At 35.3% G+C, this 230,686-nt stretch carries 149 protein-coding genes (1 of these 149 cut by a window edge); 52 read left to right on the top strand and 97 right to left on the bottom strand.

The features are described 5' to 3' along the window. Positions 1 to 52: 52 nt before the first annotated feature. Positions 53 to 1,996: a tetratricopeptide repeat protein gene (locus tag KMW28_RS22845; RefSeq protein ID WP_169662073.1), complete on the bottom strand. Its 1,944-nt coding sequence runs from the start codon at positions 1,994 to 1,996 to the stop codon at positions 53 to 55. Positions 1,997 to 2,221: 225 nt separating this feature from the next. Here KMW28_RS22845 and KMW28_RS22840 point away from each other — a divergent pair, with 225 nt between their 5' ends. The 4 genes from KMW28_RS22840 to KMW28_RS22825 all read left to right on the top strand — a co-directional run bounded on the left by KMW28_RS22840 (position 2,222) and on the right by KMW28_RS22825 (position 11,832). Further along, positions 2,222 to 2,434, top strand: coding sequence for a helix-turn-helix transcriptional regulator (locus KMW28_RS22840; RefSeq protein WP_066213778.1), 213 nt, complete (start codon positions 2,222 to 2,224; stop codon positions 2,432 to 2,434). After that, on the top strand, positions 2,421 to 2,735 hold the full coding sequence (locus KMW28_RS22835; RefSeq protein WP_169662074.1) for a HipA N-terminal domain-containing protein: 315 nt from the start codon (positions 2,421 to 2,423) through the stop codon (positions 2,733 to 2,735). The genes KMW28_RS22840 and KMW28_RS22835 overlap by 14 nt, the downstream gene beginning before the upstream one ends. Positions 2,736 to 2,739: 4 nt before the next feature. Continuing rightward, the gene (locus KMW28_RS22830) at positions 2,740 to 3,699 is read left to right on the top strand and encodes a HipA domain-containing protein (RefSeq protein WP_169662075.1); all 960 of its coding nucleotides are present in this window, start codon (positions 2,740 to 2,742) and stop codon (positions 3,697 to 3,699) included. Positions 3,700 to 4,173: 474 nt separating this feature from the next. Next, positions 4,174 to 11,832: a S8 family serine peptidase gene (locus KMW28_RS22825; RefSeq protein ID WP_215585953.1), complete on the top strand. Its 7,659-nt coding sequence runs from the start codon at positions 4,174 to 4,176 to the stop codon at positions 11,830 to 11,832. A gap of 11 nt (positions 11,833 to 11,843) precedes the next feature. Here the strand turns inward: KMW28_RS22825 and KMW28_RS22820 are convergent, their stop codons facing one another. Together KMW28_RS22820 and KMW28_RS22815 are read right to left on the bottom strand one after the other, a co-directional pair. Beyond that, a complete protein-coding gene (locus KMW28_RS22820; protein WP_169662077.1) occupies positions 11,844 to 12,935 on the bottom strand; it encodes a hypothetical protein in 1,092 nt (363 codons plus the stop codon). 16 nt (positions 12,936 to 12,951) lie between these two features. Continuing rightward, positions 12,952 to 13,608 carry an ankyrin repeat domain-containing protein gene (locus KMW28_RS22815; RefSeq protein ID WP_169662078.1) on the bottom strand — a complete coding sequence of 219 codons (657 nt, stop codon included), beginning with the start codon at positions 13,606 to 13,608 and terminating at the stop codon, positions 12,952 to 12,954. A 523-nt stretch (positions 13,609 to 14,131) separates the two neighbouring features. Here KMW28_RS22815 and KMW28_RS22810 point away from each other — a divergent pair. After that, the gene (locus tag KMW28_RS22810; RefSeq protein ID WP_066213760.1) at positions 14,132 to 14,386 is read left to right on the top strand and encodes a DUF2492 family protein; all 255 of its coding nucleotides are present in this window, start codon (positions 14,132 to 14,134) and stop codon (positions 14,384 to 14,386) included. A 598-nt stretch (positions 14,387 to 14,984) separates the two neighbouring features. Here the strand turns inward: KMW28_RS22810 and KMW28_RS22805 are convergent. The 6 genes from KMW28_RS22805 to KMW28_RS22780 form a co-directional block, all read right to left on the bottom strand. Then, on the bottom strand, positions 14,985 to 15,335 hold the full coding sequence (locus tag KMW28_RS22805; RefSeq protein WP_169662079.1) for a hypothetical protein: 351 nt from the start codon (positions 15,333 to 15,335) through the stop codon (positions 14,985 to 14,987). Positions 15,336 to 15,446: 111 nt separating this feature from the next. After that, positions 15,447 to 15,896 (bottom strand): hypothetical protein, encoded by a 450-nt coding sequence (locus KMW28_RS22800; protein ID WP_169662080.1) that lies wholly within the window; start codon positions 15,894 to 15,896, stop codon positions 15,447 to 15,449. 10 nt (positions 15,897 to 15,906) lie between these two features. Then, entirely contained in the window at positions 15,907 to 17,169 is a 1,263-nt protein-coding gene (locus KMW28_RS22795; protein WP_169662081.1) for a methyltransferase family protein, read from the bottom strand. Continuing rightward, entirely contained in the window at positions 17,150 to 18,037 is an 888-nt protein-coding gene (locus KMW28_RS22790; RefSeq protein WP_169662082.1) for a hypothetical protein, read from the bottom strand. The genes KMW28_RS22795 and KMW28_RS22790 overlap by 20 nt, the downstream gene beginning before the upstream one ends. A gap of 339 nt (positions 18,038 to 18,376) precedes the next feature. Next, entirely contained in the window at positions 18,377 to 18,847 is a 471-nt protein-coding gene (locus KMW28_RS22785; protein ID WP_169662083.1) for a hypothetical protein, read from the bottom strand. A gap of 44 nt (positions 18,848 to 18,891) precedes the next feature. Continuing rightward, the gene (locus tag KMW28_RS22780; RefSeq protein ID WP_169662084.1) at positions 18,892 to 19,467 is read right to left on the bottom strand and encodes a hypothetical protein; all 576 of its coding nucleotides are present in this window, start codon (positions 19,465 to 19,467) and stop codon (positions 18,892 to 18,894) included. Between the two features lie 228 nt (positions 19,468 to 19,695). On the opposite strand from KMW28_RS22780, the gene KMW28_RS22775 reads away from it, so the two are divergent. Next, positions 19,696 to 20,610, top strand: coding sequence for an alpha/beta hydrolase (locus KMW28_RS22775; RefSeq protein WP_169662085.1), 915 nt, complete (start codon positions 19,696 to 19,698; stop codon positions 20,608 to 20,610). On the opposite strand, the gene KMW28_RS22770 is transcribed toward KMW28_RS22775, so the two are convergent. Continuing rightward, positions 20,611 to 21,501 (bottom strand): LysR family transcriptional regulator, encoded by an 891-nt coding sequence (locus tag KMW28_RS22770; protein ID WP_169662086.1) that lies wholly within the window; start codon positions 21,499 to 21,501, stop codon positions 20,611 to 20,613. It lies immediately after the preceding gene. Positions 21,502 to 21,608: 107 nt separating this feature from the next. Between KMW28_RS22770 and KMW28_RS22765 the strand changes: the two genes are divergently transcribed. Continuing rightward, a complete protein-coding gene (locus KMW28_RS22765) occupies positions 21,609 to 22,343 on the top strand; it encodes an SDR family oxidoreductase (RefSeq protein WP_183363890.1) in 735 nt (244 codons plus the stop codon). Positions 22,344 to 22,422: 79 nt separating this feature from the next. Here KMW28_RS22765 and KMW28_RS22760 read toward each other — a convergent pair whose 3' ends face one another. The 3 genes from KMW28_RS22760 to KMW28_RS22750 all read right to left on the bottom strand — a co-directional run bounded on the left by KMW28_RS22760 (position 22,423) and on the right by KMW28_RS22750 (position 24,410). Beyond that, a complete protein-coding gene (locus KMW28_RS22760; protein ID WP_169662087.1) occupies positions 22,423 to 22,995 on the bottom strand; it encodes a uracil-DNA glycosylase family protein in 573 nt (190 codons plus the stop codon). An 8-nt stretch (positions 22,996 to 23,003) separates the two neighbouring features. Then, on the bottom strand, positions 23,004 to 23,555 hold the full coding sequence (locus tag KMW28_RS22755; RefSeq protein WP_169662088.1) for a ClbS/DfsB family four-helix bundle protein: 552 nt from the start codon (positions 23,553 to 23,555) through the stop codon (positions 23,004 to 23,006). Between the two features lie 414 nt (positions 23,556 to 23,969). Further along, positions 23,970 to 24,410 carry a hypothetical protein gene (locus KMW28_RS22750; protein WP_169662089.1) on the bottom strand — a complete coding sequence of 147 codons (441 nt, stop codon included), beginning with the start codon at positions 24,408 to 24,410 and terminating at the stop codon, positions 23,970 to 23,972. A gap of 347 nt (positions 24,411 to 24,757) precedes the next feature. On the opposite strand from KMW28_RS22750, the gene KMW28_RS22745 reads away from it, so the two are divergent. Beyond that, positions 24,758 to 25,069: a hypothetical protein gene (locus KMW28_RS22745; protein ID WP_169662090.1), complete on the top strand. Its 312-nt coding sequence runs from the start codon at positions 24,758 to 24,760 to the stop codon at positions 25,067 to 25,069. 206 nt (positions 25,070 to 25,275) lie between these two features. On the opposite strand, the gene KMW28_RS22740 is transcribed toward KMW28_RS22745, so the two are convergent. Beyond that, positions 25,276 to 26,301, bottom strand: coding sequence for a helix-turn-helix transcriptional regulator (locus KMW28_RS22740; RefSeq protein WP_169662091.1), 1,026 nt, complete (start codon positions 26,299 to 26,301; stop codon positions 25,276 to 25,278). 132 nt (positions 26,302 to 26,433) lie between these two features. Between KMW28_RS22740 and KMW28_RS22735 the strand changes: the two genes are divergently transcribed. Both KMW28_RS22735 and KMW28_RS22730 read left to right on the top strand, forming a co-directional pair. Beyond that, positions 26,434 to 27,810, top strand: a complete 1,377-nt coding sequence (locus KMW28_RS22735; RefSeq protein ID WP_169662092.1) for an RtcB family protein — start codon at positions 26,434 to 26,436, stop codon at positions 27,808 to 27,810. Positions 27,811 to 28,300: 490 nt separating this feature from the next. Further along, positions 28,301 to 30,544: a TerD family protein gene (locus KMW28_RS22730; RefSeq protein WP_183363891.1), complete on the top strand. Its 2,244-nt coding sequence runs from the start codon at positions 28,301 to 28,303 to the stop codon at positions 30,542 to 30,544. A 211-nt stretch (positions 30,545 to 30,755) separates the two neighbouring features. Here KMW28_RS22730 and KMW28_RS22725 read toward each other — a convergent pair whose 3' ends face one another. The 5 genes from KMW28_RS22725 to KMW28_RS22705 form a co-directional block, all read right to left on the bottom strand. Then, positions 30,756 to 31,544 carry a neuromedin U gene (locus KMW28_RS22725; protein ID WP_169662093.1) on the bottom strand — a complete coding sequence of 263 codons (789 nt, stop codon included), beginning with the start codon at positions 31,542 to 31,544 and terminating at the stop codon, positions 30,756 to 30,758. Positions 31,545 to 31,743: 199 nt separating this feature from the next. After that, positions 31,744 to 32,430 carry an HdeD family acid-resistance protein gene (locus KMW28_RS22720; protein WP_169662094.1) on the bottom strand — a complete coding sequence of 229 codons (687 nt, stop codon included), beginning with the start codon at positions 32,428 to 32,430 and terminating at the stop codon, positions 31,744 to 31,746. A gap of 44 nt (positions 32,431 to 32,474) precedes the next feature. Further along, a complete protein-coding gene (locus tag KMW28_RS22715) occupies positions 32,475 to 33,035 on the bottom strand; it encodes a hypothetical protein (RefSeq protein ID WP_169662095.1) in 561 nt (186 codons plus the stop codon). A gap of 67 nt (positions 33,036 to 33,102) precedes the next feature. Beyond that, complete coding sequence (locus tag KMW28_RS22710) at positions 33,103 to 34,245, bottom strand: DUF1214 domain-containing protein (RefSeq protein ID WP_215585951.1); 1,143 nt, start codon at positions 34,243 to 34,245, stop codon at positions 33,103 to 33,105. Between the two features lie 197 nt (positions 34,246 to 34,442). Further along, positions 34,443 to 35,189, bottom strand: coding sequence for a DUF2490 domain-containing protein (locus tag KMW28_RS22705; RefSeq protein WP_169662097.1), 747 nt, complete (start codon positions 35,187 to 35,189; stop codon positions 34,443 to 34,445). 232 nt (positions 35,190 to 35,421) lie between these two features. Here KMW28_RS22705 and KMW28_RS22700 point away from each other — a divergent pair, with 232 nt between their 5' ends. Further along, positions 35,422 to 36,387, top strand: a complete 966-nt coding sequence (locus KMW28_RS22700; RefSeq protein WP_169662098.1) for a helix-turn-helix transcriptional regulator — start codon at positions 35,422 to 35,424, stop codon at positions 36,385 to 36,387. Positions 36,388 to 36,464: 77 nt separating this feature from the next. Here the strand turns inward: KMW28_RS22700 and KMW28_RS22695 are convergent, their stop codons facing one another. From KMW28_RS22695 to KMW28_RS22665, 7 genes are all read right to left on the bottom strand, one after another. Further along, the gene (locus KMW28_RS22695) at positions 36,465 to 36,917 is read right to left on the bottom strand and encodes a PCMD domain-containing protein (RefSeq protein ID WP_244994592.1); all 453 of its coding nucleotides are present in this window, start codon (positions 36,915 to 36,917) and stop codon (positions 36,465 to 36,467) included. Positions 36,918 to 36,996: 79 nt separating this feature from the next. Next, the gene (locus KMW28_RS22690; RefSeq protein ID WP_169662099.1) at positions 36,997 to 37,800 is read right to left on the bottom strand and encodes a hypothetical protein; all 804 of its coding nucleotides are present in this window, start codon (positions 37,798 to 37,800) and stop codon (positions 36,997 to 36,999) included. Between the two features lie 4 nt (positions 37,801 to 37,804). Further along, positions 37,805 to 38,557, bottom strand: coding sequence for a hypothetical protein (locus KMW28_RS22685; RefSeq protein ID WP_169662100.1), 753 nt, complete (start codon positions 38,555 to 38,557; stop codon positions 37,805 to 37,807). A gap of 355 nt (positions 38,558 to 38,912) precedes the next feature. Then, entirely contained in the window at positions 38,913 to 40,334 is a 1,422-nt protein-coding gene (locus tag KMW28_RS22680; RefSeq protein ID WP_169662101.1) for a DUF1214 domain-containing protein, read from the bottom strand. A 226-nt stretch (positions 40,335 to 40,560) separates the two neighbouring features. Next, positions 40,561 to 42,162 (bottom strand): aldehyde dehydrogenase family protein, encoded by a 1,602-nt coding sequence (locus KMW28_RS22675; protein ID WP_169662102.1) that lies wholly within the window; start codon positions 42,160 to 42,162, stop codon positions 40,561 to 40,563. A gap of 114 nt (positions 42,163 to 42,276) precedes the next feature. Next, on the bottom strand, positions 42,277 to 43,194 hold the full coding sequence (locus tag KMW28_RS22670; protein ID WP_169662103.1) for a helix-turn-helix domain-containing protein: 918 nt from the start codon (positions 43,192 to 43,194) through the stop codon (positions 42,277 to 42,279). Between the two features lie 8 nt (positions 43,195 to 43,202). Further along, positions 43,203 to 44,171: an SDR family NAD(P)-dependent oxidoreductase gene (locus tag KMW28_RS22665; protein WP_169662104.1), complete on the bottom strand. Its 969-nt coding sequence runs from the start codon at positions 44,169 to 44,171 to the stop codon at positions 43,203 to 43,205. 202 nt (positions 44,172 to 44,373) lie between these two features. Between KMW28_RS22665 and KMW28_RS22660 the strand changes: the two genes are divergently transcribed. The 3 genes from KMW28_RS22660 (at position 44,374) to KMW28_RS22650 (ending at position 46,629) form a co-directional block, all read left to right on the top strand. Next, a complete protein-coding gene (locus tag KMW28_RS22660; protein ID WP_169662105.1) occupies positions 44,374 to 45,480 on the top strand; it encodes a sensor histidine kinase in 1,107 nt (368 codons plus the stop codon). Next, positions 45,477 to 46,154 (top strand): LytR/AlgR family response regulator transcription factor, encoded by a 678-nt coding sequence (locus tag KMW28_RS22655; RefSeq protein ID WP_205958103.1) that lies wholly within the window; start codon positions 45,477 to 45,479, stop codon positions 46,152 to 46,154. The genes KMW28_RS22660 and KMW28_RS22655 overlap by 4 nt, the downstream gene beginning before the upstream one ends. 208 nt (positions 46,155 to 46,362) lie before the next feature. Continuing rightward, positions 46,363 to 46,629: a hypothetical protein gene (locus KMW28_RS22650; protein WP_066213720.1), complete on the top strand. Its 267-nt coding sequence runs from the start codon at positions 46,363 to 46,365 to the stop codon at positions 46,627 to 46,629. A gap of 6 nt (positions 46,630 to 46,635) precedes the next feature. Here the strand turns inward: KMW28_RS22650 and KMW28_RS22645 are convergent, their stop codons facing one another. After that, the gene (locus KMW28_RS22645) at positions 46,636 to 46,803 is read right to left on the bottom strand and encodes a sulfatase/phosphatase domain-containing protein (RefSeq protein ID WP_169662106.1); all 168 of its coding nucleotides are present in this window, start codon (positions 46,801 to 46,803) and stop codon (positions 46,636 to 46,638) included. Further along, positions 46,781 to 46,927, bottom strand: a complete 147-nt coding sequence (locus tag KMW28_RS28725; protein WP_394369917.1) for a hypothetical protein — start codon at positions 46,925 to 46,927, stop codon at positions 46,781 to 46,783. Before KMW28_RS28725 ends, KMW28_RS22645 begins: the two co-directional genes overlap by 23 nt. Before the next feature lie 320 nt (positions 46,928 to 47,247). On the opposite strand from KMW28_RS28725, the gene KMW28_RS22635 reads away from it, so the two are divergent. Further along, complete coding sequence (locus KMW28_RS22635) at positions 47,248 to 48,159, top strand: metallophosphoesterase (RefSeq protein WP_169662107.1); 912 nt, start codon at positions 47,248 to 47,250, stop codon at positions 48,157 to 48,159. A 6-nt stretch (positions 48,160 to 48,165) separates the two neighbouring features. Here KMW28_RS22635 and KMW28_RS22630 read toward each other — a convergent pair whose 3' ends face one another. The 4 genes from KMW28_RS22630 to KMW28_RS22615 all read right to left on the bottom strand — a co-directional run bounded on the left by KMW28_RS22630 (position 48,166) and on the right by KMW28_RS22615 (position 56,798). Then, positions 48,166 to 49,983: an arylsulfatase gene (locus KMW28_RS22630; protein ID WP_205958104.1), complete on the bottom strand. Its 1,818-nt coding sequence runs from the start codon at positions 49,981 to 49,983 to the stop codon at positions 48,166 to 48,168. 219 nt (positions 49,984 to 50,202) lie between these two features. After that, positions 50,203 to 51,798, bottom strand: coding sequence for a hypothetical protein (locus KMW28_RS22625; RefSeq protein ID WP_169662109.1), 1,596 nt, complete (start codon positions 51,796 to 51,798; stop codon positions 50,203 to 50,205). 30 nt (positions 51,799 to 51,828) lie between these two features. Next, positions 51,829 to 53,607, bottom strand: coding sequence for a RagB/SusD family nutrient uptake outer membrane protein (locus KMW28_RS22620; RefSeq protein ID WP_169662110.1), 1,779 nt, complete (start codon positions 53,605 to 53,607; stop codon positions 51,829 to 51,831). Between the two features lie 11 nt (positions 53,608 to 53,618). After that, a complete protein-coding gene (locus KMW28_RS22615) occupies positions 53,619 to 56,798 on the bottom strand; it encodes a SusC/RagA family TonB-linked outer membrane protein (protein WP_215585947.1) in 3,180 nt (1,059 codons plus the stop codon). 467 nt (positions 56,799 to 57,265) lie between these two features. Here KMW28_RS22615 and KMW28_RS22610 point away from each other — a divergent pair, with 467 nt between their 5' ends. Next, a complete protein-coding gene (locus tag KMW28_RS22610; RefSeq protein WP_169662111.1) occupies positions 57,266 to 58,546 on the top strand; it encodes a glycoside hydrolase family 117 protein in 1,281 nt (426 codons plus the stop codon). A 55-nt stretch (positions 58,547 to 58,601) separates the two neighbouring features. On the opposite strand, the gene KMW28_RS22605 is transcribed toward KMW28_RS22610, so the two are convergent. From KMW28_RS22605 to KMW28_RS22585, 5 genes are all read right to left on the bottom strand, one after another. Then, positions 58,602 to 59,477 carry an Rpn family recombination-promoting nuclease/putative transposase gene (locus tag KMW28_RS22605; RefSeq protein WP_169662112.1) on the bottom strand — a complete coding sequence of 292 codons (876 nt, stop codon included), beginning with the start codon at positions 59,475 to 59,477 and terminating at the stop codon, positions 58,602 to 58,604. Positions 59,478 to 59,558: 81 nt separating this feature from the next. Next, positions 59,559 to 61,211, bottom strand: a complete 1,653-nt coding sequence (locus KMW28_RS22600; RefSeq protein WP_169662113.1) for an apiosidase-like domain-containing protein — start codon at positions 61,209 to 61,211, stop codon at positions 59,559 to 59,561. Positions 61,212 to 61,222: 11 nt separating this feature from the next. After that, positions 61,223 to 61,468, bottom strand: a complete 246-nt coding sequence (locus KMW28_RS22595; RefSeq protein WP_169662114.1) for a T9SS type A sorting domain-containing protein — start codon at positions 61,466 to 61,468, stop codon at positions 61,223 to 61,225. A gap of 202 nt (positions 61,469 to 61,670) precedes the next feature. After that, positions 61,671 to 63,533, bottom strand: a complete 1,863-nt coding sequence (locus tag KMW28_RS22590; RefSeq protein WP_169662115.1) for a hypothetical protein — start codon at positions 63,531 to 63,533, stop codon at positions 61,671 to 61,673. A 169-nt stretch (positions 63,534 to 63,702) separates the two neighbouring features. Further along, positions 63,703 to 66,204 (bottom strand): glycoside hydrolase family 2 TIM barrel-domain containing protein, encoded by a 2,502-nt coding sequence (locus KMW28_RS22585; protein ID WP_169662116.1) that lies wholly within the window; start codon positions 66,202 to 66,204, stop codon positions 63,703 to 63,705. 241 nt (positions 66,205 to 66,445) lie between these two features. Between KMW28_RS22585 and KMW28_RS22580 the strand changes: the two genes are divergently transcribed. After that, the gene (locus KMW28_RS22580) at positions 66,446 to 68,233 is read left to right on the top strand and encodes an arylsulfatase (RefSeq protein ID WP_240972490.1); all 1,788 of its coding nucleotides are present in this window, start codon (positions 66,446 to 66,448) and stop codon (positions 68,231 to 68,233) included. Positions 68,234 to 68,400: 167 nt separating this feature from the next. Here KMW28_RS22580 and KMW28_RS22575 read toward each other — a convergent pair whose 3' ends face one another. From KMW28_RS22575 to KMW28_RS22555, 5 genes are all read right to left on the bottom strand, one after another. Beyond that, a complete protein-coding gene (locus KMW28_RS22575; RefSeq protein ID WP_169662117.1) occupies positions 68,401 to 72,558 on the bottom strand; it encodes a two-component regulator propeller domain-containing protein in 4,158 nt (1,385 codons plus the stop codon). Between the two features lie 174 nt (positions 72,559 to 72,732). Continuing rightward, a complete protein-coding gene (locus KMW28_RS22570) occupies positions 72,733 to 74,577 on the bottom strand; it encodes a sulfatase-like hydrolase/transferase (protein WP_169662118.1) in 1,845 nt (614 codons plus the stop codon). A 216-nt stretch (positions 74,578 to 74,793) separates the two neighbouring features. Then, entirely contained in the window at positions 74,794 to 75,417 is a 624-nt protein-coding gene (locus tag KMW28_RS22565; RefSeq protein WP_169662119.1) for a response regulator transcription factor, read from the bottom strand. Positions 75,418 to 75,652: 235 nt separating this feature from the next. After that, positions 75,653 to 76,579, bottom strand: coding sequence for a glutaminase (locus KMW28_RS22560; RefSeq protein WP_169662120.1), 927 nt, complete (start codon positions 76,577 to 76,579; stop codon positions 75,653 to 75,655). Positions 76,580 to 76,666: 87 nt separating this feature from the next. Continuing rightward, positions 76,667 to 77,467 (bottom strand): CPBP family intramembrane glutamic endopeptidase, encoded by an 801-nt coding sequence (locus tag KMW28_RS22555; protein WP_169662121.1) that lies wholly within the window; start codon positions 77,465 to 77,467, stop codon positions 76,667 to 76,669. A 307-nt stretch (positions 77,468 to 77,774) separates the two neighbouring features. On the opposite strand from KMW28_RS22555, the gene KMW28_RS22550 reads away from it, so the two are divergent. The 9 genes from KMW28_RS22550 (at position 77,775) to KMW28_RS22510 (ending at position 95,729) form a co-directional block, all read left to right on the top strand. After that, positions 77,775 to 81,020 (top strand): S41 family peptidase, encoded by a 3,246-nt coding sequence (locus tag KMW28_RS22550; RefSeq protein WP_169662122.1) that lies wholly within the window; start codon positions 77,775 to 77,777, stop codon positions 81,018 to 81,020. A 126-nt stretch (positions 81,021 to 81,146) separates the two neighbouring features. Then, positions 81,147 to 86,294: a thioester reductase domain-containing protein gene (locus KMW28_RS22545; RefSeq protein ID WP_169662123.1), complete on the top strand. Its 5,148-nt coding sequence runs from the start codon at positions 81,147 to 81,149 to the stop codon at positions 86,292 to 86,294. Beyond that, a complete protein-coding gene (locus KMW28_RS22540; RefSeq protein ID WP_169662124.1) occupies positions 86,282 to 87,364 on the top strand; it encodes an alpha/beta hydrolase family protein in 1,083 nt (360 codons plus the stop codon). Before KMW28_RS22545 ends, KMW28_RS22540 begins: the two co-directional genes overlap by 13 nt. Positions 87,365 to 87,484: 120 nt before the next feature. Next, positions 87,485 to 90,598, top strand: a complete 3,114-nt coding sequence (locus KMW28_RS22535) for a WD40/YVTN/BNR-like repeat-containing protein (protein WP_169662125.1) — start codon at positions 87,485 to 87,487, stop codon at positions 90,596 to 90,598. Between the two features lie 442 nt (positions 90,599 to 91,040). Further along, positions 91,041 to 91,601 carry a TetR/AcrR family transcriptional regulator gene (locus tag KMW28_RS22530; protein WP_169662126.1) on the top strand — a complete coding sequence of 187 codons (561 nt, stop codon included), beginning with the start codon at positions 91,041 to 91,043 and terminating at the stop codon, positions 91,599 to 91,601. 15 nt (positions 91,602 to 91,616) lie between these two features. Next, positions 91,617 to 92,060: a GNAT family N-acetyltransferase gene (locus KMW28_RS22525; protein ID WP_169662127.1), complete on the top strand. Its 444-nt coding sequence runs from the start codon at positions 91,617 to 91,619 to the stop codon at positions 92,058 to 92,060. Positions 92,061 to 92,139: 79 nt separating this feature from the next. Further along, the gene (locus tag KMW28_RS22520) at positions 92,140 to 92,382 is read left to right on the top strand and encodes a DUF1016 N-terminal domain-containing protein (RefSeq protein WP_169662128.1); all 243 of its coding nucleotides are present in this window, start codon (positions 92,140 to 92,142) and stop codon (positions 92,380 to 92,382) included. A gap of 328 nt (positions 92,383 to 92,710) precedes the next feature. After that, positions 92,711 to 94,354: an McrB family protein gene (locus KMW28_RS22515; protein WP_183363892.1), complete on the top strand. Its 1,644-nt coding sequence runs from the start codon at positions 92,711 to 92,713 to the stop codon at positions 94,352 to 94,354. Positions 94,355 to 94,358: 4 nt separating this feature from the next. After that, a complete protein-coding gene (locus KMW28_RS22510; RefSeq protein WP_169662130.1) occupies positions 94,359 to 95,729 on the top strand; it encodes an McrC family protein in 1,371 nt (456 codons plus the stop codon). Positions 95,730 to 96,260: 531 nt separating this feature from the next. On the opposite strand, the gene KMW28_RS22505 is transcribed toward KMW28_RS22510, so the two are convergent. The 3 genes from KMW28_RS22505 to KMW28_RS22495 form a co-directional block, all read right to left on the bottom strand. Continuing rightward, on the bottom strand, positions 96,261 to 98,780 hold the full coding sequence (locus KMW28_RS22505) for a glycoside hydrolase family 2 TIM barrel-domain containing protein (RefSeq protein WP_169662131.1): 2,520 nt from the start codon (positions 98,778 to 98,780) through the stop codon (positions 96,261 to 96,263). Positions 98,781 to 98,910: 130 nt separating this feature from the next. Continuing rightward, positions 98,911 to 100,524, bottom strand: a complete 1,614-nt coding sequence (locus KMW28_RS22500; RefSeq protein WP_205958106.1) for a sulfatase family protein — start codon at positions 100,522 to 100,524, stop codon at positions 98,911 to 98,913. Positions 100,525 to 100,767: 243 nt separating this feature from the next. After that, positions 100,768 to 102,288 carry an alpha-L-fucosidase gene (locus KMW28_RS22495; RefSeq protein ID WP_169662132.1) on the bottom strand — a complete coding sequence of 507 codons (1,521 nt, stop codon included), beginning with the start codon at positions 102,286 to 102,288 and terminating at the stop codon, positions 100,768 to 100,770. 285 nt (positions 102,289 to 102,573) lie between these two features. Here KMW28_RS22495 and KMW28_RS22490 point away from each other — a divergent pair, with 285 nt between their 5' ends. Next, positions 102,574 to 103,506: a putative phage abortive infection protein gene (locus tag KMW28_RS22490; protein ID WP_169662133.1), complete on the top strand. Its 933-nt coding sequence runs from the start codon at positions 102,574 to 102,576 to the stop codon at positions 103,504 to 103,506. A 9-nt stretch (positions 103,507 to 103,515) separates the two neighbouring features. Here the strand turns inward: KMW28_RS22490 and KMW28_RS22485 are convergent, their stop codons facing one another. The 17 genes from KMW28_RS22485 to KMW28_RS22405 all read right to left on the bottom strand — a co-directional run bounded on the left by KMW28_RS22485 (position 103,516) and on the right by KMW28_RS22405 (position 138,020). Next, the gene (locus KMW28_RS22485; protein WP_169662134.1) at positions 103,516 to 104,646 is read right to left on the bottom strand and encodes an alpha-L-fucosidase; all 1,131 of its coding nucleotides are present in this window, start codon (positions 104,644 to 104,646) and stop codon (positions 103,516 to 103,518) included. 34 nt (positions 104,647 to 104,680) lie between these two features. Further along, positions 104,681 to 105,508 carry an alpha/beta hydrolase gene (locus KMW28_RS22480; RefSeq protein WP_169662135.1) on the bottom strand — a complete coding sequence of 276 codons (828 nt, stop codon included), beginning with the start codon at positions 105,506 to 105,508 and terminating at the stop codon, positions 104,681 to 104,683. 3 nt (positions 105,509 to 105,511) lie between these two features. Then, positions 105,512 to 106,966, bottom strand: coding sequence for a sulfatase-like hydrolase/transferase (locus tag KMW28_RS22475; protein WP_169662136.1), 1,455 nt, complete (start codon positions 106,964 to 106,966; stop codon positions 105,512 to 105,514). Positions 106,967 to 107,081: 115 nt separating this feature from the next. After that, complete coding sequence (locus KMW28_RS22470) at positions 107,082 to 107,999, bottom strand: hypothetical protein (RefSeq protein ID WP_169662137.1); 918 nt, start codon at positions 107,997 to 107,999, stop codon at positions 107,082 to 107,084. Positions 108,000 to 108,024: 25 nt separating this feature from the next. Continuing rightward, complete coding sequence (locus KMW28_RS22465; protein WP_169662138.1) at positions 108,025 to 108,708, bottom strand: hypothetical protein; 684 nt, start codon at positions 108,706 to 108,708, stop codon at positions 108,025 to 108,027. A 6-nt stretch (positions 108,709 to 108,714) separates the two neighbouring features. Beyond that, the gene (locus KMW28_RS22460; RefSeq protein ID WP_169662139.1) at positions 108,715 to 110,097 is read right to left on the bottom strand and encodes a sulfatase; all 1,383 of its coding nucleotides are present in this window, start codon (positions 110,095 to 110,097) and stop codon (positions 108,715 to 108,717) included. Positions 110,098 to 110,189: 92 nt separating this feature from the next. Then, entirely contained in the window at positions 110,190 to 113,306 is a 3,117-nt protein-coding gene (locus tag KMW28_RS22455; protein WP_215585945.1) for an Ig-like domain-containing protein, read from the bottom strand. Positions 113,307 to 113,318: 12 nt separating this feature from the next. Then, positions 113,319 to 116,729, bottom strand: a complete 3,411-nt coding sequence (locus KMW28_RS22450) for an NPCBM/NEW2 domain-containing protein (protein ID WP_169662141.1) — start codon at positions 116,727 to 116,729, stop codon at positions 113,319 to 113,321. Positions 116,730 to 116,808: 79 nt separating this feature from the next. Further along, complete coding sequence (locus KMW28_RS22445; protein ID WP_169662142.1) at positions 116,809 to 120,003, bottom strand: glycoside hydrolase family 2 TIM barrel-domain containing protein; 3,195 nt, start codon at positions 120,001 to 120,003, stop codon at positions 116,809 to 116,811. 296 nt (positions 120,004 to 120,299) lie between these two features. Next, positions 120,300 to 121,202: a DUF1735 domain-containing protein gene (locus tag KMW28_RS22440; protein ID WP_169662143.1), complete on the bottom strand. Its 903-nt coding sequence runs from the start codon at positions 121,200 to 121,202 to the stop codon at positions 120,300 to 120,302. A gap of 11 nt (positions 121,203 to 121,213) precedes the next feature. Beyond that, positions 121,214 to 122,911: a RagB/SusD family nutrient uptake outer membrane protein gene (locus KMW28_RS22435; RefSeq protein ID WP_169662144.1), complete on the bottom strand. Its 1,698-nt coding sequence runs from the start codon at positions 122,909 to 122,911 to the stop codon at positions 121,214 to 121,216. Positions 122,912 to 122,925: 14 nt separating this feature from the next. Further along, positions 122,926 to 125,769, bottom strand: a complete 2,844-nt coding sequence (locus KMW28_RS22430) for a SusC/RagA family TonB-linked outer membrane protein (protein ID WP_169662145.1) — start codon at positions 125,767 to 125,769, stop codon at positions 122,926 to 122,928. Positions 125,770 to 125,775: 6 nt separating this feature from the next. Continuing rightward, a complete protein-coding gene (locus tag KMW28_RS22425; protein WP_169662146.1) occupies positions 125,776 to 127,506 on the bottom strand; it encodes a RagB/SusD family nutrient uptake outer membrane protein in 1,731 nt (576 codons plus the stop codon). Positions 127,507 to 127,515: 9 nt separating this feature from the next. Next, positions 127,516 to 130,620, bottom strand: a complete 3,105-nt coding sequence (locus tag KMW28_RS22420) for a SusC/RagA family TonB-linked outer membrane protein (protein ID WP_215585943.1) — start codon at positions 130,618 to 130,620, stop codon at positions 127,516 to 127,518. Between the two features lie 290 nt (positions 130,621 to 130,910). Next, positions 130,911 to 132,338 (bottom strand): sulfatase, encoded by a 1,428-nt coding sequence (locus KMW28_RS22415; RefSeq protein WP_169662148.1) that lies wholly within the window; start codon positions 132,336 to 132,338, stop codon positions 130,911 to 130,913. A gap of 4 nt (positions 132,339 to 132,342) precedes the next feature. Next, positions 132,343 to 133,830, bottom strand: a complete 1,488-nt coding sequence (locus KMW28_RS22410) for an arylsulfatase (protein ID WP_169662149.1) — start codon at positions 133,828 to 133,830, stop codon at positions 132,343 to 132,345. Positions 133,831 to 133,943: 113 nt separating this feature from the next. Beyond that, on the bottom strand, positions 133,944 to 138,020 hold the full coding sequence (locus tag KMW28_RS22405; RefSeq protein ID WP_169662150.1) for a hybrid sensor histidine kinase/response regulator transcription factor: 4,077 nt from the start codon (positions 138,018 to 138,020) through the stop codon (positions 133,944 to 133,946). Between the two features lie 289 nt (positions 138,021 to 138,309). Between KMW28_RS22405 and KMW28_RS22400 the strand changes: the two genes are divergently transcribed. Beyond that, positions 138,310 to 140,220: a sulfatase family protein gene (locus KMW28_RS22400; RefSeq protein ID WP_169662151.1), complete on the top strand. Its 1,911-nt coding sequence runs from the start codon at positions 138,310 to 138,312 to the stop codon at positions 140,218 to 140,220. Positions 140,221 to 140,390: 170 nt separating this feature from the next. Continuing rightward, a complete protein-coding gene (locus KMW28_RS22395; protein ID WP_169662152.1) occupies positions 140,391 to 141,815 on the top strand; it encodes a T9SS type A sorting domain-containing protein in 1,425 nt (474 codons plus the stop codon). 65 nt (positions 141,816 to 141,880) lie between these two features. Here KMW28_RS22395 and KMW28_RS22390 read toward each other — a convergent pair whose 3' ends face one another. From KMW28_RS22390 to KMW28_RS22300, 19 genes are all read right to left on the bottom strand, one after another. Next, positions 141,881 to 142,903, bottom strand: coding sequence for a UvrB/UvrC motif-containing protein (locus tag KMW28_RS22390; protein ID WP_169662153.1), 1,023 nt, complete (start codon positions 142,901 to 142,903; stop codon positions 141,881 to 141,883). Positions 142,904 to 143,182: 279 nt separating this feature from the next. Then, positions 143,183 to 144,028, bottom strand: coding sequence for a DUF1735 domain-containing protein (locus tag KMW28_RS22385; protein ID WP_169662154.1), 846 nt, complete (start codon positions 144,026 to 144,028; stop codon positions 143,183 to 143,185). A 16-nt stretch (positions 144,029 to 144,044) separates the two neighbouring features. Next, positions 144,045 to 145,727 (bottom strand): RagB/SusD family nutrient uptake outer membrane protein, encoded by a 1,683-nt coding sequence (locus KMW28_RS22380; RefSeq protein ID WP_169662155.1) that lies wholly within the window; start codon positions 145,725 to 145,727, stop codon positions 144,045 to 144,047. A gap of 10 nt (positions 145,728 to 145,737) precedes the next feature. Beyond that, complete coding sequence (locus KMW28_RS22375; RefSeq protein ID WP_169662156.1) at positions 145,738 to 148,749, bottom strand: SusC/RagA family TonB-linked outer membrane protein; 3,012 nt, start codon at positions 148,747 to 148,749, stop codon at positions 145,738 to 145,740. Between the two features lie 19 nt (positions 148,750 to 148,768). Further along, a complete protein-coding gene (locus tag KMW28_RS22370) occupies positions 148,769 to 150,523 on the bottom strand; it encodes a RagB/SusD family nutrient uptake outer membrane protein (protein WP_169662157.1) in 1,755 nt (584 codons plus the stop codon). Between the two features lie 37 nt (positions 150,524 to 150,560). Further along, the gene (locus KMW28_RS22365) at positions 150,561 to 153,677 is read right to left on the bottom strand and encodes a SusC/RagA family TonB-linked outer membrane protein (protein ID WP_169662158.1); all 3,117 of its coding nucleotides are present in this window, start codon (positions 153,675 to 153,677) and stop codon (positions 150,561 to 150,563) included. Positions 153,678 to 153,699: 22 nt separating this feature from the next. Next, positions 153,700 to 155,922 carry a beta-galactosidase gene (locus tag KMW28_RS22360; protein WP_169662159.1) on the bottom strand — a complete coding sequence of 741 codons (2,223 nt, stop codon included), beginning with the start codon at positions 155,920 to 155,922 and terminating at the stop codon, positions 153,700 to 153,702. 91 nt (positions 155,923 to 156,013) lie between these two features. After that, positions 156,014 to 157,366 (bottom strand): sulfatase-like hydrolase/transferase, encoded by a 1,353-nt coding sequence (locus KMW28_RS22355; RefSeq protein ID WP_169662160.1) that lies wholly within the window; start codon positions 157,364 to 157,366, stop codon positions 156,014 to 156,016. 7 nt (positions 157,367 to 157,373) lie between these two features. Beyond that, positions 157,374 to 158,732, bottom strand: coding sequence for a sulfatase family protein (locus KMW28_RS22350; protein ID WP_169662161.1), 1,359 nt, complete (start codon positions 158,730 to 158,732; stop codon positions 157,374 to 157,376). Positions 158,733 to 158,738: 6 nt separating this feature from the next. Then, positions 158,739 to 160,502, bottom strand: a complete 1,764-nt coding sequence (locus tag KMW28_RS22345; RefSeq protein ID WP_169662162.1) for an arylsulfatase — start codon at positions 160,500 to 160,502, stop codon at positions 158,739 to 158,741. Between the two features lie 90 nt (positions 160,503 to 160,592). Continuing rightward, positions 160,593 to 163,163, bottom strand: a complete 2,571-nt coding sequence (locus tag KMW28_RS22340; protein ID WP_169662163.1) for a beta-mannosidase — start codon at positions 163,161 to 163,163, stop codon at positions 160,593 to 160,595. Between the two features lie 263 nt (positions 163,164 to 163,426). After that, positions 163,427 to 164,767: a sulfatase family protein gene (locus KMW28_RS22335; protein ID WP_169662164.1), complete on the bottom strand. Its 1,341-nt coding sequence runs from the start codon at positions 164,765 to 164,767 to the stop codon at positions 163,427 to 163,429. Positions 164,768 to 164,769: 2 nt separating this feature from the next. Next, positions 164,770 to 167,925, bottom strand: coding sequence for an InlB B-repeat-containing protein (locus tag KMW28_RS22330; RefSeq protein ID WP_169662165.1), 3,156 nt, complete (start codon positions 167,923 to 167,925; stop codon positions 164,770 to 164,772). 170 nt (positions 167,926 to 168,095) lie between these two features. Beyond that, complete coding sequence (locus KMW28_RS22325; protein ID WP_169662166.1) at positions 168,096 to 170,423, bottom strand: InlB B-repeat-containing protein; 2,328 nt, start codon at positions 170,421 to 170,423, stop codon at positions 168,096 to 168,098. A gap of 175 nt (positions 170,424 to 170,598) precedes the next feature. Further along, positions 170,599 to 174,609, bottom strand: a complete 4,011-nt coding sequence (locus KMW28_RS22320; RefSeq protein ID WP_169662167.1) for a hybrid sensor histidine kinase/response regulator transcription factor — start codon at positions 174,607 to 174,609, stop codon at positions 170,599 to 170,601. Between the two features lie 123 nt (positions 174,610 to 174,732). Beyond that, entirely contained in the window at positions 174,733 to 175,518 is a 786-nt protein-coding gene (locus KMW28_RS22315) for a hypothetical protein (RefSeq protein WP_169662168.1), read from the bottom strand. A gap of 316 nt (positions 175,519 to 175,834) precedes the next feature. Beyond that, complete coding sequence (locus tag KMW28_RS22310; RefSeq protein ID WP_169662169.1) at positions 175,835 to 176,410, bottom strand: hypothetical protein; 576 nt, start codon at positions 176,408 to 176,410, stop codon at positions 175,835 to 175,837. Continuing rightward, positions 176,394 to 176,714 carry an STAS-like domain-containing protein gene (locus tag KMW28_RS22305; protein ID WP_169662170.1) on the bottom strand — a complete coding sequence of 107 codons (321 nt, stop codon included), beginning with the start codon at positions 176,712 to 176,714 and terminating at the stop codon, positions 176,394 to 176,396. The genes KMW28_RS22310 and KMW28_RS22305 overlap by 17 nt, the downstream gene beginning before the upstream one ends. Before the next feature lies 1 nt (position 176,715). Further along, positions 176,716 to 177,753, bottom strand: a complete 1,038-nt coding sequence (locus tag KMW28_RS22300) for a hypothetical protein (RefSeq protein WP_169662171.1) — start codon at positions 177,751 to 177,753, stop codon at positions 176,716 to 176,718. A 135-nt stretch (positions 177,754 to 177,888) separates the two neighbouring features. Here KMW28_RS22300 and KMW28_RS22295 point away from each other — a divergent pair, with 135 nt between their 5' ends. Further along, complete coding sequence (locus KMW28_RS22295) at positions 177,889 to 178,593, top strand: CatA-like O-acetyltransferase (protein ID WP_169662172.1); 705 nt, start codon at positions 177,889 to 177,891, stop codon at positions 178,591 to 178,593. A gap of 205 nt (positions 178,594 to 178,798) precedes the next feature. Further along, complete coding sequence (locus KMW28_RS28605) at positions 178,799 to 178,933, top strand: hypothetical protein (protein WP_257794099.1); 135 nt, start codon at positions 178,799 to 178,801, stop codon at positions 178,931 to 178,933. A gap of 78 nt (positions 178,934 to 179,011) precedes the next feature. Here KMW28_RS28605 and kbl read toward each other — a convergent pair whose 3' ends face one another. Next, positions 179,012 to 180,202 carry a glycine C-acetyltransferase gene (gene kbl, locus KMW28_RS22290; RefSeq protein WP_169662173.1) on the bottom strand — a complete coding sequence of 397 codons (1,191 nt, stop codon included), beginning with the start codon at positions 180,200 to 180,202 and terminating at the stop codon, positions 179,012 to 179,014. 36 nt (positions 180,203 to 180,238) lie between these two features. After that, positions 180,239 to 181,261 carry an L-threonine 3-dehydrogenase gene (gene tdh, locus KMW28_RS22285; protein ID WP_169662174.1) on the bottom strand — a complete coding sequence of 341 codons (1,023 nt, stop codon included), beginning with the start codon at positions 181,259 to 181,261 and terminating at the stop codon, positions 180,239 to 180,241. Between the two features lie 311 nt (positions 181,262 to 181,572). Here tdh and KMW28_RS22280 point away from each other — a divergent pair, with 311 nt between their 5' ends. Both KMW28_RS22280 and KMW28_RS22275 read left to right on the top strand, forming a co-directional pair. After that, a complete protein-coding gene (locus tag KMW28_RS22280; RefSeq protein ID WP_169662175.1) occupies positions 181,573 to 182,022 on the top strand; it encodes a hypothetical protein in 450 nt (149 codons plus the stop codon). 325 nt (positions 182,023 to 182,347) lie between these two features. Next, positions 182,348 to 184,357 (top strand): T9SS type A sorting domain-containing protein, encoded by a 2,010-nt coding sequence (locus tag KMW28_RS22275; RefSeq protein WP_169662176.1) that lies wholly within the window; start codon positions 182,348 to 182,350, stop codon positions 184,355 to 184,357. Positions 184,358 to 184,446: 89 nt separating this feature from the next. Here the strand turns inward: KMW28_RS22275 and KMW28_RS22270 are convergent, their stop codons facing one another. The 5 genes from KMW28_RS22270 to KMW28_RS22250 form a co-directional block, all read right to left on the bottom strand. Next, positions 184,447 to 184,845, bottom strand: a complete 399-nt coding sequence (locus tag KMW28_RS22270; RefSeq protein WP_169662544.1) for a YchJ family protein — start codon at positions 184,843 to 184,845, stop codon at positions 184,447 to 184,449. Between the two features lies 1 nt (position 184,846). Beyond that, positions 184,847 to 186,037 (bottom strand): multidrug effflux MFS transporter, encoded by a 1,191-nt coding sequence (locus KMW28_RS22265; RefSeq protein ID WP_169662177.1) that lies wholly within the window; start codon positions 186,035 to 186,037, stop codon positions 184,847 to 184,849. Positions 186,038 to 186,192: 155 nt separating this feature from the next. Further along, entirely contained in the window at positions 186,193 to 186,375 is a 183-nt protein-coding gene (locus tag KMW28_RS22260; RefSeq protein WP_169662178.1) for a hypothetical protein, read from the bottom strand. Between the two features lie 106 nt (positions 186,376 to 186,481). Continuing rightward, positions 186,482 to 186,988, bottom strand: coding sequence for a GNAT family N-acetyltransferase (locus tag KMW28_RS22255; protein WP_169662179.1), 507 nt, complete (start codon positions 186,986 to 186,988; stop codon positions 186,482 to 186,484). A 106-nt stretch (positions 186,989 to 187,094) separates the two neighbouring features. Beyond that, entirely contained in the window at positions 187,095 to 188,249 is a 1,155-nt protein-coding gene (locus tag KMW28_RS22250; protein WP_215585941.1) for a glycoside hydrolase family 53 protein, read from the bottom strand. A 224-nt stretch (positions 188,250 to 188,473) separates the two neighbouring features. Between KMW28_RS22250 and KMW28_RS22245 the strand changes: the two genes are divergently transcribed. Both KMW28_RS22245 and KMW28_RS22240 read left to right on the top strand, forming a co-directional pair. Further along, positions 188,474 to 189,700 (top strand): pyridoxal phosphate-dependent decarboxylase family protein, encoded by a 1,227-nt coding sequence (locus KMW28_RS22245; protein WP_169662181.1) that lies wholly within the window; start codon positions 188,474 to 188,476, stop codon positions 189,698 to 189,700. 551 nt (positions 189,701 to 190,251) lie between these two features. After that, a complete protein-coding gene (locus KMW28_RS22240) occupies positions 190,252 to 191,601 on the top strand; it encodes a hypothetical protein (protein ID WP_169662182.1) in 1,350 nt (449 codons plus the stop codon). 278 nt (positions 191,602 to 191,879) lie between these two features. Here KMW28_RS22240 and KMW28_RS22235 read toward each other — a convergent pair whose 3' ends face one another. Continuing rightward, positions 191,880 to 193,172, bottom strand: coding sequence for an L-cysteine desulfidase family protein (locus tag KMW28_RS22235; RefSeq protein ID WP_169662183.1), 1,293 nt, complete (start codon positions 193,170 to 193,172; stop codon positions 191,880 to 191,882). Positions 193,173 to 193,234: 62 nt separating this feature from the next. Then, positions 193,235 to 193,822, bottom strand: a complete 588-nt coding sequence (locus tag KMW28_RS22230) for a YtfJ family protein (protein WP_169662184.1) — start codon at positions 193,820 to 193,822, stop codon at positions 193,235 to 193,237. Positions 193,823 to 194,238: 416 nt separating this feature from the next. On the opposite strand from KMW28_RS22230, the gene KMW28_RS22225 reads away from it, so the two are divergent. Beyond that, positions 194,239 to 194,718, top strand: a complete 480-nt coding sequence (locus KMW28_RS22225) for a DUF4493 domain-containing protein (protein WP_169662185.1) — start codon at positions 194,239 to 194,241, stop codon at positions 194,716 to 194,718. 177 nt (positions 194,719 to 194,895) lie between these two features. Here the strand turns inward: KMW28_RS22225 and KMW28_RS22220 are convergent, their stop codons facing one another. Both KMW28_RS22220 and KMW28_RS22215 read right to left on the bottom strand, forming a co-directional pair. Further along, entirely contained in the window at positions 194,896 to 195,891 is a 996-nt protein-coding gene (locus tag KMW28_RS22220; RefSeq protein ID WP_066213537.1) for a DNA-directed RNA polymerase subunit alpha, read from the bottom strand. A gap of 543 nt (positions 195,892 to 196,434) precedes the next feature. After that, positions 196,435 to 197,595: a replication initiation protein gene (locus tag KMW28_RS22215; RefSeq protein WP_169662186.1), complete on the bottom strand. Its 1,161-nt coding sequence runs from the start codon at positions 197,593 to 197,595 to the stop codon at positions 196,435 to 196,437. A 1,410-nt stretch (positions 197,596 to 199,005) separates the two neighbouring features. Between KMW28_RS22215 and KMW28_RS22210 the strand changes: the two genes are divergently transcribed. Beyond that, positions 199,006 to 199,836 carry a helix-turn-helix domain-containing protein gene (locus KMW28_RS22210; RefSeq protein WP_169662187.1) on the top strand — a complete coding sequence of 277 codons (831 nt, stop codon included), beginning with the start codon at positions 199,006 to 199,008 and terminating at the stop codon, positions 199,834 to 199,836. Positions 199,837 to 199,848: 12 nt separating this feature from the next. Next, a complete protein-coding gene (locus tag KMW28_RS22205; protein ID WP_169662188.1) occupies positions 199,849 to 201,228 on the top strand; it encodes a ParB N-terminal domain-containing protein in 1,380 nt (459 codons plus the stop codon). Positions 201,229 to 201,346: 118 nt separating this feature from the next. On the opposite strand, the gene KMW28_RS22200 is transcribed toward KMW28_RS22205, so the two are convergent. After that, positions 201,347 to 201,562, bottom strand: a complete 216-nt coding sequence (locus KMW28_RS22200) for a hypothetical protein (RefSeq protein WP_169662189.1) — start codon at positions 201,560 to 201,562, stop codon at positions 201,347 to 201,349. A gap of 468 nt (positions 201,563 to 202,030) precedes the next feature. Between KMW28_RS22200 and KMW28_RS22195 the strand changes: the two genes are divergently transcribed. The 5 genes from KMW28_RS22195 to KMW28_RS22175 all read left to right on the top strand — a co-directional run bounded on the left by KMW28_RS22195 (position 202,031) and on the right by KMW28_RS22175 (position 208,646). Beyond that, on the top strand, positions 202,031 to 202,891 hold the full coding sequence (locus KMW28_RS22195; protein ID WP_169662190.1) for a hypothetical protein: 861 nt from the start codon (positions 202,031 to 202,033) through the stop codon (positions 202,889 to 202,891). A gap of 494 nt (positions 202,892 to 203,385) precedes the next feature. Then, the gene (locus KMW28_RS22190) at positions 203,386 to 203,670 is read left to right on the top strand and encodes a hypothetical protein (protein ID WP_066213521.1); all 285 of its coding nucleotides are present in this window, start codon (positions 203,386 to 203,388) and stop codon (positions 203,668 to 203,670) included. Positions 203,671 to 203,687: 17 nt separating this feature from the next. Continuing rightward, positions 203,688 to 205,370: a glycoside hydrolase family 3 protein gene (locus KMW28_RS22185; RefSeq protein WP_169662191.1), complete on the top strand. Its 1,683-nt coding sequence runs from the start codon at positions 203,688 to 203,690 to the stop codon at positions 205,368 to 205,370. A gap of 222 nt (positions 205,371 to 205,592) precedes the next feature. Continuing rightward, positions 205,593 to 205,931 carry a hypothetical protein gene (locus tag KMW28_RS22180; RefSeq protein ID WP_169662192.1) on the top strand — a complete coding sequence of 113 codons (339 nt, stop codon included), beginning with the start codon at positions 205,593 to 205,595 and terminating at the stop codon, positions 205,929 to 205,931. Between the two features lie 489 nt (positions 205,932 to 206,420). After that, the gene (locus tag KMW28_RS22175; protein ID WP_205958108.1) at positions 206,421 to 208,646 is read left to right on the top strand and encodes a glycoside hydrolase family 3 C-terminal domain-containing protein; all 2,226 of its coding nucleotides are present in this window, start codon (positions 206,421 to 206,423) and stop codon (positions 208,644 to 208,646) included. Positions 208,647 to 208,731: 85 nt separating this feature from the next. Here KMW28_RS22175 and KMW28_RS22170 read toward each other — a convergent pair whose 3' ends face one another. Both KMW28_RS22170 and KMW28_RS22165 read right to left on the bottom strand, forming a co-directional pair. Beyond that, positions 208,732 to 209,196 (bottom strand): hypothetical protein, encoded by a 465-nt coding sequence (locus KMW28_RS22170; protein ID WP_169662193.1) that lies wholly within the window; start codon positions 209,194 to 209,196, stop codon positions 208,732 to 208,734. Positions 209,197 to 209,292: 96 nt separating this feature from the next. Continuing rightward, complete coding sequence (locus tag KMW28_RS22165; protein ID WP_169662194.1) at positions 209,293 to 209,550, bottom strand: hypothetical protein; 258 nt, start codon at positions 209,548 to 209,550, stop codon at positions 209,293 to 209,295. A gap of 279 nt (positions 209,551 to 209,829) precedes the next feature. On the opposite strand from KMW28_RS22165, the gene KMW28_RS22160 reads away from it, so the two are divergent. Then, entirely contained in the window at positions 209,830 to 210,333 is a 504-nt protein-coding gene (locus tag KMW28_RS22160) for a DinB family protein (RefSeq protein WP_169662195.1), read from the top strand. An 81-nt stretch (positions 210,334 to 210,414) separates the two neighbouring features. Here the strand turns inward: KMW28_RS22160 and KMW28_RS22155 are convergent, their stop codons facing one another. Both KMW28_RS22155 and KMW28_RS22150 read right to left on the bottom strand, forming a co-directional pair. Next, positions 210,415 to 210,843 (bottom strand): LexA family protein, encoded by a 429-nt coding sequence (locus KMW28_RS22155; protein WP_066216632.1) that lies wholly within the window; start codon positions 210,841 to 210,843, stop codon positions 210,415 to 210,417. A 155-nt stretch (positions 210,844 to 210,998) separates the two neighbouring features. Next, positions 210,999 to 211,601 (bottom strand): hypothetical protein, encoded by a 603-nt coding sequence (locus KMW28_RS22150; protein ID WP_169662196.1) that lies wholly within the window; start codon positions 211,599 to 211,601, stop codon positions 210,999 to 211,001. Between the two features lie 521 nt (positions 211,602 to 212,122). Between KMW28_RS22150 and KMW28_RS22145 the strand changes: the two genes are divergently transcribed. From KMW28_RS22145 to KMW28_RS22110, 8 genes are all read left to right on the top strand, one after another. Then, positions 212,123 to 212,665 (top strand): hypothetical protein, encoded by a 543-nt coding sequence (locus KMW28_RS22145; RefSeq protein ID WP_158297961.1) that lies wholly within the window; start codon positions 212,123 to 212,125, stop codon positions 212,663 to 212,665. 286 nt (positions 212,666 to 212,951) lie between these two features. Continuing rightward, positions 212,952 to 213,530, top strand: a complete 579-nt coding sequence (locus tag KMW28_RS22140; protein ID WP_169055556.1) for a hypothetical protein — start codon at positions 212,952 to 212,954, stop codon at positions 213,528 to 213,530. A 100-nt stretch (positions 213,531 to 213,630) separates the two neighbouring features. Beyond that, entirely contained in the window at positions 213,631 to 214,065 is a 435-nt protein-coding gene (locus KMW28_RS22135) for a hypothetical protein (RefSeq protein WP_169662197.1), read from the top strand. Positions 214,066 to 214,076: 11 nt separating this feature from the next. After that, positions 214,077 to 214,574, top strand: coding sequence for a GNAT family N-acetyltransferase (locus tag KMW28_RS22130; protein WP_169662198.1), 498 nt, complete (start codon positions 214,077 to 214,079; stop codon positions 214,572 to 214,574). Between the two features lie 86 nt (positions 214,575 to 214,660). Beyond that, positions 214,661 to 216,226 (top strand): tail fiber domain-containing protein, encoded by a 1,566-nt coding sequence (locus KMW28_RS22125; RefSeq protein ID WP_169662199.1) that lies wholly within the window; start codon positions 214,661 to 214,663, stop codon positions 216,224 to 216,226. A 752-nt stretch (positions 216,227 to 216,978) separates the two neighbouring features. Then, entirely contained in the window at positions 216,979 to 222,990 is a 6,012-nt protein-coding gene (locus KMW28_RS22120; protein ID WP_169662200.1) for an Ig-like domain-containing protein, read from the top strand. Between the two features lie 245 nt (positions 222,991 to 223,235). Further along, complete coding sequence (locus KMW28_RS22115) at positions 223,236 to 224,924, top strand: AAA family ATPase (RefSeq protein ID WP_169662201.1); 1,689 nt, start codon at positions 223,236 to 223,238, stop codon at positions 224,922 to 224,924. A gap of 628 nt (positions 224,925 to 225,552) precedes the next feature. Next, positions 225,553 to 230,686 carry the 5' portion of an Ig-like domain-containing protein gene (locus tag KMW28_RS22110; protein WP_169662202.1) on the top strand. 851 nt of this gene lie beyond the right edge of the window, so 5,134 of the gene's 5,985 nt are visible here — the first part of the coding sequence; its start codon is at positions 225,553 to 225,555; its stop codon lies beyond the right edge, outside the window.

Raw genomic sequence — 230,686 nt, 5'->3', positions numbered from 1 at the left:
TGAGGATATAATTATCGCAAGCCTAGGACTTCAGTCCTGGGATATAAATACATTATTCACAATACTTCTTCAAATCTTCCTTAGCTTGTTCGTGTTGCATAGTTGCCGCAATAAGCATATACTCACATACCTTAGCAGGCATTTTTAATTGATTATAACAAAGGGACAACTGATAATAACATTTATCTTCTTCCTCATGTTTGTCAATTGATTTTTGAAATTGCTCAATTGCCTCATCAAAAAGTCCTTGATGATAAAGAGCTAATCCATAATTATAATTTGATTTTCTGAAAGTAAATGGCTTATCATTGATTTTATAAAACACTTGATATGCCTCATTTACCTTATCTTGTTTCATATAAACCAAAGCTAAAGCTTCGGAAACAGTTTGATTATTATTCCCGTTTTCAATAGATTTTTTTAGATAAAATTCAGCATTTGTATAATCCTCTTTAGCCCAATAAATATTTCCCATTATACTGAGAGCATTCAAATTGTTAGGTGATAGTTCTAAACATGTTGCCAAATCTTCTATTGCTTTGGTAAATTCTCCTGATTTAAAATAACAATTCCCTCTTTCCTCTAAACATTTAATCACTTGATAATTATTTTCAATACACTTAGCATAATCTTTTATAGCTTCCTCATAATTTCCCATATCCCTATAAGCATTACCCCTATTTTGAAATACTATGAATTTATCAGAAACTAATTCTATTGATCTGTTGTAGTTCTTTACAGCAATGTCCATTAAACCATGTTGATAATAAATATTACCTCTTAAATTAAAATATTCTGAATTGCTGTCGTCTTTACGAATTGCTTCTGTGATTAGTACTAATGATTTATCATTTTGATTTAATAAATACCATTTACCTGATTTCAAATAAAAATCCCAAGCCGTATTGGGCAAGATGAGTATTAAAGGAATAGTTGCTATCCAACCTCCAAAAAATACTCTTCCAGAAATTGGTAGATTAAATGATTTTACCCAATGAAATATTTGATTATTACTAACTGAATTTGTACTGAATAAGGCAATTAAAAATATGGTCCAATTATGGTAAAATGTACCACCACCTCGAAAGTAATCATAATTCAAATCTAGAATAAACATTAAAAACACTAAAAGCAACAAGTTCCTTTCTCTAACATAAATCACAGATAAGCAATAAGTTATAAATCCAAATTTTAATAATATAAAAAAGGTTGAAATAGAAAAACCTATTTCAACCAAGTGACTAGGCAATTGCAAAAGAATTGATAAAAAACATACTCCTATAATAATTAACCGCCTATTTAATTTATTAGATTTGAAACGTATTAATAATTGAGAAAGCAATAACCAAAACACAATTAAAACTTGATTAAAAGAGGCAAAGACATTGTTGACTGATAATGCCAAAAATTGTTTTAATGAATTACTATTCAACACAGTAACGACAAGCGGTGTCTTTGAAAAAACAAAGCCAATTATATTTAAAAGTAGAAATATGGATAAGCTTATATAAAAAGCAAAAAATACTCGCCTTGGATTGATATTTAAGAAGCTTTTCCTTCTTTTCTTTGTCCTAAAAAAGAAGAAAAAAAAGGTAATGAAAATAATTAAATTATATATAAAACCACTGGTAACAATATAGTCTGTGTATATAAATAAATGGTTTTTCCAATCACCATCCATTTCTGTATTATACCCAACGATTAATACACAGAGAATAAAAATTAGATACCCGATGACAGTCTTTAATGGTATCTTATCTACCACATATTTAAACCAATGCTGAGGGTCTTTATCTTCCGGAGAAAAATAAGGAAATAATTTTCTCGCATCTTTTACTTCCTCCCCCGGAAATGGATGCTTTACACTGAGTCCTCTTTTTAATAACATGTCAAAAGCAGCCATCACAGCATCCTTATGATATTTATCTTTGTTTTCTATTCGCCTTAATAAATTTGAGTCAGGTAAATCGCGGAAGATATCGTAATAAGATTTCATTGGTCGTTTGCTGAATTTAGTTTAAATGTAAAAATAGGTCTTTTTTATGTAAAAGCTGGTGATCAATATGCTTAACGAAGTATACCCTTTAAGGTATATTTATTGACTACAAAATTAAATTATACCCGATAAGGTATAAAAAGGAAATCTTAAAATAATATTATACCCGAAAAGGTATATTTAAATTATTATTTACTATTTTCATACCCGATAAGGTATAAAATTATGAATAATTTAAGTCAATTCGTTAAAGGAAGAAGAAAAGCTTTGGGGTTAACTCAAGAAGACCTTTCATTCAAAGCAGGTGTAGGGTTAAGGTTTGTTAGAGAACTTGAACAAGGAAAAAGAAGTTTAAGAATGGATAAAGTAAATCAGATTCTAACATTATTCGGACATGAATTAGGTCCGGTACAAACAGTAAGAAATGAAGAGAGCTAAAGTATATATGCATGACAGGTTATCGGGAATACTTACAGAAGATGAAAATGGATTCCATTTTAAATATGATCTAACATACTTGGAATTAAAGGACGCCGAACCAATTAGCTTAACCCTGCCTTTGGAAGAAAAAGAATTTGAAAGTAAAGTCATGTTCCCATTTTTTGATGGTTTGATTCCAGAAGGATGGTTATTGGATATCGCTCAAAAAAATTGGAAACTAGACCCAAGAGACAGAATGGAAATTTTACTAAAAACATGCCAAGACTGTATTGGTGCTGTAGCAATAGAAGAAATTTAGATTCATGAAAAACAAGTGCTTATACTGTTATAAAGAAATAAATGCTGAAGAGTTAAAAACACCTGCTGGACAGACAGGGTATCATCCAAAATGTAGCAAAAAGTTTTTTGGTAAACCTTCTCCTCCATTGATTGATTTTAGTGAAGATCAAATAGTACAGTTGGCGGAAAGAGTAGTCAAGAGCCAAAAAACAGTTACTGGTGTCCAACCAAAACTTTCACTTGGATTAAGCACTGATGTTAGTTCACCAGAAAGATTTACAATAGTGGGTTTATGGGGAGAATATATTCTTAAACCTCAAACCGAATTATTCGACAACCTACCTGAAATTGAAGATGTTACCATGCATTTAGCTGAGATCAGCAAGATCAAAACAGTTCAACATTCATTGATAAGACTTCAATCGGGACAACTTGCCTACATCACTAAAAGAATTGACCGTAACAAAGGAAAAAAACTGCATATGGAAGATATGTGTCAGTTAACAGAACGACTTACTGAATACAAATACAAAGGGTCTCATGAACAAATTGTAAAGGTCATTAAGAAACATACAGCCAACTCAGGGTTAAATGTAACAGATTATTACGAAATGGTACTGTTCTGTTTTCTCACCGGAAATAACGATATGCATTTGAAAAATTTCTCTTTACTAAAAAGAAATGGTAACTACGATTTGTGTCCCGCTTATGATATGGTAGCTTCTGAATTAGTAGTTGAAGGAGACGATGAAGAGCTTGCATTAAATCTAAATGGAAAAAAGAAAAAAATAAAACGTAAGGATTTTGAAACTGCAATGACAGCAGCTGATATGTCCCCTAAAGTCATAGAAAATATTTTTAAGAAGTATAAAAAATTACTTCCAAAATGGTATAAATTCATCCAAGAAAGTTTTTTACCTGAAACAATGAAAGATGAGTATATTGTTATGATTCAGCGAAAAGCTATTCAGATTGAATTATAAAATAAGGATCACTTTTTCTTTTACCACTAAAAGTCAAAACATACTGCTTACCTTTTACAACTTTAATCTACAACCCACCTCAAACACTACTATATCCAACAACAATACTCACCCTATTATCTCCACAGCAGCAAAAACCACAACAAACACAAAATCAAGTATTTAAATACCTGAAAATACCCCTGTAGCACAAATGTAGCACCCCCTATAGCACCCTTATAGCACTACTACATTGTTAAGTTTCATTTACAAACCTAGTAACATTGCGATTATCGTTGGCCTAAATAAATCAACTATGCCGACACGACCGAATAACAAGATTCCACTCGACAAGGAATCTATTTTAAGATTAATAGAGGTACGCAAAAAGGAGATTGACGTACTCAAGAAGCTACATGAAAAACTAGCCTCATCGATCAAACTGGGTAAATAAAACGCCCAGCTTACTAATTCAATTTTTAAACAATCGCAATGATGAAAAAACTACATCTATTAGCAATCTTACTTCTGCTAAGTGCTGTTGGACTTCAGGTAAAGGCACAACAAATGCCTGGGGTCATGTCTTTCAATCAGAAAGGAGAAGCACAAGGTTACATCCGAGTGAAATTTAAACCTCAGGTGCAGACCACACTACAAATTGCTCCAATGAACGCCTTGGGAGTAAGTAAATTGGGTATTGCCGACTTCGATGCGGTGGCACAACAATACCATGCACACAACATGAAAAGGGTCTTTCCTTTTGATGCTCGATTTGAACACAAACTTCAGAGACACGGACTTCATTTATGGTACGATGTAGAAGTCGATGCCAACGTTTCTCCACAGCAGGTGGTGGAAAGTTTTAAGCATGTGGCCGATGTAGAATTGGCCGAGGTCCGTTTAGAAAAACATATCATTGGAAAAGGAAGTGCTACAGTAGTTCAACCGGAAGCCTTCAATGAAGAAGGTCCAACTACCAACGATCCACTTTTTGATCAACAGTGGCACTATCACAACACTGGCGATAGAAGTGGATGGTTACCAGAAAGTAGTATCCAACTATTGGAAGCTTGGAAAATCACTCAAGGTACAAGTAATGTAATTGTATCCGTACACGATGAGGGTGTGGATACCGACCACGAAGATCTTCGTCCAAACCTTTGGATAAACGAAGCAGAAATGAATGGAGAAGCAGGTGTGGACGACGATGGCAATGGTTATGTAGACGATTACTACGGTTATAACTTTGCTTTCGATCGTGGGGAATTAGATCCTCAGGAACACGGAACACACGTAGCAGGAACAATTGGAGCGGTAACCAATAACGGAAAAGGTGTAGCAGGTATTGCAGGTGGTACAGGTAATGGAGATGGTGTTCGCATTATGCCACTTCAGATTATCGGTGGACCGAATAACAATACAGCAGCATCATTTATTTATGCAGCGAATAACGGTGCAGTTATTTCTCAAAACTCTTGGGGATACACTCAAGCAGGTGCCTATGAACAAGCTGTTTTAGATGCCATCGATTACTTCATCGAAGAAGCTGGCGATTATGAAGGCACTCCTATGAAAGGTGGTATTGTGATCTTTGCTTCAGGTAATAGCGACATCGATGCACAAATGTACCCTGGTTACTACAGTAAAGTAATGGCTGTGGCTGCAACGGGTCCATCAAAGAAAAAAGCGTACTACTCTAACTATGGAGAGTGGATCGATATTACTGCTCCGGGTGGAGATCTAACGTATGGTAACCAAGATGCTGTATTATCTACTTTGCCAAACAACCAATATGGGTTCTTACAAGGTACTTCAATGGCTTGCCCTCATGTATCGGGTACGGCTGCTTTGATCCTTTCGGCAATGGGTGGCGATCATATGACACCTGATATTCTTTGGAATCAGTTAGTCGCTTCAAGTAGAAATATTGATGATGATAACTTTGGTTTCACTGGAAAATTAGGTGCCGGATTGTTAGATGCTGGATTAGCAGTGATCGAAAATCAAGGTGATGCTCCGAATGCAATTACCGACTTGATGATCACTGGTGCTTCAAATAATTTTGTACGTCTGTCATGGACCGTTCCAACTGATGAAGACGATGGTGCTCCTTCGAAATTTGAAATCTTATATAACGAGGGCGAAGATGTAACAGAGTCAGCTACAAGTATGATCGTATTTTCTGATAGTGCTGCTAACACTACATACGAATATGAGTTATATGGTTTAGAAGACAAAACGACTTATGCATTTACGGTTATTGCTTACGACCGTTGGGGCAATACCTCTGAAATAAGTAATCAAATAGTCGGGACGACCAATTTAGGTCCCGAAATCGAAACAACTGCTTCATGGACGACTATCAATGTCTATGCCGATGAAAGCATGACAGCAACACATCAACATATCATTAAAAACAATGCAGATGGTATTTTGAAGTGGAAGGGTAAAGTGAGAAATACATATCAATATAAATCTTCTTCATACAGTGTTCCTACAGTGGGTACAGTGCAAAGCACTCCTCGAAATATGGCTTTTGACAAACAAGAAAAAGTTGAGGTATATTCTACAAAAGAAGATCCATCTGTTTTACAACCATACGAGAACAAATACAAAGAATATGTCAGCAGTATTTATGCATCTATGGTCGTAGGTGAGGAGGATTTAAGCCTATCTAACTCAACTGCATCCGCTTTTATCATCACAGAAGAGGAAGGTTTTAACCTAACGGAAGTAGAAGTTTATTTAGGTGATATCACATCTGGAGAAGCAGTTGTTGAAGTTTATAGAGGACCAATACTTTCTCAGGCTGAAAAAGTGTTATCCAAAGGAATTGATAGTAAAAGTCAAGGATTAAAAAGAGTACAAGCAGAAGGAAACGAGCACATTTTCTTCCCTGAAGGTGAAGTAATGTGGATTGTCACAAAAGTACCTGCAGGCAACCAATACCCAATCGGTATCAATAACTCTAACGAAATTGAAGACTCAGAATTCTATCAATGGATGTCGTTTGATGATGGAAAGACATGGCAGCCTATCAACTCTGCGTTTGGTTTTGGTGGATACTCTTTCTGTGTAGCCGGTGTGAGTAAAGATCCCCATTACGGAAACTTTATCACAATGAACCCTGAAAGTGGAGAGATCAACGGTGTGGGTGAACAAGAAATTACCTTCACAGTAGACATCAGCAAAATGCCTGGTGGATATGTGAATATGAATGCGATTTTCGAATCAAATGACACTCAAAATCCAGAGGTAAGATCGCCTTATTCTGTTTATGCTTACAACCACGAATCGAATATTATTACACCAAATATTGTTGAAGTGGGTGGTGTACAAATCGGTTATGAAAAAGACTTTATCGTGGCCTTAAATAACTTCGGTTACGGTGGAGAAAGTGGGATTAATGTTGATTTGACTACCTTAGAAGGAACCAACTTCAGTATGCCTTCTGCTCAAAGTTGGGACATTTCTTCAGGTAGAAAATGGTTTGGTTCTCTAAACCCTCGTGCAACTGTTGATCTTGAATTAAGATATACTCCAACGGTGGGTGGAAATGATAATGCAGTGGTTCGTTTATACAACTCTAGCGGATGGGAACACACATTTGCCGTGACAGGTTTCGGTATAGAACCATCAGAAATTGATGTTGCCCCTGAGCAAATCACTTACACGCATACGATTGGTGAGTCGGGTAATGGATCTGTAACGATCACGAACGCAGGTAACTTCCCATTGGAATTTATCATACCTAAATACAGTTCAGAAACTTCAGATAACGATCATCAATTTGGTTATTCTTGGGAAAGAATCGACACGGATGCTCCAGAAACGGAAGACTGGAAGTGGGACGAATTAGTGGGTGCGGAAGATGTAATTGATTATACGCCAGAATTTAAAGCCAATCCTTTCCTCGATTTCGTTAAAGTAGACTTAGGCTTCCAATTCCCATTCTATGATACCCTACTTACTGAAATGTATTTATCGCATGTAGGTATGATTGCAGTGGATGAAAAAGATCCAGTAAACGGTTCATTCGGTAGTCTTTTGGGTAGATCATTTACTTCCAACGGATACATCGCTTTCTTATACGAATACATGGATTGGGGCTTAAACTCTAAAATCCTTTATAAGAAATTTGATGATCGCGTGGTTGCTCAGTACGAGCAAATGTTACCAAAACAAGCCAATGGCCGATCGGATATTCCAATGACTTTCCAAATAGCATTGTACTACAACGGTAACATCGAAATGCGATACAAAGATATGGGTTGGGGAAATGCTACCGCAACAGATCCATTTGTAGGTATCGAAAGTCCAGACAAACAAGATGGTTTCTATATCTACGAGTTTATCAGAAAACCAGAGAAATTGTTTGAGGATGATTACACTGAAGTGATGGTGAAAGTAAACCACCCTGGTCCAAACATCATTCATAACTTATCGAAAACAGAAGGTTTGGTTCCTGTGGGTAGTAGCGTAGAGATTACTTACGATGTGCAAACAGAGGATTTGGTAGAAGGATTAAATACACAAAATATAGCCATCATTTCTAACGATCCAATACAACCAATCGCTCACTTTACAGTAAATGTAGATATTATTGATGGTGGAGTTTCTAATATTGAGACATCATCTAAAGACGTGAATCTGGGTTCTATTTATAGAACTGCAGATGTAGTACATAACATCAATTTCGTGAACAACGGAAGTGCTTTGATTGATTTCACAAGTACAGTCATTGATGGAGGAATCGATAGTAAATTCAGTGTGGATAAATCGGTTTTCCAATTGCTTCCAAGGTTGGGTACCACAGTTAAAGTAGCCCTTGATACAGAGGAGGTGGGCACCTATTCTGAGATCATTACATTTAACGATGCTGATGGAGGAACACATGTATTTAACATCACGGCAACAATCATCGACGAGCCACAGATCGAATTGGATACCACTCCAATGGACATCACTTTGGCCGCTGGAGAGAAAACTACTGTAAATGTTACGGTAAGTAATGCCAATGGAAATGCTGACTTAGAAGTATTGCCAAATGGTGCTGTTTGGATGTACGAAACGACTGCCGAAGCAATGGATGTTGCTCCTTTAAAAGACTTCACTTATGCTTGGAGAGACAACAAAAAGCAATTGGATGGATTAATCGATCCGAATGCCCCTGTATTCCAATGGGAAGCCATTGATGAAACTTGGGAGAAAGTAACCGTTCAAGATACTTACATGTTATGGGAACCTTACGACCTGCCTTTCACTTTCGATTTCTGGGAAGAAGGTTACGATAAAATTTGGATTGGATACAACGGTATCATGACGTTCACTGAACCAACTGTGCCATCTCCATTATTTAGTATCGAGATCCCGAATGCAGAAGAAGAACCACATAACTTCATCGCCTCACTTTGGTCGTTAACCGGAGAAGATTACTACGATGAGCATCCATTAAAAGGTATTTGGGTAAAACATGATGAAGAAAAAATCATCATCACTTACAACCGATATATCCATAACTGGGGCTTTTTAGGTGGTTACGTTTCTGCACAAACGATCTTATACAAAAAAGGTACGATCAAGACGCAATACAAGACCATCGATCAGGAAGCTGTTGAAATCTTCAATAAGTACTTCACTTTAGGTTTAGAGAACAAAGACGGTACAGACGGTGTGGTAAACAACTTCTACTTACCATACATTACGGATGGTTTAGCCGTTGAATATACGCCTGCTAAGAAAACTGTTATTCCTGCTGGTGAAGAAAAAACATTTACGTTCACAGTAGATGCTACAGATTTATTAGGCGGTACATACAACCACAATTTATCGTTTACCAACAAAACTCCTGGTAAAGAAAACATCACTATTCCTGTAACACTTACCGTAAATGGTAGTGCTGAGTTTGCTTGGCAAGAAGATGTCATTGATTTAGGTGATATTGTATACACAGAAAATATGTGGTTGCAACCTGAGTTCACTTTACACAACAACGGTACAGGAGATTTATACTTCAATAAGGAAAGTATTGTCGCTGATGCAGCCTTAAACTTAGAATTATTTACTCAAGTAATCGTTGAGGATACAGGTTTGGAAGAAGGCCCTCACCAATGGTACAATTGGGAAACAATCTTTAAATGGAAAGAAATCTGTGACGGTCCAGTCATTTGGGGTGGTTGTTTAGGTGACTTAATTACAGTTGAGGGTGAGTACCATTATTTACCTCCAATGTTGGCTCCAAAAACGGAGGTATTAGCGAGAGTCACTTTGATGCCTCAAACGGCTGGTGCTTACGAAAAGGTCATCAAGTATGTGGTAGGTGAAGAAGAAAAAACGCTAACAATTAAAGCGAACTTCTACGAGCCTGCAAAGTTTGCAATGGAAAATGTCATCGACTTACATGTTGATGCCGTAACTGCAGATCACCAAGAAACAATGGATATCACTTTCAATAATACAGAAGGAAAATCCATCTTGGATTGGGAAGTAATGATTGAGTTCATTGCTAGTGGATTTGCTCCAAAAGAAGAAATCACTGCATTTGCAACAAACTCTTCTACTAGAATTGCCTCTGTAGATGCTCCGGTAATTCCTCAAGTGTACAATGGAATAAATGAAGCGGATTATCATCAAGTATTATCATATGATGATCATACAAGCCCAAGTAATTCTATTGGCTTTGGAAATGCTTCATTAACGACCATCACTAAGTTTGTTGCTCCGGTAGAAGGCTTCAAATTATCTGATGTGACTACTTGGTTTACCCCTAAAGGAACAATTTCGGAAGGAGATATTATCGTTACAATTCTTACTGGATCAATTGACAATCCTGTGGAATTAGCTTCTGAATCGTTTACAATGAACTTTACTGAAATGGAAGAGACCGGTGGGTTAGTCAACTTCGAATTATCGGAGGACATTACGTTCTTTAATGGTGATAACATTTTTGTTGGAATTACTTACCCTGAAGGTGTTGCTTACCCTCAAGGTGTAGCAAGAGTTGAGGAGCGTATTGCGGGAACTTTCTTTGTGCCAACATCAAATGGTTGGGAGGATTTAACGGCTACCGCACAGTTTGAAAAGTCAGCGTATATGGTACGTTTGATGTCGAAAGAAGCAATCGATGGTTCTTGGTTAAGCATTAGTGAAAGCGAAGGACAAACTGCAATGGGAGAAGAAACTACGTTGAGTTTATCATTTGATGCTGCCTTCAACAGAGGTAGAAAAGATGTGGCTGCGAAAGTGACGATCCTAACGAACGATCCAAACCATGAGGGTACTTCTTTCTATGCAAGTATGCACACGAACCAAGGTCCGATCTTCACAACAGAAATGGATGCGTATAGCTTATTAGAAAATGATACTTTAGTTATTAAAGTAGGCATGCACGATGAGGAAGGTGACGAATTCACAACGGAAGTAATGAACCTTGGCGACATGGGAACTACTTCTATTGAGGGTGATACTTTAACGATCACACTAACACCTAACTTCGATATGTCGGGTAACTACGAATTGATTGTAAAAGGTGAAGATGCACACGGTGCGGTATCTGAGAAATCAATTGCTCTAGAAGTAATTGATGTAAACAGAGCGCCAATTGCCTTCGATATGGAAGCAATGGAATTAGCCACAGGCGATGTGTATTACATCGATCCATCAGAGCTTTTCATGGATGAAGATGGTGATGAGTTAACTTATCAAGTAGCCGATAATGGAAACGGTGTGTTGATTGCTGGATTGGCCGATGGTCAGTTTGTACTTTCATCACTTAAAGAAGGTGTATCTGATGTGGCTTTCATGGCAACAGATCCATCTGGTTTATCTGCCATTATTACAGTAGATGTAACGGTGGGTAACTCAGACGATATCACTTCTATCGATCCAAGTGAAGCAAACAATGGTTTACAAGTGTACCCTAACCCGGTAAACACGAAGACAACATTTGAGTGGGATATGCCTCAAAATGGTGTTGTAACGGTTGTTTTACATAATCTTCAAGGTCAACAAGTGGATCTTGTAGAATTGGGTCAGCTATCTTCCGGACATCAAAAAATGGATTATGATGCTGAGCAATTGTCAAGAGGTGTGTACATCTACTCATTAATTATTAATGGGGAATTGACATCTTTCGGTAAGATTATCAAGCAATAAATTATTGGTTCTTATCTGAATAGAGTAACGTCACTTCCTTCGGGGAGTGGCGTTTTTTTATACTTTCTGATAATCTCATCAGCTATCAAACCTACGGCTGTAGGGTTCCAATGTGTATCGTCTAAATGATACAAAAGGTCGGAATGTGTTGCCCTATAATTATTAAAAATCTGTAAGGTATTAATGGTTTCCACTTGCTCTTTTTGTAAAGCAGTATCCAATCTTAATAAAAAATCTGGCTGATGATCGAAGGGAACATAATCATAATAAACGGATTCTTTATTGCAGTTGGGATAGAAAATAAATCGTACGCCTATCGACTCAAAATACATTTTATAGGTTTTGATCTTTTTGACAACATCAGGCACTTTTTTATCATAAGGCTGATTTTTACCATTTAAGAAAAACATATTTGATCCTTCAATAGCTTTTACTCCTCTTCCCTTTTCTTCCTTTATTCTTGCCCTCATCCAATCCAAAGAATAGAGTCGAGTGGCTTTATCAAGAAATACGTTTAGGCTGTACTGACTACACCACCATTTTATTTTATCTTTTACTAAGGTGCGTTCTGTAGGCATCAAAATTGGATAAAATCGATGCCTTTCTACCTGAGAATAAATCATCACTTTAGGCGGTTTTATCAACCCTAAATTCATCAAACGGATAAACTCTACAATTGAACTTGGTCCCATACTATACACCGAAATCGTACTATCTGACTTGGTAATAATCTGATTCCCGAGTGTTTCTTCTTGACTTAACCCGACACCTTGAATATAAGAATCACCAATCAAGATAATATCAGCCTGCTCTATGAATTGATTGTTTCTAAAACCTAATTTATCCGTTTTCCAATCTTCTTTTTTAACAATAGCATTTGAAGTGTGATGGCATAAATCGCCTTCTGCTGTCCCCTTAGAATCTATATTAGGATAATTACTGGTCAAATGAGGAATTCTCAGACGACTTTTAAATTGTAATCCTTCAGCGTATCGAAAAGTATAAGTTGTTGCAGGTAGAACTCCTTCAATAAAACAGTAAACCAAAAAAGGAATTAAAAAGTAATAGATGATTCGTTTTAAGAATTTGTTTAATTGAGGCACTACAGAAATTAAAAACTTATTTTGACTGATTTTTTAATAATTGCAACACACCTTCTGCGTTGGCTTCATTAAATTTAGCAAAATCAATGACAGTTTTTCCATCATCCGACTTATCTTTTACATTTGCTCCGTTTTCTACTAAATATTCTACCGATTCAAGGCAGCCTTCTCTTGCTGCATGCATTAAGGTTGTGGTACCAGAATATCCTTTAGGATTTAGTTCTGCTCCCGATTGATGCAATAATTTCATAATTTCTGGAAAGAGAACAGCTCTGTAAATTAGATAGAAATTACTCTTTGTTTTTCCATTTGGATCAACTCCATTGTCTAAGAATAGTTGTACAATATCGATGTATCCATTTTGAACAGCTACAAAAACTAAATCTACAAGGCTTTTTTCTTTTAATAAATTTGTTTCTTCAATATAAAATTTGACTAAAGGATAATTGTTTGTGGTCACCGCTTCTTTATAGGCCCATAAACTTACATTTTTAGATGTTTCAAATTCACTTTTAACTTTATTGAGTTTCTCTGTTAAAATAGCTGACTCTTGATATCGAATAGCAATTTTACAAGGAGCTTCAGGTTCGTTTCCAAACGATGTTTGCTGATGACAGAAAGCACTAGTGCTAAACAATAAAATAGTGTAGATAAATAATAAATTTCTTTTCATGTTGTAAAAAATGGTTAGTGAAAATTGGTGAAATATGCTGGTTTATAAAGTAGTAAAAGTGATAGTAGTTAACCTATCTTATTACATTTCACATATTATAGAGAGTATTGTAATTACGTTTATCTTCCAGAAAGTATTACCAAAAAAAGTCGATTAAATACGGATTTGTTTTAATTAAATGTTCCTTTTACACTTCAATTTAGAATTTTTATAGTTGGTAGTCAAATTTTATGAATACAGAAATTTAAACTCAACTATTTTTTTTGCAACGGGTTGAAATACAACAAAAACAAAGAATTTCATAATACATTCTAGATTACATTGTGTACCCCTTCCCAATAAAACACAACTCTCTGTAGTTCAATACAATATTGTTATAACTTCAATAAATACCAGGAACCATTTTTTAATATTAATAACGAGTTTATACGAAATAAAAAAGGTTTTAATAAATGTTAATTGCATAAAAGATAAATTAGTCTTTTATTATATTTGAAGTATCAATCAATTAAAAAAATAGAATATGAACACTACACATATACACGAAGTGATTTTCCTAGTTCAGGACAACGAAGGAGTTTTTACACCAGAAACATTGGTTACAGCTATTGCAGAAAAATGGGGTGATGATGTTGGTTTTATGTCGTGTTCTGGTGTTCCCACACCAAAAGAAGAAGCTTTACAGTTTATTTTAGACCGTAACAAGGTAGTGGTAAATACCGAGGGAAAAATTGAGATTCACCCAAGCATGAAAATGTGTGATTCTCATTTAAGATAAGATTTACGTATAGATGAAATATAATAAGAGGCTCAACGGTTGTTGGGTCTTTTTTTTGATGTGTACTTCGAGGGTTAAAAATCCATCGCACGCGAACCGTTTGATTCGTTTGATTCGTTTGATTAAATTTTGATTTTTTTCTAGTAGTTCATCACTCGAGGGGTTGAAACCCCTCGTTAAGGAAAGTGATTGTACTTATTTCTTAATAGGTAAAGAAATCTTTCATGATTATAGCATTGCGATAGTTAAAAAAAGAGATTTAAATCTCTTTTTTATATATACATTAGATTTTTTTTAGAAAAGTTGAATTTATCACAACCTTAGAATTGGAATATTATACTTAACGATGGGTTTCAACCCATCAATCGCGAACTCTTTGATAATCAATAAAAATGATCCCAATAAAATCAAAATAAAATGTTCGTATCTAAAAACCCACTGAATGAACCTTTAATTACTTTATTCGAAGAAGTCATAACATCAAATTCAAGAACTGTACTTATACCATCATGTGATACTTTTAAAGTTCCACTCTTGACATATATGATTTCGTGTTCTTCCATTTCTTCAATATTGACATCCAAACCAGCAGCTGCTCCTAATATTGAAAATGGTTTTCTTGCAGTGATAATTCATAGACTCCATCTTCAAGTTCTAATAGTGTTGAACTTGCAAGATTAAAGAATACTACATCTCCTTTTCCATCAAATTCAGAAGTTTTAGAATCGAAAACGATATTTTCAGAAACTAGGTAAATCTCTAAATCAAAAAGATTATTAGTGATCATATCATATGGAAATAAGTACCCCTTACTTAATGAGTAGGTATTCCCATCATAAGTAAATTGATTGAGGATTACTTCCTGCTCTTTTTCATCATTGGTTTTGCAAGAATTAAAAATAAAGATTGAAGATAAAAAGAGAATAGATAAAATTGTTCTTTTAAGCATAGCTCTATTGTTTGTTTGAAATTTGATATTAGTTTTCAGAATTAAAAAATGTAATATAAAATTAATAAAACTACTTGGATTTATCAATTGAGAAATGAGATTGCGGGAAATTTAATTTTGATAAAACCATTGAGGTTCACAGACATTCCCCCATAACTTTGCCTCTTCTTCGATATCAATTGACCACTCAATACGTTGTATGGATACTTGTATTTCTAAAATATTCCCTATCAATAAGAATATATATAAGGAAGCCAAAACCAATTTATAGAGTTTAATCAGTGTTTTCCTTTTTCCAATGAAATGAACAATTAGTTGATGAATGGAAAAGAAAAAAAAACCCCATACAAGTGTATTCCCAAGAAGTCCTAAAATGTAATAATCATAAGCCATAGAAGTAGCTAGTGATGTTGACTTGTATATAAACGGAGAAGCGTAGAAGTCTGGGAATATTTCTGTTCCTGTGCATTGATATCTAATGCCTATTAAATCTAATGGGAATAATAGGGTGGATAAGGAGAATACTAGGATGGGAAGAATAGATTTTGGAATCTTTGCCATTATATCATTCTTAAGTTTTTCTATTGTTAATTTCACATTCTTCCACTCGATCAAAAACCATAGAATCAATGATTAATTGAAGTAGAAAGCTAATTGGATAAAAATGTATAAACCAACCCAAGCTAGCATAACCTAAATGAATATGATCGAAAGCCTGAGCGATAGCATTGATCCCATTTTCTTCTTCTCCATTTCCATCTATGTAAGTTACTTTTGTTAGCGGTGTGCCCACATATTCTGATGCAGCTTTTATTTCTAAATTGATCGTATTCTGTTCCTGGTACCATGCTTCAATGGCAGAACATTGTTGACAATTTCGATCGAAATAAATGGTTCCTTTGGGGATGTTTATTGGCTTCCACAAAAAATACCAATTGGGTACTTGTGATAAATAAACCGACCATTCATGGTCAAATCTATTCTCCATATCCTCTCGTTCTTGAAATTCGGCCACTCCAAAAACATAAGCTACAGAAATAATACTACCGATGAGGAATATCCAACTTTGATGGTAATAGCTTAAGCTAAAAAAGATCATTGTTTGCGACCACTGAATGGGATTACGACAGTAGGCATATACACCATTTCTTACCAAGCGCTTTGTGGCGTCATATGGAAAGGGCGTGCCTTTACCTTTCCTTACTAAACCTTGAGTGGCTGATAAAGCAGGAAATGCTAAAATGAGCAACACTTGAAACTCAATGGAAGATCGTCTAAATATAGGTTGGGGTATCAATTGATAAAAATATAGCAAATAAGGTAAACCCACGAATAATAAAAGTATCATTATCATCACTTGGAAACCCGCTCTTATACCATTCATTTTTTGATAATAATATAAATAGCTCCACAGGTAAGCAGGAATAAAGACAGCCAATATCAATGCAATCTCACCAAGAATCCAATTATCATAAAGTGTGAGGATACCAAACTTTTCTAACTGTGGCATCATCAAAAGATCTAACCATAATATGATGATGAATAGAAATTTAAAATCGTGTTTCTTCAAGAAAAATACTGGAATAACACCCCACATAATAGTCCAGAGGAAATAAAGGTCATAAGGCATTTTTATATCATTCTTTTCAGAAAATTCCCATAGCCCCAATTCCACAAAAACATAATTGACTATTGGTAAAGTCGTACCAACGTAAATCAGTGAGTAAAAAATGGCCCAATTGCGTTTTTTGTTTTGGTCTTTCTTTAAAATCAGCCCACCTAAAAATATAAAAGTGACTAGTAGAATGGACGATCTAATTATTTCTATTTCCATCAAAATAAGAATGGATTAAATGTTCATTCATTATATTAACTACAAAATCTTCAATGGGCGAAAAGTACCACTTGGGTCCTAGATCACAAGTGTAATTCGATGTCCAAATGACTTCAGTAAATTCTTCCTTAGCATTAATTTCTACTTCTATATTTTTCCAACTCAACCAATGGGAAATATGTGTGTCATCAGAGACAACATCAAAAGATATTTTACTGTTGGAAACACTATCAATCATTAAATGTAAAGTACCAATGCCTTTCGTACTGGATAAAAACTGAATCTTTCTTTCATCACCTACCTCAATTCCATATCCTTCAATACTTACAGGTTTTGGAAAACCTATTTTGAAAACTGATGGATAATCTTTCATAAAATCAGGTGAAGCATTCAGATCTGAAATAGATACATGATGTTGTATCAATTTTGATGTTTGAATTTGATGAATTTTAGGAGTCTTAACATACTGATAAGGCTGAGCCAATAAAATAATTAGAGGAAGAATAGCGAATGAATACAGTTTATTCTGTCTCCTTTTCTTTATTAGATTAATGATAAGTACAGTAAGAAATGTCACTCCATAAAAAATAGGAGCAGCCATGATGACACATAATGTTCCTTCTCCTAGCAAAATAGATGACATTAATAAAAAAAGAGTAATCACCCTAAATGCCATGCCATAGACTGTTTTAGGCGTGCTTGCATAATTAATTACCATCAAAGTTAACAGCGTTGGGATACCTACAAATAAAAGGGAAGTGGTTTGTAAATTTTCATAATAAATTGCTCGATAAGACAAACTGCCGATGGTAAGTATAATAGTAATGATTAATAATCGCTTTTTTGGTTTGTTCGAAGTTGGTGTCATAGAAGAGTCTGTAGAAGTTTTTTTTGTTTTGATAGTGTGAAGATAGGGATAAAAATTGAATAGATACCTTTAATGCTTATTTCATCATCTTGCTAATAGGACGTGCTTCAAGGGGTTGAAACCCCTCGTTGAGGAAAGTGATCGTACTTATTACTTAATAGCTAAAGAAAGCTTTCATTGATATAAAATTGTGATGGTTGAAAAAAAGAGATTTAAATCTCTTTTTTAGAATATGAAAACACTCATTTTTTTAGAAGAGTAGAATTCATCACAATACATAAATTGAAATAATTTACTTAACGATGGGTTTCAACCCATCGAACACAAACCTCCCGTTATTTAATCAACTTGATAAAAGTATTCCTTAAATCTTTTTTCAAGACCAAAAATAACATTGACTATATATTCAAAAAAATGAATTCCTAATCCAAAAATGAAAGGTATAAAAGGTTCAAACCGTTGGACTTGAACATCTGGAAAAAAGAATTTATTCATTACAGCAAGAAACACTAAACCAACTATTCCAAATAAAAATAATGCTTTGAAATTGATCGATTGAGTTAACTTAAATGAATTTTGATTTTCAATCTTTAAAAGTATGATAGGGTATAAAAAACTGGCATCCTTTCGAATATTTATAAATGAAATTCTATAATCATTACTATCAATTCTTTTACATTTTACCCAACCTGTATGCGAATGGTCGTTCTTATATTTTTTGAATTTTTTAGTTTCACCAATTTCTGTAGATCTTAAGTTTGCTAAAATTTTATCATTTAATAATTGGTCTTTTAGTTCTTTAAATACCATTTTGTAGTTGTTTGTTTGATTGATACTATTTTAATATTATTCCATCACCCCTCACTCTTCTTCAACTCAAACTCCTCCAAGTTTTCAATTTTCGGATTTAATAAATCAATCACCAAACTATGGTCTTTTGTATACACCCCATTTATCAACATGGTGTAAACACATTTACCTTTACGAATAATGTAGTACATCCCTATGGTTTCTCCTTCAACTGTTCGGTAAGCATAAAATGATTCATCTCCGGGTAATTCAAGGGTTGTAATTTCTTTTGATTCTTGTTCGTAGGCTTTACCAATTAAATTAATGGCCCCTTTACCCATTAAAAATAATTGCTTAGCATCTTTTTCTGATACTTCTTTTTCTATGGTGATCGAATAATAAAGAGGATCGTATACTTCTGTTTCTAATAACTCATAAGTGTACGCTAACTCTGTGGATCCATCAAAATATCTAGTTGTGCTTGTTGTTTCATATTTACCGGAGAGATCGACTTTTAAATCATAATATTCTGCAACTGTTTGTATTGTAGTCACAATTGGGTAGTCGTTTACATCAACATTATTATTTGTTTTGCATGAAATAGAAATTATTGCCAGTAAGAATAATAGAATTTTTTTCATAATGAGGTGTTTGCTCCGTTTATTTTTCAGTCTAAATATAAAAGGTTTATTGGAACATGTAACTAAATTAAGTGATTGTTTCATGTTTCAAAACACGATTTTAGACCATTACTTCTGATACTAAAAATTCACTCTGCAATTACGATTTAAAAGATATTTATATGTTTAAATTCTATTTCAAATAGAAACTTACCTATCTTTATCACCTAGTTAACAAACAAAAAAGAAATGAAATTACTTACCTTTTTATCCTTCTATTTTTTAATAGTAAGTCAATTGTGTGCACAACATCTAGTTCCACTTTGGGAAGAGGACAAAATACCAAATTATACGGCTACAGATGACAAAGAGTACATTGCTCCAAACAGGGACTTCAACTTTACAATGAATATTCAAAAACCTGAGATGGAAATTATGTTGCCATCCAAAAGAAGCAGTAATGGAAAAGCTGTGCTCATTTTGCCAGGTGGTGGATATGCCGGTGTTTCCTACGATTGGGAAGGAACAGAGGTAGGTCAATGGCTGAACAGTAACGGGATTGCTGCTTTTGTTTTAAAATACAGAATGCCTCAAGCTGCTTCGGTGAAAACTTCTTATAAAGCTCCTATCCAAGATGCACAAAGAGCCATGCGCTATATCCGCGCTCATGCTGAGGAATTTAATATTGATAAAGATAAAATTGGGGTGATGGGCTTTTCTGCTGGCGGACATTTAGCCTCTACTCTAGCTACACATCAAGAAGCTTATTATACATCAAATGATAAGGTGGATGAGGAAGCATTCCAACCTAATTTTTTGATGTTGCTTTATCCAGTGATCAGTATGCAAAAAGGGGTAACTCATGAAGGGTCAAAAAATAAATTATTGGGAAAATCACCAGATAAAAAGTTAGTTGATCAGTTCTCAAATGAACTACAAGTAAATGATAAAACACCGACTACTTTTATTGTTCATTCCGGAGATGACGGAGCTGTACCTGTAGAGAATTCCATTCGTTTTTATCAGGCATTGGTTAAACATAAAGTAATGGCAGACATGCATTTGTACCCTGAAGGTGGTCATGGCTATGGTATGGGAATTGCCAATAAAAATGCTCCAAAATGGAAAGGCTTGGCGGAGTTATGGTTGAGTGAATTAAAGTAATTATTCATTACCGAATAATTGTTTCAACATCTCAAATAATTCCTCTTGTTTCTTATGGGCAATCAGATAATAATCTCTTGTAGGGTATTTATCTGATTCCCAAATTAATTGAAGTGATTGATCTTCGATATACGATTTTGCATTTTCCTTTAATACCACTGCAACTCCTTCAATTTTCGTTAATTCCTCTAGCATAAAATACTCGTTTGGAATGATGTAATTGGTAAATATTTTTGGCCGACGTTTATTAAAACAATACATCCAAAACTTTTTGATAAAAGGGTTGGCCGCCATATGAGAAAACCAAACCTGATGCTCTAACCAATTTTGAATACCCAATTCATCATCGTTCTTAATGAACAGATCTAATTCAGTACGATCCAATTTAGGATGACCAACAATCACCAATTTAGAACTTGCAATTTTGTGAGTAAGGACATCAAAAGTAGGATTGTCTCCCCTAATTATTCCGGCATCCACCTGCTGTTGGTTGACTAAATCAAAAAGCTTCTTATTGTCGTTTTCAAAATGAACAGTAAGATATTTAAATGAGGTGAGAATTTTATCAGAAACAAATGACTTATAAAGATTCTCACTGATTCCAAAAGTATAATCCCTTTCTTCTTTCTTTACTGACTTACTATAACTAGATTCCACTTTTTCGAGTGTGTCTAAGGACTCTATGATGAGGTTATTTAGAAACTTTGCATGATCAGTCGGTTCTACCCCTTTTGATTTTCGAGTAAATAATTTGTGTCCAACAGCTGCCTCCAACATATTCATTTGATTACTTACCGCAGGCTGAGTAAGGAATAATTCTTCTGCTGCTTTCGAATAACTATGAAGCTTATATACCGCTTTAAAGGTTCTGTACCATTCTAGATTAATCATACTGATATTAATATTTTTATATCATAACCAAAATTAAACTATTTCATTTTATATCACAAGCCCAATACATTTGTATCATCATCATTCAAACATAAATCAAAAATACTATGAAAAGAATAGCATTAATCACAGGCGCAAACAAAGGTTTAGGATTCGAAACAGCTCGTCAACTTGGAGCAAAAGGAATCAAAGTTTTGATGGCATCGAGAGATAAAGTCAAAGGACAAGAAGCAGTAAATCAACTAAAAAGTGAAGGATTGGATGTCGAATTGCTTCAGTTGGAAGCAACCAATGTGGATCACATTTTAGGTGTGAAAGATTTCATTGCATCACAATATGGTCGACTAGATATTCTTGTCAACAATGCAGGAATTATTCATCCTGATGAACCTCTTGGAACCAATACATCTGAGAGTATCTCATCTGCCACTCTAGCTGAAACATTTGATGTCAACTTTTTCAGTATCGTAAAACTAACTCAAGAGTTACTTCCTCTTTTGAAAAAGAGTGATGCAGGCAGGATTGTAAACCTATCAAGTATTTTGGGTTCAAATACGGTACAAAGCGATGTGGAATCTCCTTATTATACCGTAAAACCATTTGCTTATGATGCTTCAAAAGCAGCTTTAAATGCCTTTACAGTACACCTTGCAGCTTCTTTAAAAGGAACAAATGTGAAGGTAAACTCAGCACATCCGGGTTGGGTAAAAACTGACTTGGGAACGAAAAATGCCCCAATGGAAATTGTAGATGGAGCCAAGACCTCAGTAAGTCTTTCTTTAAAAGAAGAAACTGATTTTAATGGGAAGTTTATGCATTTGGGAGAGGAAGTGGCTTGGTAATAAATAGTATTTTCTAAAAATGAAGAGTGTTGAATTTTAGCTGACGTTGAATTTGACACTCTTTTTGTATGATCATCAATTATAGTAATATTCTTTGAACTTCACTTTTTAATGCTGGCAAAACATCACTTTTAAACCACGGATTCTTCGCTTGCCAAATATTATTTCTTGGCGATGGATGAGGTAAAACAAAGTGATGGGGTAAATATTCATGAAACTGTTTTACCGTTTCGGTGAGGGTTTTCTTTGTTTTATTCTGAAGGTAATAATCTTGTGCATACTTGCCGATAAGTAAAGTCAATTTGACTTCCTTCATATTATCTAAGAGTAATTGATGCCATTTTGGAGCACATTCTTTTCTAGGGGGCTTATCTCCTGTTTTGGCTTTCCCCGGATAACAAAATCCCATGGGAATAATGGCAATTTTACTGACATCATAAAATGTGTCAGCGTCAATGTCCATCCAATTTCTTAGGTTCTCCCCACTTTGATCGTCCCAAGGCACACCACTTTTGTGAACTTTTGTCCCTGGTGCCTGACCAATAATTACTATTTTACTTGTTGCACTTGCTTCCACTACGGGACGAGCCCCAAGATCCAAATGAGGCTCACACAATGTACATTTAGAGATGTCTTCTAAGAGTTTTTTCAAAGTGATATTTATGCATGCATTTCGATCATCACATTCTTTTTATGTGCTCTCAGTTTTTTAATTGCCCAATCATAATGACTTGAAGTAGCCGATACACAATAGCTTCCAAGAGTCGTAGTGCCTGTCCAATCGAAATATTTTTTTGTAAACAACTGTTTATCTGTAAATTCCTCTATCAATTCCATTACAGCATTATGACTCAATTTAAGCATTTCTTTGGCACTTTCTAATTTTGTCTCTTGATGTCTACACCAAAATTCCTGATTTAACTCTCCGTAAGTTTTCCAATTATATGGGTGCGGCAAGAAAGGCATCTCCTCCCCTTCGGTATTCGAATTGATCCAATTTAATAGTAATTCATGCCACTCGAACAAGTGCACCAATACATCTCTAAGGTTTTTATCGCGTGTCCAATGGGCTTCTTTTTTCTTAGGGTCATTAGAAAAATCAAAAGGTACTTCCATAATTTCTTGAGGAATCGCATCTATTATCTCCCAAAGTTTATCGAATTTTGCTGCTGCTGTTTCTATTAATTCAATTTTTGTTGTTGGTCGTGCCATGACATTTAGATCATTTTTCTGGAGTAGGTCACCTGATTATTTATAGTAAGTATCTATTTTCAATTCATATTTAGGTCATAAACAAATCAGGTCATAATATTACAATCCCAAGTAGGGGAATAATGCAGGGTAAAAAAATGACGATCATTCTCAAAAAATGGTGTTGTTGGTTTAGAAGGGTATCAAAATAGAAAGAAAAAATTCGTACAAATAATGATGGTATATATACTCCAGGATAAATCCTGAGGCTCGGAATAATTAGATTCCTAAAGACTGAAGTCTTTACGAATTTTGATGTGTACATTCGATCATTGAAATTGTTATGATCGTAATAGAACACGGTAAAGCCTTTCAAGACTTCAGTCTTAAAAGGCATAATTATCAACACCTTAGGATTTTAACCTTGAGTGTATATTATTTATCTATATACAAAACAGAAACACCCCAATTCGTCAAATTCAAATAGACACTATCATCTTCTATTTTCAACTTTGATATATCAAATGCTATTTCTTTAGTGATATAGGCCTCACAAGCTTCATCATTTTTAAAGGAAAACACCAAACTTCTTTGAGGGGGATAAGATTCTAATATCAATCCTGAATCAATCAACCTCACCTCCCAAGAATCACCACTACATCCACTAGAGCTATATGTTATTTTTAATGAATCATCTTCTATTTTATATGATTCTAGAGCCACATAATCTCTAGGTGCTAGATTATATTCTTCTAAACTGATAATTACCTCATTTAGATTTTGATCTAAATCAGGTGTATCTTGTCCATCGTTTTTTTGACAGGCGATGAAAATTATTATTGGTAATAGGTAGATTATTGATGTGATTATTTTCATGTTTGTTTCTAATTTTTCACAAAGATATTAATCATTTATTGAATCCTGAGGTTTGGAATAATTAGATCCATAACGACTAAAGTCTTCAGAATTTTGATGAGTACCACTCCTTCAAACTATAAAAGTTTCCCCAAAAAGAATAACGTATGGAATGTTATTTTAAAAACACTTTAAAGTAGCGAAAATAGTGATTATAAACACTAAAAACATTACTGGTAAAGTTTTTACAAAAATTAGTTTCTCAGTATATTAGACATTTATTAAAGCAATCTTTCTCTTCGAGATAAGTATTATGTCAAACTAGCTAAATAGACTCTTTAACTCTATTAAAGCACAATTTTTTTATTATGGTCGTATGGTCAGGAAAAGGCATTTTAGCCATCCTAGTATTAGTAGCCTCTTTTATTTTTAGTGCATTTGTTTTACCAGATTTAAAAGCAGATTTAGGTTTTGGTATTACGTTTATGATTACCGCACTTTTCTGTTGGTTCATGGGTAAAAGATGGAATCAGCAAGAAGCACAAACTTTTATTGATAAGACTTCTGGAAAAGAAGTTGTCATTAAACCCAATCACACTCTTTTTTGGATTAATATTCAATATTGGGGGCCAATATTTGCAGTGTTGTCCATCTATTTTCTTTTTCAAAAATACATTTAGGCAACAAAAAATCATCAGGAGTCCGAGTCCCAGACTCAAGTCTGGGGCTGGTGATAATTAGATTGTTAAAGACTAAAGTCTTTAACAATTTTGACGTGGAAAATACTCATCCAAACCTGTCAAGACTTAAGTCTTGATAGGTATAATTATCACCAGCCTAGGACTTCAGGCCTAGGCATGAATGGAATTTTGCATTTACAATTAATTCAATCTTCCTTCTCCTTCTCATAATTCAAATACGCCTTCTTTAACCTCCACTTCATTCTACTTTTCAATGTCCAAGGCTTTATCACTTCCATACTATCGCCAAAACCTAAAATAATTCTTTCAAACTCATAATTAATATGTACATAGACGGAGATAATAACACTACCATCTTCCAATTCTTCTACTAGTTTTTGAGATTGATGAATCGGTTTGGTCAATACATAGGGAGCATTGATTTTGTTTACTTTTAGATGACACTCATATAATTGCTTCTTATTCATCACCGTAACCCCAATGGTATCTTTATAGTATTTTTCTCCATCAAAAGGCTCTTTGATATATTCATCGACAAAATTATAGTCAATTTCCATAATTCTATCTAAAGCAAAATTGAGAATTACTCGATTGTTCTTTCGTTTACCCACCATAAACCATCGATTATTAAACTCCTTTAATATATAAGGATAGAATACGATATGTGTAGGTTTCTTAGCAGTAAAAGATTGATACTTCACATTTAAACATACCTCTTTCAAAATCGCCTGATAGATGATATCCAAATGTTGAAGCCCCTTAAGGTTTTCGTTTTTATCAAAATGAATGATACAAGGCTGATTTGTCTTTTCAGAATACACCTTATCCTCCAACCTTTTGATAATGCCACCTAACTCAGAGAATAAAGAGAAGTCTTTAAACTGCTTCAGCATCTCTACGGTCTCGGACAATATACTCATGTCATTCTCATTCAATGGAATATTCATGATCGAATAATTGTCATCATCGTATTTATAGTACTTCTTATTATAGACCACAATAGGAGCGTTATAACCAAGTTTATCACTACGCATCATCTGAATATCCAATTGCACGCTTCTTTTACTCACGTTAATGTCCCTACCCTCATATTCGTACAATGCTTCCGAACAAGCTTCAATCAAATCATCAAGAGTCCACTCTTTATATCTGTTTTGCAGACATTTATCAATAGTTTTATAGCGTATTAAAGCATTCTTATTTTGTGCCATAACAACAAAATTAAAAATTGTTTGCAAGTACGCAAAATAGTTGCGTAGTAAGATTTCACCTTTGAAGTGTTATCAAAAAGAAGGAAGTAAAAAATTGAATATCTTCCTTCAGATGATTAAATTTTTATAATCATGGAAAAGAAAAATATTAATGGATATACCTTAATCGAATTAGGTTTTAGACCTGATAAGTGGTTTCAAGAAGCCATCAACCACATCAATGAAAACGGGCTTTCAGATGAAGAGATGATGATTTATTTGGAGCAATTCAAATCAGATCCAATCATTGAACTTCATGAAAAAGCAGTTGATTTTGCCATCAACATTAAAGGTGAAAATGAATTGGAAGAATCCAATGTGGCATCGGTAGTAAAAACAATGAATGAGGTGATGAAAACACCTACAGTTATCGATGGTGCTATTATGCCTGATGCTTGCCCAAGTGGAGCTGTTGGAACAATTCCAGTTGGAGGTGTTGTGGTAACTGAAAATGCCATCCACCCTGGGATGCACAGTGCCGATATCTGTTGCTCTTTGATGTTGTCTGATTATGGAAAAGTCGACCCGAAGTTAATCTTAGACGCGGCACATGAGGCGACTCATTTTGGTCCAGGGGGAAGAAGTAGAGATGATCAATACCGATTTCCTAAAGAGCTATTGATTGCTTTCGAAGAGAATGCATTTTTAAATCAAAAATTTATGATTGCAGATGCAAGAAAGCATTTAGGTACTCAAGGAGATGGTAACCACTTTTTATTTGTGGGAACATCAAAAAATACGGGAAATACAGTAGTTGTCACTCACCACGGGTCGAGGGCTCCAGGGGCAAAATTGTTTAAATCGGGGATGAAAGTGGCTGAGAAATTCAGAAGAAAATTATCGCCTAAAACACTTAAACAAAATGCTTGGATTCCTTTCGAGACCAATGAAGGTCAGGAATATTGGAAGGCACTTCAAATAATAAGAGAGTGGACAAAACAAAACCACACTTGTATCCATGATGATATTGCCGATAAATTATCTATAGATGTGAAGGATCGCTTTTGGAATGAACACAATTTTGTCTTTAAAGAAGATGATAAATTTTATCATGCCAAAGGGGCGACACCCTTACACAAAAGCTTCATGCCAGAAGATTCTGATTTGCGTTTGATTCCTTTGAATATGGCTGAACCTATTTTAGTGGTAAAAGGCACAAAAAGTGATACAAATTTAGGTTTTGCCCCACATGGTGCTGGCAGAAATCTGAGTCGATCTCAGCATCGAAAAAATAAAGGTGATAAAACTATAGCCGAAATTTTTGCTGAGGAAACAAAAGGCTTGGACGTGAGATTCTACTCAAACGAAGTCGATATTACAGAATTGCCTTCAGCGTACAAAGATGCCAAGACGGTGAGAAAACAAATGAACGAATTTGGATTGGGTGAAATCGTGGATGAAATCCTTCCTTTTGGTTCTATTATGGCTGGGGATTGGCAAAAAAATGCTCCTTGGAAAAGAAAAAAATAGACTACGCAAATTAGTTGCGTAGTCGCACTTCAACTTTGATATACATCAGAACAGTAGCTCAGTTGGTAGAGCAAGGTAAGTCAGTATAATGATTACCAATTGGTCAATGTTTACTTACTTCAAATTTGTAAGCCTTCGGGAATACTGGTTCAAATCCAGTAGTTTTCAGATTACCAATGGTCAATTTATACTTACTTCACTCATTTAAATACTTGAGTCGTGGGTTCGAATCCCACCTGTTCTGCTAAATTTTTGGTGAATGTCCTCACTTGGACAAATGTTACTGACTTATTTCTTACTCATGGGTCAATAGATGCTTACTTCAGATTCAGGTTCGATTCCTGAGCCTCCAAAAGAGGATAATCGGTTAAACTAGCCTCTAGATTACCCAATATTTTCAAGGTCAATTGTTTCTTACTTCTAGGGTTCGTCCTTCTATTTAAGGAAAATAACTAGAAACAAGATTACCTGATTTAAAAAACTAATTATTATGAATAAAGATTTACAAAAAGTCGCTTTAAGAAAAAATGCATTGTTTATTCCATCAAATAATAAGACGGTAACTAATGCTATAGACTTACATCACACTACCTCATTACTTGTAGCAAACTGTGCGAATTTGGGGTTTACTTTCTCTGAAGAACTATTGAGAGAGGTCAATCAGTGTGAACAGAATGTACAATTAGACCTCTTCAATTTATTAAAAGAGGTAAAAGGTGTAGAGAAAAACTGGATGCCATTAGTGAAACAGTGGGATATTCCCACTAATGAGTCAGTGATGGATCATAAAATTACCTTTTTTGCCAATGTGTTCCAAAAACCAATGGTTACAAAACTCGCATGTGGCCACTATATTCCAGAGAACACATTTCCTTTAGAACGTTATAACGGATGCCCTTTCTGTGGAACTCCTTTTGAATTTGAAGAATTAAAGCTTCAACCTTCAAAAAATAAATTGACTGTATTAGAACTATGGACAGTTTCACAACTAAAAGGGTATTTGATATCGCTTTTGGAAAGTCCTGTCGCATTGGATGCTACCCAAAAAGATGATCTGAAAATTTTAATAAAAGAGTTTGGGGTGTCTTCTGATGTAGATATTAAAATGAAAGAAACTACTATGTTAGTCATCGACTACTTAGTAGAAAATGATATGGCAAAAGAAGCACAATTTCTTTTCAAATCACCTAATGATGTTTTACGTTATTTATGGTATAAACACACAGGTTTTCTTCAAATTATCGAGGTAAAAACCCTCGTTAGTCGTCAATCGAAAAACAATAATCATTTAAATTCTAGCGAAGATTCTTCCGCTTTAGCAACTATTGTTGCAAAAGAAAAATTGAAGTTAAAGTTTACACGTAAAGAATGCAGGCAATATGCTACTTGGTTAACTAATTTATCGATGGATGTAAAAGCTCAATGCGAATTGATGCACTCCAAAAGAAATATTTGGGTGAGGGTAATTCGTGCCTTACGATTGGCTGAATACAGTAAGAAAAAAGGCTTTAAAAAACTGGCGATTTGGTTGGATACCTTTTACAATAAAGACTATGAAGTATGGCAAGGAAAAGTCAATCATTTCAAATTAAAATCGGATGCGGATCAAACCTTTTCTCTTTTAAAGAAACGTCCGGGAGCCTTTGCTCGTTCATTGTTTTCTACCATGCTTTGGTTTGGACCTAAGAAGACTATTGAGCAATTTGAACAGATCATTGATCAAATTCCTTCTCGTTTGGTGATCACTTTAGATATGTATGCAGAGAATTATTTCAACAAAAATAATGATAGGTCAGTACAACCTTTAGGTGGTGTAAAGAAAAGTATTCCTCCAAATAAGATGCTTCAGTTTTACGATGATGATGCCTTGAGAGATATGCAAGAGTTGGTGAAAGGATTGACTTTAACGTCTATCAAAAATAAGTTTTTGTTGGATAAAAATGACAATAAAACCATGTTCATTGAAGATGTCTTGTATCGTATGCCTTTGGCTATTGGAGATCGTTCAGAAACAATACAAGATACATCAAGCGCTTTGATGGGAACACGTTTTAAAGTGGAGGGAGACAAAGTAAGACTCTTTTTGCAATGGGGTGAAGGTTTGCCAGCCCAACATTTGGATATGGATTTAAGTTGTCAAGTTGCCTACATTGATAAAGTCGATTATTGTTCTTATTCTAGATTAACGATCGACGGCTGTCAACATAGTGGTGATATCAGACATATTCCAGATAAAGTGGGAACTGCCGAATATATCGATGTTAATATCAATACACTTTTAAAATTAGGTGCAAAGTATGTTACCTTCACTTGTAATGCTTTCACGAATGGGAGTCTTACTCCAAATTTGGTAGTCGGTTGGATGAATAGTAAATATCCAATGAAGATTTCAAAAAAAGGAGTCGCCTATGATCCAAGTGCTGTTCAACATCAAATTCGAATTAGTCAGTCGGTGACAAAGGGTTTAGTCTTTGGGATGCTTAATATCGAAAAGCGAGAAATCGTTTGGTTAGAAATGAGTTTCCAAGGACAAAGAATCCAAAACTTAGATGTAACTGGTGTGGAAACTTTTTTAAAAAAATTAGAAGCAAAGACCAAAATTGGTGAGCTTTTAAAAATAAAATCAGAAGTGCACGAGTTGGACATTGTGAAAGACGCTGAAGCCGCTGATGAGGTATATGATTTGGCTTGGGCTAAGAATACATCGGAAGTGAGTCGGGTGTTGTTGGGGTGAGGTATGGCTCTGAACATTGGTAAAAAAACCCAGACTCAAGTCTGAGGCTGGTGATAATTAGATTTTTAAGACTAAAGTCTTTAAAAATTAAGGCGTGGAAAATACTCATCCAAACCTATCAAGACTTAAGTCTTGATAGGGATAATTATCACCAGCCTAGAACTTCAGTCCTAGAAATATTAATGATATAATAATTTTTAAAATTTAAATATTATTTCCTCAAAACAATCGTCGTTACAATCCTAAACTCCCCTTTTGGAGCATTATCTGGTCTAACCACATTATGATAATATTGTGCTCCAATATTTACGGGGACTTTACCTCCAACAAACACTAACTTATTAAAACCTCCCCCGAGAGGAACTGTCCATTTTTGACCTTTATCTGCATTCCAATTCGCAGTTATCGTAGGGAAAGTATTCACTACCCAACCGTTTCCAATACCATAGGCTGTAAGAGCCTGACAAACGAAATTATGTACATCATCTCTATTTGCATCTCCTCCAAATGAAAACGTTTGTCTTACCACCATATCAAAAGTCCATTTTGGTGTTTGATAAACCATAACAACAGCAGCTCCTGCTCCCCATTTTCCTGTTCCTAGCAAGTCATTTGATGCTGTAGGCATATCGATTGATGGACCAACACCCCAGGCTAATTTTCCAGTTTTCTTTGGTGATAGGAAGAATGAATAATTTAGATCGGAAACGCCTGTAATACTTTCACTTTCTGCAGTAGCAGGCAAATGAGAAACAGCAAATACCCCTCTATGAATAAGGTTAAAATGTTTATGTTCGTTAGCGATAATGGGTTGTAATGACATTGAATATACCGTACCTTCATAAACGGGAGAACCCACTCCAAAATTATGCTGTACAGGTAATGCAATGATATTCGCTAATGGGTTTTGTAATTTGGCTGCTAACTCATCTTTCTGAGCTTTTATTAATTGGCTGCTTACAAAGTAAATGATCGAAAGTAGTAAAATAGATTTTTTCATTTTTGTAGAGATTTTTAATTATTGATTACACTACAAAATTGATGTTTTTAAGAAGCAATAAATTGTAAATAATAACAGTTCAATGGTAAAAAATGATTGATTATAATTATTGTATTTATGTAAAAAAGCTATGGCCATCATCTAAAATTAGACTTGGCCACAGCAAACTAGATAATCTGATTAGTTATTAAAATTATGCTTAAGAAAGTTCTTTATCATTTACTACTTCTTCCTTGATATCAGTAGTGGGTTCACACTCTTTTTCTGTCTCATTTGACTGATTATTAGCAGCACTATCAGTATCATTTTTTTCTTCTTTTACTTTTTCTGATTGTTTGATTTTTTTATTTAATGATCTAAATTCTATTCCATATATAATACTATATATACCAGAGGTTATTAATAGAATCCCCACCATAAATAGGATAGTAAAACCAGCAAATAATGGGTTATACAGTAACATTAAAGACAGTATTCCACCAAGTGCTCCTATACCAATTAAATGATTACCAAAGCCTGTCTCTTTTTTAAATGCAACACCAACCACTATTCCTACGATTGATTTCGCTAAGAATAAAAAACCTAAATATAAAGGCATAGCTGAAGCTGATAATGTTGGGTTGATTATCAAAAATATACCAAAAGCAATTGATAATACCCCATATGCTAGCGTCCATCCCCAACCTTTAATTTTTTTTCTATTTACTATTGAAAATATTACTTCGGAAAGTCCTTCAATTAAAAATAAATAAGAAAATACTGCAGCTATAGTAAGATAACTTTCTAAAGGAAATGTAAAGGTTAAAATACCTCCTGATATAAAAACTATTCCTGCTATAATAAGTAAAAACCAATACTTTACGGATGATTTAATTTTCTCGATCATAATTTATTTAATTTAATAATGGATATATATTTTATTTTGTATTTCTAATTTTTTGATTCTTTTAATGCTTTCGCCTTTGCTTTTAGAGACTTCACTTTTTCTTTCTGCCTCTTTTTGCACTCCCTCCATTCTTTGCCTCTTAAAACATATTGATAATCTACTCCTTTCATATGTTTTACAGCCTGACTTGTTGGAAGTGGGGCTACAGCCAGAAACCAAGGGTTAGCTAATGCACCAATAGTCCATGCACCAACGGCAAAGGTTTGAGAAGTTCTGGAATTTTTATGTCTTTTGGTATGATAATAATTTAATACGTGTTCGTCTAAATCATTTATTCTAGCATACTCCGACATAAAATCAACCGTTTTTTCATAGGTGTCTAACGATTCGTATTGAACGTAATCAATTTGATCTTTATGTACCTCGAAGTATTCTTTTTTTCTTTTGTAAACGATGGTGTTTTCATCAGAATATTTTTTCCCTCTTTTCCATTCTGCTTTTGAAATGGAAACTACCTCACCATTCAACAAATGGATATTTATATTTTGAGCTTCTGTAGGGATACTAATGGATGAAATGATTGTTTGAGCTATAATAGCAATCATAGTAAATGAGAATTAAAGATTGAATGATTGTAGTGGCGAGCCTAAACCCGCCACTTATTACTTGAGATTATTTACTTTTATTTTCTACCTTATTGATTTCAGGGAATTCAACGCCCATTTCTGGCTCATACACCCTGAACACTCCGTAGAAAGTATTCCCATTTGTAGGTATACCATTCACGCCCTCACCCGTAGGATTTATTCTTAATCTGATAATACCGTCCTCATCAGCAACAGCATTGTAAGAACTTACTACATATTTATTTTGAGGGTTTTCGATCAAATATCTATCCTCCATATTGTATAGGGTCAACGACCAATAACCTGTATCGTTCTTCATCAAAGAAGTCATAGGCACTACAATTTCATAACTATCTTGACCATTTAGGATTTCACCATTTTGGTCTTTTACATATTGTGCATAATCAACCACATAGGCTTCCGTTCCTAATTGGCCTAAAAATACACCGGCAGCTCTATCTAAATCGCCAACACCATCATAGGTTGAACCAAAAAGTTTTCTCGCATTTTGCACTTTCATGGCATATTCCTGAATAATTTTATCGCCAGCATCTTTTACCTCATCAGTAAATTCTGGGACAATAAATGGCTTATCACCTTGTTTCCCATCGATAGTGATATTTTTAGATAGCTCAATTACTTCAGCTTCATTATTAACCACCACTTGTCTCGCAAAAGCTAAACCTTGGTTGGTTGCCAAAACGATCTCATGTGCATCCTCAATAGGACTTTTTTGATGAGGTAAACGGATCACAACTGCCTTTTTAGGAGCAATAACCACTTGACTGAAATGATTCATATCAAAAATACTTACTGAATAATATAAATGATACTCAGGCATATTTATGACCACAGGTTCTTCTGAAATATTGAACCAAGAATAAGCATAATTTACATCCGCTTGAGGAGTAATTACTGTTTTATCTTTGGCGGTAACCATACCGGTAATTTGCCATTCCCCTGGTTTGTGATTCTCCGCCCAAGTATCTCTCATTTCTATTTGCTTAATGGCGGGATACCAATGAATATATTCTTGAACTCTATGGGCAGGCACATTATCTTGCGCCTTAACAGCATTGCCAAAAATGATGGAGATAATTACTAAAGTAAACATAATTACAGAGTATTTTTTTATTCTAGCATAAACTTTAACGATCGGATTGTTTTTCATTGTTTTCATTGTTTTCATTGTTTATAGATTGATTTGATTAATTATTACATTACAAAAGTAGTGGGTTGGTGAGGCAATAAATTGTAGAAAACAACAAGGGTATTGTAAAAAATAACATTCTTCATTTTTTTATTTGATCATTAAATACAAATAAAAAAACGCCCCTAGAAAATCTATCTCTAGAGGCGTATCACAACATTGTTATGATTTGATATTTATGGAATGGTAAAAAATAATCTAGCTTGATAAATGATATCGTTTGTCTTAAAATCTTCTACAATTGTATCTCGTGAATAATTATATCCTACTTTAATTTCTCCTCTCCAATTTTTAGACAATACAGATCCAATTCCAACATTAGTCCTCACCACATCATTAAATTGTTTCGTCCCCACCAAATTCCAAAAGAATTCTGCTGAAATGGGAAAATAAATCCCTTTTGCCTCCTGGAAGACATCTCCTTGAAGTTGTAAATTCAGTTCCAATAAATATCGAAAACGAAAGCCAAAATCGTTTTTCCAATTACTGGTATTCAGTTCGAATCTTTCTTCAAATTTTAGAGAATGTCTTAATCTTAATCGTGGCCAATTGGGCCAATCTAAGGCATATCCCTGATAGGGTCTTAACTCTAATCGGTTGGCAACTTCATTATTATCTGTAAAAAACACTGACATTCCCCCAAATAAAGACTCTTTATATTGCAGTTTTTTAAACATAATTTTGGGTAATGAAAAACTAACACTTGGGTTTACATAATACCTATTCCAAGCTTTTGGAGAGATGGTTCTAAAGCCAAACTCAGCAGCTATAGAAGTATTTTCTTTTACCTTAGAAGTCATTTTATAACTTGTCCAAATCTGTTGTGTCAGATTGTCTTGAGTGGAAATATCTTGTCCGTTTACTTTATTGATAAATAAATAACAGATGATCAGCAGAGAAATTTTAAAATGGATAGATTTCATATTTATTGAAGAAATTAGTACTCTGCAAAAGTCGCTTTTATGGACATCTTCAAATTGTATGAAATAACAAGCCCTTGGTAAAAAATGACACCTTTTAATAATAGGTCTTAAAGTCTTTAATGAGTACTATGTTTTTAAATTGATAGAATTTAAGTAGTTTAAATTTTCTTTAAGTCAAAAGCTTTTCAGAATACACCATAGGCCTATACTTTTTACTTTTATACTAGACAACATGAGAAATATTGAACTCAGTTTTATTGATTCTAAGCGTAATATTTTAGATGAATTACACAAAGCTTTTCCTAATGGTAGTATATCCGATTTAGGCTTCCATTATGAATCAAATAACGAGTTATTTAACTACGAAATCATAAAGTTTTTTGGTGATATTCATATTGTCCTATTTGAGGGTAAATTAACTGTGGATACCAATGTGACAATTAAGCCTAATGCGATGAAATCAGTAGTTCTTCGTTTCATTTTAGAATCTGATATCACCCACGGTGAAAATGATACCGCGATCGGAGAAGGAAAAGAAAATGGTGCAACGCTATTTAATACCTATACAGAGCAAAATATCCAACTAAAAAAGAATACAAAAATTAAATGGTTGGCCGTTCATATTCCTATAGAAGCATGGTTGGAATTTGCAGAATCTAAATGGGATAAATTAGAAGAAATTATCGTTAACCAATCACCTTGGATTTTATTTGAAAGTATGACACCCACTTTCTCTAAATTAATCAAAGATATATTTTCTTATCAAAAACTTGAAGTGGGTAAAAAAGGATTGATCTCTGCCAAAGCAATAGAATTAAGCACTTACTTTTTCGTTCAACTATACAAGAGACACGATGATAAAGAGAAATTCGGAATTCCTGATGTGGAACTCAGTAAATTGTTTGCTATTAGAGAGTTATTATCAAAAAATCTTGATACTCCGCCGGATATCGATATGCTTAGTAAAACGTTTGCGATGTCTCCTACTAAGTTAAGAGCCAACTTTAAAAAAGTCTTTGGCATGCCACCTTATCAATATTTATTAGCGGAAAGGTTGAATGAATCGTATCGCTTACTTGAATCTTCTGATCGTTCACTAACTGATATCGCTTTATCTCTTGGGTTTAATGATCAAAGCCACTTTACTAAAAGCTTTAAAAAGAATTTTGATTGTTTGCCGAGTGCAATCAGAAATTAAAAAAATAAACTCTCCTAAATATGACTTTAGGAGAGTTGTGTTTCTAAATTGATGTTGAGCGAAATGTGATTTTATAATTAATATTTTAACTCAAATTCTTTTACTCTTAATTCACTTCCAACACCACCTTTAAAATTCGCTCCATCAAAACTTGAAGAATAAACCACTATAATATGTGTTGGAGTATCATCTTCTGGTGCAAACCCATGTTCAGGCATCATTTCGTTGTTTTCAGAAGGAAGCATATACGACTTTAAATCACTATGGTTACCATATAAAAACGGAATATCAATGGTCTCAAAAGTTTGCATTGTTTCATCCGATCTAAACCATGCCGTTGCCAATCTGTAGCGTTTTTCTTGATCACCACTACCTTCTCTCACTTGTAGCAAAACATAGATGTCACACTTGTCCAGATCATTATTATACATCTCTGGTAGATACTGTATCGACGTTGTAAAACTTTTGGGTTTATCTGTAAATGGAATACCAAAATCTGTTTTTACATTGGCCATTCCGCTCCCTTGAATATCTCCAACGAAAAGCGATCCTGCTGCAATAACACCTAATGTGGATGTGGTCTTTAACGTCGTGTATTCATAATTTTCTTTATCGGGATAAGGATTTTACCGTTTTTACCGAAGCAGGGAGGAATAAGTCAGCAGCGCCAACATCACCTGTTCTCCATGGGGTATCATCAAAGTTTTCTCCAGGAAGGTAGAATTTTCTTTTATCTGAAGATTCATTTGCCTTTCGTCCTCCATAATACCATTTCTGAAAATCAGAATAAAGAATTTGATTCCCGTCTATTTCTTCTTCTATTTCATCATCTTCATATTGTACCTCAACGATCCATTCTATATCATCAAAGAAGAAACTTACTGGTGATGAAAAGTCATGAACTTCTGATGGGTTTGGAGAAACGATTATTTCTTTTGGAGCATAATCAAATGATATCACTGATAGATTTTTAATTTCTAAAGAATCAGGAATAATTACTTCAATTCTTCGACGATCTATCTCTATTTCAGATGAAGTTTGTCCTTTGATTTTAAATTGATGAAAATCTATTTCAAAATCATCTTCAATTACGGTAACAGTCCACTCATAATCTTGATAAGTAGAAATTGTAAGTTTTACTGGTGATGAAAAATCTTCCACCTCATTTATATCAGGAGAACACGTCGCTCCTTCTGTTATTTCAAAATCTGCAATACTTAGCTGTGATTTATCGGTACCAAAAGGTACAATAATTTCTACAGTTTGATTTTCTGTTGATATAGATGAATGACCATTTTGTCCCTCTATGGTTAAGCTAAATATTTCCCCAAAGACATATGGAAAAGGAACATCATTTTTGATACAAGCACTTAGACCAAAAATTGAAATCAGAATTATAAATAATTTTTTCATGAGTTTAGATAAATAAAGTTAAGCCAATGTTTAAAGAGAAGATGTCGATGTCGAAATTAGCACTACTTGTTCTTCTAGAACCTGTATCGATTTGGTTTTCAATTTGTTCTGTAGTCTTCATATTAAAACCAATAATATCCATTTTAACCTCCAGTGCTATATTGTTATTAATAAAAGCAACCATGCCTGGAGACATTCCAATATTCAATTCATGAGAAGTAGAATAAACTCCATAAACATCATGTGGGCCTGATTGAATATTCACACTTTTCGATTGGCCATAACCATACGATACACTCGTTTCATTAAACAACCCAAAGCGATTTCCTTTACCTAAACTAATATAGTTTCTCATGAATATTGAGGTATAATAGGTATGTGACATATTAGAAACTCCGTCAATAGAAATATTAATATCATCGCCTAAATCAAATTGCAATTCATCAATATTTAGTTCATTTCTGACGTAGGTAAATCGCCCTCCTAAAGCCAAATTATCTTTTAAAAAATACCCAAAGAAAGGACTTACTTTAATATTATGACCTTTACCTTCCCAATTTTTCAACATTAATATCTGGTAATTGTCATTGCTATGTTCTGAATAATTAAATGTTGCACCAACTAACCATTGACCCTTTGGTATAAATACTCGGTCAATTATTCCTCGATCAAATTGAGGATCGTTTTCATTTCCTTGTGCAAAAGAAATAGATATACTACTAATGAGTAGTAGAAAATAGATTGATATTGTTTTCATTATTGAAAGATTAATTCGTATTCGAAGAAAGAGGTAAATCACTTTCTTGTTCTTTTTTACATCAAAGCCTTATTTGTTGTCGACCACAATTAGTTATTGATTACAGTACAAAAATGAGGTTTTAACTGATCTTAAAATTGTAAATAACAACAGTTCAATAGTAAAAAATGAGAAGTAGTTTTATCAATTTGTTATATAGAAAAATGTCCCTAAAACATTCATTCTAGGGACATTGATATCATAAATTTATTTTGATGCTACTTTAGCAATTGAATCTCACTTGGTCTCCAAGTTTTTCTATGAAAGGTTTTTTGGATCAAATAACCTTGATACTTCAAAGAATAATTGTAAAAGCTTATAATTTTTTAAAGTCACCTAAAGTCCATCTATCGGAATCTTTTGAGAAAAGTTCTGGTGATGGAGCATACCATCTAAATAATGTGAACCAAGTACCATTTCCTACAGTTGGGACATGGTTTGATAAGGGGTATCCTTCTGGACAATTGGGACCAAAAGTTAAGGTTACCGATCCGTCTTCATTTTCTAATAAATCTTCGTTTAAGGATGAAATAGCTACCTTTTCAACATCACTAAAGAATGTTCCTCCTGTTTCTAATTCATATACATTTACCGACCAGAATTGTCTTGCAGGTACATTGGCAGGAACTGTTAAGCTATAAGTTTGTTGGCTTGACAACACATCATTTTTATCATCTTTTTGACCTACCAAGTAGAAAGTTTCTTTACCTAAATGTTTAGGTGCCCAAATAGCCCAATGGAAAGTCTGAGCCCTTGTTTCCCAATGATAATTTCCATTTTCATCTACATATGTAAATTGTGTTGCTGGCTCAACTGGGTCTACAGGTGTGGTCCAATTTGAGTTAGGAAAAAATTGATTCCCTATATTCCTAAAACCTTCCTGAAGTTCATTTTTGACTTTAACGGCTATATTTTTATGAGAATCATCTGGAAAAAACTCCTTGTCTTTCTTGATTCCTACTACTTCCATTTTCTGAATAAAAGTAGAATCTATTGTCTTATGATTTTCCGTTTGGATATAATGATCTACCCATTGGAAGAAAGTTTCATCATATTTTGGAGTGGGATCATAGGGTTTGTTTCCTCCATCAACAAAAATTGTTTCTTGATGAGAACCCAAAGGATACAATTTCATTTTATGAATAAAATCGATAGCATCTTTCAAATCTTTTTCATCAAATGATTTTGGAGTGATTCTAATGCCTGCAACAGTATTAAAATGCTCACTGTGTATTTGTTTGTATTCTGATGAGATTGCCTTATCATAATTTGGAGGAGTGATCAATAACTTAGCCCCTATACCTTTATCAATACCATTTGCACCTCCAATATCTTCTAAAGGAACCATAAATGGATCTAGGATGGAACCAAATAAACCTATATTTTCTTCTTCCTTTGGTATTTCTAATACCATGGGTCCATTAAATGTTTCTATTGAAGTAGAAATATATAATACAACATCATTTGGGGTTAGAATTTTATTATTATGATCAAAAGGTTTCGACCAATATAAAATCTGATTTGAAAGGGCTCCCATATCTCGTTTATTCGCTTCTTTTTGTGAAAAGAAGGAAACCATTGGCATGGCCCATTTTGCTAATTTTATAGCTTCCTCTTGATTATCATTTGATATTGTCAACTCATTAATCACTTCCTTTTGAGGAGTTTTATAAGCAAAGATTAATGCACATAAGAAGGCTAAGAAGCCTATGATTTTGTAATGGTTTGAAATTTTCATTTTGTCTTTTTTATTGTTTTAATACTCTGCAAAATTGGGCATTTCAAAACCAACAAAATTGTATATTACAACAGTGTTATTGTAAAATTTGACAACAAAAAAAACTTATCTATTAAACTTGAAAACAACTAACCATTTTATAGTCATCTAAATAAATAAAAACCTAGTCTAATAAATTTAAACTAGGTAATTAATACTTTAGACTATCTATCTTTTAATTATTCGATTAAAAATCCTTCCCCTTCAAATTATCCACCACAGTTGTTCCCAACATCTTCGTTAGTTTTCCCCATGAAGGACGCATGGCAAAATCAGCCATGTTAGTACCTAAATGCTCAAAGGCTTTTTTACTGGTGTTCATCATATGTCCCATGGAAACAAACTGATCTTCTAAAATAGATTTTTCAATGTTTTCGAAACAATAAGCATTTCCAAAGTTACCGATACCCGAAACAAACTCTTTTCCTTCTTCGTTACCACCCCAAGTTAAATAAGGGCTCAAGAAAACTAATGGCGGCATTGTATTGACAGTTACTGCACCGTATTTCATATCCGTCACTGCTAAATCTAGAGCTGTTTTATGATGTTTCTTCGTTTTTTCATCAATTAATATGCAGCTACCCAAAGTGCCTAATAATTTAGTATTACAAAATTCTACAGCATGAGGTAAAAACTCTTCAGCATTTGATGGAACATCCAAAGCCACTTCATCAATAATCTGACAAAAGGCTTCGTTCTTAACAGCAAAACTATCTTGCTCTATATCTCTGATCACCACAAAATCTCCGCTTTTATATTTTCCTCCTTCTGGCTTAATCACTTTAGCTTCTGGATAAAACGACATAAATTTCTCTAATACTTTATCTGATCCAGGATAATAGGTTCCTGCTGCTGGAGTTTGTTCTTCAATTGCCTTTTCGAGTGCATCCAAAAACTCTTCTCTTTGCGACCAATTTTTAGATGTCACTAAGGTTTGAATTCTTCCACATACTGCCCCTCCATTTAGTTTAGAAATAGTGGCAATCTGAATGGCCTGATGCTCAATTTCTTTCTTTGACCATGGTTGATCACCCGGTACAATAATACAAGGGTTGTTACCTCCACACTCGGATACAAGAGGAGTGCTTGATGCCGCATCAATTGCTTTTGCTACAGCTGTTGACCCAGTAAAGTATATTTTATCCAACCCTTCGAGAGTAGTCATTGCCCTGCCCTCGGTATGATCAATAAACGCGATCGCTTTCGCTTCTATCAATGGTTCAAATATCTTTTCCCAAACCTCGTCAGTTTTTGCATTCAGTTGATGTGGTTTATGGATTACCGCTTTATTTTCTAAAAACATTGCTTTCACCATTTCCAAGGAACTACTGTAATTTCCTGCACCCGATACCGCTATAATTCCTGCAGGTTTATCCATTGGATTCACTTGTTTGGGCTCTCCTTTCACTCTTAAATGCATTTTCTGACTCGCCGCCATCAATCTATCTTTCGCATCCAAAGGCTTGACTTCAATATCATAAATTTGATCATTGATTTTTGTGATTTTTTCGGGTGACGGCATGTGTCCTTTTATGATGTTCTCGTACAAATGAATACAGGCCGTAAGCGTATTTGCCACGGGGACAACAGTCGCAATAAGGTTCATACCTTCTGTGTATAAATCTTCCCCGATCAGTCCGTTTTTCATTATTCCATCTTCTCGAGCAAGATCTTTTGCGAACAAACGCATTCGGTCTCTTACGTCTTCTAAAAGATGAAGTCTTACATGTGCGGGTTGTTGTGCCCAACCCTGAGGATCTAGATTGTCAAAAGCTTCTTGTGCGGTCATTTTTCTGATATTTAGATTGATAAAATTGAGATAGCAGTGCCTAATACTCCATTTACATGCAAGTCATTCAGGCCAATTATTTATTTGATATTGATGGATATAATTCGAGATGAATCAATTCATAGCTCGATACTCATTTGGGCTATACCCTGTTTTTTTCTTAAACATACGGGTAAAACTCTGAGGGTATTCAAAGCCTAAAGTAAAAGCAATTTCCCCTACTGTTTGATTAGAACTTAGGAGTATGTTTTTTGCCTTTTTCACTACATAAGCATCAATATGTTCTTTTATACCGATACCTGTTTCTTTCTTCAATAAATCACTTAAATAGTTGGGCGACATGTTCAGCATTTTTCCAAAATAGTTAGAAGAAGGCAAGCCCTTTTTTACGATTTGTTCTGACTTAAAATAGGCCTTCAGTTTCGAACGGAAATCACCTACTAAATCTGTATTTAAATTAGTACGGGTATAAAACTGACGATCATAAAAACGCATGCAGTAGTTCAGAAACAACTCCAAATTGGAGAGTATAAGATTCTGACTGTGTTTGTCTATATTCTGTGAATATTCTGAACGTATCTGATCAATAATATTTGTGATATAATCCTCTTCTCTTTTTGATAAATGTAAAGCCTCATTTACTTCATAGTCGAAAAAAGTATAACTCTCCATCTGATTATACATATTGGATTTAAGCAGTAAGTCAGGATGAAATAATAAAGTCCACCCTTCCTTTCCTTTTAGATCTTCTTTTTTCGGTGTAGTAAATACCTGATTGGGATTAGCAAAAATTAAAGTTCCTTCTTGATAATCGTAAGAATTTCGACCATACCCTAACGAACCACTTATCTTGTCTTTAAACATGATGGTATACATGGATGAGGAAAACCTTATATCAAATAAGTCATCATCAAATTCGAGATTCTTGACATCGGAGTCTTGAATTAGAGATATTAAAGGGTGATTTGGAGAGGGTAAACCCAATATTTCATGGAACTGAGCAATACTTTTAATTCTTAGAATATCAGACATGGTAGTAATTAATTTAAACCTACTAATCCTCTGGTTACATTTACAATCTTGTGGGCATCATTCATATCGTCTGCATGAGGGTTAGGCGTTTGCATTGGCCAACCTCCCTTTTTACATTCTTTGTCGTTGTACAAAACGCTATGCTGACTAAAATATTTACCAGAGTGTTTTGGGGCATCTTCGGATAATAGACAATGTAAGGAGGTTTGTGCTGATTCCCAACTACTATCGCTAAAGTTTAGCATAGTAAAAATAGGTTTTGCTAGGGTCATCATCACTTTAACAAAGGGGTTTCCGCCTCCACCAAAATTCGATCTTGCCCAACCTGGGTGAACGGAGTAAGTAGTCACACTTGTGTCTTTTAATCGATCAGCCAATTCTTTTGCATATAGTATGGAAGCCACTTTAGCTTCACTATATGCATCAAAATTGTTATACTTTCTTGTCTTCCATTCTAAATCTTCGAAATGAAGTTGGTATCTCTTTTTCTTACTACCGGCATGCGCCACTGAAGACAAAATAAGCATTCGAGAGTTTGTTGTGTTTTTTAGGGTTTCTAATAGTAATTCGGTTAACAGGAAATGTCCGTAAAAGCTTGCTGCCATGGTTATTTCGAAACCATCTTTGGTATACTTGGGAGTGTTTTCCATGTTTACCATACCGGCATTACAAGCCAATCCATCTAACTTTTTATGTTTAGATAGAAATTCTTCTACAAAATCTCTTACAGATTGTAGATCAGCTAAATCGCACCTCATGATCTCGTAACTTCCTTTATAAATAGAAAAACCTTGTGCTACTTCTTTACCAGCATCCACTCTACGACATGCCATCACAACATGTGCACCTTGTTTTACCAATTGTTGAGTGGTTTCGAATCCTACTCCAGAATTCGCTCCGGTTACGACATAAGTCTTTCCACTTAAGTCTTTTTCTAAAAGTTTAGGGTCGCAAAAGATAACGTTTTTATTAGGCATTTTAATGAGAGTTTTTGTTCATTTCAAAGATCTTACAAAAACTTATGATCCATTTAACCCGATTACTGATTCTTGTAACAATTTTACAGAAACCTACTTTTAACCTTTATAATATTGTCCTTGACACAAGTGTTCATCATGCAAATCAACGCGTTCAAATAAAAAAATTGGGTACATTACAGGTATGACCGAGATTAGAAGTATGAAAAATAAAATACAACGCTATGGGAGATCCATCATTATTGGCTCTTCTGCAATCTTCCTTATTATGGTGCTCATGACTTTTTTAGACATGATCATCATACCGTATGGAAATATGGAGGAGATTGTTTCGGTCTATCTATTTTGGGCGATCGTGGCTTCTTTGGTGACACATCACTTTAATTATTTGAAAACAAAAGTACCCGTATTACTAAAGATTGCTGGATTATTCCTTTTCCTCATTTTTATCAATATCTATGATGAAAGTGCAGACAAACCTCAGAATTACCTGACTTTATCCTTTGCAGTGTCTTGGTTTAGTATTCTTGTTTATTTCATCATGCCAAGCTTTTTCATAAAGTATTCAAAAGGATATTTCGGTGCATTACTAGGGGTAGTTTTATATGCCAATATATTTTATGAGGGTGAAGAAAAATTTGAGCATATTCAGAACTTAATTGGTATTTCTATCCCTATTCTTTTTACACTTTGGATCTATGAACAATGGAGGTGGATCAAATCGCTTAAAAACGAAAAAGCGAAAGCTGAACTACAATTGTTGAAAAGTCAGATTAACCCACACTTCTTTTTCAATACTTTAAACAACCTCTATGGATTGACTGTAGAGAAATCGGATAAAGCACCTGAGGTCGTATTAAAGTTAGGTGATATGATGCGCTACACCATCTACGAAGGGAAAGAAGAAAGGGTTCCTATTCAAGATGAAATTCAATATTTAGAAAATTATATAGAATTACATAAAATAAGGTATCAGAAGAATGTGCAGGTACATTTTATCAATTCGGTTATTTCTGATTTTCAAATTGCTCCTCTTTTGTACATCATTTTGGTGGAAAATGCTTTTAAGCATGGAGTAGAAACCCTTATTGAAAATGCCTATATTTTTATAGAAATTGAGGAGGCTGGGAATTCAGTTAGTTTCACTATCGAAAACAACTTTGATAGAGCCATGCAAGATAACCGTGTGGGAATTGGATTGGAAAATCTGAAAAAACGATTGGAATTGATCTACCCGAATAAATACACATTCGACGAAATTAAAAGCGTAAATACATATAAAACTCTTTTGACTATCGACTTATCATGAAATTCATCATTATAGACGACGAACCTATTGCTCATAGAATTATTGAGGGGTATTGTGAGAAGATCACTTATTTAGAAAAATGTGGTAATGCTTACGATGCTTTCGAAGCTATGGAATTATTGCATGGTAGCGATATTGAACTGATTTTCTTAGACATCAATATGCCTAAAATAAGTGGGTTTGAATTGTTACGATCTCTATCAAAGGCTCCAAAAGTAATTGTTACTTCTGCTTATAAAGAATTTGCGGTGGAAGGGTTCGAACTCAATGTAGTCGATTATCTATTAAAGCCTTTTGGTTTTCCTCGTTTTTTATCCGCTATAAATAAATTGGATGATGTATCTGAAGAAAGAAAAGAAACCAAAAATCAGTTTTTTGTAAAGGCAGATAAAAAGTTAGTTAGTATTGATCCGAAAGACCTTTTGATAATCGAAGCACTAGGAAATTATGTCAAATTAGTGTTGAAAGAACAAACCATCGTGAGTTATCAAAAACTCTCTTATTATGAAGACTTTTTAAAAGATAAGGGGAGTTTTATGAGGATACATAAATCGTTTATCATCAACGAAAATTGTATTTCAAGTATTGAGGGGAATACTGTTCAACTTTTGGATCATCAGGTGCCTATAGGGCAGAAGTACAAGAAACAATTACTTGATAAGCTTTGTATCTAGTATGTATCCACCTTGTCTGCTTTTAAAGAATAAAACTTTAAATCACCTCTAAATCAGAATGTTAGTAATAAGCAATAAAACATCACAAATACTTTATTAACTCTAATAATTATAATTATTCTAACAAAATCATTTGATTAAATTGATAATTAACAATACAAACTATTGATCACACGTAATAACATATACTACTTATAATGTGCCTATTATGAAAAACATTTCTTCGCTAGCCACTTCAGCAAATGATATTCTTGAAATTGATGATAAATTGCTAAAACTAAGAATGAATTATGGTGTTTATGCTAAAATAAAGCATGAACATGCAAATCTAATTCATATTTTAGTATGGCAAGACACTTATCATTTTGATCAATTATCTAAAGATAAAATCACTTTTATGCTTGATTCTATATTGCAAAACATAGAACTTGATAAAACCATTATCACTGAATTTAAAGAGATACTAGCTGCGTAAAACTTATTACTGAGGAACACTTTCTCCAATAATATCAAACATTTCTTGTTTCAATTGTGCTTTCACTTTTTGATATTTCTTTTTGGAAGCCACATTTTTCCATTCGTATTTATCCTTTCTATGATCGTATAATTCATTTCTAATAAGTCGTTTATTTTGTCGGATAAATTTCATTGTCCAACAGCATAGATAGTTTTGCTTTTATTGCTTTGTACTTTTTATCTTTCGCTACATTGTTCTTTTCGAAAGGGTCTTTTTTATGATCGTACAATTCTTCTTTATTATTCGCATATCGAATATATCTATACTCTTTTGTTCGGATCGAAAAAGCACTGGTAAAAATTAGGTAGTAAGTAATGGGTGTAAATATCGGTTGTTTTGTTAAAATTAAAGAACATATTTTTGATCATGAATAACACGTATTTGACATCAATGAGCACTAAATAGCAGAAAATCTAAAAATCTATCATCATCCTTCGATAAAGTATTTTTGAAGCTTCAATGTGCATCAATAGAAACTTTTAGATAAAATAAGAATGATAGAAAAATTGTCCCAAAGCCTATTATCTTTATAAGACCAAAATCAACCACTCACTTTTTACTCAAAACCAAATTAAAATGTACGACTTAATAGGCGATATTCATGGACATGCCGATGAACTAGAACAGTTACTCACCCAACTTCATTATCAAAAAATTGATGGGATTTACCAACACTCTTCTCGAAAAATCATTTTTGTGGGAGACTTTATTGATAGAGGACCAAAAATTAGAGAGACTTTAGAGATTGTAAAACCGATGGTGGATCATGGTCATGCGATTGCGGTAATGGGTAATCATGAATACAATGCGATCTGTTTTCATTTGCATAAATTTAGCGGAGGACATTTGAGACCGCATTTAATTAAGAACATCATTCAACATTATGAAACACTAAAGCAGTTTCAAAACAGACAAAAAGAATACGAGGAGTATATAGAGTGGTTCCTCACTTTGCCTTTATATTATGAGAATGATGACCTAAGAGTGGTGCATGCTTGCTGGGATCAAAAGAATATAGATTTACTAAGATCATTTCTAGAAAACGATCGATTAACCCCTGAATTAATCGAAAAATCGACGATTAAGAATACGCCGTTTACTAATGCTGTGGAACAGACATTAAAGGGGAAAGAACTACAATTACCAGATGGAATATCCTTTTTTGATAAAGACGGAAATGAGCGAAAAGAAATTCGTTATAAGTGGTGGGAAAATATGGAAGGCATGACGTATCAGTCCATTAGTGTCCATCCTGTCGAACAACTTTCTGATGAACCCATAGAACATACAGCTATCACCGAAAATTCATTTTATGCTTCTGAGGAGAAACCTGTTTTCTTTGGACACTATTGGTTAAAAAACAAACCTAATATTTATAAAAACAATGTATGTTGTCTAGATTATAGCGTAGCCAAAGGAGGTTTATTGGCAGCGTATTCCTTCGATGGAAAAGGAGAATTGAACAACTCAAACTTCACTGCCGTGTAAACCAAATTATAGGCTTTTAAACATTCCTAATTTCTCTACATACACATAATAAGCACCTTGCAACACATTATCTGATGTTTTAAAGGAAGCCGTCATTTCCGTTGCTCCTTTTCTTAACTCTACATCAAAACTTACGGATGCAGCATTAGGTTGCACTTTTTGTTCCCATGTTTTATTGCCTACGGTTAAATAAGCATTGGTGAATTCCATTTTCTTACCTTCCACTAAATGATAATCACAGTAGTCTGAGTAGAAGGGTCTAGTTTGTGCATTTAATGGCAAATTCACTTCTTTTGGCCATCGTCTTAACACAATCTTATACTTCCCCTCTTTGACAAAATCTACTTTCCAATGCCCAGTTCCTTCTTGTCCTTTTCGAATTAATTGTTGGTTCCACGGAATTTTATGTTGTTCTTCAACATGCCAATCATGGGCCGTCAACTTTGATATTTTCTCGACATCATTCCCCAATTTGATGTAAGCAAAGCGATGAAATGATGGGGAGATTTCTACCCAATGTTTTTCGTAAGCTTCCTTTAATTGTTTCACTATCTGATGTTCTAAATCAAATACATTTTTTACCTGAGAGGGATCCCTTTTTAAATTATATAATTCTGTCCCATTAATTAATCGCCATTGCCCCATCATCACATAGGAGTTACGCCATTTCTTAGGTGTTTCTAAGCGTTGAGAATCACCAATTAGTATTCGATTGACATCTAAATTTTCTTCACTACCCAGAAATATTTGGGATAGATCTATACCATCAAAATTTATAGTTGGGACATTCGATAAACCACACATTTTTATCAGTGTCGGAAGCACATCAATATGTGCAGTAAGCTGATGGATATCTATTCCATGATTCAAATTCCCATTCTTCCAATGCACATAAAATGGGACTCGGTGTCCTCCATCATAGGGACTACCTTTCACTCCCCTCATATTGGCATTGTAGCCACTTAATAGTTGCTTTCCCTTTAATTTAGCTCCATTTGCAGTACCATTATCCGACATGAATATCAAAATGGTATTATCTGCAATACCCCATTCTTCCAGCTTTTTCCTCAATTTGCCTACATTATCATCGATATTAGAAATCATACCGTAGAACTTGGCTCTATCTTCTTGAATTCCTTTTTTAAGATAAGGTTCAGCATACGAGAAAGGGACATTTAATGGAGAGTGAGGTGCATTGGTTGAAATATAACAAAAGAACGGATTTTCTTTATTCTCTTTGATAAAAGCCAAGGCTTCTCTAAACCACACATCGGTACAATACCCTTCCACTTTTTCTTCTTGACCATTTCTTAGGTACACATCATCAAAGTAATCGTTGTTCCAATAATCTGGCGTTTGTCCGACTCCTCCTCCACCATGAGTTAAAACTTCTTGAAACCCTCTATATTGTGAGGCAAATGGATAATTATCGCCTAAATGCCATTTCCCAAATAAGCCTGTTGCATAATTATTGGCAGAAAATACATCTGCCATTGTTTCCTCTTCTTCATAGAGTAATGACCTTCCCATCACCGTATGCCACACACCTACACGATTGGCATCTTTTCCTGTCATCAAAGAACTTCTTGAAGGCGCACATGTAGGATTTACATGGAAATTCGTTAGCCTTAAACTTTCATCATGTAGTTGGTCGATATGAGGTGTTGAAATATCTTTATTTCCATGTGCGGCAATATCACCATAACCCATATCGTCGGTAAGTATAATAATCACATTGGGTTTATCAATATCACTACAACTTTTGATATATAGAAATGAGATTAATAGTGCAATCCCAATAGTTGATCTTGTTATATATTTCATCATCATATAGTCCAATAAATATGTTATTTCAAATCTAGATAAAGTGGCTTATTGATATGGATATAAAGGGTTTTGAGTTTCTTCGGGATATATTAAAATCAGAAATACCCCCCTAAAAAAAAGTCTTTTGTATTCGTTATTACATTTAATAAAGAGAAACCGATTTTGGAAAATTGCCCAAAATCGGTTTCATCAATTGTTCAAATTGTTAATCTAACTCTATTCAATTGGTCTTATATCAGCTTCCCTTACGGTAATTTCTTTTACTTTAAATGGACCAAATCCACCAAGGTTCATAATCAATAATGCCCCTTGTTTATCGGCAGATGTTTTCTCATAAATGTATTCTGCTTCTACCCATTCTTCTGCAGGGTTTTCTTGTGCCAACCATTTATGCTCGTGCCATCTATCGTCTACCATATAGATTTTATAACCTCCTGCTCCCACAGGTGCCCAAATCTTAAACTTAATCAAGTATTTCTTTCCTTGCTGAAGGTTGAATAATCCACCTCTACCTTCTAACTGTAATGGACCAGCTCCTAATTTTTGAAGCACCATATGTGTCGATCCATCTTCTTCCGTACCTAAAGTGATGGATGCATTTGGATTAGAAAGCGTATTGGCTGCAACAATCCACATATCGTTATCATCGTTACTGAATTTTGATGTTTCTTTGTCCAATAACACCACCTCGTGCATGTTGACTGTTTCTTCGAAAGCACCACTTTCACGTCCATCAGTCGCTTTTAATCCCCCATTGTATTTGATGACCACCACATCATTACTATAAATCGTCTCCGATAATTTGATGTTGATCGTGGCATTACTTCCCTCATCTCTTCCGATAAAATCGATAGCTGTTTCATTACCATTTACTGTTGCTGTAAAGAATGCTTTTGCATCTGCTGAAGTAAAATCTTTGAACAAACCATTGTAAGTAAACTGTATCGTCTGATCCTCTAATTCATCTACTGTACTTGCCAAAGCAAACGGCTTACTTGATGGCACCACCATAATTTTACCTGCTACCGTATATTGTCGCATACCTGCAGGAAGTGCTGGATTCTCTCTTCTAGCAGTCAACATCACATTCAGTCTTCCCAATGCACTTGTTGTTACTGTAACGGTTTCGTCTGTATATTCCTTACCCGCAATTTTCCACGTACGAGCATCCGGATCACCTACAGTAGAAATATCTGTGAACGTGACTTTCTCTCCAAATTCTACTTCAAATACGGCAGTGGAATCATCGTAATTATCAAACGTTTCCCCCGACTCTTTAGTGATCGTCATGTCTACCTCCACAGAATCAAATACTTTCACTTTAAAATCGTTTTCGATCACCCAAAGTCCATTGATGTACTCCGCTTCCAAAGTATCGAAACCAGTAAAAGAAACTGAATCTCTAAACGTATTGTATAGTTTCACCGTAAGGATTGAATCTTCTCCATTTTCCTTTTTCGGAGGAGCTTCTGTAAACAATACATTTACGGTTGGATCTGATGACATCAATTCCCCATCATTAATAATATATGGAGTGAAATCTTTTACCTTATTCGAAATCGGTCCTTCCAAAAACTTAGCTGATGCTGGAACATACCAATTGTGTTCTACCGTACCTCTAGAAAGGTCAGTGAAACCGATGAAATTATTGACCCCAACAAACATAGTATCGGTAAATGTAAAGTTGTTATTGGATTTACTTGTGTACCACTTTACATCCGAAAACTCCGAAGGTGCCACATACTCTTTCTGATTACAGCTTATAAAGCCCATAACCATTAGAATACCTATGATATATTTAATTTTTTTCATTGTTCTGTCTTTAGTTTATTTCTTTGGATCCTAATTGAAATTAGGGTTTGAAATAGTTTCTGCGTTTGGAAGAGGCCAGTAATCGTGTAATGAGTTCACGTAGTTCACCGCTGAAATACCAAACTCATTTTTATTCACTGCGTTATTATCTGATGCTCCATCAAATAGTACAGATCCCCATTTATTGATGGTTTTACCATCGGAACCGACCGCAGAGTATGTACCCACATGATATTCTCTAGTGGATAAATCCTCGAAACGTTGTTTGGTAATTCCCCATCTTCTCAAGTCAATCTGACGAATGGCGTGACCTTCCAACGACAATTCTAAAGGTCTTTCGATGTACATCAAATGCTCCATTAACGTTTGTGCTGTATACACCATTTCATTGTGTTGAGAAGAAGAATATTCGCTTGATGCCGAAGGACCAATCAACTCTAAAGCAGAACGATAACGTACTTTGTTGATATATTTCAACGCTTCAGCCAATCCTGCATCATCTTTTCCTCCTTTGATCATCGCTTCAGCATACATTAAATACACATCTGCCAAACGAAGTACTCTAACATTAAGACCAGAACGTACCAAACCATTTTCGATTTCTGAAGTATGCGTCTCCCATCGAGTATGTTTTCTGAAATAAGAGGTTCTTTGATTTCTAAAAGGTTGCGGCTGCTCAAAAGGAAGTGTTTGATAATAAGGAACGATATCATCAACCAAAGCAATAGAATACGATGTTCTAAGCGAATAAGGTCTTAATACCATATTCCCTTCATCATTTTCGTAGTAATTTCTATTGTCTGTTGGGTCCATAGGATCGTTCTTATAGGCCATAGTTAACCATAAACTTGGCTGATGACCACCAAATCCACCTACAAAACTATACGCTTGAGGAAGGTCGTTGGCAGTTTGTGCATCGTCGCCTCCGTTGAACTCCTGATTGTAAGTATTCGAGTAAGAAATCTCTAAAATAGATTCTGAATTAAACTCACCATACTCACTAAAATTATCATTGATGTTCTCTGTTAATGTGTATCCATAATTATCGATCACATCTTTTAGATATTCTGCTGCTTTTTCATATTCGCCACTGTATAAATAACTCTGTCCCATCACTGATGCTGCTGCCCCAGCGGTTACACGACCTTTATCCATACCGTCCCATGCAATAGGTAAGTTATTTTTAGCGAACTCTAATTCTTTCAAAAAGAACTCTCTCACTACACTTTCGTCTTGTAAATGTTGGTAGAAATCCGTCTCATTTTCTGGAATAAAATCATAAATTATTATGCTTCCTTCATTGAATGATGAATGCAAGTAGAAGTGGAATAGCCCTCTAAAGAAACGAGCTTGGGCGATGATGTAACGGTGCGTATCGTTTTCATCTTCGATAATCACTTCCTCACCCGCTAAATCCAATTCCAATTCCTCAGGGTATACTTGATAATAGTTTTCGATAACCTGATTTGCCCTGAAGATTCCTTTATATAATCTCGACCATTTATCACTTACTATGGATGTTGCCGAGTTAAATGTTTTATAGTAAAACTCATTATTGGTTGGCAATGCTTTGGCAACACCAATAATTGTCATATCATCTCTATTGTACTCTTGGATAATCGCCAATAGGTTCTTCTCCTTAAAAGTACTGTAAACCGATGTTAGACCCATGTTGAGTTCTTCTGGAGTGGTACCGAAGATACTGGTCGTCATGGCATTGGGGTTGGTCTCGTCTAAAAAGCCTGCACAAGACCACATGGATGGGATTAAGAAAACTCCCGCTATGATTATGTTGATTAATTTTTTCATTCTTGTTTAGTTTAGAAGCCGAATTGTAAACCTACTCTATACGATGCTGTTACTGGATATGTACCTCTGTCGATACCTCTAGAACTCAATCCATTATTACCTACTTCCGGATCGTAACCTGTGTAATTGGTAAATGTTAGTGGGTTGATCGCCGTAGCATAAATTCTGAATTTACTGATGCCCATTTTCTTATTAAGATTTTCTGGCAACATGTAACCAATAGTTACATTTCTAAGACGAACAAAAGAACCGTCTTCTAAATAGATATCGTTACGACCTCTATAGTTTTCGTGTCCACCACCTCTATAAGCAGGTACATTTGTTGTTGGATTTTGCTCCGTCCATTGGTAAACAAGATCTTTATGGACACCTTCTTGATAAGCAAATGCTTTGTTACCGTTGATCACTTCACCACCAAATGCTCCATAGAATTGAACTGAAATATCAAATCCTTTATAAGAGGCTCCCATATTTAAACCGACTTCAAAATCTGGCATACCCGAACCTGCGTACACTCTATCTTCATCATCAATTTGTCTGTCTCCTGTGTCTGGGATACCATCACCAGTAGTATCTATCGTTGGCTGATCTACCAATTTTAAATCACCTAGTTTGGCTACCTCAGCACCAAAGTATTCATTGTAAGCATCCACTTCTTCTTGAGTTGAAAGGATACCATCTGACTGAACTAGGAAGAAAGCACCTGCTTCATATCCTTCTTTCAATACCGATAACTTATCTTGAGCGTTTGATCCTACGGCAACGGCTACACTACCATTTAAATAAGCCACTTTATTGGCCCCTGCCATCTTGGTAATCTTGTTCTCATTTTTAGAGAAAGTACCACCAATGTTCCAGTCGAATCCTTTCTTACCAATGTGCTTATAGTTGGCTGTAAGTTCTACCCCTTTGTTATTCATGTTACCCACGTTCAAGACTACCGTCGGGTTAATTCCACCACCTGTAGAAGCAGGAATAAGTACTGGGAATAACATATCTTGCTTGTCAGTATTGTATACATCTGCTGTGAAAGTCAGTTTGTTATTAAAGAAACCGAAGTCAATACCAATGTTGGATTGTATTGTTGTTTCCCATTGCACATTCACGTTCGCAAAGTTAACCTGAGTGGCACCCACCTGAAGATTCTCGTTGGTTGCTGTACCAAATACATAATCTTTATTTAAGAAAATAGCAGTGGCATTACTGTAATCTAAGAAGTTTTGGTTACCTGTTGTACCATAACTACCTCTTAGCTTAAATACATTGAAGTGGTCTTTCAAACCTCCTCCCCAGAACGCTTCTTCGGAAATATTCCAACCTACCGATAAAGAAGGAAAAACACCCCATCTATTTTGCTCAGAGAATCTAGAAGATCCATCTCTTCTTACCGATGCACTTAATAAATAACGTCCTTTGTAGTTGTATTGAAAACGGCCCAACATACCAATCAAGTTGTTTGTTTTATTCTGATTGAAACCAGTTTCATTTCCTGCTAACGGATCACTTGTTGCTCCATCCAACACTGTTATCTCATTACTTACTAGATCTTTTTTCTGACCATAGAATGAACCATAATTATAGCTTTCTAAAGAGAATACCCCCAATACTTTAAATTGATGTCCTCCTACTTTTTTGGTATAGTTGATTGAGTTTTCCCAAGACCAGTTATCTCTTGAGCTACTCACATTTCTTACACCCGATCTATAATTACGAATAGTAACTTCTTTTCCTTGGGCAGTGTATGATTTAATATTCGGTTCAATGATTTCACGCGTGCCTTCTGTAATGGCTCCACCGAATCTTGAAGAAAGTTTTAGCCCTTTGATTAAATCATAATCCAACTTCAAGTTATAATTGATTTGATTGATCACACTTTCGTCCTGACGCTTTAATTTCGACATCAAGAAACTCATGTTTTGAATATCATTTGATTCTGTATTTTCCAAATCACTTTGAGAAACAATCGTTTCCTGATTCGGATCAATTGGTTGTTGGTAAGGCTTATATTTATACGCATCGGTTAAAAGCGTTTGAGGTGTAAACCTTCTTGTTTCTCTTTTTAGTGCTAAGTTGGTCGAAAGGGTAAACTTCTTTTTCTTGTAGGTATTATTGGCTCTCAAACTCATTCTTTCAAAACCAGAATTGATAATTGAACCATCTTGAGAGAAGTAATTGGCGTTTACATTATATCTCATACCGGCTCTACCACCCGATGCTGTTAAGTTGTAGTTTTGTACGGGTGCATTATCCTGAAAAATAACATCCGACATTCTAGTATTGTTGGTAAACGTCGCTGGGTTTTCCGAAATGGGTAACCACAAGTTTTCAGAATGTGCCTTAGGATCGGTGTTTTCTATACGCAACATCTCTGCATATATATACTCTTCGAAATTCATTAAATGTACTCCGTTCGTGATTTTTTGCACACCATAATATCCGTCGAAATTAATTTTCATTTCGCCTTCGTGACCTTTCTTTGTGGTAATTAAGATCACACCCGAAGCACCTCTTGTACCATAAATCGCAGCTGAAGCCGCATCTTTTAATACATCAATGGAAGCAATTTCGTAAGGTGATAAACCCGGGTCACCATCAAATGGTACGCCGTCGACTACATATAAAGGAGTACTTGACCCTGTGATAGAACTCAAACCACGAATCATAATGTTTGCTGTTGCACCAGGTTGACCCGATGAAGCTTGTACGTTCACACCTGCAATTTGTCCTTGCAATGCGCCCCCCACATCAGAAGTAGACACATTCAGAATTTCTTCTCCAGAAACTCGGCCTACAGCTCCGGTAACTTCTTTCTTTTTCTGTTCGCCATAACCAATTACTACTACTTCGTCCAATGCTTGCACATCCAACTCCATTTTTAGATTGATTATTTTTTTTCCTTCTAACGCTATTGTTTGTGTTTCATAGCCAATAGAAGAGATTTCTAGTTTTGCGTTCTTGTTAAATACTTGCAGCTTGAAGACACCACTAAAGTCAGTGATCGTACCTTTGCTTGTTCCTTCGATTACTACATTCACGCCAGGTAAAGGTTGGTCGTTTTCATCAACTATTTTACCTGAAATTAGATTTTGGTTTTGTTGTGCGGATACCTTAAATGATAAGGTAATTGCCAATAGCAACGTCCATAGATAGAGAGATCTCAAGCACAACATGTTTGTAAAAAATTTCAACATGTTCAGTTAATAATTCATTAAAAATACATTTCGATTCAAATGTAGTTTCACGAAAATTAACAGTACGGAATAATGATTCAGAAATTGTGGGGTAAAAATAAAATCTAAAAAAGGGGGTATTTCTGTTTCATTACCCTCCCTTTCGATGTCGTTTTAAACGATGTTATACAAATACCCCACTTCTACTTTTCACTAAAAAGTGCTTATTTCTCTTTTTGTTGATGAATATTCGATTCAAATGTGCACAAATCAATCAAAAATTAATGTTTTTGATACGTATTAGTGGAAATGTTTAGTTCGTGTCTATATCAAATAATTTGATTTTAATATGGAAGTATTTTCCTTTGAATTAGAAGAAAAGTGGGGGAAACTCATCAATTTATATACCCCTTGATTTTCCCATTATCCCCCCTCACTACATCACATCAATTGATCGTATTTTTATAAAGAACTTAAGTATTGAAAAAATGAATTTTAAAACACAAACAAAACTTGGCTATCTGCTATTATTAATACTGTGCAGTAACTTTGGTTGTCAGTCAATAAAAGATCAACCAGAAAATACGTCGGCCTTTCCGTTTATTCTTCCTAAAGAAAAACCAACGGATAGAATGTTAAGCCGATCGATGGAAAGAAACTATTCGTATTCCGCTCCACGACCAGAACACAACGAGTTGTATTCTCAATTTAAATACACCGAACTAAAGGGTTTCGATTATAACGATCATGACGGTACAATTTCGAGAAGAGATCCGTCGAAAATCATTTTTGAGAATGGTCAGTATTATGTATGGTATACTAAACGACATACACCTACTTCTCCAAAAGGAGCTAAAAACTGTAACGATACCATCCCATCGAGCGATTGGGATTTATCCGATATTTGGTACGCTACGAGTAAAGATGGCTTTACTTGGAAAGAACAAGGTGTAGCTGTTCCTCGTCCTCCAAAACCAAATGTGGGTTGGAGATCGGTCACTACCACAGATATTTTAAAGTGGAAAGGGAAGTTCTATTTGTATTATCAAGGATTTATGGAGGCAAGTGGTAAGCGTGGTGACGATTGCCCGGTAGCCGTTTCTTACGCCGATTCTCCTGACGGTCCTTGGACACCAGCAAATAAGATTGTGATCCCGAATGGTAAAGAAGGAGAATGGGATCAATATTCTATTCACGATCCATATCCATTAGTATACAAAGGCAAGATCTATCTGTATTATAAATCGGACTTTGATGGCGACCCTAATTTAGTTAGAATGCAAGGTTTAGCTGTCGCTGATGATCCACTTGGTCCATTCGAAAAGCATCCGTTGAACCCGATCATTACTTCTGGACACGAAACCACTTTATTCCCATTTAAAGACGGTATTGCAGCTTTAGTGATTAAGGATGGCAATGAGCATTTCACTATTCAGTATGCTGAAGATGGGGTAAATTTTGAGATTGCTTCTATTAGTTCTTTAATGCCAACAGCGGCTGGCCCGTATATTCCCGATGCATTTGATAGTAATGGCAACGGTAGAGGAATCACTTGGGGTATTTCCCATTTTGTAAATGCAACTACTTGGTCGCATAACCACTCTATCCTTACTCGTTTTGATTGCGATTTAAGCTTGGATGTGGATGATCCTGATATGAAGAAAACCTTTGAGTATTGGAAACCTGAAACATATTATAAGCAAGGGTTGACGAAGAAACAGAAGGAGAGAATTTTGAAGGAGAATCAGAAGGTGAAAGTAAGTAAATAAAAAAGTAATCATAAAGAAAAAACCACTTGTATTTATAAATACAAGTGGTTTTTCTTTATTTCAATTGGCTGATCTCTTCAACCGTTAAACCTGTGTAAATAGAGATTTTTTCTGGAGGTAAGCCATCACTCAACATTGATTTTGCAGTTTCTATAGCCTTTCTTCTTTCCCCTTCAAGAACACCTTCTTTTCTACCTTCCTCTCTTCCTTTAGCTTCTGCAGTGTCCAAAGTATTTAAATAATCTCTAAAGATTTTTAAATCCTCTTCATATCTCATTTGTTCTTCCTTTGCCAATGCTGTGTATTCGGTAATTTCAAAAACTCTTTTAAAAATATACTCTTGATAGAATTTTGGTGCTTCAGTAAAACTTTCTAATCTATTTAGAATGTAAATCCATTTATCAAAATGATTAGAAAGTTCTTGTTCAGATTTTTTAAATTTCGGTAGTTCCAAATAGATAAATTTCAACTTATCATAGAATACCTCATTTCTTTGATTTTTTAATTCAACCACATGATGAAAATCTGCTGATTGATCAAAAGTAAAATCCATTAAACTTACCACATAAACTGCTTTCAGTTCATATTTCCAACCTTTTCCTTCTGGTTGACCCTTTGTGGCCTGTTCTTGAATCGGAAAAGTTGAATAGTAAACAGTCCTATCTTTAAAAAAGGTTTGATGAGCTCGTTGCAATTCAACAATAAACTTTTCTCCTTTTTCATTTTCACAATACAAATCAAAAATGGCTTTTCTATCCGTTTCGTGACTAGAAAGCTTTTCAGATGATTTATATGTTAAATCATATATTTTATCCTCATCAGGAAGAATGGTATTCAAAAAATCAATTAGGATATCTTTATTCTCCTCTTCGCCAAAGATTTTCTTAAATCCAAAATCCGTAAATGGGTTGATATATTTTGAAGTTGCCATTTTGATTTTATTTGTTTTTACAAAAATAACAACAATTTCGACAAAGAAATATCTTTTTGATATAACAACAGAAACTGTTTGTTATTCCACCTCCTTCGGCTTCAAATCTTTCACAATCAAAATCACATCTGCTTCTCCTTTCCATGGACGCTCATACCAGAAATCAAAAGGTTTGGTATTGTAAGGTTCTTCATCAGAAAATTCTCCTGTGAGCGTATTGAACCACTGTTGTTTTGCTTCTGAAGCATCAAACTTCTTTACCACATTGGCAACACCTATCCACTGACATTCTTTTGGTGTATACATCATCACTACTCCATCTTTTTTATTAGTGAGGTTGTAGCCGCTAGAATTAAACCATGATAAAGGTTCGAAGTTCTCAAAGTTGAATTTATCGAAAAGGTTGGCCATATGAGTGAAGTATTCAAAATGAGGCTTTTCAAAATCATCTCCTTGTTGGAACGGATTATGAATAACCACATTCCATGAAGCCGATTGCCAATAATACGTGGTATACCCACCTGCAAAAATACATTCGTAATTTCTTCTTAGACAAGCTTCTGCATTGGTATAAGCTCCAGGAAAAACTTGGAAAGGGGCTTCTTCGTAACCGCCATGTTCAATATTAAAAATTGGTTTCTTCTTAAACTCATTTTTCGCATCCATCATACGTTGATATAAAGCTCTTTCCCAATTTTGCATTGAGATAAAATCGACTTCATCGGGATGTCTTTTACAGAAACCATAATCGTGAACAGATATCATACGATCGTAGGCATCCAAAGCTTTTGCTCTTTGGATTCTTTCTGAGATATACTCATTCGTAGCCCTACCATATAATAATGCTTCCTTAGATACATCCCACACAATGTTTGGAAATGCTTGATACCTTTTGATGACATAATCATAGTATCGATTATCCTCTTCAGTATTCATATCGGGCCAATTGACTCTTTTGTTCCAAACATAGATCATTAAATGACTCACTATTTCATGATCGTGCATTTCTGAAATCACTTGGTCTAAATGTTGGAAGAAATCGACATTTAAAGTGCTAAAATCAGGTGCTGAATTCGATCCTAAAAACGGGTAAATATCTTCTCTACTTCCATATTCAAACTGTGGGTAATCCTTTAATTTGGGATCCTTTGGCCAAGAAACATCATAAGAATAGACATTCATTACGATCTGATTGAACTTATACTCATTCAATACCTTCAACAAGTGTTTTGTCTTCGACAATTCTTCTTTTCCATAGTCTAAAGCAAATAACCAATCACATTCAAAAGCCAAGTTGAAATAGTGTTTCCCATCTTCGTAAAAGAAATGCTGAGGAGATTCTTCATTCAATACAATGCTTCCATGACGGTCGTCTTTCTTGTTTTCTGTAACGATAATTTCGCCTTTTCTTCCATCAAATAGTCGTTCTGATGAAGTGATTTTATAGATATTTCTTCCAACATCACTACTCGAAAAACGGAACACCCACTCTCCATTTCCATTGTAAAATAATGGTACCTTTTTTACTTCTGACTGATCGTTGGTGACTTCTGCATATACCTCTACATCAAAAGGTTTATCCAGTTTCTTTTTTGCCTTAAAGACCAAGTCATTTACCTCCCATTGTGAGGTAGTTATTTTCTTTAATTCATTTTTTGATTTCCATACTTTGATCTGCCCATAACTCAGTGGCATGATCAAAAAGGTAAGGAGAGTAAGGATTAATGATCTCATACTTAGTTTAGCTAATTTTTAAAAAATTTCTTTGTAATTATCCCTTCTTCAGATTGTAGTTTCAATAGATATAAACCCTGAGGAAGATCGATCACATTTATGATTTGTTGTCCATCCAATTTACCACTTTGTAGAGTAATACCTGTTGTATTTTTTATCCAAAAAGCAGTGAATTTTGTCCCTAATGTGTAATTTATACCTTTTGGGATATAGATCCAGGACTCAAGTCCTGGGCTAGTGATAATTATGCCTTTCAAGACTGAAGTCTTGAGAGGCTTGGACGTGTAATTTCCTGCGTCAAAATTCGTAAAGACTTTAGTCTTTACGAATCTAATTATCACCAGCCCCAGACTTGAGTCTGGGGCTATCGGTATCGGCTATTCAAGTCGAGGTCGGGAGACCTCTAACGTTCTTGGGTCCGAGTGCCGCTATCGCTTAACACTCGAACCAGAAAAGTTATTAATTGACTTTCTTCTTAAAGGATTTTTTATCCGATATCACTTGCAAGATCATAGAACTAATGTGTCCTCCACCGTCGGAGAAGGTAACGCTTACTTCGTTTTTCCCATTTTTGATCATCGAATGAGGTACTGGAATTTCTAACACTCCGAAAAATTTCTTTCTGTTGTGCTGATCGTATCCTCTGATAATATCATTTGGTAAAGTGACTTGTTGACCATTTACGATTACCGTAGGCTGTAAACTTTTTCCTTTGGCTCTACCAACACCCAACCTTAAAGTTGTACTTCCTTTTGTCCCCGCAGTAACTGATGCAAACTCGAAGGTATTTTTCTTATTGGGTTGAATAGGTTTTAAGTACTCTGAGGCATAATATTTTGCTCTGTATTCTTTCTGTGGTGTTTCAATTTTGTTGTTGAAATTGTATGTTAAAAGAATCGTTTCTCCATATTCGATATCAATTGATTCTGGAGCTGTCCTTAAGGTTTTATTCACCATTTTTGGCATCTTATTCACATACGTCTTGATACGTTTTACCAATACATTCTTGAAATCTTGATCGCCTACTACTGATAATGGAATGCTTTGTGTTTCTTCATTGAGGTTATTCAGAATTACATATAATTGCTTTCCATTAACGAAAGCTTGCGTCTGAATATCTACATTCTCAGAAGCAATATTTACACGTTTACCTTTGACTGATTTCCATAACTCAAAGAAGTACTTTCTTGAAGTTAGTTCCCATTCACCTTTATCGTTTTTAGTCCATAAACCCGCTTTTGCATATTTCTTTGTTGGATCTTGCTTACCCGTAGAGAAAGGAGTAGTAGTGACTATATTATCTCCTCTTTCCATAAACTGCATGGCTAAATGTATCTGAGATCTTACAGCTTGTGCATTTTCTATCGGATGATAATTGGAAGAACCATTGTTGGGTTTCCAGTTAGGTTGATCGTCTACTAAACGCCCATATTCAGTGATTGCGATAGGTTTTACCTCACCTAATTTGATATAACTATAAGCTTCTATCATATCCAAGATCGCCTCTGCATTTGAACCCGATCGACGACCTCCTGAGTTGTTCAATCCTTTTCCATCATACAAATGAACAGAAAGAATATCCATGTCGGCTCCAGTGATATCAATAAATTGTTTGAATCTCTGATTCCAAACATCGAAATTATTGTGCTCAAATTCCGGCCATGCCGAAGCATACCCTGCCACTTTCATATTCTTTAATTCTGGAACGGCATGAATGGCTTTTCCTATTACACTTAACGACTCCGAGATCTTTTGGATAGCTATTTCCGATTTTTCTACATTTCTTTTCCCAGGGTACAAATCGCTTGCATGCACCATAGGTTCGTTGTAGGGCTCATAAATTGCAGGCATCTCCTCCCAATCCTTTTTATAGGATTGAGCAATATAAGCAGCCACTTTTTTAGAGTAATCAGTAATATCTTCTTCAGAGTAATCTACCTTTCTATCATAAAATAGATCTGTGGCTCTACCTGTTACTACTGTATAAGGTTTCACCTCCCTAACTCCAGAATATTTATTCTTCACCTTTGGTATCTTCCCATTTTTAATCATGTTCATCGGGCTCCAAAACCTTCTAGAGCCTTGGTATTCCGGGTTGATGTTGTATTTCTTTTTAAAGGCCTCGAATTCGGCATCTTTCTTCTCTCCAAACCACACATGTGCTTGAAGGTATTTATCTCTATCTAAACGTGTTGTTTTATTTCCTAAGAAGCGTTGCGTATTGGGATCTACAGTTACCTTATTTTGTGCAAAAGTAGTCGTCGAGAAGAGTGCAAGTCCTACGATGGCAGCGCTTACACAATGTTTTAAGTTTAAATTCATTTCATTAGATTTTGAGAGTCCTAGCGCAAGAATTTAGCGTAGCGATTCTTGTGCTTTAAAAACGTCAGAGGTCTCCTGACCTCGTGTAAAAAATACACGGTAAACGAGGTAGGGAGACCTCTGACGTTTGTGGGTCCGAGTGACGCTGTCGCTTAACACTCGAACCAGATTATAGTTCTTTCTTTGATGAAGAAGAAAGTTTAGTTTCTACTTTTATAGTGGCCGATTTTAAGCGTTTACCTTTTGCTGTAATCGTGATTGTTCCTTCCACACCTTCGTTCGCCCTTGCAATTACTAAAGCCATTCCGTTGAAGAATTTTAGCTTTTTACTTTGAGGGACGATCGTTGTAATAGGATCACCATTTCCTGTTGCTTCGAACGTTCCTGTCCCTTGTACATCAAATGATAATTCTCCGTTGAAAGTCGCACAGAAGTTACCTTTTTCGTCTAAGGCTCTTGCTGTAACATACACTAAATCTTCACCATTATCAGCTGAAATCACTTGTCTATCTGCTTCTAAAGCAATTGATTTTGCTTTTGATGTCGTGTTGATCACTTCTTCTCCAATCACTTGACCATCTTTATAAGCCACTGCTTTCAACTCTCCTTCTTTGTAAGGAACATCCCAACGTAAACGGTAAGGTGATTCAAAATTGTTAGGGCCTTCATAGAAACGGAAGCTTACCGGAATGATGGCCTTATCGACACCTTTCACTTTTTTACCTAACGACTCTCCATTCAAATATAACTCTACTTCATCTGCATTGGTGTACACAAATACTGGAATGTTTTTACCTTCATGACCTTTCCAATTCCAATGAGGAAGTAAATGTACCATTGGTGTATCTGTCCACTCACTTTGGTAAAGGTAGAAACGGTCTTTAGGGAAACCACATAAATCTACTGCTCCAAAGTAAGACGATTTCGAAGGCCAATCGGCTTCCCAATAGCCATTTGTATCGTTGTCGCGACCACCGTACGGAGTTGGTTCACCATAATAATCAAAACCTGTCCACATAAACTCTCCCATAATCGATGGATTCTCTTTTTGGAATTTGAATTCCATATCTGGAGGATACGCCCAAACTGGACCTATAATATCATAACTCGTTACTTGCTTGTCTTCGTGTGTTTTGTATTTCTCCAAGAAAGTATCTTGATACACCCCTCTAGAACTTGTTACCGATTCTGTTTCCGAACCATAAATAATCCAATCCGGATGTTGTTCCACTAACTCTGAATATTTGGCTGGCTTGTAGTTGAAACCTACCACATCAATCTGATCCGCTAATTTATTTTTAATTGAACCACCGTAGTTATTGAAGCCTACCGTGTTTGGACGCGATGGATCTTCTTCATGACAAATTGTAGCTAATCTATTCGCTACTTTCCAACCGTCTTTCGATCCTTGTTCTAAAATCTCGTTACCAATACTCCATAAAATAATCGATGGGTGGTTACGATCTCGACGAATCATGTCTCTTAAATCACGCTCGTGCCATTCATCAAAATATTTATGATATCCGTTTTCTATCTTTCCAATTTTCCACTCGTCAAATGCTTCATCGATAACAATTAATCCCATTTCATCACACGCTTCCAACAACTCTCTACTTGGAGGATTATGTGAAGTACGGATAGCATTCACCCCCATATCTTTCATAATCTGTAACTGACGTTCCGTTGCTCTTTTATTCACAGCCGTTCCTAATGGGCCTAAATCATGATGCAAGCAAACTCCTTTGAACTTTGTTAGTTTTCCGTTCAAGAAAAATCCTTCTTTTGCTGTAAACTTGATATCTCTTACACCAAATCGAGTCGTGTAAGTATCCATCAATTCTCCTTCTTGGTTTTTGATTTCCGTCACCACATGATAAAGATTTGGCTCCTCTTGCGACCATAAAGCAGGTGATAGTAAATTGAAAGATTGTAAGGATTGAACAGTGGCTTCTTTTTCAGCGACCGTTTTTGTTTTCATCACTTTCACCACTTTACCCTCTGGCGATATCACTTTATTCATGATGGATACGATCTCGTCTGATTTTAGGTGATTTTGTACCTCAATGGATACTTCAACAGTCGCTACTCTTGATGTCACATTATTGGCTTTTACGAAAGATCCCCAATGTCCAACATGAATGGGGTTATTGACATTCAGCCAAACTTTACGATACATTCCTGCTCCAGGATACCATCTTGATGATAAATCCTCTGGACTTACTTTCACTGCGATAACGTTCTCGCTTTTCTCGTTTAAGTAAGGTGTTAAATCGTATTCAAAACCGATATATCCAAAAGGTCTTTTTCCTAAGTAATGTCCGTTAATCCATACCTCAGAATTATTCATTACCCCTTCGAATTCGATGGCAATTTGTTTTCCTTTTTGTGCTTCTGTTAAAGTAAAATGCTTGCGGTACCAACCTTCTCCATGGAAAGGAAGTCCACCACTTCTTGTACTATATTCTTTAGAGAATGGTCCTTCGATCGCCCAATCGTGTGGGATACGAACCGTTCTCCAATTGTCGTCATTTAGGGCTAGTTTTTCGCCTTCATTTACACTTCCTTTAAAAAACTTCCAGTTTTTATTGAAGTCCGTTTGTCCGTCTGACTGTGCCAAAAGCATTGGAACAGCCAACAGCCACATACATAATGTTAGTAATTGCCTTTTCATTTTTTACTTTATTGAGGTGGATTACATCCTTTTTGATATTTCGAAATTACCGCTATTTTCCCTAGGAAACTTCTTCAAAAATATCCGATTAAGATCTACCCCCTATCAAACCTAAATTTTCCCTCCTGTGATTATTCGTTGTTGAGTTTTTATCAGACAATTAATTTGAAAATCATATCATTTCCTATCAATTTTATATTTGATGAAAAATTGAAATGATGATTGAAAACTACTTTAAGAAATGATGAATTATACAACTTCAAACCTACTTATATTTTTTCTATTACTACTTCCTACATTTTCATTTGGACAAAAGAAACAAGCTCCGAATGTAATTTTGATACTGACCGACGATCAGGGAATCGGGGATTTGGGATGCCACGGAAACCCTTGGTTGAAGACACCGAATATTGATAAGTTTTATGAGCAATCGGTCCGTCTCACAGACTTTCATGTGAGTCCGCTTTGCACACCAACCAGAGCTGCAATTATGACGGGGCAATATCCAATTCGTAATGGTGCTTGGGCGACTTATAAAGGAAGAGATGCCTTATCAAAAGGACAGCTGACAATGGCCGATGTTTTTAAATCGGCAGGCTATTCGACTGCCCTTTTTGGAAAATGGCATTTGGGAGATAATTATCCGGTTCGACCATCAGATAGTGGTTTCGATAATGTAGTGCAACATTTGGCTGGTGGCATTGGGGAATTATCAGATTATTGGGGCAACAGTTATTTCGACGATGTGTATTATGTCAACAATCAACCCCAACAATTCCAAGGGTATTGTACCGACGTGTGGTTTTCCGAAGCCATGAAGTTCATCAATCAGCAAGAAAAAGAGCAACCTTTCTTTATTTATCTACCATTAAACGCTCCTCACGATCCACTCATTGTCGATGAAAAATATGCCGCTCCCTACAAGAAATTTGAGGGTTCAGAAATTATTGATGCGAACCTTTATGGTATGATTGCCAACATCGATGAGAACTTTGGGAAGTTTAGAAAATTCCTCAGAAAGAAAGGGCTCGATAAGAATACCATTTTGATTTATATGAGCGATAATGGTACTCGCTTTGGTTACTCAAGAGATGGAAAATTGGGGTACAATTACCACCTCAAAGGAATGAAAGGTGATAAATTTGAAGGAGGACATCGCGTACCGTTTTTTATTCAATGGATGGATGGTGGAATTGAAGGAGGAAAAGATATAAGCTCGCTTTCTGCACATGTCGATTTGATTCCCACTTTAGCTCATTTATGTGGAATTCCTCTCCCTAAAAATCAAGTATTTGATGGCATCGACTTGTCGGGAGTACTCACCAAGAATGAGGAAGCAAAAGATAGAAGTGTTTTTGTGCATCACCGACAAGATTGGCGTCCTCCTTTACAAGAAAAAGGGACTTGCGTTTTAAAGAACGAATGGCGACTAATTAACGGACATCAGTTATATAATATGAAATCGGATCCTCAACAGACGACGAATGTGGCCGACGAAAATAAAGAATTGGTGGAGGCTCTTTTGGAAGAAAATAAATCATTCTATCAACAAACAAAAACGTATCCTACTTTCTATGAATTGCCTTCATCAGTGATTGGTGCAACTCCTCAAAAAGAAGTAAAGCTTACCATCCAACATGCTATTGGTGAAGATAAAGGCATTTGGAAATGCGAACAGGTAGCTGATGGGATGAAGAACAAAAACAATACACACGCTCTTGAGATCCAAACCGATGGAGAGTATTTGATATCCTGCCGTCGTTGGCCTAAAGAATGTGCTGGACCAATGCACGGAATTCCTTCTAAAAACCCCAAAGATTTGTTTGACTATAAAACGATCCAACCGGAAAAGGTGAGGATAAAAATTGGAAATCAGATGTTGGAGAAAGAGGTCAATCCCGAAGTGGATGAGGTTGTGTTTAAAGTGACTTTGGAAAAAGGAAAGACATTGTTGGTGAATGATTTTGTGGAGGGTGATGAGGTGTATGGTGTTTACTATACATACATCACGTTCATAAGCGAAATATAATTACAAAAAAAATCAAGGGATTTCAATCCCTTGATTAGTATTAAGTCGCAGATCTCAATTCGATTTACAACATAAAATCATATACAATTTCACCTGAAATAATTTACTTAACGATGGGTTTCAACCCATCGCCTTGAGAAGAACTGTTGATTTCTTATATAAAAACCCTACTCCACCTCCTCAGCTTCCTCTGCTCTCTTCTCCTTCGCATACTGAGACGGCAACAAGCCAAACTCTTTCTTGAAGCAATTTCTAAAGTATTTCAGATCGTTAAACCCAACCTCGTAAGTTACATCACTCACGTTAAATCGACCAAGTTTAAGCAGCTGGGCGGCACGCTTTAAGCGAATGTTTCGAATAAACCCTTTGGCTGTTTGACCTGTTAAGGCTTTTAATTTCTGGTTCAACCTCAAAGTGGTGACTCCATATTCCATCGCCAATTTCTCTACTGTAAACTCAGAATCGGAGATATTGTCCTCAACGATTTTCACTAATCTGTTTAGGAATTTTTCGTCTAATGAAGTGAAGGTAATCTCACTTGGTTGGATATCAATATCTACTCTGAATCGGTTTTGCTGATTCTTTCTGTTTTCAATTAACGTCAGAATTCTTGCTAAAAGCACCTCCGAATTGAATGGCTTGGTCACATAAGCATCCACTCCGTATTCATAGCCTTTCAGTTTACTTTCTTCTGATTTTTTGGCAGTAAGTAAGATAATTGGCAAGTGACAAATATGATTGTCTTCTCGTATTCTTTGTGTCAATTCATACCCATCCATTTCTGGCATCATGATATCGGAAATGATTAAGTTAGGCATAATCTTCTTGGCCAAGTCTAAACCATTTTTACCATTATCTGCCAAGTAAACATCGTAGGTATCTTTTAGTAGATCCTTCATCATTTCTCTGATAGAGAAGTTATCGTCAATCACTAAAATTTTGGCTTTTGTAGAAGTTTCCATCATCTCATCGTCTTCTAGAATTGGCGTTTCCGCTTCTTTGGCCGACTCTTCGATGTGATCATGACTGTACATCATATCATCCAATGGGAAAGTTAAAGTGAAGATCGTTCCCTTGTTCACTTTACTGTCCACAGTGATTTCACCATGATGTAAATCGACTAAACTTTTGGTAAAGGCTAATCCAATACCGGTCCCTCTATGCTTGGCATTTTTTAATTTTTCTACTTGATAGAATCGATCGAACAAGAACTTGATTTGTTCTTTTGGAATGCCGATTCCTGTATCTTCTAAAGTGATTTTCACGAACTCATTCTCCTGAGTTACCGACATACTAATCTCTCCTTCGTTCGTAAATTTAAAAGCATTTGATAATAAATTGTAGAGGATCTTCTCCACTTTATCTGTATCCAACAAACCAAAAATCTTGTCATCAGATGCACGGTAATTTAGAGTGATGTTGGTTTGTTCTGCAAACTCTTTGAAAGAGAAATACACTTGTTCGGCAAACGTACTCCAATTACCACGAGTCAGGTGAAGAGACATTTTTCCTTGCTCCACTTTTCTGAAATCCAACAACTGATTTACCAAACGCATTAAATGCTGAATGTTTTTGTGGATCAATTGATACGACTTTTCTCTATCGTATTCCGATAAGCTTTTCCCTCTCTTTATCAATTGCTCTACCGGAGTATTGATCAATGTTAGAGGTGTTCTTAACTCATGAGAAATGTTGGTAAAGAACTGAAGTTTTAACTGACTCAAATCTTCCAATTTCTCATGTTCAAACTTCACCATTTCCAATTGGGATTTCTTTCTTGCATTAATCACAGTGTAAATCGAAAAGAAGTAAACTATTCCGATTACCACAATCACATAGAATAATTTGGCCCACCAAGTCAACCAAAGTGGTGGTAATATTTCGATAGATAATTCGATAGGTTTTGGATTCCAAATATGATCTCCATTCGACGCCTTTACCAATAATTTATAAGTCCCTGCCGATAAGTTGGTGTACTTTGCTTCCCTTTGCATGGCATCAGAAGTGATCCAATCCTTATCGTATCCCTCCAACTTATATAAGTATTTGTTCTTGTTAGGCGATGCATAGTGCAAATAAGCAAACCTTACCGCAAAACTATTTTGTGAAGAGTTTAAGACAATGTGATCCGTATAGCGTATCGACTTTTCTAAGATATTATTCGATTCAAATTCTTCATTGGTGTTCACCTCTTTATTCAACACTTTAAGATCAGTAAACACTAAATCGGCAATGGTTTTATCATCTACTATTTCATGAGGGTAGAAGACATTTATTCCGTTCACCCCGCCAAAAATGAGTTCTCCATTTCTACGTTTAATGGCGGTTAACTCTCCAAATTCGTTATCCTGAAGTCCGTCACTTACATCAAAGTTTTTCACTCTTCTATCATCCAAAGATATTTTACTCAAACCTTTGTTACTCGATACCCAAAGGTTACCATAATCGTCTTCCAAAATAGCTTTAATTACATTACTTGGTAATCCGTTTTGAGTAGATAGATGCTCAAATTTTAAATCATTGATACTGGATTGAGGAGTGATAATGTTTAAACCACCACCCATAGTACCAATCCAAATTTCTCCATTGGACGCTTCGAAAAGGGGTAAAATATAATTGTAGCTTAACGACTGATCATCATCTTTAAGTGATGAAAACAGTTTACATTGTGGATTTTCCAGATGTTTCTGAGATTTTGATATAAATAGCAAACCTTGGTTCGTACCCACCCAAACGTTTCCTTTTTTATCAACTAAGATATTTCTTACCACTTCGATCGGATCTTTGTAAGCTTCCTTTCGAGCAATCTTAATGCGTTGCCAATCTAAATTTCCATCCTCTTGAATAATCCCTCGAATTAAACCTCCTCCATAAGATCCTAACCAAATCACAGAATCACCTTCTGTTTCTGTAATAAATACTGAGTTGGTTAGAAAAGGTGGAGTTATAGAATTACCTCTTAGATTTTGTCCTATTTTATCTGCTTGATCAATAGATTTAGCTACTATCTTTAAAGGATAACCCACTCCTAATATCAAATTATTTCTAAACTCATTGATATCATAAACGGTATTCTGACTGCGTTTATCTACTTCTAAACTGATATGCTTGAAGCCATTTTCATAATCTTTATTATCAGCTGATAAATAGTTTAATCCGCCTCCTTCAGTTCCCACCCAAAGTCGGTTTAAAGTATCTTCATACACCGATCTCACTTTATTGTAGGATAAGCTTCCCTCTTCATCTTCTCTTTGGATATGTCTAAATTTCTTTAACCTCGGATTATATTTTTTGATACCACCACCTACAGTTCCAATCCAAATAATTCCTGTTTTATCTTCGTAAATCGTATGAACAATATTAGAATTTAGGTATTCATCTTTATTATAATGATCTAGTTGAATTAACTTCTCTGTAATCAAATCGTACTTCAATCGAAATAATCCACGCTTAGATCCTGCCCAAAAAATGCCATTGATATCTTTGATAATCACATCACACTTTAAATTCGACAGTCGTTTTAACGATGAGTTTCGTCCGTCTTTATCTACTTTAAGCTCATAGATACCATCAAAAAATGCGATGATGATGGAGTTTTCTCCTTCTGTCATGGCCATCACCCCTCTTCTTTTCTTCAAATAGATATTCCAATCTTTGAACGATCCGTAATCATCTTTTCCTGTCGGAGGCATATACTGTTGTAAGCCACTTCCATTCGCCACCAAAACTCTCCCTTGACTATCCACCAGAAGATCTCTGATAATATTGGCGTGTAAGCTTTCCTGATTGTGCTTATTGTGTCTGTATTTATTTACCTTAATTTTCTCCTGATTTAAATACTCCTTTTTCACACAGTTCAACCCTTTGGTATTCCCAAACCATAGGTTGCCTTGTTTGTCCAAAACCATACGGTACACGTTGTTTTTGGTAATTAGTTTTGGAGTTTCTGCTGTGTTTCCGAAGGTGGTAAATACTTCTGTTTTCAGGTTAAATCGACAAAGTCCAGCATCGGCTGTGCCTAACCATAGGTTGCCAAAATCGTCTTCTATAATTTTATTGATTAGGTTGGATGGAATATCGTGCGTATCCATTCGGTAATCTTTAAAAGTATACCCATCGAAGCTGCTTAAACCATCGTTGGTTCCCATCCATAACAAACCCTGACTATCCTGAAATAAACAGTTAATATCATTCTGAGATAAACCCTGACGAGTGGTATAATGCTGAAAAATAGCCCCACCATCGTTCGCCAATCCATTTATTGTGAAGAGTAAAGTTGATAGTAATAACCCTAAAGCTTTTGTATAGTAAAGTAATGCTTTCATATTTTTGGACGGTTTAAATCTTCTAGAATTACAGAATTTCAAATCAAGTATTTGATATTTACCATTTAAAAAAGTACACATTGTTGTGTGCTCTGTATATTTAAAAAATTAGTCAGATACTATTTCACATCATCGGCTTCAATTTAGGAAATGATGAGGTGAAATAAAACTAATCTAAAGGTTACCCTTTATCTTCAATCGATAATCGTGTGCCCCTTCTGCAAATTTGCTTCTAAACACTTTGGTACCATCGGCTTTCTTTCCCCATTGTACTTCCACACGGTTATCTCCCAATACGATATCAATCAGCTTCTTTTTCATGACTTTTGTAATCGATTGGTATTTCTTATTATAGGCAAGGTTATTCACCTCTTTGGGATCGTCTTTGATAGCATATAGACACATATCCAATTCTTTATCACTTGCATTTCTAGCCCATTCCATATTCTCTCCCCTTTTTTTATTGGGGCGAACCTTTAAGGAAAACATATACTCTTTTGTTCTAATAAATGCTCTTGGACCTGTTACAGCGTGACTTTCACCTATAACATAATCTCTTTTGGGAGCTTCCTCTGCGGCCACTTTTGCTAAGTTCAATCCATCTAAATAATGAAAAGAAGCATGCTCAAGATCTGCTCCTCCCGAAGCTAAAATCGTAGGTGCTACATCCACAAATTCAGTGAAGTCTTCCACTACTTTTCCTTTCGGAAATTTCTTCTTATCAGATGATACTACTATAATTGGATTATGCACGTCCACTTCCCAAGGCGAGAATTTTGATACCGATCCATGGTCATTCAATTTCCAACCATGATCTCCACAGACATACACAATCATCCATTCCTGATTTCTCTTTTCGCTATAATCAATAAAAGCATCGACCGACTGACCAATTAACTGATCGCCATAGGCACAGAATGCATAATAATATTGGATCATTTTTAATTTCTCTGCATCCGTAAAATGATCTGTATAGGCTTGTTTTACTTGTTGTTTCAATTGCTTTGGCATCTTCTCGAACTCGGATGATGCATCAAATTGAGGAATTTGATAATCGTATTTTTCGAAACGTTCGGCATATTCTTTTGGTGGAAGCACAGGCGTATGTGGGAAGTCAAAACCAATATGGCAGAACAGAGGTTTAGACTCATCGATCTTATCAAATGATTGGCTACCGATGGTATAATCACCCTCCAAGTTATTTAAGTAAGCTTCAAATATTTGAGCATAAAACCCATCTCTTGTATTCCCCGATTTTCTTGAACTCACCCCAGCCAAAATTCCAGGAGAGAAAGGCGTTTGTGGTCCTTTTTTCTCATTGTATTGTCTAAGAAGATCGTATTTCTTCATAGCAGCAGCACCCGATCCTTTATACTGAGGTCTGCTTTCTTCCAATTCTTTGGAGACGTACTCGAATTTTCCTTCTTCAGTAACAAAGAATTCTAAGTTTTTGATGGGAGTATCTAGCTTTTCTCCTTCCACTTCTTTGGCCCACATTTTCCCCCAATCGGTAAATCCTTCTTCGGCCAGTTTCTTAAAATCTATATCTGTTTGATAAATCTGATGCTTTACTGCTCTCCCATTTTTTAGGGTTCTAATTCTTACCCCCAATTTCCCAATATGTAAAGTCTGATACCCCAATTGCTCCATTTGTTCTGGAAGGGTGGGCTGAAAGTGTGCTGCTTTGTTGTTATAATATTCGAATTCGAAAATGCCTGAACGGAATGGATATCTACCCAAATGCATGGCCGTTCTTGAGGGTGCACAGGCGGGCGACTGACAATATGTATTGATAAAAGTTGTCCCCATCTCTGCCAATCGATCGACATTGGGAGATTCTACATACCCCAATTCGCTCATCTCTTTTCCTGTGGTCATTTTATTGAATGCTCTAATCGAATCGAAGCGTTGGTCGTCCGTGAGTACCCATAAAATGTTCGGTTTATTTTGAGCATTGACCCCATTGTAAATAGGGGACAAAACTGTTAGTAATAGTAGTAATACAATTTGATGTTTCATTTCAATTCCATTCGTTTACATCAAAGGTATTGGACGAAGGGGGGCGAATAGAAATTTTTATCTCAAACTAAGCGATTAATGTATATCCCTCTGTTTAATTGATACAAAACCCCCACTAGTTATTTTGAATTTATCCCTGTTTTGTATCAAATACGAAGGTTAAAATGGAGAAATTAAGTGATTATCCCCCTAAAAAAATCAGTACAATAATTCAATTTATTCAAAGACCTGATTTACGCTGTTATCAAAAAAGCGATTCGCAAAAACGATCTTTTGTAGTTCTACAATGGAAGTACAATTCAATTTTTTGACAATGCTTCTTCTGTGATTTTTTGTGGTGTTGATACTGATAAAAAGTTTGTCGGAGATATCCTGATTGGAAAGACCTTCCGAAAGGTAAATGGCAATATCTTTTTCTCTATGGGTAAGATTTTGATAATTGTCTTTACTTCTTTTATAATTCGTATGAAGCTTTTTATAATGCTCAAAGATTTTCTTTTCCTTTTTACCTGTTACCGGAAAGCAAGTGATTATTAATTCTTGGCATCGCGTTTTTTCCCAAAGTGTATAAAAAATCAACTCTTCATCGAGATTTATCAAATAGAAATAGACGGGAATACTCATGATTTTCCTAAGAGGATCACTTAGAAAATCTGTTGCTTCTGACTTTATCAAAAATGATTTTGAAATAAGATCATCCTCATCAATACCACATAATGAGGTCGCAATTAATTGATTTAATAAGTATTCCTCGAAATCAAGGAGGTTAAATTCCTCAACCTTCGAGGTATACTGTATAAGGGCTGAATCTGTATTTTTTGTTTCTTTTGTAGTTAGCATTCTAATGTAACTTTGACTATTCAGTTACCCTGATGTGCTGATAAAAAGCAATCAGTGTATAGTAATAGAATGTGTGGTTTAAGTCAAAAAACCCTATGCAGTAAGAGTTATATTTTTTGTATTCGACAGTTATGATTTGACTTAATGATTAATTATAAATCACAAAAAACGACTTTACCCTATACAATGTAAATAGCTACAATTTGCCTTTTTAGTAAATAACATTAAATACAATCTAGAAAATGGAAAGCTCCGTTTCTGTGGTGAATCGTTCTAGAAACTTCATTCCTCTATGGGAATTTCCATTCTCGTTTAGATTCGGACTCCATACACAAATACAATATTTTTCGGGGTGAACGGCCACTATACCTCCGCCTACTCCCGACTTGCCCGGCAACCCTACTTTGAAAGCAAACTCTCCGGATTCATCATAAAAACCACAGGTTTGCATAATGGCATTGATACGTTTAGACTGACTTAAATTCAAAACTGAACTACCATTTTTGGTTCTGAATTTCCCATCCATTAAAAACTCGAAGGAGTGAGCCAATTGTTGACAATCCATTTCGATGGAACACATATGAAAGTAAAAATCGAGTACCTCGTTGGGGTCATTATCAATGTTCCCGAACGATTTGATAAAATTACAAAGCGCAATATTTCGATAACCTACTGAAGCCTCCGATTGAGCTACTGTTTCATTGTAATATACTTTATCACTCCCACTTACCTCACGCACGAATGAAAGAAAATCGAAAAGAGGGTTCTTCAATTGTGATAAAAGCATATCACAAATTACTAAGGCCCCACCGTTTATAAATGGATTTCTTGGAATGCCATTATCCGTTTCTAATCGAACTAAGGAATTGAAGGCACTACCCGAAGGTTCCACTCCCACTCTTTTCCAAATAGAATCACCCAACATTTGATAAGCCAAGCTTAATGAAAGTACTTTCATAATACTCTGAATAGAAAACTTCGTTTGCCAATCTCCTTTACCATAAGTATCATTTTCAGTCGACATAAAATACACCCCAAATTGGTTGGGATCTACTTTAGCCAACTCGGGAATATATCCAGCAGGAGCTCCTAAGTTGTCTCCCGTTATTATTTCTTCGTAGATCTTATCGATAATCTCTTTATGGTTAGTAATTCTGTGCATGTGTTATTTCATTTATTGGTATTCATATGACATTGTTCCGGTTTTGTAAAAAGTCCTGTACGGACGTTGCACTGCAACGTCCCTACGTTAACTCCTTACTCCTAATTTATAAACATACCACCCCACAAACAACAGTCCCAACAATAATCCTGCAAGTCCTTCACCATTAATCAACATCACATTACCATCTACAATTCCAGGATTATGCATGTAGATATTACCTAAAATAATAGGGTTATAGAAATTCCATACATAGTGAAAAATCATTGGAGGCAAAACGTTTTTAGATTCAAACCAGGCGTAAGCAAATGGAAATGAGAAGACAAATACAGCTCCCATCTGAAGAATCATAACTCCTAGTGGATGTTCGAAATTAGTTACTTTAGCCAACATATAAACAATTGGAGCATGCCATAATGCCCATACAATACCTACTATTATCATAGCCTTTACTTTGCCTAAAGACTCCGCTAAATTAGGTAAGAGGAAACCTCTCCATCCGTATTCTTCACCAAAAATTAGTAATAAACCCATTCCCATTCCACCTAATGTAGGCAGCGTATATAGGTTTTCTAATTTATCCTGATTCAATGTTCCGAAACCAAAAGTGATATGGATAACAGCCAATAAACCGATAAATAATATGGGATAAAGAAAGGCAAACAATGTACTCTTTGCATTTAATCTTCCTGCCAGGGGTTCGATTACTTTTTTTATTGATTTGTAACGAACAGCATTTAGTATAATACCTACCACCGCTGGAATAAACATACATAAGGCGAACATACCTATAGTACTTTCATCTTGAAAAATAATGGCTGTAAAACTCCACGTTAATATTAAGGTGATGGCAATAAAGATTGAAGCGTATTTTAATGAACTTTGCATCTGATATTTTAATTGATTGAAGTAAATTATGAATCGATAATAGAGAGGCATAAAAATAAGAAAAGCTGCACGTATTTACATCTATTCGCATTATTTATTCAAAAAAACTAATTGATACCCCTTTTTTCTTATCCACGATATAAGCAGAGTGTAGCATAGATTTTCTGTTGTACTTCTTATTTTACTTTAAGATTAACTAAATTTTGAAATTAAACTTAAATGCCACAAATTCGCATTTATAAATGGCTCTTTATATACTAAATCTAGTGTCAATTTCGTCATATTACTAAACACATAACCTACAATTATGAAAAACTTCCTGAGCTTGATAGGCGTTATGCTCCTATCTCTAACTTCGTTTGCTCAAAATCCATTATGGTTACGCTATCCTTCCATCTCTCCTGACGGAACTCATATTGCATTTGCCTATCAAGGTGATGTCTATGTTGTACCCACTAGCGGCGGTGAAGCAAAAGCAATTACGACTCATGTGGCTTACGATTTTTCTCCGGTATGGGCACCGGACAGTAAGCACATCGCTTTTGCATCGGATAGACATGGTAACTTCGATTTATTCCTAACTACTGTGGATGGTGGACATCCTCAACGTTTAACGTACAACTCTACTTCTGAAATCCCATCATCATTTACTCCTGATGGCAAGCATGTTTTATATACCGCTCAGATTTTAGATGATGTAAAAAGTGCTCAATTCCCTTACGGTCGTCTAGGAGAATTGTATAGCGTTTCTGTGGGCGGTGATCGTCCAGAACAAGTACTGACAATTACTGCAGAACATGCACAATACAATGCGGATATGTCTAAGATCTTGTATCAAGATAAAAAAGGGTACGAAGATCCATGGAGAAAGCATCATACGAGTGCGGTCACTCGCGACCTTTGGGTATACGATGTAAACACAAAGAAACATACACAGATTTCTGATTTCAAAGGTGAAGACAGAACGCCTGTATTCTACAGCAACGACAGCAAAGTAGCTTACACAAGTGAGGTGGATGGTACTTTGAATGTATGGACAATGAATGCGGATGGTTCGAATAAAAAGCAGATCACTCAACTAAAAAATCATCCGGTGAGATTCTTATCGGCAGCATCAAATGATTTATTCTGTTTTGGATATGATGGAGAAATTTACACTTTAAAAGAGGGTGAACAACCTAAGAAAGTGGAAATTAGCATCAATTCAGATCATAAAGTCAATAATATCTCTTTCCAGAAAAAATCGAGTGGTGGTTATGGTATATCCGTATCACCGAATGGTAAAGAGGTCGCATTTATTCTTAGAGGTGATGTTTTCGTGACTTCTACAGATTATAGAACAACTGTTCAAATTACGAATACTCCAGAACAAGAGCGTTCGGTTTCTTTCTCTCCTGATGGCCGTTCATTGGTGTATGCTGGTGAGCGTGATGGTAGCTGGAACATCTACCAAGCTAAATTAGGGAATGAAGATGAGTTGTATTTCATCAATGCAACTGATATCCAAGAAGAGATTGTTACTGCTGAACCTGCAGAGGAATTCCAACCAAAATGGTCGCCTAAAGGTGATGCCATTGCTTACCTTGAAGAAAGAACAACACTTAAAGTCATCAACTTAGAAACGAAAGCTAAGAAAGTAATTCTTCCAGGTACTTTTAACTATTCCTACTCAGATGGAGATCAAGCATTCGATTGGTCACCTGACGGTAAATATTTAGCGGTTCAATATTCACCAAACCTTTGGACATCTACTGACATCGGTTTAGCACAGGCAGATGGTGAGGGTGAAATTATCAACCTTTCACAAAGTGGTTACAATAGCTACAATCCTCGTTTCGTGATGGACGGTAAAGCCATTGTCTTTGCCAACGATCGTTACGGTTACAGATCACATGGTAGCTGGGGAGCTGAGTCTGACGTATTTGGTATCTTCTTAACGAAAGATGCTTTCGATGAATTCCAACTTTCTAAAGAGGAGTATGAATTGATGAAAGAAGCGAAAGAGGAAAAAGAGAAGAAAGAAAAAGAGGCGAAGGAAGAAGCGGATAAATCAAAAAAGAAGAAAAAAGGAAAGAAAGACGCTGCTGATGAAAAAGAAGAGGAAGAAGAATTAAAAATTGATTTCGACGGTATTCAAGATCGTTTATTAAGATTGACGATCAACTCTTCATTCTTATCTGATTTCATCTTAACAAAAGATGGTGATAAGTTATATTACATGAGTCGTTTTGAAGGCGGATATGACCTTTGGAAAAAGGACATCCGTGAGAACGAAACGAAGCTTGTATTGAAATTGAACGGTGGCGGAGGTAACCTTCAATTTGATAAAGACGGTAAGAATATTTTCTTTGAGACAGGCGGAACATTTGCTAAAATTGATGTAGCTTCTGATAGCAGAAAAAACATCTCTTACAGTGCAGAATATTACCTAGATCATCAAGCAGAACGTGCTTACATGTTTGAGCATGTGTGGAGACAAGTGGATAAGAAATTCTACGATCCTAAATTACATGGTGTGGATTGGGTATTCTATAAAAACGAATATGCGAAATACCTTCCTTTCATCAACAACAATTACGATTACTCGGAAATGTTGAGCGAAATGTTGGGTGAATTGAACGGATCGCATACAGGTTGTCGTTTCTACCCGAGCAGCAAAGATGGTGATGCTACGGCTACTCTAGGAGCGTTCTACGACGCTAATTACTCTGGTGATGGTCTGAAGATAATTGAGATCATGGAAGGTTCTCCACTTGCTCAGATCGAAACTGAGATCAAAGCAGGTATGACAATTACTTCTATTGATGGTCAAAAAATCGTGGCTGGTCAAGATTACTTCCGTTTCCTAAACCACAAAACAGGTAAACCTACTCGTTTGGAATTAGACGATAATGGTAGTAAGAAATTAGTCGTTGTAAAACCTATCAGTAAAGGCAACGAAAGCAACTTGCTTTACAAACGTTGGGTGAAGCAAAGAGAGAAAGAAACGGAAGAAGCATCGGGTGGTAAAATTGGCTATGTTCACGTGAGAGGCATGAACAGTTCTAGTTTCCGTACGGTGTACTCTGAAGCTTTAGGTAAAAACTACAAAAAAGACGCTTTAATTGTCGATACTCGTTTTAACGGCGGTGGTTGGTTGCACGATGACTTGGCTACTTTCTTAAGCGGTAAAGTATATTGTACTTTCGCTCCGAGAGGTCAGAAATTCGGTACAGAACCAATCAACAAATGGTCGAAACCATCGGCTGTGTTGTGTTCAGAGGGTAACTACTCAGATGCACACGCCTTCCCTTACACTTACCAAACACTTAAAATCGGTCCACTAATCGGTATGCCTGTTCCGGGTACGATGACAGCCGTTTGGTGGGAACAACTTCAAGACGGTTCATTGGTATTTGGTATTCCTCAAGTGGGTGTTCAAGACTTGAAAGGTAACTACTTAGAAAACCAACAAGTGGAACCTGAATACAAAATCGCACAAGATAAAGATGTGGTGGTTGAAGGAGAAGATCAGCAGTTGAGAAAAGCTGTAGAGGTGTTGATGAAAAAGTAAGATATATTATTTGATATACATGGAAAGGCCGTCTGCTCTTTGAGAGTAGGCGGCCTTTTTCTTTTCCTAAATCTTATAAATTAATATATTTGTGCTACAAAAAACTTTACTAATTACTCACCAATTATGAATAACGATATTCTGACTTCTAAAAGTGACTCTAAACTGCTTGAATTTTGTAAAAATATCCCTCATCTCAATCAAAGTTTGAATGTGAATATTATTACTGAATATCAAGTTGAAATAGACCAAAACCTTTTTAAGCAAGCTCTATTAGATTTAAATCATAAACATGAAAGTTTGTCTCATCTCTATCAAAAAGTAGATGATGATTTTTTGAGATTTCCGAATTTAAAAATTAATGAAAGTGACTTTTTCACTTTTATAGATTTATCTTATGAGCCTGAACCTCTTCAATATTTTGATATTGAATATCAAGAACATACGCAAAGAGAATTTGATTTAATGATAGAGCCGGGCGCTCGATTTATTCTTTTTAAACTCAGTGAAAAACACTATCGAGGCTTATTAGTAGGACATCATTTAATATGTGATTATATCAGTGGAATTATCTATATCCAAAGTATTTCAGAGCATTATGATCGACTTCTAAATGGAAAAGATTTATTAAACGAAAGTGATGATTTTGAAGCAATTCGAATATGCAATAAAAAAACAGATGAGTATAAAAACGAACAACTGATAGAAGAATTAAAACAGTATGATTCTCCTAATTTGGGTAGAAAAGATTATCAGATGTATGATATGTGCTCTACTGTATTTGATATACCTGAAGGAAATAAAAAGAAGGTAGAATCTTTTTGTATTGAAAGAAATATTAAACCTTTCCATTTCTATTTAACTACCTTCCAGGTTTACATTCAAAAAAAGGCAAATTCCAAAAAATTTATTGTTGGTCTCCCTATAGATTTAAGGGCTAGTAAAAAGTACAATAAAGCCCTTGGCTATTTATCTAAACCATATCCACTTCAGGTAGATATTTCTGATACAACCACTTATTTAGACCTACTAAAGCAAAACACCAGAAGTATAATTAAAGGTATCAGAAATAAATACATTAATTATAACGATAAGACATTATCTGACAACTCCTTACCCAAGATAAATACGCTATTTAATTATTTTGAAAGTACTCACCTAAACAACCCTCAACATTATCTTCAATTTGATATTATTCAAAAGGGTTTTCCAAAAGCAACTACTGACTTTTGGTTATCAATTGATCAAAAATTAGATCGTATTTCTATAAAAGGAGAGTTTAACAAAAGTTGTTTTGAATTAGCGGATGTAAAGCAATTTGAAAATGTTTTTTTAGACATCATAACCACTATCATAGAAGATACTACATCGCCGATACTCCAAGAAGAGAAAGAATGTAAAATGATTATTTCGAGTTCATTTTCAATCAATCCACTTGATGAAATGACAATGGAGTTAAAAGAAGTTTTCCCATTTAATTATACACTCCATCACACTCCCTATAATCAGGTAATACAGTTTCTATTAGGTAATGATATAGACATTTCTTCAAACGATAGTATTTGCTTATTTCTTCGGTTGGAAGATTTCTACTTCTATGGAAATGATGAAAGTAAGAGTTTTTCTTTTATTGTTAATCAACTGATAGACAGTCTTGATTATTCTATTGAAACGAAAGGAGTGATGCACACTATCATTATTGCTCCAACGAAAGAATCTCAAGATTTAAAAAAATATTACAATCAGTTTATTACTTCTATAAACTCAAAAGAAAGTGTAAATCTCATCGATTTAAGAGATCATTATGATGATACTATCTTTAATGATGAAACCAATAAAATAGCACACATTCCATTTCAAAAAGACTTTTATAAAGAGCTTGGTAAGACCCTATTGACCGATTATTATCTTCAAAAAGCAAAACCAATTAAGGTGGTTATTTTGGATTGTGATAATACGCTTTGGAAAGGCATCTATGGTGAAGATGGAAAAGAGGGCATTCAAATCACTCCTCATCATAAAAGATTTCAACAGAAGATCATCGACTGTTATCACCAAGGGATCCTCATTGCTTTAGCTTCTAAAAACAACGAAAGTGATATACTTCATTTTATCGAACACTCTGAAGAGATGTTATTGAAAAAAGAGCATCTTGTGACTCATAGAATCAATTGGAATGAAAAAACAGATTCGTTAATCAGTATTGCAGAAGAGCTTAATTTGGGCTTAGATAGTTTTGTTTTTATTGATGATAACAAAGTGGAAGTTGAAAAAGTGAAACTTCAATTAGCAGGAGTTCTTACCTTTCTTTTTCCTTTAGACGGACATCAGATAGATCGATTTGTTGATGAAAATCTGGTGTTTAAATTATCGAAGAAAAAATCATCTCTTGTTAATAGAACACAGCTTTATCAGGAAGAAAAACAACGTAAGGTAATATCATCAAAATATTCTTTAAAAGAGTATATCCAACAATTGAATTTAACTATTGAGCAGGAAGAAATCAATGGTGATAATGCTTCTAGAGTAAGTGAATTAACACAAAGAACGAATCAATTTAATTTGAGTTTTCATCGTTTTTCTGAGAGAGAAATAATTGATGGAATTCAGAATAAAAAGATCAAGGGAATTCTAATCTCAGCTAAAGATAACTATGGGGATTATGGAACAATAGGGCTAATTCTTTACGGCATCGAAGGAGATACTTTAGAGGTCATCAATGTATTATTGAGTTGTAGAATTTTAGGAAGAGGTATAGAAGTTCATCTAATAAAACTGCTAAAGGAATTAGTTAATGATCATTGTTGTAAACACATCACTTTTAGAGTAAGCGTTCAAGATCGAAACCTACCAGCACAAACTTTTATACAATTTTTAGGATACAATGTTAGTGATGGTAAAAACAAGTTTACCATTTCAAAAGAGGATTTCAATAACATCGATGAGAATGAATTTTTAGAAATAAAGAAATCATCAAATAAGAAAAAGGACAAAATATTAGTTCAGACGAATCGAAAACTAGAGAATAGATTCTTGGAATATCTGATAGATAACAAGAGGAGCAAAAAAGTTGATATTTTACCAAATAAACAATTGGAAAGCATTTGGTTAAAAGCAACAAAAAGTGACTCCATTGATCCAGATATTTCATTTTTAAATCATGGTGGCACTTCTTTGGAGGCTGTTTTTCTACTTATGGAAGTCAATAAACTTTTTAAGTTAAATCTTTCTATAGGAGAAATTTACACACATAATACTTTTAACAAACTGAGTGCTTTAGTTCAGCAAAATCAACATCAAATAGTAGATCATCCTTCATCTCTTTTAGAGGACATTTACAAAGACATAGATCTCAGTCTTCAAGAATTTCCTTTTAAAGACAATTCAAAAAAATTGGTGAAAAACTATTCGGTTTTAGTTACAGGAGGAAGTGGATTTGTAGGTATTCATATTGTTAAGCAACTTTTATTAGATGAAAGATATACTGTTTTCTGTTTGATGAGAAAAGGAAATTCAGTTAGTCTTCTATCGAAGTTCAAAACATATTCTGATGAGTATAAAGTCCCTTTTTCAGAGAATGAGTTAAATAGAATACAATTAATTGAGGGGAACCTTGGAGTAGAAAAATTCGGATTATCCGATAATAAATGGAATCAATTGGCAGAGAACATCACTGAAGTAATTCATTGTGGAGCCAATGTCAATTTCTTCGAACCTTATCAAAATGTTCGGGAGGTAAATGTCTTGTCTAATCTTGAGTTATTAAAACTATGCGATACTGGTGCTCACAAAAGAATTGTCTATGTCTCATCAATGGGTGTTTTTCATAGTACGAATAACACAAAGTTGGACTATTTGGATGAATCGAACATGACGGGTAACCCTCTAGATCTTCATACCGGGTATCAACAAACAAAATGGGCAGCAGAGAAAATTTATTCTAGAGCAATTGAAAGAGGTTATGATATTACTATAGTTCGATTAGGTGTAGTTTCTCCAAATACCAAAACCAATGCTTATAATCGATCAGATTTTTTCGTCTACCTCCTAAGTACAATTTTAGAATTAGGGATTGTACCCGATATGCGACCTATTGACTTTATCGATGTTCAAGATGTTTCAAGAGTTATCACTTCACTTATATGTCAAGATAATTTTAACTCAGGGCAGTTTATCAACCTTGTAAATCCTTCCACTTTATCAGTTAATCAGCTATCCAATCTTTCAAGGTTTTATGGTGAAAAACTTGAAGTAGTAACGTATCAAAAGTGGTTAGAAGTGTTATTTGATTTTCTTGATAAAAACCCTGAACACGAATTAAATAAATATTCGATTTTCTTAAAAAGTACTGATTCACATGACTCTTTAATTCATTCTATTTTATATGCTCCAAAGGTAAAATCATCGAATCTGAGTTCTATTCTACATCAAAATGATATTGAATTGAAAGAAGTTAGCTTTGAGCAATTATTTCAACTAAAAGATACTTTTAGAGCTGTTGATTTAATTAAAAGCAACTCCATCAAAGAGTCAGATAATGAAATCAATTTATTTGGTTTTAAAGAAAAGATGAAAGGTGATATTGTTCTTGATTCTAAAGAACACCTTCACGCAAAAAGCACAATCATTTTAGATTTAAAAGGGCACATTGCTGATATCGGTGAATTATTAGTAAAGAAAAAAGTGTATTTAAGCGGCTCTATTTTTATTGAAAAAATTAGCCCTAATGAACTTGAAATTAAAAATGGTTTTCTAGAAATATTACCATTCAACGGTTATACTCCTTTCCATAAAGATGCCTTGGTATTTATTAGATATCAATTAGAATTAATAAGTGACAATAAAACATATATTCTTAAGGGAGATAAGCTTAACCGATATTTCTCGGATATTTTTTATGAGCTTTCGACAATACACCTCACTTTGCAAGAACCTGATGGAAAAACTTGGAAAGGCATGGCGTCTATCCCAATTCAAGAAATATTTAAGGAACAGACTAGACATTTAGAAACTCGAAAGGATCTAAATCACAAAGAAAAATTTAAGGTAAGTATTCTTTGGATGGGCTTTTTAAGTTACTGTGCACTGAAAAACTATTTGAACCTCTATTTAAGAAACCCCATACTCGATAGTAAAGACTTTAAAGAAATGTTGAAATATATTCCTCCTTTAAAACGGAATACTGATCTCTATTTTAGAATAGTAGACAAATTTAAAGGCTCCCAAATTCTATCAAAAGTAATCAAGTTTCAACGAAAAAAATGGCTAAAATAATGACTGACTTCAAAACATATAACATTAAAACTCAAGATGGTGTATCACTGACTTTAAAAAGATACTGTAAATCCAAAAAAGGAGATAGTGTGCTCATGCTTCATGGTTTAACAAGTAATTCTAAAACATTCGATAGTGGTTATTTTAAAAATATGAAAGACTACTTTTTAGAAAACGCATACGAAGATGTTTGGATATTAGATTGGAGAGGAAGTAGTATTTATAAAGATAAATACACTAACAAAAACCACAACATCGATGAAGTTGCCAATTATGATATTCCAGAAACTGTTGAGTTCATTCAGTCAATCATAGGCGTAAATAAATTACATATCGTCAGTATTTGTATTGGTTCTATGGCACTTTCGATGTCATTAGTCACTAATAAATTAAAAAATATTGAGAGTGTAACTTTAGCCACAATGGGGTTATATCCAAAATTGCCTGACAATGTTTTATACAAATTATATGCAATTCCAACTATTGCGAAAAAGTTGTTGAATTTAAAAAAATTAGAAGTAGTTGATAAAAAGATTTCGTTAAAATCAGGAAACTATTTACTCAGTTTGATGGCTAAATTAAATAACAAATGCCCTAATGCTACTTGTAGAAATCTAAATTATTTGTGGGGAGACGGGAGTTACAATACTTTATTTAACCATGATAACCTAACTAAAAAAGTGCATGATAATCTCCAAGAATTTTTTGGTGCTGTTTCCCTATCCTATTTCCAACATATTAAACTGATGTTGATGAATGCAAGCGTTGTTTCCCAAGATGCGTCTATCAATTATCTCGACTTATCGAATAATTTCAATACTCGAGTTTTGTTAATCACCGGAGAGGATAATCATGTTTGGTATGATTCCACTCAAGAATATTTCAAAATATTAGAGACCTATTTCACAACGGATAATTTTGTACTCAAAACTTTCCCAAATTATGGACATTGGGATATTTACACAGGAAAAAATGCCTATAATGATGTTTTCCCTTCCATTCTAAAGTTTATGAATACTAAGAATGAAGATGGCATAACTAAAGTCGAAGTAAACGAATTTTCGATCTAGCAGATGAAAGGAATAGATAAGTGGGAAATCAAAATATTTTTAGTCATATAAATTAAAATTCCCACTGTTTTATAGTATATTAAAGTGACAATAGACACGAAAACTTTAACTATAAAACTCATGAAGAAGTTGCTTTTTACTTCATTAATGTTTCTCGCATTAATGGGATGTAATCAACATCAAGAAAACAATCAATCTAACAATTCTGACGACGCTTTACTAGACTATGCTAAAAAAGATATCAAACCTTCCGGAAATGCTTTGGAATGGCGATTTATAGGTCCTGTAATGGGAGGTCGAGGAACGAGTGTTGAGATTAGTCCTGTCGATGACCAAGTGTTCTACTTTGGATCTGCTTCTGGTGGTTTATGGAAAACTGAAGATGCAGGACAGTTCTGGGAATGTATCTCTGATGGTCAAATTAATGTTGGGGCAATTGGTGCTGTAGCTATTGCACCTAGCGATCCAAATATTATGTATGTAGGTACTGGTGAACCTCAAATGAGACACGATGTCTCTTATGGGGACGGTGTTTACAAATCGACTGATGGAGGTAAAACCTTTACAAATATTGGTCTGCCTAAATCCTATCATATTTCTAGAATACGCATCCACCCGAAAAACCCTGATATCGCCTATGTTGGTGTTTTGGGGAGTGCCTTTGGATACAACGAAGAAAGAGGTCTATACAAAACAACAGATGGAGGAAAAACCTGGGATAAAGTACTTTATCAAAGTGAAAAAGCGGGTGTGATTGATGTCGTGATGGACCCTAACAATCCAGAAACACTTTATGCAGCAACATTCCAGTTTATAAGAAAAGACTGGACGGTGGAAAGTGGCGGTAAAGATTCAAGACTTTACAAAACGACAGATGGAGGAAAAAATTGGACAGACATTTCTAAAAACGAAGGGTTTCCTCAAGAAATTTTGGGGAGAATGGGATTGGCGATTTCAAAAGCCAACTCCAACATCATTTACTCTTTAACCGATACTGAAACTAAGGACGGTATTTACCGTTCGGAAGATGGTGGTAACACTTGGGAATTAGCCACTGATAACGCCAACTTAACGGTTAGGCCATTCTACTTCAATCATTTATATGCTAGTCCACACGATGCGAACGAACTTTGGGTATTGACCAACAAGCTTTGGCAATCTGTGGATGGTGGAAAAACTTGGACACAAAGAAGTGGTACAAAAGATGATTTCCATGATATGGTCATCGACCCTAAAAACCCAAGAAGAATGATTGTAACCCACGATGGAGGAACTATGGTGTCTATGACAGCAGGTAAAACTTGGAGTGGTACTTACACCCAAAGAACTTCTCAAACATATCGTGTGCATGTTGATAATCAGTTTCCTTATAATCTTTACACCAACTGTCAAGATTTAGTGGGCTATAAAGTACCCTCTGCTTCTTTCTGGGGTGGTATTCCTTTATCAGAAACTGAGGTGTATGGATCGAGTGAAGCAGGTTTTGCGGTTCCTCATCCAACAGACCCAAATACAGTGTATCAATTTAATGCTGTATCTATGGCTGGTTTTGGTGGGTTAACTGTTACCAACTTAAGTACTCCATCTTATGCAGAAAGACATGTTTATTCCAACTGGGCTTTCGGAACGCCAGCTTCGGAGTTTAAATACAGATTTGGATGGATGTCTGCAGTAGCTACTTCTCCTTGGGACGATGATGCTTTGTACTTTGGTGGTAACCACCTTTGGAAGACGACTGATAAAGGGATGCATTGGAAAAAAATCAGTCCAGATTTAACGACCAATGACCCTGAGAAATTAAAACTTCCCGGAGGTAAATTAGCTGTAGAAACTTCTGGGGCTGAAATTGCCTGTATCATCGTTCGTATTGCTGTGTCTAAAAAGAAAAGAGGAACGATTTGGGTGGGAACTGATGATGGTCAGGTCCATATCACCAAAAATGAGGGAAGAAAGTGGACCAACATTACCCCTAAAGAGTTACCAAAGGATAGTAAAATTCTGGAAGTTATCGAATCGAATCACAATCCTGCACATGCCTATATTGTGGCATCAAGAATTAAGGGAGCAGACGATAGAAGCCCATATATATACAAGACAGAAAACTATGGTACTTCTTGGACTAACCTTTCCAAAGCATTCCCTCAAGGCGAAATTACGCGTACAATTTGTGAAGATAATGCCGTTGCAGGATTATTATGGGTAGGTACAGAAACTGGGATTTTCACTTCTAAAAACGATGGAAAATCATGGACTCGAATGGAAAATGATTTCCCGAGAGTGCCCGTATATCATATCATTCAAAAAGAAGAAGACTTAGTTGTCGCTACACATGGTAGAGGCTTATGGATTTTGGACGATGTAACTCCTATGAGAGTTCTAGCTGATAATACCACTAAGCTGATCAAACCAAGAGATACGTATCGTTTTGGGTACCATTGGTGGCAAATATATGGTGGAGGAGTATATGGAGGTCAGAAAAACTACTTTGTTCAAAACCATAGACCAGGACATACTTTCTACGAGTTAGGTATGGTGAATGGCGAAATGAAGAGAAAGTACATTGATGCCGGAGATGCAAAACCCAATGGTGTCATTATTTATTACAACCTAGCAAGTGCATCAAAAGACACAAAAATTACTATTGCTGAAACAAATGGTAAAGAAATCATATCGTTCTCGGGAGATGCTATTTCTCAAAAAGCAGGCTTAAATAAGTTTGTCTGGGACATGAGGTATCCGAATGCATTGGCCATTCCTGGCAAACCAAAGCCAAACGTTCGTCCGTATTGTAAACCAGGTAAGTATTTAGTGAAACTTTCGGTAGGCGGAAAAGAACAAACACAGGAGTTTAAGGTGTTCATGAACCCTAACGAAACTTATACTCAAGCCGATGCAAATGCTCGTTTTGCCTTATGGATGAAAATCAGAGATAAATATTCTGAGGTAAGTGAAGCCATTATCGAAGCTCAAAAATTAGCCAAAAACTCTAATAGCGAAGAGGTGAAAAAAGCTGCTAAAGCACTTGAATCGAGTATGACGGCGGTGGGAACGACATTGGTTCAAATCGCAAACGAAAGATCTAAACTTTTAGCTAAAATACAGGCGGTAAATGAAATGCTTATTTCATCTGAAGGGGCTCCAAGTCAGGGAGCCAAAGATGCATGGAAAGATTACGAAACTCAAATAAATGCTGAATTAGCTAAGTGGAATAAAGTGAAGGCTTCGATAAAATAAATTTCAAAGTACAAGTGCTCGAAAGAGGATCAAACCTTAATTAGTATACATGTAAAGAGGCGGTTACTACAAAGAAAGTAACCGCCTCTTCTTATTTATTCATCTGTCTCTCTAATCACATCATGATTGGTGAAAGGCAAACCACATTCCCTTGCAACCCTCTTCCCTCTCTTGTTATAAATAACCCGACATTTATTGACATGCATATAATTTTCTTTCCCGTACTTATCCTTAATCTTCCGACAACCGGGACCAATTTTTTCATTATTGCAGGATGTTAGGAGTATTATCGATAATACAATACTTAAGTTCTTCATGGTTTCATTTTTAGCTGAGTTAAGATATGCTTGCTGTTAAGAAGGGAGATAGGCGAGCAGTATCCCTACTTTTGAATTAATAAAATTATGATTACTTTTACTGACCGATCGGTCAGTATAGAAATATGAGTGATAAAAGAATAAAAGTAATTGAGGTAGCCACGAGGTTATTCTCCGAAAAAGGATTTGATAATACGAGCATCTCTGCGATAGGAAAAGAAGCAGGTGTATCGAAAGCGTTAGTGTTTCATCACTTTCAAAATAAGGATAATCTATTGATTGAAGTATTTAAGCAAAGTACCAATGTGATATCAGAGTACTCGAAAAACAATAAAACAACTTCTGTAGATCAGTTGATGGAATTGTTGAATACATTTTTCGATAGACTGAAAGTCGAAAAAGAGTATTTCCAATTCAGTATCAACATATGTATCCAACAGAGCACTCGAGATCTTCTGCATGATTTAATCGCTGAGCGATCAGCTGGGATTCAAAAGTATATACAACAACTCTTTGATGCATTAGGCATAGAAAATAGTCTCGCCAAAAGCTATATGCTTATTGCAGAACTTGACGGTATTGCCATCAATTACATCTTTGCTTTTACTCACTATCCGTTTGAAGAAATTCGACAAGAAATGATCGGTAAGTATCAACTGCTTATTCAAAATACAAAGACTAAATAATTAAAATCAATGATCATGAACTTTTCAATTAAAGGCATCGACAAAAGTGAATATCAAGAAACCATTGAGGTGTGGGAAGCATCAGTAAGAGCAACACACGACTTCATTTCGGAAGAAGACATTCAAACGTATAAACCACTAATTCTCAATCAATATTTTGATGTTGTAGAACTACGCTCAATCAGAGACGAAAACAACAAAATTCTAGGGTTCTCTGGAGTGGCAGAACAGAATATCGAAATGCTATTTATCGACCCTGCCTACCGTGGTAAAGGACTTGGCAAAATCTTACTCAACCACTGTATTGAGGTACTCGATTGTTACAAAGTGGATGTAAACGAACAGAACACTCAAGCAGTTGGGTTTTATCTTAAAATGAATTTTAAGACAGTGAGACGTTCTGAAGTGGATGGAGAAGGGAAGCTTTATCCGTTGTTGCATATGGAGGTGAAGGGTTAAGTTACTACTAAAATTTCCTCATTTGAAATGATTGATCTGTTTAAGTTTTCTTTAAATTGAAAGTTGGAAATTAAATTTTATGGAAAATTCAATCACAGATTATAAAAACACATTGCTATCTATCAAAGATAGAGTAAAGAAAGCCCAATATAAGGCATACAGTCATGTCAATTCTGAAATGATTTTGGCTTATTTGGATATTGGAAAAGTGTTATCAGAAAAAACAAAAGTTGGTTGGGGCACTTCTGTGATCAAACAACTGTCTAAAGATCTTCAAGCTGAATTTAAAGGAATGAAAGGTTTTTCTGACCGTAATCGATGAAGAATTAACTGTTCAAGAAATTTGGCCACAAGCTGTGGCTAAATTACATTGGGTACATATTGATCTTGTTTTTAGAATAAAATAAAAAAGAGTTTGAAAGATTTATAGAAAAAGAAACTTACCTTCAAAAATTAGTCTCCAAAAAATGCTTAAAAGCTGATATTAAAGAGCAAGTCATCAGCGATTATTTATTTACCAACAGTAAACCTCTTCAATCTGACATTATAGATGCTTTTGAATAGAAAACGAGGTTGTTAGCAAAGAAAGTTATGGATAAAAAGGGTTTTAACGAGTCTTTTATTAGTGGTTTTTAGAAATATATATGATTATGCAAGACACAGAATATTCAATAATAAATGAGTTTGTAAAGGATATTGAAAGTAATACTTTTAAAGTAGCCCCAAATATTAAAAAACTAATTAAAAGAGATAATTTCCTTAACAATATATATAGATTAGATAAGTTTTTCTTTGAAAATAAATTTGCTTATATCACAATTGATAATTTTATGGAAGTTATTTCCAAGATCAAACAAATACATGGTATAAAAAATAAAGTGTATAATGATTTTAATATTTGGTCTAAAAATAAAAGTTATCTAAAGAGACAACAAATTTGGGATGAAAAAATAGCTTTTAAGAAAAATCAATTACAAAAGGATTTAGGATTTATTGATGGGGGGAATGGAATTTATAAATCTTTCTTAGGTAATGATAATCTCATTAGTTATTTACAATATAAATTCTCATCTATTGATCAAATACAAAAGAAAGAAATGAACTATCCTCTTAATACAATCTTATATGGCCCTCCAGGCACAGGCAAAACATATTCTACAATTTCAAGAGCAGCTTCAATAATTAGTAGTGAAGAGATAGAAGATTACAATGAGGCGAAAAGAATATTCAATAAACATAAAGGTGACCAAATAGAGTTTATTACTTTCCATCAAAACTATAGTTACGAAGACTTTATTCAGGGTTTAAGACCAGATACAGGAAAAGAAAATCAATTATCATTTGAAAAGAAGGACGGAATTTTTAAAAAGATAGCTAATAGAGCTTTAGAAAATTTAAAAGACTCTGAGAAAACAATAGAAGAGTATTCAAAAGGTCAAGCATTTGAAGAAGCATTAAAACTTTTTTGTGATAAAATTACAGATAGAGATGAAGAAACTCTTTTTGATATAACTGATAATGTTGCAATTATTGAAGTAGAAAATGATGCTTTTAGATATAATGGCATGAATTGGAATAATTCCAATGGACATAGAATGAAATTTGATGACTTAAGAATCTTATACAAAAATAACATCAAAGAGAGAAAGTCGATCAAAAGGTTAGATAATGTTTCTGGTTCAGCTAAACAACATGCTACATATTATAATAATGTCTATCAAGAGATTATTAAATATCTACCTAAAAATACTATTAGTAAGGTAACGAAAGTAGAAAAGAAAAACTACGTTATCATTATAGATGAGATTAACAGAGCCAATATCTCAAGAGTTTTTGGAGAACTAATCACACTAATTGAACCTGATAAAAGATATGGAGAGGAGTTAGCTTTATCATCTACTTTACCATCTGGCGATGAGTTTACAGTACCTTCCAACCTCTATATAATCGGTACAATGAATACGGCTGATAAATCTATTGCCTTACTTGATATCGCCTTGCGTAGAAGATTTGAGTTTGAATCATTATATACAAAATATGATATTGATGGTATTAATGAATCTGAGATTCTAAAAAGTATCAATGAGAAGATCATCAAAATGAAAGGTCATGATTTTCAAATCGGGCATTCTTATTTTATGAGTAAGCCTTTTGATCTTAAAAAGACCATCAACAACAAAGTTATTCCGCTTCTACTAGAGTACTTCCTTAATGACGAGAAAGAGGTAAAAGAGATATTAGTACATGCAGGATTTGAAGTAGATGCAGAAGCTTGGCCTCTAAAAATAAAATAGCTCGATGATTAATCTTTTTGAATATCAAAACAAGGTTGTTGCAGATGATGTTGATCTTGAAAGTCTGGATTTATTCTTAGATGAAATTTGGGTCAATAGAGAAGTTAATTCCTTTTATGAGGAGAAAGGTGGATCCAAAGTGATAGAAACACAACGGTTCATTCAGACTTTGAATAAAACGAATGAACTGAAATCTAATAAATATGTTGGTGTAGTTCAGTTTGAAGGACACATTATCAATTTATTGCCTAAAGTCTTTTATCAAGAAGGAAAGAAGTATTCCAAAAGTGAGATTGGCCAAATGCAGAATCACATTTTATGGTGGTTGAGCTACTGCAGGAAAATAAAGTTTCCAAGCTATCAAACTACCTTAGGTGATGTAAAAAGTGATTTTTTCGAAGTGCTCATCTATCTATTTTCTAAGTATACACGAAAGCTACTCGCAACTTCTATTTATCAAAATTATGAGGAGCAAAGCAGTGAATTAAATCATATCAAAGGCAGACTCAATACGAATGAATATATCCGTCAAAATCTATCAAAAGGAAATTGGCATAAACTGAATTGCTCTTATGATGCTTTTGTGATGGATAATAAGTTTAATCGTATCATTAAGTATGTGGCTAATCTACTTTTCACTGTAACCCAAAACAGCGATAACAAAAAGTATCTCAGAGAGATATTATTCTTTTTAGATGACGTGTCGGATGAGCAAGCCACCGCTTCTCAATGTGAAACAATATCTTTTAATCCTGTTTTTGAAGAGTTTACTACTGTAAGAGATTATTGTCAGTTATTCTTGAGTAATGCTATATCTTTTAGCTACAAAAATGAGCTAAAACTATTTGCTTTTCTACTTCCAATGGAATACGTATTTGAAGATTTTATCTTTGGTTTTATTGAAAGGGAGCTTGAAGATGTTACAGCAAAGGCACAAGTGTCTAGTACGTATTTAGACACAAAGAATATTTTCAATTTAAAGCCAGATTTATATCTAAAGACAACTTCAAAAAGTATTATTGCTGATACAAAATATAAAATAATATATTCAGATGAATCGGATCCTAAAAAAGGGATTTCTCAAAACGATCTTTATCAAATGTTAGCGTATGCTGTAAGATTTAAAATTGATGAGATCATTCTTTTCTATCCGAATACAATCAATAATTATCAGGAAGAAATAGCTCATTTAACAATAAAAGATGAATGGGGTAATGGTAAAGAAATCAATATTAAAGCAATACAAGTTCCATTCTTAAGTAATGATATATTTGATAAAACATTAAACAAAAAGGAAGAACTAAAACATTTATTCTTACCACTTGAAACTTCTTTAAAGGATAAATTAAATTATATCCTGGGAAATATGGTTTAATTATTTGTCAAGTTTTTTAATTCAAACCCAGTTTGTTTAGGAACTTCTTTACATAAACAACTTTCAAAAATCTTCAAACTAAGTTCAGCATTTATGATCCTAATCTGTGTTAGATTTGACCGTTAAAGAAATATTGCCACAAGTTGTGGCGAAATTACAATGAGAAATATTAATCTGTTTTTCTATTCAATTATCTTCTCAAGGTTTATGAAATAAAGATTTAATATAAATAATGTTGAGAGAATAAAAATAAAAAATTAACGATTCTCACATGCTAAAAATCAACAACAACCTAATTGAAAACATCAAAATTATAAGTAACAAAGATTTATTAGTTGGTCTATAAATAGACTCGCTAACCGTTTCAAGACACTTGATTCAAATACACAAAGTACTACAAGATTTTTTGGAAAAGTTTGAAAAGTAAAAGCTATGGACTCTTTCTAAAAACAAAAACCCGAAAGCTTGATATACAGAGGCTATCGGGAATACTATTTTACAAATTTAATATTTATTCGATGATTATAAGCACTACTTCAACTCCACAACAACCACATCACTCCTCAACTCTCCAACACTCACATACACTTTCCCGCTCCCCACTTTATCCTTCGCTCTCACCATCGCCAATGCTCTACCTTTATGCGATTTTACATGATCGGTAGTATGAGGAGAAACATTCATCTCCGAGCCGTTATCGACACCAAGTAAGTCGAGTTCTTCTGATACGTGGAATTTCACTTCCTCAGTCGAGTTTTTGATTTCGAATCCATTCTTATCGAACATTTTTACAGTGATGTGGGCCACATCGTACTGATTGGCTCTCATTTGTGTTTGATCTGATGATACTTCAATTTTGGCTACTTTACCTACCGTGTGAAGTACATATTCCTCGACTTTTTTGCCTTTGTTGTAACCTAACACTTTCAATTCACCTTTTTGATAAGGCACCAACCATTTGATAATATTGTCGGCTTCTTTAAAATCGGCTAGTGACTGTTTACCCAAGCTTTTGCCATTTAGGAACAGTTCCGCTTCCTCGCAATTGGTGTAGGTTTGTACTACGATTTCCTCTCCAGCTTTGTAGTTCCAATGCTCGTTGACCTTGTACCACTCCCATAATCGAAGTTCAGCCCAAACCGGCTTTTCTTTTAATTGGATATCGAATTTCCAACCACCTTTCTTAGTGTAGGAGAATTCCGATTCAGAAGCTGGGGTCGTTACCATATACACCTTAGGATCTTCTTTCCATAGGCATTCGAAGAAATGACCTCTTGGGTTCTTGAAACCGGCAAAGTCGAACATTGAGATGTTTAAACCCTTTCTTGGCCACAACCCTGCCTCACCTAGGTAAGCAAAGCCTGTCCATACAAAAATACCTGGGATGAAATCTCTTTCTTGCACTGCTTTCCACTCCGAATACGCTACCCAGTTTTCCGAGCCCAACATCATTTTGTTAGGGAAGGCTTCGTGAGCGGCATCGTAATCGATCTCTCTATAGTTTAATCCTAAAATATCTACGGCATCGGCATATCCACTTGCGAAGGCAATCGACGGACGAACACTTCCACAAACGGTCGGACGGGTCGTATCTTCTTCTTTCACCCATTTCGATAATTGATGAGCGATGATCGATAGGGAATCTACCCCACCAGTTATTTTTTCGAATACAGGTTTAATCACAGTAGTGTCGAATGTTGGTGTATCCTCATACTCTCTGATGCCCTTTTGAAGCTTTGCATACGTCTGAGAATATGCTGGGAACGTCCATTCAATCTCGTTACCGATACTCCACATTATTACCGATGGATGGTTATAATCTCTTCTAATCAAGTCTTTCAGATCGCGTTCTGCCCACTCTCTAAATACTTCAGGATAGCCCTCTGATATATCAATTGGTGCTTTCTGACCACCTAAGCAGGTGAGCATTTTTGCCTTAGGCACATACCATTCATCAAATGCTTCGTTCATGACTAAAAAGCCCATTTCGTCACACAAATCCATTAATAATGGAGAATGTGGATTGTGCGCCATACGGATGGCATTTACACCTACCGATTTCAATTTCTTCAAACGGAATACCCAATGATCTCTCACTGCTGCTGCTCCAACTGCTCCAACATCATGATGCAAATTGACGCCTTTGATCTTCACATTTTTTCCATTGAGGAAGAAGCCTTTTTTCGAGTCGAACTCAAAGTCTCTGATACCGAATCTTTCTTCTGTTTCATCCACCAACTGACCATTATCAAATACCTGAAGTTTTGCGGTATATAGATGTGGCTTATCAATATCCCAACGTTTTGGTTGAAGTACTTGAAGTTTCTGATCGACTACATCACCCGTTAAAGCTTTGGCTTCACTTTCGGCAACTACCTGCTGGTTTTCGTCCATCAGGCTCACCTTCACAGAAGTACTATTTGATACTGCTTTGATGCTCGTTTTCACTCGAACGGTTGCTTCTTTATCAGATACTTTGGGGGTTTCGATTTGCACGCCCCATTGTGGGATATGTGTTTTCGAAGTCTTCACTAAACGCACATCACGATAGATGCCCGAACCTGTATACCATCGAGAATCAACAAAGTTGGAATGATCCACTTTTACGGCAATCACGTTTTCTTCTCCAAAGTTGATATGTTCCGATAAAGCATAAGAAAAGCTCGAATATCCGCTAGGTCTGAATCCTAATTTTTTCCCGTTGATAAAGACGGTAGAATTACAATACACACCATCGAACTCTATCCATATTTCTCTGTCTTTATCTGATGATGGAACGGTAAAAGTCTTTCGGTACCACCCGATTCCACCTTCTGTAAAGCCGGTACTTGAAGCACCTTTGTCTTTTTGATAACCACCTAAGATACTCCAATCGTGAGGCAATCGGATGTCTTGCCATGTGGCATCGTCGAAAGACGTATTTTCTGCATTTTGGAGATCGCTTTTTATAAACTTCCAATCGAAGTTAAAATCGTCTACCGTTCTCTTTTGGACTTGCGTACAAGATGATAACGATAAGAAAAGAGTAATAAAAAATACTATTGGTTTCATACTTTAATTCATCTGTTAGTTGAGTTTCGCTTTTTTAATCTTGAAAGCAAGGTAAAAGAAATACCCTCCCTTCGAGTAAAAATATTTATTCAAAAGGGAGGGTATTTATCTATTTAATTAAAAAATCCGCTTATTCTGTAAGCGTTTTTGTATCCCAATACTCTTCAACAATTGCCGAAATTTCTGGATAATTCTCATCCGTTTCGTTCAATTCTTCTCTTTGTTGTTTCAATTCTGTTTTCAACTTCGCAATGATGTCTTGGTACTTCGGATCGTTATATCTGTTATGCAATTCTTCTGGATCGTTTTTCAGATCGTAGAACTCCCATGTATGAGGCGTTTCTCTTTCGATTCCGTGGTATTGCTTCGCCCAATAGTGTTTCGCAAATTCCGACTCAGGTAAATAGTGTTTTCCGTAGTAGAACACCAACTTGTAATCTTTGGTACGCAAGCCAAAGTGAGCCGGTACATAATGATGAATAATGTGCATCCAATAGCGGTAGTAAGTGGCCGTTCTCCAGTCTTTTTCTTCCTTGCCTTTTAATGTTCTAGCAAAACTATGTCCTTGCATGTATTCCGGTGCTTTACCGCCAGCCATTTCGATTAATGTTGGAGCAAAATCCGTATTGTTAATCAAAAGATCTGTTTCTCTACCTTCCTCAATCATTTTAGGGTAATGTACAATAAACGGCATACGCATCGACTCTTCGTAGATCCAACGCTTGTCTTGTAAATCGTGCTCACCCAACATCATTCCTTGGTCTGCAGTATATACAATGATGGTATTTTCCCAAAGACCTTCTTTCTTTAAATAATCGAATAATCGACCCAAGTTATCGTCCACACCTTTTACACAACGAAGGTATCTCTTTAGGTAATCCTGATACGCCACGTGTGCAGAATTTTGTCCTTCTAAAGAATCTTTATGGAAAAACTTATTGTAGTTTCTGTACATATGACGGTCAGAAACCGATGTCCCGATATAGTTCGTTAAAGAATCGTTGGCTCCTCTTGTAGCTTCCGATCCCCAGTTGGGTTGATAATACAAACTCGAGGGTTCAGGAATTTCTGTATCGGCCAAGTAGTCTTCGTAACGTGGTGCATACTCAAAGAAATCGTGAGGTGCTTTATAGTGATGCATCAAGAAGAAAGGTTTCGTCTTGTCTCTGTTTTCTAGATAATTAATAGTAACATCAGTAATTACATCACTAGAATGACCTTCTGATTTCACTTTATTATTTGGCCATTCGCCCTTTCCTTTCTCGTGGAAAGAAGGATTAAAATACTTCCCCTGACCCGGTAATACTTTGTAGTAATCAAATGCTGATGGCTCGATGTGCAAGTGCCACTTTCCTACAATTGCAGTGCTGTAGCCCAACTTTTTCATCTCTTTTGGTAAATATTGCTTTTCGGGATCCAAGTGGATATCCAAATCCAAAACACCATTGGTTTGTGGATACTGACCCGAAATTATCGAGGCTCTACTTGGTGTACAAATAGAGTTGTTACAAAAGGCATTCGAAAAACGGATACCTCCATCGGCCAATTTATCTAAGTTGGGAGTTGGATTTAAAGTGGATAATCTTCCACCATACGCACCAATTGCATGTGCCGCATGGTCATCCGACATAATATAAATGATATTAGGTTGCTTTTTTTTCTGAGCAATTGATATTGCCGAGGAGAACAAGAATGCAAGTAACATTCCCGTCTTTAAGAGTGTTTGATTGTTAAACCTTTTCATTATTATTTCTTATTAATGTCAATTTTTTGATGTTAAGTATATCGCCCAATCTCAATGAGCTCTTTTTCCTCCTCAATCAACAATGGAGGACATTTAATTTTATAAGTAATCGTGACCAACAGCTTTTTAAAAGCAATAATATCTCCATTTGGATTAAAAGATTTCCAATAGTCATTGATGTTATCACAAACGTCTCTACGAAGTATACTAACTTGTAGAGACGCTTGTAAAAACTTCTATTTATTAAGATTCTTTATTCCCTGAGAAACTGATTTTAAACACATAGGCATGCTCACATGGTTTGTCTTTTGGAAGCTTCACTTTTAATGCTCCTTCAGTTCTTTCCCATTTTAACTTACCTTCATGTCCAAGCATTTCAATGTCTTTTACTTTAGAGTTGTACGCCATTAAACCTAAAGATTTAATTGGTAGTTCACCAGATTCTGGCCAACCCAAAGCAATCGCATATAACTGATCACCTTTAATGGTAAAACGAATGTCTTCTTCTCCAAAACCATCAAATTTGGTATCGGCTAAGTGACCGCTTTTTGTTTTCGTTGGGCCTTCACCATAGATTAACCAAGGACGGCTATCGTAAATCGCTTCTCCGTTTACTTTTAACCATGCCCCCATCTCTAATAGACGGTCTTTTTGTGCTTGTGGAATACTACCATCTGGGTGAGGTGCTACGTTTAACAATAGACAGCCATTCTTACTCACGATATCTACCAAATCATCAATTAATCGGTTGGTAGGATAACACTTTAGATCGGATGTCCATGACCAAGATGCTTTAGAAATCGATGTATCTGTTAACCATGGATCAGGATAAATATCAGGCATACGTTCACGCTCTAAATCGACTGTACCGACACCAAGTGGGAAGTCCGGACGCTTAAACGTAAATACTCTTTCTACATTATTTTCTGCACTGTGGTTATGTACATAAGCCACCATTTCTTTTCTGATATCTTCCGAAAGGATGCGTACACGGTTGTCGAACCAAAGTAAATCCGGCGAATAGCCATCGACTACTTCTTTTACTTTTTCTAACCAGATTTTCTCAAATTCTGGACTAGGCATAGGGTAAGATCCTTTTTCCTCTCCAATTTTTAGTAAACGAGAAGATTCTGGAATTTTTGGACCGTAAAGTCCCGCAAATTCAGGATTCGCACAATCGGTATTTTCGTCCCATGTTGGGTACCATCCCCACAACCAAGAGTGGTGCATACTTACTACGTATTTCATTCCTCTCTTCTTCACGGCTTTCTTCATCTCTGCGACTACATCGATCTTAGGACCCATTTTCGTCGAGTTCCAAGGGTTAACTTTCGAATCCCACATTGAAAAACCATCGGCATGTTCGCCTGCAGGTCCTGCAAATTGTGCTCCTGCGTTTTGGAATAATTCAGCCCACTCGTCGGCATCAAATTTCTCTCCTGTTAACTGAGGAATTAGATCTTTGTACCCGAATTCTTTATGGTCACCATACGTTTTAAGGTGAAACTTATAGTTTGGATGCCAGTCGTTGTACATGTTTCTACCGTACCAATCGGAGTTGCCCTCGGCCATAGATGCCGAGTAAACACCCCAGTGAGTGTAGATACCAAACTTGGCGTTTCTAAACCATTCCGGACATTCGTACTGACTTAACGACTCCCAATTAGGTTCGAAGTGCTTTTTCTTTTCTGTTGTATCATTGGCCTTTTGTGTACAGGCACCAAGGATAAAAGTTAATAGTGCAAAAAATAAAATTCGTCTCATTTCTGTAGCTATATTCGTTAATTTAGATCATTCCATTAAGTGGAAGGATGTGTCTTGATTGGTAATTATCATTTCTCATAGTATAAACTAAATCAATTTTACAATTTATAGAGTGCGGTAAAAAAATTACTCCCCTCTTAATCGTTAAAATTTGCACTGTAATTGACTAGATTTTAATTGAACAATGGGAAAAATCACGAGATGTGGAAAACATAATAATCCTTTCGAAATGCAAGAGGAGCCACATTTTACTCGTACTTTTGAGGTAACACCATCGTCATAACTATGTTGAAGCTATTAAAGAAGATCAATATTTCCCTTACACTTTCTGTGTTCTTGGCCATTACAGGAATCTCTGTGATGCTCGTCTTTTTCCTGGATTATCATCTCTATGAATCTTTCTTGGGTGTAGACATGGAAGTGCTTAGTAAGTACGGATCTTTCATAGCGGGAACGATTGGCCCCATCTTCTCATTGGTAGGTTTCATCTTGATTTATGAGACCATTAAATGGCAAAGAAAACTCTTCGAAAGACAACAATTCGAAGTCAAGTTTTTCGAGATGATGAAGTACCACAGAGAGAATGTGGAATTGCTTAGACATAAAGACCCTGCTTCTGAAGAACTCATCACCAAAAAAGGAAGAGAGGTGTTTATTGCTTTATACCAACAGTGTAATCAATTACAAAAAGAGGTGATGCAGTTGCTCCCTAAAGGTGTTGAACAAAGCGAGAAAGAATATCATGAACTCACATTGAATATTACCTATTTGATATTTCATTTTGGCTTACAAGAACATGGTGAGGAAGCTTTGGTGTCTATCTTAAATAAGTATGTTCCACATCAAGCAGAACATTTGATAACGGAACTAAAAAAGAAGAGAAGTAAGTACAATGCGGAAGTGCCTTTCTATGTCGGTCACCAATCGAAGTTGGGCAACTATTTCCGTCATCTATACCATACCATAAAATATGTAGATCAGACGAAGTTCTTAACAGAAGACGAAAAGCAATCCTTTATTAAAATGTTAAGAGCGCAGTTTACGACCTACGAACAGGCCATCATTTTCTATAATGCTATGTCTGTATTGGGCAAAAAGTGGAGAGAAAACCGATGGATCGAAAAATACGAATTGATTAAGAACATCCCTCCTAAGTTTTTAGGAGAGATTGATCCTAAAGAGTTCTTCGAGATGAGGTTTGAGTATGAGGGGTTGTAGGTTTAACTTTTAACCCAAAACACCATTCCAACCCTTACTCCTAATCTCCTCACCAACTTCTCTCAATACCTTTACATCTTCGGGGTGCATTTCTCCAGAACCATAAGGCCCCGTGTTCAGTAGTAAATTCGCAGGATAGGAGTTGGCTTTTTTCAACATCTTTATCACCTCTTTTTTCGATTTATGATTTCCGTCTTCAGAAGCCAAATAGCCCCAGCCTTTACGTTGAAGATGATCACAGATTTCTAATGGCTTTTCAGGTTTTCCATTCTTTTTGTACTTCCTTTCTGGAGCCAAAAAGTCTTCGGTACCCAACAATCCTTGTTTATAAGAAACTAACATATGAGGTTGTTTCTGATGGATCATATCATAGAGTTCCTGACATTTAAATTGCGTATGATCGCCTGATTTCGGAACGCCATGTCCATCCAACCAAATAGAAGCAATATTGGGGAACATATCAATCAGTTCAGCTACTTGATTATACAGAAACTCAACATATAAATTTAGATCGTGTTCCTCTCCGTATTTGTAAAAAGGCTCTTGTACATCAAATTCTGGTCGCGCATGTCCCCCCCATTTATCGTTATTTGGTGCATGAGGGTGTCGCCAATCTCTACCATGGGAATAATACAAATGCAGCGCTAAACCTTTTTGGTTACATTGCTCGTACAATTCGGCGACGAGATCTCTTTTTGCAGGAGAATTGGTACTTTTAAAATCAGTGTATTTGGTATCCCAAAGACAAAAACTATCGTGATGTCTTGTGGTTAAATTGATGTATTTCATCTCTGCCTCTAACGCCAAGTCGGTAATAAAATCAGCATCAAATTTATCTGCAGTAAAGCGGTCCATTAATTTGGCATACTCCGCCACATGAATTTTCTCTTTGATTTGTACCCATTCATGTCGACCTAAAAGAGAGTACAAACCGTAATGAATAAACATTCCATATTTCGATTCCTCAAAACATTTAATGGCCGCCTGACGAGGATCTTTTTGATAAAGTTCTTCATATCCTTTCATAAAATCAGGCATTTGGGATTGTTGCTTATCCCCATTATTGCTCATACAAGAAGGCATTAAAAATGTTGCTGCACCCGCCATAGAAGCGAGTTCTAAGAATTGTCTTCTTTTCATACTAATCGGTTTTATTATTTGTTAGTTTTATACCTTATTTTACTTGATCAAAATACCCCAATGATTGTAAAAAATCATCACTGTCTTTTATAGTACTATTATAGAAAGTCATCTTCTTTTTATTGTAGTTAAAGAAACCATGCTTTCCTCCTTCATATATTTTTAGATCACATCTGCTTTTTACTTTTTTCATGATGTGTTGGTAGTACTCCACTGTCGTTACAGGTATTAAATGGTCTTTATCTCCAATCAGAATAATTGTTGGAGGAGCCCCTGCTACAATGTTATGAAGTGGCGAAAAACTTTTATAAGCCATTCCTACTCTTCCAAAACCATAACCTCCAGGTCCGTTATCAATTACTGGATTAAATAGGACTAAAGCGTTTGGTCGACAACTGTACGATAGATCGTCAGCAACATCATTATACCCTTCGATTATGGCTGTTGCTGCGGCTAAATGTCCACCTGCAGATCCTCCAGAAGCAATAATTTTTGTTGGATCGACTTGTAAATTATCTGCATTTTTTCGAATGTATCTGATAGCAGATTTCGCATCACTTAAAGCTTGAAAAGGTGTTGTATTATTTCTTTTGGCTACCCTATAATCCACCAAAAAACAGATGATTCCTTTTTCGACATAATGTGTTGCATGTGGGATAAACTGATTTGTTGACCCTGTATTCCATCCTCCTCCAAAATAAAAGATCATGGCAGGATATGTTTTGCCTTTCTCCATATTTTCCGGACGATAAACTTCTAAATGAAGATCCAATGAATCGATATTTTTATATACGATTTTCTCTTGTGCGAAAGTGATCTCCAGCACAAGTAATCCCAATAATAACAGTATAAAATGTTTCATGATTTAATGATTTTCTTGGTCCCAAATATTGTCTTCAAATTCGATTAACGCTTTGTCGAATGCAGTATTCAATTCTTCGTATACTTTTGCATATTCCTGATCTCCACACAGATTTTTTGTCTCATAAGGATCGTTCTCCAAATCAAAAAGTTGTTCTATTTTTGGCTCTCCTTTTACATGGTATTTTATCAGTTTATATTGTAGATTTCTTATGGCTCTTTGAGAGGTACGATAAGAGGTAAAAATATAAGGTCGATGCTCGTTTTCATTATTCTCTAAAACAGATTGAAAACTGATTCCTTCCACAGATTGAGGAATATTAATGCCCACCATCTCACAAATTGTAGGATATAAATCGGTTAGGTAAACCATTGCTTGCGTTCGCACATTCTTTTTGATGTTCCCTCCAGCGATAATCAGAGGCACGTTAGTACTGTGTTCGTATAAGTTTTGTTTCCCCATAAGACCATGTTGTCCTATGGCCAAGCCATTATCTCCAGAATAAATAATGATGGTATTATCATATACTCCTTTCTCTTTTAAGGCTTGGACAATCTGTCCCAGTTTTTCATCATTATGTGTAATTAAGGCATAGTAGTCACGGATATGTTCTTTAATCTCTGATGCCTTTCTTGGAAAACCAGCGGTCTTTTCGTCTCTAATTCTTAATTCACCATTATTGAAAGGATGTTCCGGTAAAAAGTTTTCAGGTAAACTGATATTGGCCGTATCATACATATCGAAATAACGTTGGTGAGTCGATCGTGGATCATGAGGTGTCATGAACGAAGTATAGACAAAAAACGGTTTCTCCGAATCATAGTTTTTGATGTACTCAATAGTGCCTTCCGTAAAAATATCAGCACTGTGTTTTCCTCCATAAACGTATTCTCCTTGCTCATAAGATAGTTTATTCGACTTACGATAATTCTTTAATACTGGTCGGTCAAATTTCTTAAAATCCTTCGCTCCTTCTCGACTATGCAAAGGAACATTCCATTGGTCGAACATACCGCCAAAATACACGTCTTGTCCCTCGTTAAAACCACGAACATAAGAAGCTGGATCATTATGGTATTTTCCAATACCAAAACAATTATAACCCGCCGATTGCAACGTTTCTCCTAAAAGGATATCCTCCTCCGGCAAAATTGCACCGTATTTTGTAAGGTTGTTTAGCTTTTTTCCGGTAAGCAACATCGCTCGACTTGGCTGACAAACAGCCCCAGAAAACGACCCCATAATATAGGTATTAGAAAAGCTCATTCCTTCCTCAGCTAATCGATCTAAATTAGGAGTGATGATTTCTTTATTCCCTAAATGATTGATAGTTCCTTCCCTTTGATCGTCTGCAAACACAAATACAATATTGGGTTGCTTTGGAGATGTTTTATTTTGGGTACATGAACCAGCAAGGAATCCAAATACTATAAGTAATATGTAGAGTTGATGTTTCATTTGTTCGTATTAGTTAGTTATAATCTGATAACACTGACTGCTTTTTTATAAAAAAGGAGAAAGTGGTCATAAAATCATCTCCCTTTCTCCTTTTTCTCTTTATACATTTTGCTAATTACTGCTCCTCTGCCAAGTATTTACTCACCCATCTTTCCCCTTCAGTATTTAAATTACCGTTGGATAGATCCACTCCTTTCCAACAATCGTAAAGCACCAAACCGTTTACACCTGCATCTATGGCCGCTTCGATACGAATTGCACGATCTTCGTACTTTTTATTCATGTTGGTTTCCGAATCCCATACTTTCATTCCATCCGCTGAAGCGATGAACTTCTCCCATTTCTTATGTTCAAAACCTAAGTTATGAGAAGTGGCTATAGAAATATACTGTTTGATATCTGTCTGATTTAAAATCTTAGTACCAGAACCAATACCCCAGGTACAAGGACCCACCAAAGTGGCATTCCCCAATTTACCATAGATACGTTTGTACGTCTCGCTTATTTGTTCTGCCGTCCAATATTTTCCAGGGTGGCCGTCTTCATTAAACGGACAAATCCATTCTGAAGGATATTCCTTTGAAAAAGCAATGATTCTATCGACCAATACCTGAGTCGCTTCCATATCACCCAATACCTCTTTACCGGTATCTTTTCCTTTGTTGATTTTATTCACGATACGTCTTGCACCTTCCCACAAAGCAGGATTGGCAAAAATCTTAAAGCCTCTTTTTCTTGATTCTTTGTAGAGGTAATCAAAAAGTTCGGGATTGGGATTGACTCCATCTCCGAAAATAGTGATACGTACGCCATCCACTTTCATCTTCTCAAATCCATCCAAAAGGTGATCCACCTGAGTCGAATCCTTCAATTTATTATGGATCTGCATTTGCTTTACATCCGCAATTACTAACTCTAGATTGCCTTTGTATTTCTTCTTTCGTGTTGGTGTTTCGTCGTTACTTTTTGTAGTTGTAACGCAACCACAAAAAATAGAAAGTAGTACACACATCAATAGTGATTTTTTTATCATCTTCATACTTGTTTAAATAGGATAATCATTCTTTTTCTTCGGTATATGCCTCCAATAAAGTAGGCTCGCTTTCAAAAGAGTTGATATACAAATACCTACTCTCTCTAGATTGTTGATCTGTTTTATTTTTCTGACTTTCCTCCCATTGTTCTCTAAGAGTTTTACTTTGGTTTTTACTCAAAATCTCTTTCTTATCTGCCCAAAATCTCTGATAAGCCCGCTTTTTAATTACTGCATCTTGATCCAAAGTCAGAGATGTATCTTGAGCTGCATATTCCAAAGTCTTGAATAGTTCAGATAATGTTTTCTGTAACTCAAAGTGTTGATGTTTTGTAATTTTAATATGCTGCTTATATTTTCGAATCTCCTTATTCGCACTCTGATGTGCTTTCCAATCAATAATCTGTGTAGAAGTTAGAATCTCCCCTCTCTCTTTAAAAAACTGATCATATCGCTTTTTATATTGTTCACTCCCCTTTCCATAAAAATGAATATTTACCTTCTGATCCTTTAAAAGGGAAAGACGAATTTCCTTCATTTGTCTCACTTGTTTTGAACTCAGCCCCAACACTTCACTCATTTTATCTACACTCTTTTCTATCCCCTCTTTCTCATTCTTTGTGATTTTTTCATAAGATTCAGTTTGTGCAAACAAGGATGTGATTGTCATAGGAATACTTAACAATAAAAATAGAATTAGCTTTCTCATTTTTGATTATTTTGATGGTTGATAGTTAGGATTATGGACAGGCATTTGTGCGTTGACTTCCTTTTTCCATGCCTCCATTTTTTTCAATAGTTTCTTATAGACTCCTTGATGAGAATCGATACAATTATTTTTTTCTGATATATCCTCCTTCACATTGTAAAGCTCATACTTATCCAATTCGATATTATGAATTAGCTTCCAATCTCCATCAAGTATAGCCGTATGAGGCACCGCCCCTTGTTGGTGATAATGAGGATAATGCCAGAACAATGGTCGATCTACTTCTTTTTCATTTGTGACCAGATTTGCAAGAGAAGTACCATCCCAATCTTTCCTTATTTTTTTATTGACATTCACACCAGCCAAATCTACCAATGTAGGTAAATAATCAATACTTGATATCGATGTTGATTCGATTCGTGCATTATGTTGTGGGTGATAAATCATTGTAGGAATACGGATCCCTCCTTCGTAGATCATTCCTTTTCCACCTCTCAACGGGTAATTTGATGTCACCGGTCGCTTTTTCTTTCCATGCAAACCACCATTATCAGAACTAAAGATGATGATGGTATTTTCCATCAATCCAAGTTCATCCAATTTTGTCAAGACAACTCCTGTCGCATCATCCACATGTTCTACCATGGCTGCATAAGTTGCATTATGATGATGTTCCCCTTTTTCCTTTTGTTGATAACGATCGACTTTTTCTTGTTTTGCCTGAAGTGGTGTGTGCACATTGTAAAACCACAGGTTCACAAAGAAAGTAGTGTCTTTATTCGCTTCAAGAAACTGACAAACATCCGATGCTATACGCTCGGTAAGGTATTCTCCTTCAGGTCCGTCTTCCAATCTAGGGTTGCCATATGGAGCAAAGTAGCCATTGCTTCCTGCTTTTTTATTTTTGTTGGGAGCACCTTTTCTCCATCCACCATGGTTCTCGTCAAATCCATGATTTTCCGGCCAGTATTTTTCTGCTTCCCCTAAGTGCCATTTTCCAAAATGAGCCGTTTTGTACCCATTTTCCTTAAAAATTTGTCCAATCGTTGGAATGCTAGGATCCAAATACATGGTCCATTCCGGTGGTAAAAATTTAGCTTTTGGATACTTCCAGCCTTCAATCCAATCGGTTAGGTTTAAAGATGCCGGATATTTTCCAGTCACTATGCTTGCCCTCGTCGGTGAACAAACATTACAAGAAGCATAAGAATTTGTAAATTTAATTGACTTATCCGCCAAAGCATCAATCGATGGCGTTTCGTAATAATCACTTCCGTAACAACCTAAATCAGTCCACCCTAAATCGTCGACTATAATTTGAACGACATTTTTCTGAGCAAACAAAGAAGTAGTGAATAGAAGGAATAGAAGTACGTTGAGTAGCTTCATAAGTAGTTTATTTAATAGTTATAATTTGAATGTTTTTTTTGGTGTTGGGAAAGTCTAAAATAAACTCCCCCAACACCTATCAATAAAGACAGTTAGTTAAAGATCACTTTTCTAGTCATTTGACCTCTTGTTGTATTTAGTTTTAAGATATACACTTTACTCTTCTCAAATTGGTATTGGACAGTTTCTACTGCATTTGCGGACAGTTGTATTTCTTTATTTATCAATTGTTTACCTTCTAACTGATATATACCCAAACTTACTGTTTGATTGGTTTGAGATTTATCTTGTAATACTACCTTAGAGGACATTACTTTCATATCAATCACACTCGCTAATTGATCTTGGATTCCGGTAATCTGACCATTGGTTATTGTAATTGTTACTGTACCAATATTACTTTCTAGTTCTCCATCATTTGCTGTGTAAGTAAAGGTATCTTCTCCTTCAAAACCAGCATTTGGATAGTATTCCATGTGGTTATCAAATTGATCCAAACGACCGTTTTCTACCGTTTTTATCACATGGTAGGCTAATAGATCATTATCTTCATCTGTACCTAATAATTCAATTAATATAGACTCCGTATTCTCAACTGAAACCGATATATTTTCTACGGTTGGAGCAGTATTATCAGATCCACCCTCACCAATATCTCTAACATTAAATGTGATATATGCCACTTCACTATCATCTGTTCCATCATTGGCTACAAAAGAAAGTTTATCTTCCCCATGGAAACCAAAGTTTGGTGTATAACTCAAGTTTGGAATATCTCCTTCAATTACACCGTTTTCAGGTTGAGCTACAATTCTGAATGTAATCGGATCATTATCTTCGTCGGTAGCTGTTAGAGTAAACTCTACTTTCTGACTCTGATTGATCAAGAAATCTTGATTTTCTGCCACTGGCTTGGTATTGACAAACTCAATAACATTTACGGTAATTGTTGCTGTGTTACTGTAGTCTTTACCATCAAATGCTTTGAAAGTGAAGGTATCTTCTCCTAAAAATGCTGCATTTGGAGTATATGTTAGGTTAGGAATATCACCTGATAAAATACCATTAGATGGTCCATCCACCAACTCAAAAGTTAACTCATCATTGTCAGCATCTGTGGCTGTAAGAACGATATCCACTTGTTTGGTAGTCATCACTTCTACTGTTTGATCTTGAGCCACTGGTGGATTATTTGGAATAGGCGTTACCGTAATTTTTACTGTTGCAATATTACTGAAAGCACTACCATCAAATGCTTTAAAAGTAAAGCTATCTTCTCCTTCGAAACCAGCATTTGATACATACGTTACATTGGGAGGAGTACCGGTTAACTGACCGTTTGAAGGTTGATCTTCTACAAAATAAGTAAGTGCATCTCCGTCTTCATCTGTTGCTTCTAAAGTGATAGCTAACGATTCTCCAGACATAATTTCTAGGTCTTGTTCTTTAGCTACAGGAGCTGTATTTCCATCATTAATTACAGTTACAGAAACAGTACCTTCATTAGAATCCTCACGAGCATCGTTGGCTACATAAGTAAAAGAATCATTTCCTACATATTCCGCATTTGGAGTGTAGTAATATGCGCCATCAATCTTAGAAACACTACCGTGTTGAGGTTGCGTTTTGATTTCGAATTTCAATAAATCATCATCTGCATCTGTTCCTTCTAAAGTAAACTGAGCCGCACCGTTTTTAGAGGTTTCAATACTCTTATCTGATACCACTGGAGCAACATTGCTTCTGCTATTGGTGTTGTTTCTAAAATGCTCGTTCAACCATTCTACATAAGTGAACTTGGCATTTAATTCATCTGAAGTTTTCGACTCATCGAAAGCTACATCTACAGCAATTTGAAGCTCGTCTTTGTAACGATTGACAATTTCTTGTAAATACTCGTCCGCTCCGCTTCCAATTACTGCATTCACAAATAAATCCTGACCTACCAAAATTTCTTGATACAGTGCATCGGCATTTTCTGGAATGGCCGTACCACGAATTGTAACATGGTCGAAAGTGAAATATTCTCTAAGCTGAACATTATCAGTTTTACCTGTTCTGTTTAAGCCGATCATAAATGAATAATCTCCATCAAAAGTCAGATTGTCTGTAAAGAAAGCCGACATATAATCGATGTCTTTGATATTATCACCATATTTTTCGACACCTGCTAAAACATCAGCATTATAAAAATCTACTCTTGTACCTGAGCCATCTCTACTTTTATCATGATAAATCGACGTTCTATATACTCTTGATTGACCGTATTCACCCGAACCGGCAAATTTCAATTCGTAATTATTGATCATTGCCTTATAACCATCGGCGACATTCATATCATAGATAAAACCAACATTACCAAATCCTAAATTATTAGTATTACTGGCTAAACGGATACTAAAAGTTCTGTCTTGTTTCCACTGAGATTCACCGCCTTGTCTTATCATTTCTGTGGCACTTACAGCAGCGTGAGTGGATACAGCTGTCATGTCTCTATCGTCTAAAGCATAATCCACTTCGAAAGTTGGAATCGAAAGACCCGCTACATATTCACCTTCGATAATCACTTCGTCTACTGTCCAATCGAAGATATCGTCTTCGTGAACTCCTCCACCGTCTTCATCAGGGATTGCGGTTCCACCTACACGTTCTCCTCTACCTGTTAGATAAACCGATACATATTCTCCATTTTTCACTGAGCTATATGCTGCGCCTGGAGTATATTCTGTTTCTTCTAACACATCAGAAAATAAAAGATTCTCTGATGATTGTTCCGGATCAGAATTCGAGATTGACTCACCATTTAATTGTGTACCCACTCTAAAAAGATAGGTATTACCACTTCCTCCTTCAGCTATAGCATCAGGATCTCCTGCGTGCTCCGATTTCTGAATTACTCTAACTTTATTGATTTTAAACTGAGTTCCTTTACCAGTATAAATATCAAATCGGAAAAAGGTATTATTATAGTTTGTCGCATTGTTGTTGACAATCTTTGTGACCGCCATATTATCAACAATACCTTGATTTTCTAGTCTAGATCCTCCTACAATTGCACGTTGAGGATATAAAACATTATCGTCTACACCAGTAGTTGATGCTTTAAATCCATATTGAAAATTATAGGTAATCGTTACAGGTTCCTGTGCATACGAGCACAAGGACATAAGTAATAATAAGACGAAAGTTAATTTGCATTTCATGTTCATAGGATATAAGTGTTAGTTAGATTTCAATATTTTGCCTACATATACTTCCTCGTTGTTGTAAACATTCACGATATACATACCATTGTTCAAGAATGATAAATCAAGATCAATAGCGATTTTCTGATGTAGCTTTTGTTGCACGACTACTCTGCCCATTACATCATGAATCATAAGTGTTCCACTTACTGCTTTTGGCAAGGCAACATGTATTCTACTCTGGAAAGGGTTAGGCGAGATGTTTAAGGCTTTTCTTTCTATTTCAATTCCTGTGACATCGTCGTTGTAGTTCTCGTTTTTATATAGTCGAGCATGTCCCATTCCTAAATTGATACCTAATCCTTGATTTGGTTTTGTCTCAAAACGTAATTTCTCTACACCTCTAACATCTACACTAATGTATTCTAATGGAGTGTTTTCCCCGATGGGTAACGATTCGTAGATCAATTCGTCATCACCAAAGATTTTTAGAATAACGCTACCGCCAATAAAGTTATCTTCCAAACCAATTTCTGCTTCAAAGAAGTCGAAGTAGTTTTTGATATCGTATTCTGCTTCTGTATTATAACTTAACGTCACAGAATGATCGTGCTGAGATCCATTAATTACCAATACTGAATCCTCAGAGAAACCGTATTCATTACTAACCTGTCCGTAACTGATTTTTGGTTGGATATCATGTAGGTATGTAATTTCTTCTTCATCAGAAACCGACCATTGGTACACGGTTACTGTATATGGATCTACCTTGTCGAACTTAAAATTCTTGGCATCATCAATTACAAATGGACCTTCTAAACGCACATTGTTTGGAACATCAGAAGTATTGTCTACACTTAGATTATCCGATAATGCCACCCATTTCTTAAGTACCACATTGTCGTCTTTATCGAAAGGAAGTGAAGCAAAATCGAAAGTGGTTTGCAATTGCTTTCCATCCGAAGTGTTAGGAATAACAATCGTTGCTACTGTGTTGTCTTCATTTACTGATGCTGTAGGATATGTATTCCAAAGTTCTACATTATTATGTGTGTACTTCTCTCCTTCAAAACCTGTTTTTACAAAGTTGTTTTGGTGCAAGTGAGTGAAGATGTGATGTGCAAAACCTTTGGCCATCAAGAAGCCTCCAAAACGCGTTTCTACCATAGTAGTTCCATCGTTCTTAAAGAAAGAGTGGGTCTGAATTCCTAATAATTCTTTTTGATAATTGTTCATCATTTGATGCCATAAAATCATCGCATGAGGAATCGCAGAGAAGTTTCTTGGTGTACCATATTCAGATAAGAATTGTTGCACCTCGATACCATTTAGACCTGTATTGTCGTACTTCTCTAAATAGTTTTTAAAATCATCTACTCTAGTATTGTATTTTGCTATTTGAGACAACTCGAAAATAAATTCTTGTCCTGCATTTGCAGTACCGCCTGGATAATAGTGACGGGCTACAGCATCGTAAGGCTCGTTTACATCGGCCATATGCTTAAAGAAGTCTTCTCCTTCGTAGCAACTTACTACAGTAATGCTTGGGTCTACCGCTTTCATAGCTTGGTAGTAAGCACTAAAACCTGCATGAGGGCCTGTAGTATAGTCTAAAACAACATCACCTAAACTTTCTGGAATAGCACCGTTTACGCCATCTCCGAAAACGAAAGTACCGTTTTTAGCACTTGTCACTACGTAGTGTTTATCCGTTGCAGTGGAGTTATCAAAATTTAAAACCTCTGTCCATTGTTCTCCTTCAATCATCACTTTAAAGTCCTGCGACATATCTATAGGAGGGAATTTTACATAAAACTCTTGGTCTGGAGATCCATCTAATTTACATTCATCGACCACCCAAGTTGTTTGTTTCACGGCTCTTTGATTGGTAAATCTTTCTGTACCACCATATACATAGAAACTAGCATCGCCTTTACGAATCGACTCTCCACCACGAATATCGTCTCCACTTAATGGGTAGTTCATTACTGATAATTCCCAATCGCCGAACAACTCGTTACCGATTTCCCAAACATCAATATTGTAAGGTTCGTAATGACCATTTTTTGCTCTTTCTAAGGCCCAATCTTTTCCACCGTTTGGATTTGCTCCAACTTCTGCGTTCATGTATTCCACAAAGTCAGCTGCATCTTGAGGAGTTCCGTAAGCAAACGGAACTACAATTGAACCGTCTTCTAAATAAGTTGTATTTAATAATTTACCGAACTCGTCTGGTCCAAAGTTGTTATGGAAAGCTTTACCATCGTTGTGAGCATCTAGGTTATCGATTCTATCGCTTGTTGGACCAATTGCTCTTTTCCAATTGTATAAATTGGCCATTGTTCCACCAGGGAATCTAAAATAAGCGGAACCTGTATAGTTCGCTAAATCGATCACCCTTGGTTCGAAGTCGTCCATATCTGGATTCCATAAACCTTGTCCATCAGCATTATAAGTAGAATTAGCTCCAAACCATTCTGCTTTTCTTTCCATCAAAAGTTCGTTCCAATTGACAGACACTGTCACATCCGTAGGAATAACGATAATCTGACCTTTGAATTCTTCCAAAGCTTTATCCATTTCAGCAGCGGCAGCGTCCATTTCTTCTTGAGAAATACTACAGTCGTTCATGGTTGCCTTGGCTTTAGCAATATCGGCCTTTAACTGATCAATCGCTTCTTGAGGATATTGCCCTGATGATTCTTTCAATTCTAAAAAGGTCTCAGCATCGATAATGCTTTTTGCAATAAGATCTTTATTGAGTTGTGGACCTTCTACTGTTTTAAAATAATCGAAGAAAGTGATTACACCATTGTTTAAAGATCCTTGAGAGTACATTTTTACAGTTGTGATTGGAGAACCTTTCACCACCTCTGGTAAAGGAAGGTTGGCAAACTTTAATGTACCATTTAAATAAAGAGATACTTGATGATCAGCATTAAATACCATACGCACATCGTACCATGTATCTGCTACATATTCCCCATCTAATAATGAATTTTCTTCAGGGAAATTGCTACCACCTGGAACGTTACCGTTTTCTAAGATATCGTATCTTAAGTCTCTTTTTCCGTAATCAGGATATTTAATACCAATCCAACATTTATTATTGGCATCCAAGAAATCCATTTTAAAAGTATAACTACCGCTATTGTTTGATTTTACTTTAAATGAGATTTCAAATTCGTTTTGAGTAAAAGTACCAAAGTTAATATTCGCTTTAGCGTGTCCAACTGTTGGAGGAGTCTCCATGTGAAGCATACCGTCTTTAAAATAGATATCGCCGTCGTTTACATTGCCAGAAGTATTCAAACTAATGTAGGACGGAAGATTTTCCATATCGGTATCTTCTTCAAAATTGTCGTCAATAAGCGTATTACATTCTTGCGCTTGAAGACCGACTATGCTGAACAGAAATAACAGAAGATAAATAGTAATGTTTTTCATTTGTCGCTGTTTATTTTTTAATTCATTTCATTTTGTAGCGGCGTGTTTTTGATACACACCGCTACCTTTATTTCATCTTTTACAATTGAGATTTCTCCTCTTTCGATTTTGGAGAGATAAAAAATTGGAATTGGTAAGGTTGAGATGCTACTCTATATTGTTCCGAAGGCATTCCCACTTCGTTCCAAGAGTTGTTACCACCCACTCCCATTTGTTTATGATCTATGTTCACTGTTAAATTATCAGTGGCATTTAATTCATTCGTATGTTGTGCTTCCTCGATGTTTTTGTCAGTGTAAGGATACACACTAAACTCAAACGGCTGATTACTTGAGAATTGCACACCCTCTTTTTTCGAATTTGTTAAACTAAAGTTTCTCACTTCAGTACGGTTAGTATACGCTTGAGGCATAGCATAACTTAAAGCAAACTCATTCAATGGAAGCGCATAAATACCCATCATTGCTCCAACATTTCTGTCGTTGTAGTTTTCTTCAGGACCTTTACCATACCACTCAATATTTGATAAAGTGTTAGGTACTTCCATTTGTAAACCTACTTTCATCATGTCCACAAGCGGAGCATGAGGCACATAAGAAGCAGCTACTTTTACAGTACCATCTTTCTTTAAAGTATAAGTTGTCGTCCAAGAAGCTTTTTTCTCTGGCAATTCATATGCTAAACGAATATCTAACTCACCATCAATTTCATTTACTGATTTTGATACCAATTGTAGACCTGCATTCGCTTTTTTCCAGTATTTCTTTTTCTTGTTCACTCCAGAAGCTTTCAAGTCATTGTCCGTTGCCGGTCTCCAGAAGTTTGGCGTTGGCATTTTTGTAATCAATGCTTGATTCTGATAGTTGATTTTTTCGATCGACTGACCATCCGCACTCATTACTACTTCGAAGTCGTTGTAAGCAACTTTGTTGTTTTCTTTTTTCCACTCCCCTCTATTTGATGCAAACGAAGGAGTAAACAATCCACCCTGAGGAAGTAAATATTGGTCTTGTGCAACCAAATGACCTTTTGATGCATACACTCTATCTTCTTTCAAAGATGCTTTGATTGTAATGAAGTACTCGTTGGCAATATCAAATTGTTGCTTTTTAACTGGTAGTTGCACTTTTTGATTTAAGCCGGCTTTAATTTCAGGGCTCGTAAATGCACCTTGTTCAATCACTTTTCCATTTTCAATAATTTCAAAACTGAAATCATAAATAGAAGTCGACTCAAAGAAATGACGGTTCTCTACTTTCACTTTAAAGTTCTTGAAATCGGTTACTTCAAAATGTAAAGGTTGGAAGGCATGCTTGATCTCGTACATTGCTGCTTTCGGTTGTCCGTCTGATGTAATTACACCGTTTAGACAGAAGTTATTGGCATGGATATCTTCACCAAAATCGCCGCCGTAAGCAAAGAACTTTTCTCCGTTTTTATCGGTTACTTCAATACCTTGATCTCTCCAATCCCAAATGTAACCTCCTACAAGACGGTCTACTCTGCGGATTAACGTCCAGTAATCTTCAAAATTACCTGTACTGTTACCCATCGCATGTGCATACTCTGTAAGAATAATTGGTCTTCCCGAAGGATCTTTTTCAGCTACTTCTTCCAAGCTTTCTAACAACGGGTAGAATCTACCTAACATGTCTAAGTATGCAGGGTCTGTACCGTTAGAGGTAATCTTGTTCGCCGCTAATTTCTCTTTGAATTCTTTAGAAGTAAAGTTTAAATATTCTGGATGTGTTGGATCGCCTTGACCACCTTCGTAGTGAATTAAACGAGTTGGATCAAAATCTTTTGTCCAGCTTGCCATAGCCGCGTGGTTAAAACCTGTACCCGACTCATTACCCAACGACCAGAAAATAATCGATGGATGGTTTTTATCTCTTTCAACCATACGCACCATACGATCTAAGAACTGACCAGACCATAAGCTGTTGTTAGTCAAGTCACCTGTAATACCATGAGTTTCTAAATTAGCCTCATCCATTACATATATACCGTACTCATCACATAGTTCGTAGAATCTAGGATCGTTAGGATAATGTGATGTTCTTACCGAGTTGAAATTGAACTTCTTAAGTAATTCGATTTCATGTCTCATGTCATCTTCAGAAACCACTTTACCTGTAAGGTGATGATGATCGTGACGGTTTACACCATATATCAAAATCGGCTGACCGTTCACTAAGAACTGTCCTTTGTCGTTCGACTCAATCGTTCTAAAACCTACTTTTGATGTACGTACCTCTACTACTTTTCCAAGTGGATCAAGTAATTCGATGTACAATTGATATAAGTTTGGTTGCTCGGCTGACCATTTCTTTACATTCTCAATTTTGCTTTGAATATGTGCAAAAGGGAGATCATCACGTTGTGGACGCTTTTTGATGACTCTTTTTACAGACACTTCCGATTGAGCTACTTCAGAATCACCATCTTTTAACGTTGTTCTGATTGTATAGTTTTTCCAAACTTCACGAGCATAGTGGTTATTCACTTCAAAATGCACTTGTAAATCACCATTGGTGTATTGATCCGTTAAACCTGCACGAATATGAAAATCATTGATACGTAATTTATTTTCTTTGATCAACTTCACTTCTCTATGAATACCCGACAAGCGCCAGTGGTCTTGATCTTCCAGGTAAGCACCATCAGAATATCTATATACTTTTAAAGCTACAGTATTCTTTCCTTTCTTTACATATGGAGTAATATCAAATTCTGAGGGCAAACGGTCATCTTGACTATAGCCTAAGATTTTTCCGTTGATGTAGACTTCAAAAGCAGAAGTTACACCTCCAAAGTAAAGCACAATATCGTGTTCGGTCCAGTCTTTCGCTAAGTTGAATTCTTTTTGGTACAATCCTACTTCCTGCTTGTTATGAGGAATAAAAGGAGGATTATCTACCCCCCAAGGGTATTTTGTGTTGGTATAAATTCTTCTACCATAATCCAACATTTCCCAGTTTGATGGCACCTGAATCTTATCCCAACTTTTTACATTTTCTTTGGCTAAGTTGATTTCCCCTTTGTAGTTGCCCACGTATTTAAAAGACCACTCTCCGTTTAAAGAGATAATGTTCTTTTGAAGATCTTGGTTTGCTTCTTGAATACTATTGTAAGGAATAGAGGTGGCTCTACCCTGCATTTTATTTAACTGATAAATGGTAGGGTCTTCCCATTTTAAATGTTGTGCAGATAAGTTAGAAGTCAGTATCACACAAAACAATATCAGTAAGTTTTTAATTGTCTTATTTTTCATCGCTTAGAATTAAATTCTTCCATCATACTTTTGACATTACAATTTTAAGAGTAATTGGAAAAAATAAGAGTTGACAAAATATGATTAAGGGGGGGATTATTTCGTAAATAGCTGTTTTTATGCTTAAAAAGGGCTTTTTCTTACGATTTTTATCCGATGAATAAATGATTTATAGAGATCAATAATGATAGATAAATGTTTGAGATTGCTCTTCAAAATAATACCATAGCAAAAGAGACTGTCTTAATAATAACCTATTGATAAGACAGCCTCTATTGTATTTTAATAAGAAGGAATTAATCCCAAAGCTCTAACGATAACTCTTTGTTTCTAAAAGTAAGCGTATCTGTTACGATATGAGTCAGGTTATCTGCTGTATACTTATATTTTAAATACACTTTTAGATCATCACTCACATAACGAGAAGAGATGTTCTCTACATTCTGAATTTCAGAATCTGATGTGCTCTTTAAGTCAATTGCACCATCTTCAAAGTTCATGTCCATTTCTAATCTCGAAGTATTCTTGATTCCAGACAAACCATTACTGATTACTTTAGTTGCTCCTACTGTAGATAAATTCCAAGTAGAGTTGTTGATCAGATCTTCTGTACTGTTTACAATTACTTCCTCCAAGTCTCCGCTTGCATTAAACGCTGAATCTACTCCATGATGATACCAAATCGCATCCAATGTATGAATGTATCTGATTACCGGAATCATATAATCCATTGGAGCGATCCCTTTCAATTCATCTCCTGTAAGCACCGAATCGGTCGTTGCAGAGATAATTCTAACTGGCAAGGCATAGTGTCTTGTCAAAGAGTTGGGATCCGAAAGGAAGTTTACCGAATCCATTACCACATCAATCAAACCTTGAAATTGACCTTCCTGAATCCACATTTCGTTATCGTTACTCAATGTATAATATTCAGAAGGAAGTAATTCGAATGGCGTATCTCTTAACAAGGTCGTATCGATTTCGAATTTAACTACTTCTGTTTTCGTATTCTCTCTTTTACCACCTAATACTACACCCATTTTAAACTGTAATCCTTCGCCAGCAATTACAGTTCTTACTGGTTTTTGATAAGGAAAGTAAGTCGTTGAGTAATCGTAATCTGTTAAATAATCGTTGTAGCTATCGCAACCTGTTAGGAACAGGGTTGCGATAAAAAATAAGTTTAGTAATTTCTTCATAATAATTTCATTTACCATCCTTTGTTCTGAATAATAGCGTCACCTTTTAGGACTTCACGGTATGGTATTGGACCATAGATCATGTAGTCTTGGTAATTTCTATCTTCGACATGGACCTCTTGATAGGAAGTTGTTTGTGTGTCTTGATTTACATTTATCTCTATTCCATTTACTGGTGAATTTAATTCATTCAAATCGTAATTCCAGCGACGAACATCATAAAAACGGTGATTTTCGAAAGCCAATTCTATACGTCTCTCATTATGAATAAATTCTCTGAAACCATCACGACCAGTAATTGTATTTAAGTAAGCATCAGAATCAATTTTTGCTCTAGAACGAATCACTTGGATCGCTTCTTTTGCTGTCAATCTTCCAAAAGGAGGCACGGTGTTAGGACCAACCAATTCGTTGGCCGCTTCCGCATAGTTTAGGTAAGCTTCCACTTTTCTAAATAATGCGGTGTAATGTCTACCATTAGTGGTTGTACCTGGAGTGATACTCACGTTAGGATTGATAAACTTCTTTAAATAATATCCTGTTCTTGTCGCATACTCATTCACGTCTGCATGATCTTCACCTCCTACATAGGTATCGATAGTACTGCCTTTAAAGTCCATTCCATTATGAATTACCGTAGCATAAAATCTTGTATCTCTACCTTCGTAAGGTTTTTCTGGGTCATAACCAGAATCTGGATGATCTACTGGGTAACCGTTGGCCATTGGGAAAGCATCTACTAACTCTTGTGAAGGATTAGAGAAACCTTGACCGTTTAACGATGGAGGAAGATTTTTCTTTTCAATATCATTGTTATTCGAGTATCTACGCATAATTGGTTCACCTACTCTATCGTCAAAATAGATGTCGTCGTTCCAAGAAGGTAAACCACCCATAATATCGATCAACTTTTGGCTTTCGTACACTGCTCTACCCCAAGCTTCATCTGTGGTGATATCATCATTTTTATCATCAAATGCTGGACTTGCCGCATACAATGTCACAACAGAACGAAGTGCGTGAGCCGCCATTTTTGATGCTCTACCTACATTCGATTCTCCAAAATCAACATTATCACCTGTATATTCAAGTGGTAATAATTCGATGGCTACATCTGTATCAGCTAAAATTTGAGCAACCACTTCCTCGTAAGTATTTCTTGGCAATGTTTCGTTGATGGATACTTCATTTGTAATGATTGGAATACCCAACACCTGACCATTTTCTGCTAAACCGCCGTGTCTTCTCAAGACGTTAAAGTGATAATACGCTCTTAGGAAATGTGCTTCTCCTTTTAGTCTTCTTTTATAATTCTCGTTTCTAAGAGAGTCGGCGATGAAATAATCTACATCAAATCCTTTCATTAGAAAGTCGTTCATGTTTCTGATGATTTCATAAGAACCTGACCAATCGCCAATAGGATTCGACGATGGGTTCCAACCTCCAGCAGCCATTCTTCTTACCGTCGAATTGATTTGTCTTGTGACGCCATTATCGGTAGCACAATCCAAGATATCGTTTCCGTAAGTGGTGTAGAAATTAGGCAATCCTTGATATCCCGAAAGTAAAACCCCTTCTGCCGTTACTGGATGCGACCAAATTTCGTCTTCTGTTCTATTATTGTCTCTCTCTAATTCTAGAAAGTTGCTACAAGCTGATGTCGATAATCCAATCACCAAGCTTAATACTATGTATTTAAGATTCTTCATATCAATTACATCATTTAGAATTTAAAATGAGCACCTAAAGTGACACTTCTCATAATTGGGAAATTGGTAACGCCAGTGTTTGGTCGCTCAGGATCAAGGTTTTTGTTTTTGATGGATGTAAACTCAAACAAGTTGTTTCCTCTAAGCGTAAACGTTGACTCAATCCCTGCCATTTTCTTCACGATTTTCTTCGGCATTGTATAGCTTAACTCAACACTTTTGATTCTGAAGAAATTTCCTCTCTCCAACCAGAAATCAGAATTTTGGAAGTTGTTAGTAGATTGACCTGTCGTTAACGCTGGATATGTCGCCTCGTTTGCTGTAGCTTCTGTCCATGCCCCTCTAGCAATTTCAGAGTAGTTCATCAACCCATCAAATTGATAATACATACTAGAATTGTTTAAGTAATGACCTGCCAAACCTGTACCATGAACAAATAAGTTGAAGTTTTTATAACCGATGTTTAACTGAATACCGAAAGTCATAGTTGGATCTGTCGTTCCTAAGAATTCCTTATCGTCTTCATCAATTACTCCGTCGTTATTTAGATCTCTATATTTTATATCTCCCGGACGTAAAGGGCCAAATGTTTGGTGAGTAGATGATTCCACATCCTGAGCATTTTGGAAGAAACCTAAGTTTCTATATCCGTAAATATTACCAATAGGCATCCCTTTTTGGCTCAAGTAGTTTTCATCGTATTTAAATTCCAATACTTCGTCCCATTTCGTTTGCTGGTACATAAAGTTACCCGATACGCCAAGGTGCCAATGTCCTAATTGCTTCATGTAAGAAACCATCACTTCCAATCCGTTACTTAAAGTAGAATTGTAGTTCATCATCATTTGGTTACCACCCATATAATCTGGGTAGAAATCGTTCATGTATACAGGCATGTCTTTACGAGCATTTCTAAATACATTTGCTTCCATGTAGATGTTTCTGAACAATGCCAACTCAGTACCTAAGTTTAACTCTACCGACTTTTCGTACTCCAAATCTTCGTTTCCGTAGGCCTGAGGTACCCAAACTGGATATCTGTTATTGTTTGTTGGACCGAAACGAGCATCACCACTTTCACCGTAGCGAAGTATTTCACTATAGTAATTCAAAGAGTTGTTGTGTGCCAATACACCCGCAGAACCTTTTAATTTTAAGTAAGTCAACACATCATTATTTTTTAAAAAGTTCTCGTTGGAAACGATCCATCCAAGACCACCTGCGTACGTCCACATCGATTGATTGTGGTTCTGCAGTGTATTTGAGGCTACGATCACTGAAGATCCTTCTACTACATATTTATTGTTCAGCATATAATTGGCAGTTAGACCAGAGTGCAAGTGTTTGTGTACTTGGAAACTCTGACTATCCGAAGTAGATTGTACATAACCTACACCCGTTACCAATAGCTGATGAATTTCGTTGAATGTTCTATCGTAGTTAATCGAACCATAAAAAGCGTTGCTGTAATAATCACTTGATGCTTTCCTCACTTGGTCGTCTGATTTTAAACCAGAGTTCACCAATTGGTACTTGTAATCATCGCCTTGCGGCATTACTACTGCATAGCTATTATATCCTTCGTTCTTACCATATCTAAACATAGAGTTATAGTCCATAGAAGCATATACATCTGCAGACAAACCCTTTACATAATCGTCGAAATCGAACTCAAATCCCATACGAGTTTGAATATTCTTATCGTTCTGAATATCGTAACCTCCATAATTTAATTCACCATAAATGTTTTTTGGGTGATTTAAACTACCTCCTAAAATGGTGTTTTCACGGTTCGTACCTTCCTGAATGAAGATAGGATATTCGTTCGCTCTCGTAGCGGATAAGTCCGTATAAAAATCAGCCGTTGATATGGCTGGCTTATTTCTAAATTCTGCTCTACCTGCTACGTCAGTTTTTAATGTAGCCCACTTCGATAATTCGATGTCTACATTGGCTCTCATATTAAAACGCTCATAAGTAGTTTGGTAACCTAATGCTTCCAAACCGCCATCACCTGTATACCCTAGATGTGCAAAGAACTTCGTCTTTTGTGTACCACCTTGGAAGTTCAAGTAACCTTTTTGATACGTTGCCGATTCCTTTAAAGCAAAAGATCTGTAATCGTTATTCGGATTAAGCAACGGATCTGAACCATTTCTATAAGCATTGATTTGTTGATCGCTATAGTAAGTCGGTAAACCATCGTTTAATCGTGCTTGATTATAATATTGAGCATATTCGTCGGCCCCTAAAAACTCTGGAGTACTTGTTGGAGTTTTCATACCAAACTCAAAACCACCAGAAATATGTAAACCTGTCGATGCGTTACCTCTTTTTGTCGTAATTAAAACCACACCATTAGCTGCTCTTGAACCGTACAAAATCTTAGCCGTTGCATCTCTTAATACAACTACCTGATCAATTTCTTCCGGGTTCAAATCTTGCCAAGGTCTGTCAATTCCATCCACTAAAAATAGAGGAGAATTGGAATCGTTTCTATCTTTACCTCTAACATATATCGATGCTCCACCTCCGCCAGGAGTGTTCGCATTTGTTGTTACCTGCAAACCTAAGATTCTACCTTGCAAGGTATTCGATAAGTTCATTTCGTTGGAAGTCGATAAATCATCTCCATGAATGCCATTCGCCACTCCAACAAATCTATCTTTCGATACCTTTCTAAAAGTATTATCAATTTCGCCGGTTACACCTGAATTGATTGTTTTCTTAAATCGTTCAGTAGCATTCGACGTTTCCCTAACAGGAATTTCTATCTCGTCCTGAGCATTCACGTTCCCTACCATGAAGGTAAATAAGGAAGCCAATGCTATAGTATATATTTTTTTATTGTACTTCATAATTTATTACCATCCTGGATTTTGAGTGAAATTTTCATTTTTACTTACTTCCTCCAATGGGATAGGATACCAATAGTTTCTCTCTGCGAAGTTCCTTGCATTTGGAATCTCAGGATACTCGTAGGTAGCATCATCTCCGTTTTTGGTAATGACTACTTTGCGCACTGTTCTGTAATCTTGAACAGCCGTTTTCCATCTTCTTGAATCGAACCAACGGTGTCCTTCGAAACAAAGTTCTACCGCTCTCTCGTTTCTAATTCTATCTCTAAAAGCCTCTTTGCTTGATGTATATTTTGAATTTACATCTGGCATTCCTACTCTATTTCTGATGATATTGATGGCTTGCACTGCTGAAATACCTGTTTCGGGAGCCGCTGCAGTAGGACCATAGACCTCATTGGCTGCTTCTGCAAAATCCAAGTACACTTGTGCATATCTGATATAAACCCATGGCATGAAGTGCATACCGTATCTGTTTTCCCAACGGTTACTTCCTTCAGGCCAGTATTTCTTTACGAAATAGCCGGTCAATGATCTTTGGTTGATTGGTAATTTATCTTCTCTACCACCCGTATATGTTTCGATATACAATTGTGTATCTCCATTCATTCCCCAAGGGGCACCATCATAGAGTATGTTGTTGTAGAAACGTGGGTCTCTATTCTCGTAAGGCTTGCTTGGATCATAACCAGAATCAGGATCTGAAATCGGTAAACCGCTAATCATTTCATAACGATCTACTGTATTTTGAGTTGGACCTGTTGTGGCATTACCTCCGCCATAGGATTGTGGAATAAAATGGTTTTTCAAGTCTTGTGCACTACGAACACCTGTGTGTCTCCAGAAAATGTATTCTGAATTGGCAGGTTCGAATTCACTGTAAAAAATGTCTCTGTAATTATCTCCATTCAATAATGCAATACCATATTCTCCAGCATTTCTAAACAAATCACCTTGTGTTTTCATAGCGGCTTTCAACAACTCATGATTGTAAGTGGCACTGTTGCCAGAATGCTGTTGCATTAAAGGAGAAGCCATGTACAATTGAATCATTTCTTTCAATCCCAAAGCACTACCTTTTGTCACACGACCCAATTGATTCAATTCCCATCTTGTTGGTAATAATTCAAAAGCCATGTCCAAATCGTTCAGGCAATCTTCTGCACTTTCTACAAAGTTTCTTCTAGGAAGATTAAAATCGGTATCAGGAGTAAACGATGCACTCATTTCTGGCATTCCTCCCCAACGAATTATTATTTGGAAATAGTGCCATGCTCTCATAAAGTAAGCTTGTCCTAATAACTCATCGATCTGTTGTTGAGTAGCATCCTCCAACATTTCGATTCTTTCGATACTAATGTTTGCCGCACGAATAGCTTGGAAACCGTTCGCAATTACAGGAGAACGAGAACCAATACCATGACTACTCATTTCCCAACCGATCTCATGTTGTTGTGCATTACCTGGTTTCGAATAAAAACCACCTGCATTCATATCATTCTGAACGGTCCAGTTCGAATTGTTTTCTGTTTCATCACTAAAACTACCCGAATCAAAACGACGTCTCCAATCGAAGTAATCGTCCAAGTAAGCATATAACTGATCGTTAAATGCTCTGTATGATTCGTAGTTTGTAAATACTTCAGATTCTGTTACTCCTTGATCTGGTGAACGATCTAAAAACCTTTCACATGAAAAAAGACCAAGTCCTAATAGTAATATGATTAATTTTTTCATTTTCATTTCTTATAATCCAAATCGTAAACCAAGGTTAAATCTTCTTACAAGTGGATAGGCAGCGTTTGAGTTTGCTGGATCTAGTCTACTATCAAAACTTGTAAATGTAAACAGGTTGTTACCCGAAGCATACACATAAATGTTTCTGTAGAAGTCCGATTTCTTGCCTTTGATGTTATAACCCATCTCCAAGTTTTTCAATCTCCAATACGAAGCATTTTGCCATCTATATTCTGTAGAATTGTTGTTGTGCTGCATGTTTTGGAAGTGTAATGTTGGATTGGCATTCGCATCTCTTGTGTATGGATTCCAAGTGTTTGTGTGTACTTCGTCCAATACATAAAATCCTTTTGCAAATCCCCACATCATATCGTCCGAAATGTTGGCGTAGTTACCATTCACACCATAGAATAAAGCAGAAACTGTAAAGCCTTTATAATTTAATGATAGGTTCAGACCATATGTTTTCGTTGGAACATCCAATCCTTTTAAGGCCGTTTGATCGTTAATATCTACACTACCATCGCCATTAAAGTCAATGTATTTGATATCACCCGGAATAGGGTTACCACCTAAGTTAGTATTTGGAGAGTTGTAGATATCGTCCCAATCTTTATATAAACCATCAGTTACATATCCTTTTTTCCATCCAATCGGCTTACCGGCATCCTTCTGAGAATCTGGCAATAAGTGTGGATCATCTCTGTTGATGATTCTACTTTCGTTCACCGAGAAGTTAGGGGCAATACCAATTTGTAAATGCTCACCGATATTAAAGTCATAACTTAATGTTACTTCAAAACCTCTTGATTTTACCTCACCAATGTTAGCATATGGATTCTCTGGGAAACCTGACCAAGCTGGAATATTTCTTCTTTCCATCAAGATATCGTAGCGGTACTCGTCGAAAAGATCTAAAGTGAATCTCCAGTTTTTGAATACTGTTGCTTCAAAACCTAAGTTTTGTTTCACTGCTTTTTCCCAAGTAGCATTTTCGTTAGGAATTCTTCCTTCGAAATAGTGTGGTGCCCAGTTCGTTGGATCCTGACCTAAACGCCAGTTGATGTTGCCATCTTGGTAATACTGTCCAAAGTACAAGTGACGCGTATTGTTATTGATATGCGATCTACCTACAGTACCATATGAATATCTTACTTTAGCACTGTTTAGCCAATCGGCATTTCTAAAGATGTTTTCCTCAGATATCACCCAACCCAATGCAAACGATGGGAAAACACCAAATCGTTGTCCTGGAGCAAAGTTATCCGAGCCGTTTACACCAACGTTTACTTCGGCTAGATACTTCATTTTGTAATCGTAAGTTACTCTACCCGCCCAGTTTTCCTCATAGAATGGAAAAGATACTTCTGGAGAATTAATTCTTCTTGAGAAGAGTAATAAACCTGTTACAGAGTGGTCACCAAATGTTCTATTATATCTAGTAGAGAATTCATATAACATTGTTTTTCGGAACCATCCATAATCCCAGTTATTTATCGTTACCGGCTGTTCTACGAAGTTTGCATCTGGGTAACGTACTCTATTTTCTGATTCTGGAGTAGGATAATGGAACATTACACGGTCTTTGCTAATTGTTTTGTTAAACTGCGTGTAAGTATCAAATGCTATTTTGGCTCTAAAAGTTAGTCCTTTAGTAATGAAGTCTAGTTTCTGATCCAATTGTAAGTTGGTAAACAATTCAGATCTTCTTGTTTGTCCACTTCCTGATTCATTTAAAATGGACATCGGGTTATCACCACCATTAGGATCAATACCACCATACGATCCATCTTCAAATCTTACAGGATATAAGTAAGACGGCGTTCTGTAGATCTTTTTAAAGAATTCTTCTTTTTGATAATTACTTGTTCTTACTTCTGCCGGACTTGAATATCTTTTCTGATTACCAGAGATACCAAAATCGACACTTGTTGTCTTTGTAACGTTGAATTTTAAATTGGTTCTGAAGTTCAAACGGTCATTCGAGAAACTTGGATCGTAATCTTGTTGAGGATTCGACTTCAAAATATCTGTCTCTTTCAAATAACCCACCGATGTGAAATATTTAATTTTTTTCGTTCCCCCTGAGATGTTAAAGTTAGTTTTTGATTGATAGCCAGTACCTACTACCTCGTCCCACCAATCTACTTCTGGATATTTTTCCATATCTCTATTCGGATTCTCCCAGTTTCTGATATAGCTTTCTGGAATCATTTGATCCCACAAACCATCGTTGGCTAACGCTTGATTGGCTAATCTGAAAGTGGAAGGCATATCCAAACGAGAAGAAGTATTCATTGGCGTTTTCATACCTACTTCTTGTGAGATATTTATTCTTGTTTTTTCCTCCGAACCTTGTTTTGATGTCACCAAGATAACACCGTTGGCACCTTTTACACCAAATACAGCTGTTGCAGAAGCATCTTTCAGTACTGAGATGGACTCCACCTCGTTGGGATCAATATCATTAAAACTTCTTTCTACTCCATCTACTAATACCAATGGAGAGTTATCGTTCCAAGAAGAACGACCTCTAATTAAGATTTGTGCTTCGTTCTGACCCGGCTCTCCACTCGATTCAATAACAGTCATACCTGCTACTCTACCTGTTAAAGCACTGGTCATGTTAGTTGCACCACCCGATTCTAAAAGTTCTTTTGTTGGAGTAGTTTCTATGGCACCTACAATACTTTGTTTCTTTTGTACACCATAACCTACTACCACTACCTCGTCTAATAATTCTTCATCAAGGTTCATTTTTACATCCAAGACCGTTTGTATACCAACAACCTCTTCGTGATTTAAATAACCTATAAATGAGTAAACCAAAACATCTTTTGGTTGAACAGAAAGTTTGTAAGATCCATCAAAACTTGTAATTGTTCCTTTAGTAGTTCCTTTTATAAGGATAGACACACCTGGCAATGGCTCTCCCATTTCATCGGTGACTACTCCAGAAACGATCATGTTGTCTTGAAGGTCTGTTGAAGGACTTTCATAAGCATTAGCATTTGCTAAAGTTGATAAACTAAACAATAGCGAAAATGTCAGATAAAAAATACTTAATTTACCAATGCTATGAGTTACCCTAAAATGAGTAAACTTCTTTTGCATAATTAAAAAAATATTAAAGTGTTCTTATTGAGAATAGAACCTATTCTATTTCATTTCATTACAAAACAACATCTTTAAAGGGAGTTTGAACCCCTAATTTTTCATTAAAAAAGGGGGAAAAACTAATAAAAATCTGCGTTTAGACGTATTTATGGACAGTTTTAAAAAAATTAGTAGTCTTTATTTACTTATTTAAAAAATATCAAAAAAAGGATATTCTTGTAACGTAAATTTACAAAAATATCCTTTAATAATCGTCTCTCTTAATCTCAAAAATCTCAGTGGAGATGTTAATTAGAATGTTTCTTCTTGTGATCCCCTCTTTTATATACCGGTCGATAGTTTTCCGGTGTTTTTTTCATGGCCAAAGGAGCATTGGTTTTCTTCATCCACTTCTTTAAATCCTTTAGCATTTCATCTCTTTTTTTAATCTCTACCAACGATAAATCCTTCATTTCTGATGGGTCGTCTTTTAAATTGTAGAGTTCAACCATATGGTTGGAATCCATATTTTTCTCCCCTCCATCAAGTACATATTCCTCGTGGAAGAATAACAGTTTCCAATCACCATTAATCGCTACGGTAGTTGGTCGGTTTCTAAAATATTGATCTCTCGCCCCTCTTGCATTTTTACCATCTAGGTAAATAGGGTAGTGATAATAAATCGTTGATCGTGATAAACTTTCCTTTTTCTGAGTCAATAGAGGTACAAAGCTTTCTCCATCCAACACCTTATCTTTGGCTTTTTTTATCCCTGCCAACTCTAAGAAAGTAGGGTAAAAATCGATATTGATAATTGGTTCTGTTGATGTAGCTGGAGTAATGCCTAAAGGCCACCTAACGACTAAAGGAACACGAATCCCACCTTCGTACAACATTCCCTTTGCTCCTCTTAGTGGAGTCTGCTTTACACGACCAATAGCTCCGTTATCAGAAGTGAAAATGACAATGGTGTTATCATCAATTCCTAAATCCTTTAACTTCTTCATAATAATCCCCATACTTTCGTCTGTATGTTTTACCATGGCAGCGTATTGAGCGTTTTTATGAATTTTACCTTTCTCTTTACCTTCAAAGTAATCGATCATTGGCTGACGTGCTTCCCACTTTGTGTGCACGGTGTGATGCGATAAGTACAAGAAAAAAGGTTGATCTTTTTGATCTTCCAAAAACTGACAAGCTTTCTCCGTTAAACTGTAGATATCTTTAGGATCGTCTGTTTCCTTAAAGTTGATCTCGCTTGCATCCGTTTCTCCATCAATTTCAAATCCTTGATCTGATGCTAAACCTTCGATATGCCACTTCCCAAAAATACCCGTTTTATAACCTCCGTCTCTCAAGGCTTCAGCCAAAGTATAATTCTCTAAAGGCAATCCCTGATCAGGTACAGGTTCCAAACGCATTTGCTCTTCAGGTCCTCTTTTAGAATTCCAAACCGCCACTTTACCATGTCTTGGAGAATATTGACCTGACATTAAACTTGCTCTTGAAGGAGCACAGTTTGGTCCAGCTGAATAAGCATTATGAAAGACAAATCCTTCTGATGCCATTTGATCCAAGTTAGGCGTTTCGTGATAATCTGATCCCATAAAAGCAGGGTCTTTCCAGCCCATATCGTCTACAAAAAATAGAACGATATTGGGCTTTTTATCTTGAGAATAACTATTTGATATCATCAATAAAGAGAAACAAATAGTCATTAAGCTTTTTATTTTCATGAGATTACATGTTTTCTCCTTGGAAAGGGAAAGTCGTAGAAGTAGTACGGGCAGTATTAAAAATTTCTTGTGCCTTTTGTACTAATTCAGGTTTCTGCTTTGCTAAGTTCTTACTTTCTGAAGGATCGTTAGAAAGATCGTAGATTTCGATTTTCTTACCTTTCTTCAAGTTGTATTGAACCGCTTTCCAGTTCCCCATTCTTACTGCTCTTCTTCCACCTTTCTCGTGGAACTCCCAGTATAAATAATCGTGTTTAGCTTGATCCTCTTTTTCTCCTTTTAAAGTAGGTAAGAAAGAAATACCATCAATATTTTGTTCGCTTGGAATCTCAACATCTAAGATATCTGCCACTGTAGGTAAAACATCCCAGAATGCTGATGGATGATCAGATACTTGATTTTTAGAGATGGTATTTGGCCAAGAAACAATCATTGGTACACGGATACCACCTTCATATAAATCACGTTTTACTCCCTTAAAAGGACCAAACGAGTTAAAGTAATAGGGATCTGCTCCACCTTCTTTGTGTGGACCATTATCAGAACTGAAAATCACGATCGTATTATCATCCAAACCATGTTCTTTTAGCTTTTCCATTACATCACCCACAGAATTATCTAAGTAGTGCATCATAGTAGCAAATGCTGCTCTTGGATATTCTTGATCTCCATATGCTCCTTTGAAGAAGCGATCTTCGTGAGATAATTTAGGATCGTGGTTTACCTTGTTTACATAAGGCTTTCCTTGAGGATACTTCTCTTTATACATTTGGAAAAGTGAATCTTGAGGTACCACCATTTCCGCATGAGGAATCGTGTAAGGCAAGTATAAGAAGAACGGCTTATCTTTATTTTGATCTATGAACGACAATGCTTGCTCGTGAATCATATCGTGAGTATACGTCATGTGACCATCTGTATTTTTTGGAAGAGGCACTTTAGTACCATTATGTCTTAAGTATAATGGGTAATACGTATGTGCCAACCTCTGACAGTTATACCCATAAAACTCATCGAAACCTTGTGCATTTGGAGCACCTTCCGATTGTGGGTAACCTAAGCCCCACTTACCGAACATACCAGTTACATACCCTTCTTGCTTCAACATTTTAGGTAAGCTATAAGTATCTGCAGGAATTGGCACCTGACCTTCCGGCATTACTTCTTTATTACCTCGAATAGGTGTATGCCCTGTATGCATACCTGTTAAAAGAGTTGATCTCGAAGGAGCACAAACACTACTACCTGCATAATGATCCGTAAAACGGATACCACTTTCTGCTAAAGCATCGATGTTTGGTGTTGTGAATTTCTCCTGACCATAACAACTAAAATCACCCCATCCTGCATCGTCTGCTAGTATGTAAATAATATTAGGTTGTTTGATGTTTTTGTTTGCTGTCTTTTTATGTGGAGTCGCACATGAACTAATCCCATAAAGTGCTAATACATATAAGGCTACTTTTATAAGACGATGTTGTAATACATTCATTTGATACTAATCATTTATTCTTTAATCGATAACCAAATTTAAAGGAGTCATTTCTTTTAGTTAGGGGTGATATTCATCAAAAACGACCTAAATTTTAATTATCGAGGAGGGTACTAATTAGTAACCTCTTCTTGTTCAGTAATTTTACTCATTTGTTTGATGTACTCCGAGGCCGACATTCCATAGTGGTCTTTAAAGCACTTTCTAAAATACTTCACATCGTTGAAACCAATCTCATAGGCAATCTCAAAGATCTTTAAGTTAGAAGATAACAGTAATTCACCCGCCTTACGCATACGCACATCTTTAATAAACTCTACCAAAGATTTCCCTGTTACGTCTTTCATCTTCTTGTATAAAGCCGATTGAGACATGGCCATTTCATCTACTAAAAGCTGTACATTCAGGTTAGGATCAGATAGATTCTTTTCGACGATTTCTATGGTTTTTTCTAAGAAATCGTCTTCCATCTCTTTGGAATATTTACTTAATGGTTTTTGCAATTGCATCACTCCTTGATACATCTGCATCACATGTTCCTTATTTTTCAAGACGTTAATGACTTTCTGCTTAAGAATACTAGGTTTGAAAGGCTTGGTAATGTAATCATCTGCTCCAGTTTCCAAACCTTCCAACTGATGTATCAACGATGTTTTAGCCGTCAATAAGTAGATTGGAACATGCCACAATTGTTCGTTGGTCTTGATATGATGACACAATTCTGTACCATTCATCTCCGGCATCATCACATCGCTAACGACCAAAGAAATGTTTTTATCTGCATGTAAAATATCCAAAGCTTCTTTACCATTTTCCGCTTTCTTGATCTTACAAGTATCTTTCAAAAGATTGGCCAAGTATTGAAGAATCTCTTCGTTATCCTCCACTAAAAGCACTGTCTGATTTTCGAAAGTTACCCCTCCTACTTCCTCAATATCCACATCGTTTTGCACATAATAACTTTGCGGCATCACTTCTTTACTCTCTACATCTTTTAAAGGTAAATCGATGATGAAGCTTGTTCCTTTTCCTTTTTCACTTTCTACATGAATATCTCCTTCATGTGCCTCAATCACACTCTTGGCAATCGATAGCCCCAACCCAGTGCCTTTGATGTTGATAGAGTTGGCATTTTTTGTCTGATAAAAGCGATCGAAAATCTTATCCAAAGCATTTTCATCAATACCTAGTCCGTTATCAATGACTTTTAAGATTAACTTTTTGTTGGCTTCGTCGACTAAAACATTTAGGGTAATTGTACCTTTTGTTTCTGTAAACTTGAAGGCATTTGAAAGTAAATTATAGATAACAGACTCTATCTTTTCTGCATCATAATGCACTTTTATTGGGTTTTCCGGTACCTGCAGTTTGAAATCAATTCCTCTATCCTTGGCTTTCAGTTTAAACGAATTGAAGATATTTTCTATAAAGTCGATGAACTCGAAAGTAGTGTTATTCAACTCCAGTGTTTTATCGAACTTTCTGAAATCCATCAGCTCGTTCACCAATCGCAATAGCTTATTGGTTTGCTGGTAACTCAATGATATTTTTTCCCTTACATCAGGAGAGATCGACTTGTTTTGTACCACCTCATCCAAAGGACCTTGCATTAAAGTTAATGGTGTTCTTAAGTCGTGGCCTACATTCGTAAAGAACTCTAATTTCTGCTCAATTAATTCTTCGTCTTTTTCTCTTTGATTCTGAGCAAATACCAATTGAGTTTTTAATTTATGCTGATGAATGAAATTATAGTTTATCAATAAAATAACGATAACAAATATACACACAAAAGAAGCTATAGAGTACCACCTTTGCCACCAGGGTTTTTCGATTTTAAACGAAATGGTTTTTATATCCGACCAAGGACCATTATGCAATTTACCTCTTACCTTAAATGTATATCGGCTGCTTGAGAGATTTGAATAGTAAGCTGAGTTGTTTGCATTAGAAGTCATCGTTTCTATCCAATCCTCGTCGTACCCTTCCAATAAATATTGATATTCTATCTTATTGACTTCGCTTGGGCTGTTGCCAATAAATGATATGGAGATGTCTTTTTCGTTTGGGTAGAGTAAATAGCTTTTCTTTTCTCTTAACTGACTATCCAATAGAACTCTTCCGTTAAATTCCTTATCAAAAACTAACTTTTGATGATTGATTTCCAAGCCACTTATATCCAATCGGATTTTTTGTGTTTCCTTTTTCCAATTATTGATATCAATTAGCGTCAAGCCATCTACTCCTCCAAAGAACATTACACCATGACTGTCTTTAAAATCAGCATTGACCTTAAAGCCATTTTCGGCATGAATTCCATCGGATTTACCATATCTTGTAAAGGTCTTACTTTCCTTGTTAAAGCTAGTAATTGAAGTACCGGCTATCCAAATATCTCCATTAACATTATCGACCAATAACCCTTCGATATCATCTTCGTACAAACCGTTCGAATGATTGTAACGTTGGAAAATACCTCTTTCTTCATCAATTAAACAGTTGAGACCACCACCAATCGTACCTGCCCAAATTAAGTTATCCTTATCTCTAACTATAGAAAAAACAAAGTTACTACTTAGGGTATTTTCATTTCCCACGGAGTACATGTATTGCTTTGCATTTACGAACTCATCGTTCTGAAGTTCTAATTTTATTAAGCCTTTATCTCGAGTACCTATCCACAATAAATTCTTATCGGCCTCATATAACATAGAGTTGATGATCGAAAGCGTAATGTTTTTTACTCTCTCAATATGCTTAAACTTCTTAGTATGAATATTATAACAATAAATACCTCCGTCGTTGGTAGCTATCCAAGTGTTATCGTATTTGTCTGTAATTACTTTACGAATATGAAATCGTTTTGGATATTGTAACTCCTTTGGAAACTTGATCTGATTGAAACTTACATTTTGCACTTTATCAAATGGTCGGGTTGAAATATATAAACCATACCCTGAAGTTCCCAAAATAATATATTTAGAATCTGATACCGTAATGGTATTTACTGAACACTTTATATCGTTCTTTAATTTGGCGTGTTTAACATCCTTTTTAAAGTCTTTTGTTACAAAATGAACTCCGTTATTCGATCCCAAAATGTAATAATCGTCAACTTCTGACATACTTTTGGAGTAAGTAAAGTCGAAATTATTATTATCGTTAATATCTATATGTTTAAAATTCGATTCTTTTAAATCGGTATATCTCACCCCGATCGAATTACAACCAATCCAAACTGTATTCGATTTATCTTCGAATAAACTAATTACATTGGATGTTGATAAGTTTTTATCTTCTAATAAATGAAACTGAAGGTTTTCTTCTTTATTCATGGTCCAGATTCCAACAGAAGTTCCTATCCAGAAAGAATCATCGGACGCCTTAAGCAGGCTATTTATTCTACTTATAGAGGATTGTGGTTGGATTTTTTTAATGGTTTGTTTGTATAATGAAACTTTAAATAAACCATTATTGGCTCCAATGAGGTAGTTTCCTCCGTTTAATTTTAGAATAGACCTTACTCCTTTTAATTTGCTTTCCGATCCCCTAAACTTTTTAAAGTTTGCATTATTTCTCTTCTTAAAATACAATCCATTTCGTTTACCAATCCAAATTGTTCCTTGATCATCGTAGTAAATCGACCTTACAAAGTTTTCGGTTTGAGTAGGTAAATTGAAAGGTATTTCTTGAATATTCTTGATATTTCCATCTTTCTTTAAAGGCAGTTTATATACTTTACTACTTGTTGAAACAGCATATAAGCAATTGCCTTCCTTGTTTATTGTCATAAATATTAATGACAGGTTCTGAATATCAAAAAGCTTGTTACCTTCTTTGTTATTGACTAATTGATGATGTTGTACTTTATGTGTTAAAGGATGAAATGACGATATACCCGATTCCTCTGATAATAACCATAGGAAGCCAAATTTGTCCTTTTTCATTTCCACCAAACGATTTGATTTTAACCCTTTGGACTTATCAAAAACTTCAATTTTTTCACCATCAAAATAGTTTAATCCTTTTAAGGTAGCAATCCAAATGTAGCCATAATCATCTTGACAAATTGCACGGACATCGGAATGAGACAACCCCTTTTCCACCGTAATTTTCTTTAAATCCAGTGGCGAAGAAGCATGCATGTTTATGGACAATAGACATACAATGTATAATAGTATAATTCTTATCATTTCAATTTAAGCTGTTAGTAAAGGTGATGATCAAAAAGTTATTTAGTTCTGAAAATGGACATTCAATCGTTAGTATGATCATCAAAAAAATAGAGTGGTTTTCTCTATCGTTAAAATTACAACTAATCGATAAATATCCTATACAAACATAGCGTTTGATACTATTAATAAAGGTGAAAAATTCATATTCCATAGGCTAAAAATTGGTATTTACGCCTCCTATAAGAGTATTTAGGCCATTTTTGAAGATTTAGGTGTGAAATTCGTGATGTACTAAAAAAAGAAAGAAATGAAACAATTATACTTCCTCATCACCTTATTTATAAGCGTTCAGATACACGCTCAACAGAAGGATCAACCTAATATTTTATGGATTACTTTTGAAGATACCTCTCCACATTTAATCTATGATAACCCTTCTTCAAACACGCCCAATATGGATCGCTTAGAACAAGAAGGAGTACGTTTCAATGCCATGTTTTCGACAGCCACTATTTGTTCGCCTTCGAGATCGGCAATTATCACCGGACTGCATGCAACATCAATTGGTACAGGAAATCATAGAAGTAGTATTCCTTTTCCAGATCAGATTAAGGGCTTTCCTTATTATTTAAAGCAACAGGGCTACCATACTTCCAATAATGTAAAAACAGATTATAATGTCTTCGACCAAAAGAAGTTTATCAACGAATGTTGGACAGAGTCGAGCAAAACAGCCCATTGGAGAAACCGCAAGGACGGTCAGGCTTTCTTTTCAGTCTTTAATTTAAATGAGTCGCATGCCTCTAGAACTTTTGTGTGGAAAGAAGAGAAATACAAAAGAGAGATTTTATCCCATCTTCCAGAAGAGTTAAGAACCAAAGAAGAAACTTTAATCTTACCTCCATTTTATAGAGATAGTCCAGAAATGAGACATCATATGGCCAGAATATATAACTGTATTAATTATACAGATTATAGAATTGGTCAGATTTTGTCCCAATTGAAACACGATGGGTTGGAAGAAGAAACTATCATTTTTGTTTTTGCAGATCATGGAGAAGCGATGCCTAGAGGAAAAGGAAATGGAATTAACCTTGGTCATAGAGTACCGATGTATGTGTATGTACCAGAAAAGTACAAACATCTGTCGGGTTTAACAATGGGTAATAAAACTGATAGAGTAGGTAGCTTCGAAGACTTAGCAGCAACGATCTTAACTTTGGCGGACATCAAAAAGCCGGCTTATTTTGAGGGTACCAACCTTTTGGCTGAGAACTATAGTAAAACACATTTTTACGGTCATAAAGACGGTGCAGACGATGCGAGAGACATCACCAGAGAAGTTTCTGATGGCCGTTTTATGTACTCAAGAGTGTACAATACATCACTTCCTGAAATGCAATTTAAGCACTATACAGGGATTGCTGATATTTACACGACGATGAAAACGGATTTGAAGAATGATCTTTTAAACGACGATCAGAAGAATATCTTTATTAAAAATCGTGATAAGGAAATGTTATTTGATTTGGAAAATGATCCTTGGGAATTAAATAACTTGGCGAACGATCCAAAGTATGCTAAGCAGCTGAAGAAGTTTAGAAAAATCTGTCAGGAAGAAATCTTAAAGACCAGAGATTTACAGTTCATTCCTTATGGTGAAATGATGCGTATGTCGGAGAAAACTGGATTGGCTCCCTATGACTTCAAGTCAGACGAATCGGTATATCCACTTAAATCAATGATGTCGATGATCAACCTTTCGGGAGAGGGAAGTAAAGCCATTAGTAAACAACTGAAAGGGTTAAAATCGGAACATGGATTGGTACGTTATTGGGCGGCGTATGGGTTGAGAAACCAAAATTACTTAACAGCTAATGAATATCAGATAATCGAAGACGTGTTGGAAGTGGAGAAAGAAACCTATGTGCAAATTGAGTTAGCCACAATTTTGTGTATCCATAATCCGAAACATTCATCTTTCCGTTTACTTCAAAAATATGCTATGGGTAGTAATTATTTCGATCAGTGGCATGCCCTAAGAAATGTATTTGATTATTTACCAAACCAAGGTGATTACCAAGGTTTATATCAAACGGTCTTAGATAATTTACCGAATAAAAAGAAGGTGAAGAAACTACATAAGAACATCTACTTTGATGTCTTTGAGACAGCGAAAAGTGGTATTTATGTTTATCAGTTTAATAGCATCGAGTAATAAAAATAATAATATATAGATTAGAATCGATAAAACACGAACTCTTTGGGTTGGTGTTTTTTTTGTAATTAATCCAACAACATTTTACACCCAACCAATAATATGATAAGACATGAAACTAATGAGGTGAATAGGAATGTAATTGTTACGAGACAGAATATACCCAAACTATGAATACGAGATATACTAATTACTTTTGCTGCTTATTTTTAATACTACTATCTACTTTTTCTTTTGAGGTACAAGCACAAATGGTCACCACCCCACTAAAGAATCTATCTGATGCACCCGGAGCAACCATTACTGATGATACACTCACAATTTCACCTAAACTGATTGTAAAAGACCATTATGTAACCTCTCAGAGAGTAACTTATGTAACGGGGCGATTGCAAATACAGAAGAATAGATCGCTTACTGTAAACGCTGGAGATACATTAGTGATTTCAGGAGGGTTAAGACTAAAAAATAAAGCCACTTTAATTAATAACGGGAACATTGTAGTGAAGAAGAACTTACGATTAGGCTTTAATGAAAACCAAGAGGATATCGCTTTTTCTAACAATGATGGTGCAAGCATTACTATTGGTCAGAATATGTGGGGACCCAAGCCAAGAAAATCTAGCTTTGGTGGAACAATAGCCGTAAATGAAGAAGTGAGAGTAAATTTTGATGGAAATTTATTCCCGGCTAATGGTAAACTCTACTATGGATCTGAAAATACCAATCGATTCTCTGATGATACCCCGAACGCTAGTGAAATGTCTATTTCAAATTACTTTGCTAATAATACACACAATCAGATTCACGAAAATCAGAATGTGAACAATAGATCAGAAGATTATATCAACGCCATAAAGAACCATAACAAAAGAAAGCGTTACCTACCTTTAGTAGGTGGTGTACCCAATGATGAAGCCGCAGGTATGCTCGTTCGTTTCTTAGTGGATGTTGACCTTCAGGATGATGATTTACCTGTTGAACTTACTTATTTTAATGTCGTTTCTAAAGATGGCGAAGTAAGAACATATTGGGAAACTGCAACAGAAATAAACAATAGCCACTTTATGTTGGAACGATCTACAGATGGTAGAAACTATAAAGTGCTTTATGATAAAATCCATGGAGCAGGAAATTCTAATGTTTCCATCAACTATGAGGCTGAAGACAAAGATCCTATAGAAGGAAAAATATATTACCGCCTTACTCAAGTCGATTTTGATGGCAAACAAGAGTCTTGGGTAGAGGTGATCTATCATGGAGATAAAGTACAGGGAGAAGTATTAAACATCTATCCTAACCCTGCCCAATTCCAATTGAATGTGGCCATGCATTTATTGGAAGACGAAAAACCTACTTTCGAATTCATCAACCCTGCTACAGGACATCAAGTACCTTTGCCGGAAGTGAGTATGACCAACTCTAAAGCTTCTTTTGATATTTCAGAATTTAATGCCGGTACGTATGTAATGGTCGTTAAATTAAATGGAAGGGTAAGTCATCGTAGTCAAGTCGTTATTTTAGGAACGGGTAACCGTTCGAAGGAAGAAGACAAGGAACAGAAAAAGAAAGAGAAAAAACAGAAGAAGAAATAAAACAAAAAAGCAGTATCAATAACTCATTATTATCGATACTGCTTTTTATTTAAAACCTTATTAGATTACTCCAACGCCACCTCATCTCCAAACTTCTCTTTCCATGTTTTTTGAAGCTCCCCTGCCTTAATGTAATCTTTTGCATTCACTGCCTCTGAAATTTGTTTTAGGATACCAATTTCTTCTTTTAACAGTGCTGCTTTGCTGTAATCTTCAGCAGAAACCGCTTTGTCCATTTCAGCTTTTAACAACTGTATTCTTTCGTTTTCTGATACCGTTCCATTATCTGTACCACCTGCAACAACAGCATCTGTAGCTGTTTGCTGGGCTGGAAGGTATTTCGCAATTTTATTTTGATAGGTTGATGGCAATTGAATTGAAGTGGCATCAATTGGATATTTTTCACCGTCTATGACCAAATTGGTTGGCTTAATCAACATCAAATGATTGATTCCGTAGCAGTGGAATACCTGACTTTTCATAGGAAGATTATCGTGTGCCTGTGATTCTTGTGTAACCACTTGATCAGGATAATACATTTCATATTCAAAAGAAATATTTGATGCTGTAGTCAGCTTACTTGCTTCAACTTCGAAATCTACTCCGTCATACAATTTTACATTACCTAGTTTAGTGGTAGTAATTGTAATTGGATTTTTTTGATTAATTGAATCGATTAAAATAAAACCATCTGCAAGAGCTTTTGTTATTTCTGTTGTTCTAGAAAACTTATGAATCTTAATTTGTGAAAGGTCAAAATCAGTAAATGATGTCAAACCGTTGGTATTGATCACCAATTGTTTCATCGTTTCTCCTTTCGCAATAACAAGGTCATACACTTCTTCTCCCACTCTTTTCTCCCCTCCAAAATTAGCGTGAATTGTTAGCACGCCAGTAATGTAAATGTCTTGATCAGAATTATTGTTGATGTTAAAGAAGTGGTAGCTTCTATTTATTTCATCGGCATATCTTTCCCAAGTAAATTCGAATTCTACACCTTCTTTAGATGAGTTTTCTTGAGCAAATAATGAAGTGGAAATGGTTAAAAATAATAGAAGTACAATACGAGAGGTAAGGGAGTTGTTCATATTATCGAGTTAGATTGTTTTTGTAGATTATAGCTACAAGATATCAAAATTTCTTGAAACAATTATATTTACGACTGCTTAATCGTTTTGTTCTTAATGAAAACCTTATTTCAACCTTCATTTCCAATAAAACCTTGAATTTGAATACTTAAAGTACATTTTCTGAGTTCCAAAACTCTGTTAACAAAACATAAACCTTAAATTTTCTAAAAATAAAAAAGAGGTGAACCCATAAAAAATGAATTCACCTTCTATTATTTTGAATGATGGAATCTTCACCTACCACGTCTCAAATACGATATTTCTTTTGGCGAAAATAAGGGTATCCGAAACCTCATGAAGAATGCCTTCCTGCTCAAACTTGTATTTGATGTACAATTCTTTTTTATCTTCCGATACCGAAGCTTCATCATCAACAAAATTGGCGACTTCCTCGCTTGAAAGAGTAATGTCGCTGTCTTCCATCAAGATATTAAGGTGGTAATCGGAATTACCCATTGCGTTTGCTACCACTTCATTTTTTGTCTTTGTATTCAACACATTCGATCGATTTCTCTCTAAAGTAGGCTGACTATAGGTCACCGTCCATGAAGAGTCTTTAGCAATATCCGTCATTTTAGAAACACCTTTCTGATACCACGTGCCATCCAATTTTGCGATGTATTTAAACAGAATGATAGTATACCCTTTCGACTCATGAATTTGATCCAATGAAGTAGAGGTGATACGAACAGGCAAAGCCAAATTTGTCATTGGTGCAGCTGCTTCTGTTAAACGTTGCATATCAAAAGCTACTGTGATATCTCCTTGGAAACTTCCACTTGGAATAGAAATCGAATTCTCGTTGGATAAACTATACAATTCCGATGGCAACAAGGTGTAAGATGTGCCTTCTAATAAGGATGGATCTACTTCGAATTCCACCCATTCATTATTGGTATTTTCCCTTCGACCACCAAAAGCGACACCTAACTTTATTTGTTCATATTCGTCGACTATCAACGTTCTAATAGGTGTTTGATGTGCGAAATAAACTGTTGTCTCGTCGAAATCATTTAAGTAACTATCGTATGCACAACTTGTTAAAAGGCATGCTAGAGTAAGTATATATAGTATTTTTTTCATTGTCTGTTCGATTTATTTACCAACCATCATTTTGTCTTAACCCTAATGCTACCTGATTAAAAGGAATAGGACCAAAACGCATATATTCATCAAAGTTTCTTCTTTCTATTACGGGGTATTCGTAAGTGAACTCGTCTTCTCCTAGTTTCTGAATTTTCACTCCCTTTACCTCATTATTTAAAGCATCGTTCCATCTTCTCAAGTCCCAGAAATAATGTCCTTCGAAACACAATTCGATACGTCTTTCTTTCTTAATCAAAGTTCTAAAAGCATCCTGACCTTGAGCTGCCACTTCATTTAAATAATCATGATTTGTTAGACCAGCACGTTTTCTCACTTCTTTAATTGCATCTTTTGCACTCATGCTCACCCCGCCAAATTCTACGGGAACATCAGGTCCTACCCATTCGTTGGCTGCTTCTGCAAAGTTTAAGAAGATTTCTGCGTACCTGAATAAGGCATAATAATGCAATCCTACAGTTTCATCAATGCCATCAGCGCTAGCTCGCATCGACATCCATTTCCTTAAATACATTCCTGTACGAGTCGCATTTACATATTGAGCTTCTGTATCAAAACCGCCTACAAATGTTTCTAGCTTTTGATTTCTATAACCTGATCCATTATAAGCGATAGTGGCTTTAAAACGATTGGATACATTGTCATAAGGATGTTGTGGATCGTAATTACTATTGGGATGATCGATAGGATAACCATCCTTCCCAAAAAATGTATCTGCTAGATTTTGAGAAGGAGACGTTCTACCATCACCATTGGATGAAGGAGGATAATTATCTTTAAAGAAAGTGTTGTTTCTATCGAACTTCCTCATGATAATTTCATTATGATTTTGGGCACAGTAATAAGACTCCAAATCATCCCACTTGATCGATGGTAGGGAAGTTCTCGTATGAGCCATCATGGTTAATGAAGCTTTTACTGTTTCACTCCAATCTTTTACGCCAAACAAAGGACTCGCTGCATACAGCAAAACACGAGTTTTTAAAGCCATGGCAGCTGTATAGGTTGCACGCCCCATTTGTTGCTTCCCTACAACATGATCGTTACCATTATACTCTTCCGGTAACCATTCGATCGCTTTTTCTATATCTGCTAAGATAAAATTGATACATTCTTCATAAGAAGCTCTTTTGGTTGTGTTTGCATAATCTCTATCATTTTCAATAGGGCGATTATACAAAGGGACTCCTTTTAACTCCCCATCCACTTTACCAGCATAGGCTTGCAGAAGCTTCCAATAATACCATGCTCTTAAAAAGCGAGCCTCCCCATTCAAACGCTCTTTGATTTGTTGGTTCAACAAGGCATCAGAAAGATAATAATTGGCATTCTGACCGTACTTTATCCATAGATTAATGTATTCGATTTGTTGGTACCAATCATACCACAAACCAGTGCCATTGTTATCTGCTCTCCAACCACCATTTCCGTTAATGTACACCATCGAAATATAATGGTTGGTGACTGCATTATCAGTTACACAGTCTAGAAATGTGCTTTCTTCCAATCCAAAATTATCTGGCAGAGCAACATAAGCGTTTAACAATACGCCCTCTGCATAAACTGGATTTGTCCAAACGTTTTCATCAGAAACTGAACCATCAAAATTGGCCTCCAGGTATTTATTACATGAGGTACATCCAATGATTATTCCGATATATATAATTAATCTTTTCATTTCACTAAAATTAAATAGTCAACTGAACACCCAACATATAAGTGGTTAATAATGGGAAATTCGAATACCCGGCATTGATGTTCGACGGATCTACATCTTTAATTTTCGACCATGTAAATAGGTTGTGCCCTCTTGCATATAGTTTCATGGTTTTAAAAGTATTCTTGGTCATTTTCTCCAAAGGCCAGTAATAGGCAATCTGAACATTATCGATGCGTACATAACTACCATCTTCTATCCAATAACTGTTGTTTTGGAAGTTGTTCTGATACTCCTTTGTGGTTAACCTTGGGTAAGTGGCATTCGGATTACTCTCTGTCCAACGATCCCTTACTACACCTGAATATTTCCCTTCTCCGTAGTTCCAGAAATAGGTATTATCAAGTAATATCTCTCGACCAAAAACGCCCGATAACTGTGTATAAAATTCGAAGTTCTTATAGTTTAATTTGATGTGCGTATTCAAGATCACATCCGGGTAACTATCCCCAATTAAAGTTCGATCGGATCTATTGATGATACCATCGCCATTTTGGTCGACAAACTTGATATCACCAGGTCTTATCACCCCAAAGTTTTGAGAAGGTGAATTAGCAATTTCTTGTTCCGATTGGAATAATCCATTGGCTTGGTAACCGTAAATACCGTTTATCGGTTTACCAATTCTATTCAAACCATCTTCTTGATATCGGATCACATTACCGTCTATCAATTTAGATTGTGAATACATGCCACTAACTCCCCACTCATAATCGAACAAGCGGTAGTTATTTTTGTACACAAATTGCCATTCTACCCCATGGTTTTTCACTTCACCGTAATTCACATATTGTGCATACTCCTGACCATTAATCACTGTATTATTAATAGGTTCTGGAATATCATATCGGTGATTATCAAAGTAATGAAGAGAGAATCCTAAGTGATGGAATAAACGCCCTTCTATACCTACATTTAATTCCTTTTGCTTTTCCCAAGTAAGCCCAGTCGTTCCTGCTTGAGATAGAATTGTTCCTTTATAAGCTGTATTGTTGTTCGATCCAAAATAGACATTACCACTTTGGGTCCATACATTCTGATGCCATTGTGAGCTTGCAATACTCCTATCAGTGGAGATCAAACCATAGCTACTTTTTAACTTCAGATAGTTGATCCACGGTTGATTTATCAAAAAGTTCTCGTTGGAGATGACCCATCCTAACCCTGCCGAATAGTTGAGCTGACTGCTTTGATGATCGAATCTGTTTGATCCATAATTCGCCAACGCTCCTTCAAATAAATATCTGTTTTTAAAAATGTAGTTACCAAAAATAGAAGCTGTCGTGTTATCAGTAATCTGATTACTTCCCTTAATCTCTTGTCTCAAATAAGAGAACATTCCTTGAGCCAAAACTTGATGATCTTCCCCAAAACTTTTTCTGTATTTTAATCGACCATAAGCGGCATAATCTCTCACAACATCATCAGATTCTTTGCTTTGACTTGATAATTCTGTTTTCTGTCTTCGTTGATTTAAAGCTAATAAAGTATCTGCTCTATAGATAGGTACAAAGGCATTGTAATTGGCTTTTTGTCCGTAAGTTACACTATTGTATGTATCGATTCCTGCATTTAAATCAGCTGAAAGACCTTTCACCACATTCCCTAGATCGAAGTCCAATCCAACAGTAGTTTGTCCAACAATCCTTTGTTCTTTTAAGAAGCCTCTTTCGTTTACCTCTGCATATACATTGCTATTGGTATATCTAGAAACTCCAAATCCTTCTGAATTGTTGTAGTGAGTATTTTGTGGAACAAATAAAGTGTACTCGTTTGGTCTGTGAGTAGAAAGCATATTAAACAACGATCTTCCTGTTAATGTACTACTTTGAATGTATTCTGTTCTTGCATTAATATTGGCTTTTAATGTGATAAACTCGTTCATCTTTGCACTTAAGTTGGCTCTGATGTTTAATCTATCCAAACCATTTGCTGGACCTGCACTTACCATTCCTTCCTGTTGCTGATAACCGAAAATTACCATATACTTTGTTTTTGCAGTAGCACCCGTTAGAGACACATTGGCATTTCTTACGGTAGTCTGATCTTTTAATAGAATATCGGTGTATTCGTGATTCGGAAATTGAAAGGCGTTCGTATTGTTTCTATACCCTTCTAAATGGAAAGGAGTATATAACTGCGACAAACCATCGTTTGATCTAGCTTCATTATATAAGGTCGCATACTCATAACTATCTAAATAATTGTATTTGATGTTAGGCATTTGAATACCTTGTTCGTAAGAAACATCGATCTTTCTTTTGACCGCTTGACCTGTTTTAGTAGTGATCCAAAGTACCCCATTAATTGCGGCAGGTCCTACCAATATCTTTGCAGAGATATCTTTTAGGAATTCTACAGATTCGATTTCATCCACATTAATTTGATAAATGCTTCTTTCGAATCCATCAATATATACTGCTGGAGTATTGTTGCCTGAAGTATTTAAACCTCTTAAAGTCATATTGGATAAATCCCAACCAGGGTTACTGGTCAGTTGCTCAATCAAAACACTTCCGTCAGTTCCCATTAATGACGTAGCAGAATTTAGTGGGTAGCCTTTATTGAGTTTATCTTGCTTTACAACATTCGAAAAAGCCACCGATTTTGTTCTTTCCTGAAGTTTATAACCTCCAGAATAGTAACCATCTTCGTAACGATCTTGCTGATCTTTTAAGATAATCTTTAGTGTCGACTGACTGTGCTTTAGGGTAATATGTTGTGCTTTTTTTAAATGAGCAGTAACGATGACTTCATCACCCTCATTTCCTAAAATTGTCACATTACCCGATGTATTCGTGTAAAAAACATCTTCCTGTCCTTCATCCAATTGAACAGAAAGTATAGCTCCGTTGATGGGTTGATCAAATTCATCGACTACTATACACTCCACTTCAACATAGGTCTTTTGAGCATATATTGTAGAAGTGAACATCAAAGTGATGACCAATAGGAGAGTATATATTTTATTGGATTGTTTCATTTTCATTTCAATTAAAAAATTACCAACCTGGATTCTGTTTAAATCGGTTACTCATAAAAATGACATCTCTAGGCCATGGATACCAATAGTGCTTTTCCTCGAACACACGAGTTGCTCCCACCACATCAATCACCTGATAGGTTTCTTCTTGAGTCGTGTTGTTTCTTGTTACCCTCATGCCTTTAATTCTTCGATTTTCTGCTTCGTGTGCCACATGCCATCTACGCATATCCCACCATCGCTGAAATTCTCCATTTAACTCTACATTTCTTTCGTTCCAAATTCTCTTTCTAAAAGTCACTTTATCAGTAGTATACATAGCATTCACAGGAGGCATACCAACTCTTGCACGAACAATATTAATGGCATCAACAGCCGTAATATTGGCTTCGGGTGCTTTTCCATTTGGACCATACGCTTCATTGGCTGCTTCGGCATAATCCAAATATGCTTGGGTCAGTCTCATATAAGACCAATTCATAAAATAAGCCCCATCTTGTTGCCAAGGATTGGCGGTTTCTGGCCAGAATTTTCTCATATAATAACCAGTGATAATATCAGGTCCTGCACCTGTAATATCTTCGCCATTTTTTAATGGATCGCCTTCACTATCATAAGAGAAATCCAAAACTCTAGGTCTACCGTTTACATCAATTCCTTGTTCAGAACCGTGAAATAACACCGAATACCCTAAACGAGGGTCTCTATTTTCATAGGGTTTTTGAGGATCGTAAGTAGGATCGTCTTCAATAGCTAAACCATTCACCGTCTCGAACATTTGTACAAGGTTGTGAGTCGCCAATGTGTACCTGTTATTATTTAACCCAAATGATCTTGGGATATACAATTGCTTTAAAGTTGATCCATATCCAATAAATCCATTTTTCAGTTTTGGAAAAATAGTTTCTGAAGAGGCTACAACATCTCGACTGTAAAAAATCTCTGAGTATTCATTTTTTGTCAATCCATTGACTAATGAAAAACCTGCACTTGTTGCTTTATTGATGGTTTCCCAAGCAGCGGTGGCAGCTAAAATACTTTTCTCCTCATTATAGCTGTTGCCATACCCATTTGAAATATTCATTGTAGGGCTCGCATCGTATAATAAAGCCACATGCTTTAAGAAACGAGCCATAGTACCCGTTGCTCTTCCATATAACCTACCGGATCTATTATCAGGCAACAATTCAATGGCCAAATCACAATCTTGGACTATACGCTGTGTGGTTTCTTCGTAAGTCATACGTTCGAAATCCAAGTCTTCGTCCAATTGATACACTCTGTCGATATATTGAAAACCACCATATCGTTTGATCATTTCAAAATGGAAAAACGCTCTTAAAAAATAAGCTTGTCCCTGAAGATCTTTCTTTTGATTTTCAGTAATCGCATCTGATATTTCAGCTCTTTCGATGACCATATTACAAACTCGCAAAGCAGTCATGGCATTGTAAAGTGTTGACGCTTCACCATAACCATTTGATTTTTGCCAACCGACTTCAAAGGCATTTGCTCCATTATCGTATAAGCCCGTATTTACATACTTTGCATAGTCTTGCCATGCCGTATTACTTGGACATTGAAACTGATCGGAAACAGTGCTAATTGCTGTATTTTGTTTATATAAATGAAAATCGAAAATGCCATAGTATGCATGATCTAGATATGCTCTAAAATCTGCGAAATTAGAGAATATATCTTCGTCCGTAACAATAGATTCTTCGACACTATCAAGGTATCTTTCACAAGAAGAACACCATAGTCCGAGTATCATGAGAACGATATATCTATAATGTGTGTACTTCATTTATTTAGAATTTAATATTCAAACCTGTGTTATAACTCCTAATCAATGGATAGGCAGAAAGTGTGGCTGCTTCTGGGTCAAAACGCTCATCCATGTTGGTAATGGTGAAGAGGTTGTTTGCCCCCACATATACCGTTACTCCTCGAATTCCAGAACTTTTTTTCATGGATTTAGTACTGAGAGTGTAACTCAATTCAACCCTTTTTAACCTTAAATATTCTGCACTTTGATATTGATAATTACTTGGTTGCTGATTGTGAGATCTTGTAGCATTACTTGATCTTAAAATCGGTACATCTGTATTTCTGTTGTCTGGACGCCATGCATTCATATTACCTGGGTTGGCTTGCTCATAGTCGGCATTGGTAAATTCATATAGCAAGGCATCAGTTACTCTTTTTTGAACTTGATTTACCCCAGTAAACAGACTAGAAAAAGCTACTCCCTTCCATTGGAATCCTAATTGGAAAGAGTAAGTAAACATCGGATAATCTTGATAGGCCGCTACTGCTTTGTCTAAGTCATCAATCACTCCATCACCGTTATAATCCACATATTTACGATCGCCAGGAATCCTGTTTTCTTGTCCCCAAACCGAACCAGGAGAATTATAGACATCATCCCAATCTTGATAAATACCATCGGTAATCAAGATGTTGTCTGATCCAATTGGCTTGCCAGCATCTTTAAGATAATCAGGCATATTCTGAGGATCATCTCTAAAGACCACTCTATTCTGAGCAAAACTACCAATCGCTTTCGCATTGATATTAAAGTCTTTGGTGATATTCTGATTCCATCCTAACGTCACTTCAAAACCTCTTGATTTGGTCTCTCCAATGTTCTCGTAGGGATTATCCAAACCAAACCAAGGCGGAATGGTCTTTCTTTCCATGAGAATACCTGAACGTTGCTCGTTGAATAAATCGACGATCACAGATAAATGAGAGAATAACTCTAATTCAATACCTAAGTTCATCTTCACTGCTCTTTCCCAAGTAGCATTTGGGTTAGCTGCACGTCCTTCTTGATTCGTATAAAAAGCTGATGGAGGGTTACCGAAATACACATTTTTACCCTGCTCAAATAATTGAAGATAAGTCCATCTATTCACGCCTTTATCATATCCTGACTCACCGTAAGAGTATCTGATTTTGAAGAGATCAACGGCATCATACAAGCGAGATTCTTTGAAAAAGTTTTCGTTGGAAATGATCCAACCTGTAGCGAAGGAAGGGAAGAAGCCAAATCGTAACCCAGGAGCAAATTTTTCTGAACCATTGTAGGCTCCATTCACTTCTACAAAATAACGTTGATCGTAATCGTAAGTCGCTCTACCAATCCAGCTTTCCTCAAAAGCAGGCCAATTGATTCTGCTTATATTTTGACTACGCATAAACAATCCCATACCCGAAACAGTATGCTTATTAAAGTTTCTATGGTATCTAATTGCCGCTTCGTAATATAAATTTCTCTTATAGCCTCCTAATTGTTGGTTTCCTACATTTACCGGCCCTACCACATAATTAGGATTAGGAAAACGAAGTGTATCTGTTGGAGTATATAAATAAGACGGAACATTAAAACCTGAGTTTCTGCCCGATTTATTCGAGATGTTCTGTTTATAATCAAATGCTGTGTTGTAAGATAATTTACCTGTGAAGGATAATCCTTTTGTGATAAAATCCAGCTTTTGTTCTAGTGTAACATCCGATGCTTGAGTATTCTTTTTATTGATGTGTGCACCACTGTAATTCAATAATAAATAAGGATTTGATCCACCACCATCATGTCCGATATTACCATCAGCATAATGAATAGGAAAAACGTAAGTAGGTGCTTTATAATAAATCAGCTTAAAGAAATCTGATTTTGCCCAATCGTCATCACTAGAACTACCATATCCTGCTTGATTTTTAAAGGATAAACTACCGGCTAGACCTACTTTAATGTTGGTCGTTTTGGTAAGCTTCACTTTAAAGTTGGTACGATAGTTATAACGTTCGTAGTTAAAACCAGGATCGTAATATTGGTTAGGTTCTGTCTTAAAAATATCTCCATCGTTGGCGTAACTCAACGACACAAAATAATTAATTCTTTGGCTACCTCCACTTAGGTTTAAGTTATAGTTTGTAGTCGTACCAAAATCCCTTACCAACTCGTCGTACCAATCGACTTCGGGGTACATATAGGGATCGACTTTGTTTTCCCATTTGGCAATATCTGCATTAGAATAGTAGGCCGATGGATCGAAAATCCCATCGTTAAACAATGCTTGATTCTTCATTCTCATTACAGAAGCACGGTCGGCCATGTAGAAATTTGATACCGGTTCTTTAAAGGAAACGTTGGTCGAAAAACTAAACTTTGGCTTTCCTTCCTCACCTTGTTTGGTGGTAATCAATATCACGCCATTGGCCCCTTTGGTACCAAAAACGGCAGTGGCAGAGGCATCCTTTAATACAGAAATACTTTCTACTTCGTTGGGATCAATATCTTCGTAATCACGTTCGATACCATCCACTAAAAATAGAGGGCTATTGTCTACCCAAGAAGATTTACCACGAATAAAGATCTGAGCGGCAGACTCCCCAGGTTGTCCCGATCCTTGGATGGAAGTAATACCCGATACCAAACCAACTAAAGAGTTGGTAAAACTCATGTTACCACGGTTCATCACCAAATCTTCCCCAGAAGTTTGTTCGATGGCACCAATTACACTTTCTTTTTTCTGCACATCATAACCTACCACTACTACTTCTTCCATTTGAGTAATGTCTGGCTTTAAGTGTACTGTAATTTTGGATTGATGTTTTACTACAATCTCTTTCGCTCTATATCCTATATATGATACGATTAGGACATCAGATGATATGGGTTTTAAGAGTTTAAAATTACCATCGATATCTGTGGTTGTTCCTATGTTCGTTCCTTTAAAAGTGACATTGGCCCCTATTAAAGTTTCTCCTGTCATTTCATCTTTAACTACCCCTTGAATTAAAGCGTCTTGTGCGAATATGTTAGTTTTACAGAGGAGCAACAATAGCGTACTACACAATGTTAGAGTCAACTTATGTAGTATCGTTTTTTGTCTATATTTATTTTTTGTATTCATTCTCATTTCATACTATTTAAAGCACCAATTAATGAAGTACTATTATATCTGTCTGTCGGTCTGATGATGTTTGCACTTTTATCAGGTACTTGCCAGATCTAATATGATTCAGATTGATTTGATATTCATGAGTTGAAAATGATCCCTTCGAAACATTTTTTCCCTCGATAGTGAAAACCTGATAAACTCCATCACCTTCCAATGGAATTTGATAGAGTTTATCGTTGAGATTAATTAATCTTTTTTTTTTAGACTTCCCTTTTCTAGAATTACTCGATTGATCTGATGTCGAATCGTTGAGTTGATGTAAAATCAATTCTAATATTTTTCCTTTCAACTGTGTATCCGAATTAAAATCGGGATGGAAAAAGTGAGTACCCATGTAGATCATTTTACCAGATCCGATGTTTTTCTCGATCAATGCAGGAGAACCATCTTGCCATTTGCCTAACACTTTGAAATTGTCCGAAGGAAGGATCTTTACTTTGGTACCTTGTGCAGGAAAATCGCTCAAAACTGAGAATGAACTACCCGTAGAAAACTGGATTTTATCATCACTCCCATATTCTAAAGATGAGAAACTTACCCCCGTTGTATTGTCTAATCGAGGGTATCCTTTATGATTTACCAAGCCCGAAATAGAATAGATATTTTCCGAATATCGACCATTGATAAATACATTTAAACCTTTATTCCTAATCTGTCTTCTCAATGCATTGCCTACCTTTTTATTGGTGAAAGGCATAGAGATCGTCAAGAGTGGAAGGTTGAAATCTATATCATCTTGAATAACCTCGAACTCAGAAACCACATCAATAGACCAACCATTTTCTAGTGTCGCATAGATAAATGCAGAGATGTACGTATTGTAATTATAATTTTCTGATAAATACCCATAGATTTTGTTCATCTGAGGCCACAGAAACTGTACATCAGCCTTTTCGATTTTCTGATTTAGGATATCAGAATGTTTACCTTTAATATATTTAGATAGGTAGCTTTTTAACTCGTAATAGGCATCCTTCTTTTGTCTATGTCTATCGAGTATACCATAATGCTCAATACCATATTCTTCATTGCCTTTTTCTGCCTGACCATTATATGTGAAGTATACAAACCCAGTACCTCCTGCATCAAAGCATCCTTCCAACATCTTGTTCAACTGATCGGTTGATGGGTTACCACTTTTCGTACTGAACTCACCCAACCAAACAGGCTTTTCGTTATTAAAAAGTGTTCTGATAAAGTTTACAGCGCCTTCGATCTTGAATGCATTCTTTCCTAAAGGGTAAACATTAATCCCTATCACATCGGCATAAGAGTAATTTATTTCAGGATCTAAAGCGACATTCGCTCCGTATTTACTTGTCCACTTCCACATCATGTTTTGGATGTAGAGCGTTTCTTTATCGATCTTTTTACACTCTTGGATTAAACCACCAATAAAGTCTGATTTAGCAATACAGTTCCATAAATTCCAATCGGCAAATTGCTTGCGATCTGTGGTTGGCATTTTTTCCCAGTTCGAAGGAATGTTCTTTCTGAAAGGCTCCACTTTATGGAAATTGGCATAAGTGGTTCCCCAAGCTTGGTTAACATTCTCAATGGTTTTATACCTTTTATGCACCCAATCTCTGAAAGCTTCTCGATTGTATTTGTTGTAGTCCATCCATTGTTCCTTATCTGCAAAATGAGGTTCCGTGTAGACCGAATAAGCCACAATCGATTTTCGTCCTTTTACATGAGCAATAGTGTTTCTAACATAGTTGTAGTAATGCTGCTTGAATGGTTTCGATGCAAAAGATAAACGACTGTACTGAGGTTTTCCTTTGATATCTTTTGCCAATAATTCTTTAGAATTATACTTGTTCTCGAACCATTTTGGTTTCCATTCGTGCGCCGATTGATTGAATTGAAGAATAACATACAAATCTTCTTTTTCAATCATGTCTATCAATTTATCTAATTGATTAAAGGTGAAAATACCTTCATTCTCCTCTATATGATCCCAAGCAATATTCAGACGAATACCGTTAAGTCCCAAGGATTTGATGTTTTTAATATCTTCTTCCCAATGTCCATCATTCCAATGATCCAATCCCCAATATTGGATACCTGCAAATAGTACAGGGGCATCATCCACCATTACCACTGGCTTTTGATCGATGTGCCCAACACTAACAGATTTTGATTGTCCAATTACCGTAAAGGCAAGGAGTGAGAAGAATATATTTAGTAACGTTTTTTTCATATTAAGTTTAGCGAAGTAGATCTTTACGATCGAGTTGTTAGTGAGGGATACATATCAAAATGCACCCCCACGCTACATAACATATACCTTTTTAAGAGTGGGACTTTTTCCCTTTCCCTTTCCCCTTACCTTTTCCTTTGCCTTTTTTCTTCTTTTTCATATTTGAAAAATCACCCGGCTTTTTCAATTCATCTACTCTAGCTTTTAGGTAGTCGTGTTGCTTTTTCTCTTTTTCCTTTAGTTGAGCTACTTCCAACTTTTTCTTCTCCATTGGATCCTTTTTGATGTTGTAAAAAGCGCCACTCGAATAGTATTTGAATTTGGTGTTGAAAGCATATTGCTTACCAGGGTATTTCTTCTTACCAAACGAACTGATAAATACGAAGTCTCTTACTTCCTTAGGTTCCTTCCCTACCAATTGATCATAAAAGCTAATTCCGTTTAATTCCGTTTCCGGTGCTTTTGCTCCAGTAATCTGCATTAATGTTGGATAGAAGTCGGTTAGATCTACTAAGTTTTCGTTGATCTGAGGTTTTACAAAACCAGGGCAATAAGCTACAAACGGAACGTGTGTACCGTGCTGAATCGATTTCCCTTTTGCTCCTCTAATTTGTTGTCCTTGCCAGTTCGTTGTTACTTTTGTCGATGTACCGTTATCGCCAATAAACATGATGACAGTGTTCTTATCCAGTTTATTCTTCTTAAGGTTTTCTACAATCTGACCAATCATCTTATCCATATATTCCACATTGCTTTGGAAGTACTTCGGATCATCATATTTTAAATCAGAAAGTGTATCGTACTCAGGCATTCCCGGTGTTGGTTGGAAAGGATCGTGTGTAAGAAGCATGGTATAGTACACAAAGAATGGCTTTTTCTTATTCTTCTTCACAAAATCGTTTACAAAACTATTAATTACATCTGGACCATAGATACCCTCAGAAGGTAGACGTTTTCCGTTTTTTGTCAGAATGGCGTTTTTGTATCTAGGAAGACCTTTCTCGGTTAAGTTCCAAAGACAATATTCGTCAAAACCAAAGTGGTAAGGATCTTTTAAGGCATCCTCTTTTTCTCTTCCGTAACTAAGCTGCCACTTACCAGCAATAGCTGTTGCATAACCTGCATCTTTAATGGCATTGGCAAACGTTTTTACATGCTGAGGCAAAAAACCAAAACGCTTATAATTATGTGAATTGTATTTACCCGACATGATTTTCACACGTGTAGGTGTACAAAGCGGAGTGGCATGTGCGTTTTCGAATTTCATACCTGTTTCTGCCAAACGATCGATATTAGGTGTTTTATAATCGTCCGTTCCGTAACAACCAATCGCTTCTGCTCCAATATCATCAATTAAAATCATGATGACATTTTTCTTTTCCTGAGCCATTACAGAGAATGACATCATCAAGAGCAAAGTAATAATTTGATTCTTCAATTTCATTTCCTTGTTATTTAGTCTCTTTTAATTCTGGTTCGAATTTGTTGTTCTTCAATTTGTTATTGAAGGACTTCATTCTTTTGATAGATTTATTGTAGAACTCTTCTTTCTTTTGCTTGATGTTCTTTGCTTCTGATTCGTCTTTGCTTAAATCAAAAACTGAAGCTTCAATTTCTTTTGTGAATACTTTTAGTTTACCGTTCTCGCTATTCACTACCTGACGTTCAGGATTAGGCGTTCTGTATTTATGAGGCTTATGTACTTTTAAATCACCCTTTCTCATGGCCTCAATACTTTTTCCTTGGAAGTAGAAATATTCCTTTCTAGGAGATGCTGCTCCTTCTGTTAAAGTTGATAGTATGTTTACACCATCAATTTTATACTCAGGAAGAGTCGCTCCTGTCATTTCTGCTACTGTTGGATATATATCAATCTGAGAAGTGAACGCATCTGACATTTGTGCTTTTACTGTACCCGGCATATAGAAAATACCTGGTACTCTGTGCCCTCCTTCGAATGTAGTTCCTTTCCCTTCTCTCAAATTGCCGGCATTTCCAGAACCATCACCTTGTTTTAATGAAGGGCCATTATCAGATGATATAACAACAAGCGTATTCTCTTCTAATCCTAATTCTTTTAGTGTGGAGATCACTTCACCAATCGACCAATCGATTTCCATAATCACATCACCATACAATCCATTATTTGATTTTCCTTTAAACTTAGCAGAAGCCGCTAAAGGAGTGTGTGGCATGTTGTGGGCTAAATACAAGAAGAATGGCTCATCTTTATTTTCTTTGATAAACTCTACTGCCTTCATCGTGTATCTAGCGGTTAACATCGAGATATCTGGATTGTATTCGATCACTTCGTTTCTTTCGTAGAAAGGCAGTTTACCATCCACTTTTAAATCGTGAGAAAAAGGCAAACCGTAGAAGTAATTGAAACCATGGTTGGTAGGTAAAAACTCTGGATAATGTCCTAAGTGCCATTTACCAACAATAGCTGTTTCATACCCATTATCCTTCAACATTTCAGCCATTGTAGTTAGTTTAAAGCTAATGCCTTTTGGAGTATTCAAATACACTTTAGGCACACCGGCTCTTGGAGGGTACATACCTGTTAGCAAGGCAGCACGGGAAGGAGAACAAATATTCGAACCTGCGTAGAAGTTCGTAAACGTTGTTCCTTCAGCTGATAAGGCATCCATATTTGGGGTACTGTTTTTCGATCCCGGATAACAGCTAAGATCAGCATAGCCCATATCATCCATATTGATGATAATTATATTTGGTTTCTCCGATTTTTGAGCAAATAAGCTAGTGGAACAAATCAGAAGAATTATTGATATTTTAGTTAGTAGTTTCATGATGATTTAAGATTGTTGGTTTTTTTTTACAATTAGCTGCTTCAGTCTGAAGTTATTATTCGGTTGAATATCATTACTCACACGTACCTTGATGGTGTGTTTGCCTTTTTTCAGATGAAGTTTACCTAATTTTAAAGTTCCCCATGTATATTCATTCATTTCTGTTCTTGCTTCACGGTCTGGCATTTCTACCACTTGAGTTTCAAATGCTTTATCCATGATTCTTGTGGTATGTTGCTCGCCTGCTTCAACGAAAATTTTAAATCCTTTAAATTCGTCAGAACAGCTATACAACATTTGAATAGCATAATCTCCTTCTTCTACCACTTTTACATCCCATTGGATGACACCTTTCTTGTTTTTGAAATTTCTAGCCCAATCGTTAGACCAACCTTTTCCTTGATATCTTACCTTATTTTTAGTAGTTCCGTCTACTGCTTCAAGAATTGTTTTAGGACTTTTATCGTGTCCCAATTGTATACGTTCTGCTTTAGGTTCTTTACCATTAGGAGTTACATTCATAAACCATTGATGATAATCAGCTGCAAGTTGGTTTGTTACTTCAGGATGATCATTTCTAATATCCTTTAACTGACTTGGATCTACATTTAAATCATATAGGGTCGTATCATTGTCTTTGCTAAAAACCAGACGATATTGTTCTGTACGAACAGCACCTGCAGGAGCTTCAGCGAAATGCCATGGTTGATTGTGAGTGAAGATTGATCGTTTATCGAAGTTGTTAGAATCGCCTTTCAATAAAGGTGAAATATTTAGACCGTGAATATCTAAATTTTCAGGGACTTTTACACCACATAAGGCCGCCAATGTAGGAAATATGTCGATATGAGCAGTTAATTCGTCAATTTCTACTTTTCCATAACCAGGGATTCTCATGTACATTGGTACTCGCACACCGCCTTCGTGAACAGTGGCTTTTTTCCCTTTCATTTCTGCATTATATCTATCACCATTCGGTCCGTTATCAGTTGTATAGATAAAAATGGTATTTTCCCAAAGGTTGTTCTCTTTCAAATGTGTAATCAAACGTCCTACGTTATCGTCGATATTCTCACACATACCATAAACAGCAGCCGTTCTTTCGTCCAACCCCATTTCAGCATATTTATCATAATACTTATCTGCTACTTGGAAAGGTGCATGAGGAGCATTGTAAGGAATGAAGCATAAGAAGGGTTCTTCTTTATTTTTATCAATAAATTCGATAGCTCTATCGGTTAACACATCAGAGATGTAGCCTTCTGTTTTTACAAAATCACCTGTTTCAGTTTCTAATTCAGCATCAAAATAATTATTCCAGTGTCCTGCACAGAAACCTAAGAAATCATCAAATCCCTGCCCAACAGGGTTATGAGGATATGTAGATCCATTATGCCATTTTCCGAATAATCCTGTTTTATAATCTGCTGTTTTGAACAACTCTGCGATAGTGACCTCACTTTCGTTCATCACTTCTTTACGGCGTGTCACCCAATTTACTCCTGTAGCCAAATTGTGTCTACCTGTTAAAAAACTAGCTCTTGTGGGTGCACAAACGGCATTTACATAATAATGGTTTAAAGTAATATTCTCTTCTGCTAATGCGTCGATATTAGGTGTGGAGATGTATGGATTGCCAGTCACCCCAAGGTCTCCATACCCTTGGTCATCTGTCATGATCATCACAATATTGTATTTCTGCTGAGCAAAAACACTACCCGAGAGGAGGGTCATTCCGAAGATCAATATTTTTAAAAATCTTTCTTTCATTACTTTACTTTTTAAAGCGGGGAGGAGTAAACTTTGTCAGTAGTCACACATTTCCTCCCCTTTGACTTAATAAATGATAGTTTGCTAAGCTTATAAATTGGTCTTTTGCTCGTCGTTTAGTGTATGAAAGTCGAATGAAACATTAGTGTTACTCTCTTTTGAAGGCACCCAATTAATCACTTTCACTTCTCTTGGAAGAAGGTCGAAATAATTATCAGTTAAACAGCCAGAGTGGTCTTTACTATTCACTCTCACACCTCTCAACAACTTATTTGATGATAACTTGATGGTATAACTTCCATCGCTATTAGCGGTTACTTCTTTCTGTAAATCGTAATCTTTGCTCAACGCCAAATCTTTTGATTTTACAGAATAGAATTCGTTACGATGGATGATTTTATTCTTTTGTGTAAGCGTCGTTACCATCACAAGGTTATTTTTTTGTTCTGGTAAGTCTTCTGCTTTAATGGAATGAGCCAATGATGAAGTGTTTGCCTTAAGAGCCACTTTCTTCTTTTGTTCTAATACTGTATTTCCATCAAAGTCTAGCACTTGTACTTTCAATTCTGCAGATTCGTCTTTTAATTCATCAGATACTACATAGATATTGTACACTCCTTCGTCTAATGAAACCGTAGAAATTTTATTCTTGTAAGCATCTTGAATTCTATAATGTGCCGATTTCCAATTTCCTTCATAATCAATCGATGCCCACGATGCTACCGGCCAACAATCGTTTACTTGCCAATACAACGATCCCATACAGTGAGGCATGTTTCTTCTGTGCGTTTCAATGGCAAATTTTAGATCGTATCCTTGATATAATTGAGAGATATAAGTGAACTTCTCAAAATCTTTACCGTCGATACCAAACTCTCTTGTCAAGTTTTTCATGATACGCTTGTTGCCATATTTAGCTTTTTGATGATTTCTCATGCCTTTCGACCAAAGATTCACCTCATCCTCTTTCACGTACTTTTTCATTACTTGTACTTCTGGGAACGATTGGTAACCGTACTCACTCATAAATCTAGGTACGTGCGTTTTGTAGTAGTCCATTGGTTTTGGACCTTTCCAGACATCCCATAGGTGACGGTCGCCTTTTGTTTCCAAATGGTCGCCATATTTTCTAAAGTAAGGAGAAGAAGCCCAGTAATCTTTATCATCGTGTTGATGTAAAACATCTGGAATTTCTTTGGTAAATAATCTGAAGTAATCGTTGATAATTTTTGTAGAATCTGCTTCCGATAAGTTCAATTCCTTTTGGATGCCCCATCCGAACCATGCCCACTCAATTTCGTTATTACCACACCACATGGCTAAAGAAGGGTGATTTCTCAAACGAATCACATTGTCTTTTACTTCCTGTTTTACATTTTCTACAAATGCTTCATCACCAGGATACAGTGAACAAGCGAACATAAAGTCTTGCCAAACCAATAAACCGTATTTATCGCAAAGGTCGTAGAACAAATCTTTTTCATATGTACCACCGCCCCAAACACGAATCATGTTCATGTTAGCATCTGCACAAGCTTTGATCGTTTCCTCCATTTTTTCATCAGAAACTCTATCCAAGAACATATCTCCAGGGATGTAGTTGGTTCCTTTCATGAAAATATCATGACCATTCAATCTAATTTTAAATGATTCTCCGATTTGATCTTTTTCAGTAACTAACTCTACCGTACGAATACCAATGTTTTGTACATTCTCATCTAAAAGCTGTCCATCTGATTTGATCTGTACTTTGATAGGATATAAATGTTGATCACCTAATCCATTCGACCACCATAACTTAGGATTCTTGATTTTAAAGTCTAAAGCAAGCGTTTGATCTCCCTCTTTTACATTATAAAATTCTGATGCATATTTCTTTCCCTTCACTGCATCTAGAATAACTACTTCTATATTTCCAGGAATTACCGACTTAATATTTACCTCTGTTTTTACATCTACATTTTTGGCAGTGATGTTCGATTGAGTGTAACGAATGTTATCAATACGTGAGTTTTTCCATGATTTTAAAGTAATCGGACGATAAATACCTGAAGTAACTAAACGTGGACCCCAGTCCCAACCGTAATGATAACCAGCTTTACGTGTCATTACCGAAAGTTTTCTATCTCCAGTGTTGCCTGTTTTAGCATCGTCGTTAATTGCATACAATGGGTAACCTACGGCATCCCAAAGTGGGGTTCCTTTTTTAATTGGAGAATGGAAATAGATCTTTATTTCGTTTTTCCCTTTTTTAATGATGTGTGAAACATCTACTGTCCAAGATCTAAACATGTTATCTGCAGATAAGATCTTTTTATCGTTTAAATAAACATCTGCATACGTATCTAGTCCTTCAAAAATTAATTCTTGCTTTTGAGTATCTTCTATGGAGTTATTAAATGATGTTTTATAGATCCAATCTTTTTTATCGATCCATTGCACCTTCTTTTCGTTCTCACCAAAAAATGGGTCAGCTATTTTTTTATGTCTCAAAAGATCGGTGTGTACACATCCAGGTACTTTTGCGTCCAACCACTCCTTTCTGTCGGCTTGTGCAAACTTCCAATCTGCTGTAATCTTTTGTTCGATAGTCTGAGCAGAAAGCTGCCACCCTATCATCATAAAAAGAAGTAATAATATTTTATTTTGTCCAAATCTCATAACTGATCTTTGCTTTTAATTTGCTAAAAAATCCATTTCAATATTTTTCAAGATGCGTCCATCTTTTGTGTTTGATCACCTTACAAATGTAGAGGGAAAATACCCCGAAAAAGGGGTTATATCTTGAAAATAAAAGGGGATATATATCTAAAAAACATCGATTAGAGAACGTGAGGACAGTTTTTAGCATTATCCCTCCGTTTTTAAATGAACACAAAAAAAGACAGCAAAATGCTGTCTCTTTTATCGAATTCCAATTGAGTCTATTTCGCCCAAGGAGTTTTCCCTGAGTTTACAATATGTTTTCTTAATATTTTATCGAAGTTCTTCATCTTTTTCTTTAGGTCTTCAGCTGGAATAGGATGCTGCTCATTTTTATCCTTGTTCATGTTATAAAAAACATAAGGTTCGCAGGCTGAATTTTGAACATACTTCCATCCATTTTTCTGAACGCTATAGAAGACACTTCCGTCTACACAATTACTTCTGTTTCCTCTTCTCACAGCAATGTCTACACGATCTTCTTTTTGTATTTCTCCTTTCTTAAACAAGTTGGTTTGATCAATTCCAGAAAGTTCTTCTTCGTAAGATACTCCTGCAATTCTCGCTACTGTTGGAAAGATATCTGTTATCGATACATAAGCATCCGAAGCTTTCCCTTTATTCTCGATTTCGTTCCATCGAACAATAAAAGGAACTCTTAAACCTCCTTCGTATAAATCTCCTTTTTGTCCTTTAAACTCACCGTTATTGGCCCCGTGGTTTAATGCTCCTCCATTATCAGATAAGAACATGATCACCGTATTGTCCAACTCTCCTTTTTCTTTCAGCTTAGCTACAACATCACCAATTCTCTTGTCCATATGCTCAATTAAGGCTACATATTTTGCACGTTTTTCGCTAATGCCTTTTTCTCTTTTCATCACTTTCTCCAAGTAATCAGCAGGAGGTTGTAAAGGAGAGTGAGGTGCTGTATAAGTCAAGAACATCATAAAAGGGTCTTTTCTATCTTGATCCAAATAATCTAATGCCCAATCGGTAAATAAATCAGTTACATGACCTTTTGTATCTAGTTCTTCCTGATTTTTTCTCATCCAATTTTGCTTGTATCTGATATGTTCGTAATAATCCGTCATACCTACTAACCATCCATGGAAAAAGTCGAACCCTCTATCGTTGGGAAGGTTAGGCGATTGATGTCCCAAATGCCATTTTCCTATGAGAGAAGTCTCATAAGATGTTTTTTCTTTTAGAAGATCCATTATCGTTGTTGCCGATGGATCGAAGTACCCAAAAGAGTTACTTTCATTCACTCTCACTACACCAGGAACACCTACCAAATCGGGTGTTTTACCTGTGTACATCGAGGCTCTTGACGGCGAGCACACCGAAGATGTTGTATGAAAATTGGTATACTGAGTACCTTCTTTGGCCAGTTTATCGATGTTTGGAGAAAGAACATCTTTAGCACCATACACTCCTAAATCTCCATAACCCAAGTCATCAGCTACTATAATTAAAAAGTTCGGCTGCTTTTTTTGAGCATAACTGTGAGAGGTCAAGAATATACTGACCAATAGCGTTAAGATTAGATTGCTTTTCACGTTTAAAATTTTTTAATTTTTGTATAATACTGACCATCTACGATCAGTAAATAAATTCCGTTAGTGCACTTTGATAGGTCCATTTGATGTGTCCCTATTGGATATTCTTGATCGATCATTACCCTGCCGTAAACATCAACTAATTGAATACGACTCTGATTTTTCACTTCCAAGGTTAACCTCGATTGAACAGGGTTGGGATAAGCTTTAATATAGCCTATTCTATCATCTATTGAATTAATATCATCCCTTCTAAATGATGCTGAAATCGTATGATTATCCCATACTTCCTCAAATACATAAGAGGTTAGAGGTCCCATGGATTGTCCGTTTACAAATACATCTTCAACTATATATCCTGCAATTGGAGTGATAATGAATTCTATATCCTGTCCTTCTTCTACTCTTCCCAATTCTGGCGCAATTGAACCACCATCTCCAGCGATAGCAGGAATTGTATAGATAAAAGGTTCGTATTCTTTGAACTGTACAAAGATTACATGACCGTGAGTGACCGCTTGGAAAGTATATTCGTAAATACCTCGGATTGTATCGTTATTGATGATTGCATAATCTACATCGTAACCTTCATCTGGAATAAATTGAAAAGTGATATCGTCTAAATGATTTACCACCGTGGAACCCGGAACTACCTTTCCGTTTTCGGAATGTTCTACATCTATTTCATACTGAGTCGCCCCAAATACAGCCACAAAATGTTCATCATTTTCACCTACAGTAATCGTAACGTTTTGGCTGTCTGTTAAGAACTCTCCTCCTTTTTGCCATTCTATAAAGTAAAATCCATTATTTGCTGCTGCCTGAAGTCTTACCTCTTCACCACTTTCATAAGCGCCATTTCCGTTTACCGTTCCCCAATGACTCCTATTCGCATAGGCCATCACTTTCGTTAAATAATGCATCGATAAATAGGGTCTGGGATGTTCATCACATTCTTCATTGGTGATGATTCTCCAAGTAGAAGTAAAATCCCAACCGGCAAAAGTACTTTCGTTTTCAAATTCACTTGTACTCTTACCAAAAGTATCTTCTGAATTATGAGACCTTGTCTGACCTGTGGTTTCTTTATCCCAATAACTATTTGTGACAACAATATTAGAATGTCCATTTCCAACAATGCCTCCTGTATTTGATCCACCCGTCACTAAACCAACAGCATAAGATTGAGCAATTGTTGCACTATTGTAGGCTGTACCCGCAATACCGCCAGTGTTACGTTCATCATCTGGTATTAAGATGTCGACAAAAGAGGTGGCATAAGAAAGTTGAGCACCTTGGTTTAAATCACCAACGATACCTCCTAATATTCTTGCTCCTTTCAATTCGCCTTCAGCAGAAACGTGTTCAATAATCATATTATCTGCCTTTCCAATAAGTCCTCCTAAATATCGGTCACCGGTAATATCAATGTTCTGTACCTTCATATTTTTGATGCTTGCTCCTTCCGAACCATAACCAAAAACACCCAAATAGCGCTCTGAAGGCTTATTTATAAATATATTTTCTAGTGTGTATCCTTGTCCATCGAAATGACCTCTAAATGGCTTGTCCAAATTTCCTAGTGGTTTAAAACCTTTACCAGCATGCCAATTTTTGGAATCGGCCACATCAATATTTCTTATGAGTTGAAAATAGTACCTCCAACGTTGTCCTTCTCCTACCTCAGAAGTAGTATCTCCTTCCGATACCCAACGAAGTTCTTCTAAAGTTGATATCAGATAAGGATTTGTCTCCGTTCCTTCCCCTTCTGGAATACTATAAGCGATCGGATCAAATAGCATTTCAATATGCGTATCTTGCGTAATACCACTTAACGAAAAATCATATACCGCTCCAATAGATTCACCATTAATCAATACTTCTTTGATCTCATAGCCTAAATTTGGAGTGATCGTAAATGTCACTTCGCTATCTTCCGTCACTTCTGCAGTTTCTGGAATAATTGTTCCTCTTTGAGAAGGTGATGTGGTAATAATGTAAGTAGTTGCTTCAAATAATGGTTGATATAATTTTGGTTGATCCATCGTTACCTCAATAGTTGGCAATGTGCTTACCTCTTCTTCTTGATGAATCCAATGAGAAAATTCTACGGACGCACTATTGGGAATAGCCGCCAATTCTACTACCTCATTTTTTGTGTATCTACCCTGCCCTGTGGTAGACCCAACATTAGTCTGAGGGTTATAAACCAACAAACGCACTTGATTTAACCACTTAAAATAAGGTCGCTGTTGGGAATCATATGAATGCGTTGCGACCTCAAATACTTGATCAAAATCCCAATCCGGAAAATTCGTGGCATCAGAAAACTGAGCCGTTGTTAGTCCTCTTTCGTCTTCTACTGCTTCTTGAGTGGTTAATCCTGTCGTTTCTTTATCCCAGTAGCTATTTTCTATAACACATAGTTTATCAGCGTTAGCGAGATGACCTGCTCCTACAATCGGACCAATATCAGAAGCACCTTTTACAGTTCCTACTGCATAGGCATGTCTTATGAATGAGTTGTTGTAGAAAACACCCGTTACACCTCCAACATTTTTTTCTCCCTCCACGACTTCAACATTGGTGAATGAAAGAATATAATTTGCTTCTGAAGTAAAGTTTATTTCCCCAAATACACCTCCAATGCCTCTCTGACCACTCACCTGACCGGAAGCAACGATATGTTCTACTTTGGTGGTATTTTCTATTTTACCGGCCAATGCACCTGCAAATCGTTCACAAACCAACTCCACATTTACCAACTGAATATTTTCGATAAGTGCCGCATTACAAAAGCCAAATAAACCAATGTATCTTTCTGATGGACGGTTACTGTACAAATTACTTATTGTAAAATCATTGCCATTGAATGATCCATTGAAAGGATTGGTGCTATTGCCAATAGGTCTGTACCCTAATCCTTCATTCCAATTTTTAGTGTCGGTAGCATCAATATCACTTACTAATTGATAATGCATGCTCCATCTTGTTTCGTCCGAAATATCTGTATCGCCCTCACTTAACCATTTTAATTGATTTAAATTCTCAATCAGGTAAGGATTAGCAATAGATCCATCGCCCTTAGTTGGTATTTCTTGAGCGTTGGTGATGAATGCTAATAAATAGACAAGAAAAAATGTAGTTAATCGTTTCATTTCATTTGTCGGTTAATATAAGTCTGTCTCCTTTAATGCTTTTTGAAAAGCTTGATTTACTATCCTCTCACAAATTTATTTATCCGTTACCTGATTGAGAGGGTGATATTTTTAAAAAAAGGTGTTGAATATTAGGGAGTCAGTTTAAGTGCTCCCTAATACTCATTTATTTATTGTTTTATGATTCTTACCGATCCATAATTTTCTAAAGTCAAGATATACACCCCTCTTTGGTATGTACTCACATCGATTCTTTGATTTAATGTATTTGTTTGTTCGTTCAGTAAAACATTACCCAATACATCATGAATAGTGAAGTTTGTATTTTGCGGTACACCAAAAAGTTGAATCGTATTGCTTGTTGGATTAGGTCCAACTTTGATACCGTGAATATCATCAATACTTAAAGGTGGTTCTTCAATTTCTACAAATATAGCACTAATTGTGTGATCTGCTTGTACATCGGTGAAAGTATAACTTTCTGAAACCTCAACTAATTCATCATCGATCAAAAGTTCTTCAATTTCATACCCTTCATTGGCAGATATCACGAAAGTCTGATTTTGACCAGCTACCACTTCCATTGTTTCTGGTGTGATGTTGCCATTCTCTGTTTGAATAACGGTAATCGTGAACTTCTCAATAGGAACTTCCACTTCTGTAAACGATGCCGTAATTGTATGTGTTGACATCACATTCTCAAAAGTATATGTTGATACTTGACCCACTGAGGCTCCATCCACCAATACATCTGATATTTCATAACCTTCAGAAGGTACTATTTCAAAAGTTTGATCATCTCCTTCGGTCACATCGATAGTACTTGGAGTGATCGTTCCGTTTTCACCTTGAGTAACCGTAATTGTATAGGTTGGTAGAACAACTTCTGTAAATGAAGCCGTAATTGTATGCGTTGACATCACATTCTCGAAAGTATATTCTGATACTTGACCCACAGAGGTTCCATCCACCAATACATCTGAAATTTCATACCCTTCTGAAGCTGTTATTTCAAAAGTTTGAGCTTCCCCTTCTGTCACATCGATAGTACCTGGAGTGATCGTTCCATTTTCACCTTGAGTAACCGTAATTGTATATGTTGGTAGAACTATTTCCTTAAATGAAGCTTTAATTGAATGATCAGCGACTACATCCTCAAATGTATACTCAGCTATAGCACCTTTGGATTCATCATCTACTTTTACATCTAAGATTTCATAACCTTCTGCAGCTTCGATAGTGAATTTTTGAGAACTACCATATTCCACTGTCGTGGTAGCAGGAGTTATTGTTCCATTATCAACTTGTGTGACAGTAATGGTCAACTGCTTGATTTCAAAAACCGCTTTTAAAGAAAGATCTTCACTCACCTCAAAAGTATATTCAGCTTCCGTAGAAGCAATATCATCTCCATTTAACCAATGCACAAAAGTGTAGGCTGTGTTAGCTGAGGCGGTCACTGTTACGTTATTTCCTAAATGATGAACTCCTCCTCCAGAAACACTTCCAAAAGTATCGTCGTTTGCGGATAACTCAATTGTTCTTTTTGTAATTGATTGGAAGAAAGGTCTGAATTGATCATCCAATGAAACCACTTTAGCAATTGCCCACTGATTATCAAAATCCCAATTCATAAAGTTATCAGCTACGCCAAATTCCGATGTGGTTAGACCTTTTACATCTGGAAATTTACTTTCAGCATCGGCTATATCTAATCCTGTAGTTTCTGTATCCCAATAAGTATTCGATACTACAACAGTAGTATGAGATAAGGCAAATAAACCACCTGTCTGATTTCCTACATTTATCCCTCCTGCAAAGTAATTATGGACAACTTGAGTTTTATTGTAAATTCTACCTGCAATCCCACCAGCACCTCTATTGTCGTTGTTTCCAACTTCTCCAGTACCTGTAATCGTTACAAAAGAGATGTTTTTTTCTATAATCGATTCGTTGTTGGCTTCACCGACAATACCTCCTAAAAATCTTCTACCAGTAATCGCTCCTGTCAAAAGGTTATTTGACAATGTACTTTGATTATCCATTAAACCAGCCAAACCGCCTACAAAACGATCGCCTGTCACGTTCATATCAATCAAATGTACATTCTTTACAATACCAGCTTCATCGATATAACCAAATAGACCTACGTGATCCACAATTCTGTTGATGTATAGGTTGCTGATTTTAAAACCATCCCCATCATAGCTTCCTCTAAATTTTTTATTCAGGTCTCCCATAGGTCGGAAACCTTCTCCACTATGCCAATCTTTTGTCGCAGTGGCGTCGATATCTGCCGTTTGTTTGTAGTGCAATTGCCAACGTTGTCCATCTCCCAATCCTCCATCTCCTTCAGAGATCCATCTTAGATGATCTAAAGAGGAAACTAAATATGGATTTTCAGCAGTGCCGTCACCTTCTGTTGGTATAACTTGCGCATTCCCATGAAGTAGGATGCCACAAACCATTAGTAATAGTAATTGTATTCGTTTTTTCATTTCAATGAAGTTCTTTATTAAGGAGTTTGTAATAATTGATTTTGCTTTAATCAAAATTAGTAGGAGGAACACTTCTTAAAGAGGTGATATATTAATTTGTAAGAGGTTATATATTAAAAAATGGCCTTCCCGATACCGAAAAGGCCATTCTACTAATGGTTAATAGTAAATACACTTACGCTTTTAAATCTACTTTTCTGTAGCGTTTTAGATATTCTGATGGGGTAATTTCGAAGAACTTTTTAAAGTTCGTTCTAAAATATTTCGCATCGTTGAAGCCAACTAGGAATTGGATTTCTTTTATCGAATGTTCTGTGTTGGCAATCAATTCTGCTGCTTTAAGTAATCGGATTTTTCTAATATAAGCGGTGGCAGAAATGTCTTGGTATTTTTTTAGGCGATTATAAAGCGTCGCATAAGTTAACCCCATTTTTACAGCAAATTCTTTGGCATCGAACTGCTCGTTAAGGAAGTTCTCCTCGACTACTTTCTTTGCTTTATCCAAAAACTTTTCTTTTTCCGGATCTTCCACCGTCATTTCCTTTTTCGTCGCAAAGAATTGTTTTACAGATTTTCTCTCTTCCAACAAATTCTCCACTTTCGCTAATAAGAAATCGATTTTAAATGGCTTTACGATATAAGCATCTGCTCCACTCTCAATACCTTGTAATTTATCTTCGTCGCTATTCTTTGCCGTTAATAGAATTACCGGAAGATGACTCAAATGTGGATTCTGCTTGATCTTTTTACAGAGTTCCAGACCACTCATCTCGGCCATCATAATATCTGAAATAACGATATGAGGTTTTTCTTCTAATAGTTTCTCATAACCTTCGTGACCATTATGGGCCAATATCACTTGATACTTACGAATAAATTCTGTCTTTAAGTAAGAAGCGATCTCCAAGTTATCTTCCACTATTAAAACTTTAGGACGGTTCTCCTCCACTACTTCTTGGGTAGTTTCTTCTTCAGGCTCTACAACTTCTACCACCTCTTCTTCTATCACTTTCTCTGAAGAATGCATAAACTGATCTCCCAGAGGAAGCGTGATGTAAAATTTTGATCCCTGTTCTTTCTCACTTTCTAATGATATTTCTCCATAATGAGCATCCACTAGCTTTTTCACTAAAGCAAGACCAATACCCGTACCTCGGTCTTGTTTGTTTTCTGTTTGATAGAAAACCTCAAATATATGTTCTTGTTCAGGTTTTGGAATACCTACTCCTGTATCGCTAACTGCTATTTGATAGGAACCCTCGCCTTTTTTATCCAAATCGATCAATACATTTCCGCCCTCTGCTGTATTCTTAAATGCATTCGACAGTAAGTTATAAATCATCTTTTCCAAAGCATCTTTATCTACCCATGCTTCTAAATAATCGATATGAGCATGAAAGGCATAATTGATCTGATTGTCTTTGGCCAAAGTATCGAAAGATGAGGCGACCAAACGGGTGAAGCTGACTACATCTACTTTTCTAAATTTCGTTTTATGATTACCCGTTTCAATTTTTCTAAAGTCCAATAACTGATCAAACAATTCCAACAAGCGATCTGCATTTCGCTTCATCACCTGTAGGTACTCTTGTGTTTGTCCTTTTAAATCGGTTTGCTTTAAAAGCGTTTCCAATGGACTTGAAATTAGAGTCAGAGGCGTACGTAATTCGTGAGAGATATTGACGAAGAAACGAATTTTCATCAACGTTAATTCTTCGTTCTTCTCCATTTTGAAGCGTTCCACTTCCAACTCTTGCTTTAATTTATGTCGATTAAATATCAGCTTGTTGATTTGCCAAATAATAGCCGAAATGATCATCAAATAGATGAGGTAGGCCCAATAGGTGTGCCACCAAGGAGTTTCTACTGTGATGTTGATGATCTTGGCTTCCTGTTCCCAAATTCCATCGCTATTGCTTGATTTCACCTCCAAAGTATATTCACCATAAGGTAAATTGGAATAGACCACCCTGCCTTCGTTGGTGGTTTGCCAATCTTTATTGAAACCAATCAAACGATATTGATACTTATTTTTATTTGGAGTAGCGTAATGCATTCCGTTAAATCCGATTTCTATATTATTCTGATCGTGATTTAAAATGATGTCTTTCGTCTTGTACATCGGCTTTTTCAAGATCAGATTACCACTTACCGTATCTTGTTCGTGCACCTCTTGACCGTCAACAATCAAATATTCAAAGATTGTTTGAGGTACGATAGGGTTATCATAGATGGTTTGAGCGGGAATCATGTTAATTGCTTTATCCGATACAAAACAGAAATCCCCGTTTTTTAAATGTACAGAACAATTCACTCTAAAATAACCTCCTTCTAGACCATCTACTGAGGTAAACGTTTTTGTCTTGAATGTATTTAAATCAAATTGCGTTAGTCCATTTCCACTAATCCAAAGCACATTGTTTTCTTTATCGAATTCTAAAGATTGAATGGAGTTGGAAGGCAAACCATTGGCAGTAGTAAATGTCTTTATTTCCTTTAATTGTGCTGTTTTTTCATCAAAGGTTAAGCGTGAAAGACCTTCTTCGATGGTACCGACCCACAAAGTTGTTGAAGATGTTTTACAGACTTCCCAACTGAAAGCTGGTTTAGAAGTCCCATGCTCCAAAGCCACATGATAACTTCTAAGGGCCAATCGCCCTTTTTTCTTCTTTAGTTTGGTAATCCCTTCTGGCGAACTAATCCATAAGCAATTATCAAAAGGATCTTTGTATAAAGCGTTGATCGTATTGCTAGCTAATTGATGCTGTCTCTTTTGCTTTTTTCGGTATTTAATGACTTGAACATCCTTCAATTTCCCCTTCTTATCCATCACAATTCTTATCAGTCCTTTTCTAAACGTACCTGCATAGATATCTCCTTGATAAGAAATAATTGAAGTAATTGTCGAATGAAGTTTCGGATGCTGAATTTTATTGAAATAAGGTCGTCCCCTCATTTCCTCTTTGATATTTAGAGTAGAGATACCGGCGCCCCAACTTCCAATCCATAGTTGTCCATGTTCGTCTTCAGTAATCGTTTCTATCCCTCCATAGGCATCTAACGCTCCTTTTTTCTTTGATAACGATTCGTACACTGTAGCTTTACCATTGGCATATTTTACCAACTTCGCACTCTTTAAACCGAACCACAATTGCTTTTGAGAATCCTCGAATACAACATTAACGTTTTCTTTGTTTAAGGCCTCAATACCTATCGTTTGTAACTGAAAAGAATATAAGTTTGCATAATTTGCTCCGGAAGTAGTGCCTATCCACAACACTCCAGAAGTATCGACACATAATGTATTTACACTATTACTCAATAAGCTATTGATGATATTTTTACTCGATTGATAGGACGTAATTTGTCCCTCTTGATCCAAGACCAACAATCCCTTCTTCGTTCCTACAAACAGATTTCCTTCCTTTTGAGTAATTGATGAAATGGCATCAAACTTATAATCTATCAGTTTTTTATAGATAATTTCATTGTTATCTCCTTTTTCAATAACAAATAACGAATGAAAACTCCCTATAATGGTTTGGCCATTCCAAGTAATAATATCACGAATGGTAGTCACACCTTCCTCAAAAGGTACTTTCGTGAAATGTTTCTCTGCTATATCAAATAAGTATAAACCATTTGATCTTGTCCCCACCAATAATGTTTGAGCATCCCATTGTGCAATCTTAGATATGGTAATATTATTTCCTAAAGGCTGATAATAGACAATTTCAGTTGCTTTTTGATTAACTCTACCTAACCCACTATCGTATGCTCCTACCCACACGTTTTCGTTATTGTCTTGGAAAATTGCTGTGATATTGCTTGCGGTATTATCATAAAAGGACTGAAAACCTTTCTGATCCGATAAATAAAGGTTCAAGCCTCCATCTCTTGTACCGACCCAAAGCTGTCCTTTATTGTCAAGGAGTAATTCGGATATTCTACTACTCGTTAAAGTATGTTCGTGGTGAGGACTGCTGTAAAATGTTTTTATTTCAAAGCCATTGTATCTGTTCAGTCCGTTATTTGTTCCCAACCAAATGTATCCTTCATCATCCTGAAGTATTGAAGTCACATTGATATGTGATAATCCCTTTTCAGCATCAAGTGCTCTAAAATTAAACTGAGCAAAAATCTTGAGTGAAAGGAACATCAAAAGTAATAGGTTAATGTATTTCATACTGCTTCTTTTCATCATCACAAAGATACAAGAGGCAATAATGAAGGGTATATATATTTAACAAAAAATACTTATTTCAATATATATACCCTCCTGTTTACAACATATATCCCTATATAAACATCAATTTATGTTGAAATCGATGTGATAATGGTCCTCATGCATTCTATTTACAGCATCAGGTAGTTTGGTCGCAAACGGTATACCTCTAGCCAAAACTTTCTTTCCAGAAGGTGTCGCAAACAGTTTTTTCTTTAATTCAATCATCAAAATGACTTTAGAAATGCGAATACCGTTCTTCTTGCACGCATCGTCTAAAGCCAAAATATGCTGTGCCATCGTTTCAAAATCAATCTCTACTTCTGGATCGAGGTAATTACTAACAGATTTACCTATTTGTGGATGAATAAAGTCGGTATATGGATATTTCTTTTGAAGTTTACCTTCGGTATCAAACTCTAACACATAATGAAACAGTCCCCAATTGTCGAGATCTTTATATACTTTTCCATTTTTGATTTTAGGCGACATAAAATCGATACTTGTTCCGTTTCTGTGAGTTTTATGAAACCAAACCGGTCCTCCATTTTTATCGCTACATTCCATGATGGTGAAATGCTTTTCGGGTTGAGACTTTTCCAGAGCTGCATAACTATCCACTACCGCTTGATATACCTTGTGGTGCACATATCCGTTTTCCATCAAAAAGTAACTGATATAGCTAAAATAATTGAAGTTATTTCCTGAATAGGGGATCAGCCAACCGTTCTCTAAACTGCCGTTAGCACGTGTTCCACGGGAAACACTTTGCCCTTTATTTTTGGTAAAGACCTGATTTACACTCATCACTCCAATGATGACGATGGGTGATAATATCAAAAAAACTAAAAATTTGTATCTCTTTTTCAATCTGCTTTATGTTTGTTTGCTTAGCTAAAGAACAAATATATGAAAATCGATTGTTAGTTATTTAAGTATTCCTATACCTTTGTTTCCTTATACTAACTAACTTTAGTTTTAATTATGGAGATTCAAGAGCTATTAGATAGATTTGGAGGAAAAAAAATTGATAAAGCATCTTAAAAGATTAATTAATAATCTATTATGAGTTTATCGCGTTCTAAAACCTATTTTCCCATATTGAGAATTATGGAATTAAAATAACTTGTTATATTTATTGTTAGTTATTAATTATAAAAACTTACTTAGTGTTTTTAACATAAAATTAGGATCTATAAGCAGTTGATGCCAAACGTATAAGATTTTCTCCTATTTTATCAATTAAACTAATTGAATCAGATCTTTTAATTTCATCACCAAATTCAATGTATTTTAGTTTATCTTCTCCAGTAACTAAAGGAGAAATTCCTGTTATATTTCTCTTTAGTATTCTATAATCTTCAATTATATCATCTACATTTAAATTAAAAGATAATATTTTATTTAGCTGATCAATTTCAGACAATCTGCTACCCATTTTTTTAAAATTATTTATGGTAGTATTGAATTCTAACTTATTATCTAATAACCCTTGTTTAATTTCAAGAATGATCGGCTTTATTTTTTTTACTTCTTCAATAATTAGTTCTTTTTCAAATTTGGAAGCCTCAATAGATTTATTCAAATAAACAGCAATATAAATACCTATTGAAGATGTTATTAATAAACTAATTACACTAAAAATATCTATCTCTTTTCTCCAAACAAAGTATTCATAATTAGAAATATATTCAGAAAAAATCCAACAAATAGAAATTGTGATTATAAAAATGAGTATATCCTTTTTATTTATTTGTTTCATTTATATAACATTCAATCTCATTAATTAAATCAGGTTCTTCATGTGATATAAACCTCACTTTATCTAAAACAATCTTTGATTTATACTCACGAGATAATCTACCAAAAGCTTCATCTAAAAAGGATGTAGCATACCCTGCTGTACCATCTAAAACTATTGTAAGTATTTCATTATCCTTCAAGTTATTAAATCTAGGTTTAAGGATATTTTCATAAAATTCCTGTCCTGAAAATTTACCATCTGTAATGTATCTAGCACCTGGTGTTTCAGAAAATTCTTTTGCTATATTTATTATGTTTTTCATTCTATAAACAAGTCTTATCAATTTCAAAAATATACAAAGTACCATTAAAATCAGACTTTAATTTATAAAAATTCTGATTTTTATAATCTAAGATAACATTATTAGTTAAAACAAAGAGATCACTAATATAGTTTTGCTGAAAAGATGTATAAATTTTGGGTAATCCTTTCCCTCTAAATGGTAAACCTGTTCTAGATCCTATTTTACCATTAAATACTTGTAATAAAATTTTTTCATTCCTTGGAGAAATACTATTCAAGACTTTTTGACCCAATTTTAATTTAATAGTCTCTAATATCCCTACTCCATAATCTAAAAATACAAATGTAACTTTTTCTTTTTGATGACTAATTGACAAAAGCCAACTCTTTTTTATAAACCACGCTGATCTAAAAGTTAAATTCAATAAATTATTCCCTTTAGGATATCCGTGATTTATTGAATTAGCCATCATTTCCATGATTAAACCATATAGTTTAGAATTTCTTTTCTTAACTCCACATATTGTTTGCATTGCCTTTTGTACTATTTCATCACATAATACAGGGTCTACTTGTGAATGTCTATTATTGAGAATAATATTAGGAGATTGATTGTATCCAACATCATTACCTTTTAAACTATTATAAAAACCAGATGATTCTAATATTTTGGCTACTTTATTATTTTTAGGTATACTTCCGAATATTGGTAAATTATTATCGTTTCTTTGATTAATAATAGATAGTATAGATATTATTGCACCTTGACTTATTGATTTAACATTCTTCATATTAATATAGATTTCCTTTCTATTATTAATGTTTAACTGTAAATCATTTATATAATTAATTAAAATTTCAGGTTTTTCTCTAAAAGAACTAAATTCGGGAAGTGGTTTACAGATAGATTTTTTTATTCTTTTACTAAATTGGATTTGAGCTTGACTTAATCTAGAACTGTTTTTTATTCTTAAGTACTTTTTTCTGAAATCTTTCTTTTTTTGTATTTTAATAAACCTTCTTTTTAAGAAAAATAAGCTTGCTCTTTTTTTTTTCATGATAAAAAATATATTGTTCAGTTTGTTAGTCTCATAAATTCTATTTTTTTCAAAATAAATCTAATACTTTTCATCAAAAAATATAACTATTAATACATAAATAATTTTTTATAATTGTATTTACTTAAAAATAAAATGGAAATTCAAGAGCTATTAAATAGATTTGGAGGAAAAAAAATTGATAAAGCATCGTTGAGTTCATACGAACAATGGTCGGTTGATTTCTTCCATCAAAAAGATATTGTAAGAGAACCTAACTTACAAATGACCCTGCAATTGGATATTACAGAAGGGTATACATATTACCAAGATCAACTTAAAGATAAGGATGGAGCATCGTTTACAGCCTATTTGATGTGGTGTTTGGTGAAAACAATGGACAAGCACCCTTATTTTAGATATAGAAAGTTGGGTAACGAGTGGTACATCTTTGATAACTTACCTACATTTAGTCCAATAGCCGTGGGTGGCGACAAACGTTTTTCTGAAATAATGGTAGAAGATCCTGTAAATTCTACAATAGATGAATACTTTGTGAATTATCGTAGAGGTGTAGATAAAGCATTTAGCACGGATGGAGATTTTGAGCCACTTCCTCCTTTGGTATGGGCATCTGCTCACTTCATTGGGAACTTGCCTAATCTACAATTCACAAGTTTCCAGTTACATCAGTCGGCTTTAGATTCTGCTAGACCTTACTTCTATTTTGGAAAGCGCTATCAGAAACATACACAAATGCTGATACCAATTTCCATTACTTTTGATCATTCCAACCTAGATCCATTTGTGCTTTCTGCCTTCATGGAAGATTTTGATAAAGCGATGATCAATCAGTTATAAATTCTTCTTAATCAAGTAATATACAGTAACTAATAAAAAAGGTAACAGTGTTAAGTAATCTTAGATTTTAGATACAATACATATAAAAGTTTAAATAAAGTCCATTTTGGAAGTTATTGAGCTTTTTTAGGTAACCCGTTATTTTTTCTTACCGTTTGGTAAATCAATAGCAATTAAATCTAAAACTACATCAACACCATTATCTATGAAATTACTATTTACGTTACTTGCTCCAATGATCGCAATATTTGGATTTGTAAAAGCGAATAAAGAAGACGAAGAAGTACCTTTAGATTACTTCGCACAGTCATTATTAGAAGACGATAATTTTAAATCATAAAATAAAAAAAGCGTTAGTATCGAGTAGATGCTAACGCTTTTTTCATATTATAAATTACATTTAGTAGTTTAAAGTGTGTTATTTGATAACACCTAGCTCTTTTCCTACTTCAGTAAATGCTTTCACTGCTTTTTCTAAATGTGCTCTTGTATGAGCTGCAGACAACTGAACTCTAATTCTAGCTTGTTCTTTAGGAACTACAGGGAAATAGAATCCAATAACATAGATACCTTTCTCTAAAAGCTTCTCAGCAAAACGTTGAGACAATTCAGCATTGTACAACATCACTGCACAAATAGCCGACTCAGTAGGTTTAATATCGAAACCTGCAGATAACATTTCTTCTTTAAAGAAAGCGGTATTCTCGTGTAATTTAGTCGATAACTCATCCGTAGAATCCATCATATCAAACATTTCGATACCTGCCGCTGCAATTGATGGAGGAATAGAGTTAGAGAACAAGTAAGGACGAGAACGTTGACGAAGCATATCAATAACTTCTTTTTTACCTGTAGTAAAACCACCGATAGCACCACCGAAAGCTTTACCTAAAGTACCTGTAATGATATCTACTTTTCCACGAATATCGAAGTGTTCCGTCACACCTCTACCTGTTTTACCTACTACACCTGCTGAGTGACACTCATCTACCATCACTAGAGCATCGTATTTGTCCGCTAGTGCAACGATCTCGTCCATTGGAGCCACGTGACCGTCCATAGAGAATACACCGTCTGTAACGATAATTCTGTAACGTTGTTCTTGAGCCGCTTGTAATTGCTTCTCAAGATCCGCCATATCTGCAGTGGCATAACGGTATCTCTTTGCTTTACATAGACGAACACCGTCGATAATAGAAGCGTGGTTTAATGTATCTGAAATGATAGCGTCTTCAGCCGTTAAAAGTGGTTCGAAAACACCTCCGTTAGCATCGAAACATGCTGCATAAAGGATCGTTTCTTCTGCACCGAAGAAGTCCGCAATCTTTTGTTCTAATTTTTTATGAAGATCAGTTGCGCCACAAATAAATCTAACCGATGACATACCAAAACCATGTGTATCCATAGCATCTTTCGCTGCTTGAATCAATCTAGGGTGGTTTGACAGTCCTAAATAGTTATTTGCACAGAAGTTTAATACCGTCTGACCTGTATTTAAGGTAATCTCAGCATCTTGAGGGCTTACAATAATTCTTTCGTTTTTGTATAAGCCATCAGCTTCAATTTGTTTTAAGTCTTCTTTAAGACTATCATATATTTTTTTACTCATTTTATTCAGGATTAATGTTTGATAGATTGATTGATGTTAGTCCCAGTTAAGGATCACTTTACCACAGTTGCCCGATTCCATAATATCGAAACCTTTTTGGAAATCGTCAATACCAAAACGGTGAGTGATAATAGGCTCGATATCCAATCCAGAAAGAAGCATTTGTTCCATCTGATACCACGTTTCGTACATCTCACGACCGTAGATTCCTTTAAGCGTTAAACCTCTGAAGATAATTTTATTCCAATCTACTTGAGCCGAATTTGGTAGGATACCCAATAAAGATACTTTACCAGAGTTATACATGTGCTCAATCATCTGATTAAAAGCGATAGGAGAACCAGAACATTCCAAACCGATATCAAAACCAGTCATTTTTAATTCTGCCATAACGTCTTCTAATCTTTCATGCTTAGGATTTACAACTCTAGTTGCTCCCATTTTCTTTGCCAATTCTGCACGGTATTCGTTCATCTCTGTAGCGACGATATTACGTGCACCTGCAAATTTAGCCACCTGAATAGCCATACTTCCAATTAGACCAGAACCTGTAATCAATACATCTTCGGCAATTAGAGGGAAAGATAGTGCGGTGTGAGTAGCATTCCCTAGAGGATCCATAATAGATACTACCTCGTCTGGAATGGCTTCATTAATTTTCATCACATTAGAAGCCGGTACTTTAACATACTCAGCAAAAGATCCATCTGTATTCACTCCAATACCAATTGTCCTTTCACAGATATGCTGACGACCTCTTCTACAGTTACGACAACGACCACAAGCAATGTGACCTTCTCCTGTAACTCTATCACCTTCTTTAAAGGATTTTACCTCACTACCGTAAGCCGCAACATGACCTACGTATTCGTGACCAATAGTTTGTCCTACTCGAACAGTTTTACTTGCCCATTCATCCCATAGATAAATGTGTAAGTCAGTACCGCAGATTGATGATTTAGAAACTTTAATCAAAACATCGTTAGGGCCTACCTCTGGAATGGCAACATCCTCCATCCATAAACCTTTCTCGGCTTTAGATTTAACTAATGCTTTCATGTGCTTTGTAGTATGTGATTATATCTATTTATATATGATTTAGTTATTATCGCAAACATAAGTTAGAATCTTGAAAAAGTGTAGTTTTTAGTATTAATATATTAGAATTTTATTCTGTATATGATAAATATCAATGTTGTTATCAAACTATATTTCGAATTAAGTCTATCAACTTATCTTTTATTTTGAATTTGTTGTATTATTCTAATCTACAAATACATGTAATCCTATAGGGTATTGTATTTGTAGAAAAAAGAGTATTTCTTATAAAGAACATTGCCCTTATAAATTATTAAATACTAATATTTCTCATGGAACACACTAATAATATTAACATTGACATTCAATTTGAAACTAATTTTTGGACTGTAAATAAGATCGAGAACTTCTACTTTATACAATGGGAAAATAAAGCAGGTAGAGAAATGTCCGATGAAGAGTTTAAAGAGCACATCCTTTCGTTAGCCAAACTCATAAGCACACAAGGTGTTGCTAATAATATTAATGCTTTTATGGTAGATACAAGGCTGTATCATTATACTATGAATCTTGACTTACAGACATGGCATGATAATGAGATTATTCCAGGTTATATCAAAAACGGTATCAAGAGAATTGCTTTTATTTTAAGTGGAAACTTAATCCAAGATTTATCCATTGAGCAAACATTTGATGAAGAAAAAGCACAATCAGGTCCCTTAGAAGTGAAGTATTTTACAGATTCTAGAGCTGCTCGACAATGGGTAGAGAAAACTTTATAAAGTGTATATAAAACGTTTAATAGATAATTTTTTACTATTATAGGAATAATTCGATTTAGTGACTTAAAATTGTATTTTTTCGTATTTATCACGCTTTAAATCAATCTTTAAATTCCTATAAATCAATACATTTTAGACACGCAGAACTACATTACAAAAAGGGTAAAATAATAGTTTTGGACAGGTTTCAACTTTACACCTGTTCTAAACTTAATGAATTATACTACTTCATTCTACAAAAAGAATTAGACAAATTTACCTTATACTTCAATCTAGAATGTAAAGATATAAGAGCAGGTGTTGTTCATTTATTAACAACACAAGTATGAAAAAAATTCTAACAACTTTATTATTACTTTTATCCTTTAGCTTTGTTTTGACGGCGCAAAACACGGTGTACGAAAACACTTTTGATGGCTACACTACTGGCGATGATATCGTCACTCAAGGGGATTATTTTTTAGACATTTATCAAAATCCAGATCAACCAAGAACATTGGTTATTGAAGAAGAAGACGGCAACAAATACATGTCTTATGACACACCAAATGTAGATCCAAATTCAGCTTCTAGTGCCATGGTAAAAGGTAGTAATGCTTTTGCCGTTAAAGCTGGTGTAACTTATAATTTTACTGCTAAAACAAGAGGACCATTTAAACGTGGTTTACGGGTTATTAATACTGTAACAAACTCAGCAATAGCAATTGATACTGATTACAATGCTGAGAATAATCCTGATTTAATCGTTTTATGGCATGAACATTCTTTATCGTTCACTCCTGATTCTGATATGAATGTAATTGTTGGAGTTCTAAGACATTGGAATAGCAAATTAGACATCGACGACCTAAAAGTAGAAGATGATCTTCCTACTGAAGGTCCTGCACCAGCAACGCCATATGAGATGTATAAAAACGACTTCTCTACCTACACCGAAGGTGAAGATCAAAACGAAAAAGATTTTGGGTATGACGCTTATCAAGAAACAGATCTTGCAAGAACTTTAACGATCACTCACGAGAATAATGAAGAGTTCTTGAGATATAATAATGATGCAACAAACGCATCAGCGAATACAATGATTCGCCTTCACGAAGAATTTGTATTTAAAGCAGGTGTAGATTATGTGGTATCAGTAGACACAAGAGGTAAGTTTAAGCGTTCTCTTAAAGTAATTGATGTTGCTGAAGGTACTGCTTCTTATTCTTCAGAAGTGTACAATGCCATGAATGATGATGCTTTGGCTGCAGAATGGTATAAGCTTGAAGTAAGTTTTACTCCTGATGCAGACTTTACAGGTAGATTAGGTATCCTTAGAGAATGGAACGGTCTATTAGATTTGGATAACATTATGATCATGTCCTCTGAAGAAAATACAGAAGAAGAAGAAACGCCTGAAGAGCCAACAGATCCTGAAACAGGTTATGATGTTTATTTTAACGACTTCCAAGCCTATTCTGAAAACCAAGACCTAGAAGATACTGATTTTGTTATATCTACTTTTGATGGTCAACAACCAGATCTTGAAAGAACATTAACAGTTATCAAAGAAGGCGAAGATCAAGCATTGAGATTAACAATTGAAGCAACGAATTCTTCTGCAAATACTTTAGTGAGCGTAAATCAAGAATTCATACTAAAAGGCGGTGTAGAATATATTTTAAGAGGAAAAACTCGTGGTAAGTTTACCCGCTCTCTACGTTTAGTAGATGTTGCAACAGGAGAACCTGCATTTAATGCGGGCGAATATAATGCTATGAACGATGATGCATTAGCTGCTGAGTGGCATCAACACGAAGGGACGTTTACTCCTGCTGCTGATGTTACTGTAACGATTTCTGTTTTGAGAAACTGGAATGGTAATCTTGATATTGACGACATTCAATTGAGATCTACAGTAGACGAGGAAGCTCCAGGTGAGGAGGAAGAAACACCGGGTGAAGAAGAAGAAACGCCAGGCGAGGAAGAAGAGACACCGGGTGAAGAGGAAGAAACTCCTGGTGAGGAAGAAGAGACACCAGGTGAAGAGGAAGAAACTCCAGGAGAAGAAGAAGGTGACATTACAAACATAGATGACCTAGAAAGTTTAGGAGTTAAAATGTACCCTTCTCCAACGTCATCAAACGTTACTATACAAGTCACTAATGCTAATGTAGCTTCTGCCACTGTATTGGTTCAGAATATTCAAGGACAGGTGGTGCAAACCATCCAACCTTCATTCTCAGGTGATCAAACAACCATTCGCTTAAGTGATAATTTACAAAACGGTGTTTATATCATCCGTTTGATTACTGCAGATAAAAATCTTTCGCAACGTATCATTTTAATCCGATAGATATCAAATTGAAATAAGACAAGAGACGACTAAAAAAGGAGATGTAATTTTATCATTACATCTCCTTTTCTATTTAAAGTAATCTATAATTATAAAGCGGTATCATAGACCCAATGTCCATTCTCTTTTATAAAAGTAGATTTTTCATGTATCACCTGTAAGCCTCCAGAATCCCTGAAATAAGCTTTAAACTCTACAACGCCTTCTACATCATCTTCACTCCCTTTAATGGCTTGTAGCACCTCTAAATGATCCCATTTTACAGACTTGGCCCATTTCACCAAATCTCTACGCTCTCTCCTGCCTTGAGGTCTTGTTTTACTATGATGACTTAGATTTAAATACTCTCCATTAGCTAAAGTAAAAGCAGAGTACCTAGAACGCATTAATTGTTCTGCCGTTTTTACTTGGCGAATATCATTGTGGGCAATTCCACAGCATTCTTTATATGTTTTTTTAGAACCACAAGGGCAAGCATTGTTTTCCATTTTATATACTTTTTCTTTCAAGATCAAAACTCTTAAGGGTAATGTATAAAACTATTCCCAATAAAGAACAGACAAACATTACTGCAAATGCTGGTACTAATGTTCCGTTATTCAACTTGCTTGCTGTTGCTCCAGCCAATGCACCAAAAGCAATACCAACAACTCTCATTTGTGAGTTGGCTAATCCGGCAAACTTCTTCTCGTATTTTTCTAATGCAATAGAGGTAGCATTACCCGACAATAAACCTAAAGAACTTAAGTGTAAAGTAAGTAATGGAAGTACAATATATATCTGTGGTGTAAAGAATAATATACTCAGCAATATCAAGGATAAAGTAGATAAGTGAATACATAATCCAATATGCAATAATTTTCTTGGCGAATGCTTTTGAACTAAAACAGAGTTGATTTTATTCATAATAATCAACCCTCCACCGTTAAGACCAAAAATAATGGCAAAATGCGATTCTGATAATTTAAAGAACTCTTGATAGACAAAAGGAGCAGTTGTTAAATAAGTATACAAGGCACCCGAAGGTATGGCCATCACACACATATAAGCTAAAGCAGGTTTGTTTGAATATACTGTTTTCAAACCTCTCAAAAAGCTAATATTATCAGATGGATCTGGTACTTTATTTTTCATTTTCATAAAGAAAGGCACCAAAACGATTATACTATAAATGGCGATAAATATGAAGATGGAATGCCATGTAAAAAACTTAAGAAGCGTTGCCCCTATGGTTGGAGCAACTAGTGGAGCACCCATGGCAATCATTGTCACTAATGACATCACACTAGCGGCATCTTTACCCGTAAAGTTATCTCTTACTATTGCCGCTATAGAAACGCCTACAAAACCACCTCCTAGGGCTTGTACGGCTCTGCCTATATAGAATGTATTTAAACCATTAGAGAAGGAAAGCAAGACAGAAGCAATTAAGCTTATAATTAAGCCAGAAACGACAATCACTTTTCTTCCTTTTCTATCTGAATAATATCCTCCCAATAATTGTCCTACTCCAAAAAAGAGGAAGAACAAACTCATGCTTATTTCTACATCACTGAAAGGAACACCGAAGTCTTTTGATATATGTGATAGGGCTGGTAAACAAGTGTCGATATTAAGCGGACTAATCATGGCCAAAGACCCTAATAAAAACACAAATAGGTTCTGTTTATTTTTATCCATTATGAGATTATATTTTATGCTAGTACACCACAAAGGTAGAATATTCTATAATGTTAAAATCATTCATAAAGAATTGTTTGAGTTAGATGAAAATAAAAAAGGACAGAATGGGGATTCTGTCCTTAGCAAGTTTCTTTAGTAATTCAAGTTTTCAATTAGCTGTTCGCATTTTGAAATTTCAGTTCATTCAATTGACAACGGCAACGTCTGATTTTCACTTTAAGGTGTTGCGTGTCATAAGATGACGATCCGTTACTGATCATCATGTCAATTCGTTTTTGTGTGTCTGCCACCTCTTTTTCTAGAGTGTGAATAGCAGACATAAGCGTCTTTTCCATTTTCGTTTTTGACCATTTATATTAACCGATAAACACATTACTATTTACGGTTATTTCGTTAAATCCTTTTAAAGAATTAAGATTTATTTAGTCAAAAAACAAAAATTTAACTTTGTTGTAATACTTCTACATCTTCTTTCTGTAAATCCTTTTTCAATAATAACATATCATTAAGTACTAACCCGTTTTCAACAATTTCTTTTTTATAGTTATCAGTAAAAAAGTTCTTCAAAACTTTATGGAATCTGAAGCCCATTTTCTGATAAATATACAACTGTTGGAAAGCCGCATTACTTGTTCCTATCATCAAATTTTTAAAACCTCTTTTGGTAGCATTTGATATAGCATGAGATAATAATTTCTGTCCGATACCTTCTCCTTGATATTCTTCTGAAACCGCAATATTTTTTATTTCTAAGGATTCTCCATCCAATAACTGACAGGCATAAATCCCTATCGTCTTTTGATCTCTTTCATAAATATAGATTTCTGAATCATGAATGTATTTATCAATAGCTTCTATGGTTTCATCGGCAAGTAATAATAAGTGGTATGGAAGTTCTTGATCAGCTTTGAATAATTTTATTCTATCTTTTTTTTGCGTTAAATTCATTGTTAATCTCGTTAGTATTTTCGAAAACAAATATACAATTTAAAGTATCAAAGTTTTTTAATTTTTAAATAAAAAAGACCTTTTCATCTTATTATTAAATGTACTTCTATTTTAAATAGTCAAAAACTATTGTAGACTTATTTTCATAATCAAAATATGTGCAATTCTCCCAAGACGATCCCGTACCCCACAACGTTTTGATCGGATAAGCAATCCAAGCTGCTTCCCAATAGACCACTCCTACTACACCAACTTCTTTCATCCCTTTTGTTAAGTCTCTCATGTAATTGAGTTGTCCTTCTGCTGTGAAAGGATAATTAGGCAATGGCGTTTGGTCTCCAAATAAATTAGGCATATCATCATTCCCTTCTCTTGTCCATGGATAAGCCGTCTCTAGAATCATGACCTCTTTATTAAATTTTGTCCCGATTGATTTTAAATGTTGAGGTAAATTGTTGAAAGAAATTGCGGTGTGCCATAAAGGATAATAAGACACTCCAATAATATCATAATCGACAGAATAATTTGATAGCTCTCCAAACCACCAATCCAAATATTGCGGATCGGCCACGTGTAATATCTTTTTTATATCAACCCCATATTTCTTTTCTATTGCAATTACAGCTTCTACTCCTGCCTGAAAAATTGTTGCTGCATTCTCCCAATTTTTATCATTACAAACTTCACAACTTGGGAAATTTTCTGGACGATCAGAATAAAACAAACCACAATTTGTCTCATTGCCTAACTGAATTAAATCGGGTAAAGCATCTGAATCTCCAAGTCGATCTAAAGTCGAAAAGGTATAATTATAGACACTATCACGAAGTACATTTATATCTGTAATTTGCTCCCATGCTTTAGGCACATATTGTTTCTCGGGGTCAGCCCATGTATCTGAATAATGAAAATCCAATAAGGTTTTCATATTATTTTTCTTAGATTGAATAATGCTTTTTTGAACATCATAAAAATCATTATACATTTTTGTTCCTTCATCTCCGTACAATTCCTTCGTCCAAATCGGGTGATGCCACAACCTTAACCGAACTAATTCATTCCCTTTTTCAGAGAATATTTGGTACACATCTTTTTCATTATCTCCATCAAAATAACATCCTCCCCTTTCTTGAATTTGATTTACATAAGACAAATCAACTCCATTTAAAAAATTATTTCCTGGTGATATCGGCTCATTATTTTTAGTATTCGAGCAAGAATAAATAAGTAATAAGAATGGGACAAACCATTGGATTTTCATGTTCATATTTAAATATCAATGCAAAGGTAAAATGGATGTTTTCGATTTTGGCAAATTTGCCAAAATGGGAAAACCTTGTTTTGGCAAACTTAAAATTACACTATAAAAGACACATATCCATAGAGAATTATTGGTAATTAATTGTACAAGATTTAATAAAAAAACGAGACTATAACTATAGCTTAATTATATTTGTAGAACACATACAAAACCATTTTTACGTAATGCACATTTGGAAAAAGAAAAGTAGAGAAGAAATAAAGGAATGTATTTTTAAAGCATTAAACGAAAATACAACATACTTTGGAGACCATAGTCTCGGAGTTCCAGGATCACATTTAGATAGTAAAGTTTTCCCGGAAGACGCACCATTTTTAAATGATGCCCCTTTTATAACTACTCTTCTTCATAACCCTAACCACATTGGCTGCCATACTCAAGGTGTATCTGAAAGCTTTTTTAAGGGTACTCAGAGTATCGAAAGAGAACTCCTAGAAGTCTGTGCCGTAGATATTCTTAAAGGGGATAAAAACAGTGTTGACGGTTACGTGGCCTCTGGCGGAACAGAAGCAAACATGCAAGCGATCTGGATTTATAGAAATTATTATCAAGAAGAATTCGGAGCAAAAAATTCTGAGATTGCCATTATCTCTTCAGAAGATTCTCATTACTCAATGGCGAAGGCGAGCAATATTTTATCGCTTTCATATTACCGAGTAGCAGTAGATTTTGATAGCCGATTAATCAATAAAGCAAATATCCAATCTTGTATTGATAAGGCTACAGCTGATGGCAAAAAATACTTTGTTGTGATCAGTAATATGATGACTACAATGTTTGGATCTGTCGATCCCATTGAATTATACACATCCACTTTTGAAGAAAATAATCTAGAATATAAGATGCATATTGATGGTGCTTATGGTGGATTCTTTTTCCCATTTGCTCACAAGAAACATGCACTAGATTTTAGAAATCCTAAAGTTACATCAGTAACATTAGATGCACATAAAATGTTACAAGCACCTTATGGAACGGGTATTTTTCTGATTCGAAAAGAATGGATGAAATATGCCAACACTAAAGCCGACTACGTAGAGGGTGATGACTTCACTATGATTGGTAGTCGATCGGGTGCAAATGCTATAGCTATTTGGATGATATTAATGACTTATGGTCCTTATGGAATGAATGAGAAAATTTTCATCTTAAGTAAACGTGGTGATTGGTTCACACACAAACTAGATGAATTAGGCATTAAGTATTACCGTAGTGAAGCCTCCAATATTATTACAATGAAAGCAGATGCCATAGATGCCGACGTTGCTAAAAAATATGGATTGGTTCCTGATGTTCATGATCAGCCGAAGTGGTATAAAGTAGTTATCATGGAACATGTTACTATTGAGAAATTAGAACCACTAATTACAGACATCAAAAATTCTTTATAAAGTAAAAGGCCGTAACTGATTGTTATGGCCTTTTACTTTTAGGATTTTTGCTTTTCGTTTTGTTGATAAAAAAAGCTCAGGTAAAATTTACCTGAGCTTTAAAAAATAATTTTAGAATGATTTGCATACTACATAGACCATTCTAATCGCATATTTTTTTTGATATGTTCAATAAGTGCTTTTTCAAACGCTTATATTTCTATGTCTGAATGAAGCACAAAATTAATGATTGTCTTTCAACCGTACATTGACGGTAGGTTACTAAACAATTACAATTAAAACATCATATATTACAATAAGATTAATTTTTAGGATAAAACTCTATTAATTACAAATCTTGTAGATACATGAATAATTAACTTATAAATGTCACCCAATAAAGAATTGCTACTATTATTACAATATGGTGTAGTGTTTCTTATCGTTGTATAGTAAATTCAGATAAGCCTTAAGGAGATCCCTTTTTTTAAAATAAAACCTCCAAACATATTATCGCTATTCTCTAAAAACATTTCTACGACAGAAGAACTATTACATAAATTCACTAAAAGATGAAATATGATTTTTACCCCAATCTTTATCAAATAATTAACCAACAGAAGAATGTTTATAATCACAAAAAACTCATTATATATAATGATGATGTTTTTGATTATAAAGAGGCTTTGAATAAAGTTGATCAGATCATTAATTATTTACTTCAATTAAAAGGAAAATCTACCTATGTAAAAATTCAGTTAGAACATCCTTTTGATATTGGAATTGCTGCTTTTGCTTGTGCTAGTGCCGGAGTTGCTTTTAGTTTTGAAAAAGAACTAAATAATTTACAAGACAAATCCCTTCTTCTATTAGATCAGGATTTATATAGAGATGTACTTCGTTTACAACCTAAAATCAATCAAAATCTAAAAATTGAGAAAAAAATAAACCCGGATAGTCCTTTTATGTATACCAATAATAACATGGTAACGTACAAGGATTTTTTAAATCATATTTTTGGTAAGGTCAATAGAAAGGAAAATGTTTCTTCTGCATTTTATTTTGATCATGATAATTCTGTCAGCTATTACTTATTTATTCAATATTTGATACATGCTTTATTTACCCGTAATTCCTTCGAAGTGGTAAATAAAAGATTAGATTACAATCTAGATATACAAAGCATCAATAGTGCATCTGAAAACAAAAAGAATATTCTATTCTTTAAACCCACGAATAATTACAAAACCACTTATATGCACTTGTGGAAATGTCTAGAATCAAATTATAATATCTTTTACCTGAATTATTCGACAAATGACATTTTTAATGATGAATTCTATAAAAGCATTCAATTAAAAATGAAGCGTTGTGATATACATTTTGATGCTATTATTGCCTACGAACTTAGTGGTATAGTTGCCTATAATGTTTTTGATGATGCCACTACATCCCAATTTCTTTTAATGATTGATACGCCAGTTATACATCATGAACATGAAGAGGAAAATGATTTATTAAAGGCATGGACCGACATCAGTAAAAATACCAAAGCTGCCAATTCTATTTGGGAACACGCAAGTAAGTATTATTACAAACTGACTCACAAAGAAAGTCTATTTAAAAATCAATATAAATCCATCATCAATCCATTAAACATTCCCAATCTTAGAAAAAAGAATATTCCTATGGGTGTATTTTGTTCTAATGGATCTAACTCATTGGAACGGGAAATCTATACATCTTTTAATTGGGAGTCTATGAATGAATTATTAGAATTTAAAATAAAGGTGGACTGTAATCATTCTGACATCCTTAACCTGAACAATAGTATCATGATTAGCGAACGCTTGATGCTACAATTAGGTGATTACTCAGAATACAATAAACACAAAGAAAATTTACTCAAGGCTTTTAAATAGGTGATTTTCCACGTTAAAAACGTAAGTGATTGATTATTAATTGATTACACTTTAATTTAATTATTTTATTCAATTTATATCGATTACTGTTAAATCTTAAAAAATAATTAAACTATTCATTAAATTAACTGATATGTAATAAAATAAAGAATCACCCCTATCTAGAATGATCCACGTGGAACATTATTGTATTTTTCTAAGAACATATAAAAATGGGTTGGTAAATCAGGATATAAATCCGTTTACCAACCCATTTAAATTTTCTATATATCAAGACTTTATTTAGTCATGATTTCCAATATCGTCTTATCTGTGGTTTTCATACCTTCCTGAGCCAATGTTCCTACATTTTGTATTGTATCTTCGACTCCATCTCCAATAATACCGTCATCACAAGAAAGTACACTACCCATTTGTGCTAACATCGCTCCATCGAAAGCTGAGTATATACCAGAGGCAATTTTAGTTGCACAAGATGCTTTAGCACCATCGCAAATAACTCCAGATACATTTCCCAAAGTATTTGTGATTGCATTCTGAATATCTTTCACGTTTCCGCCTTCTAAATAGACCAAGGTGCCACTTACTGCCGCTGAGGCTGTCATTGCTCCACAATATGCAGAAAGTCTTCCTACGTTCGTTTTAACGTGTACTGTCGTTAAATGAGACATGAATAATGCTCTGTATAACTTCTCATCGGAAATACCTTGATCCAAACAGTATTTAATTATAGGCAAGGAAGCAGTCATTCCTTGGTTACCACTACCACTTGTCGTCATTACTGGCATAGCACTACCTCCCATTCGAGCGTCGCTACCTGCAGCTGTAAAAGAGGCTGATCTATTTCTTTGATCATCCCCATAGATTCCTCTACTAATATTCTTTTGAATAGCTGCACCTATATTTACTCCATACTTCTGATTTAAGCCTTCCTCTGCAATTCTTTTGTTGTAATCAACTACTTTACTAAACACAGGAGCAATTTTCTCAATATCTATAGTATTGGCATAATGAAAGATCTTTTCTACGGATAGAATACTTCTATCAGTTAAAGAAGAATTGAAATCGCTATCATTACACGGTTGATCAATAAGAATCTTACCGTCTTTAATTACTTTAGTCACATTGGTGTGTGTGTGTTTGATTTCTACACTAGCACTATGATTATTTCCCTCTACCTCCATATTTATATAAAGGGCCATAGCATTTTCAGCTACCTGAATCTCCACCTTATTATTTTCAAGAAAATTAGTGACCATTTTCATGTCCTCTGAGCTTACTTTACTAATCACCATTAAGTCGGCTTCAGCATCACCAAATAATGCCCCCATAGCCGCTGCTACTTTAATACCTACTTTTCCTTCCGAATTAGGAACCACAACGCTCATGGCGTTTTTTAAGATATTACCAGAAACATTAACCACTAACTTCTGAGGTCTTTCCCCTAAGTATTTAGTGGCTAAAGCAGCTGCATAAGCAATAGCTATTGGTTCCGTACAGCCTTCTGCAGGTACTATTTCTTCCTCCATTATCTTGAGGAATAACATTTCTTCTTGTTTGTTGACAGACATGGTTAGTAAAATAAAATTAGTGTTTATATAATAAAGTGAATTTTAAAGAGATAATCCCTTATTTAAAGCTCCATTTCTTTCAGTTCTTCTTCTGTAAGTTTTCTTGCTTCTGGTAATCTCTTTCTTAGTTCATTTATAACAAATTCAGTTTCTTCTTCTGTGATTTTTCCTGCTTTAAAAAAGATCACTTCTCCAGTATTGTCCACTACCAACACAGAAATATGGTTATTACAATCACCTGTATTCCATTCGGTTTGAACAACTCCCTTAGGATCGGTTAAAATTAAGGCATTTGCTTCCCTCTTGGACCTTTTCCTCAGCATTCTAATCATAAACCTGATAATACCATTAGGATATGGTGTATCTTTTAAATTCACTATACCATAAGCATGAAATTTATCTAAAGGAAATTTCCACTCTTTGGTTTTCTCAACGAAGTAATCGTTTTCTTTTGGATTATCAGGATCAGGATAGAAAATCAATAATACTTTCTCTCCTATACTTGGTGTAGTAAATGGATTATTTTTTAAATCCCTTACCTCTATAGGATGAATTTTATCACCTGCTTTTAAATATTCTTCAGCTGGGGTGTTTTGACTAAATACCCCAAAATAAAAACATAGAAAAAATATCGTAAGAAGAGTTTTCATTAATAGTACTGTTGATTATCGAATGGTAAATATAAATAAGTAATACATACTACTAACTATTGTTTAAATTATGTTTGATAATTATGCGAATAACTCTCGATCTCACAGTGAGTTAATGTGTATTTTTTTATCCCCCTCAGTTTTAAGGATCAACAAAAAAGGATAAATAGTGAATTAGTAGTTGATTATAACCTAATGTAAGTATTCTCAACAAAGAAAACATTTCTAACCAAAAGCAGAGATATCATCAAAAAAATGAAAGATTAATCTTAAAATAGTTCAAGTTAGTTCTATTGTAAGTGTTTAAAAATCGTTATTCCACAACAGAAAATATTAAAATTTAGTACAATTCCCCACAAAACATTTTCCATGACATTAACCGTATAGGAGGGAAACAAAGTTTTAACTGCTGTATCATGAAACGTAACATTTTCCCCATAACTGCTTTAACTATTGTCCCCTTACTTTACTTTTTATTATTTCAAGATGCATCTACTAATGATATAGGAGAAGTAAGCATAAAACTTGAATTAGACGAGATCCTTTCTAAGGAAACCTCTAATGAGCATAACGTTGGACATTTTTCTGTAAAAATACTTCACAAAATGTCTAAGCAGGAAATATACTTTTACAAAGAGTACAACGATATACCTCGCTTAGTGAAGTTACAACAAGGTGAATACGAAATCTTAGCCTTAGGCAAATTGAAAGAAAATAAATTTTACGAAGGAAAAGCATCATTAACTGTATTAGGAGGTAATCATAGTATAGTAGATATAAAATGTAGTAAAAGGAGAGCTACTGAGTTATTGGTAGATCAAAATTTCAACCATACATTATTTCCTTCAGTAAAAATTTGGTCAACTACCGGCTCAATATGGAGCAACATTTTTTAATCGAAAAATTCATAAAGTATTACCATGAAATTTATCTAAAGACTAAAATGCAAGAAAGCCGAATACCATAGTATTAATTTACCCTTCCGTTTTTAACAGAAGGGTATTTTTTTTAGGCATAAAAAAAGGTTGTTTCCGTAATGGAAACAACCTTTTAATATCTTATTATCTTATAGATTAATCTTCACCTAAACGGTATTTAGATACATCCATACCGAAAGTTAAATCACGGTCAGATAACATTTCTTCTAACTCAGTAAGTGTTTTCTTACCGAAGTTACGGAATTTCATTAGGTCACGTACTTCAAGAGATACTAACTCACCTAAAGTTTTCACCTCACCTGCTTTCAATGAGTTGTAAGCACGAACTGATAATTCAAGTTCTGAGATTGGTGTTTCTAACATAGCACGCTTCTTAATTTCTTCTGGAGTCCACTTAGGCTCAGCAGAACGAGGTGTCATGTCGATTGTGATTTCTTTGTCTGTGATCTGCGCAAAGTGTTGGATCAAGATGTTCGCAGCTCCTTGTAAAGCTACTTCAGGAAGAATAGTTCCATCAGTTTCGATCTCGATTAACAGTTTTTCGTAGTCAGTACGTTGCTCTACACGAGTGTTCTCTACATGGTAATCAACATTTTTGATTGGAGTAAATGTTGTATCCATAGAGATGTAACCGCTATCGCCTTCTGCGTTGATAGCTTGGTTCTCTGCAAGAACATAACCTCTACCTAAGCTAATAGTTAACTCGAATTGAGGAATTGAAGTACCGTCTAAAGTAGCGATTACTAAATCAGGATTCATTACTTCGAATTGCTGACTGCAGAATTCTTTAATATCACCCGCTCTGAATTCAGTTTTACCATTTAAATCTACAATGATTTTTTCTACTGGCTCTTCAATCATTGGTTTTAAACGAACTTGCTTCAGATTCAAAAGCACTTCTGGTAATTCTTCATTGATACCAGCTACTTTAGAAGAATCTTGAACAGTATTCAAAAACTTGATACCGACAATCGCATATCCTTCTAGCGCAGATAATAACGTTCTTTTGAAGGCATTACCAATCGTAGCACCGTAACCTCTTTCTAAAGGTTTGAACTCAAATAGACCTTTGTAATCACCGGCCTTGTCCATTACTACTCTCTCCGGCTTTTGGAATGATAATATTGACATATTTATTCTTATATAATTATTTTTCTTTCGAACATGGTATCTTATTCAACGACAAATCATTTTACACCTTAGGCTAGGAACCTAAAATGAAACTACATTCATCTTTAAATATGATCAACCCGCAAATTTAACAAAAAAATATTATTGTAACAGTTTACATCAAAGAATATGATAGAAAGTTGGATAAAAAAATCACTTTTTTTCTGTGCATTGAAATACATATTAGATTTTATCCACTAAATACTTTGAGTTTCTATAGAAGATTTTGAGTATAACTCACTCATTATAAAGTAGAAATAGCATTTTCAAATATCATGATTATCACTTTAGACTCATTAAATAACTGTAAAGTGATTTTAAACGAAAAATTACTAATGATTCTAAACTCAAAAAAATAATCGAAAAAAAATATGATTTCTAAAAACAATTTAGATCACACTAAGTTAGGTTGTTAGCATTAGATAATATAATTAAAGATAACTTTTAGGATAATATCAATATCAGTTTAAAATAAAAGCTCAGCATTTTGTGCTGAGCTTTTTTTTATGATAAGATCCACTTCTTAAGTGTATGTATATTCGGGAAATTTTGTTTGTCTCTCATTGCCATTTTCACATCATTTATTTCTTTCCAAATCTTCCAATTGGGGTTTTGTTGATATTTAGAAACGGCAATCTGAATCACATCTTGTGGTAAACCTAGTTCACCTAATCGAACAGGTAGTTTATTTAATTTACCTTGAAATTCGAAATCAAGCGATCCTTGAACAGGAGGTGGTTCGTTAACTACTTCTGGAGTGACTTCAATTGTTTCCTCGACTTCATTCACTACATCTGTTTTTAATAACTCTCTCAGGATTTCTTCTCTACTAAACCCTAATGACTGAAGCATACTCATCTTTTTCTGTAAAGGATTTTCTCCTGTTGCTTCTCCGTTCGTCTGTGTTGGGGCTGCTTGTGCAGGATTCTGCATATTTGTATGCATGATCTGCTTCTGCCCTTCTGCTTGTTTCTTATTGAAGAAGAATTCCAAATGTGTACATCTTCTTCCGGTTTTAATTAATTCTAAGGTGACTTCAAGGTCTGTATTCTCATTTATATCTTTAATACATTTTTGAAGAATTGAGCGATTAAATGCAGCGAAATTCTTATATGATTTAGATTCTGATAAACCTAATATAGATTTTAATTCTTCTACAGAAATCTTTCTCGAATTATACTTACCTACACCTTGCGATAATAAGTCATACATTCTAACAGCATGAGGAGATCTCATGTGTCTTACGCTCGAATACAGGTATTGTGTATAATTTGATGTAGGTGATAATAAATTTTTAAAGTTTCCATTAAACTGGAATACAATGGATGTTTTATCTAGTTTAATTTTAGAGAATAAAGGAATATACTCTCTTTCAAATTTATTAGTATCGTTGTGTTCCCCCTCTCCTAATGTGATTTTGGCACTTGCTAACGCATCACAACCAAAATCTAATTGCTTTAAATCTTTACCTCCAGGATGTCTACCTAGAAATTCAGATACCTTAAATACAATCTCATCTTCTGCAGTCAAATCATTTAATGTAAAAGCAAATAATAAAAGCTTTTGAGAAACCAAGGGTAAAGGTTTCTTCTGTTTTGCTTTAATAAAACGATTGTGTCGTTTTACTTTATTACTACTCGTACGTATTTTGTTTAAAATATCCATTATCTAACTTTATCGGGAAACAATCAAAAAATGGTAATATGTATAGCTTTACCGTATTTATGAGTCACAACTTCGGTATATCAATACATAAAAGCAAATATTTGGTCGGGTAATTCATACATAATTACATTTTCATACGGTATATCTATACATACTTTAGAATTATGTTACACTTTTTTGCTCAATTATACTCTTCTTTCCTCCAGTAGAAATAGAATTTTCATACTGAGTATGCATTCAAAGGCATAAAATATTAATAAAAGCAATAAATATGCGGTATATCTATACATAATTAAAGAATTCGATACACAAAATGGCAATACTCTTATGTATTACTGTATGTATATGTGTATGATATTTCTTAAATAGATGATATATATCCAAAACAAACGGTATATCTATACATAATAGTTGATTATACTACATTTTAAGGACAGTTTTATTGAAAATAAGCTTCATTTCTACGGTAACTCTATACATTTTATAAAAATACCATACTTAATTAGTGGTACATCTATACATAAAAGAATAGTTATAATGCATATATCATGTACATAAAAGCATAGATAATCCGGCTGAATACATAAAATGTAAGTCTATTTAGGAAAATGAATGAAAATTCTAACAGATATACGGTAATTCTATACATTTAATGACTTACTCACACATCTAAACGATAATAAATGCGGTATAACAATACATAGTAGGGGCTTTTGATGCATAAATTATTAAAGGTCTCATTTGCTATACCTATAAAATTGATCAATTATGTATCTCATTTCCGATAATGTATGGTACATCTATACATAAAAGCACGGTAATTCTATACATTTCAATCAAAACCATTACACTATTAGTGCTATTTGATACATTCAGGGAATTATTATACATAGTTTAATGGGTAATCTATACATATAGATATGGTAAATCTATACATCTTAATACGGGTAATCTATCACTTAAATCACTTATTACAATCTGTTTATCAGATAGTTACGCACACCTATAATAAACAATTAAATACAATATTAAATAAACCCTCCTATAAATATTCTTTTATTTTTTCTTTTTAATTCTTTTATCAAATACTCAAACCTAACAGGATTTATGGTAAACCTATACATCATTTATAAAAAATTTATTCCGATTGCGGTATATCTATACATATAAAGGTGTTTTTATAACTATTAATACGGTATATCAATACATTTTATAAAATATACATACACATCGGGAAATTAATATGCACTAAAATTATTCATTATGTATAGATGTACCGTACATTTTCTGGAATTTTGATACATAAATAATAATTTTAATTATCTTAAAGTATAATTCTTTAAATAAACTTGACCATAAATTAGAAAGTTTATAGCTTTGTAACTATACAATAATATAACTAAAAGGACAATGATCGGAGATAACATCGTAAAACTTCGCAAAAAGAATAATATGCAACAGAAAGAGTTGGCTCAACTTATAGAGATTTCTGTGCAAGGTCTGATCAAATGGGAAAAAGGAAAAGTAGAGATTCCTTATTCAGGTTTATCAAAAATCGCCGATATTTTCAAAGTTCCATTAGATTATATAGTAAAAGGGGAGCCAGCACATGTTATTTCATTTATCAACTCAAAAGGTGGAAATACGAAATCTTCTCTACTAAGACAAATCGCTATCGGTATTATTCATCATAAACCTGATTGTAAAGTATTGTGTGTGGATACTGACCCTCAACAAACTTTAGTGATGTATGCTGATAATGGAACACACGATAATATTGATGTAATTGCTTTCGATTCTAATTCAATTGCGGTATCAGAGAAATACCGTAAGCTTATTGAAGACAAACACTACGATTACGATTATATTTTAGTAGATACTGCTGGATATGTAGCTGTAACAGATCTTTTGACAAGTATTATCGCTAATTCTGATGTTATTGTTCCAATCACTTTAAATGAAACGGCGCTAGGACCAACCATCTCTAGTATAAGTAATATCGCCGATGTAAGAGATTCACTTGATCTTCCAACAAAAATTATTGGTGTCAGAAACCGAGTAAATAGAACTGTAAAGGAATCTAAGATGCCTTTTGAATTAGATGGTTACTTGGGATTAAAACTGTTAGATGGATTTATTCCAGATTCGATTCAATATCAAAGAGACACTAATTTTAATGTTGTAAGCCCAACTAGAGAAGTGAAATCATTAGTGAAAGAACTTTTACCTGTAATAGACTAATCCTAAATACCCATGCTGAATCTAGATAAATTCAAGAAAAAGGAAGAAGAAAAACATAGAGAGGGGAAAACATCTTTAAGAGAAAAAGAATCTTCTGAGAAATTAACTCAAGTAGATTTTAAATCTCCAGGTGCTTTTCATATCGAACCTGAATATCGTGAGTTAATTAGAAAACAAACTCCGGATGAGGCAAGAAACTTCGAAAAATCAATAAAAGAAGAAGGGGTAAGAGAACCTATATTATACTGGACACATACTCTTAGAGACGAGAATGGAGCTGCCCGTTTAGTTCATACGGTAGTTGATGGTCACCATAGATGTGAAGCTGCAGTAAAACTAGGTTTGGCTTACATACCTTGTAAAGAGCTTAAATTCAATTCTCATAACGATGTGAGGATTTGGATGCTTAGAAACCAATTAGGAAGAAGAAATATTGGTGATGCAGAAAAAATCACTATTGCTCTTCAGCTAACAGAGTTTTTAGGAGTTGAGGCCAAAGAAAGAAAGAAAAAACAAGTTGAATCCTTCAATAAAAAGGAAACGGTACAAAAAGAAACTGCCAAAGAAATTCAACCTGTTGAGAAAAGTGAAGATGAATTAGAGTTAGATCAATTTAAAGATACACTTAATCTTGATGCTAGCGGTAGAATTAACCGTGCAGAAGAAGCTGCTAAAATTGCCGGTGTTTCTACGAAGAATGTGACCAAAATGAAGAAGGTCATAGAGAAAGGCGGAGAGGATATCGTGAAGTCTGTGATCAATGGAGACCTTTCTATTCATAAAGCTTGGTCGGATATAAGAGCAGTCGAAAAGCAGGAGAAAGAAAAAGCAAAAGGAGAGGCAAAACCTAAAAAGGTGAATCTAACTCCAAAAGTGATACAATCTTTATTGCATAATAAAGAATTGGTGAACGGTATTGCTAAAGTAGGCTATGCTTTTAGAAACCCTAAAGAGAAATTTGATAATATCACTTTAGATCAAGTGAAAGTAAATCATATTAATGATTTTGCACTTAGATTCTTCGAAGAAGGTAAGGAAGTAAAGCAAGCCAAGAATATTGATGTTGTTCAATTTATTAAATTGTCAGAATCAGATCTATTCCCATTAATCGTGGGATATCAGATAGTTTCTACTTTAGACGATCTAGAATACATCGACTCTTTGAGTACTTATACGGCTTATACACATAAAATGTATATTGTGGTAAAAGATAAGCTGACTAAAAGTGCCATCAAGAAAATTGAAAAAGATAAATTAAAGATAGGAGTGATTTCAGTTTCAGAAACACAGGAATCTAACGTAGAGCATGAAAGTCATTATTTAGCACTTTCCATGGAAAACGAATTCCATATGTTGAGAGAATCGGTTTTACATTCTGTTTCCTCTTTATAATAAACGGTTTTGGCAATTTTGCCAAAATGGATAAAATGAGAAGAGCCACATAAAAATATGCGGCTCTTTTTGTTTATACACACTTATACACAAATATATATTTTCAATTGAGCTGCTATTAACTCAATAATTTTTCTATTCTTTCCTCGGCAACTTCTAAACTACCATAGGATTCATTCTTCTTCACTAAATTTCCTTGCAGGTTCTTTAGCTCAAATTTCGAATATTGTAAGTAACAAGGATAGTCCAATGCAATCGATCCTTTTAAAGATGTATAGATTACCCGATCCCCAAAGGCGTTACTTTGATATGATTTTTGGATCTTGTTGTTCATTTTATTAATGATTTGTTACAATAGTTTATACGATTTAGGTAGAGGTTTATACATGGGTGTTTAAGATTGTTATAAGAATTAACGGATGTATATAATTTAATATGTTAGTTGCTTAGTCAAGCTTTTCTTCAAAATTAAATATTACAATAATCATTTCTATTAAGAAATAATTAACACCAAAACCAACGTTATAATTTTGTATGTTTGCATCGGTATCATCATAATCTTTATCTAATTACATAAAACCTATTTAATGAAATAAGCAAAACTATGTTTAAAACACTTCTATAGATTTTATTTAAAATATTAGCTGGAACTAACATTTGAGTTGTAATGGTCTCTAAAACATAGACTCTCACTTCTATAGAATAATGAAAAACCTAAAGATGTGTATTAATTATTTAAAAGACTATGCTTGTTCCTAATTATCTGATACCTATTTTTTTTACTAAAACTTAATTTTTAAAAATGAAAAAAGTAATCTATTCATTCGTCATGCTATTAGCTTTTATCTCTTGTAATAATGAGGATGATTCAACTCCAAATCAAGCTCACACGATCATGTCAGTGGAGAGTTTAGATGAGGAGAGTACTTATGGTTCTGTCAACAATGTTTACCTTCAGTCTGATAATAAATTCATAATGAATATTGTTGGCATCTACGGTAATGAAGGCTCTGAATCGGTATTAGAAGGGATTTATGAATATGATACAGATGACAGAACGTATCATTTTAAAGCAAATACGCGTCACGATAAGAATTATGCTAAGGCGTTTCTTGATCCTAATTTCGAAGAAATTCTTGATACCACATTTACTACTGGTCAAGTATTCGCTTTTGCTCCGTTTGAAACATCAAGAATAAAGATGAAAGAGAGTACAAGATATGATGAAATCAGAGATTTGTTAGTAAAGAAAAATAACACCCCTATGTATGTTAGTACATCATATTATGAACCACGTAATGGCTATTACCAAGGTGGTACAACTTTCAAATTCAATCAAAATGGAACATTTACTGAAACATATGAAGTATACGAAGCTTACCGAAATAGTAATAATGAGTTGACACAATTTTACGGTAATAGCTATATCAGAACAGGTAATTACTTAACATTGGATGGTCAGATTTTTAATATTGTATATAATGATATAGCGTATGATATTTTCGAATATTCATATAGTTCTTGGAATAAATGTATAAGTACAAGAGTTTCCACTAATAATAACTTTCAAACTGAAATAATATTTAATTCGAATTATTATTCAACAGAACCAATTGATTTAACTGATAACTACGCGTCCTTATCAGAATACCACTGTAACTAAAATAGAAATTAGCATTAATTCCTAAGTAGCAATAATAAAATCTGATATTCTTCAGATTCGATTAAAACAAAAAACCACGGCGTTATAAACTCCGTGGTTTTCCTCTTAATAAACTAAACTAACAAACAAACTTCCAACTAATTTATCTTTAAATCACTGATTGTGATTGCTTTATCATTTTTGATACTTCTAAGTAACAACAACCGATTGCGATTTTCAACTTTTAGCAACTTTAAAGTTCATGTTGTTAAATAGTTGATATAATAAAATTCAAATATTACAATTCTTTTTAGTGTACAGTGTTATGTGAGGTTGTTTTTTGACTTTTTATCCAAATTTCGATTTTGGCAAATTTACCAAAACCGAAACTGCTTAAGTGAATAATCATTTTAGCACTTAATGTTTGATATTGTATTATCACTTAATGTGATTTTAGATTATTAATTCTTTATAGATTCAATTAAATTTAAACCACCACATTAATAGGATTCGATATGTTAAAGAAGAAAGTAGTAACAAAGAACAATAAAGCTTTAAATAAATCTGGAATTAAGTCGAAAATAAGCGTTGCTCAAAAACAACGAAAATTAGTTGAACAGAAATTCGAGCGTTTAAAAAAGACCAAGCCGGAACTAAAGCTGAATGAAAAGTTTGTGGAGGAGGTGAGGACCTACATGTCGAAAAGAAGGAAAAGTGGATTAGGAGTTGAAGAACGATCACTTAAAAGTTATATGTTCACTATTAAAGATAAGTTGATCAAAAATATTCTTGAGGACTAATTAAATTAACTTATCAAATGAACAACAAAAACAATATTGCTTTTCTTAATGAAATAAATTCCGATTGGGTCATTGAGACATTTCATCAAATGACTTTGGATGAGAAGATCGGCCAACTATTTCAAGTCGCTGCTTTTTCAAATAGAGATGATGATCATGTTAAAGAGATTACCCAATTAATCGAAAAATATCATTTAGGTGGTCTTACTTTCTTTCAAGGGACAATTGATAAACAAGTTGAGTTAACGAATACCTATCAGAAATTATCTAAAGTACCTCTGTTTATTAATATGGATGCAGAGTGGGGTTTGGGTATGCGACTAAAAGATGGATTATCTTTTCCTTATCAGATGACACTAGGTGCAATTCAGGACAATCAATTGATTTATCAGTTTGGTGAGTACATAGGAAAGGAATGTCGAAAGATGGGGGTGTCATCGCCTTTGGCTCCAGTAGTCGACATCAACAATAATTCTAAAAACCCTGTAATCAACTATCGTTCTTTTGGAGGTGATAAAGAGAACGTGGCCAATAAAGGGATTGCTTATATTAAAGGATTGCAATCTCAACATGTATTGGATAATGCAAAACACTTTCCAGGTCATGGAGATACTGCTGTTGATTCACATTTGGACATGCCTGTATTAAATCATTCTGATGAACATTTAAGAGAGGTTGAACTTTATCCTTTTAAAAAGCTAATTGATGAAGGTTTGAGCAGTGTCATGTCAGCACACCTTCAGATAGAAGCATGGGAATCTAAAGAAAACACTCCATCTACTTTATCTTCTAAAGTATTAAACGGTATTTTAAAAGAGGATCTTGGTTTTGACGGATTGGTCATTACCGATGCTATGGACATGCAGGGAATTACCAAATACTATAAAAACGGAACTGCCGATGCTATGGCTATTCTTGCTGGCAATCATGTTATCACCAATAGTAAGGATGTAGGAGAAGGAGTGGCTAAAATCAAAGAATTTTTAAAGGAAGGGAAACTCACTGAAAAAGTATTGGATGAGGCTGTTTTAAAAATCCTTGCCATGAAAAAATGGGTTGGTCTGCATCATCATAAAACAATAACATATTCTTCTGAGGTACATAAAAACGACGGGGAATCTATACATCTTTTGCAAAAGTTGTCTGATAAGGCGGTTACTTCTTTAAAAGGAGAAATTCAAAAGTTAAATGTAAACTCGAATAATGTGTTTCTTCAATTGCATATTAAGAATGAAACGAAAAGTATTCGAGATGAAGTGGCACATCATTTAAAAGATGTTGATGTTTCTACTCAAAATCCATTATGCGATTATTTTAACCATCATCAAGTACCCACTTACATTTGGTCTGATCAGAATAAAGCCACCGAACTATTTGATGTAATAGAAAAGTCAAATCAATATGATAGAATCTTTGTGAGTATTTTCGGAATAAATAAAAAGCCTCTAAACAATTTTGATTTGCCAAAAGAATTGAGCGATGAATTATTTAAGCGATTAGATAAAGATAAAGTCACATACATTCATCTAGGAAACGCATTTGCTTTGGATGAACTTCAGGAATGTCAAAAATCGAAAGAAATACTTCTTACCTATCAAGATCTAGAAGCACTACAAAGGAGTGTCACCAAAGTTTTTGATGCCCATTTAATACCCGATGGGAAATTAGCAGTAGAACTAAAAAATTATAAGCAGCTTTAAGCTGCTTTTTTTGTTTATAAAATTGACAAAAATAAAAACATTATGGCTATCTGTATGGTATTATGTGTTGGTAAATACTGAACATTAGTGACTTAATTGAAAAATAATGTCAAAATATTAATCAAATAATTTGTTTAAATAATAAACATGGTTTAAATTTGAGTCATCAAGTTGATCGAGGATATAGGTCAATTATTATTTGATCAGAAAGATAGAATTACCATGAAAAATTTACTTATTTCAATCTTTGTATTGATGTTTACATGTTTATCAACATCAATTGGTTTAGCAGTAACAGACAAGAATCAGCTAACTGAAAAAGCAAAGGAAGAGCACACAACACATAAGGAGACTTTTAACCACTCTCATACTTTAACAGTAAACAGTTATGTAGTGAATGTAGGTAGAGGAGCCACTTACTTCGGTATATCTAAGAAACTAGCCAAAATTTCTGGAACAGATTGGTCTTGGGATTTGGTAGACAGAGTCGAATTGAGTCATCAGTTGAAATATCAAGGAGAAATATTAAAGCCCAAACAGAAGTTCTCCGTAAACCTCTAAATTGTTTAGATATACTCTTTAAAAAGTAACCCAAAAACAAAAGCAAATTTATACATCGTCATTTAACGGTTTTAATCAATAAGTAGTTAGTCATTACGTTTTAATTGTCGGCTTTCGCAAGCCCTAGATATTTGTGTAAAATTTATTCTTCGGAATGAATTAAAAAAGGCCTCAAATTTTTTTGAGGTTTTTTTCTATTTATAGGGTGACATTTTTTAGATGTCGATATAACCTAGTGTAAAGATTAAAATAGTAATTGATTAGGTAGTAAAGATATGAGATAGTTGAAAAGAAAGGGACATATTGTTCCTTTCTTTTTTTTATGCTCGCTTGTTAAATCCCCTTTTTAAGGGAGTTATCGACTAAAAATGACTAGACATAAACTTTACAGAACTAAAAAGTACGCTTTCTTCCCCTGTTCACTCATCAAAATGTTTTTAATTTCAATAATTAAGAAATGAATTATGTGAGATTACAATCTTTATTCTGATGAAAACAAACTTTTTAAATCAATTAAAAAAGCATCAATACTTATTTTGGCTTATCTTTTTGATGCATTCTTTATCCGTTTCTGGGCAAGAATCTGATGTTGATTTTTCATTTTACAATACGTCCTTAAGTATTTCGGAGCGATCAGAAATTTTGGTGAATCAGATGACTATTGATGAAAAAATCCATCAGTTAGTCAATTCTGCACCGGCGATTCCTAGGTTAAATGTTCCGTCCTACGATTGGTGGAATGAAGCTTTACATGGAGTAGCGAGAAATGGAAAAGCCACAATATTTCCTCAAAGTATAGCACTTGCAGCTACTTTTGATGCCGCCTTAGCTTTAAAGGTAGCCGATGCGATTTCTTCAGAAGCATTAGCGAAATATCATATTTCTCAATCTGTAGGTAACCATTCTAAATATGCAGGGTTAACCTTTTGGACACCCAACGTAAATATTTTTAGAGATCCGAGATGGGGTAGAGGACAAGAAACTTATGGAGAAGATCCGTATTTAACCTCTGTTATGGGAGTAGCTTTCGTGAAAGGCTTACAAGGAAGTGATCCTAACTATTTAAAGACAGCAGCTTGTGCTAAACATTTTGCGGTACATTCTGGTCCTGAATCTTTAAGGCATGAATTTGATGCTACACCTACACAAAAAGATTTATACGAGACCTATTTACCTGCTTTTGAAGCTTTAGTGGTTGATGCAAAGGTAGAAGGTGTTATGGGAGCCTATAATGCTGTATTTGGAAAACCATCGACAGCAAGCCCTTTTTTATTGCAGACCTTACTTCGTGAGCAATGGGGATTTGATGGGTATGTTACTTCCGACTGTGGTGCCATCTACAGTATATCGTCTAAGTTTAAATTTGCCGATAGTCCAGCAGCTGGTGCAGCGGCGGCTTTAAAAGCAGGTACTGACTTAAATTGTGGTAAAACCTATTTACAACTATCTGCTGCCTTAGAGCAAAACTTAATTACCGAGGAGGTGATTCACGAACGCACTGTTCAACTATTTAAAACAAGGTTCCGATTAGGAATGTTCGATGGAGATAAAAAGCACATCTATTCGGAAATGTCACCAGAGATGATCCATAACGACGAACATGTTGCCTTGGCTAGAGAAGTGGCTCAGAAGTCGATTGTATTACTAAAGAATAAAGACAATATACTGCCATTATCAGAAGATATTAAAGTACCTTATGTAACAGGTCCATTCGCCAATTCAGTAGATATGCTGATGGGTAGTTACTATGGGATTAGCCCCAATATGGTCACTATTTTAGAAGGTATTGCCGATGCTGTGCCTTTGGGAACCTCTTTAAATTACAGAAGTGGTGCCTTGCCGTTTCATGATAACATCAACTCTAAAAACTGGGCTCCATTTGTCTCTGGAGAGTCGGATGTGACTATTTGTGTGGTAGGTATTACTGCAGATATGGAAGGAGAGGAAGTGGATGCTATAGCCTCTCAAGATACTGGAGATAGAGTAGAGTTGTCATTACCACAGAACCAAATCAATTATGTAAAAGAGTTGGCTAAACATAAAAAAGGTCCATTGGTATTAATTGTCGCTTCAGGTTCACCTGTAACATTAGAAGAAGTAGAAGAGCATTGCGATGCTATTTTACATATTTGGTATCCTGGCGAACAAGGTGGAAATGCAGTCGCTGATATTCTTTTTGGTAAAGTATCACCTTCAGGAAAACTACCTATCACCTTCCCAAAAAATGTAGATCAATTACCTCCTTTCGAGGATTATTCCATGAAAGGAAGAACGTATAAATTCATGGAGGAAGATCCACAGTATCCTTTTGGTTTTGGTTTATCTTATGCTTCTTTCAATTATCATCATCTGAATTTATCAAAGACCAAATTGAAAAAAGAGGAAGATATAGAGGTTTCTTTACAGATAACAAATCAAAGTGATATAGCCTCTGATGATGTCGTTCAACTGTATTTAATTCCTCAAGATATTTCATTACCTGATACACCGAAATATATATTGAAACGTTTTAAGAGAATTGCTGTAGCACCTCATGAAACTGTTGATATATCTTTTAATTTATCATCAGAAGACTTTAAATTATTTGATGAAAATGGTAAGAAAGTGAGAGTGAAAGGCAATTATAAAGTAGTGGTAGGAAATGCACTACCCTCTTCTCGAAGTGTAGCTTTGGGGGCTTCTGAATTTGTAGAATCAGTAGTTACATTAAAATAGATAATTACATACCAATTCTTGATAAACAAAAAAGTCTGTCTAAGTGTATGCTTAGCAGACTTTTCATTTAAAATCTATTTTCATTTTATTTCAAACGTTTCACATCTTCATCCGTTATCACCAAGTTCCATTTATCTGAGTTTTTATCTTTTTCGTACGTTCTAATATCAAGTGTTTCTCCACTATTGTTATAATAAACGCCTTGTAACTTCAGTTTATCATTTATAATAAAATAGACGTTGGTTAACTCTCTAGTGATTTCATAATTCATCACTTCCATGGTCTTAAAATTGTTATCAAGATAAAGTTCTATTTCACCTGTATGATAATTATAAAGGTAATCTGTTTTACCTTCCTTGTTGTATCCCATAAACTTTTCTAAAATAGCAATAGACTCCTCATAATTGTATTTCTGACCTGTTAAGCCTTGCAGCTTCTTCTGGGAAATATCTTTTTTCTTCACTGCTTTTTGTTCGTGGTTAAAAACACCAATTTGTGCAAATATTGAAGTAGATAGAAATAGAATAAAGAGGGTAAGAATGGTTTTCATAGTTTATTTCTTTGACCTATAACCAATATACATAATTTAAATGAGCTTTTTACATAAAAAAAACATCCCACGGTAATGGAATGTTTTGTTCTCTCTTTAAGCGTCAGCTTTTTTACGACGTCTTTTAGGTTGGCTCTCTAGGATTTCTTCAATCTGAGAGTTCATTTCTTCGAAGGTGATTATTTGCTCAATAGCACCTCCTTCTGGTAGAGGTTCACCTACGTCATACCTAAACGTACTTAAACGAGAACAAATTTTACCGTTCGTGGAAGCTAAATACTGTCTGCTAGCATTTAATTCTGATTGATGATCAAACAACAACACGTAGTTTTTTTGGTTAATAGTAATTTCCATAATGAGAGTTTTATTTAATATATGGGTGTGAAAAGATGATGTAAACTGTTTTTGAACGAAGTCATCTTAATACTTCAGAATTACAAATTAACGGTATTTTTCGCCCTATCATAACATTTGATGTTAATAAATTCATTGTAAACCAGTTAGTTAGGTGTTTTTGTTTAAATGAATTTAAAATGATTAAATAATTATATTTAATCATTAGAAAAAACTATTTTCGCACATCGCCTAACTACAAGCGATTTTTTTTTCGAATTCAAGTTAAAAATGAAATAAATGACAGAATTACCTTATCAATCTATACCACCTCTACCAGAAGAGATAAACAGTACCAATATCATTAGCAGAATGATCGATGGCTTAGGCTTTAGATATTATTGGGGTACTGAAGGTTTAAGAACTGAAGATATTGACTTTCGTCCAGAAAAAGACAGTAGAAACACCTTAGAGTTATTAGGTCATATTTATGACTTGGCTTTTGCCGCCAATAAAGTATTAGGTGGAAACGCTACAAAAAAAGACCTTTCTTCTTATATCGAATTAAGAAAAGAGACCTTGATACTTTATAAAGACTTAAGCGATCGTCTAAGAGAAATGCCCGACGAAGATCTCGAAAATTATAATTATATGGGATCGGCACAGAGCTTTCCTTTTTGGTATTTACTTAACGGACAAATTGCTGATGCATTGACGCATGTTGGTCAGATTGTAAGCTGGAGACGTATCTCCGGTAATCCTCAACCTAAAGGAGTGAATGTCTTTTTAGGAAGAAAAAGTTAATTGACTTGTAGGGACGTTGCACTACCTCATCCGTGATATTCGGTGAGTGCAATGTCCCTATAAGTCAAAAATACTTACTCCTTATTTAGGTATCGACGGAGAAAATGAGACAATAGCGTGAGTCACCTTTCCCCATACTTTTACTGTTTCTTTGGAGAATTGCCTGGGCGTTACCCAGAAGCCTTCGTGCCCCATTCTTAGTACTCTAAATTCATTTTTATACCATCCAATAAAGAAGTCGTGAGGACTTAGGTGGGCTCCTTTAGATACCACAATAAAATCTCCCTGAAAAAAACGCCATTCCTGTATCGTTTTTTCCATTTTACAAAAGAATGTATTGTAACCTCTGTCTATAATATCGTCAGCAGAAATATCACTTTTAGCGTATTCTTGTGCAGGACTTGGAAAACCACTAGCATTAAAATACTCTTCTGTAAAACCTTTTTTTACTCCTCTGTCTACATCAAATTGTTCAAACCCCTCATCTGAGGAAATATCAAAGTTATTCATTTTTTAAGATCTAAATACTACATATTATGCCTTCAAGTAATATGGACCTTCGGGGAAAAGAATAGAAAATAATGCACTATACCTTATTGCATTATGTTTATATATGACAAATATATAAACAATTGATAAAATAATAAACAATTTAATGTTAATATTTAGATCGTGTAATTTTTTTCAGAAGATGAGGTAGAAGGAACGTTATCAGCTTCTACTACAGATGCTTGAGATTTATTTTTATGATTCTTGATATGCACCTTATATTCTTTTTTGAATGTTCGCCATTCTTTACCGTTCATCACATACTTCTTATCGACTCCTTTGTCTCTTTTTAACGCCTGAAGCGTAGGGAGAGGAGCAACAATCAAGAAATAAGGATTTAATAAACTAAGCGACCAAGCTGAAGCGGCGAATAAACTAGACATACGTGCATTTCTATATCGTTTTGTATGGGCATAATACAATGCATCCTCTGGAATATCAGAAGTATTGGTTGAGCTACCGTAAATTTTTTGAACGCGTTCTAAAGCATAAACAGTCTGTACTTTAACACTATCAAAATCCTGAATTTCCATTTTCTTTTTGACCTTACGGATAGGTAAAGTAGTCGTTTCTCCACTTTTATGATAGAAGGTGACATTATCTAAAGAGTTCGGAGCTTTAATGGAAGAGGCGACTGCTTGAACAACAATAACTAACTGAGCATGTGAAGCAGAAGCATAAATAAATAGCAATGAGAATAGTAAAAGTATTTTTTTCATAATTGATAAAAGCAGATTGATTCATATACTTATTTCAACTAGAAGAAGAGATCACTTTATTTTTTGATAACGAATGTTATTGTTTGAATAAATAAGCTATGACCAAATGTTTATTGTATATAAATAAGGAGAAATATAAAATATTGAAGATGATATGTATTTGTTACATGCAATATTAAATGAAGGAAAAGAAGTTTTTGATTTAAAAAGGAGGAAACTCTTTCAAATTCTAGTAGAGGTAAAGACGTGTGTTTTTTATATTAAATAAAAAACCCCTTCATTTAAAATAAATGAAGGGGAGTCAATGTTTTATAGATACTTAATATCTATGATTCTTTACCCAATACAAATATATAGAAAAAGACTTTGTTAATGTGTCAATAAAATTTAATAGAGTGATGAGTTGTAAAATAACATTGTGCGATTTAAAGAATTTGGTTAATATTTAACAGTTATTAATAATGTCGGATTTGAAGTAAAATAAAAAGGTTGCTATTTGTATAAATAATTACGCTGTAACGATGAAAAAATTTCTTTACTTAATAACCCTATTAATGATCTTCAGCAGTTGTGGATACAAAACCACCTATGTAGATTATCATAAGCCCAAAACTGTAAAATGGTTGAAATCGGGTAAGATCAAATATGCCAATACAAAACAAACAAAAAAGGGCAGAGAAAGAGTAGCCTTAGAAAATCAGAAAAGAAAGGAGCAGGAAATATTGACTAAAATGAAGGAAAACAATATCCCTAGGCAACCTATCATTATTCAGATTAAAGGTACTGGTATGGTAGATTACTTTACGGGGAACAGTTTTCAGATTGCGGAATACAAAGGACGATTAAAGTTAGAAAATAGAAGGTATGTCATTTACCCTGAAATAGAAGTAGACTTTCAACCTTTAAAATCAGCTCATCCTGCAGTGTATGCAGATTTATCTACAGCAGATCAGGAAACTTGGACAAAACTTATAATTGATGCAGGCTTTAGATTAACTAAAATTTCTCATAAAGAGTTAGAATTCAAACTACCTAACACGGATATAAGTGGTAGTACGAAGTAGTGGTAGTGAAGGCTAAAAATAAGATGAAATTAACTAAGTGAAAAAGTATTGAACCAAGTAGATTATATATAGTTGACAATTGTAAATTTTTTAATCTTAGGATTTAACTTTTGATGTACTGTAAATCAGTGAAACAAACGAAATAGCTAAAAAATTAAATTAAATAAGAATCGATTGGCGATTTTAGGGAAAAGAAAACATCATCAAAAACTTTTGGTTATTTTATGTAGTGTGTCTGTCATCAAAAGGCAGCAAACCTATAAAACCTGAAAACTACTTGTTATCTATGATCAAAAGTAAATACTCTAATCTGTGGACTGCCGAACGTATGATGAAAGCCTCAGAAAATCTAAATCAAATAATGCAAAAGACATGGTATTGTGTGGGTAGTAGCGATAGAAAGCAAACTAATACAGAAGTGTTTTGGGAAAGTAACGATTGGGTAGAAGGTAAAAGCTATAAATTTAAGAATCATACAGTTACTAAAACCGTAGGAAAAGGAAAACCACAAATTACGAGTGCTTGGAAAGGGTATCATCATCAGGAAAAATATTTTGCGATACGTCCGGCAACAAAATTTTTAGATTTAGTTCAAGTCGATCTACCATTTAAAATAATCACCCAATGGATGAGTTTTCCTAATCAAGAAATGGATCAACTCTTTTGGACATATACGAGTAATTTATTGGGAAATGAGGTCGTTTTTGTTTTTGCCTTAACACCTCATGTGTCTGATAAAGAATTGAATAGGGAATTTAAGCGTCTTAGAGAAGAACATAATGTACAAGACACAATGTATAAGATACCTTGGGATAAAAAATATAAATTGGGGAGTACTGGAGAGATGTTTATTAATGCATATTAAAAATTCAGAGGAGTAAATCCTTCTTTTTATAAAAAAACGATGTATTATTGTAATACAATTAATAGATGCGATTTACACTATCATAACTTTAAGACTTTAAATGCTTTTACTCCAAGGTCTAAACCCAATACAAGAGAATAACCCTATGCATTGGGTAATCATTCTATTGTTAATCATCTTAATGGTGGTTTTTAAAGTTTGGATAAACAAACGCCGAAAACAAGAGGTGGAGATTGTTAAAGAAAGTACAAATAGTAACGATCTCATAGAGTTTCAAGCTCTATCAGAAATTGAAAAGGTATCTTTTATCATCAATAAAGATGTAGATTCTATTCCAAGTGATAAACTAGAACCTATAAAAAAAGAAATCAGCAAATATGCTATTTACTGGGATAATCTTAATCAGATGCAAGAAACCCAAGATAAATACGGTCGATTGGCTCCTGCATTGTTGAATGAACACAAAGAAAAAGCTAAATTACAGATGGAATCAATAAAACTGAATCTCCAAAACCTATTAAAAACTATAACATAACAACTATAACTATGAGACAAATTTCTTTTAAACGACTTCAATTAGAGGATCTTTCGGTAGTGAAAGACATCTATAATTATTATGTAAATCATTCAACAGCCACTTTTCATACTGAAGATTTAAAAGAAGAGGATTTACAGACTTTCTTACCCATTGATAATGATCGATACCCTTCTTATTTAATTTGGGAAAATGATGTAGTGGTCGGTTACATGTACCTCAACTTTTTTAAACCGAGGGCAGCCTATGATAGAACCTCTGAATTAACCGTGTATTTAAAAAAAGAGGCATGGGGAAAAGGAATTGGTCAGTATGCCCTAGAATTCTTAGAAAACAAGGCAAAAGAAGGTGGAATAATTAAAGTGTTGATGGCCGTAATTACGGGTAATAACATAGGAAGCATTCGATTATTTGAAAAGCATGGCTACGAAAAATCAGCACACTTAAAACAAGTAGGAGAAAAGTTTGGGAAAATCCTTGATGTGGTGATCTACCAAAAAAACATCTAAAAAAATATACTTTTGGTAGAATTATATCTAAATTAAGGGACTGTTACTTAAAAGATTGATTCTTAAAATTGAATATTAACCCAAATATGTTAAATAATAAACTATTAGGCTTCTTATTCATCTGCTTGATGGTATTTGAGGTAAAAGCACAAACGGTTGAATATAGCGGGCAAATCATAGAAAAAGGGAAGAAAGTAAATGGACAACGTGATTTTTATTTTGCTATAGGTAGTATTTGGTCTGAGGAGCATAAAGATGTAAATATTGATGATGGAAAATTTCATATCAACTTAGGGGAAGAAAATCCACTTTATGAACATTTTTTTGATGCAAATAATGAAGCAAAACTTTATGTTTCTGTGAATGGTATTGCATTGGAGTTGATCACTATAAAACTACCAAAAGCAAAAAGTATAAAGAAGACCTACAAACGTCCTTTATTGGCCAATTCGACAGATAACCGCTTGCAGATGTTTTCAGAAGATGGTTTACAAAAAGTTGACTTAAAGGTGAATGCGAATAACCATGGTCAATTGTATTTGTACGATAGTTTAGGAAAAAGAAAAGCATGGTTAGCACCTTTTGGTGTGGAAGGAAAAACCGGTGGTCTATTATCTCTTTACGGTGATCATGGCGGATGGGTAGGTACCGGTTTTAAAGTTTGGGAAGAAAAAAGCTTGCCCTTCTTTCATCTGGAAGGCTATAAAATGAAAAATACTCCACTTGTGGCCATGGAGACTTATGAATATCAGGAAGAGAGTAACCCCGTAGAGTTTGGTGTAGGTCATTTCTTAAACAGCGACAATATTCAAAATTCAAGAATTGAAGCGTATGGTTTCTGGCATACCTCAAAGAATGGTACTGTGGCAGGGATTAACACTAAAGATTGGGACAATAATTTTCCTCAAATCCATTTAAATGCTACAGACTACTTTGATAATAGTCAGTTATTTACAGCAGAGATTATTACGCACAAAGATGTAGAAATGGGAAATCTGTACATGAAAAATGGTACAGAAGAAAAGACTGTAGTCATCAACCCTCAGAATTTCTACATTAACGATACAGAAAACGGATACAACACCTTTATTAATAGTTCATCGTTTAAAGTGGGTAAAAACGATTATGGTAAGTTGGGGGAATTAAATATTGTAAAAGGAAATAATGGAGGTGAGTTTGCACAATTGATATTAAGATCAGAAAGTGGGGGAGAACTAAAATTAGATCATTATTCTGACTTTTCATTGATAGATTCAGATATTCGATACAAAAGAGATATTCAACCCTTGTCCTCATCATTAGAAAAAGTAATGCAGTTAAATGGGGTATCTTATCATTATAGAGTAAACGATTTTCCTAAAAAATCCTTTAGTTCAGAGAGACAAATAGGCGTCATTGCACAAGAGGTAGAAAAAGTATATCCCGAGCTAGTTGTGGAAGATAATAAAGGTATGAAGTCTGTGCATTATGCTCAAACTGTAGCTGTGCTGATTGAAGCAATCAAAGAGCTAAATCAAAAAGTAGAAGCATTAGAAGAACAAAATGAGACACTTAAAGCAGAACTGCAGCAAAGCATGGAAAATAAGGAAGAATTAGAAACACTGAAATTACAACTTCAGGTAATTCAGAAATTAATTACAGATACTAAATGATATTGATTTTGTAAAAAATCATAGGGTATAAATGATGAAAAGGCATAGGTGAATCAATTATCTATGCCTTTTTTGGGCTTAACATTACCTAAACAATTAACAAATACCATTAATATATGACTAGACATGGGGTGCCGATTTATAATTTTTGTAAAATAAATTTCTCGACATTTTAGTTTTTTTTGACAAAAATGAAAAGGACTGTTTGTTTTGTCTATTTTTAGACTAAACAAAAAATAAAGGCACTCTATATAGTCGAAATGGTCGATTTTAAGCTTTGTTGTCTAGTGGTATACTATGTTTAAATTTCATTCTGTCAGACAAACAGGTTGCTTATAAGTGTCTAAAATACGTACAATACAGTTTTTGTCTAGTTAACGACATTGATTACAATAAGGCTAGTACTCAAATTTACCCCTGTAGATAAGCCGCTTAGGGTGTGTACACTTTTTTGTAAGTGATTGCGAACCCCACATGCCCCAAGCGGTTATTTACAACACAAATAACTAAAATGTACTGCCGGCAATAGTTTAGTTATTTGAAAATATATTCTGATAAGGATGTATATCGTTTTTGTTCTGGCTTACGCATAGGTCAGATTTTTATTAACAAGCTGAGTGTATACAACTCAAGCTAACATATTATGAGATAGTTACAGCTAGCTATCAGTGAACTATTATTTAAAACAAGTTGTATTGGGCAATCGATACAAACGAATCATTGTCTATACTTAACATGAAATGAATTTTACAATGAACTATTTTACCAAGTGTAAGAAGCATCTCGCTGTACTTGCCTTGCTTTCATGTACCTATGGAGTGCAAGCACAAGATGTGGATGTGGATGTAAACTTGAACATTGTTCACTCTGTGGATGGTGTTTCCGACTTCGGACGTGAACGTCACATGATTATTCACTCAACGCCAACGGATGCAGATTGGATTGGGGAAGAAGACAAAAGAGAGTATTTGATAAACGACTTAGATGTGTACTTCGGCCGTGACAACGGTTCTGCAACATGGAAGTTTAACAATACTCCACAAGATCCTAACAGACCAAACAAGCCAGATTTAGACTGGATGGTAGGCGAGGCAGATCGTCTAAAAAGAATCTACGACCAAGAGTATCTAGCACATCAATGGGAATACAAAGGCCCAATGATTATGGGTACAAACCCTCATTCTACTTATCCTACATTAAGCTGGCACGACGACGGTATTACGTGGACAGGTTGGCAACCAAAAGATGTGGAGACTTCTGCAGAGTGGGTAGTACAATACTTAGATAACTACTTTAAAGACAATCCTGGTCAATCGGGTGAGCCAATGCCAACCTACTGGGAAGTAGTGAACGAAATCGATATGGTAATGATGACAGGTCATATGTGTTGGACCAACCTAGATGACGTGTGGAAGTACCATAACTTAGTGGCTCAAAAAGTAAAAGAGAAATTAGGAGCAAGAGCACCAAAAATCGGTGGTTTAACTTGGGGTATGCACGATTTCCATATGTTGGATTGGACAAGCCGATACCCTGCATCGTTAGCTGAGTCTTGGGGAGTTCCTGCTGAAGCAGTTGCTGACCAATATGCTCAATACAGACAAAATGATTGGTATCAGTGGGACGTAATGTGGCAGGGATTCATCGATCACTGTGGTGATAACATGGACTACTATGCGGTACATATTTACGATTGGCCTTCATGGGAAACGCCATCTAGCCATATCCGTAGAGGTGGTCACACAGAAGCCATGTTGGATATCCTAGAATGGTACGATTACCATAAATTTGGAGAAAGAAAAGACATTGTGATGTCAGAATATGGTGCCGTTTCTGGTCACTATATCCATAACATGCCGGATGCAGATCCACACAGAAGAGACTGGGAAAACTTAAAGCCGTTCAACTCTATGTTGATGCAATTCTTAGAGCGTCCTTCTCATATTATTTTATCGATGCCGTTTACACCAACAAAAGCACACTGGGGTGACCACGTGAATGCTAATGGTGATATCACTTCGCGTTATCCATATAAAATGCTAGACGATATCGATGGTGATGGCGACTATGAGTGGACAGGTTTTGTTCGTTTCTTCGAATTATGGAGTGATGTAAAAGGTACTCGTGTAGATACAAAAACACACAACAAAGATGTACAGGTAGATGCTTATGTGGATGGTAATAAAGTGTACTTGATTCTGAATAACTTGAATCAAACACAAACGGCAGTAAACCTTAACTTCTTCGAAGATTATGCTAACAGAGTAACTGCAGTTAACACTAAGCAATTATACCTTGATTTAGGCCAAGGAGCATTTGGAGTTCCTCATATTGCTAGAGAAACTTTAGGAACAGCACCAGGAAAAGTAGTGTTGGAAGCAGATGCGACAATGGTATTAGAATATGTATTCGAAAGTGCTTTGGTATTGGATCAGACCAACAAAGAATACAAGTTCATGGGCGAAAAGTTAGGTACAGGATCAACTCCAACGGGAGGTGATAAAATTCACACAACTGTAGGTGATGGTACTTTAACAGCCAATGTAAATAACGTAACAGTTCCATCAGGAGCATTCGAAGCACAAATCAGAATCTCGGGAGATTTCTTCTCTTCTCACGTAGGTGTACCTGTAATCACGATCAACGGAAATACGGTAGATTATGATGGTAACGTTAGAGGTGATACAGAAAACGAAGGACATAACAAATGGTTCGGTGTTTTAGAAATCCCTTTCCCCTCAGAATACTTACAAGCAAACAATGTCATTACTTGTAAAGCAGGTAATGTAGTAGAATATGCAACGGTTCAGATTCAAGTATGGGATTATTCAAAAGCGCCAGGTAGAGGTGCTGCTGATGCCATTGCTTTAGAAGGTGTATCTATTGAAGGTACTCAAGAATTGATGTATGGAAAGACGTTAGGTTTAACAGCTAACTTCTCTCCAGCAAATGCAACAAACAAAAACTTAACTTGGACATCAAGTGATAACGGAGTAATTAAAGTAAACGAATTGGGTGTTGTTGAAGCAGTGGCAACCAATGGATCGGCAACGATTACTGCTACTTCAGAAGATGGTAGCCATGTAGCGACACACACTATTTCAGCCATTCCTTATGCTGATACACCAGTATCAAGTATTTCAATTGCAGAAGGCGGTACACTGGATGTGGATTTCTATGTAACTACTCCACTTACTTTAAATGTTCTTCCAGCGGATGCAACGAACAACCAACCGGTTTGGTCAAGTTCTAACGAGGAAGCGGTTACTGTTGATCCTGAAACAGGTAAAGTCAATGGTATTGCAATCGGAGAGTCTGCAGTGATTACAGCAACAATTAATGATAATGGCACAGTTTATACTGCTTCGACTACTGTAAACGTAGGAATTGTAGGTGAGGAAACAATCTATTGCGAGTCACTTCCTCAAGAGGTAACGGGTAATACAAACTATACATTTGATGTAAACGTGAACCTATTAGGTGCAAGAGATGTAGTGGTTGAGCTATTGAACGGAAGTACTGTTTTAGGTACAGGAACGACATCTGCAGATGTAAAAGGTAAGGAAACAGTATCGGTAGATGTAAACCTTGCATCTGTTCCTGCTGTAGGTCAATATACTTTAAGAGCAACTGCCGTTTCAGGTGGTCAGGTGATTACTCAATGTACTTCTTCTTTAACCATGTTGGATCAAATCAGACCATCTAGTATCTCCATCATCGATTGGTTGAGAGAAGTAGAAATTGGTCAGACACTTCCAGTGACAGCAGAAGTTTTACCATCAAATGCTTATAACAAAAACGTATTATGGACTTCTTCTAATCAAGGAGTGGCCAACGTAAACGGTGAGGGTACAGTAACAGGTCTTGGACTTGGTTCATCAGTCATTAGAGCGACTACTCAAGATGGAGGTTTAGTGGCAGAGGTTACTGTTCAAGTGAAATCACAAGTGGTTGTTCAACCTACTTCGATTACAATTCCTTCTGATGTAACAGTATTCCCTAACGGACAATTACAAATCAATCCAGTATTTGATCCAGTATGGACAACGGAGACAGATATCAATTGGTCATCAAGTAACTCTTTAGTTTCTGTAGATAACAATGGTTTAATAACTGCAGGTGGTACTGAAGGTACATTTACATTAACAGCAACATCAGCTTCTAACTCTAGTGTAGTGGCAACAAGTGCAGGTAATGTAGGAACAATATTGACAATTGAAGCAGAAGCATTCTCAAACATGGGTGGACCAACTGGAGAAATTGCTGTTTATGAATTAGCATCCGCTTCTAAAGGAAAAGCCATTAATAATGTTCAAGCAGGTGATTATGTAGAATACGAAGTGTTTGTACCTAAAGCAGGAGAGTACAAAGCAACTTTCTTTGCAGGAACAGGATTAGAAGACGGTGTTATTGAGATGTACGTGAATGGTGAAAGCAAAGGGTCTAAACAAGTTCCTATGAATGATTGGGACTCATTTAGTGCAGTTCAGTTAACTCAAAATGTAGCATTACCGGCAGGGAATGTAACGATTGGTGTGGTTGCTGCAGGTAGCTCACAATGGAACTGGAACTTGGATTATTATCAGTTAGCTTTCCAAGGAGAGATTACTTGTGATGATTTGACAGGTGTTTCTATTTCAGCATCAAATACATCAATTGCTCAAGGAGAATCAACAACATTTGCAGGTCAATTGTTACCAGTATCTGCTTGTTCTACGCCAATTACATGGTCATCGAGTAATTCAAATGTAGCTACAGTAGATAACAATGGTAAGGTAACTGGTGTTGGTATTGGTTCTGCAACAATCTATGCTCATGCAGGTAATTTTACCACTTCACAAGAAGTTGAAGTAAGAGCTGTGAATGTTACTGGAATAACAGTAGATCCTACTTCAGTAACAATGACAGCAGGAGCAGAGGCACAATTAAACGCAACTGTTTTACCAGTAAACGCATCGAATAAATCGGTAGTTTGGTCTACATCAGATGCTTCGGTAGCAACGGTATCAAGCAATGGTTTAGTAACGGCAGTTGCTGAAGGTTCTGCAGTAGTTACAGCTACTACGGTAGAAGGAACATTCTTCGCTTCATCAACAATTACTGTAAACAGTCAAGTAGATGATTCAGTTCAAGGAGTTTCTTTATCACCAACAACGGTAACATTGGATGAGAATCAAACGGCACAATTAACAGCAGATGTTATCCCATCGAATGCAGCCAACAAGAATGTAACGTTTGCATCAAATAATCCGACGGTAGCTACTGTATCTACTAATGGTTTAGTGACAGCATTGTCAGCAGGTAATGCAATTATTACGGTAACTACTCAAGAAGGTGGATTTACAGCAACATCATCAATCACAGTACGTGATAACGGAAACGGTGGTGGAGGAAATGGTGGTGACACTGATCCTCTAACGATCGAAGCTGAAGATTTCATCACGACAGGTGGTACTTATGATGATGGTAATGTTCCATTTGGTGTGAACAGAGTGGCTGGAATCGGTATCAACTGGGTGAACTCAGGCGATTATGTAGAATACACTGTAACAGGTAACGGTACATTTGATGTTGATTACTACATCTCTTCTCCAGAAAACAATGCGGCTATCGAAATTTTCGTAGATAACGTTTCTGCGGGAACAGACAATGTGCCAAATAATGGTCAGTGGGATGATTACCAAGTATTAAGATCGGCACATCAAGTAGTGTTAAGTGGTACGCATACCATTAAATTACAAGCGGTTGGATCGAATACATGGCAATGGAACTTAGACAAAGTGGTCTTAACTCCTCAAGAAGTGGAGGTTCCAGTAGCTGTAACAGGTGTGACATTGAACACGAATACAGTTACTTTAGATGAAGGATTGACGGATCAATTAACAGCTACTGTACTTCCGGTAGATGCTGCAGATAAATCTGTAGTTTGGACTTCATTAGATGCATCAGTTGCGATGGTAGATAACGGTTTGATTACTGCGGTTTCTGAAGGTGTAACTACTGTTAGAGTTACTACAAATGATGGTGGTTTCCAAGCAGAAGCTACAGTGACAGTCACTAAAGAACAAACAGGTGGTGGATATGCTCAGTTGATTATTGAGGCAGAAGATTTCATTTCAACTACAGGGTCGTATAACGATGGATTCGTTCCATTCGGTGTGAACAAAGTAGATGGCTTAGGTATCAACTGGGTCAACTCAGGTGATGAAGCTGAATACACTATCAATGTAACGACTGCAGGTGAATATAATATTGAATACTTGATCTCTACTCCAGAAAATAATGCCCAAATTCAGGTGCAAGTTGATGGAGTGGTGGTAACTACAGATGATGTTGCCAATAATGGTCAGTGGGATGCATATACTTCATTAAATGCTTCAGGAAGTGTAAACTTAGCGGTAGGAACACATACTGTGAAGTTCGTAGCAACAGGTAGCAATGCTTGGCAATGGAACTTAGATAAAGTCATCTTAACAACAGGTACTTCATCTCAAAGAACTATTGCTGCAGAAGTAGCAGGATCTCAAGCGAAAATGAATATCTATCCTAACCCTTCTTCGGAGGTAATTAACTTGGGTGGATTATCAAATGGTACTTACGTTGTAGGATTATACAATGTAAACGGCCAAGAGATTTATAACACTAAGATTGACTTCAGATATACACATCAATTTAATGTAAGTACATTACCAGCAGGTATCTACTTAATTAGAGTGATTGGTGAAGGAGTTGATTTAAAACAAAGAATTTCAGTGAAAAAATAAGCTGCTCTCTCTATAAATTTAGAACGGGTTCTCAGAAATGGGAACCCGTTTTTTTCTTTTTTACTTACTTATTGAGTATGCCCCCCCCATTGACGATCACAACTATATTCTAAAGTCATTGTTAATGAAATGATTTTATCTATTTATCAAAAAATGAATAGGGTAATTTAGATAAACGATTTTTTTAAATTCTTTAAGATCATACTATTCATTTCCCCAAAACAATAATTTAGTATCTTTACCACATGAAGAAATTTCCAATTGGCATATCAAATTTCAAGGAAGTAATACAAGACAACTTCTATTTTGTAGATAAATCATTATTTATTGAGGATGTTATAAATAGTAATGCAAAATCAATATTAACACCAAGACCACGTAGGTTTGGGAAAACTCTGAATATGTCAATGCTTCATGCTTTTTTTGATGTGAAAAATGCATCAGAAAATGCTTTACTCTTTGATAATTTAAAAATCAAAAAATCAGAAGCATGGAAGGCACAAGGTCAATACCCTGTAATCTTTCTATCATTAAAAGATATAAAGGAAAACACTTTCGAAGGTGCTATCTATAAAATATATAAATTATGTATCTCTTGGTTAAGGGATAATGAAGAATTATTAACGTCAGAAAAGTTAAGTGCATTTGAAAAATCGGATTTGAATGACTTAGTGAAAAGTGACTGGAAGGTTGAAGATTTAGGTGATTTTCTTAAAAATATATCCCGATTATTATTCAAATTATATGATAAAAAAGTCGTCATCTTAATAGATGAATATGATTCATGCATAATTAAGTCTTGGGAATCGGGTTATTATAATGATATGATTTCTTTTATGCGAGGATTTCTATCAGGTGGTTTTAAAGACAACAACTATCTATATAAAGGTGTAATCACTGGTATTTTGAGAGTGGCTAAGGAAAGTATATTCTCTGGCTTGAATAATTTAGTGGTGAGTACAGTCTTAGAAAACCAAAGTGCCGATAAATTTGGGTTAACGGAAGAAGAAGTTCAAAAATTATTAGAAGATTGTTCTATCAGTACATCATTTAAAGAAGTAAAGAAATGGTATAATGGTTATAAAATTGGTAAATATTCCGAAATGTATAACCCTTGGTCTATTATCAATTTTGCTGACAAACATGATGAAGGTTTTAAACCTTATTGGGTAAATACCTCAGCCAATGAATTGATCGTAGAATTACTGACCAATGCTAATGCTGATTTAGAAAAGAAACTCACAGGTTTTATTGATGGTCAGGTAATGGATTGTGAAATTGAAGAAACTATTATCTTTCAAGACCTAGAAAAAGGGAAAGCTGAAACAGTTTTAGGATTACTACTTTTTAATGGATATCTAACATCTACCTATAAAAAAACGGATGGTAGAAAAGTTATTTATGGATTAAAAGTACCCAATGAAGAGGTGCAAACAGTTTATGAAAGGTTACTAGAAAGATTATTGTCAAAATCAACAGTGGTTAGTGAAAGCACAATTCTAACTGCTTTGCTTGAACAGAACGCATTAGATTTTGAAACGGCATTATCAGAGTATTTCCTCTCCTCCTTTAGTTTCCATGATGTACAACACAGTGGGTCTCTTCCAGAAAAAGTATATCATGCATTTATTTTAGGCCTTATGGCTCATCTATCTTCAAAATTTATTGTGAAATCTAACCCTGAAACGGGTCTAGGTAGAGCAGATTTAATGATTTACCCAAAAGATCACAAAGACCAAAGAGGATGGATTCTTGAATTTAAGAAACTTAGACCTAGTTCTCCTTCCTTGCCGGAATTAGCAAAAGAGGCTCTAAAACAAATACACGATTCAAAATATATAACCACTTTAAAAGAAAACAACAAAACAGAAATTATGTTAGTAGGTGTAGCCTTTGACGGTAAAGAGGTGAGTTGTGTGACCGAGTTTTTATAGTGATTACAATTTTTCTAATTATTGGAGAGACTTCTTAATAGAAGCCCATAGAGAACTAATCACCAATTAAATTATTTACATGAATCTAATATACAAGTTGAAGCAAACTGATAATATAAATACCTACCTCATATGATTTATAAAATCCATATGAGGTATTTTTTTTACCCAAAATCCCACTATTAATTTTTTCTCAAATTTGAGTCATTATCTAGTTCCTTGTTTAGTGATTAACTCATTGATTTCTATCTATTTGATATCCATTCGACTATTGTAAGCCATTTTCATCTTCCATTGTACAGATCAAATTAAATTAAAGATGAGTGCCACTTTATAAGATTTAGTTATAGTCTAGTCTAAAATCTTCATGCCTAGAGAAAACATTCGAAAATTGGGAATGTACAAGATACACTTATAAAGTCTTGTACACCTTCCAATTATACTTAACTATGAAATGAATGTTTTACTAAATGATTTGAAATGCATGAATAACCAAGGATAGAACAGTGTTCTATCGCACCAGCTTAATTATCCAAGGGGGAATCATTCCCTTCCAAACTTTAGACGTCGCTCATAGCAACAAATCAAACTGAGCGATTTTTTGAAATGTTAATTTATTACTTTTAAAATGAACTATTTTACAATGTTCCGCAGAAGATTTTATCTCATTCTTCTGTTGGTTTCTTGTGTGTTCGCAACCAATGCACAAGACGTCAATGTAGACGTAAACTTGAACATCAAACACTCCGTAAATGGAGCCTCTGAATTTAACAGAGAAAATTACATGACACTTCACGCGACCGCTTTCGAAACAGATTGGGACGGTGAAGAAGACAAGTTGGATTATCTTTTGAATGACCTTGATACCTATTTTGGTCGTGATAACGGTTCTGCTACTTGGAAGTTCTCAGCAACAGAAGAAGATCCTAATCGTCCAAATTGGCCCTCAGAGGATCATATGGTTGAATTGGGAACTTGGTTAAGAGGTGAGTACGACAAGGACTTCAACTCTCACCAATTCGAAGCAAGATCGAAAGAAATGATTATGGGTACGAACCCTCACCCGACTTATCCAACGCTAAGCTGGAATGGTGATGGTAATACTTGGACAGGTTGGCAACCTTATGATGTTGATGTATCAGCAGAGTGGGTAGTAAACTATTTAGATTACTTTTTCCGTAAAGCGGATGGTTCTCCGGGTGAGCCACTGCCTTACTATTGGGAGGTAATTAACGAGCCGGATATGCCGATGATGACAGGTCATATGACGTGTACATCACAAGAAAAAATTTGGGAGTATCATAATCTTGTGGCTTTAGGTATCAGAGAGCGTTTTGGTGTAAATAACCCTAATCGCCCTAAGGTAGGTGGTATGACTTGGGGACTTCATGATTTCCATTTAGCAGATGGTATTTCTCGTTACGACGAAAATTACTTGGATCAATACTTAGATGGAGAAGGTTTAATTACTTACCACAACATGATGGATTCAGAAGCCAACGATTACAGAACAACTCCTTGGTATCAATGGGATGTAATGTGGCAGGGTTTTATGGATACTTGTGGTGAGAACATGGACTTCTATTCTATCCATATTTACGACTGGCCAGGTTGGGATTTAAATGGTGATGATAAGCCTTCGGCAACTAGAGCAGGTGGACATACAGAAGCCATGTTGGATATCTTGGAATGGTATGATTTATATAAAACAGGTACAAGAAAAGAAATGATTGTATCTGAATTTGGTGCTGTAAACGGTGGGTATAACACTCAAAATACACCAGGTAGATTTGATTCGAAAAGAATTGATTGGGAGTGTTTAAAGCCTTTCAACTCAATGTTCATGCAATTCTTGGAGCGTCCGGATTACATTACAAAATCGATGCCTTTTACACCTACAAAAGCGATTTGGGGTGATACGCCAGATCAAAACTTACGTTATCCATATGCGATGATGCAGCCGGATGCAAATGGTGTTTGGCAATGGTCGGAGTACATCAAATTCTTTGAGCTGTGGAGTAATGTAAAGGGAACAAGAATCGAGACAAAAGCTTCGAACCCTGATGTTCAGGTAAATGCTTACGCGGATGGAAATAAGTTGTATTTAATTTTGAATAACTTAGAGGACAACGAAAAGACGATCAACTTAGCGATGTATGATGATTTCGCTAACCCAGTACAGAATGTCATGATTAAGAACTTATATCTTGATATGAACAAAGGGACTGCAGGTCAACCTGCATTGGATGTGATTAATGTGAAAACGGCTCCAGGTTCAGTTAAATTATTGAACGATGCAACAATGGTATTGGAGTACACTTTTACCAACCCAGTGAACTTGAGCGAGACATTAAACGAAACGAAGTTTATGGGTGATAAAATCGGTGACGGTTTCCATCCATTCGGTAGCGAGTTGATTCATAAAAACAGTACTACATTAACGACTCAAGTAAACAATGTAGTGGTGCCAAGTGGTGCTTACGAAGCAACATTAAGAGTTTCTGGTGCGTTCTTCAAGGCGCATTTAAGCTCTGTAAAAGTATCAATAAACGGTGTTGAAATTCAGCACGATGGCAACTGGAGAGGTGCAATGGAAGATTTAAGAAACCAATGGTTAGGTGTACTTGAATTGGATATCCCTGCAGGTCTTTTACAAGCAAATAATACGATTGAGTGTCAATCAAATGCTCCGGTAGATTGGGCAACAACCCAAATCCAAGTATTTGATTTCTCAAAAGAGCCAGGTCGTAGTGGTGTCAATACAGTGGCATTAACTTCAGTATCATTAAGTGGTGATCAAGAATTAATGCAAGGTAAAGAAACTTCTTTAGCTACTACTTTCGCTCCAGAGAATGCGACGAATAAAGCGTTAACATGGACATCAAGTAATCCTTCTGTAGCAACAGTAGACGAATTTGGTGTAATTACAGCGGTAGCAACATCAGGTTCAGCAACAATTACAGCAACTAGTGCAGACGGTAGTGTATCAGCAGCACATACAATCAATGCTATTCCATTCTCTGCCACTCCAGTGGCATCGGTAAGTATTAACGAAGGTACTTCTGTAGATGCGGAGTTTTATGTATATACTCCATTAACGGTGACGATTACTCCTGAAGATGCAACAGATCAGGAAGTAGTTTGGTCAAGTTCAAATCCTGAAGCAGTAGCAGTAAATGCTTCTACTGGTAAAATTCAAGGTTTAATTATTGGTGAGTCTGCGGTGATTACAGCAACTGTAGGAGGAAAATCGACTTCGACGACTGTAAATGTAGGTATTGTTGGTGATGAAGAAATCTATTGTGATGCTTTACCATCAGAGGTAACAGGGAATACAAACTATACATTTGATGTATCTGTGAACTTATTAGGTTCTAGAGAAGTGAAAGTAGAATTATTATCAGGTGCAACGGTATTAGGTAGTGGTTCGACTGTAGCAGACGTGAAAGGTAAAGAGTTTATTTCTGTGGATTTAGCATTATCGAATGTTCCATCAATTGGTAATTATACATTAAGAGTAACAGCATTAAACGGTGGTCAGACAGTCGCTCAATGTACGTCGACTTTATCTATTTTAGATAGAATCAGACCATCAAGCATCACTTTAGTGGATTGGTTAAGAGAAGTGGAAGTAGGACAAACGTTACCTATTGCTGCTGAAGTATTACCTGTTGATGCCTACGATAAAACAGTACTTTGGACTTCGTCTAATCCTGCAGTTGCCTCTGTTTCAGTGGATGGTACAATTACAGGTGCTGCTTTAGGTTCTACAGTTATTAGAGGTACTTTACAAGATGGTGGTTTGTATCAAGAAGTAACAGTACAAGTGAAAAACCAAGTGGTAGTTCAGCCTACATCCATCCAAATTCCTTCTGATATTACCGTTTTCCCTGGAGGGAACTTCCAAGTTACTCCTGTTTTTGTTCCCGAATGGACAACAGAGAAAGATATCAATTGGTCTATTGATGGTTCAATTGCAAGTGTAGATGCTAATGGAGTGATTACAGCTACTACTACTCAAGGTACAGTCACTTTAACAGCTACTTCATCGACTAGTCCGGCTGTTTCTACGACGAGTGCTGTAACTGTAGGTACAACTTTAACGGTTGAAGCAGAATCGTTCTCGGCAATGGGTGGTGCAGTTGGTGAAATCGGAATTTATGATTTAGCCTCAGCTTCTAAAGGTCAGGCAATCAATAATGTTCAAGCAGGTGATTTTGTAGAGTTCGAAGTATTTGTACCTCAAGCAGGACAGTATAGAGCTACTTTCTTTGCTGGTACAGGTTTGGAAGACGGTGTTATTGAGATGTATGTAAACGGATCAAGTCAAGGTTCGAAACAAGTACCAATGAACGATTGGGATGCGTTTGCAGCGGTAACACTTGATCAAGATGTTACACTTCCACAAGGAACGGTAACTATTGGTTTAGTAGCATCAGGTACATCAGATTGGCAATGGAACATGGATTACTTCCAATTGGCATTCCAAGGAGGTGATTGTGGTGCAGTAACTGGAGTAACTATTAACGCTTCGTCAACGACAATTACTATTGGAAACAATTTAACATTAGGGGCTAATCTACAAACAGCGGGTGGTGCAATTCCATGTAATAACTCAATTGTTTGGACTTCTTCTAACACAAATGTGGCTACAGTAAATAATAGTGGACAAGTAACAGGTGTTGCAGCAGGTAATGTAACTATTACGGCTACGGCAAGTGGTTTTACAGCAACACAAAACTTAACTGTTCAAGAGGTATTAGTCACTGGAGTAGTAGTTTCTCCATCAGATGTACAACTTAATGTAGGTGGTAGCCAACAATTAACGGCTACAGTTGCTCCTACGAATGCTTCAAATAAATCGGTGGTATGGAGTTCTTCTAACCCTGCAGTCGCTACGGTATCAAACACTGGTCTTGTTTCTGCAGTTACCAATGGATCTGCTGTGATTTCAGCAACAACAGTTTCAGGTACTTTTGTAGCATCAGCGAATGTTGAAGTAAGTACAGTGATAACTGGTGTAACAGGAGTTTCGCTAAATACAACATCACTAAATCTAGTAGTTGGAAATACGGGTCAGTTAGTAGAAACAGTACTTCCTGCAAATGCGTCGAATAAAGCAGTAACTTGGTCATCTTCTAATACTTCTATCGCAACAGTAGCTAACGGTATTGTTACAGCTGTATCTCAAGGTGAAGCTACGATTACAGTAACTACTGAAGATGGAAATCACATAGCATCAGCAACAGTAAATGTAACTGAAGTGGGGGATCCTGAACAGTTGATTATTGAAGCAGAAGATTTTGTAGCTACCGGAGGTAATTACAACGACGGTTTCGTTCCTTTCGGCGCAAATAAAGTAGATGGATTAGGCATTAACTATGTCAATTCAGGTGATTATGTTGAATATACAGTCACTGGAAATGGTGTTTATGGAGTAGATTATTATATCTCAACTCCTTTGGATAATGCTGCTATCGAAATTCAATTAGATGGTCAGTCGATAGGATCTGATAATGTGCCTAACAATGGAGAATGGGATAACTATACTTTATTAACTTCTGCACATCAGTTGACATTATCGGGAACTCACACGATTCGTTTGGTGGCTTCAGGATCGAATGCTTGGCAATGGAACTTGGATAAGATTGTGCTGAATCCTGTTTCAGGTGGAGGAGATGTTAATGTAACAGGGGTAACACTATCAGCTACTTCTTTAACATTAGATCCATCTCAAACAGCTTCTTTAGTTGCAGATGTTC

Source organism: Flammeovirga yaeyamensis (genome assembly GCF_018736045.1).
In the GTDB taxonomy this organism is placed as follows: domain Bacteria; phylum Bacteroidota; class Bacteroidia; order Cytophagales; family Flammeovirgaceae; genus Flammeovirga; species Flammeovirga yaeyamensis.
This window is presented reverse-complemented; position numbering and strand designations above follow the sequence as displayed.

What these genes read in the sequence shown, in the direction of transcription:
- KMW28_RS22845 (WP_169662073.1), bottom strand. Translation starts at nt 1,996, where the DNA reads ATGAAATCTTATTACGATATCTTCCGCGATTTACCTGACTCAAATTTA.
- KMW28_RS22840 (WP_066213778.1), top strand. Translation starts at nt 2,222, where the DNA reads ATGAATAATTTAAGTCAATTCGTTAAAGGAAGAAGAAAAGCTTTGGGG.
- KMW28_RS22835 (WP_169662074.1), top strand. Translation starts at nt 2,421, where the DNA reads ATGAAGAGAGCTAAAGTATATATGCATGACAGGTTATCGGGAATACTT.
- KMW28_RS22830 (WP_169662075.1), top strand. Translation starts at nt 2,740, where the DNA reads ATGAAAAACAAGTGCTTATACTGTTATAAAGAAATAAATGCTGAAGAG.
- KMW28_RS22825 (WP_215585953.1), top strand. Translation starts at nt 4,174, where the DNA reads ATGAAAAAACTACATCTATTAGCAATCTTACTTCTGCTAAGTGCTGTT.
- KMW28_RS22815 (WP_169662078.1), bottom strand. Translation starts at nt 13,608, where the DNA reads ATGAAAAGAAATTTATTATTTATCTACACTATTTTATTGTTTAGCACT.
- KMW28_RS22810 (WP_066213760.1), top strand. Translation starts at nt 14,132, where the DNA reads ATGAACACTACACATATACACGAAGTGATTTTCCTAGTTCAGGACAAC.
- KMW28_RS22805 (WP_169662079.1), bottom strand. Translation starts at nt 15,335, where the DNA reads ATGCTTAAAAGAACAATTTTATCTATTCTCTTTTTATCTTCAATCTTT.
- KMW28_RS22800 (WP_169662080.1), bottom strand. Translation starts at nt 15,896, where the DNA reads ATGGCAAAGATTCCAAAATCTATTCTTCCCATCCTAGTATTCTCCTTA.
- KMW28_RS22795 (WP_169662081.1), bottom strand. Translation starts at nt 17,169, where the DNA reads ATGGAAATAGAAATAATTAGATCGTCCATTCTACTAGTCACTTTTATA.
- KMW28_RS22790 (WP_169662082.1), bottom strand. Translation starts at nt 18,037, where the DNA reads ATGACACCAACTTCGAACAAACCAAAAAAGCGATTATTAATCATTACT.
- KMW28_RS22785 (WP_169662083.1), bottom strand. Translation starts at nt 18,847, where the DNA reads ATGGTATTTAAAGAACTAAAAGACCAATTATTAAATGATAAAATTTTA.
- KMW28_RS22780 (WP_169662084.1), bottom strand. Translation starts at nt 19,467, where the DNA reads ATGAAAAAAATTCTATTATTCTTACTGGCAATAATTTCTATTTCATGC.
- KMW28_RS22775 (WP_169662085.1), top strand. Translation starts at nt 19,696, where the DNA reads ATGAAATTACTTACCTTTTTATCCTTCTATTTTTTAATAGTAAGTCAA.
- KMW28_RS22770 (WP_169662086.1), bottom strand. Translation starts at nt 21,501, where the DNA reads ATGATTAATCTAGAATGGTACAGAACCTTTAAAGCGGTATATAAGCTT.
- KMW28_RS22765 (WP_183363890.1), top strand. Translation starts at nt 21,609, where the DNA reads ATGAAAAGAATAGCATTAATCACAGGCGCAAACAAAGGTTTAGGATTC.
- KMW28_RS22755 (WP_169662088.1), bottom strand. Translation starts at nt 23,555, where the DNA reads ATGGCACGACCAACAACAAAAATTGAATTAATAGAAACAGCAGCAGCA.
- KMW28_RS22750 (WP_169662089.1), bottom strand. Translation starts at nt 24,410, where the DNA reads ATGAAAATAATCACATCAATAATCTACCTATTACCAATAATAATTTTC.
- KMW28_RS22745 (WP_169662090.1), top strand. Translation starts at nt 24,758, where the DNA reads ATGGTCGTATGGTCAGGAAAAGGCATTTTAGCCATCCTAGTATTAGTA.
- KMW28_RS22740 (WP_169662091.1), bottom strand. Translation starts at nt 26,301, where the DNA reads ATGGCACAAAATAAGAATGCTTTAATACGCTATAAAACTATTGATAAA.
- KMW28_RS22735 (WP_169662092.1), top strand. Translation starts at nt 26,434, where the DNA reads ATGGAAAAGAAAAATATTAATGGATATACCTTAATCGAATTAGGTTTT.
- KMW28_RS22730 (WP_183363891.1), top strand. Translation starts at nt 28,301, where the DNA reads ATGAATAAAGATTTACAAAAAGTCGCTTTAAGAAAAAATGCATTGTTT.
- KMW28_RS22725 (WP_169662093.1), bottom strand. Translation starts at nt 31,544, where the DNA reads ATGAAAAAATCTATTTTACTACTTTCGATCATTTACTTTGTAAGCAGC.
- KMW28_RS22720 (WP_169662094.1), bottom strand. Translation starts at nt 32,430, where the DNA reads ATGATCGAGAAAATTAAATCATCCGTAAAGTATTGGTTTTTACTTATT.
- KMW28_RS22715 (WP_169662095.1), bottom strand. Translation starts at nt 33,035, where the DNA reads ATGATTGCTATTATAGCTCAAACAATCATTTCATCCATTAGTATCCCT.
- KMW28_RS22710 (WP_215585951.1), bottom strand. Translation starts at nt 34,245, where the DNA reads ATGAAAACAATGAAAACAATGAAAAACAATCCGATCGTTAAAGTTTAT.
- KMW28_RS22705 (WP_169662097.1), bottom strand. Translation starts at nt 35,189, where the DNA reads ATGAAATCTATCCATTTTAAAATTTCTCTGCTGATCATCTGTTATTTA.
- KMW28_RS22700 (WP_169662098.1), top strand. Translation starts at nt 35,422, where the DNA reads ATGAGAAATATTGAACTCAGTTTTATTGATTCTAAGCGTAATATTTTA.
- KMW28_RS22690 (WP_169662099.1), bottom strand. Translation starts at nt 37,800, where the DNA reads ATGAAAAAATTATTTATAATTCTGATTTCAATTTTTGGTCTAAGTGCT.
- KMW28_RS22685 (WP_169662100.1), bottom strand. Translation starts at nt 38,557, where the DNA reads ATGAAAACAATATCAATCTATTTTCTACTACTCATTAGTAGTATATCT.
- KMW28_RS22680 (WP_169662101.1), bottom strand. Translation starts at nt 40,334, where the DNA reads ATGAAAATTTCAAACCATTACAAAATCATAGGCTTCTTAGCCTTCTTA.
- KMW28_RS22675 (WP_169662102.1), bottom strand. Translation starts at nt 42,162, where the DNA reads ATGACCGCACAAGAAGCTTTTGACAATCTAGATCCTCAGGGTTGGGCA.
- KMW28_RS22670 (WP_169662103.1), bottom strand. Translation starts at nt 43,194, where the DNA reads ATGTCTGATATTCTAAGAATTAAAAGTATTGCTCAGTTCCATGAAATA.
- KMW28_RS22665 (WP_169662104.1), bottom strand. Translation starts at nt 44,171, where the DNA reads ATGCCTAATAAAAACGTTATCTTTTGCGACCCTAAACTTTTAGAAAAA.
- KMW28_RS22660 (WP_169662105.1), top strand. Translation starts at nt 44,374, where the DNA reads ATGAAAAATAAAATACAACGCTATGGGAGATCCATCATTATTGGCTCT.
- KMW28_RS22655 (WP_205958103.1), top strand. Translation starts at nt 45,477, where the DNA reads ATGAAATTCATCATTATAGACGACGAACCTATTGCTCATAGAATTATT.
- KMW28_RS22650 (WP_066213720.1), top strand. Translation starts at nt 46,363, where the DNA reads ATGAAAAACATTTCTTCGCTAGCCACTTCAGCAAATGATATTCTTGAA.
- KMW28_RS22645 (WP_169662106.1), bottom strand. Translation starts at nt 46,803, where the DNA reads ATGAAATTTATCCGACAAAATAAACGACTTATTAGAAATGAATTATAC.
- KMW28_RS22635 (WP_169662107.1), top strand. Translation starts at nt 47,248, where the DNA reads ATGTACGACTTAATAGGCGATATTCATGGACATGCCGATGAACTAGAA.
- KMW28_RS22630 (WP_205958104.1), bottom strand. Translation starts at nt 49,983, where the DNA reads ATGAAATATATAACAAGATCAACTATTGGGATTGCACTATTAATCTCA.
- KMW28_RS22625 (WP_169662109.1), bottom strand. Translation starts at nt 51,798, where the DNA reads ATGAAAAAAATTAAATATATCATAGGTATTCTAATGGTTATGGGCTTT.
- KMW28_RS22620 (WP_169662110.1), bottom strand. Translation starts at nt 53,607, where the DNA reads ATGAAAAAATTAATCAACATAATCATAGCGGGAGTTTTCTTAATCCCA.
- KMW28_RS22615 (WP_215585947.1), bottom strand. Translation starts at nt 56,798, where the DNA reads ATGTTGAAATTTTTTACAAACATGTTGTGCTTGAGATCTCTCTATCTA.
- KMW28_RS22610 (WP_169662111.1), top strand. Translation starts at nt 57,266, where the DNA reads ATGAATTTTAAAACACAAACAAAACTTGGCTATCTGCTATTATTAATA.
- KMW28_RS22605 (WP_169662112.1), bottom strand. Translation starts at nt 59,477, where the DNA reads ATGGCAACTTCAAAATATATCAACCCATTTACGGATTTTGGATTTAAG.
- KMW28_RS22600 (WP_169662113.1), bottom strand. Translation starts at nt 61,211, where the DNA reads ATGAGATCATTAATCCTTACTCTCCTTACCTTTTTGATCATGCCACTG.
- KMW28_RS22590 (WP_169662115.1), bottom strand. Translation starts at nt 63,533, where the DNA reads ATGAATTTAAACTTAAAACATTGTGTAAGCGCTGCCATCGTAGGACTT.
- KMW28_RS22585 (WP_169662116.1), bottom strand. Translation starts at nt 66,204, where the DNA reads ATGAAAAGGCAATTACTAACATTATGTATGTGGCTGTTGGCTGTTCCA.
- KMW28_RS22580 (WP_240972490.1), top strand. Translation starts at nt 66,446, where the DNA reads ATGATGAATTATACAACTTCAAACCTACTTATATTTTTTCTATTACTA.
- KMW28_RS22575 (WP_169662117.1), bottom strand. Translation starts at nt 72,558, where the DNA reads ATGAAAGCATTACTTTACTATACAAAAGCTTTAGGGTTATTACTATCA.
- KMW28_RS22570 (WP_169662118.1), bottom strand. Translation starts at nt 74,577, where the DNA reads ATGAAACATCAAATTGTATTACTACTATTACTAACAGTTTTGTCCCCT.
- KMW28_RS22565 (WP_169662119.1), bottom strand. Translation starts at nt 75,417, where the DNA reads ATGCTAACTACAAAAGAAACAAAAAATACAGATTCAGCCCTTATACAG.
- KMW28_RS22560 (WP_169662120.1), bottom strand. Translation starts at nt 76,579, where the DNA reads ATGCACAGAATTACTAACCATAAAGAGATTATCGATAAGATCTACGAA.
- KMW28_RS22555 (WP_169662121.1), bottom strand. Translation starts at nt 77,467, where the DNA reads ATGCAAAGTTCATTAAAATACGCTTCAATCTTTATTGCCATCACCTTA.
- KMW28_RS22550 (WP_169662122.1), top strand. Translation starts at nt 77,775, where the DNA reads ATGAAAAACTTCCTGAGCTTGATAGGCGTTATGCTCCTATCTCTAACT.
- KMW28_RS22545 (WP_169662123.1), top strand. Translation starts at nt 81,147, where the DNA reads ATGAATAACGATATTCTGACTTCTAAAAGTGACTCTAAACTGCTTGAA.
- KMW28_RS22540 (WP_169662124.1), top strand. Translation starts at nt 86,282, where the DNA reads ATGGCTAAAATAATGACTGACTTCAAAACATATAACATTAAAACTCAA.
- KMW28_RS22535 (WP_169662125.1), top strand. Translation starts at nt 87,485, where the DNA reads ATGAAGAAGTTGCTTTTTACTTCATTAATGTTTCTCGCATTAATGGGA.
- KMW28_RS22530 (WP_169662126.1), top strand. Translation starts at nt 91,041, where the DNA reads ATGAGTGATAAAAGAATAAAAGTAATTGAGGTAGCCACGAGGTTATTC.
- KMW28_RS22525 (WP_169662127.1), top strand. Translation starts at nt 91,617, where the DNA reads ATGAACTTTTCAATTAAAGGCATCGACAAAAGTGAATATCAAGAAACC.
- KMW28_RS22520 (WP_169662128.1), top strand. Translation starts at nt 92,140, where the DNA reads ATGGAAAATTCAATCACAGATTATAAAAACACATTGCTATCTATCAAA.
- KMW28_RS22515 (WP_183363892.1), top strand. Translation starts at nt 92,711, where the DNA reads ATGCAAGACACAGAATATTCAATAATAAATGAGTTTGTAAAGGATATT.
- KMW28_RS22510 (WP_169662130.1), top strand. Translation starts at nt 94,359, where the DNA reads ATGATTAATCTTTTTGAATATCAAAACAAGGTTGTTGCAGATGATGTT.
- KMW28_RS22505 (WP_169662131.1), bottom strand. Translation starts at nt 98,780, where the DNA reads ATGAAACCAATAGTATTTTTTATTACTCTTTTCTTATCGTTATCATCT.
- KMW28_RS22500 (WP_205958106.1), bottom strand. Translation starts at nt 100,524, where the DNA reads ATGAAAAGGTTTAACAATCAAACACTCTTAAAGACGGGAATGTTACTT.
- KMW28_RS22495 (WP_169662132.1), bottom strand. Translation starts at nt 102,288, where the DNA reads ATGAGACGAATTTTATTTTTTGCACTATTAACTTTTATCCTTGGTGCC.
- KMW28_RS22490 (WP_169662133.1), top strand. Translation starts at nt 102,574, where the DNA reads ATGTTGAAGCTATTAAAGAAGATCAATATTTCCCTTACACTTTCTGTG.
- KMW28_RS22485 (WP_169662134.1), bottom strand. Translation starts at nt 104,646, where the DNA reads ATGAAAAGAAGACAATTCTTAGAACTCGCTTCTATGGCGGGTGCAGCA.
- KMW28_RS22480 (WP_169662135.1), bottom strand. Translation starts at nt 105,508, where the DNA reads ATGAAACATTTTATACTGTTATTATTGGGATTACTTGTGCTGGAGATC.
- KMW28_RS22475 (WP_169662136.1), bottom strand. Translation starts at nt 106,966, where the DNA reads ATGAAACATCAACTCTACATATTACTTATAGTATTTGGATTCCTTGCT.
- KMW28_RS22470 (WP_169662137.1), bottom strand. Translation starts at nt 107,999, where the DNA reads ATGATAAAAAAATCACTATTGATGTGTGTACTACTTTCTATTTTTTGT.
- KMW28_RS22465 (WP_169662138.1), bottom strand. Translation starts at nt 108,708, where the DNA reads ATGAGAAAGCTAATTCTATTTTTATTGTTAAGTATTCCTATGACAATC.
- KMW28_RS22460 (WP_169662139.1), bottom strand. Translation starts at nt 110,097, where the DNA reads ATGAAGCTACTCAACGTACTTCTATTCCTTCTATTCACTACTTCTTTG.
- KMW28_RS22455 (WP_215585945.1), bottom strand. Translation starts at nt 113,306, where the DNA reads ATGAACATGAAATGCAAATTAACTTTCGTCTTATTATTACTTATGTCC.
- KMW28_RS22450 (WP_169662141.1), bottom strand. Translation starts at nt 116,729, where the DNA reads ATGAAAAACATTACTATTTATCTTCTGTTATTTCTGTTCAGCATAGTC.
- KMW28_RS22445 (WP_169662142.1), bottom strand. Translation starts at nt 120,003, where the DNA reads ATGAAAAATAAGACAATTAAAAACTTACTGATATTGTTTTGTGTGATA.
- KMW28_RS22440 (WP_169662143.1), bottom strand. Translation starts at nt 121,202, where the DNA reads ATGAAGAAATTACTAAACTTATTTTTTATCGCAACCCTGTTCCTAACA.
- KMW28_RS22435 (WP_169662144.1), bottom strand. Translation starts at nt 122,911, where the DNA reads ATGAAGAATCTTAAATACATAGTATTAAGCTTGGTGATTGGATTATCG.
- KMW28_RS22430 (WP_169662145.1), bottom strand. Translation starts at nt 125,769, where the DNA reads ATGAAGTACAATAAAAAAATATATACTATAGCATTGGCTTCCTTATTT.
- KMW28_RS22425 (WP_169662146.1), bottom strand. Translation starts at nt 127,506, where the DNA reads ATGAAAAAATTAATCATATTACTATTAGGACTTGGTCTTTTTTCATGT.
- KMW28_RS22420 (WP_215585943.1), bottom strand. Translation starts at nt 130,620, where the DNA reads ATGCAAAAGAAGTTTACTCATTTTAGGGTAACTCATAGCATTGGTAAA.
- KMW28_RS22415 (WP_169662148.1), bottom strand. Translation starts at nt 132,338, where the DNA reads ATGAAAATAAAAAGCTTAATGACTATTTGTTTCTCTTTATTGATGATA.
- KMW28_RS22410 (WP_169662149.1), bottom strand. Translation starts at nt 133,830, where the DNA reads ATGAATGTATTACAACATCGTCTTATAAAAGTAGCCTTATATGTATTA.
- KMW28_RS22405 (WP_169662150.1), bottom strand. Translation starts at nt 138,020, where the DNA reads ATGATAAGAATTATACTATTATACATTGTATGTCTATTGTCCATAAAC.
- KMW28_RS22400 (WP_169662151.1), top strand. Translation starts at nt 138,310, where the DNA reads ATGAAACAATTATACTTCCTCATCACCTTATTTATAAGCGTTCAGATA.
- KMW28_RS22395 (WP_169662152.1), top strand. Translation starts at nt 140,391, where the DNA reads ATGAATACGAGATATACTAATTACTTTTGCTGCTTATTTTTAATACTA.
- KMW28_RS22390 (WP_169662153.1), bottom strand. Translation starts at nt 142,903, where the DNA reads ATGAACAACTCCCTTACCTCTCGTATTGTACTTCTATTATTTTTAACC.
- KMW28_RS22385 (WP_169662154.1), bottom strand. Translation starts at nt 144,028, where the DNA reads ATGAAAAAAATACTATATATACTTACTCTAGCATGCCTTTTAACAAGT.
- KMW28_RS22380 (WP_169662155.1), bottom strand. Translation starts at nt 145,727, where the DNA reads ATGAAAAGATTAATTATATATATCGGAATAATCATTGGATGTACCTCA.
- KMW28_RS22375 (WP_169662156.1), bottom strand. Translation starts at nt 148,749, where the DNA reads ATGAAACAATCCAATAAAATATATACTCTCCTATTGGTCATCACTTTG.
- KMW28_RS22370 (WP_169662157.1), bottom strand. Translation starts at nt 150,523, where the DNA reads ATGATACTCGGACTATGGTGTTCTTCTTGTGAAAGATACCTTGATAGT.
- KMW28_RS22365 (WP_169662158.1), bottom strand. Translation starts at nt 153,677, where the DNA reads ATGAGAATGAATACAAAAAATAAATATAGACAAAAAACGATACTACAT.
- KMW28_RS22360 (WP_169662159.1), bottom strand. Translation starts at nt 155,922, where the DNA reads ATGAAAAAAACGTTACTAAATATATTCTTCTCACTCCTTGCCTTTACG.
- KMW28_RS22355 (WP_169662160.1), bottom strand. Translation starts at nt 157,366, where the DNA reads ATGAAATTGAAGAATCAAATTATTACTTTGCTCTTGATGATGTCATTC.
- KMW28_RS22350 (WP_169662161.1), bottom strand. Translation starts at nt 158,732, where the DNA reads ATGAAACTACTAACTAAAATATCAATAATTCTTCTGATTTGTTCCACT.
- KMW28_RS22345 (WP_169662162.1), bottom strand. Translation starts at nt 160,502, where the DNA reads ATGAAAGAAAGATTTTTAAAAATATTGATCTTCGGAATGACCCTCCTC.
- KMW28_RS22340 (WP_169662163.1), bottom strand. Translation starts at nt 163,163, where the DNA reads ATGAGATTTGGACAAAATAAAATATTATTACTTCTTTTTATGATGATA.
- KMW28_RS22330 (WP_169662165.1), bottom strand. Translation starts at nt 167,925, where the DNA reads ATGAAACGATTAACTACATTTTTTCTTGTCTATTTATTAGCATTCATC.
- KMW28_RS22325 (WP_169662166.1), bottom strand. Translation starts at nt 170,423, where the DNA reads ATGAAAAAACGAATACAATTACTATTACTAATGGTTTGTGGCATCCTA.
- KMW28_RS22320 (WP_169662167.1), bottom strand. Translation starts at nt 174,609, where the DNA reads ATGAAATACATTAACCTATTACTTTTGATGTTCCTTTCACTCAAGATT.
- KMW28_RS22310 (WP_169662169.1), bottom strand. Translation starts at nt 176,410, where the DNA reads ATGAAACAAATAAATAAAAAGGATATACTCATTTTTATAATCACAATT.
- KMW28_RS22305 (WP_169662170.1), bottom strand. Translation starts at nt 176,714, where the DNA reads ATGAAAAACATAATAAATATAGCAAAAGAATTTTCTGAAACACCAGGT.
- KMW28_RS22300 (WP_169662171.1), bottom strand. Translation starts at nt 177,753, where the DNA reads ATGAAAAAAAAAAGAGCAAGCTTATTTTTCTTAAAAAGAAGGTTTATT.
- KMW28_RS22295 (WP_169662172.1), top strand. Translation starts at nt 177,889, where the DNA reads ATGGAAATTCAAGAGCTATTAAATAGATTTGGAGGAAAAAAAATTGAT.
- KMW28_RS28605 (WP_257794099.1), top strand. Translation starts at nt 178,799, where the DNA reads ATGAAATTACTATTTACGTTACTTGCTCCAATGATCGCAATATTTGGA.
- kbl (WP_169662173.1), bottom strand. Translation starts at nt 180,202, where the DNA reads ATGAGTAAAAAAATATATGATAGTCTTAAAGAAGACTTAAAACAAATT.
- tdh (WP_169662174.1), bottom strand. Translation starts at nt 181,261, where the DNA reads ATGAAAGCATTAGTTAAATCTAAAGCCGAGAAAGGTTTATGGATGGAG.
- KMW28_RS22280 (WP_169662175.1), top strand. Translation starts at nt 181,573, where the DNA reads ATGGAACACACTAATAATATTAACATTGACATTCAATTTGAAACTAAT.
- KMW28_RS22275 (WP_169662176.1), top strand. Translation starts at nt 182,348, where the DNA reads ATGAAAAAAATTCTAACAACTTTATTATTACTTTTATCCTTTAGCTTT.
- KMW28_RS22270 (WP_169662544.1), bottom strand. Translation starts at nt 184,845, where the DNA reads ATGGAAAACAATGCTTGCCCTTGTGGTTCTAAAAAAACATATAAAGAA.
- KMW28_RS22265 (WP_169662177.1), bottom strand. Translation starts at nt 186,037, where the DNA reads ATGGATAAAAATAAACAGAACCTATTTGTGTTTTTATTAGGGTCTTTG.
- KMW28_RS22260 (WP_169662178.1), bottom strand. Translation starts at nt 186,375, where the DNA reads ATGGAAAAGACGCTTATGTCTGCTATTCACACTCTAGAAAAAGAGGTG.
- KMW28_RS22255 (WP_169662179.1), bottom strand. Translation starts at nt 186,988, where the DNA reads ATGAATTTAACGCAAAAAAAAGATAGAATAAAATTATTCAAAGCTGAT.
- KMW28_RS22250 (WP_215585941.1), bottom strand. Translation starts at nt 188,249, where the DNA reads ATGAAAATCCAATGGTTTGTCCCATTCTTATTACTTATTTATTCTTGC.
- KMW28_RS22245 (WP_169662181.1), top strand. Translation starts at nt 188,474, where the DNA reads ATGCACATTTGGAAAAAGAAAAGTAGAGAAGAAATAAAGGAATGTATT.
- KMW28_RS22240 (WP_169662182.1), top strand. Translation starts at nt 190,252, where the DNA reads ATGAAATATGATTTTTACCCCAATCTTTATCAAATAATTAACCAACAG.
- KMW28_RS22235 (WP_169662183.1), bottom strand. Translation starts at nt 193,172, where the DNA reads ATGTCTGTCAACAAACAAGAAGAAATGTTATTCCTCAAGATAATGGAG.
- KMW28_RS22230 (WP_169662184.1), bottom strand. Translation starts at nt 193,822, where the DNA reads ATGAAAACTCTTCTTACGATATTTTTTCTATGTTTTTATTTTGGGGTA.
- KMW28_RS22225 (WP_169662185.1), top strand. Translation starts at nt 194,239, where the DNA reads ATGAAACGTAACATTTTCCCCATAACTGCTTTAACTATTGTCCCCTTA.
- KMW28_RS22220 (WP_066213537.1), bottom strand. Translation starts at nt 195,891, where the DNA reads ATGTCAATATTATCATTCCAAAAGCCGGAGAGAGTAGTAATGGACAAG.
- KMW28_RS22215 (WP_169662186.1), bottom strand. Translation starts at nt 197,595, where the DNA reads ATGGATATTTTAAACAAAATACGTACGAGTAGTAATAAAGTAAAACGA.
- KMW28_RS22210 (WP_169662187.1), top strand. Translation starts at nt 199,006, where the DNA reads ATGATCGGAGATAACATCGTAAAACTTCGCAAAAAGAATAATATGCAA.
- KMW28_RS22205 (WP_169662188.1), top strand. Translation starts at nt 199,849, where the DNA reads ATGCTGAATCTAGATAAATTCAAGAAAAAGGAAGAAGAAAAACATAGA.
- KMW28_RS22200 (WP_169662189.1), bottom strand. Translation starts at nt 201,562, where the DNA reads ATGAACAACAAGATCCAAAAATCATATCAAAGTAACGCCTTTGGGGAT.
- KMW28_RS22195 (WP_169662190.1), top strand. Translation starts at nt 202,031, where the DNA reads ATGAAAAAAGTAATCTATTCATTCGTCATGCTATTAGCTTTTATCTCT.
- KMW28_RS22190 (WP_066213521.1), top strand. Translation starts at nt 203,386, where the DNA reads ATGTTAAAGAAGAAAGTAGTAACAAAGAACAATAAAGCTTTAAATAAA.
- KMW28_RS22185 (WP_169662191.1), top strand. Translation starts at nt 203,688, where the DNA reads ATGAACAACAAAAACAATATTGCTTTTCTTAATGAAATAAATTCCGAT.
- KMW28_RS22180 (WP_169662192.1), top strand. Translation starts at nt 205,593, where the DNA reads ATGAAAAATTTACTTATTTCAATCTTTGTATTGATGTTTACATGTTTA.
- KMW28_RS22175 (WP_205958108.1), top strand. Translation starts at nt 206,421, where the DNA reads ATGAAAACAAACTTTTTAAATCAATTAAAAAAGCATCAATACTTATTT.
- KMW28_RS22170 (WP_169662193.1), bottom strand. Translation starts at nt 209,196, where the DNA reads ATGAAAACCATTCTTACCCTCTTTATTCTATTTCTATCTACTTCAATA.
- KMW28_RS22165 (WP_169662194.1), bottom strand. Translation starts at nt 209,550, where the DNA reads ATGGAAATTACTATTAACCAAAAAAACTACGTGTTGTTGTTTGATCAT.
- KMW28_RS22160 (WP_169662195.1), top strand. Translation starts at nt 209,830, where the DNA reads ATGACAGAATTACCTTATCAATCTATACCACCTCTACCAGAAGAGATA.
- KMW28_RS22155 (WP_066216632.1), bottom strand. Translation starts at nt 210,843, where the DNA reads ATGAATAACTTTGATATTTCCTCAGATGAGGGGTTTGAACAATTTGAT.
- KMW28_RS22150 (WP_169662196.1), bottom strand. Translation starts at nt 211,601, where the DNA reads ATGAAAAAAATACTTTTACTATTCTCATTGCTATTTATTTATGCTTCT.
- KMW28_RS22145 (WP_158297961.1), top strand. Translation starts at nt 212,123, where the DNA reads ATGAAAAAATTTCTTTACTTAATAACCCTATTAATGATCTTCAGCAGT.
- KMW28_RS22140 (WP_169055556.1), top strand. Translation starts at nt 212,952, where the DNA reads ATGATCAAAAGTAAATACTCTAATCTGTGGACTGCCGAACGTATGATG.
- KMW28_RS22135 (WP_169662197.1), top strand. Translation starts at nt 213,631, where the DNA reads ATGCTTTTACTCCAAGGTCTAAACCCAATACAAGAGAATAACCCTATG.
- KMW28_RS22130 (WP_169662198.1), top strand. Translation starts at nt 214,077, where the DNA reads ATGAGACAAATTTCTTTTAAACGACTTCAATTAGAGGATCTTTCGGTA.
- KMW28_RS22125 (WP_169662199.1), top strand. Translation starts at nt 214,661, where the DNA reads ATGTTAAATAATAAACTATTAGGCTTCTTATTCATCTGCTTGATGGTA.
- KMW28_RS22120 (WP_169662200.1), top strand. Translation starts at nt 216,979, where the DNA reads ATGAACTATTTTACCAAGTGTAAGAAGCATCTCGCTGTACTTGCCTTG.
- KMW28_RS22115 (WP_169662201.1), top strand. Translation starts at nt 223,236, where the DNA reads ATGAAGAAATTTCCAATTGGCATATCAAATTTCAAGGAAGTAATACAA.